Annotated in this window: 167 protein-coding genes, 1 tRNA gene and 1 pseudogene (2 of these 169 cut by a window edge); 118 read left to right on the top strand and 51 right to left on the bottom strand. The window is 66.0% G+C overall.

Annotated elements, in window-relative coordinates:
• The 3 genes in view from BWR19_07305 to BWR19_07315 are tightly spaced (each overlapping or abutting the next) and all read right to left on the bottom strand, a layout consistent with a single transcriptional unit that may run on beyond the window.
• A protein-coding gene (locus tag BWR19_07305; protein ID APX92750.1) for a hypothetical protein crosses the window boundary here: on the bottom strand, window positions 1-1,233 show its 5' portion. Its footprint begins 705 nt before the window's first position; 1,233 of the gene's 1,938 nt are visible here — the first part of the coding sequence; it begins with the start codon at window positions 1,231-1,233; its stop codon lies off the left edge, out of view.
• Window positions 1,230-2,912 (bottom strand): hypothetical protein, encoded by a 1,683-nt coding sequence (locus tag BWR19_07310; GenBank protein ID APX92751.1) that lies wholly within the window; start codon window positions 2,910-2,912, stop codon window positions 1,230-1,232. The genes BWR19_07305 and BWR19_07310 overlap by 4 nt, the downstream gene beginning before the upstream one ends.
• The gene (locus BWR19_07315; GenBank protein ID APX92752.1) at window positions 2,893-3,858 is read right to left on the bottom strand and encodes an aerobic cobaltochelatase subunit CobS; all 966 of its coding nucleotides are present in this window, start codon (window positions 3,856-3,858) and stop codon (window positions 2,893-2,895) included. The genes BWR19_07310 and BWR19_07315 overlap by 20 nt, the downstream gene beginning before the upstream one ends.
• A gap of 532 nt (window positions 3,859-4,390) precedes the next feature.
• Here BWR19_07315 and BWR19_07320 point away from each other — a divergent pair.
• From BWR19_07320 to BWR19_07335, 4 genes are read left to right on the top strand one after another with little or no spacing between them, the layout of a single operon-like run.
• Window positions 4,391-5,551 carry a hypothetical protein gene (locus BWR19_07320; GenBank protein ID APX92753.1) on the top strand — a complete coding sequence of 387 codons (1,161 nt, stop codon included), beginning with the start codon at window positions 4,391-4,393 and terminating at the stop codon, window positions 5,549-5,551.
• A 22-nt stretch (window positions 5,552-5,573) separates the two neighbouring features.
• Window positions 5,574-7,406, top strand: a complete 1,833-nt coding sequence (locus tag BWR19_07325) for a hypothetical protein (protein APX92754.1) — start codon at window positions 5,574-5,576, stop codon at window positions 7,404-7,406.
• 15 nt (window positions 7,407-7,421) lie between these two features.
• Window positions 7,422-8,786: a hypothetical protein gene (locus BWR19_07330; protein APX92755.1), complete on the top strand. Its 1,365-nt coding sequence runs from the start codon at window positions 7,422-7,424 to the stop codon at window positions 8,784-8,786.
• Window positions 8,783-9,298, top strand: a complete 516-nt coding sequence (locus BWR19_07335) for a hypothetical protein (protein APX92756.1) — start codon at window positions 8,783-8,785, stop codon at window positions 9,296-9,298. Before BWR19_07330 ends, BWR19_07335 begins: the two co-directional genes overlap by 4 nt.
• Here the strand turns inward: BWR19_07335 and BWR19_07340 are convergent, their stop codons facing one another.
• On the bottom strand, window positions 9,299-10,666 hold the full coding sequence (locus tag BWR19_07340; GenBank protein ID APX92757.1) for a hypothetical protein: 1,368 nt from the start codon (window positions 10,664-10,666) through the stop codon (window positions 9,299-9,301).
• Between the two features lie 48 nt (window positions 10,667-10,714).
• A complete protein-coding gene (locus BWR19_07345) occupies window positions 10,715-11,593 on the bottom strand; it encodes a LysR family transcriptional regulator (GenBank protein ID APX92758.1) in 879 nt (292 codons plus the stop codon).
• 283 nt (window positions 11,594-11,876) lie between these two features.
• Between BWR19_07345 and BWR19_07350 the strand changes: the two genes are divergently transcribed.
• The 31 genes from BWR19_07350 to BWR19_07500 all read left to right on the top strand — a co-directional run bounded on the left by BWR19_07350 (window position 11,877) and on the right by BWR19_07500 (window position 45,164).
• Window positions 11,877-13,322 carry a 3-isopropylmalate dehydratase large subunit gene (locus BWR19_07350; protein APX92759.1) on the top strand — a complete coding sequence of 482 codons (1,446 nt, stop codon included), beginning with the start codon at window positions 11,877-11,879 and terminating at the stop codon, window positions 13,320-13,322.
• Window positions 13,323-13,325: 3 nt separating this feature from the next.
• Entirely contained in the window at window positions 13,326-13,979 is a 654-nt protein-coding gene (locus tag BWR19_07355; protein ID APX92760.1) for a 3-isopropylmalate dehydratase small subunit, read from the top strand.
• Between the two features lie 220 nt (window positions 13,980-14,199).
• Window positions 14,200-15,279 carry a 3-isopropylmalate dehydrogenase gene (locus BWR19_07360; protein ID APX92761.1) on the top strand — a complete coding sequence of 360 codons (1,080 nt, stop codon included), beginning with the start codon at window positions 14,200-14,202 and terminating at the stop codon, window positions 15,277-15,279.
• A 129-nt stretch (window positions 15,280-15,408) separates the two neighbouring features.
• A complete protein-coding gene (locus BWR19_07365) occupies window positions 15,409-16,521 on the top strand; it encodes an aspartate-semialdehyde dehydrogenase (protein ID APX92762.1) in 1,113 nt (370 codons plus the stop codon).
• A gap of 182 nt (window positions 16,522-16,703) precedes the next feature.
• Window positions 16,704-19,106 (top strand): hypothetical protein, encoded by a 2,403-nt coding sequence (locus BWR19_07370; protein APX92763.1) that lies wholly within the window; start codon window positions 16,704-16,706, stop codon window positions 19,104-19,106.
• 50 nt (window positions 19,107-19,156) lie between these two features.
• A complete protein-coding gene (locus tag BWR19_07375; protein APX92764.1) occupies window positions 19,157-20,092 on the top strand; it encodes a tRNA pseudouridine(38-40) synthase TruA in 936 nt (311 codons plus the stop codon).
• 365 nt (window positions 20,093-20,457) lie between these two features.
• The gene (locus tag BWR19_07380) at window positions 20,458-22,203 is read left to right on the top strand and encodes a hypothetical protein (GenBank protein APX92765.1); all 1,746 of its coding nucleotides are present in this window, start codon (window positions 20,458-20,460) and stop codon (window positions 22,201-22,203) included.
• 207 nt (window positions 22,204-22,410) lie between these two features.
• The gene (locus BWR19_07385) at window positions 22,411-22,593 is read left to right on the top strand and encodes a hypothetical protein (protein APX92766.1); all 183 of its coding nucleotides are present in this window, start codon (window positions 22,411-22,413) and stop codon (window positions 22,591-22,593) included.
• Window positions 22,594-22,606: 13 nt separating this feature from the next.
• Window positions 22,607-23,833: a hypothetical protein gene (locus BWR19_07390; GenBank protein APX92767.1), complete on the top strand. Its 1,227-nt coding sequence runs from the start codon at window positions 22,607-22,609 to the stop codon at window positions 23,831-23,833.
• A gap of 132 nt (window positions 23,834-23,965) precedes the next feature.
• A complete protein-coding gene (locus BWR19_07395; GenBank protein ID APX92768.1) occupies window positions 23,966-24,643 on the top strand; it encodes an N-(5'-phosphoribosyl)anthranilate isomerase in 678 nt (225 codons plus the stop codon).
• Window positions 24,644-24,909: 266 nt separating this feature from the next.
• Window positions 24,910-25,791 carry a hypothetical protein gene (locus BWR19_07400; GenBank protein APX92769.1) on the top strand — a complete coding sequence of 294 codons (882 nt, stop codon included), beginning with the start codon at window positions 24,910-24,912 and terminating at the stop codon, window positions 25,789-25,791.
• A 54-nt stretch (window positions 25,792-25,845) separates the two neighbouring features.
• Window positions 25,846-27,111: a tryptophan synthase subunit beta gene (locus tag BWR19_07405; protein APX92770.1), complete on the top strand. Its 1,266-nt coding sequence runs from the start codon at window positions 25,846-25,848 to the stop codon at window positions 27,109-27,111.
• Window positions 27,112-27,120: 9 nt separating this feature from the next.
• Window positions 27,121-27,924, top strand: coding sequence for a tryptophan synthase subunit alpha (locus tag BWR19_07410; GenBank protein APX92771.1), 804 nt, complete (start codon window positions 27,121-27,123; stop codon window positions 27,922-27,924).
• A 54-nt stretch (window positions 27,925-27,978) separates the two neighbouring features.
• A complete protein-coding gene (locus BWR19_07415; GenBank protein APX92772.1) occupies window positions 27,979-28,959 on the top strand; it encodes an acetyl-CoA carboxylase subunit beta in 981 nt (326 codons plus the stop codon).
• A gap of 11 nt (window positions 28,960-28,970) precedes the next feature.
• Entirely contained in the window at window positions 28,971-30,341 is a 1,371-nt protein-coding gene (locus tag BWR19_07420) for a bifunctional tetrahydrofolate synthase/dihydrofolate synthase (GenBank protein ID APX92773.1), read from the top strand.
• Window positions 30,338-31,006, top strand: a complete 669-nt coding sequence (locus tag BWR19_07425; GenBank protein ID APX92774.1) for a hypothetical protein — start codon at window positions 30,338-30,340, stop codon at window positions 31,004-31,006. The genes BWR19_07420 and BWR19_07425 overlap by 4 nt, the downstream gene beginning before the upstream one ends.
• Window positions 31,006-31,605, top strand: coding sequence for a colicin V production protein (locus BWR19_07430; GenBank protein APX92775.1), 600 nt, complete (start codon window positions 31,006-31,008; stop codon window positions 31,603-31,605). Before BWR19_07425 ends, BWR19_07430 begins: the two co-directional genes overlap by 1 nt.
• 83 nt (window positions 31,606-31,688) lie before the next feature.
• Window positions 31,689-33,209 (top strand): amidophosphoribosyltransferase, encoded by a 1,521-nt coding sequence (locus BWR19_07435; protein APX92776.1) that lies wholly within the window; start codon window positions 31,689-31,691, stop codon window positions 33,207-33,209.
• Window positions 33,199-34,404, top strand: a complete 1,206-nt coding sequence (locus tag BWR19_07440) for an O-succinylhomoserine sulfhydrylase (GenBank protein APX92777.1) — start codon at window positions 33,199-33,201, stop codon at window positions 34,402-34,404. The genes BWR19_07435 and BWR19_07440 overlap by 11 nt, the downstream gene beginning before the upstream one ends.
• A gap of 143 nt (window positions 34,405-34,547) precedes the next feature.
• On the top strand, window positions 34,548-34,778 hold the full coding sequence (locus tag BWR19_07445; GenBank protein APX92778.1) for an antitoxin: 231 nt from the start codon (window positions 34,548-34,550) through the stop codon (window positions 34,776-34,778).
• Between the two features lie 49 nt (window positions 34,779-34,827).
• Window positions 34,828-35,235, top strand: coding sequence for a VapC toxin family PIN domain ribonuclease (locus BWR19_07450; protein ID APX92779.1), 408 nt, complete (start codon window positions 34,828-34,830; stop codon window positions 35,233-35,235).
• A gap of 135 nt (window positions 35,236-35,370) precedes the next feature.
• Window positions 35,371-36,339 carry a hypothetical protein gene (locus tag BWR19_07455; protein ID APX94938.1) on the top strand — a complete coding sequence of 323 codons (969 nt, stop codon included), beginning with the start codon at window positions 35,371-35,373 and terminating at the stop codon, window positions 36,337-36,339.
• Between the two features lie 118 nt (window positions 36,340-36,457).
• Window positions 36,458-37,831 carry a flagellar hook protein gene (locus BWR19_07460; protein APX92780.1) on the top strand — a complete coding sequence of 458 codons (1,374 nt, stop codon included), beginning with the start codon at window positions 36,458-36,460 and terminating at the stop codon, window positions 37,829-37,831.
• Window positions 37,832-37,970: 139 nt separating this feature from the next.
• The gene (locus tag BWR19_07465; protein ID APX92781.1) at window positions 37,971-39,335 is read left to right on the top strand and encodes a flagellar hook protein; all 1,365 of its coding nucleotides are present in this window, start codon (window positions 37,971-37,973) and stop codon (window positions 39,333-39,335) included.
• 284 nt (window positions 39,336-39,619) lie between these two features.
• Window positions 39,620-40,477: a flagellin gene (locus BWR19_07470; protein ID APX92782.1), complete on the top strand. Its 858-nt coding sequence runs from the start codon at window positions 39,620-39,622 to the stop codon at window positions 40,475-40,477.
• An 84-nt stretch (window positions 40,478-40,561) separates the two neighbouring features.
• Window positions 40,562-41,440: a flagellin gene (locus BWR19_07475; GenBank protein ID APX92783.1), complete on the top strand. Its 879-nt coding sequence runs from the start codon at window positions 40,562-40,564 to the stop codon at window positions 41,438-41,440.
• 1,671 nt (window positions 41,441-43,111) lie between these two features.
• The gene (locus BWR19_07480) at window positions 43,112-43,414 is read left to right on the top strand and encodes a hypothetical protein (GenBank protein APX94939.1); all 303 of its coding nucleotides are present in this window, start codon (window positions 43,112-43,114) and stop codon (window positions 43,412-43,414) included.
• Between the two features lie 188 nt (window positions 43,415-43,602).
• Window positions 43,603-44,082 carry a hypothetical protein gene (locus tag BWR19_07485; GenBank protein ID APX92784.1) on the top strand — a complete coding sequence of 160 codons (480 nt, stop codon included), beginning with the start codon at window positions 43,603-43,605 and terminating at the stop codon, window positions 44,080-44,082.
• A complete protein-coding gene (locus BWR19_07490; protein ID APX92785.1) occupies window positions 44,079-44,435 on the top strand; it encodes a hypothetical protein in 357 nt (118 codons plus the stop codon). The genes BWR19_07485 and BWR19_07490 overlap by 4 nt, the downstream gene beginning before the upstream one ends.
• A 124-nt stretch (window positions 44,436-44,559) precedes the next feature.
• Window positions 44,560-44,784 carry a hypothetical protein gene (locus BWR19_07495; protein ID APX92786.1) on the top strand — a complete coding sequence of 75 codons (225 nt, stop codon included), beginning with the start codon at window positions 44,560-44,562 and terminating at the stop codon, window positions 44,782-44,784.
• A gap of 140 nt (window positions 44,785-44,924) precedes the next feature.
• Window positions 44,925-45,164 carry a hypothetical protein gene (locus BWR19_07500; protein APX92787.1) on the top strand — a complete coding sequence of 80 codons (240 nt, stop codon included), beginning with the start codon at window positions 44,925-44,927 and terminating at the stop codon, window positions 45,162-45,164.
• 89 nt (window positions 45,165-45,253) lie between these two features.
• On the opposite strand, the gene BWR19_07505 is transcribed toward BWR19_07500, so the two are convergent.
• Complete coding sequence (locus BWR19_07505) at window positions 45,254-48,601, bottom strand: hypothetical protein (protein APX92788.1); 3,348 nt, start codon at window positions 48,599-48,601, stop codon at window positions 45,254-45,256.
• A 756-nt stretch (window positions 48,602-49,357) separates the two neighbouring features.
• On the opposite strand from BWR19_07505, the gene BWR19_07510 reads away from it, so the two are divergent.
• Entirely contained in the window at window positions 49,358-49,819 is a 462-nt protein-coding gene (locus BWR19_07510) for a hypothetical protein (protein ID APX92789.1), read from the top strand.
• A 17-nt stretch (window positions 49,820-49,836) separates the two neighbouring features.
• On the opposite strand, the gene BWR19_07515 is transcribed toward BWR19_07510, so the two are convergent.
• From BWR19_07515 to BWR19_07545, 7 genes are all read right to left on the bottom strand, one after another.
• Window positions 49,837-52,599, bottom strand: a complete 2,763-nt coding sequence (locus tag BWR19_07515; protein ID APX94940.1) for a hypothetical protein — start codon at window positions 52,597-52,599, stop codon at window positions 49,837-49,839.
• Window positions 52,600-52,967: 368 nt separating this feature from the next.
• Window positions 52,968-53,052, bottom strand: a tRNA-Leu gene (locus tag BWR19_07520).
• A gap of 65 nt (window positions 53,053-53,117) precedes the next feature.
• A complete protein-coding gene (locus BWR19_07525) occupies window positions 53,118-53,789 on the bottom strand; it encodes a dethiobiotin synthase (GenBank protein ID APX92790.1) in 672 nt (223 codons plus the stop codon).
• Complete coding sequence (locus BWR19_07530; protein APX92791.1) at window positions 53,786-54,592, bottom strand: SAM-dependent methyltransferase; 807 nt, start codon at window positions 54,590-54,592, stop codon at window positions 53,786-53,788. Before BWR19_07530 ends, BWR19_07525 begins: the two co-directional genes overlap by 4 nt.
• A gap of 2 nt (window positions 54,593-54,594) precedes the next feature.
• Window positions 54,595-55,323 carry an alpha/beta hydrolase gene (locus tag BWR19_07535; protein ID APX92792.1) on the bottom strand — a complete coding sequence of 243 codons (729 nt, stop codon included), beginning with the start codon at window positions 55,321-55,323 and terminating at the stop codon, window positions 54,595-54,597.
• On the bottom strand, window positions 55,311-56,465 hold the full coding sequence (locus BWR19_07540; GenBank protein APX92793.1) for an 8-amino-7-oxononanoate synthase: 1,155 nt from the start codon (window positions 56,463-56,465) through the stop codon (window positions 55,311-55,313). Before BWR19_07540 ends, BWR19_07535 begins: the two co-directional genes overlap by 13 nt.
• A 2-nt stretch (window positions 56,466-56,467) precedes the next feature.
• A complete protein-coding gene (locus BWR19_07545) occupies window positions 56,468-57,475 on the bottom strand; it encodes a biotin synthase BioB (GenBank protein APX92794.1) in 1,008 nt (335 codons plus the stop codon).
• Between the two features lie 61 nt (window positions 57,476-57,536).
• Here BWR19_07545 and BWR19_07550 point away from each other — a divergent pair, with 61 nt between their 5' ends.
• Together BWR19_07550 and BWR19_07555 are read left to right on the top strand one after the other, a co-directional pair.
• Window positions 57,537-58,268: an amidophosphoribosyltransferase gene (locus BWR19_07550; GenBank protein APX92795.1), complete on the top strand. Its 732-nt coding sequence runs from the start codon at window positions 57,537-57,539 to the stop codon at window positions 58,266-58,268.
• A 166-nt stretch (window positions 58,269-58,434) separates the two neighbouring features.
• A complete protein-coding gene (locus BWR19_07555) occupies window positions 58,435-59,427 on the top strand; it encodes a stress response serine/threonine protein kinase YihE (GenBank protein APX92796.1) in 993 nt (330 codons plus the stop codon).
• Here the strand turns inward: BWR19_07555 and BWR19_07560 are convergent.
• A complete protein-coding gene (locus BWR19_07560; GenBank protein APX92797.1) occupies window positions 59,421-59,996 on the bottom strand; it encodes a hypothetical protein in 576 nt (191 codons plus the stop codon). The two genes, BWR19_07555 and BWR19_07560, sit on opposite strands and share 7 nt — an antisense overlap.
• Before the next feature lie 267 nt (window positions 59,997-60,263).
• On the opposite strand from BWR19_07560, the gene BWR19_07565 reads away from it, so the two are divergent.
• The 4 genes from BWR19_07565 (at window position 60,264) to gabD (ending at window position 63,206) form a co-directional block, all read left to right on the top strand.
• Window positions 60,264-60,821, top strand: a complete 558-nt coding sequence (locus BWR19_07565; GenBank protein APX92798.1) for a GTP cyclohydrolase I FolE — start codon at window positions 60,264-60,266, stop codon at window positions 60,819-60,821.
• A gap of 66 nt (window positions 60,822-60,887) precedes the next feature.
• Window positions 60,888-61,298, top strand: a complete 411-nt coding sequence (locus BWR19_07570; protein APX92799.1) for a dihydroneopterin triphosphate 2'-epimerase — start codon at window positions 60,888-60,890, stop codon at window positions 61,296-61,298.
• Between the two features lie 84 nt (window positions 61,299-61,382).
• Window positions 61,383-61,661: a hypothetical protein gene (locus BWR19_07575; GenBank protein ID APX92800.1), complete on the top strand. Its 279-nt coding sequence runs from the start codon at window positions 61,383-61,385 to the stop codon at window positions 61,659-61,661.
• Window positions 61,662-61,748: 87 nt separating this feature from the next.
• Entirely contained in the window at window positions 61,749-63,206 is a 1,458-nt protein-coding gene (gene gabD / locus BWR19_07580) for a succinate-semialdehyde dehydrogenase (NADP(+)) (GenBank protein ID APX92801.1), read from the top strand.
• Between the two features lie 124 nt (window positions 63,207-63,330).
• On the opposite strand, the gene BWR19_07585 is transcribed toward gabD, so the two are convergent.
• The 7 genes from BWR19_07585 to BWR19_07615 all read right to left on the bottom strand — a co-directional run bounded on the left by BWR19_07585 (window position 63,331) and on the right by BWR19_07615 (window position 71,310).
• Window positions 63,331-64,914 carry a bifunctional phosphoribosylaminoimidazolecarboxamide formyltransferase/IMP cyclohydrolase gene (locus BWR19_07585; GenBank protein ID APX92802.1) on the bottom strand — a complete coding sequence of 528 codons (1,584 nt, stop codon included), beginning with the start codon at window positions 64,912-64,914 and terminating at the stop codon, window positions 63,331-63,333.
• Window positions 64,915-64,979: 65 nt separating this feature from the next.
• Entirely contained in the window at window positions 64,980-65,261 is a 282-nt protein-coding gene (locus BWR19_07590; GenBank protein APX94941.1) for a Fis family transcriptional regulator, read from the bottom strand.
• A 59-nt stretch (window positions 65,262-65,320) separates the two neighbouring features.
• Window positions 65,321-66,361, bottom strand: coding sequence for a tRNA dihydrouridine synthase DusB (locus BWR19_07595; GenBank protein APX92803.1), 1,041 nt, complete (start codon window positions 66,359-66,361; stop codon window positions 65,321-65,323).
• A gap of 87 nt (window positions 66,362-66,448) precedes the next feature.
• Complete coding sequence (locus BWR19_07600) at window positions 66,449-67,363, bottom strand: ribosomal protein L11 methyltransferase (protein APX92804.1); 915 nt, start codon at window positions 67,361-67,363, stop codon at window positions 66,449-66,451.
• An 86-nt stretch (window positions 67,364-67,449) separates the two neighbouring features.
• Window positions 67,450-68,790 (bottom strand): acetyl-CoA carboxylase biotin carboxylase subunit, encoded by a 1,341-nt coding sequence (locus tag BWR19_07605; GenBank protein APX92805.1) that lies wholly within the window; start codon window positions 68,788-68,790, stop codon window positions 67,450-67,452.
• A 21-nt stretch (window positions 68,791-68,811) separates the two neighbouring features.
• Window positions 68,812-69,282, bottom strand: a complete 471-nt coding sequence (locus BWR19_07610) for an acetyl-CoA carboxylase, biotin carboxyl carrier protein (GenBank protein APX92806.1) — start codon at window positions 69,280-69,282, stop codon at window positions 68,812-68,814.
• Between the two features lie 216 nt (window positions 69,283-69,498).
• Complete coding sequence (locus BWR19_07615; GenBank protein APX94942.1) at window positions 69,499-71,310, bottom strand: thiol:disulfide interchange protein; 1,812 nt, start codon at window positions 71,308-71,310, stop codon at window positions 69,499-69,501.
• A 197-nt stretch (window positions 71,311-71,507) separates the two neighbouring features.
• Here BWR19_07615 and BWR19_07620 point away from each other — a divergent pair, with 197 nt between their 5' ends.
• Entirely contained in the window at window positions 71,508-72,674 is a 1,167-nt protein-coding gene (locus BWR19_07620; GenBank protein ID APX92807.1) for a hypothetical protein, read from the top strand.
• Window positions 72,675-72,742: 68 nt separating this feature from the next.
• Here the strand turns inward: BWR19_07620 and BWR19_07625 are convergent, their stop codons facing one another.
• Window positions 72,743-73,273: an inorganic pyrophosphatase gene (locus tag BWR19_07625; GenBank protein APX92808.1), complete on the bottom strand. Its 531-nt coding sequence runs from the start codon at window positions 73,271-73,273 to the stop codon at window positions 72,743-72,745.
• A gap of 223 nt (window positions 73,274-73,496) precedes the next feature.
• Here BWR19_07625 and BWR19_07630 point away from each other — a divergent pair, with 223 nt between their 5' ends.
• Entirely contained in the window at window positions 73,497-75,218 is a 1,722-nt protein-coding gene (locus BWR19_07630) for a serine/threonine protein kinase (GenBank protein ID APX92809.1), read from the top strand.
• 116 nt (window positions 75,219-75,334) lie between these two features.
• Here the strand turns inward: BWR19_07630 and BWR19_07635 are convergent, their stop codons facing one another.
• Window positions 75,335-76,594 (bottom strand): 6-phosphofructokinase, encoded by a 1,260-nt coding sequence (locus BWR19_07635; protein APX92810.1) that lies wholly within the window; start codon window positions 76,592-76,594, stop codon window positions 75,335-75,337.
• A 193-nt stretch (window positions 76,595-76,787) separates the two neighbouring features.
• Between BWR19_07635 and BWR19_07640 the strand changes: the two genes are divergently transcribed.
• From BWR19_07640 to BWR19_07650, 3 genes are all read left to right on the top strand, one after another.
• Window positions 76,788-78,173, top strand: a complete 1,386-nt coding sequence (locus tag BWR19_07640) for a UDP-N-acetylmuramate:L-alanyl-gamma-D-glutamyl-meso-diaminopimelate ligase (protein ID APX92811.1) — start codon at window positions 76,788-76,790, stop codon at window positions 78,171-78,173.
• A complete protein-coding gene (locus BWR19_07645; protein APX92812.1) occupies window positions 78,163-78,792 on the top strand; it encodes an aromatic acid decarboxylase in 630 nt (209 codons plus the stop codon). Before BWR19_07640 ends, BWR19_07645 begins: the two co-directional genes overlap by 11 nt.
• An 89-nt stretch (window positions 78,793-78,881) precedes the next feature.
• The gene (locus tag BWR19_07650; protein APX94943.1) at window positions 78,882-79,460 is read left to right on the top strand and encodes a threonine transporter RhtB; all 579 of its coding nucleotides are present in this window, start codon (window positions 78,882-78,884) and stop codon (window positions 79,458-79,460) included.
• A 66-nt stretch (window positions 79,461-79,526) separates the two neighbouring features.
• Here BWR19_07650 and BWR19_07655 read toward each other — a convergent pair whose 3' ends face one another.
• From BWR19_07655 to BWR19_07665, 3 genes are read right to left on the bottom strand one after another with little or no spacing between them, the layout of a single operon-like run.
• The gene (locus BWR19_07655) at window positions 79,527-80,933 is read right to left on the bottom strand and encodes a PA-phosphatase (protein ID APX92813.1); all 1,407 of its coding nucleotides are present in this window, start codon (window positions 80,931-80,933) and stop codon (window positions 79,527-79,529) included.
• Window positions 80,930-81,871, bottom strand: coding sequence for a hypothetical protein (locus BWR19_07660; protein ID APX94944.1), 942 nt, complete (start codon window positions 81,869-81,871; stop codon window positions 80,930-80,932). Before BWR19_07660 ends, BWR19_07655 begins: the two co-directional genes overlap by 4 nt.
• Before the next feature lie 2 nt (window positions 81,872-81,873).
• Complete coding sequence (locus BWR19_07665; protein APX92814.1) at window positions 81,874-82,737, bottom strand: hypothetical protein; 864 nt, start codon at window positions 82,735-82,737, stop codon at window positions 81,874-81,876.
• A 64-nt stretch (window positions 82,738-82,801) separates the two neighbouring features.
• On the opposite strand from BWR19_07665, the gene BWR19_07670 reads away from it, so the two are divergent.
• The 11 genes from BWR19_07670 (at window position 82,802) to BWR19_07720 (ending at window position 93,248) form a co-directional block, all read left to right on the top strand.
• A complete protein-coding gene (locus BWR19_07670; GenBank protein ID APX94945.1) occupies window positions 82,802-84,121 on the top strand; it encodes a glutamate-5-semialdehyde dehydrogenase in 1,320 nt (439 codons plus the stop codon).
• Window positions 84,122-84,146: 25 nt separating this feature from the next.
• Window positions 84,147-84,779, top strand: a complete 633-nt coding sequence (locus BWR19_07675) for a nicotinate-nicotinamide nucleotide adenylyltransferase (protein ID APX92815.1) — start codon at window positions 84,147-84,149, stop codon at window positions 84,777-84,779.
• A 54-nt stretch (window positions 84,780-84,833) separates the two neighbouring features.
• Window positions 84,834-85,196 carry a ribosome silencing factor gene (locus BWR19_07680; GenBank protein APX92816.1) on the top strand — a complete coding sequence of 121 codons (363 nt, stop codon included), beginning with the start codon at window positions 84,834-84,836 and terminating at the stop codon, window positions 85,194-85,196.
• Entirely contained in the window at window positions 85,193-85,660 is a 468-nt protein-coding gene (locus BWR19_07685; GenBank protein APX92817.1) for a 23S rRNA (pseudouridine(1915)-N(3))-methyltransferase RlmH, read from the top strand. Before BWR19_07680 ends, BWR19_07685 begins: the two co-directional genes overlap by 4 nt.
• A 33-nt stretch (window positions 85,661-85,693) precedes the next feature.
• Window positions 85,694-87,601, top strand: coding sequence for a penicillin-binding protein 2 (locus BWR19_07690; protein ID APX92818.1), 1,908 nt, complete (start codon window positions 85,694-85,696; stop codon window positions 87,599-87,601).
• A 22-nt stretch (window positions 87,602-87,623) separates the two neighbouring features.
• Window positions 87,624-88,781: a rod shape-determining protein RodA gene (locus BWR19_07695; GenBank protein ID APX92819.1), complete on the top strand. Its 1,158-nt coding sequence runs from the start codon at window positions 87,624-87,626 to the stop codon at window positions 88,779-88,781.
• A gap of 43 nt (window positions 88,782-88,824) precedes the next feature.
• Window positions 88,825-89,883 (top strand): lytic murein transglycosylase B, encoded by a 1,059-nt coding sequence (locus BWR19_07700; protein ID APX92820.1) that lies wholly within the window; start codon window positions 88,825-88,827, stop codon window positions 89,881-89,883.
• Complete coding sequence (locus tag BWR19_07705; protein ID APX92821.1) at window positions 89,862-90,863, top strand: hypothetical protein; 1,002 nt, start codon at window positions 89,862-89,864, stop codon at window positions 90,861-90,863. Before BWR19_07700 ends, BWR19_07705 begins: the two co-directional genes overlap by 22 nt.
• A 132-nt stretch (window positions 90,864-90,995) precedes the next feature.
• Window positions 90,996-92,123 (top strand): serine-type D-Ala-D-Ala carboxypeptidase, encoded by a 1,128-nt coding sequence (locus tag BWR19_07710; protein APX94946.1) that lies wholly within the window; start codon window positions 90,996-90,998, stop codon window positions 92,121-92,123.
• A 112-nt stretch (window positions 92,124-92,235) separates the two neighbouring features.
• Window positions 92,236-92,547, top strand: a complete 312-nt coding sequence (locus tag BWR19_07715) for a hypothetical protein (protein APX92822.1) — start codon at window positions 92,236-92,238, stop codon at window positions 92,545-92,547.
• A complete protein-coding gene (locus tag BWR19_07720) occupies window positions 92,547-93,248 on the top strand; it encodes an octanoyltransferase (protein ID APX92823.1) in 702 nt (233 codons plus the stop codon). Before BWR19_07715 ends, BWR19_07720 begins: the two co-directional genes overlap by 1 nt.
• Here the strand turns inward: BWR19_07720 and BWR19_07725 are convergent.
• Window positions 93,232-94,305 (bottom strand): lipoyl synthase, encoded by a 1,074-nt coding sequence (locus tag BWR19_07725; protein ID APX92824.1) that lies wholly within the window; start codon window positions 94,303-94,305, stop codon window positions 93,232-93,234. The genes BWR19_07720 and BWR19_07725 overlap by 17 nt on opposite strands.
• Window positions 94,306-94,606: 301 nt before the next feature.
• Window positions 94,607-95,602 carry a LysR family transcriptional regulator gene (locus BWR19_07730; GenBank protein ID APX92825.1) on the bottom strand — a complete coding sequence of 332 codons (996 nt, stop codon included), beginning with the start codon at window positions 95,600-95,602 and terminating at the stop codon, window positions 94,607-94,609.
• A gap of 75 nt (window positions 95,603-95,677) precedes the next feature.
• Between BWR19_07730 and BWR19_07735 the strand changes: the two genes are divergently transcribed.
• The 3 genes from BWR19_07735 to BWR19_07745 all read left to right on the top strand — a co-directional run bounded on the left by BWR19_07735 (window position 95,678) and on the right by BWR19_07745 (window position 101,479).
• The gene (locus BWR19_07735; protein APX92826.1) at window positions 95,678-97,093 is read left to right on the top strand and encodes a pyruvate carboxylase subunit A; all 1,416 of its coding nucleotides are present in this window, start codon (window positions 95,678-95,680) and stop codon (window positions 97,091-97,093) included.
• Between the two features lie 26 nt (window positions 97,094-97,119).
• Window positions 97,120-98,928: an oxaloacetate decarboxylase subunit alpha gene (locus BWR19_07740; protein ID APX92827.1), complete on the top strand. Its 1,809-nt coding sequence runs from the start codon at window positions 97,120-97,122 to the stop codon at window positions 98,926-98,928.
• Between the two features lie 178 nt (window positions 98,929-99,106).
• Window positions 99,107-101,479 carry a 3-hydroxyalkanoate synthetase gene (locus BWR19_07745; GenBank protein APX92828.1) on the top strand — a complete coding sequence of 791 codons (2,373 nt, stop codon included), beginning with the start codon at window positions 99,107-99,109 and terminating at the stop codon, window positions 101,477-101,479.
• A 256-nt stretch (window positions 101,480-101,735) separates the two neighbouring features.
• On the opposite strand, the gene BWR19_07750 is transcribed toward BWR19_07745, so the two are convergent.
• Together BWR19_07750 and BWR19_07755 are read right to left on the bottom strand one after the other, a co-directional pair.
• Complete coding sequence (locus BWR19_07750) at window positions 101,736-102,227, bottom strand: methylglyoxal synthase (GenBank protein APX92829.1); 492 nt, start codon at window positions 102,225-102,227, stop codon at window positions 101,736-101,738.
• 3 nt (window positions 102,228-102,230) lie between these two features.
• Window positions 102,231-103,688, bottom strand: a complete 1,458-nt coding sequence (locus BWR19_07755) for a pyruvate kinase (protein APX92830.1) — start codon at window positions 103,686-103,688, stop codon at window positions 102,231-102,233.
• Between the two features lie 356 nt (window positions 103,689-104,044).
• On the opposite strand from BWR19_07755, the gene BWR19_07760 reads away from it, so the two are divergent.
• From BWR19_07760 to BWR19_07815, 12 genes are all read left to right on the top strand, one after another.
• Window positions 104,045-106,681 carry a DNA topoisomerase I subunit omega gene (locus tag BWR19_07760; protein ID APX92831.1) on the top strand — a complete coding sequence of 879 codons (2,637 nt, stop codon included), beginning with the start codon at window positions 104,045-104,047 and terminating at the stop codon, window positions 106,679-106,681.
• Entirely contained in the window at window positions 106,678-107,139 is a 462-nt protein-coding gene (locus BWR19_07765) for a hypothetical protein (protein APX92832.1), read from the top strand. The genes BWR19_07760 and BWR19_07765 overlap by 4 nt, the downstream gene beginning before the upstream one ends.
• Before the next feature lie 111 nt (window positions 107,140-107,250).
• A complete protein-coding gene (locus tag BWR19_07770; protein APX92833.1) occupies window positions 107,251-107,487 on the top strand; it encodes a hypothetical protein in 237 nt (78 codons plus the stop codon).
• Window positions 107,488-107,651: 164 nt separating this feature from the next.
• Complete coding sequence (locus BWR19_07775) at window positions 107,652-109,835, top strand: hypothetical protein (GenBank protein APX92834.1); 2,184 nt, start codon at window positions 107,652-107,654, stop codon at window positions 109,833-109,835.
• A 28-nt stretch (window positions 109,836-109,863) separates the two neighbouring features.
• Complete coding sequence (locus tag BWR19_07780) at window positions 109,864-110,985, top strand: hypothetical protein (protein APX92835.1); 1,122 nt, start codon at window positions 109,864-109,866, stop codon at window positions 110,983-110,985.
• Window positions 110,982-114,137 (top strand): hypothetical protein, encoded by a 3,156-nt coding sequence (locus BWR19_07785; GenBank protein APX92836.1) that lies wholly within the window; start codon window positions 110,982-110,984, stop codon window positions 114,135-114,137. The genes BWR19_07780 and BWR19_07785 overlap by 4 nt, the downstream gene beginning before the upstream one ends.
• A gap of 28 nt (window positions 114,138-114,165) precedes the next feature.
• The gene (locus BWR19_07790) at window positions 114,166-114,639 is read left to right on the top strand and encodes a nuclease (GenBank protein APX92837.1); all 474 of its coding nucleotides are present in this window, start codon (window positions 114,166-114,168) and stop codon (window positions 114,637-114,639) included.
• A gap of 278 nt (window positions 114,640-114,917) precedes the next feature.
• A complete protein-coding gene (locus BWR19_07795) occupies window positions 114,918-115,376 on the top strand; it encodes a hypothetical protein (GenBank protein APX92838.1) in 459 nt (152 codons plus the stop codon).
• Between the two features lie 295 nt (window positions 115,377-115,671).
• A complete protein-coding gene (locus BWR19_07800) occupies window positions 115,672-117,252 on the top strand; it encodes an ABC-F family ATPase (protein ID APX92839.1) in 1,581 nt (526 codons plus the stop codon).
• Window positions 117,253-117,341: 89 nt separating this feature from the next.
• Window positions 117,342-118,574 carry a secretion system protein E gene (locus BWR19_07805; GenBank protein ID APX92840.1) on the top strand — a complete coding sequence of 411 codons (1,233 nt, stop codon included), beginning with the start codon at window positions 117,342-117,344 and terminating at the stop codon, window positions 118,572-118,574.
• Between the two features lie 96 nt (window positions 118,575-118,670).
• Window positions 118,671-119,267, top strand: a complete 597-nt coding sequence (locus tag BWR19_07810) for a hypothetical protein (GenBank protein ID APX92841.1) — start codon at window positions 118,671-118,673, stop codon at window positions 119,265-119,267.
• A 187-nt stretch (window positions 119,268-119,454) separates the two neighbouring features.
• A complete protein-coding gene (locus BWR19_07815) occupies window positions 119,455-119,718 on the top strand; it encodes a hypothetical protein (GenBank protein APX92842.1) in 264 nt (87 codons plus the stop codon).
• A gap of 272 nt (window positions 119,719-119,990) precedes the next feature.
• On the opposite strand, the gene BWR19_07820 is transcribed toward BWR19_07815, so the two are convergent.
• Window positions 119,991-120,833 (bottom strand): hypothetical protein, encoded by an 843-nt coding sequence (locus BWR19_07820; protein ID APX92843.1) that lies wholly within the window; start codon window positions 120,831-120,833, stop codon window positions 119,991-119,993.
• 557 nt (window positions 120,834-121,390) lie between these two features.
• Here BWR19_07820 and BWR19_07825 point away from each other — a divergent pair.
• The 14 genes from BWR19_07825 to BWR19_07890 all read left to right on the top strand — a co-directional run bounded on the left by BWR19_07825 (window position 121,391) and on the right by BWR19_07890 (window position 136,985).
• A complete protein-coding gene (locus BWR19_07825) occupies window positions 121,391-122,644 on the top strand; it encodes a hypothetical protein (GenBank protein ID APX92844.1) in 1,254 nt (417 codons plus the stop codon).
• A 143-nt stretch (window positions 122,645-122,787) separates the two neighbouring features.
• Entirely contained in the window at window positions 122,788-124,524 is a 1,737-nt protein-coding gene (locus tag BWR19_07830; GenBank protein APX92845.1) for a hypothetical protein, read from the top strand.
• A gap of 94 nt (window positions 124,525-124,618) precedes the next feature.
• On the top strand, window positions 124,619-124,837 hold the full coding sequence (locus BWR19_07835) for a hypothetical protein (GenBank protein ID APX92846.1): 219 nt from the start codon (window positions 124,619-124,621) through the stop codon (window positions 124,835-124,837).
• A 57-nt stretch (window positions 124,838-124,894) separates the two neighbouring features.
• Window positions 124,895-125,863 (top strand): Flp pilus assembly protein CpaB, encoded by a 969-nt coding sequence (locus BWR19_07840; protein ID APX92847.1) that lies wholly within the window; start codon window positions 124,895-124,897, stop codon window positions 125,861-125,863.
• A gap of 50 nt (window positions 125,864-125,913) precedes the next feature.
• Complete coding sequence (locus BWR19_07845; GenBank protein ID APX92848.1) at window positions 125,914-127,257, top strand: hypothetical protein; 1,344 nt, start codon at window positions 125,914-125,916, stop codon at window positions 127,255-127,257.
• A gap of 21 nt (window positions 127,258-127,278) precedes the next feature.
• The gene (locus BWR19_07850) at window positions 127,279-128,517 is read left to right on the top strand and encodes an ATPase (GenBank protein APX92849.1); all 1,239 of its coding nucleotides are present in this window, start codon (window positions 127,279-127,281) and stop codon (window positions 128,515-128,517) included.
• On the top strand, window positions 128,514-129,395 hold the full coding sequence (locus BWR19_07855) for a hypothetical protein (GenBank protein ID APX92850.1): 882 nt from the start codon (window positions 128,514-128,516) through the stop codon (window positions 129,393-129,395). Before BWR19_07850 ends, BWR19_07855 begins: the two co-directional genes overlap by 4 nt.
• A gap of 26 nt (window positions 129,396-129,421) precedes the next feature.
• A complete protein-coding gene (locus BWR19_07860) occupies window positions 129,422-130,333 on the top strand; it encodes a hypothetical protein (GenBank protein APX92851.1) in 912 nt (303 codons plus the stop codon).
• A gap of 69 nt (window positions 130,334-130,402) precedes the next feature.
• Window positions 130,403-131,071 carry a hypothetical protein gene (locus tag BWR19_07865; protein ID APX92852.1) on the top strand — a complete coding sequence of 223 codons (669 nt, stop codon included), beginning with the start codon at window positions 130,403-130,405 and terminating at the stop codon, window positions 131,069-131,071.
• A 37-nt stretch (window positions 131,072-131,108) separates the two neighbouring features.
• A complete protein-coding gene (locus BWR19_07870) occupies window positions 131,109-131,477 on the top strand; it encodes a hypothetical protein (GenBank protein APX92853.1) in 369 nt (122 codons plus the stop codon).
• On the top strand, window positions 131,474-133,270 hold the full coding sequence (locus BWR19_07875; protein APX92854.1) for a hypothetical protein: 1,797 nt from the start codon (window positions 131,474-131,476) through the stop codon (window positions 133,268-133,270). Before BWR19_07870 ends, BWR19_07875 begins: the two co-directional genes overlap by 4 nt.
• Window positions 133,271-133,711 (top strand): hypothetical protein, encoded by a 441-nt coding sequence (locus BWR19_07880; GenBank protein APX92855.1) that lies wholly within the window; start codon window positions 133,271-133,273, stop codon window positions 133,709-133,711.
• Entirely contained in the window at window positions 133,708-136,032 is a 2,325-nt protein-coding gene (locus BWR19_07885; protein ID APX92856.1) for a hypothetical protein, read from the top strand. Before BWR19_07880 ends, BWR19_07885 begins: the two co-directional genes overlap by 4 nt.
• Window positions 136,029-136,985 (top strand): hypothetical protein, encoded by a 957-nt coding sequence (locus BWR19_07890; protein ID APX92857.1) that lies wholly within the window; start codon window positions 136,029-136,031, stop codon window positions 136,983-136,985. Before BWR19_07885 ends, BWR19_07890 begins: the two co-directional genes overlap by 4 nt.
• A 49-nt stretch (window positions 136,986-137,034) precedes the next feature.
• On the opposite strand, the gene BWR19_07895 is transcribed toward BWR19_07890, so the two are convergent.
• Both BWR19_07895 and BWR19_07900 read right to left on the bottom strand, forming a co-directional pair.
• Entirely contained in the window at window positions 137,035-138,120 is a 1,086-nt protein-coding gene (locus tag BWR19_07895; GenBank protein ID APX92858.1) for a hypothetical protein, read from the bottom strand.
• A gap of 62 nt (window positions 138,121-138,182) precedes the next feature.
• Window positions 138,183-141,644, bottom strand: a complete 3,462-nt coding sequence (locus BWR19_07900) for a transcription-repair coupling factor (GenBank protein ID APX92859.1) — start codon at window positions 141,642-141,644, stop codon at window positions 138,183-138,185.
• A 186-nt stretch (window positions 141,645-141,830) separates the two neighbouring features.
• Here BWR19_07900 and BWR19_07905 point away from each other — a divergent pair, with 186 nt between their 5' ends.
• The 10 genes from BWR19_07905 (at window position 141,831) to BWR19_07950 (ending at window position 152,260) form a co-directional block, all read left to right on the top strand.
• Window positions 141,831-143,294: a type I glyceraldehyde-3-phosphate dehydrogenase gene (locus tag BWR19_07905; GenBank protein ID APX92860.1), complete on the top strand. Its 1,464-nt coding sequence runs from the start codon at window positions 141,831-141,833 to the stop codon at window positions 143,292-143,294.
• Between the two features lie 284 nt (window positions 143,295-143,578).
• Entirely contained in the window at window positions 143,579-144,931 is a 1,353-nt protein-coding gene (locus BWR19_07910) for an NADH:ubiquinone reductase (Na(+)-transporting) subunit A (protein ID APX92861.1), read from the top strand.
• Window positions 144,931-146,157, top strand: a complete 1,227-nt coding sequence (locus BWR19_07915) for an NADH:ubiquinone reductase (Na(+)-transporting) subunit B (protein APX92862.1) — start codon at window positions 144,931-144,933, stop codon at window positions 146,155-146,157. Before BWR19_07910 ends, BWR19_07915 begins: the two co-directional genes overlap by 1 nt.
• A complete protein-coding gene (locus tag BWR19_07920; protein ID APX92863.1) occupies window positions 146,157-146,972 on the top strand; it encodes a Na(+)-translocating NADH-quinone reductase subunit C in 816 nt (271 codons plus the stop codon). The genes BWR19_07915 and BWR19_07920 overlap by 1 nt, the downstream gene beginning before the upstream one ends.
• A gap of 2 nt (window positions 146,973-146,974) precedes the next feature.
• The gene (locus BWR19_07925; protein ID APX92864.1) at window positions 146,975-147,643 is read left to right on the top strand and encodes an NADH:ubiquinone reductase (Na(+)-transporting) subunit D; all 669 of its coding nucleotides are present in this window, start codon (window positions 146,975-146,977) and stop codon (window positions 147,641-147,643) included.
• Window position 147,644: 1 nt separating this feature from the next.
• A complete protein-coding gene (locus BWR19_07930; GenBank protein ID APX92865.1) occupies window positions 147,645-148,262 on the top strand; it encodes an NADH:ubiquinone reductase (Na(+)-transporting) subunit E in 618 nt (205 codons plus the stop codon).
• A 72-nt stretch (window positions 148,263-148,334) separates the two neighbouring features.
• Complete coding sequence (locus BWR19_07935; protein APX92866.1) at window positions 148,335-149,567, top strand: NADH:ubiquinone reductase (Na(+)-transporting) subunit F; 1,233 nt, start codon at window positions 148,335-148,337, stop codon at window positions 149,565-149,567.
• Window positions 149,564-150,394, top strand: coding sequence for a hypothetical protein (locus BWR19_07940; protein ID APX92867.1), 831 nt, complete (start codon window positions 149,564-149,566; stop codon window positions 150,392-150,394). The genes BWR19_07935 and BWR19_07940 overlap by 4 nt, the downstream gene beginning before the upstream one ends.
• A gap of 54 nt (window positions 150,395-150,448) precedes the next feature.
• A complete protein-coding gene (locus BWR19_07945; GenBank protein APX92868.1) occupies window positions 150,449-150,703 on the top strand; it encodes a hypothetical protein in 255 nt (84 codons plus the stop codon).
• Between the two features lie 165 nt (window positions 150,704-150,868).
• The gene (locus BWR19_07950) at window positions 150,869-152,260 is read left to right on the top strand and encodes an NAD(P)(+) transhydrogenase (protein APX92869.1); all 1,392 of its coding nucleotides are present in this window, start codon (window positions 150,869-150,871) and stop codon (window positions 152,258-152,260) included.
• A gap of 101 nt (window positions 152,261-152,361) precedes the next feature.
• On the opposite strand, the gene BWR19_07955 is transcribed toward BWR19_07950, so the two are convergent.
• The 9 genes and pseudogenes from BWR19_07955 to BWR19_07995 form a co-directional block, all read right to left on the bottom strand.
• Window positions 152,362-153,237 carry a DNA replication terminus site-binding protein gene (locus BWR19_07955; GenBank protein ID APX92870.1) on the bottom strand — a complete coding sequence of 292 codons (876 nt, stop codon included), beginning with the start codon at window positions 153,235-153,237 and terminating at the stop codon, window positions 152,362-152,364.
• 2 nt (window positions 153,238-153,239) lie between these two features.
• Window positions 153,240-153,482 carry a DNA gyrase inhibitor YacG gene (locus BWR19_07960; protein ID APX92871.1) on the bottom strand — a complete coding sequence of 81 codons (243 nt, stop codon included), beginning with the start codon at window positions 153,480-153,482 and terminating at the stop codon, window positions 153,240-153,242.
• Window position 153,483: 1 nt separating this feature from the next.
• Window positions 153,484-154,116, bottom strand: a complete 633-nt coding sequence (locus BWR19_07965; protein ID APX92872.1) for a dephospho-CoA kinase — start codon at window positions 154,114-154,116, stop codon at window positions 153,484-153,486.
• Window positions 154,113-154,529: a VapC toxin family PIN domain ribonuclease gene (locus BWR19_07970; protein ID APX92873.1), complete on the bottom strand. Its 417-nt coding sequence runs from the start codon at window positions 154,527-154,529 to the stop codon at window positions 154,113-154,115. Before BWR19_07970 ends, BWR19_07965 begins: the two co-directional genes overlap by 4 nt.
• A complete protein-coding gene (locus tag BWR19_07975) occupies window positions 154,526-154,765 on the bottom strand; it encodes a twitching motility protein PilT (protein APX92874.1) in 240 nt (79 codons plus the stop codon). Before BWR19_07975 ends, BWR19_07970 begins: the two co-directional genes overlap by 4 nt.
• 70 nt (window positions 154,766-154,835) lie before the next feature.
• Entirely contained in the window at window positions 154,836-155,666 is an 831-nt protein-coding gene (locus BWR19_07980) for a prepilin peptidase (protein ID APX92875.1), read from the bottom strand.
• A gap of 20 nt (window positions 155,667-155,686) precedes the next feature.
• Window positions 155,687-156,497 (bottom strand): annotated as a pseudogene (locus BWR19_07985) (hypothetical protein).
• A 17-nt stretch (window positions 156,498-156,514) separates the two neighbouring features.
• A complete protein-coding gene (locus BWR19_07990; GenBank protein APX92876.1) occupies window positions 156,515-157,747 on the bottom strand; it encodes a type II secretion system protein F in 1,233 nt (410 codons plus the stop codon).
• 187 nt (window positions 157,748-157,934) lie between these two features.
• Window positions 157,935-159,683 carry a type IV-A pilus assembly ATPase PilB gene (locus BWR19_07995; GenBank protein ID APX92877.1) on the bottom strand — a complete coding sequence of 583 codons (1,749 nt, stop codon included), beginning with the start codon at window positions 159,681-159,683 and terminating at the stop codon, window positions 157,935-157,937.
• 1,061 nt (window positions 159,684-160,744) lie between these two features.
• Here BWR19_07995 and BWR19_08000 point away from each other — a divergent pair.
• Both BWR19_08000 and BWR19_08005 read left to right on the top strand, forming a co-directional pair.
• A complete protein-coding gene (locus BWR19_08000) occupies window positions 160,745-161,236 on the top strand; it encodes a hypothetical protein (protein ID APX92878.1) in 492 nt (163 codons plus the stop codon).
• 131 nt (window positions 161,237-161,367) lie between these two features.
• Entirely contained in the window at window positions 161,368-161,934 is a 567-nt protein-coding gene (locus BWR19_08005) for a hypothetical protein (protein ID APX94947.1), read from the top strand.
• Between the two features lie 277 nt (window positions 161,935-162,211).
• On the opposite strand, the gene BWR19_08010 is transcribed toward BWR19_08005, so the two are convergent.
• The 3 genes from BWR19_08010 to BWR19_08020 all read right to left on the bottom strand — a co-directional run bounded on the left by BWR19_08010 (window position 162,212) and on the right by BWR19_08020 (window position 164,278).
• Entirely contained in the window at window positions 162,212-163,327 is a 1,116-nt protein-coding gene (locus BWR19_08010) for a hypothetical protein (GenBank protein APX92879.1), read from the bottom strand.
• 40 nt (window positions 163,328-163,367) lie between these two features.
• Complete coding sequence (locus BWR19_08015; GenBank protein APX92880.1) at window positions 163,368-163,847, bottom strand: hypothetical protein; 480 nt, start codon at window positions 163,845-163,847, stop codon at window positions 163,368-163,370.
• Window positions 163,848-163,999: 152 nt separating this feature from the next.
• Window positions 164,000-164,278 carry a hypothetical protein gene (locus tag BWR19_08020; GenBank protein APX92881.1) on the bottom strand — a complete coding sequence of 93 codons (279 nt, stop codon included), beginning with the start codon at window positions 164,276-164,278 and terminating at the stop codon, window positions 164,000-164,002.
• A gap of 381 nt (window positions 164,279-164,659) precedes the next feature.
• On the opposite strand from BWR19_08020, the gene BWR19_08025 reads away from it, so the two are divergent.
• The 6 genes from BWR19_08025 to BWR19_08050 all read left to right on the top strand — a co-directional run bounded on the left by BWR19_08025 (window position 164,660) and on the right by BWR19_08050 (window position 179,452).
• Window positions 164,660-166,909 (top strand): agglutination protein, encoded by a 2,250-nt coding sequence (locus BWR19_08025; protein APX94948.1) that lies wholly within the window; start codon window positions 164,660-164,662, stop codon window positions 166,907-166,909.
• Between the two features lie 84 nt (window positions 166,910-166,993).
• Window positions 166,994-169,162: a type I secretion system permease/ATPase gene (locus BWR19_08030; protein APX92882.1), complete on the top strand. Its 2,169-nt coding sequence runs from the start codon at window positions 166,994-166,996 to the stop codon at window positions 169,160-169,162.
• On the top strand, window positions 169,162-170,595 hold the full coding sequence (locus tag BWR19_08035; GenBank protein ID APX92883.1) for a secretion protein HylD: 1,434 nt from the start codon (window positions 169,162-169,164) through the stop codon (window positions 170,593-170,595). Before BWR19_08030 ends, BWR19_08035 begins: the two co-directional genes overlap by 1 nt.
• 3 nt (window positions 170,596-170,598) lie before the next feature.
• A complete protein-coding gene (locus tag BWR19_08040; GenBank protein ID APX92884.1) occupies window positions 170,599-171,219 on the top strand; it encodes a helix-turn-helix transcriptional regulator in 621 nt (206 codons plus the stop codon).
• Between the two features lie 161 nt (window positions 171,220-171,380).
• Window positions 171,381-178,958, top strand: coding sequence for a hypothetical protein (locus BWR19_08045; protein APX92885.1), 7,578 nt, complete (start codon window positions 171,381-171,383; stop codon window positions 178,956-178,958).
• Window positions 178,959-179,119: 161 nt separating this feature from the next.
• The gene (locus BWR19_08050; GenBank protein APX92886.1) at window positions 179,120-179,452 is read left to right on the top strand and encodes a tryptophan synthase subunit beta like protein; all 333 of its coding nucleotides are present in this window, start codon (window positions 179,120-179,122) and stop codon (window positions 179,450-179,452) included.
• Between the two features lie 27 nt (window positions 179,453-179,479).
• On the opposite strand, the gene BWR19_08055 is transcribed toward BWR19_08050, so the two are convergent.
• From BWR19_08055 to BWR19_08075, 5 genes are all read right to left on the bottom strand, one after another.
• The gene (locus tag BWR19_08055; GenBank protein APX92887.1) at window positions 179,480-181,402 is read right to left on the bottom strand and encodes a Diguanylate phosphodiesterase, EAL domain protein; all 1,923 of its coding nucleotides are present in this window, start codon (window positions 181,400-181,402) and stop codon (window positions 179,480-179,482) included.
• 61 nt (window positions 181,403-181,463) lie between these two features.
• Window positions 181,464-182,120, bottom strand: a complete 657-nt coding sequence (locus BWR19_08060) for a transglutaminase (GenBank protein ID APX94949.1) — start codon at window positions 182,118-182,120, stop codon at window positions 181,464-181,466.
• Window positions 182,121-182,231: 111 nt separating this feature from the next.
• The gene (locus BWR19_08065) at window positions 182,232-183,404 is read right to left on the bottom strand and encodes a cation-efflux pump (protein ID APX92888.1); all 1,173 of its coding nucleotides are present in this window, start codon (window positions 183,402-183,404) and stop codon (window positions 182,232-182,234) included.
• 12 nt (window positions 183,405-183,416) lie between these two features.
• A complete protein-coding gene (locus BWR19_08070) occupies window positions 183,417-184,586 on the bottom strand; it encodes a glycerol acyltransferase (GenBank protein ID APX94950.1) in 1,170 nt (389 codons plus the stop codon).
• Window positions 184,587-184,594: 8 nt separating this feature from the next.
• Window positions 184,595-185,548: a recombination-associated protein RdgC gene (locus BWR19_08075; protein APX92889.1), complete on the bottom strand. Its 954-nt coding sequence runs from the start codon at window positions 185,546-185,548 to the stop codon at window positions 184,595-184,597.
• Window positions 185,549-185,896: 348 nt separating this feature from the next.
• Between BWR19_08075 and BWR19_08080 the strand changes: the two genes are divergently transcribed.
• From BWR19_08080 to BWR19_08105, 6 genes are all read left to right on the top strand, one after another.
• A complete protein-coding gene (locus BWR19_08080; GenBank protein ID APX92890.1) occupies window positions 185,897-188,623 on the top strand; it encodes a DNA gyrase subunit A in 2,727 nt (908 codons plus the stop codon).
• A gap of 215 nt (window positions 188,624-188,838) precedes the next feature.
• Entirely contained in the window at window positions 188,839-189,921 is a 1,083-nt protein-coding gene (locus tag BWR19_08085) for a phosphoserine transaminase (GenBank protein APX92891.1), read from the top strand.
• Between the two features lie 24 nt (window positions 189,922-189,945).
• Window positions 189,946-191,037 carry a chorismate mutase gene (locus tag BWR19_08090; protein APX94951.1) on the top strand — a complete coding sequence of 364 codons (1,092 nt, stop codon included), beginning with the start codon at window positions 189,946-189,948 and terminating at the stop codon, window positions 191,035-191,037.
• 2 nt (window positions 191,038-191,039) lie between these two features.
• On the top strand, window positions 191,040-193,328 hold the full coding sequence (locus BWR19_08095) for a bifunctional prephenate dehydrogenase/3-phosphoshikimate 1-carboxyvinyltransferase (protein APX92892.1): 2,289 nt from the start codon (window positions 191,040-191,042) through the stop codon (window positions 193,326-193,328).
• Window positions 193,325-194,032: a cytidylate kinase gene (locus BWR19_08100; GenBank protein APX92893.1), complete on the top strand. Its 708-nt coding sequence runs from the start codon at window positions 193,325-193,327 to the stop codon at window positions 194,030-194,032. Before BWR19_08095 ends, BWR19_08100 begins: the two co-directional genes overlap by 4 nt.
• Before the next feature lie 169 nt (window positions 194,033-194,201).
• The gene (locus BWR19_08105) at window positions 194,202-195,878 is read left to right on the top strand and encodes a 30S ribosomal protein S1 (GenBank protein ID APX92894.1); all 1,677 of its coding nucleotides are present in this window, start codon (window positions 194,202-194,204) and stop codon (window positions 195,876-195,878) included.
• A gap of 91 nt (window positions 195,879-195,969) precedes the next feature.
• On the opposite strand, the gene BWR19_08110 is transcribed toward BWR19_08105, so the two are convergent.
• On the bottom strand, window positions 195,970-196,959 hold the full coding sequence (locus tag BWR19_08110) for a hypothetical protein (protein ID APX92895.1): 990 nt from the start codon (window positions 196,957-196,959) through the stop codon (window positions 195,970-195,972).
• A 268-nt stretch (window positions 196,960-197,227) separates the two neighbouring features.
• On the opposite strand from BWR19_08110, the gene BWR19_08115 reads away from it, so the two are divergent.
• The 7 genes from BWR19_08115 to BWR19_08145 all read left to right on the top strand — a co-directional run.
• Window positions 197,228-198,607 carry a channel protein TolC gene (locus BWR19_08115; GenBank protein ID APX92896.1) on the top strand — a complete coding sequence of 460 codons (1,380 nt, stop codon included), beginning with the start codon at window positions 197,228-197,230 and terminating at the stop codon, window positions 198,605-198,607.
• Window positions 198,608-198,644: 37 nt separating this feature from the next.
• Window positions 198,645-199,433: a hypothetical protein gene (locus tag BWR19_08120; protein APX92897.1), complete on the top strand. Its 789-nt coding sequence runs from the start codon at window positions 198,645-198,647 to the stop codon at window positions 199,431-199,433.
• Between the two features lie 5 nt (window positions 199,434-199,438).
• Window positions 199,439-200,242 (top strand): multidrug transporter, encoded by an 804-nt coding sequence (locus BWR19_08125; GenBank protein APX92898.1) that lies wholly within the window; start codon window positions 199,439-199,441, stop codon window positions 200,240-200,242.
• 96 nt (window positions 200,243-200,338) lie between these two features.
• Complete coding sequence (locus BWR19_08130; protein APX92899.1) at window positions 200,339-226,057, top strand: hypothetical protein; 25,719 nt, start codon at window positions 200,339-200,341, stop codon at window positions 226,055-226,057.
• A 28-nt stretch (window positions 226,058-226,085) separates the two neighbouring features.
• Complete coding sequence (locus BWR19_08135) at window positions 226,086-227,957, top strand: hypothetical protein (GenBank protein APX92900.1); 1,872 nt, start codon at window positions 226,086-226,088, stop codon at window positions 227,955-227,957.
• A 3-nt stretch (window positions 227,958-227,960) separates the two neighbouring features.
• Window positions 227,961-230,111 carry a peptidase M50 gene (locus tag BWR19_08140; protein ID APX92901.1) on the top strand — a complete coding sequence of 717 codons (2,151 nt, stop codon included), beginning with the start codon at window positions 227,961-227,963 and terminating at the stop codon, window positions 230,109-230,111.
• A gap of 12 nt (window positions 230,112-230,123) precedes the next feature.
• Window positions 230,124-230,686 carry the beginning of a preprotein translocase subunit SecA gene (locus BWR19_08145; GenBank protein ID APX92902.1) on the top strand. Its footprint extends 1,396 nt past the window's final position, so the window shows 563 of its 1,959 coding nt (coding positions 1-563); it begins with the start codon at window positions 230,124-230,126; its stop codon lies beyond the right edge, outside the window.

The following is a 230,686-nucleotide window of genomic DNA, read 5'->3' on the forward strand; positions in this document are numbered from 1 at the left end:
CTCCTTGTAGACGGACCATAGCGTGGTCCAACGTCCAGAGCGCAGTAGTGATGCCAGGTAGGGGAGGCCGTCGTAGGAGATGCTGAAGTTGCCCATGTTGGCGCACAGCAGGGCTTTGGCGCCACGCCTTGCGGCATCTTCACGGATGGCTGATGCCCAGGCGACGTTACAGATATTGAGAGGGGCTCTATCGAGCTCTTCGGTCATCGTTTGCAGGTTGTCGAGCGGTGACGTGCCGTCGGTACGGATCAGCACATGCTCGATATTATCGAAGCGCTCGGCCACCGCACGTGCCTTAGGGCCCTCATCGGCATGCCGGCCAGTGGGCACGGGCCCATTGAAGCCTTCCCGAGGCACGGCCGTATAGGCGATCAAGGGTTGTTGCCTTTGGCTGAGTTGCTGTGCTGCGAAGGCGGTCACGGTGGTGCTATCCATGCCCGAACTCAGATGGGTGGCAATCGGGCCCACTGCACGCAGGCGGCTGGCCACGGCGCGGTCGAGGTGTTCGCGCAGGGCTTCGACGTAGGCCTCGTCGCTGTCGAGGTGTATCTCGTGATGCGGATCGAAGCGGTGATAGCGATGCGAGGTGACCGCGCCGCCCGACAGGGTCACCACATGACCCGGCTCCACACGGTAGATCTCTTTGAACAAGGAGGCGGGGCCGGTCATGGGCAGCATGCACAAGTAGTCATGCAGTTGCTCTTCGCAGATCGCTTTGGTGAGGCCGGGAATCGCGAACAGGGCCTTGGGCATGGTGGCGAATGCGAACAGCGTGTCACGCTTGTACCAGAATAGCGGGCGCATACCGAGCGGATCGCGTGCCAGCCAGAGTCGCTCTTGCTCAGGCTGCCAGCATGCCAGGGCGAAGTCGCCGAGCAGGTGCTTTGGCGCATCACTGTCCCAGTGCAGGCAGGCGGCAAGTGCCAGATCGCTATCGGCCATCAGCCGGGTGTCGGCAGGGCCAAGCCCCAGTGCCTCGGCCAGTTCATCGCGATTGTCGAGTCGGCCATCGAAGACCATTGCCATCTGATTGGCGGCGTCGACCAGCGGTTGGCGATCGAGGCTGTCTTCCGGGGTCGTGCGCAACAGCGTGCGTAGCAGGGCGCCGTTGCCTTGGTGCCAGTGGTGCTGTGCGTCCCTGCCATAGGGGGTCAACAGTGCTTGCATCCGATACAGGGTATCGCGATCGACTGACTGGCCGTCGAGCTGAACAAGGCCGGCGATGGCACTCATGGGCAAGACTCATCTGGTTTGGTTTGGGTGAGGAGGTCGCCCAAGCGTTCGAAGAGGGTTTCGGCAATGGCCTCGGGTCGGCGGACGGTCAGCGCGTGGCGATAGAAGCGTGCCACGTCCTGGCCGGTGCCGATGGCCGCCAACGATATCGGGCTACTGTCAATCTCATCGATGACACGACGCAGGTGCTGTTCGAGGAATGCCCGTCCGTTGGCCTGGGCCGTGGCCTTGTCAAAGGGAGTGCCGTCGGAGAGCACCATGAGTATCTTGCGCGGCTGGGGTTGCCGAATGAGGCGTTTGGCCGCCCAGTAAAGCGCTTCCCCATCAATATTTTCATGGCCCATCTCATCGCGAAGCAGCAGGCCCAGTTGCGGGCGTGCGCGTCGCCATGGCTGCTCGGGCGTCTTGTAAATGATATGTCGGATGGCATTCAGCCTACCCGGGGCGTCGGGTGAGCCGCTGCGCTTCCATTGCTGCACCATGGGATTGTTGGCGTTGAAGCGAGAGGTGAAGCCAAGCACTTCGCAGCGTATCTGGCAAAGCTCCAGGGTATGAACGGCAAGATCGATGACAATGGCGGCCATGCGTCGACGCTGGCCACGCATCGAGCCGGACTGATCGACGAGAAGTGTGACGCAGGCATCAGGGACGGGCGACTCATTCTCGGTGCGAAATATGCGTTGGTTGGGGGTGTCGCCTACTAGCCTTGCCAGGCGGCGACTATCCAGGCGACCTTCATCCTGATCGAACGACCAGTGGCGTAGGCGCGCGGCCATCAGGCGCCGCTGCAGACGGTGGGCTAGCTGACGGATCCGCCGGCGGTCTGGCAGATCCAGCTGCTTCAGCGCCTCGGCATCCTCGCTGTGAAACCAGAAACTCGCCGGCTGTTGCTCATCCCAGGCGCGTGAATACACCGCATAGCCATGTTGACGGTCATCGCGTTCGGCCTGCTCCTCCTCGAGGGTTGGCGCATCATGAGGCTTCCCCTCCGCGGCCAGCTCGGCATCGGGATTCTCCTCCTCCTGGCCATGACTGGCATTGCCGTGGAGGGTCAACTGGGCATGCTGGCTGTCGGCATAATAGCTCGCCAGCCGCTGCACGATCGCCAGGACCGATTCAGCAAAGGCGCTGCAATCGCCCAGGTGTTGAGACGCCGCTGTCAGCGCTTGCTCGATATCGCTGTCCTGCAGGGCGGCCTGGTGCGCGCGCTGGTGGGTCTCGGTACGGGCAGATGAGAACAGGCTTGTCAGCCATCCCTGGCGAGCTTTTGGCGCGTTCGGGGGCGTTTCGAGAATCGATAGCGGCGTGGCCGGCTGTGCAGCAAAAATCGTGCGCGAGGCATGATAGAGCGCCGCCATGGCACTGTCCTCGGGGGCAGTCGCCGGCGCATGCCTCAAGTTGCTGGCCATGCCGGGTAGCTGGCGTGCTGCCAGTGTCTCGACTCGCGCCCGCTCGAGGAGCGCATACCAGTCCCACTCTTGTGCGCTGAAGGCGCTGTCCTGGCGAGGGTCATGCCAGCGCCGCCACGCCGCCAGAGCGTCAGCTTCCGCGCGACTCGAGGTGCTGGGAGGGGCCGCTGCGCCTGGCAGGGAAAGGGGCGGACGCCCTGCAGCATAGGTGCGAGACCATGCCGCAATCAGCGCGGTGGCGCGGCTAGTGTCAGTAGATGCCTGAGACATTGGCTGTGCCCTGCAGCAATTCCGCATCGAAGCAGCGCTGATAGAGTTCGGCGACCAAGGGGCGCTCGGTTTCGTCGCAACGGTTCACGAAGGCCAGTCGCAGCGCTTCATCGGTGGCCTCGATGAGCGCGATGTTTTCGCCCCATGAGACCAGCGTACGAAGCGATAGCAGCGATGAAAGATCGCCCTGCTGGAAAGCTTGTCGCGTCAACCCGGCGAAGGTCACCATGCGCTCGATGGTGGTTGCATCGAGCGCTGGCAGGCGTGCCTTGAGTATCTGTTGCTCCTGCTCAGGTGGCATGTAGCCGAGTTCCGACACTACGTGCCAGCGATCCATCTGCGCCTGGTTGAGGGCCTGGGTGCCGGCGTAGAGGCCAGTGGCGTCGCCTTGCCCGGCGGTATTGGCCGTGGCGAACAGGCGAAAGGCTGGATGCGGCGTGATCACTCGGTTCTGGTCGAGCAGCGTCAGGTGGCCATGGCTTTCGAGCAGGCGCTGAATGACGAACATCACGTCTGGGCGTCCGGCGTCATACTCATCGAATACGATGGCAACCGGTCGTTCCAGGGCCCAGACCAGTATCCCCGGCACGAACTCGGTGACCTGCTTGCCGTCGCGGATGACCACCATGTCGCGGCCGATCAAATCGGCGCGGGTGATGTGCCCATCGAGGTTGATGCGTATGCACGGCCAGTTGAGTCTCGCGGCGACCTGCTCGATATGTGACGACTTGCCACTCCCGTGCGGGCCGTGCAGGTAAACGCGACGATCATGGGCAAAGCCCATGAGGATGGCCTTGGTGACGTCGGGCATGAAGCAGAACGCAGGATCGAACTCCGGTACGTGCTCGTTGGTGCCACTGAATGCGGGAACCGGCCACGGCAAGTGAAGCTTGAACGTGTGCTCGGGATCGCAGAATGCGTCTGGGTTCTTGAGGGCGTCGTTCATGTCCGCGCGCAGCGTTCCTTGTTGATAACGGGTGGGGCGTGCCATCCCAGGCACACGAGGCTTTCAGTTGATAATGATTCTAAGCTAGCAGAAGGCTTGACATGGGGGCAATGGATCGCGCAAAAAATGTGTTCTTTTGTTAATATTGGCGAACTGATGTCGGCTTGCTGGTGCCGGGCTGAGAGCACCTTTCTCGCTAAAGGCCCATGGTGGCGGGGTTCATGAGATTCTCTGTTGCTTTGCGCGGCGCGACTGACAGGCTGTTATTTTGTCACTAAACTGTTAATGTCGCTGTTGCAGGGAGCGCTGCACCGACCGTCCGAATCGTCCAGCGGTAGCGCTCGTGTCGCATCCGCGGCTAGCCGATCTGCGTCGCTGTGGAAGTGGGAGTGCGCTCGCATCAGGGCAGCACGAGAATGATGCAGGTCTTTGATAAGAGGGCGTAATAATGACTAGACATTGGCACCATGGTTAGTGAGGGATGCTCGTCATGACGATTACGCTCAAGGCATCGCCCCCGTTGGATCCTTGCTTGCGGCTCTTGATACTCCTCGCGCGGCTGCAGCTAACCGAGTCCCAAGCGCGTGCTGCGCTGGCGCTCTGCCAGAAGGTCGATGACTGGGCGCTGTTTACGCGCCGCGCCCAGGAGCGTTTCGTGCTGCCCCTGGCATATCGCCACCTGCGCAAGCTATCACCGCCATCACTGCCCGAAGAGCAGCTCGAGATCATGAAGCTGCACTCGCTTAGCGTGTTGCAACATAACCTGAACGTTTCGGCAGCACTGCGCGATCTGGTCAAGGAGTTGCTGCAACCACTCGAGCTACGGCATGTGTTCTTCAAGGGGCCGACCCTGGCCGCGCGTTACTACGACGAGCCTGCCATGCGCTTCTGTCAGGATATCGATGTACTGGTGCCCCGTGGGCGAATGGCCGAGCTACTCGAGCAGGCGCTGGGGCAGGGGTATACGCCGCTCGACCCCGAATCGCTCGATAGCGATGCGACCAGCCTGGCGTTCGTGTCCAGGGTGCAGAAAGTCATCACTCTCGTGGCACCACGGCGGGTGGCCATCGAATTTCACCAGCGTATCGATAACATCGGCTCGATCTACGATTCGCAGCAGGTGCTGGCCATGGCCGAGCCGATGCGCCTTGGCAGTCACTATCTCTCGGTGATGCCCACAGCAGAGCTGTTCGTGTATATCTGCTGGCATCACACCAAGCACTACTGGTCCCACTTGCACTGGCTGGTTGACATGGATGCCATCCAGCGCCACCCCAGTTTCGATCTCGAGGCTGTCATGGCCTGCGCTGATCGCCGCAACCTGCGCGCTACCGTGGAGGCGTCCCTCGAGCTCTTTACTACCCTGTCAGACCCCGACCTGTGGGAGGGTAAGGCGCTGTCCGAGAACGGCAAGGAGATGCTGGCCATGTCTTTGAAAGCCATGCAGGGCGACTATCAGGTCGAGCTGGCCCTGAGACGTCAGAAGGCCACGCCGGATTTCTCGTTCAGTTGGCAGACCGACTCCTCGCAGTGGCTGCGCTGGAAGCTGCTGGGGTGGACGCGGTTGTTTCGGCCTAGCTATGCCGACTACGAGTGTTGGCCGTTACCCCGAGGGTGGCAATGGCTCTATCGAGTGACCCGCCCGTTTCGCGAATCCTACGCTCGCCTGATCGCTGGTGGCCCGCGTAGATGAAGATACCCAATGGCGGCCATCCATGATCGAGACCCATAAGATCTTTGCGCCCGTGCTGACCCTGCGCCGTATCTTGCCCATGCTGTGGAAGAGCAGCCGCAAGTGGACGGTGCTCAGCACCCTGTTCATGGCACTCGAGGTGGTGTTCGGCCTGGCAGTGCTCTATATGCTCAAGCAACTGGTGGATGTCGTTACCCAGATGCTGGGCAGTGAAAGTGATCCTGGCGGGCTGTCGCATGTGTTGCTCTACGTCGCGCTGACGGGAGCGAGTACCGTCGCCTTCATCGCGGCGCGCAGCCTCTCGGGGCTGGCCCGAGAAGCCCAGGGCATGCTGGTGGCAGACTACGTCGACCGCGAGGTGCACTCGCGCGCGGTGCGGGCTGACCTAGCGTTCTACGAAAGCCCGCGCTACCACGACACGCTGGAGCGGGCGCGCCAATCGGGTAATCAGCGGCCCGCTCAGGTCGCCGGCAACCTGATGATGCTGGGCAAGAATAGTCTGATGCTGGCGGCGGTGGTGGTCTTGATCACGACCATCAACTGGCTGCTGTTGCCGGTACTGTTGATTGCCATCGTGCCGGCCCTGCTGGTGCGCATCTACTTTACCCGCTACTTGTACGAGTGGCAGCGGCGTCGTACTCAGATGGAGCGCCGAGCGGCCTATCTCGACTGGCTGATGACCTCCAACATCAATGCCAAGGAGCTGCGCCTCAACCAGCTTGGCGACTATCTGCGCAACCAGTATTCCACGCTGCGCAGCATCATTCGTGGTGAGAAGCTTGCCATCACCAAACGCCGTACCAGCATCGAAATGGTCGTCGCCAGCATTGCCTCGGTGGCCTTCTTCGGCTCGCTGGGGTTCCTTGCCTGGCAAACGGCCGAAGGCCGCAACAGCGTTGGCGACCTGGTGCTGTTCTTGCTGATTTTTCAGCGAGCCCAGACGATGGGGCAGGAGCTGGTTCAGCAGCTCTCCAAGCTCTACGAAGACCATCTCTACGTCGGCTTGCTGTTCGAGTTCCTGGATATTCAGCCTGACATCGCCGAGCCTGACGACCCGCGCGAGGTGCCAGCCGAGCCAAGCCAGGGGGTGTGTTTCGAGAACGTGGGATTCTGCTACCCCGGCACCGATATTCAAGTGCTGCATAATATCAACCTGACCATCCGTCCGGGTCAGATCGTGGCACTGGTCGGTGCCAACGGCTCCGGCAAGACCTCGTTGATCAAGCTGCTATGCCGGCTTTACGACCCGACCTCGGGTCGCATTACGCTGGATGGTATCGACGTGCGGGAGTTCGGTATCGAAGACTATCGCCGCGTATTCAGTGTGATTTTTCAAGACTACACACACTATGCGGCCAGCGTGCGTGACAATATCCGCTTTGGCGATATACGCGAGCCTGAAGATACCCCCGCGGTCAGAACGGCTGCGGTCAATGCCGGGGCGGCGCCGTTCATCGAGGCGCTGGAGCGGCAATACGATACGCCGCTGACGAGGATGTTCGATGACGGCAAGGAGTTGAGCATCGGCCAGTGGCAGAAAATTGCCCTGGCGCGTGCGTTCATGCACCGCTCCAATGTCATCATCCTCGATGAGCCCACCAGTGCGCTGGATCCCGGCGCCGAGTTCGAGCTGTTCGAGAACTTCCGCGAGCGAATCGATCATCGCGCCGCGCTGGTAATCAGCCACCGCCTGTCTACCGTCAGAATGGCGGATTACATCTACGTGATGGACAAGGGCGTCATCCGTGAGGCCGGTACCCACGATGAACTGATCAAGCGCGAGGGCATCTATTGTGATCTGTTCAAGCGTCAGGCCCACCATTATCGAGAGGTCGATGCCGAAGAGACCCCATGATCAATTTGCGCTGGCATGCCGATGACGTTTGGCCGGGTGGTGGGTCATGCCAACAGCGCACTGCTGCTGGCCTTCGTGGCCCTGCTGGTGCTGATGCCCGAGGCCTACAGGGGCGTTGCGCTCGCGGGGCTTTGTGTATCGACCGTGATTGCCGTCATCGCAAGAAGCGAGCAGTACGCAAGGCTTGACCGGGACGACGCCTGGTTCTGCGCTGCGCTGATGCTCTACGGCGCTTTGTGGCTGCTGGATGTATGGCGCTCGGCGCAATGGCCACTGATTGAAAGGGCCGGCCCGCGGGCCTTGCCGGTATGGCCGCTGCTGGCGGTGCCGCTACTGATTGGACTGCGCTGCTACCCACCCAACCCGCGCATGCTGTGGTGGGGCGCCTGCCTGGGCGCCTCGGGGGCGGGAGCGATCGCGCTCTATGAGCGGCTGGTGCTTGGCGCCGAGCGCGCCAGTAACGGCATCAATGCCATCCCCTTTGGTAACCTATCGCTGCTGCTAGGGGCGCTGGCACTGCTGGCGGTGCTGTGGTGCCTGCGCACTCATTCGCCGAGGCATGCGTCCTTGTTGGTGCCGGCGATACTGGCCGCGGCCTTGGGCCTGCTGGGGTCGGTGCTGTCGGGTACCCGCGGCGGCTGGGTGGCACTGCCTTTCTTGATGCTGCTGGCCTACCGCGCCGCGCGTGATGTCCTGCCTCGACGCTACCTGCGGCTCGGGGCCGGCGGCCTGGCGGGACTGCTGCTGATGGCGGTGTTACTGCCTCAAAGCGGGGTCGTCGAGCGCGTAGCACACATCACCGAGGATGCGCATCATTACTGGCAGCAGGGGCGCGCTGGCAACTCGCTCGGCATGCGGCTGGAACTGTGGCGAGCCGGCGCGATCATGGTCGCAGAAAAGCCACTGTTCGGCGTCGGCGAGGGCGGCACGGAGAGTGCCCTGGAAGCCTTGGCCGAGGCGGGCAGGGTCTACGATAGGGTCATCATCCACGTGCAGCTGCACAACGAGGTCCTCGATACGGCGGCCAGACGAGGCCTGTTGGGTGCGGCAAGCCTGCTATTGCTGTACGTCATTCCCTTCGGCCTTTTCTGGAAAAGGTTACGGCGTGCGGGGCGGCGGTCCGACCTGCAGTTGCTGGCCGTGGCCGGCATGATGGTGCCCCTGGCGTTCTTCTATTTCGGCCTGACCCAGTCGATGTTGCGCGACCTGCGAGGCTTGAGCGGTTATCTGGGGCTTTGTGTGGCGTGCTGGGTCGCACTGCGGGCGCACGAAGAGGTCCTTGGCAGCTCACGACCGGAGTCGTCGGGTTTGCATCCAAGCGCTAATATTGAAGATGATGAAGGCAGGTTTTTCGCCCAGCGTTCAAGGAGCAGATCATGAGCGATCGCAAAGAGTCAGCGCAGGAACATCGTCTGCGTGAAGGGTATGAACGCATGCTGGCGCGTCTCCAGGAAGGCGCCGACGAGCTGTCATGGGAGGCACTACAGAAGGATCTCGACGAGGCGGTGGAATTCGAGGCCGAGCTCGAGGAGTTCACCAAGGATGAGCTGGCGCTGCTGCGCGCCTGGGTCGAGCGCGACCTCAAGGACATGCGCCGCTACCTCGCCGCCGGTGGCAACAGTGTGGCCAACTGGCTGGGCATCGATCTGACGGTGCTGTCGCGCAAGGTCAGCGAGGCGCTGCTGTCGGTGGCCGACCGCAGCATCGTCGACCGCGAGCGGCTCGAGGACGACCTCGAGGCGGCCCAGGCCGACTACTGCGAAGGCGAGATAGCGGCCCCAGGGCGCATGGCCTGCGTGCACTGCGACGCCAGGGTCACCCTCGAAACGGTGACCCGCATCGAACCGTGCCACCAGTGCGGGCATCGCTATTTCGCCCGCGCCTCGGACTGATCACACCAGCAGCTGGTCGAGCAGGACGATGCCGGCCAGCACCGCCAGCGACATCACGGCTGCATAGGGGGCGTTGAGGCGCATGGTGCGGTAGCCGCTGACGCCGTAGCGCCCCTGCAGCGAGAGATTGATCCCCGACAGCGGCCCCACCGCCGTGCCGACTCCCCAGGAGGCCAGCGCCACGAAGGCCAGCAGGGTGTAGCGGCTACCCTCGAGGTCGAGCATCGAGGCCAGCGTCGAGACGCCGATGATCGGGTGCAGGCCGACAACTGCGCTGGCCACGATCACCACGTAGCTCGCCAGCGCCTGGGGCGCGCCGAAGTGCGCGAACAGCACCCAGTCGCCGCCGGTGACGGCGGCAATCAGCGTCGACAGCCCCTGGGTGAAGAGTCCCGCCGCCAGGAACAGCGAAATCTCGCCGCGCATGCTCGGCAGCCGCCGGCGGGTATGCTCGACGATGCGCCGTCGCGTCCAGCGCAGCCCCTGGGGCAGGTTGGTCGCCAGCGCCGCCGCCGGCAGCAGGAAGGTGATGATGCTGACGATCGACAGTCCCGGGGTCAGGCCGTAGTGGAACAGCATCACCAGGCTGGCCATGATCACCGGCATCAGCAGGTTGGCCGGCGACATGGCGAACCCGGGGGTGGTAGACAGATCGAACCGGCGGCTCAGCTCCACGCTGGTGAATAGCCCCGACAGCACCCCCAGCGGCAGTCCGAAGGCCAGGATCCATAGGAAGTTCATCTGCGGCGCCAGGCTCATCACCACCCCCATCGAGGCGAAGAACGGCGACCAGAACGCCGCGCTGGAGAGCCCGCGGTTGAGGGCGAGTATCTGGGGCGGGCTAAGCGGTGCGCTGGCCGGCTCAGGGGGCGGCGGATTAAGCCCGCGCAGCCGGTCGCCGACCATGAACACCGTGGACAGATTGAGGATCGCGCCCAACAGGTGAACGCTGAACCAGGTGCTCAACACGCCGCGCCAGCCGGTCAGCCGAGTGCCGCTGCGACTGGGGCTCTGGGTGCCGATCAGACTGATGAAACTCACCCCCACCAGCATCGCCACCACGTAGGTGTTACCGTCCAGCGCCCATGCCCAGCTCACCTCGGCGCCGTAGCCCAGCCGCGCCGCGACCAGCATTCCCGCGCCCAGTGCGATCAGCGCGCCGGCCTGGTGGCGCGAGCGCGTGGGGATGTCACGCCACAGCAGCAGCACCGAACACCACAGCAGGTAGCCCACCGGCAGTGCTGATAGGCCCGCGCCGGTGAACAGCAGGATCTGCCAGATCAGGCCAGCGAGGATCGCTACGCCGGCGATGACCTGACGCGGGGTAGGCGAAGCGGGGTAGGCGTTGCGGGCATCCTGAGCGGGCATTCAGTGTCCTGAGTGAGACGCAGCGTCGCGGCACATAAAGTTAGCATCCTAGGGAGTTTGTCGTGCCTCGTCGAGCAGGGCCAGCATCGAGCGGGCGGCATTCGAGAGAGTGCGGCTCTTGTGCACCAGATAGCCCAGCGGCCGCTCGATGGGGCGGTGCTCGATATCCAGCACATGCAGGCCGGCATCGATCAGCGACTCCGGCAGCACGCTCCAGCCCAGGCCGATGCTGACCATCATCTTCAGCGTCTCCAGGTAGTTGGTAGAGAGCGCCACTCTCACCTGCAGGCCGTCGCGGGCGAAGGTATCCACCACGATGCCGCGGGTGAAGGTCAGCGGGCCGGGCAGTACCGCGTCATGAGCCGAAAGCGCCGATAGTGGCGGCGTGGCGCCCTGAGCCAGGGGGTGGTCGTGGGCGCAGACGAAGCGCAGCCGGTCGACCCACACCGGGACCACCGTGAGCTGCGGGTCGGGTACCGGGGCCAGGGTCACCACGGCGATCTCCAGCTCACCGTCGAGCACCTCCTGGTAGGCCTGCTCGGAGTCGAGGAAGCGCATGTCCAGGCGTACCTCGGGATGCGCACGGGTATAGCGCTTGAGCAGTGGCGGCAGGCGGTGCAGGCCGATATGGTGGCTGGTGGCCATGGTCAGGCTGCCGGCCACGTCGCCACTCAGGTTGGAGAGCGCGCGGCGGCTGTCGTCGACCATCACCAGGATCTGTCGCGCCCGCGGCAGCAGCAGCCGGCCCGCCTCGGTCAGCGACACGCGGCGGTTGATACGGTCGAATAGGCGGGCACCGACCTGCTCCTCGAGGCTGGCGATGCGCTTGCTCACCGCCGGCTGAGTGAGATGCAGCTGCTCGCCGGCCAGCGAGAAGGAGCCGTGATCGGCCACGGCGAGGAAGGCTTGGAGGCTTTGCGTATCCACGCTATGTATTCCTTGGAGGAATTCAAAGCATAAATAACATGAATTGATTTTATGCGCGAGGGGCGGGAGACTGCGGGTATAGCGATAAGCGCCCAGCGCCCAGCGCCACGACACAGCGGCGCTGGGGACAGGCCGGAGAGGAGGTTCGATTCCAGGGATGGAATCGGTAGCGTACAGGGAGGTATTTACAGCGCCTCCTCCTAGGCCTGTCGCCGAGATAGCCGCGGCGCACCAGGCACAGACCGGATGATGAAAACAGGCCCATAGAGCCCGGGAGAACGATATGGCAGGCCAGACCCTTTACGACAAGCTGTGGTCGCAGCACCTGGTCAAGGAGCGCGACGACGGCACCGCCTTGATCTACATCGACCGCCAGCTGCTGCACGAAGTGACCTCGCCCCAGGCCTTCGAAGGCCTGCGCCTGGCGAATCGCAAGCCGTGGCGGCTCGACGCCAACCTGGCGACGCCGGACCACAACGTGCCGACCACGGTGATCGAGCGCGCCGAGGGCAATGCCGGGATCAAGGACCCGGTGTCGCTGATCCAGGTCCAGACCCTGGACGATAACTGCGCGGCCTTCGGCATCGAGGAGTTCAAGATCAACGACGCCCGCCAGGGCATCGTGCACGTGGTGGGCCCGGAGCAGGGCGCTACCCTGCCGGGCATGACCGTGGTCTGCGGCGACTCGCATACCGCCACCCACGGCGCCTTTGCGGCCCTCGCCCACGGCATCGGCACCTCCGAGGTCGAGCACGTGCTGGCCACCCAGTGCCTGCTGGCGCAGAAGATGAAGAACATGCAAGTGCGCGTCGAGGGTGAGCTCGGCGTGGGCGTCACCGCCAAGGACGTGGTGCTGGCCATTATCGGCCATATCGGCACCGCTGGGGGCACCGGCTACGCCATCGAGTTCGCCGGCAGCGCGATCCAGAGCCTCTCCATGGAAGGCCGCATGACGGTGTGCAACATGGCCATCGAGGCCGGCGCCCGGGTCGGCCTGATCGCCGTCGACGACACCACCATCGAGTATCTCGCCAAGCGCCCCTACGCGCCGACCGCCGAGCAGTGGGACGCCGCCGTGGCCGACTGGCGCGGCCTGGTCTCGGACGCCGACGCCGCCTTCGACAAGGTGGTCGAGATCGATGCCGCCAGCATCGAACCGCAGGTCAGCTGGGGCACCAGCCCCGAAATGGTCACCGGTATCTCCGGTGAAGTGCCGGATCCGGCCGACGCCGCCGACGACACCGTCAAGCGCAGCTATACCCGCGCACTGGAGTACATGGGCCTGGCGCCCAAGCAGAAGATCACCGATATCCGCCTCGACAAGGTATTCATCGGCTCCTGCACCAACTCGCGCATCGAAGACCTACGCGAAGCCGCCAAGGTTGCCAAGGGCAAGAAGGTGGCGAGCTCCATCCAACTGGCCATGGTGGTGCCCGGCTCCGGGCTGGTGAAGCGCCAGGCCGAGGCTGAGGGGCTCGACAAGATCTTCACCGAGGCCGGCTTCGAGTGGCGCGAGCCGGGCTGCTCGATGTGCCTGGCGATGAACGCCGACAAGCTGGGGGCCGGCGAGCACTGCGCCTCGACCTCGAACCGCAACTTCGAGGGTCGCCAGGGCTACGGCGGCCGCACCCACCTGGTCAGCCCGGCGATGGCCGCCGCCGCCGCCATCGCCGGCCACTTTGTCGACGTGCGTCAGCTCGACGCCCAACCTACCGCCCAGGAGGCCTGAGCCATGAGACAGTTCGAACGCGAGCAGGGCCTGGTGGCGCCGTTGGACCGCGCCAACGTCGACACCGACCTGATCATTCCCAAGCAGTTTCTCAAGTCGATCAAGCGCACTGGCTTCGGCGTCAACCTGTTCGACGAGCTGCGCTACCTCGACGAGGGTTACCCGGGCCAGGACGTGGCGAGCCGACCGCTGAATCCCGATTTCGTGCTCAACCAGCCGCGCTACCAGGGCGCCAGCGTGCTGCTGGCACGCCGCAACTTCGGCTGCGGCAGCTCCCGCGAACACGCGCCCTGGGCGCTGGAGGACTTCGGCTTTCGGGTGGTGATCGCGCCGAGCTTCGCCGACATCTTCTACAACAACGCCTTCAAGAACGGCATCCTGCTGGTGACCCTCGACGAGGACACCGTGGATCGGCTGTTCAAGGCGGTGGAAGCCAACGAGGGCTATCGCCTGGATGTTGATCTCGAGAACCAGCGCGTGATCACCCCGGAGGGCGAGATCCTCGAGTTCGAGGTCGATGCCTTCCGCAAGCACTGCCTGCTCAACGGCCTCGACGATATCGGCATCACCCTGCAGGACGAAGATGCCATTCGCGATTTCGAGGCCAAGCATCGCATCGCGCGGCCGTGGCTGTTCCGCGACAAAGTATCGGCCTGAGGCCTTAATTCCGCTGTTGGTGGCTGCGAGGTTGATCCGGGATCAGGTTGACCCATCTGGAATTGAAGGGCGGAGGGGACAGGCCGAAGAGGAGGTTTGCGCCATGGATGGCGCAAGGTAGCGCCCAGGGATGGGTTTACAGCGCCTCCTCGTAGGCCTGTCGCCGTACAGCCCGCCACCATTCGCTTGGAAACGGCGAACGACAAGGATTGAAAAACACATGACACGCAAGATTCTGGTACTCCCGGGCGACGGTATTGGCCCCGAGATCACCGCCCAGGCCAGCCGTGTGCTGGCCGCCTGCCAGGCCCGCGGCCTGGATGTCGACGTCGAGGAAGCGCTGGTCGGTGGCGCCGCCTACGACGCCCACGGCGAGCCGCTGCCCGCTGAGACCCTGGCCAAAGCCGAGGCTGCCAGCGCCATCCTGCTCGGCGCCGTGGGTGGCCCCAAGTGGGACAAGATCGAAGACCTCAGCAAGCGTCCCGAGAAGGGCCTGCTCGGCCTGCGCAAGAACCTCGGCCTGTTCGGCAACCTGCGCCCGGCGATTCTCTACCCGCAGCTCGCCGAAGCCTCCAGCCTCAAGCCTGAGGTGGTATCGGGGCTCGACATCATGATCGTGCGCGAGCTCACCGGCGGCATCTACTTCGGCCAACCGCGCGGCATCGAGGAGCGCGGCGGCGAGCGGGTCGGCTTCAACACCTACGTCTACTCCGAGTGCGAGATCGAGCGCATCGGTCGGGTCGCCTTCGAGATGGCGCAGAAGCGTGGCAAGAAGCTGTGCAGCGTCGACAAGGCCAACGTGCTCGAGGTCACCATCCTGTGGCGCGAGGTGATGGAGCGCTTGGCGCCGGAGTATCCCGACGTCGAGCTCTCGCACATGTACGTCGACAACGCCGCCATGCAGCTGGTGCGCGCGCCCAAGCAGTTCGACGTGATCGTCACCGGCAACATGTTCGGCGATATCCTCTCCGACGCCGCGGCGATGCTCACCGGCTCCATCGGCATGCTGCCCTCGGCCTCGCTCAACGAGTCCGGCCAGGGCATGTACGAGCCGTGCCACGGCAGCGCCCCGGACATCGCCGGTCAGAACGTCGCCAACCCGCTGGCGACGATTCTCTCGGTGGCCATGATGCTGCGCTACTCGCTCAATGAACCGGCCCTGGCCGAGCGCATCGAGGCCGCGGTGGGCAAGGTGCTCGACGACGGCCTGCGCACCGCCGATATCGCTTACCCCGGGACTCGCCAGGTCTCCACCAGCGAGATGGGTGACGCCGTGCTGGCGGCGTTTGAGACACTTTAACTACAGCGCCTCCCCGAAAGCCTGTCGACGGAGTAGCCCGGGATTAGCCTCAAAGGTACTTTGGGTTCCTGCGGCCCGGGCGCGCTTCATGTATAATATTGGCCTCATTTGAATTCTGGAGGACTTCACATGTTGAAAGTCGGTTTCGTCGGATGGCGCGGCATGGTGGGCTCGGTGCTCATGCAGCGTATGCAGGAGGATGGAGATTTCGACGGCATTGAGCCGATCTTCTTCACCACCTCCCAGGTCGGTAAGCCCGGCCCCGACATCGGCGTCGACGTGCCTCCGCTCAAGGATGCCACCGATATCGACGAGCTCAAGACGCTCGATGTCGTGATCACCTGCCAGGGCGGCGACTACACCAAGCAAGTCTACGGCGACCTGCGCGGCGGTGGCTGGAAAGGCTACTGGATCGATGCTGCCAGCACCCTGCGCATGGAAGACGAAGCGACCATCGTCCTCGACCCGGTCAACCGCGGCGTGATCGACGCGCAGCTGGCCAAGGGCGCCAAGACCTTCGTCGGCGGCAACTGCACCGTCAGCCTGATGCTGATGGGGCTGGGTGGCCTGTTCGAAGCTGACCTGATCGAATGGATGACCTCCATGACCTATCAGGCCGCCTCCGGCTCCGGCGCCAAGCACATGCGCGAGCTGCTCAATCAGATGGGCAGCCTGCGCGACAGCGTCGCCGGCGAGTTGAGTGACCCGTCCAGCGCGATCCTCGACATCGACCGCAAGGTCACCGCGGCGATGCGCTCGGGCGACTTCCCCACCGATAACTTTGGCGCGCCGCTGGCCGGCAGCCTGCTGCCGTGGATCGATACCAAGCTCGACAACGGCCAGAGCCGCGAGGAGTGGAAGGGCAGCGTCGAGACCAACAAGATTCTAGGCCTCGACAACAACCCGATCCCCATCGACGGCCTGTGCGTGCGTATCGGTGCGATGCGCTCTCACAGCCAGGCGTTCACCATCAAGTTGAAGAAAGATGTGCCGATAGATGAGATTGAGGATCGTCTGGCCAAGCACAACGAGTGGGTCAAGGTCATCGCCAACGACAAGGACGCTACCATCGACGGCCTGACGCCGGCCGCCGCCACCGGCACTCTCAGCGTGCCGGTGGGTCGCCTGCGCAAGCTGGCCATGGGGGGCGAGTACCTGTCCGCCTTCAGCGTTGGCGATCAGCTGCTGTGGGGGGCGGCCGAACCGCTCAAGCGCATGCTCAAGATTCTGCGCGAGCAGTGAGGCAATCGCCGCTTCGTTGAGCTGACGACGCCTCCCCTCGGGGAGGCGTCGTCTTGTCAGCGGGATGAAAACTGGCATACGTTGAATGAGCAGGCTTGTCAGGCGCGGCCCGATGATTTCTGCTGACATGAAACGATGCGTTAGCGCCAATGCTGTTCCAGATCGCAGGGTTAACCATAAAAATGAACCGCAAGCTCCCACTGGCCATCGCACTGTCGCTCACGGCAGCGACCAGCACGCCGCTCCTGGCACTTGGGGTGGGTGAGGTAGAGGTGCACTCGCGCCTCAGCGCCCCGCTGCGTGCGACCTTGCCGCTCACCGACGTCGAGGGCGTCGATCCGCGTCGCATGCGAGTCGCGCTGGCCGATGAAGCGGCCTTCGAACAGGCCGGTTTGAGCCGCGACCTGATGGCCCGCGGCATCGACTTCCGCATCGAGCGCCAGGACGGCGAGCTGGTGGTGGCGATGCGCTCGGAGCAGCCGGTCCGCGACCCTTTCCTGGATCTGCTTATCGACATCGACTGGCCCGAGGGCCGGGTGCTGCGTCAGGTCACGCTGCTGTTCGATCCCCCCGGCTATGAAGAGAGTCCGGTACTGGTGGCAGGGGCCGCCGCCACGGTCGCCGAGCCCAGCGCGCCGCCGCCTGCCGTGTCGCCGCCCCCGGCTGCGGCTCCCCAGCCATCCGCGGCCCCGGCCGCCAGCAGCAGCGCCGATCCCGCGGCAGTGCGCAGTGGCGACACCCTGTGGGCCGTCGCCTCGCGGCTGCGGCCGGGGAGTGATATCGACATCAACCAGATGATGCTGGCTCTGGTCGAGGCCAATCCCGACGCCTTTCCCTCCGGCAATATCAATTCCATGCGTGCCGGGTTGACCCTCAATGTTCCCACCCGTGAGGCGATCACCCGGCGCTCGCCTAGCGACGCCAGTGCCCTGGTACAGACCCAGAATCAGGCCTGGGCGGCGCGCCAGAGCGATGGCGGCGCGGCGGTGGCGGCGAGCGCGCTTTCGCCGGCTAGCGAGCCGAGCGCGGCGGTCGGCGAGGTGGCCGACGCCACCGAGCCTGACGATGGCATCGATAGCGCAGAAGCGACGGCCAGCGCAGAGGCCCCTGACGAGACTGCGGAGACACCGCGGCTGACCCTGCTCAGCGACGAGGAGCTGGCCGCCGAGCAGCAACTGGATGACAGCGATGAGGTGGCGCTGGACGAGGCGGCCCAGGTGGCCGGCTTGGCCGTGGCTGGCGATGGCGACGCCGAGCAAGGGCAGGGCGGTGACGATGGCTCGCCCAGCGGCGCCGGCGACGATCAGGATGAGCGCCTGATGCGTGTCGAAACCGAGCTGCTGGCAAGCCAGCAGGCGCTCAGCAACGTCGAGGCCGAGCGAGACCAGCTGCAGCAGGAGATGCGCGAGATGCGCGACGAGCTCGCCGCCATGCGCGAGCAGCTGGCGCAGCTCAGCGCTGGCGGAACCCCCAGCGAGGTGGCCGGTGCCGGCGGGGTTACGCCGCCCACGGCAAGCCCCGCGGCGCAGCCTGAACCCTGGTGGGGGGCGCTCTGGCAGCAGGCCCGCGACGGCAGCCTGACCGTGGCTGGCTTGGCCTTGGCGGCGCTGCTGGCGCTCTGGGCGCTGGTGCGTCGGCGGCGCGAGGGTGGAGCCACGCCACGGGCGGGGCAGCGCTATGTCGACGGTGCGGCGGTCATGCCGAGCGTCTATGCGCCGAGTCACGTGGCGGCGACGGCGCCGGCGGCGGACGCTGTGCCGGAGGAAGCGCCCGTGGCACGCCCGATGCCTCAGGCCGAGGCGATCAGCGAGGCCGATATCTTCATGGCCTACGGGCGTTACGATCAGGCCCGCGAGCTGCTGGAGACCAGCCTCGACGAGCAGCCCGGGCGCCACGACCTGCGTCTCAAGCTGCTGACGGTACACGCCGAGCAGGGTGATTGGGGGGCAGCCGAGCGCGAGGCCGAAACGCTGCGCGGCGTCGACGATCCGGCGCTGCAGGCCGACGTTGAGGGCCTGATGGCGCGCCGTCAGCGACGCGATGAGACTAATGTGGCCGATGATTCCCCGCGCCAGGATCCTATTGCCGAGCCCGAGCCCGAGCCCGAGCCCGAGCCCGAGCCCGAGCCCGAGCCCGAGCCCGAGCCCGAGCCCGAGCCCGAGCCCGAGCCCGAACCCGAACCGACGCCAAGGGTCTCTCCTGCCCCGGCGGGTGGCGGCGAGACGCCGCGGGTGATCGACTACCGCCCGCCCGCGCTGGAACCGTCGGCGCCCCGCGAGGAGACCCCGATGCAGCCCAGCGTCGAGTTCGAACCAAGCGAGCCAGTACAGGATGAAGCTCCGCCAGTGCGGTCCGCCGAGGAGGAGTGGGAGGTCGAGGAGGTGGCATTCGAGCCGCTGCATCTGGATAATGACCAGTCTGCCGCCGCTTCGCCACGGGCGCTAATCGACGCAGCCCGCCAGCGCCTCGACCAGGGCCAGCCGCAAGCGGCCCGGTCGCTGCTCGACCAGGTGCTGGCCGAGGCTCGGGGAGATGAGCAAGTGGAAACCGAAGCGCGGCGGCTGATTGCCCAATACGACCTGTGAGGCGCGCGGCTTGACGGCGCGCTGACCCCCGACGAGCCGCTGACGAGCCGATGCCCCTGTTCCAACGCCTGGATGAAAAGACCCGCCTGACCGGCCGCCTGGCCGCCGCCGTCGAGTATGACGGCAGTGCCTACTGCGGCTGGCAGCGCCTCAAGCACGCGCCCTCGGTGCAGTACGAAGTCGAACAGGCCCTGGCGCGGGTGGCGGGGCATCCGGTCACCGTGCACTGCAGCGGTCGCACCGACAGCGGCGTGCACGCCACCCGCCAGGTAATCCATTTCGACCCGCCCGTACCACGCTCTCAGAAGGCCTGGGTGTTCGGCGCCAATGCCAACCTGCCGCGGGATATCGCCATTCGCTGGCTGGTACCGGTAGCCGATGACTTCCATGCCCGCTTCCTGGCCCTGGCACGGCGCTACCGCTACGTGATCCTCAACCAGCCCAGCCGGCCGGTGCTGGAGCGCGCCAACGCCACCTGGTGCCGCGATCCGCTGGACGCCGACGCCATGCATCGCGCCGCCCAGGTGCTGGTCGGCGAGCGCGACTTTTCCAGCTTCCGCGCCGCCGGCTGCCAGTCGAAGACCGCCTGGCGCCACCTGCACTTCATCGAGGTGCACCGCCATGGCCCGCTGGTAGTGGTCGACGTTCAGGCCAACGCCTTCGTCCATCACATGATCCGCAATATCGTTGGCGCCCTGGTCGACGTCGGCCGCGGCGAACAAGACGAGACCTACATCGCCCATCTGCTCTCGGTGCGCGACCGTACCCAGGCCAGCGCGACGGCGCCGGGCTGCGGGCTGCACTTCGTTGATTCCGTCTATGACGAGGCCTGGGCGTTGCCCCGGGAACCGCTGGGGCCCAACCTCCTGGCCTTCCTCGGCGAGTGGACCGGCGAGCGTGAGCTGCCCGACTCGCCGCTGGTGCGCTACCGCCGCGGCCGCCCGGTGGCCGAGGCGACCCTTGACGAGGGGAGCGTCCAGCCGTAGCACCGATCCTCGCAGCAAGTCTGAGTAACCCTGTGTTTATTTATGCTACATTGTGTAAATGGCGCTGGGGCGCTGCGTGCCTCCCTGGAAAGCCTGACGTAGGCGATGCCTGTCGTCATTCGACGGCCAGGTGTCGTGAGGTGTGGTAGAGCAGGCTTGGCGTGAGGGTGCGGGTCATCATGAGTGGCATATGCGGAATCATCCATCTCGACGGCAGGCCGGTCGAGCATCATCAGCTCGAGCAGATGGCAAAACGAGCAGCATATCGAGGCCCCAGTGGCATCCAGTATCATCTCGATGGCCCGCTAGGGCTGGCCTGCCTCTCGCTCGATGTCACCCCGGATGGCACGGGAGCCTGTCATCTGGTGCGCGACGACCGTCACGGGCTGCTGTTCCTGGCGGATGCCCGGCTGGACAATCGTGACGAGTGCGCCGCTGGCGCGTCTCACGCCGCTGGCAAGCGTGCCACGGACGTCGAACTGATGCTCGACACCCTGTCCCGGGCAGGCGAGGCAGGGCCTGGTCGTCTCCTGGGGGACTTTGCCTACGCCCTCTGGGATGGCAAGCATCGGCGTCTCCACCTGGCCCGGGACGCCATGGGGCTGCGCCCCCTCTACTATCGACTCGAAGACAACCGCATCCTCTTTGCCAGCGAGGTCCAGCAGATCCTCGGCGTGCCCGGCGTGCCCCGCCGCCTCAACGAGCGGGCGGTTGCCTGGCACCTCTGCGGAATGCAGATTCCTCCGGGCGAGGTGTTCTATTCGGGTATCGATGAAGTCCGCCCCGCCGAGGTGGTGGTCATCAACGCCTCAGCGGCCAAGCGCAGTCGCATCTTCTGGCACCCGGACCCGGAAGCGCGCATCCGCTACCGAGACGAGCGCGACTATGCGCAACGGCTGCAAGAGCTGTTGACGACCTCAGTACGCGACCGCTTGCGGGCGCGCGATCCCGTCGGCATCAGCCTGAGCGGTGGCGTCGATTCCACCTGCGTAGCGGCGGTTGCCGCTTGGCGTCGCCAGCAAGGCGAGAACCTGCCATCGCTGCGCGCCTACAGTTGGGTGTTTCCGGAGTACCTGGCCGAGTGCGATGAAAGCGAGACCATCTACCGTATTGCCGACCACTTCCAGATACCTGTTACAGAAATTCCGGCCGAACACACTTCCCCGCTGGTGGACGAAGATCTCAATCGGCCTCACGAAGACGACCCCTTCTTTTCCATGTTTCAGCCGTTTCTGGAAGGCTCGCTCTCGGCGGCGGCCGCGCATGGCGTGAGCATCATGCTCTACGGGTTCCGCGGCGATGTGATCTGCGGCGGCAGCGTCGACGATGTGCCGGGCATCCTGCTAAGCGGTCGCGTTGGCGAGGCGCGGCGAAATCTTGCCCGCTTGGCCAAGCTCAACGCCCTAAACCGTCGCCAGGCGGTGACTCAGTTCCTGCTGCGTCCCATGCTCCTCGATCTGATGAAAGGCCGCCATCCCGCTACCTGGCTGGACGCCATGCGCGGTGAGAAAGGACGTGAGGCGGGTGTGAAGAGACTACAAGCGGCTCCGTCACGGCATGCCGAGGGGCACGTTTCGCAGGGTTTCCTCGACAGGATGGGGTTGCCGGTGGCCGAGCCGCATTACGTTGCCTCCCGAGCCTGGCCGCGCGAAGCGGTTCGTGATCGCTATATTCATATCGCCTCGCCGCTGGTGGTGCGGGGGGTGGGCTACGCAGAACGAATGACGGCGAGACACGGCGTGGGCATGGCGGACCCCTGGAGCGACCGGCGACTGGTCGACTTCATCCTGGCCTGCCCACAGCATCTTGTCTGCTCCGCGCGGGACCCTAAGCGAATCGCGCGCCGCGCCATGGTAAGCATCATGCCCGAGGAGGCTATTCGCTCAATCGGCAAGGTATCACCAGAAGGCCTATATATCGACGCGCTGCGCGACAGGGCGCATGACAAGGTGGTGGATCTGCTGACCAATAGCCGCTGTGCCGATCTCGGCTATATCGATGAGCCGGCGCTCAGGCGCCGCTTCGAGCGCTTCGCAAGCGGCGAGGCGCCGGTCTTCGACCTCTGGCCCACGCTGTCGCTGGAACTCTGGCTGCGGCGCTACTGGACATGAGTTTTCTGATGTGCGGAGAGGGTTTGAAGGGGGAGTTTTTCCATGCCTGGCAGGCCGCTAAATCAGGCGTTTCTCGTATTGAGGGGCCTGATTGGTACACATAACATTACACATGATGGCAGTGGCATCCAGCCGCTATTGGATTGGACATGAGCGCTGCCAGGCATGTGGCTACGAATAAGTGCTGCACAGGCAGAGGATAATAGTATGGCGAATATGCAAACCAAGTCGACCGAGCGTCGCGACTACAGTGCCCCCCAGCTTAGCCAGTGGGGTAAAGTGTCCGACATGACTCAGGTCGGTCAAACCAGACCCGGCGGCGACGTGCTTCCTGGTAATGCCCGAGGTAATGACGGCGGTAGCATCATGCCCTCGGGGCTTGACAGATAACTGAACCGCCACCATGACCATGCATCGTCATTTAGATGCATACCTGCTGCTCGACGTCCGTGAGGGCGTCGAGCAGTTGCTGTCATTTACCCAATGCGCTGATTCGCACTCGGCGCTCGCGGCGCTTGTCACGGGCCTGGAAGCCAACGAGCTGTGGCGCGAATTTGGCGACATGCGCCTGGTGGCGCGTGCCAGCCCGGCGCCACTGCTGGCCGCCTTCGGCCACTTCACCCCTCATCAAACGATGCTGCTGGAGAATCTCTCCGCCGAGCTCAACGATGTGATCCACTGCCATCGCCATGTCGGCTACGCCGAGGCCGAAGCCGCCGCCGGGGCGCTTGCCGCGCAGCTGATCTCGCGCTTCGGACGAGATGGGTTGAACGGCTTTCGCTTCACGGCCATTCCGCGCGGCGGCTGGATCGTGCTTGGCATGCTCTCCTACTGCCTGGGGCTGCGCCACGATCAGATCGGCGTCCCCGGCGATCCGCTCGACGAGGAGGCGCGGCAGACGTGGGTGATCGTCGATGACTGTGCGCTCTCCGGGCTGCGCTTTCGGCAGTTTCTGACCCGCCATGATCTACGTTCGGTCATTTTTTGTCCGCTGTTTGCGCCTGCCGGACTCTGTGCTGCCATACAGCGCGCCGAGCCCGGCGTAGAGGCGTGCCTCAATGCGGTGGATCTCCGCGACGTGGCGCCACAGCGCTTCGGCGACGCCTACCCCCAGTGGCTCGATCAGCGCAGGGAGCGAGTCGGTGGGGCGGGCTGCTGGCTGGGCATACCCGAGTTTGTCGCCTTTGCCTGGTGCGAACCCCAGTCCAAGTACTGGGACGCCGAGGCGGGCTGCTACCGGGCCAGCTGGAATCTATTGCCGCCGTCGCTCTCCCTGAACCGTAAACATGCCGCCCAGCCGCGAGGCGGGCAAGCCGAGGCAGGCGAGCTGGCGGTGCTGCTGGCCCCGGGTGACGGGGCCATCCAGGTGGGGCCGCGCGTTCTCTGGGCTGACGTCGACGGCGCCGTCGCGCTGGCGCGTTTCCCCGGCGAGCCCGACACCAGCGCACCCTGCTTCCGCTTGGAGGGCGCGTCAGCGGACATGTGGCGCTGTGTGCTCGAGTGCGGCACCCTGGCAGGCGCTGAGGCGAGGATGTTGCAGCGCTATGCTGTCGATCCGCCCACCCTGGGTGAAGATCTGGCCGTGTTCGTGGCGGAGCTCGAGAACAACGGGCTCTTGGTACAGCGCTAGCTGGATCCGGTATTATCAGGGTGGCCAAGCGGCTATGTTAGCCTAGCCTTTACCCGCACCTGCCAGCCGTGCATCGGGCCGTGGCGGCCAATCTCGCCACGCCAGCTGCCGGAAGAGCCCTCGAGGAAGTCGATGACCCTGCCTGACCCTAGCCTGAACGCCGACACGCCAACGCGCACCCGTATCAAATTCTGCGGCCTGACACGCGACGCGGATATCGACGCCGCCGTGGCGGCTGGCGCCGACGCCCTGGGCTTCGTGCTCTGGCCCGGCAGCGGGCGCGCCGTGGACGAGGCGCGCCTGGCCGAGCTGGCTGCCCGGGTGCCGGCCTTCGTCACCCGCGTCGGTCTCTTCGTCGACCAGTCCTCCGCGCTGGTCGAGCGCTGTGCCCGGCACCTGGACCTGCTGCAGTTTCACGGCGACGAATCGCCGGCCTTCTGCGAGGCCTTCGGCCGAGCGTGGATCAAGGCCCTGCGCATGCGCGACGACCTCGACCTGTACGCCGCGGCAGAGGCCTATTGCGGGGCCCAGGCGCTGTTGCTGGATGCCTACCGACCCGGGGTGCCGGGAGGCACCGGCGAGACTTTCGACTGGTCGCGAATTCCCCCGAGCCTGGCCAAGCCGGTGATTCTCGCGGGTGGGCTGACGCCGGCCAACGTCGCCCAGGCGATTGCCAGCGTGCGGCCCTTTGCGGTGGATGTCTCCGGCGGCGTGGAGGCGGCTCGCGGCCATAAGGATCACGCAAAGCTGCTGGCCTTTGCCGCGGCGGTGCAGGGCGCCGACGGCGAGCGCCGGGGTCTAATGAGCTGAGAAAAACCACCCTGGCGAGTGTTTCGCCATTTTGTTTCTTTGTGTAACCTCAGGGTGTGATGATCGCGCACGCGTCACCACAGAGCGGCTCATTCCGTGGGCTTGGCCATGCTTGAACCTGCTGCAGTATCCCGTCGATGAGCAACAAATATTGGGTCTTTGGTCAGTGCATGGCGACCGAGCGTCGGTTTCGTACGCCGATGACCCTTGCCGATGCGTCCATGCCGCCCGACCTGCACTTCCGGTGTTGCGTTCAGCAGACACCCGTGCAGCCGGCGGCAGAGAGCTGTCTGTATGCCAGCCCCGACACAAACCGCTTCGGCGAGCCAGTCGTCCAGCTCTACGCCTTCGCCGATGGCTATCTCATGCGCTTCCCCCGGGTGGCGGATTTCATCCTCACTCCCGGTTTGATCGATTGCCGGCTCATGGATCCCGACCTCGACTACCTGGTCGAGGTCTGCCTGCTCGGCCATGTCTTCAGCTGCTACCTCGAGTTCTCGGGCATCATTGCGCTGCACGCCGGCGCCGTCGAGGTGGAGGGCCGGGCGGTACTGTTTGCGGCGGACCGCACCGGCGGCAAGAGCACGCTGGTGACCTCGCTGGTCAAGGCAGGCTTTGCACTGCTGGCCGATGATATCTCGGCGCTGGCGGTTAGCGGCCAAGGGGTGCGCTGCCTGCACGGCTTTCCCCAGCTCAAGATGACCCCGGAACAGGTACGGCGGTTCGTGGCGAGCGACAAACAGTACCCGCTGGTGCACCCGGCGTTCGAGAAGCTTAGCGTACCGCTGCAGGCGCTGGGCCGGGCGCAGACCGAGCCGCTGCCGGTGGCGGCGATCTATCTCCTGGCCCGCGGCGCGGAGACGGGGGAAAAAGCCAGTACGCAGATGACATCGCTGCCAGCCTCGCAGGCGGTGATCCACCTGGCACGCCACTCTTTCCTGTGGCACCTGCTCGAGGCTCAGCGAGGCGGCAAGGCCTTTTCCGGCGGATCGGGCTCGCCCGAGCGCGCCGACCTGCGCGTTGGCCGCTTCATGCGCCTGTCGCGCATTGCCGCCCAGGTGCCTGTCCGCCATCTGCATTATCCGAGCGGCTATCAGTGGCTGCCGGAGGTCCATCGAGCCATCGTCGATGATGTGACGACGCTCTAAAAGCCGTTCAAAACCTGCTATGCTCCGGGGTCGGTTCGTATCGCACACCATGCGATGCGCGCCAGGCAAGCCAATCCGCTCAAGCGACCCTGTGAGGTGTCTTTCGTGACCAAGTTCAGCGACCTGACCCGACTGCCCGATGCGCGCGGCCATTTCGGCCCCTACGGCGGCCGGTTCGTTTCGGAAACGTTGAGCTTCGCCCTGGATGAACTCGAGAAGAACTACGCCGCCATGCGCGACGATCCCGATTTCCAGGCGGAATTCGACTATGATCTGGCCCATTTCGTGGGGCGGCCCTCGCCGCTGTATCATGCCAAACGCTGGTCGGATTCACTGGGCGGTGCGCAGATCTGGCTCAAGCGCGAGGACTTGAATCACACCGGCGCGCACAAGGTCAACAACACCGTGGGCCAGGCGCTGCTGGCCAAGAAGAGCGGCAAGCCGCGGGTGATCGCCGAAACCGGCGCCGGCCAGCACGGCGTGGCCACCGCCACCGTGGCGGCGCGCCTGGGCCTCAAGTGCGAGGTCTACATGGGCGCCGAAGACGTCCAGCGCCAGAAGCTCAACGTCTACCGCATGCACCTGCTGGGCGCCAAGGTGATCCCGGTGGAGTCCGGCACCCGCACCCTCAAGGACGCCATGAACGAAGCGCTGCGCGACTGGGTGACCAACGTCGACGACACCTTCTATATCATCGGTACCGTGGCCGGCCCGCACCCCTATCCGCTGCTGGTGCGTGACTTCAACGCCGTGGCCGGCCGCGAGGCGCGTCGCCAGTCGCTGGAGCAGATCGGCCGCCTGCCGGACGCGCTGATCGCCTGCGTCGGCGGCGGCTCCAACGCCATGGGCCTGTTCTATCCGTTCGTCGAGGACGACGAGGTAGCCATGTACGGCGTCGAGGCCGGCGGTGACGGCGTCGAGACCGGCCGCCACGCGGCGCCGCTGGCCTCCAACGCGCCGCGCGGCGTACTCCACGGCAACCGCACCTACCTGATGTCAGACGCCGCCGGCCAGGTCTCCGACACCCACTCGATCTCTGCCGGGCTCGACTATCCCGGTGTCGGTCCCGAGCACGCGCTGTGGAAGGACGTCGGACGCGTCAACTACGTGGCCGCCAACGACCAGCAGGTGCTCGAGGCGTTCCGCGAGCTGACCCACATGGAAGGCATCATGCCGGCGCTGGAGACCGCCCACGCCCTGGCCCACGCCAAGGTGCTGGCACCCACCATGCGTCCCGATCAGCACATCGTGATCAACCTCTCGGGTCGCGGTGACAAGGACATCATGACGGTGGCCCGACTCGACGGCATTGAATTCTAAGGACCCGCGATGAATCGTATCGATCAACGCTTCGCCGAGCTCAAGGCGCAGGGCCGCAAGGCCCTGATTCCCTATATCACCGCCGGTGACCCGGGCCCCGAGCACACTGTGGGCTTCATGCACGCCCTGGTCGAGGCCGGTGCCGACATCGTCGAACTCGGCGTGCCGTTCTCCGATCCCATGGCCGACGGCCCGGTGATCCAGAAGGCCTGCGAGCGGGCGCTCGCCAAGGGTACCCGGCTGGTCGACCTGTTCGACATGGTGCGCGAGTTTCGCCGCACCGACACCACCACCCCGGTGGTGCTGATGGGCTACCTCAATCCGGTCGAGCGGATCGGCTACGACACCTTCGCCGATGCCGCCGCCGAGGCGGGCGTCGATGGCGTGCTGACCGTCGACATGCCGCCGGAAGAGGCCGAGGAGTTCGGCCCGGTGCTCAAGGCCCGCGGCCTGGCATCGATCTTCTTGGTTGCCCCTACCACCTCCAACGCCCGGGCCGCTACAATATGCGCCCATGGCGAAGGCTATCTGTATTATGTGTCGCTCAAGGGCGTGACCGGCTCCGCCAGCCTCAACGCCGAGGACGTCGCCAGCCACCTGGCGCCGCTGCGCGAGATCACCGAGCTGCCGCTGTGCGTCGGCTTCGGCATCCGCGACGGCGCCTCGGCGGCGGCGGTGGCCCAGGTCGCCGACGGCGTGATCGTCGGCTCGGCGCTGGTCAACCGCATCGCCGACAACGCCGATGACCCGGCCGCCATCGCCCCGCAGCTAAAGGCGGTGCTGGGCGAGATGCGACAGGCCATGGACGCTTGAGCGACCGCCAACGATCGATGACTCCAAGATTCAGCATACGGGAAGCATTCTGACATGAGCTGGCTAGACAAGATCGTGCCCTCGATGGGCCGGATCCAGCGCAAGGACCGACGCGCCAGTGTCCCCGACGGGCTGTGGCGCAAGTGCCCCAAGTGCGAGGCGGTGCTCTACCTGCCCGAACTCGAGAAACACCACAACGTCTGCCCCAAGTGTGACCATCACCTGCGGCTGACCGCGCGCAAGCGCCTCGACTGGTTCCTCGACAAGGAGGGCCGCGAGGAGATCGCCGCCGACCTCGAGCCGGTGGATCGCCTCAAGTTCCGCGACTCCAAGAAGTACAAGGACCGCCTCGCCGCGGCCCAGAAGAGCACCGACGAGAACGATGCGCTGATCGCCATGCGCGGTACCCTCGACGGCATGCCGATCGTCGCGGTGTCCTTCGAGTTCACCTTCATGGGCGGCTCGATGGGCGCCATCGTCGGCGAGAAGTTCGCGCGTGCGGCGACCGCCGCGCTGGAAGAGGGCATTCCGCTGGTGTGCTTCTCCGCCTCCGGCGGGGCGCGCATGCAGGAGGCGCTGTTCTCGCTGATGCAGATGGCCAAGACCTCGGCGGCGCTGGAGAAGCTCAAGCAGGCCGGGATCCCCTACATCTCGGTGCTCACCGACCCGGTCTACGGCGGCGTGACGGCGTCGCTGGCGATGCTTGGCGATCTCAACGTCGCCGAGCCCAACGCGCTGATCGGCTTTGCCGGCCCGCGGGTCATCGAGCAGACCGTGCGCGAGAAGCTGCCGGAAGGCTTCCAGCGCAGCGAGTTCCTGCTCGAGCACGGCACCGTGGACATGATCGTCCACCGCAGCGAGATGCGCGACCGCCTGGGGGCGGTGCTGCGCAAGCTGACCCACCTGCCGGTCAGCGGCATGCCCGAGGAGCACGAGCCCGATCTGGTAGACGTTGCCGAGCAGCCCGCCGAGGTCAGCGAGGCCGAAGCGCCGCCGGAGCCGCCCGCCGAGGACGACGGCCTGGAGCCGCGTTGACGGAGCGCCCCATGAGTTCGCCCGACAGTGCCACGCATGACGCCACCCTGCCTGCGGACCTGGCGGGCTGGCTCGCGCGCCTCGAGCAGCAGCACCCGGTGAGCATCGATCTCGGCCTCGAGCGTGTGGCCGCGGTGGCCGAGCGCATGGGGCTGCTGGCGGGCCCTATTGCGGGACGCGTGATCACCGTCGCGGGCACCAACGGCAAGGGCTCCACGGTGGCGATGCTCGAGGCGCTGGCCCGCGCCCACGGCCTCACCACCGCGACCTACACCTCGCCGCACCTGCTGCGTTACAACGAACGCCTGCGGATCGATGGCGTCGAGGCCGACGATGACGCCCTGATCGCCGGCTTTGCCGCCGTCGAGGCGGCGCGTCTGGCCGGTGAACCGATCAGCCTGACCTACTTCGAGGCCGGCACCCTGGCCGCGCTGCACGGCATTGCCCAGTGCACCCCGCAGCTGGCGATCCTCGAGGTTGGCCTGGGCGGGCGCCTCGATGCGGTCAATATCCTCGATGCCGATGTCGCGATAGTCACCACCGTGGCCCAGGATCACGCCGCTTTCCTGGGCACCGATATCCAGCAGATCGGCCGCGAGAAGGCCGGCATCATGCGTGCCGGCCGCCCCGCGGTGCTGGGCAGCACGACGCTGCCGGCCAGCGTGCGTCAGCACGCCGAGGCCCTGGGCGCGCCGCTGTTCGCGCTGGGCGAGCAGCTCATCCGCAGCGAGCCGGATGCCGCCGGCCACTGGCAATGGCAGGGCCAGGCCCTGGATCAGCATGAAACCGAACCGCTGACACTTGACCACTTGCCCGACCCGGGCCTGCCGCTGGACAATGCCGCCAGTGCGCTCCAGGCGCTGGCGCTGGCCGGCGTGACGCTCGACGCCGAGCGCTGCCGCCAGGGCCTTGGCCAAGTTCAGCTGGCCGGGCGCATGCAGTGGCTCGGCCAGTGGTGCCTGGATGTGGCACATAACCCGCATGCGGCCCATTATGTGGCCAGGCGCCTCGCCGCTCGCGGCTGTGCCGGCCGGCGCTACGCGCTGCTCGGCATGCTCGCCGACAAGGACGCCGCCGGCGTGGTGGGCGAGCTGGCCGGTCAGGTCGATGCCTGGGTCACGGTGAGCCTCGAGGGTGAGCGGGCGCGCAGCGCCGACGCCCTGGCCGAGACCCTCGCCGACGCTGGGCTGCCGGCGGCCCAGCGTGCCGCCAGTGTCGCCGCCGGCATGGCCTGGCTGAATGAGCGCCTTGGCGCCGACGACCAGGTGCTGGTGTGCGGGTCGTTCTTTACCGTGGCCGAGGCGCTGACCGAGCTAGAGGTTGGGCAACCATCGCAGTTGGCAGAGGACGCCAGCCGCAGGCATAAGGAGGGAGCAGCATGAAATATGGCATGCGTGAACGCATCAGTGGGGCGGTGATCGTCATCGCCCTGGGGGTGATCTTCGTGCCGATGCTGTTCGACACGCCAACGCCCCGCGAGGAGCGCCCGGCGCCGGTGCTGACTATCGAGCAGCCCATCGACGTGCAGCGCACGCCGGTGGATGAGCCGACGCCCCCGGCCAGCCTCTCGACGCCGGGTGCCGGCGAGATCGACGAGGCCCCCGAGGTCGACGTCGAGCAGGCAGTCGAGGCCACCGATCCGGTGCAGCGCGACGAGCCGGGTGAGCTGGACGAGCCGACCCCGGCCGAGCCCGAGGTCAGCGACCCGATCGCCGAGCTGGCCGAGTCGGCCCAGGCCCCCAGCGAGCCGCAAGCGGAGCCCGAGCCCGAATCGGAGCCAGCGCCGTCGTCGCCGCCCACTGCGGCCAGCGAGGGCGGTGAATGGACGGTGCAGGTGGGCAGCTTCGGCGAGGCGGCCAACGCCGAGCGCCTCGAGGCGCAGCTCAACGAGCAGGGCTTCAGCGCCTACCGTCGCGCCCGCGACAACAATATGACCAGCGTCTACGTCGGCCCCTTCGCCAGTTCCAGCGACGGTGAGCAGGCACGCAGCGAGCTCCAGGAGCGCGCCAACATCCAGGGGCTACTGATCCGGGTGCGGGAGGATTGATGAGTCTCACCTGGCTGGACATGGCGTTCCTGGCGGTACTCGCCATTTCGATGCTGGCGGGGTTCATGCGCGGCCTGATTCGCGAAGGCCTGGGCCTGGCGGCCTGGATCATCGCGCTGATCGCCGCGCGCATGTTCGCCGAGCCGGTGGCCGACATGCTCAGCGGCCTGATCGACAACGCCGACGGTCGGCTGGTGCTGTCGTTCATCCTGGTCATCTTCGTGGTGATCATGATCTGCGGGCTGGTCATCCGCGCCGTGCACGCCGCGGTGGAGTGGGTCGGCATGGGCTTCTTCAACCGCGTGGCGGGGGCCGGCTTCGGCGTGCTGCGCGGCGCGGCGATCCTGGTGCTGGTCACGGTGCTGATCTCGCTGACCCCGCTGTCGCAGCTCGAGGCGTGGCGCGATGCCGAGCTGCGGCCCACCTTCGAGGAGCTGCGCAGCTGGGTGATTAGCCAGGTCGAGGCCTGGGAGCAGCGCGATCCGGAGCGTACCGAGGCGTGGCGCAATATCTCGCTACCCGGTTTCGGTGGCGGCGATGACGACGACGCGGCGCCCAACGACGGCTCGCCCGAGACAGCACCGCCGGCAACGCAGTAATCTGCAACCGGCGGCACCGATACAGACATCCTATGGCGCCGGCCTTGCCGGCGATAAGCAACACTGCAGCGAGGTAAGGCGGAATGTGCGGTATCGTGGGCCTGATGGCCAACCAGGCGGTCAACCAGGGCATCTATGATGCGCTGACAGTCCTTCAGCACCGTGGCCAGGATGCCGCCGGGATGATGACATGGCATGAAGACCGCTTCCTGCTGCGCAAGAGCAACGGACTGGTGCGCGACGTCTTCCATACCCGCCACATGGCGCGCCTCAAGGGCAACCTGGGCATCGGCCACGTGCGCTATCCCACCGCCGGCTCGTCCAGCGAGGCGGAGTCGCAGCCGTTCTACGTCAACTCGCCCTACGGCATCTCGCTGGCCCACAACGGCAACCTGACCAACTCGGATCAGCTCAAGCAGGAGCTGTTCTCCACCGACCTGCGCCACATCAACACCAGCTCCGACTCCGAGGTGCTGCTCAACGTCTTCGCCCACGAGCTGGGCAAGCAGGGCCACCACCTCGAGCCCGAGGACATCTTCGACGCCGTGCGCCGCGTGCACCGCCGCTGCAAGGGCGGCTACGCCGCGGTGGCGATCATCAACGGCTTCGGCATGGTCGCCTTCCGCGACCCCCAGGGCATCCGCCCGGTGGTGTTCGGCACCCGCGACGAGGGTGGCCACCAGGACGTGATGATCGCCTCCGAGTCGGTGGCGCTGGACGTCGGCGGCTTCGAGCTGCACCGCGACCTGGCCCCCGGCGAAGCGATCTTCGTCGATATGCGCGGCAACATCCACACCCAGCAGTGTGCCGACAAGCCGATCCTTGCGCCGTGCATCTTCGAGCACGTCTACCTGGCGCGGCCCGACTCGATCCTCGACGGCGCCTACGTCTACGGCACGCGCATGCAGATGGGCCGCAAGCTCGGCGACCGCATCCAGCACGAGTGGCCCGAACACGACATCGACGTGGTGATCCCGATCCCCGACACCTCGCGCACCTCGGCGCTGGAGCTCGCCCAGCATCTCGGCGTGACCTATCGCGAAGGCTTCATGAAGAACCGCTACATCGGCCGCACCTTCATCATGCCTGGGCAGACCCAGCGCAAGAAGTCGGTGCGCCAGAAGCTCAACGCCATCGACATCGAGTTCAAGGGCAAGAACGTGCTGCTGGTCGACGACTCCATCGTGCGCGGCACCACCTGCAAGCAGATCATCCAGATGGCCCGCGAGGCCGGTGCCAGCAAGGTCTATTTTGCCTCCGCCGCGCCGCCGGTGCGCTACCCCAACGTCTACGGCATCGACATGCCGGCGGCCAACGAGCTTATCGCCCACGGTCGCAGCGAGGCCGAGGTCGGCGAGCTGATCGGCGCCGACCGCATCTTCTACCAGGACCTCGACGACCTGCGCGACGCCTGCCGCGAGGTCAATCCGGCCCTCGAGCAGTTCGACTGCTCGGTATTCGACGGCCAGTACATCACCGGCGATATCGACGACGCCTATCTGAGCCGGCTCGAGGCCTCGCGCAACGACAGCGCCAAGGTCCAGAACGTCAGCGACCACGCCCTGGTCGGCATGCACAATCAGGATGACCTCGATGACGACTGACAACTCACACGACTGGGCGCTGGCTACCCAGGCGATCCGCGCTGGCCACGCCCGCACCCACGAGCAGGAGCACGGCGAGCCGATCTTCCCGACTTCCAGCTTCGTCTACGGCAGCGCCGCCGAGGCGGCGCGCAAGTTTGGCGGCGAGGAGCCGGGCAATATCTACTCGCGCTTCACCAACCCCACGGTGCGTAACTTCGAGAAGCGCCTGGCGGTGATGGAGGGCGGCGAGCGCTGCGTGGCCACCAGCTCCGGCATGTCGGCGATCCTCTCCACCGCCCTGGCGCTGCTCCAGGCCGGCGACGAGATCGTCGCCTCGCGCTCGCTGTTCGGCTCCACCGTCAGCCTGTTCGACAAGTACCTCGGCAAGTTCGGCATCGTCACCCGCTACGTCGAGCTCTCCGACCTCGAGGCCTGGGAGGCGGCGATCACCCCGGCCACCAGGCTGCTGTTCGCCGAGACCCCGTCGAACCCGCTCTCCGAGGTGGTCGATATCGCCGCGCTGGCCGAGATCGCCCATCGCCACGATGCGCTATTGGCCATCGACAACTGCTTCCTGACCCCGGCGCTGCAGAAGCCCATCGAGTTAGGGGCGGACCTGGTCATCCACTCCGCCACCAAGTATCTCGACGGCCAGGGCCGCGCCATCGGCGGGGCGGTCGTGGGTCGCGACAAGGAGCTCGAGGAGCTATTCGGCGTGGTGCGCACCTGCGGGCCCTGCATGAGCCCGTTCAACGCCTGGATCTTCCTCAAGGGCCTCGAGACCCTCAACCTGCGCATGCGCGCCCACTGCGAGAACGCCATGGCCCTGGCGCGCTGGCTCGAGGCGCACCCGGCGGTGAGCCGCGTCTACTACAGCGGCCTCGAGAGCCATCCCCAGCACGTGCTGGCCAGCCGCCAGCAGCAGGGCTACGGCGCCGTGCTCGGCCTCGAGGTGGTCAACGGTCGCGGGCAGAGCGCCCGCGAGGCCGCCTGGTCGGTGATCGATGCCACCCGGGTGATGTCGATCACCGGCAACCTGGGCGACGTCAAGACCACCATCACCCACCCCGGCACCACCACCCACGGCCGCCTCTCAGAAGAGCAGAAAGCCGCCGCCGGCATCAGCGATGGCCTGATCCGCGTCGCCGTCGGCCTCGAGGACATCGACGACCTCAAGGCCGACCTCGCCCGTGGCCTGGATGCCCTGGTGTAGTGGTTAGTGTGGGAGCGACTTCAGTCGCGATGGCAGCACGCAGCGCTGCCCGCTAAGCAGCGCAGTGCCTTAAAACCCGATTGGCGATCTCGGATGCTGATGCTATTCTTGTATATCCCCATGGCATATACCGGAGGTGTGTGATGGAACAGGCATCGGTATTCAAGAGCAATCGCAGCCAGGCAGTTCGGCTGCCCAAGGCCGCCGCTCTGCCCGACAGCGTCACTCGCGTCGACGTGGTAGTGGTGGGGCGGACGCGCATTATCGCCCCGGCAGGCGAAGCCTGGGACAGCTGGTTCGATGGCGAAACCGTTAGCGACGACTACATGCTCGAGCGCGGCCAGCCGGCCGACCAAGAGCGTGAGGGGTTTTAGGCATTGCCTGTAAAGGCAGCGAGCGCAGCTAATTTTCGGATAATGCCTAATGTTGAAGTACATGCTGGACACCAACATCTGCATCTTCACCATCAAGAACCGCCCGCCACAGGTCCGCGATACCTTCAAGCGTCATCATGCCCAGCTATGCATCAGTACCGTGACGCTGATGGAGTTGATCTACGGCGCCGAAAAATCGGCGAGCCCTGAGCGTAACCTGGCGGTGGTTGAAGGCTTTGCCGCGCGCCTCGAGGTACTCGACTACGATGCCCATGCTGCAGCGCATAGCGGGCAGATACGCGCTGAATTGGCCAAGAGTGGTACGCCCATTGGTCCATATGACCAGATGATCGCCGGCCATGCCCGATCCCGAGGGCTTGTGGTGGTTACCCACAATATTGGTGAATTCCAACGTGTGCCTGGTCTCAGAGTCGAAAACTGGACGCCTGACACCTAGGCGCAGCGCTGCCGGGGGGCCAATGTCACTTGCCAGGTGCCGCGGTTGCTGTAAAGGTAAAGAAAACCCTGCGGTACTCCCATGAGCGAATCCGACCCTGATCCCTGCTTACGCTTGACCTTTCACGAGGCGCTGATGGCGCATCCGCTGATCCGCGAGCTGTGGCATCACTTCCCCGAAAACATGTTCCTGGTACGCGCCGAGCCTGACGGCCACTTCGTGGTCGAGGCCGCCAACCCGGCGCAGCACGCCACGATCGGGCGGGAGTGCATTGGCAAACCGATCGCCTCCTTCATGCCGGCGGTGACCGCCGAGGCCATCTACGCCCGCTACCGCGAGTGCGTGGCCCGCGATGAACCCATGCGCTATGAGGAGCACGTCGCCTTTTTCGATGAGCAAGGCAACGAGCAGTTCGGCTATTGGTTGACCCTTATCGTGCCGCTGCACAACGACGCCGAGGATTCACAGCGCGTTACCCATCTGTTTGGGATTGCCCAGGATGTGACCGAGCTACGCAACGCCCGCGAGGCCCTGGAGCGCCAAAACCAGGTGCTTGAAGCGCGGGTGGAGGAGCGAACCGCGGCGCTGCAGCGTGCCAACCACGAACTCACCCAGCTCAATGGCCAGCTCGGGGAGATGGCCACCCGCGATTTCCTCACCGGCTGCTACAACCGCCGGCATATCGAAACCCTCGGCCAGCGAGAAGTGGAGCGGGCGCGGCGCTACGTCTCCCCGCTCAGCGCGCTGATGCTGGATCTCGATGCCTTCAAGCACGTCAACGACACGCTCGGCCATGCCGCCGGTGACGCCGCCCTCAAGCGCGTTGCCGCCTGCCTGCAGCAGGCGCTGCGCGAGAGCGACCTGTTAGGGCGCTTCGGCGGCGATGAGTTTCTGATTCTGCTGCCCGAAATTGGCCGCGAGGACGCCGCGGCCACCGCCGCTCGGCTGCGCCAACAGGTAGCCGAACTCGCCGGAGTTTCTATAAGCATCGGGGTCGCCACCCTGCGCCATCAGGACGACAGCCTGGATAGCCTCGCCGGCCGCGCCGACCAGCGGCTGCTAGACGCCAAGCGCCAGCGCTACGCGCAACCCCATCGAGACTGACGCCTCTCCGACGTTTGCCCCGGCGTCAAAAAAATCGCGGCCACACCCTAAAGTTCACTCTCCCCCCGCCGATGGCCTACGCATAGAGAGGAAAATACACGCGTTTTGGAGTGGGTTTATGTCGAGTATCACCTCACTAGGGATTGGCTCCGGCCTCGACCTCAACGGCCTGCTGGGGCAGCTGGAAGAGGCCGAGCGCGCCAAACTCGACCCGATTGCGCAGCAGGTCGAGACGCAGCAGGTAAAGATATCCGCTTATGGCGAACTGCAGAGCACGCTCTCGGCGTTCGATAATAGCGTCGCTACGCTCAATGATCCGGCGCTGTTCCAGAGCGTTACCTCGGAGGTAAGCGGTGGCGCCGTCCAGGCGGCCGCCAGCCCCGAGGCTAGCCCCGGCCGCTATGACGTGGAGGTCGGCGAGATCGCCACGGCAGGCAATCTGGCCACCGAGCGAGTCAGCGACCTGGATACGATCGTTTCCGAAGGGGGGGGCAAGCTCCAACTGAGCTTTGAAGACGGCTCATTGGATCACCCGGTCGATATTGCTGCGGGCAGCACCTTGGAAGATGTGCGCGATGCCATCAACGCCGACCCCAATGCGGCGGTAAATGCCTCTATCGTCAACGATGGCGAAGGCTACCGACTTGCCTTGATGTCGCAAGACACCGGCGCTGAGGCGGCAATCACGGGCACTGACTTTGCCCAGTTCTCGGATGCTGAGCTTTCCGGCGACAGCGTGTTTCAGGACGGCCAGAATGCCGTTCTCTCAGTCAACGGCATTGATATCTCTGGTCCCACCAACCAGATCGAGGATGCCATTCAGGGCGTAACCCTCGACCTGCAGGAGCCGGGCAGCAGCACCGTGGTGGTGGAGCGCGACAGCGAGACCATTCGCGACAGCATCGTCGGCTTCGTCGATGCCTACAACGAGATGAAGGGGACCGCCGGGCAGCTCACCGCGTTTAATGGGGAAGAGGGCGAGGCTGGCCCGCTGATCGGCGACAGCACCGTGCGTGCCATCGAGTCCAGCCTGCGCAACGATCTGGCCGCCGGTGTGACCCAGGATGATGAGCTATCGCTGCTGTCTGACATGGGCCTCTCGCTCACCGTCGACGGCACCCTCGAACTCGACGAGCAGCAGCTGGACAGCGTCTTGGCCAACGATCCGGGCGGCGTGGCCAGCTTCTTTGCCGGTGACGACGATACCGCCGGCCTTGCCGGCCGCCTGGCGGGCACCACCGAGCAGCTACTGAGAAGCAACGGGGCGCTTGAAGGCTCGATCAACAGCGCCGAGACGCGCATCGATAGCCTTGGCGACCGCTTCGAGCGCACCGAGCAGACGATAGATCAGACTATCGAGCGCTATCGTTCACAGTTCGTGCAACTGGACGGGATGCTGGCGCAGATGAATCAGACCAGCAGCTACCTCAGTGAGCAGCTCAGCAACATGGGAGGTGGTCAAGGAGGTGGTGGCATGGGTGGGCTCATGTGATCAGTTGGACGCTCGCTATACCAGCCGACCCCGGTTTATCCGGGGTTTTTGCAAAGTCGAAAAAAACTAAAGTCTTTGGCCGGGCCGCCGATATTCATGGTTAGACCCGTCGTGGATGCTTTCAGAGGAAATATCCCACATGGCTACCATTTCCGCCCTTGGTGTCGGCTCTGGCCTTGACCTTACCGGCCTGCTCGATCAACTCAATGCTGCCGAGCGCCAAAAGCTGCAGCCCGTCACCGCACAGCGGAGCCAGGAGCAGGCCAAGATCTCCGCATACGGACGCCTTCAATCCAGTTTGGATAGGGTGCAGACCGCGGTTGGCAAGCTGAATGACGCGTCACTTTATAGCAGTCTCTCGACCAGCGTACTGGGGGAAGGCATCACAGCCACTGCGGGTAGCAGTGCCAGCGCCGGGCGCTACGAGGTAGAGGTGGTTCACGCTGCACGCGGCGGTAGCTTGGCGAGCTACGGCGAGGCCAGTGCTACTGACCCAGTCGTCGGTGTTGGTGGTGACACGCTGACTCTCTCCTTTGGCGGCAAGGACGATGTTGAGGTCGTGCTTGAGGAGGGCTGGTCGCTTAGCCAGATTCGCGACGCGATCAATGCCCATCCAGAAGCTGGCGTCACTGCCTCGATCATCAACGACGGTAGCCAGGAGGGCTATCGGCTGGTGCTCAGCTCTGCCGACACTGGCGCCGCGGCGGGTATCGAGGGCATGAAGTTTGACAACAATAGCTTGAATCAGGACACCTCCAGCCTGGTGGCGGGGCGCGATGCTGAGCTGAAGATCAATAACATCCTGATCACCAGTGCGAGTAATCGCGTTGAGGGTGCTATACAGGGTATGACGCTGGAGTTGGATAGTTCAGCGACAGGTAAGGTGGTAACCGTCGTAGTCGAGCAGGATGCCGAGAAGCTCAAGGAGGCGGTCCAAGGTTTCGTCTCTGCCTTCAACGAGATGAAGTCCACCGTTGGCCGTATGACCAATGTGACCGGTGACGCTGAGACCGCCGGTGAACTGGTGGGCGACCGAACCATACGCACTATCGAAACGCGTTTGGGGCGTGACCTGGTCAATATGGTGGAAGGTGGAGCGGCAGGCCTGCTGTCCGATGTTGGTATTTCCCTGCGCCCCAATGGCCGCTTGGAGCTTGATGAGGCCAAGCTCGACGACGTCATCGCTAGCGAACCACAACGTTTGGCCGACTTTTTTGCCGGTGACGATAGCGATGCTGGCCTGGCCGGGCGGCTGGAGCAGACCCTGGCGCAGTTCCTTGGCAGCGATGGCTTGGTTCAGAGCTCGATTACGAGTGCCGAGACGCGGGTCACTAGCCTGGAGAATCGTTTCGAGCGTATGGAGCTCAGTATCGAACGGACGCTGGAGCGATACCGGCGCCAGTTTGGCCAGCTCGATAGCATGCTCTCCCAGATGAACGCGACTAGCGCCTACCTTAGCCAGCAGTTTGACATGCTCTCGCAGATGGGTGGGCAGCGCCGCTAAGCTGCTGCAACAGCAGCGTCTCATCGCCCTAGCCCTCAGCCCCTGGTTCTAATGCCCGGGGCTGTGCTTTTGATGGGCGATGGCCACCTTGCCACCCTCTAGAAGCGCTTTTGGTGCAAATAATCCGAGATTTTTTTCCGCCAGGCCTAAAGGCAGCCCTGAGCCAGCCGTTATATAGGTAACGGCCAACGGCGCCGTTGTGGCGGGCTCGGAGACTGCGAGCCGCAGACAGAGAACCGCGGGCCCGCCAATGGAGCCCTCAACTTACGGGAAGGAACATCACCATGTCTGTGATCAATACCAACATCACTGCCTTGATTGGCCAGAACAACCTCAACAAGTCGCAGTCTGCTCAGCAGCAGGCGATGGAGCGTCTCTCCTCGGGTCTGCGCATCAACAGCGCCAAGGACGATGCCGCCGGTCAGGCCATCGCCAACAAGATGACTGCCCAGATCAACGGCATGAACCAGGCCAGCCGTAATGCCAATGACGGTATCTCGCTGGTACAGACCATGGAAGGCGGTCTCGACCAGATCAACAATAACCTTCAGCGTATCCGCGAGCTGGCGGTACAGGGTGCCAACGACACCAACAGTGAAGAAGACCGCGTTGCTATTGCTACCGAGATCAGTGAACGCTTGGATGAAATCGACCGCATTGCGGCGGGCTCCAACTTCAATACCACCTCTCTTCTGGATAATGCTGAAGACCTGAGTATTCAGGTGGGGGCAGGCACCGACGCAGACGCGGATGTCATTACAATCGGTCTGGTCGACGCAACAGTCGATGGGTTGGAACTATCTGCAGATAGCTTCCGAGCTGATGGAGACGGTGAATTCGATGCCGACGCACTTGATCACGATGGTTTCCAAACATTGATCAATAATGTCGATGATGCAATGGAGACACTGGATACGGAGCGTGCAACGCTGGGTGCTACCCTCAATCGTTTCGATTCTGTGATCGAGAACCTGGCCACGACCTCCAACAACTTGTCAGAGGCGCGTTCGCGGATCGAAGACGCCGACTATGCGGTGGAGGTCTCCAACATGACGCGTGCCAATATCCTCCAGCAGGCGGGCACATCCGTGCTGGCTCAGGCTAACCAGACGCCGCAGTCTGTCCTCTCTTTGCTGGGCTAATACGCAGCTAAATACGTAGATTCGTGATGACGAGTGCCCGAGCGGCACTCGGTCACGGCATTAACGGTTAAAAGGAAGACGATAATGTCTGTAATCAATACCAATATTACCGCCTTGATTGGCCAGAACAACCTCAACAAGTCGCAGTCTGCTCAGCAGCAGGCGATGGAGCGCCTGTCATCCGGCCTGCGTATCAATAGCGCCAAGGACGATGCCGCTGGTCAGGCTATCGCCAACAAGATGACCGCTCAGATCAACGGCATGAACCAGGCCAGCCGTAATGCCAATGATGGCATCTCGCTGGTGCAGACCATGGAGGGCGGTCTTGACCAGATCAACAATAACCTCCAGCGTATTCGTGAGTTGGCGGTACAGGGTGCTAACGACACCAATAGCTTTGAGGATCGCCAGGCGATTGAGACCGAGATTAACGAGCGTCTCCAGGAAATCGACCGTATTGCGACTGGCACTAACTTCAATACGACTTCGTTGCTTAATGAAGATGATCAAGAGTTAAGCATTCAAGTGGGTGCTGGCACCGATGGCGATGCAGATGTTATCGACATCGCGCTATTTGATGCCACGGGAAGTGGGCTTAGCCTGGATGATGCGGACGCTATTGAATTGGTTGGTGGTGTTTCCGAATTCACCATGACAGGCACTGATGGTTCCGCTGCTTTCGCCGACTTCACCAACTTGATCGATGTGGTTGATGATGCGATGGGCGAGCTAGATACAGCTCGTGCAACGCTGGGCGCTACCCTCAATCGCTTCGATTCGGTGATTGAGAACCTTGCCACCACCTCCAACAACCTGTCAGAGGCGCGCTCACGCATCGAGGATGCCGACTACGCGGTGGAGGTCTCCAACATGACCCGTGCCAATATCCTCCAGCAGGCGGGCACGTCCGTGCTGGCGCAGGCCAACCAGACGCCGCAGTCTGTTCTTTCGCTGCTGGGCTAATCAGTGCAGTGAGCTGCCTGCAAGCCGACCCCACGAAGGTCGGCTTTTTATATAGTTGGGAACAGTCAAGGGAAGAGGGCCGATATGTCACGCAAGAAATCACGTAGCGCAAAGCCGATCATATCCAACGATTGGCGAGACTTTCGCCAGCAGCCCATGCATGAGCAGGTGGAAGAGATGCAAAAAAGCATCGACCAGCTGATGAGCCTCTCACTGAATGAGGCGGCGGCCAAGCTACGAGAGACATTACTGAGTATCGACCCTGCCAATGCCAAGGCGCTCTACGCTCAGGGTAAGTTTTACCTGAAGCAGGGCCAGCGCAAGAAAGCATTGGCAAACTTTATGGCCGCTGCCCCGCAAATGCCTGACAATCCTAAGCTGTTGACCTATTTGGCGAAGCTCCACTGGCAGACCCGCCAGCACCGGGCCTCTCTCAGCGCCCTGATGCGCCTGACGCAGCTGGAGCCTTCGGCAGCCAACATGACGATGCTAGGGGCGTTATATTATTCAATAAAGCTGCCAGAGCGTGGCCGATATTGGATTCATCGTGCCGTCACCAAGGAGCCACTCTCCCTGCCTGAAGGCAATACATCGACAGCATCACCTAAACTGACGGTGCTAGTGTTACGCAGTGCAGAGTCAACCGAGTGGGCGCTCAATCAGTCATTCCGTTCCGCAATGAAAGAAGGGCATAATAACCTTGCCAGTTTGCTGGACGCTGACAATATCGTGCAGGTTCGGCTCTTTGTGGATCACCTCGATAAAGCGCCAGAAATTATCCGCAAGTTGCCGAAAATCGATATTATTTATAATGGCATTACCGATGCCGAGCGTTGCCAAGATGCTCTTATGCAGGCTCAGACGCTGTGCGATAGACTATACTTGCCGGTAATAAACGAGCCCAAGGCAGTGCTGGCTGCCAGCCGTGAAGGTAACTACCTGCGTTTTAAAGATAATCCCAACATCACCCTTCCCAAGAGCGTCAAGGTGGAAAATACTCAGGAGAGTGCCAAGACGATAGTACAATGCGCACTGCTGGATAATGACTTCAAACTTCCCGTAATTATTCGCCTTGCAGGCTTTCAAGGCGGGAAATATATGCATAAAGTCGATAATCTTGATTTGCATGACTTCAGCGAGCTTGATAATGAGCTACGAAAGCTACCGCAAACGGCTTATATCATTCAATATCATGACGTAAGCTATACTGATCAGCGTAGTCCAGGAAAAATTCTTTATCCCAAATATCGTGCTATCTTGGTTAACGGTGTGTTGTATCCATGTCACCTCTTTGTTGCGGACGGATATAATGTGCACAAGGAAAATTCCGATCCTGTGATGAGAGAGCACACTTGGCTACAGGAAGATGTTGAGAGCTATTGCCGCAATCCTTCTCAACATGTTGGGGAGGAAAGATGGAAGTCGCTGGAATTGTTAATGAATGAAAGCGGTTTGGATTACTGTGGCGTTGATTTTGCTTTATCAACCGATCATTCAGAAGTTGAGCGATTGATTATATTCGAAATGAATCCAGCAATGCGTAACAGGGCTGGTCAATTGCCTGAAGATGATGTGGTGCACTCTTCTTGGCTAAGAGTCACAGAAGCCGCACATATGATGATGACAAAATTGGCGAATATTGAGACCTGGGAGTTCAAACTGCCTAAAGGACTGCCAGCCTGTTCGAAAACTGACGATCCTCTGACTCTTCGCCTGAAGATCCAGGGCCAGGTACAAGGCGTGGGCTATCGCCAGTGGTTTGCTGAGCAGCTGGAGCAGCGTCATATCGCTGGGTGGGTACGTAATCTTGCTGATGGTAATGTGGATGCTGTCATCCATGGCCCTCAGCCAGAACTACAGTTACTGCTCGATGAGGTGCCCAATGGCCCCGCCGATGCTGACGTAACAGGGTTGAGTGCTGATGTTTGGCAGGGCGAGGTGCCTCAGGGGGTGCAGATTCTGCAAACTGCCTGAAGCTCACTCGCTCTTTCAAGCTCGCTGCCTGAGACAGGCGGCCTCCTGGAGCTGTTTCTCTAGAAAACTCTGTCTAGTGAGCAGGTCCAGGAAGACCGCCAGCACCGCTCAAGTATTCCTCCTACTTGCCGATATGCCGATAAATACAACAAGACGCGTATAACAACAACGCAGGGGGATACCAGCCCATGACCCATATCGAGACCTTTCCCACCGCCCTGGAGGCGGATGTCATCGGTAGCCTGGAGCAGGCCTTGGAGCGCTTGCAGGAGCGCGATGCGGCACTGCTCGAGGCGCGGGCGACCGAGCGCAGTATCTCCGCGCGACTGGGCAGCCATCTTCAGGGATTGTTTGACGATTGGGACGTGGACTGCGAGTTCAACTGTTGGCGCGGGCCGCTGCAAAACAAAGGCCATATCGTCGTGACGACCACCAGTGCCAGCACCGAGGCGCCCACAATCTTTCCCGATCTGCTGATTCATCGCCGCGCCAGCGGTGAAACCCTGGCGGTGATCGAGGTGCTGAAGAGCGATGCCCAGGGCGCCCGGCACCGCGAAAGGCGCAAGCTCCAGCTCTGTCAGGCACGCCTGAGTTGCCCCCATGCGGCGATGATAGAGATTGGCGTAGGAGAAGGGCGTGGTCGACACCATCTGGAGATGCTTTTATGACCATGACCGAAGGCAGGATATCAGTGCAGGAGCTGCTGCACGACCTGATTCCCAAGTTGAAAGCCACGGAGCGCTTCGTCGACGAGACGCTGGTGATGATGATCGACCAGGCCTCGCCTGGAGACGAGCGTGCACGGCGGCAGCATCAACGCCAGGAGTTCCAACTGAACCTGACCATGATCCGCATGAATCTCGGCCATCTACTGAAGCGCCATGCGCACCTGCTTGACGGGGCGAGCGATCGCGGCGGGGTATCTTCTGGCACGATGCTGGAGCTCGATGAGCACGAGCGGGTGGCGCTGAGCAGCGCCAGGGAGCTATACACGCAGACCCAGGCGATCCAGGCGCGCTAGCACGAGTGCAGCGTTCGGCTCGATCATCGCCGCAGCCCCTGTTTCCATGCGCTTTTTGGCCAATCGACCATGCAGCGGGTGGTTTAAACTGCGCAGCATACCCCACGATGTTGAGACTGCCACCGTGACGCCAGACGAGTACCAGCAGGTCATCGAGGAGTTCGAGCGCCTGATCCGCGATGCCCGCGCACTGATGGTGCGCTTCGAAGCCTCCGGCATGGACCAGAGCCACGAAGCCGAATACCTCGAGGTGCATGCCATTTACGCCAAGGCGGTGGCAGACCAGCGTGCCTACACGCTGTCGATGCTCGATGAGGGGGGTGCGTTGGCCGAAGGGCGGGCGGCCTGACACAGCCAGCCTTGATCGACATCAAGAAAACCGCACATAACGTGTGCTTTTTCAGCCCGGCAGACGCCGCGGTAAGGCGTATCTTGATAGTGTCATCTGCATGACGCCCTGAAATATATCTTGATAGGCTGGCAACAATAATGAACCGAGCAGAACTCAAGCGCGCCATCGCCGAATGGGACCAGGTCATCGACGACGCCAGGGCCATGATGGCCCATTTCGACGCCATCGAGGCGAGCCCGCAGCACGACCCGAATTTTCGCCAGCTGCTCAAATTTCACGAGGATGCGGTGCTGGAGCGGCGCAAGTGCGTAGACGCGCTGGGTGAAATGCACACCGCCAGCAACGATCCGTCGAGTTCAAACGGCGAGCGGCACTGAGCGCCGCTGAGCGATCAGCATGATAGCCGCCCTGGCCTATGGCCCGGGCGTTAATGTCTTGGCGTCCCGCCCTGCCATCTAGCGCGATATCAAGGCGTGATCTCGGCGCCGAGCCAGGTCTGCTGCCAGGCGGGGATCTCGGCGGCAGGCATCGGCCTGGCGATGCCGTAGCCCTGCATCAGGTGGCAGCCCAGTGCCCCCAGCGCCCGGGCGTGGGCCATGCTCTCCACGCCTTCGGCGAGCACCGGGCGATTGAACTTACCGGCCAGGAAGACCACGCTCTCGACGATGGCGTGGTCGTCATCGCTGTCGAGCATCCGCGACACGAAGCTGCGGTCGATCTTGATCAGGTCGACCGGCAGGTTGCGCAGGTAGGAGAGCGACGAGTAACCGGTGCCGAAGTCGTCAAGCGCCAGCTCTATGCCAAGCGCATGGCAGCCTTCCATCACCTCCATGGCGGCGTTGACGTCATCCAGCGCGGCGGACTCCAGCACTTCGATCTTGAGGTCGCCGGGGCCGATCTGCGGATGGCGCTGCATGTGCTGGGCGAGCACGTCGAGAAACTCGCGCCGCACCAGCGACTGCGGGCTGAGGTTGACGCTGACCGGCAGTACCAGGCCATGGCAGCGCCAGGCGTCTGACTGCTGCAGGGCGGTTTCCACCACCCAGTCGTCGATGGCCTGCTCGAGCTCGGTGCCGGCCAGCTGCGGCAGGAACTCTCCGGGGGCCACCAGGCCGCGCTGCGGGTGGCGCCAGCGGATCAGCGCCTCGACGCCGACCAGGCGGTGTTCCGCCAGGTCGACCTGGGGCTGGTAGTGAAGTTCGAACTCACCGCGCTCCAGGGCTAGTGTCAGCCTCGCCAGCTCCTCGCGCTGGCGGCGGATGCGCAGATCCTGGCCGGGGTCGAAAAGCTGGTAGCAGTCCCCGCCGCGCTCCTTGGCCTGGTACATCGCCTGAGTCGCGTGGCGCAGCAGCATGTCGGCGTCGCTGTCGTCCTGGGGGTAGGAGGAGATACCGATGCTGGCGGTCACGCTGAGCGGCTCGCCGTCGAGGACCAGCGGCTTGGTCAGGGCGTCGCGCAAACGGTCGAGTGTCTCCAGGCCGTGGGTGGCCTCGGGCAGCACCAGCGCGAACTCGTCGCCGCCCACCCGGGCCAGCTTTCCGTGCTCCTTGAGCACGCCCTTGAAGCGCTCGGCGAGCATGACCAGCAGCCGGTCGGCGACCTGATGGCCATGGCTCTGGTTGATACTGCCGAAGCGGTCGAGGTCGAGAATGCAGACGGTCAGCGACTTGTCGGAGCCCTCGGCGTAGTCGAGCAGGTCCTGCAGCTGCTGGGCAAGATGTTCGCGGTTGGCCAGGCCGGTGAGCTTGTCGAAGTTGGCGGCGCGGTAGAGCTCCTCACTGTGCCGCTTGCTGCGGGTGAGGTCGGAGAATACCGCCACGTGATTGATGGTCTGGCCGTGGTCGTCGAAGACCGACGTGACCGAGAGCATCGCGGGGAAGGTCTCACCGTTCTTGCGCCGGCCGGCAAACTCGCCGTGCCAGTCCTGGCCGTCGCCCAGGTGGTTGATCACGGTGGGGGCGTCGGCGATCCCGGGCAGCGTCGAGCCCAACCGGGTGGCATGCATGCCGATCAGCTCGTCGCGACGATAGCCGGTAATCGCGCAGCAGGCCGGGTTGACGTCGACCACCCAGTGCTCGGGGTCGGTGATCAAGATGCCTTCCTGGGTGTTGTCGTAGACCCGCGCGGCGAGCTTGAGCCGCTCTTCGAAGGCTTTGCGCTCGCTGATGTCCGACTGGATGTCGATGAAGCCGGTCAGCTCGCCTTGCTCGTTGTAAAGCGCATCGCAGCGGATATGCACCCAGTAGGGGCTGCCGTCGCGGCGGTAGTGAACCAGTTCCTCCTCGAAGCCCTCGCCCCGCGAAAGTGCCGCCTCGATGCGTGCGTTGGCGCTTGGATCGGTGGCCGGCCCGCGCAGCAATTCGCTAGGGCGCTTGCCCAGCGCTTCATCGCTAGAGTAGCCGCTGAGCCGCTCGAAGCCCTCGTTGACCCACTCGATACGATCGTTGGCATCGCAGATGAACACGCTGTTGCTGGTGCGCTGAGCCACCTGCGACAGCCGCGCGATGCTCTGCTGGCTCGACTGGTGCTCGCGCCTGACTCGCAGGGTATCGACCAACTGAGCGGCGGTGCTGAGCAGCGGGGTAAGGAACTCTACCAGCGCCGTATCGAACCCCCCCGGGCGGTTGGCCAACCCCAGCATGGCGACCATGCGGCCATTGATGCTGATGGGTACCCCGAGGAAGCTGTGCAGCGGTGGATGCCCCGGCGGCAGTCCACCCTTGCGCGGGTCGTTGGCAGGGTCGTTGCTGATCACTGTCTGCTGGGTACGCAGGGCGTGGCCGAACAGGGTGTCGAGACTGTGAAACTCGAGGGTGCCAGGAGCGGCGTCAATCATTGCCCGGGAAGCCTGGTCCCAGGCGATATCGGTGACCGACTGCACCTTGAGGTAGGGCTGGTCGTCGGCGCCATAGAACACCTCGCCGATAAAACCGAACTCGCTGCCGGTCAGCGACCGGATGTCATCGAGCAGCAGCGCAAAGGCCTGGTGACTGTCGCCGCTGGTAATGAAGCGCGACTGCGCCTTGACGATGACGCTGTCTAACTGGTGCTGGTGCTGCAGGCGCTGCTCGATGCGCTTGAGCCGGTTGACGTTGCGCACCGTGCCCAGTACCTGCATGGTGACGTCGTTGACCACCAGCGGCTCGCCGGTGAGCTGCATCCAGTCATAGTGGCCCTGGCGGGAGCGCAGCCGTAGCACTACCTCGAAGCCCTGCTGCTGCTCGACGGCGTCGCTGAGGCACTGGCGCAGCGTCGCCTGGTCGTCGGGGTGGTAGCGCGAGATGGCATCTTCGGGCCGTACGGGCTCGTCGCCGTTGATGCCCAACTGACGAAACACTGGCTCGTTCCAGAACGCCTTGCCGGAGGTTACATCGAGCTCCCAGACGCCGATGCCGGCGTGATCCACGGCGTTGGTGAAGCGCTCATCCAGGCGCTGCTCGAAGTAGCGAATCACCTGCTGGGCCAGCAGCACCAGTAGCTGGCGCTGCAGGGCGGTCGCTCGGCGTGGCTGGGTATCCAGTACGCACAGCGAGCCAATCGCGTAGCCGTCGCGTGTCGTCAAGGGGGCGCCCAGGTAGTAACGCACGAAGGGCGGCTCGGTCACCAGTGGGTTGTCGGCAAAACGTGGGTCGAGGTGGGTATCTGTCACCTCCATCGGCTGATCATGGAGGATGGTATGGGCGCAGAACGAAATTTCCCGGGGCGTTTGATCGACGGGTACTCCTATCGAGCTCTTGAACCACTGGCAGCCCTCGTCGACCAGCGACAGGGTCGCCATGGGCGCCTCCAGCAGCTCCGCGGCCAGGCTCGTCATTTCGTTAAGCGCCGCCTCTTGCCGACGGTCGTGCAAAGTATAGCGCCACAGCCGCTGCAGACGTTGCAACTCATTCCCGGGTAAGGGCGGGGTCTGCATGTTTACTGCCTCCGCATTAAGTGAGGCGTTGCCCGAGAGCGCCGCCATTCACAGGTGTAACACATATCTGCCGTCAAAAGGACATCCAATCGTTGGCTGATGTAGACGCAGTAGTTGAGCGGTTTAGGGGGCGTCTTGCAAGCTGTGCCGGCAGCTCCTGGCCGCTACCGGCGTTTGCGACTTCGCCGACGTTGGACATCTCGAGTTTCCTGGCCTGCTGGGTGATTGGGGTATTCAAGCGCATTGCCTAATCTCCGTATCGAAAGGCATCGCCCTGATGGGCACAACGCGAGGGGGTTCGCTAATAAACTTGTCTGGTTACTGCCGCTATTGGAGAGCGCTCCTTGCCTCCGCTAGCTATCTCAGGGTGGGATGCCCCTGTACCCCCACTATCGGCGCAGTTGTCAGGGACTTTAATAAAAGACTATAAAACGGTCGTTTGTTGTATGTATCTGCTGAGCGCTGAGTCGACGCAATATGGCACTGTTTGGAAACGATAAAGTACATCTCGTGACACCGCTGGCGCGCAGGATGGGCTACAACTCAGGGTGATAAAAACTATACTTTGGGGTGTGCATGAATATTGACGGGGAACGGACGCTGCTAGGCGCCTTGCTATGGGCGGCGGCGGCGCTCTCGGCGCCTATTACGACGATGATGATACTGCGCGGCGGTGGAGTGCCGGCGCTGAGCGTTGGGGCACTGAGCGTGCTGCTTTTCGGTGCGGCGTTGCTGTGTACGCATATCAATCAGCGGATCGACGATCAGGCCGATGACGACACTGCAAGCGACGCGGATGAGCAGGCGCATTTCGACGATGATACGCCACTGGAGTGCAGTGGCCTGCGGGTTTTGCGGATTGGCAAGGGGAGCCCGCTTAAGGGGCATCTCAGCGAGAAATCGGTGATTCTCAAGATCAACGGAGTGTGCCCGGCCACCGCGGATGAGGCCAACCATGCACTGGTCGAGGGGCACAACGAGGTCGAGTGGATGGGCAGCAATCGCAAGCCGCTGGTGGCACATATCACCATTCATGAGCATGGGCATGACCTGCTGGCGCAGTTCGAGCAGTTGAACCCGCACCCCGCGCCGCCGGCATCGAGTGAAGCGCCGGCTTGATGTTGCCAGGTGCCGGTTTACTCGACCAGCACCGGCGTCAGCCACGCCTTGGCGAAGGCCTCGCCGGTCACCGGCTTGCCGAAATAGTAGCCCTGGGCCTGCCGGCAGCCCAGGGCGAGCAGCGCCTCGGCCTGCTCGACGCTCTCGACGCCCTCGGCCACGGTATCCATCTGCAGGCTGCGCGCCATGGCGATGATGGTGGTGACGATGGCGTGGTCGTTCTCGTTGTGCAGCATGTCGGCGACGAACGACATGTCGATCTTGATCTTGTCGGCGGCGAAGCGCTTGAGGTAGGCGAGCGACGAGTAGCCGGTGCCGAAGTCGTCGATGGAGAGCCCGAAGCCCAGTGTTTTGAGGGCCTCGGTCATGGCGATGGCCTGGTCGGGATCGCTCATGAAGCCGCTTTCGGTGAGTTCCAGACCGAGCTGGCCGGCGGCGATGCCGTGTTCGGCACAGCTGCGCTGCAGGGTGGTGATCAACTGGTCGTCATCGAACTGCCGCGAGGCGACGTTGATCGCCAACTGGCCGGGCACCACCAGGCCAGCGGCCTGCCAGGCGGCGAGCTGGCGACAGGTAGCGTCGATCACCCAGTTGCCGAGGGGCACGATCATGCCGCGCTCTTCGGCCAGCGGTATGAAGTCGGCCGGGCTCACGACACCCAGCTCGGGGTCGTGCCAGCGGCACAGCACCTCGGCGCCCACCAGGCGGAGCGATGCGAGATCGATCTGCGGCTGGAAGTGCAAACTCAGCGAGCCGTCGGCCAGCGCCGCACTGAGGCGCTTGGCCATATCCAGCCGCGAGGCGAGCGCTGCCCCCATGTGCGGCTCGAAGAAGCGGAAAGGGACGTCCTGCTGCTTGGCCTGATACATGGCGATGTCGGCGTGCTTGAGCAGCTCGCGGGCGCTGCCGGCATCGTCTGGGTAGAAGGCGATGCCGATGCTGACCTCGAGCTCGAAGGCCTGCTCGTCGAGCTGCAAGGGGGCTTCCAGCGAGCGCAGCAGGCGATCGGCGGTATGGGTGATGGTGTAGACATCGCTGGGGTCGACCAGTACCACGAACTCGTCACCACCCAGCCGTGCCAGGTATTCGTTGCCCGTCAGCGCAGCGGAGAAGCTGTTGGCGACGGCGGCCAGCACCTTGTCGCCGATATCGTGGCCGAGGGTGTCGTTGATGTCCTTAAAGCGATTGAGGTCGAGCAGCATCAGCCCCACCCGCGTGCCGTCGGCGCGTGCCAGGGCGCTATCGAGGCGTTGCATGAAGGCGGTGCGATTGGGCAGTCCGGTGCCCGGGTCGCGGTAGGCGAGGCGACGAATGCGCGCCTCGTCCTCCTGACGCTCCAACTCGGCAGCGACCCCGGCGGCAAAGATCTGCAGCACGCTGGTGACCAGCTCGGTGTCATGCAGCGGCTGGGCGAACATCACCCCGATCAGCCCGAACGGCTCGCCGTTGGCATCGTCGAGCCGGCGCCCGGCATAGGCGCGCACCCAACTAAGCACGTCACGGCCCTCCACCGGCAGGCGCTTACCTGCATCGTCGTGGACGATGCACTCGGTCTCGAGCAGTACGTCCTCGCAGGGTGCGCCGGGCAGCGTATAGCTGAAGTTGGGCTGGCGCTGGCCGTCGATGACGATGGTCAAGGTGTTGGCGAGAGTGGGATCGGCGTCGTCGATGCGCGCGATAAATGCCAGGTCGGCTTCCAGCGCCTCGGCCATGTGGTGAGTGAGCTGGTCGAGAAACTCTTCGCCGCTGCGCGCGCTGACCGCCGAGGCGATCTTGAGCACCGCTCGCTGGATGCGCTGCTGGGCGAGTCGCTGGCGCAGGGTGTCGATGCCGAAGGCCAGGTTGTCGGCCAGTTCGCAGAGCAGCTGGCGCTCCTCGTCGCGGATCGGGTCGGTGTTCGACTGATACAGCGCGAGGATGCCGAAGACCTGCCCCCCGCGTTTGAGCGGCAGGCAGATCATGCTCTGAAAGCCATGCGCAAGGGCCATCTCTCGCCAGCTGATGAAGCTCGGATCCTTGGCCAGGTCGGCAATGATCACCGGCTCGCCGCTGCGCACCGTTCTGCCCGCCGGGCCGCGGCCGTTGTGGCGCTGCGCCGACCAGCTCAACGAGATCTGATCGAGGTAGCCTTCGACGATCCCCGCCGACGCCTGGGGCTCGATGCACTTGTCATCGTCATGCCTGGCGAAGCCGACCCAGGCCATGCGGTAGCCGCCCACGTCGACCGCCAGCTGGCAGATCGCCTCCAGCAGCTGCTGCTCCTGCTCGGCCTGGATCAGCGCCTCGTTGCAGCGGCTGAGCAGCTTGAGGGCGCGATTGGTGCTCAGTAGTCGCTCGCGGTGGAACTGCTCGCTCTCGCGGCGGGCGAGCTCCGCACCGGCCCGCGCGGCGGTGATGCGCAGCACCTCCTCGGCATGGCGCGACATATCGATGGGCTGGGTATGCAGGGCGGCGACCAGGCCCAGCGGGCGTCCGTCAGGGGCATACATCGGCACGCCGAGATAGGCCTCGGCGTCGAGATCGGCGAGCATCGGATCGTCGGGAAACAGCGAGCAGACGTGGCGGGGATAGTGGCAGGGGGCATGCCCGTTGACCTGCTCGCAGGGCGTGCCGGCCAGCGGGTAGCTGATATTGTCGACTAATCGGCCGTGGGCCCATAGCGCCAGGCTGGTGGCTTGGCTGGCATCGGTGTCGACCCGGGCGACCATCACGTAATCGACGCCCAGGATACCTCCCAGCGCAGCCACCAGCTGCTCGAAGAAGGTCTCGTCGGTGGCCATCGACAGGCTGTCGGCCAGGCGCCGGAAGACGTCGTGAGAGGTCACCAGGTCATTCAATCGTGAGATCCTCCCGACGGTAGATGGGCGTGATGCCTTGCAGGAAATATCGGCAATTCAGGTATTTGCTTGAGCGACCTGGTATGTCCCGAGTCAGTATCAGTATAGCGATGTCATGCCATCGGCTGAATGTGCCACTGCCTACGTCGCATGGCGGCGTGATGCGGCGCGGTTGTTGCTGGTACGTATGCCAGTAGTTGCCGGACTGTGTCGAGCGCGACAATACTGAACGTCGTGATACTACCGGCTCGAGGTAGGAGGAGAAATGGGTCAGCCGGTTGAAAGTGTCACCAGGCGCGCTACTGTCGAATTGGTGCGGATGGGGAGACTTGAACTCCCACGCCCGAAGGCACCAGAACCTAAATCTGGCGTGTCTACCAATTCCACCACATCCGCATTTGCTGCAGTAGTGCTGTCCAAGCCGCCCATATTCTACGGATGCCCGAAACCAAGTCAACGCGTTATTCCGGCAGATGCAGGTAGTCGGCGACCCCCGCGGGCGTGGGCTGAATCAGGTAGGGCACCTGGCCCAGGCAGGGGGCGTCCAGGTACTGGGAGAGGCTGGACAGATTGTCCTCGGCGGCGTCCATGTGCGGATCGAGCCGGTTGGCGACCCAGCCGGCGACGCGAACGCCGTCGCGACGTATCGCCTCCAGGGTCAGGCGGGCGTGGTTGATCGCCCCCAGCCGTACACCGACCACCAGGATCACCGGCAGGGCGAGCAGGCGGGCCAGGCCGGCGAGATCCTCTTCGGCGTCGAGTGGGACCCGCCAGCCGCCGGCGCCCTCCACCAGCGTGACATCGCGCCCCTCGGCCAGCCGCGGTACCAGCCGCTCGGCCAGCGCGGAGAGGCTCAGCGTGACCTCGGCCTGACGAGCGGCGAGATGCGGGGCGATGGCCGGGGCGAAGGCAAAGGGGTTGACCTCGGCATAGCCGAGCGGCGGGTGACTGACCGCCTGCAGGGCGAGGGCATCGCGGTTGCGCAGGCCGTCGGGGGTTTCATCGCAGCCCGACGCGATGGGCTTGAGCCCCTGGGTGGTCAGGCCCTGGCGGCGGGCCAGGGCCAGCAGCCCGCAGGCCACCAGGGTCTTGCCGGCGTCGGTGTCGGTGCCGGTGACGAAGTAGGCTTTCATGGGCTCGTCTCGCTCGACGGGGTGGGATGGGGCCCGCGCTGCAGGATCAGGGTCAGGCGCTGGTAGGTGACCGGCAGGCCCGCGGTCTCGCGGAAACGTTCGTAGCGCTGGCGGGCGCACTGCAGGTCGCGACGGGTCAACGGCGCCTGCCCCGGTGGGGCTGGGCGCTGCGCACCGACACCCTTGATCGACGCCATGACCGCGCCGAAGTCCGGGTAGTGAAAGCGCTCGCTGACCTGCTCGACGACGACCCCGAGGCCGGCACTCCGGCAGGCAGCAACGACCCGCGCCGGCGCCGCAAAGTCGAGCAGCGCCCTCGGCCGTGGCCAGGCCTCGGCCACTTCGGCCAGGGTGCCGGGGGCCAGGGTGTTGATCAGCGCCGTGCCGCCGGGGGCCAGCACGCGATGAAGTTCGCCGAACGTCTGCTCCGGGTCCGGGCACCACTGCAGTGCCAGGTTGGAAAACACCAGGTCTAGGCTGGCGTCGGCCAGCGGCAGGCGCGCGGCGTCGGCGCATAGCCATTGGCCACGCCCGGCAGAGCGTCGCCGGGCCTCGGCCAGCATGCCCGGGGCCAGGTCGAGGCCCAGGACGCTGGTGCGATAGTGCGCGGCGAGGCGCGTGGTCCAGTGCCCCGGGCCGCAGCCCAGGTCGAGGATGGTGGTGGCGCGGCTCGGGAGATGCTGCCAGAGCGCCTCGCCCATGCGCTGCTGGGCGCCGGCCAGGGCCAGGTAGCGTGGCGCGGCGCGGCTGAAGCTTTGCGCCACGTTGCGCTGCCAGTCGGGGGCAGCAACCGAGGCGGGCATGTTCACTGGCGCTCCATGGTGCTGGTGTGACTCAAGCCGTCAGCCAGCCGCTGCAGCGCACAGGCCAGCGCGGCAGGCTGCGAGAGCATCGCGCAGTGGCCGCTGTCGGGCAGCGCCTCGGCGCCCGGTGGCAGGCCATCCGGCGCGAGCATCGGGTCGCGGGTGCCGTATAGCCAGGCCACCGGGCAGGGTGCGGCCGATACCAGGTGCTGGGCGTCGAGCTCGCCAAGCTGGGCCAGGCCGGCGCTCAGCGTCGGCAACGCCGCCGGCGGGGTGTCGCCGAGCAGGCCGGTGAGGCGGCGGTAGGTATCGCGCGGCGACGCTTCGCCGCCTGCCTGCCAGCGCAGGAAATGTCGCCAGCTGGCCGCGGGGGCGCGGGCGAAGGCGCGGCAAAAGTCGTTCAGCGCGGCCTCGCTCACCGCGGCCGGGTGGTGGAAGCGCGGCCCCATGCCGAGCATGATCAGGCCGCGCGGGGCGGGCAGCGTTTGGCTGAGCGCGGCGGCCAGCAGCCCGCCCAGCGACCAGCCGACCCACACGGCATCTGCGGGCAGCGCATCGGCCATCGCCGCGGCCAGCGCATCGAGGTCAGCGGGCCTATCCAGCGCGGGCTGCTCACCGTAGCCGGGCCAGTCGGGGGTGGCGACCTCCCAGCCGTTGGACCAGTGGGGCGCCAGGGTGTGCCAGATGCGCGCATCGACGCCCCAGCCGTGCAGCAGGGTCAGGCGTGGCATCGCGCGTCTCGCTCCTGCGCCTGGCAGGCGATCAGTGCCGCGACCAGGTGCTCGATCATCGCCGGCGAATGCGCGGCGGAGAGTGTGATGCGCAGGCGCGCCGTGCCGGCGGGAACCGTCGGCGGCCGAATCGCAGCGACCTGGCAGCCGTGAGCGGCGAGGCTGGCCTGCCAGGCGAGGGCGCGGGCCGCATCGCCCAGCAGCAGCGGCTGGATCGGGGTATGACTGTCGAGCAGCGGCAGCCCCGCGGCGCTGGCCAGGCGGTGGAACAGTGCGATATTGGCGTGGAGCCGCGCACGACGCTCGGGTTGGGTATCGATGATATCCAGCGCAGCCAGGCTCGCCGCGGCTACCCCGGGAGGCAGTGCCGTGGTGTAGCGATAGGGCCGCGCGAACTGGATCAGTGACTCGATCAGGGTCGCGTCGCCGGCGACGAAGGCGCCGAAGCTGCCCAGCGCCTTGCCCAGCGTGCCGACCAGGATTGGTACCTCGTCGCAGCCGATGGCGCGACCCACGCAGCCGTCGCCGTGATGCCCCAGTACGCCGATTCCGTGGGCGTCGTCGATCATCAGCACTGCCGCATGGCGCTGGGCCAGCGCCGCCAGGTCGCGGACATCGGCGACGTCGCCGTCCATGCTGAACACGCCGTCGCTGATGATCAGTGCCGCGCTGGCGGCGGGGCGCCGTGTCAGCAGCTTGGCCAGGTCGTCGAGGTCGCGATGGTGGTAGCGCCGCGAGCTAGCGCCCGCGAGTACCGCTCCGTCGAGCAGCGAGGCGTGGTTGAGGCGGTCGTGAAAGAGCCGTGTCTGGGCGTTGCAAAGCGTCTGGATGACAGCCAGGTTGGCCATGTAGCCGGTGGAGAACAGCAGCGCCCGGGGGCGGCCGACCAGCGCGGCGAGCCGCTGCTCGAGGGCCTCGTGGACCTCGCGGTGGCCGCTGACCAGATGCGAGGCGCCGCTGCCGGCACCCAGGCGGTGGGCCGCCTCGGCCTGGGCCTCGGCCAGCCGCGGGTCCCGGGCAAGGCCCAGGTAGTCGTTGCCGGCAAAGTCCAGCAGCCTGGCCGCGTGGCTGGCACGCTGGCGCCATAGGCCGCGCTGGCGCTGATCGGCCAGGCGGCGCTCGAGCTGCTGCCAGAGGCTCATCGTCAGGCGTGCTCGGCGATGCCCGTCGCGGTGGCATCGTAGTAGCGCGGCGCTTCCGGGTGCAGGCCGAGCTTGTCGAACATGGCGCGGTCGCGGACCACGCTGGGATTCTCGGTGGTCAGCAGGGTGTCACCGTGGAAGATCGAGTTGGCGCCGGCCAGAAACGCCAGCGCCTGGGTCGACTCATCCATCTGCTCGCGACCGGCAGAGAGTCGCACGTGGCTCCTGGGCATCAGGATACGCGCCACGGCGATGGCGCGGACGAATTCGATGGGGTCCAGGTCCTCAACGTTTTCGAGCGGCGTGCCCGGGACCTTGACCAGCATGTTGATCGGTACCGACTCGGGGTGCGGGGTCAGCCGTGCCAGCTGCTGCATCAGTCCGGCGCGGTCGGCGGGTGCCTCGCCCATGCCGAGAATGCCGCCGGAGCAGACCTTCATGCCGGCGTCGCGCACATGCCCGAGGGTATCGAGGCGATCGCCATAGCTGCGGGTGGTGATGATCTCGCCGTAGTACTCGGGGGAAGTGTCGAGATTGTGGTTGTAGTAGTCGAGGCCGGCATCGGCCAGGCGCGCCGCCTGGTCACCGTCTACCATCCCCAGCGTCATGCAGGTCTCGAGCCCCAGCGCCTTGACCCGTTTGACCATCTCCAGCACCACGTCGAGGTCGCGCTCCCGCGGGCTGCGCCAGGCGGCGCCCATGCAGAAGCGGCTGGCGCCGGCGGCCTTGGCGGCAGCGGCCTGTTCGACCACCTTGTCGATCTCGAGCAGCTTCTCCTTGTCGAGCCCGGTGTTGTAGTGGCCCGACTGGGGGCAGTACTTGCAGTCCTCGGGGCAGGCGCCGGTCTTGATCGAGAGCAGGGTGGCCACTTGCACGGCGTTGGCGTCGAAGTGGGCGCGGTGCACCTGCTGGGCGCGATACAGCAGGTCGTTGAAGGGCAGGGCAAACAGCGCCTGGATCTCGTCCAGGTGCCAGTCGTGGCGCACGGCGGTATCGGTGGCTAAGGTCATGGTAGTGTCCGCTGGGACTGAAATGCTCAGTCAACATGTCAGGCTTTTTGGGTTAACAAGGATGATAAGGCCTATGCCACTTCTGTCAACTGCGTGGGTAGGGAAGGTTGACAGGGCGCTGCGCCAAGCGCTTCCCGGTCGCTGCCACTTCTGCCTGGCTCCCTCGTTACCCGAGGCGCCGTGGTGTGAGGCGTGCCTGGTGACGCTGCCGTGGAACCTGCCGGCCTGCCCGCGCTGTGCCGAGCCGCTACCGCCCTTGACGCCGGCCGGCCTGGCCTGCGGCGCCTGCCTTAGCCAGCCGCCGAGTTTCGTCCGGGCGCGGGTCGCGCTGCGCTATGCTGATGAGGTGGCGCTGTTGATCCAGGGCTTCAAGTTCTCGGCCTCGCCGCGGGCGGGGGCGGTGCTGCTGGCGCTGCTCGAACACCAGCTGCGCGGGGTGGAGCAGCTGCCCGAGGCGCTGGTGGCGGTACCGCTGCATCCGCGGCGCGCGCGAGAGCGCGGCTTCGATCAGGTTGCCTGGCTGGCCGAGCGCCTGGCCCGGCGTCTGGGCGTGCCGCTGATCGAGGCGCGGCGGCTACGCCATACGCCGAGCCAGGTGGGCCTGAGCCGCAAGGCACGGCGCCACAACCTCAAGAAGGCCTTCAGCGTCGAGCGGGCGCTACCGGCGCATGTCGCCATCCTCGACGATATCGTCACCACCGGGGCGACCTGTGAGGCGCTGGCCCAGGCCTGCCAGGCCCGCGGTGCGACGCTGGTCGAGGTATGGGCGGTGGCGCGCACGCCGCGACAGTGAGGAGGGGAGGCCTGCCGACGGATCAGTCCCGAGCGGTGCCAGGCGCAGCGATGCCTTGGCGTCCCTCGCTGGCAGTGGCGATCGGCTCCAAGGTCAATGAACACCACCTCGGCAGGCACGGCCAGCGACTGCTAAGATGCCAGGCTTTCCCCCTCAGGAGCCGAGCATGGCGGACACCCCTCACCCCTTCGAACGGCTCAGCCCGGCGCGCATCGTGGCAGCGGTGGAGTCGCTGGGCCTGTGGCTGCCCGGCGAGCCCTTTGCCCTCAACAGCTATGAAAACCGGGTATTTCTGTTGAGCGACGACGAGCGGCGCCGCTGGGTGGCCAAGTTCTACCGCCCGGGGCGCTGGCGCGATGCCCAGATCCAGGAGGAGCACGACTTCCTGCTCGAACTGGCCGAGGCTGGCGTGCCGGTCGCCGCGCCTTGGCGCAACGCCGCCGGGGAGACGCTGCACCACTGGGAGGGCTTCCGCCTGACGCTGTTTCCCCAGGTCTCGGGTCAGGCCCCGGAACTCGAGAATCCCGAGCACCTGTTCGCGCTGGGGGAGTTGATCGGCAAGGTGCACGCCGTAGGCGCGCGGCGGGCGTTCACCACCCGCCTGAGCCTGAACCTGAACGAGATGGTCGAGGAGGGGCGCGCCACGGTGCTGGGCGGCCCCTGGCTGACGCGCCGCCAGCGCGACGCCTACGCGCGTATCAGCGGCGCGTTGGCTGAGCAGCTGCGCGACTATCGCTGGCCTGAGGAGGCAGCGATTCGCCTGCACGGCGACTGCCACCTCGGCAATATGCTGGGCCGCGACGTCGAGTTCAGCCTGGTCGACTTCGACGATGCGCTGATGGGGCCGCGGGTGCAGGATCTATGGATGCTGCTCACCGCCCAGACGCCGGAGGAGCTGCAGTGGCAGCTCTCGGAGATACTCGAGGGGTACGAGCAGGAGGCCGACTTCCCGCGCAGCGAGCTGGCGCTGATCGAGCCGCTGCGCACGCTGCGACTGCTGCGCCACAGCGCCTGGCTGACGGCGCGCTGGGAGGACCCGGCGTTTCCCCGCGCCTTCCCCTGGGCCGCCGAGGAGGGCTACTGGGACCAGCATATTCGCAGCCTGGAGCAGCAGCGCCAGGCGCTGGAGCAGCACCCGCGCTGGCTGGCCGCTTACTGAGCGTCGGGGTCGGGACGTTCGGCGGGGACCGGGTTGGCTACGCCCTCGCCGTTGGCCTGGCGGCGGCGCTCATTGATCTGCGCCGAGGGGTTTTCCTGAGCCTCGAGGGCGAGTTCATGGCGCAGCCGTAGCTGGAAGGTCTCGCCGGGAACCAGCTCGACGCGCTGACAGTCGCTGCCGCTGCCGTCGACGCAGGCCGCTACGCCGGTATTGCCGTCGAGGTCTTCGGCGCTGGCCGAGAGTTCGCCGCTGAAGATGGCGCTGTCGTCGGCGTCGGCCTCGATGCAGGTCAAGGTGCTGGCGCTGAAGCGGATCCGCTCGCCGGCGAGGCGCGCGTCGGCGGTGATCAGGCAGTGGTTGGGCAGGTCATACTCGCCGCTGGCAGCCGCAGTGGGCTTGAGCAAGACGTCCGCCTGGCTGTCACTGTCTGGCGTGAGGGTAAAGGTGTCGACCACTTCGACGGCGACACTGGCGCCGGCGGGCAGCGATAGGCTGCCGGCCTGGGCGGCCAGCGGCAGGCTCATGGCGACGGTGAACAGGGCCAGCGTGGCGCGCGTTGACTTGATCATTCCCGGTAAACTCGCTTGGACTCATGGCAGGGTGGCAGAAGTCTACCACAGCCTGATTCGGCTGCAGCCGGACGGGGCGTGGCATGATGTCACTGTATCTCGCCAAGCCCCGTGCCACGGCTCGACGGGTCTCGTCCCAGCGCTTAGAATTTGTTTCGCTAGCGTCATCCGTGTTGTACAAATCTCAATTGCTGTATATATTTTGTATATCTCAGAAGCGTACTACGCCCTAGATGACCAGGGTGATACCAGCATATAGGCCCCCTCATGACCCAAGAGCTCGCCAACCACTATCGCCAGATCATTGCCGGACTGGGTGAAGACCCCCAGCGCGAAGGGCTGCGCGATACCCCCAAGCGGGCCGCCAAGGCCATGCAGTTTCTGACCCGCGGCTACCATCAATCGCTCGAGGAACTGATCAACGGCGCGGTATTCGAGTCGGAAACCGACGAGATGGTACTGGTCAAGGATATCGAGCTCTACTCGATGTGCGAGCACCACCTGCTGCCGTTCATCGGCAAGTGCCATATCGCCTACCTGCCCAATGGTCGCGTACTCGGCCTGTCCAAATTTGCCCGCATCGTCGACATGTACGCACGGCGCATGCAGATCCAGGAAAACCTGACCCGCCAGATCGCCGAGGCGGTGCTTCAGGTGACCGACGCCCGCGGCGTGGGCGTGGTCATCGAGGCCAAGCACATGTGCATGATGATGCGCGGGGTCGAAAAGCAGAACTCGAGCATGACCAGCTCGGTGATGCTGGGTGCCTTCCGCGAGAACCAGCCGACGCGCCAGGAGTTCTTGACCCTGGTCAACGGACGCTGAATCGAGCGACCGGATATCCTGCGATTTTAGTCACCGAGACCAGCATCCGGCCCAAGGAGGCCTGCCATGCCACTGCACGCGCTTGACGATCAGCACCTCGACCACGACCTGGCGACCATTCGCATCAAGAACCTGCGCCTGCGCACCCATATCGGCATCAAGGAAGACGAGATCAAGAACCGTCAGGACGTGGTCATCAATGCCACCATCCGCTATCGCGCGGCGCGGGCGGTGCAGTTCAACCACATCGATCAGGCGCTCAACTACCGCACCATCACCAAACACGTCATCGCCCACGTCGAGGACAATCGTTTCCTGCTGCTGGAGCGCATGACCCGCGAAGTGCTGGACATCATCATGTCCTATGAGCAGGTGCTGACGGCCCAGGTCGAGATCGACAAGCCCCACGCGCTGCGCTTCGCCGACTCGGTGTCGATCACGCTGTCGGACTCACGCGAGATCCGCCGCGCCGAGTAGGCCGGACGGGCGACACGCTGGGGTTGGTTTCCGGGAGCGAGTCGGCTTAGCATGGTGCCTTCACCGATGCCTGGAGACGCTGGCTTGTCAGACGCCGACCCCACCGCCGAATCCCACCCACCTCGCAAGCGCTATGCCGGTTTCGCCGTTGCTGCGATCATTACCGCGCTGGTCGCGCTATTCTTCGAAGGCCGGATGCCGCCGTTGAACATCGCCGCTGCGGTGCTGGCGTTGATCGGGCTGCGCCAGATCCGGCGTGATCCACTACGCTATAAAGGACGTGCGTTCTGCTGGCTGGCGGTGGCGCTGGCGATTGTCGTCGCGACCCTGGCGGCGTTGGTCGAGCCGTCCCTGGCAACGTGATGCCCTGCATGCGCCAGCCACCCCTGCGTGCCCCATTTTGCCTCATCCTGTGCGCCGACGCGGCGCAATGATGGAAAGGAGAACATCATGTCATCCCTGCAAGACAGTCCGTTATTTCGTCCCTTTGCCTATATCGATGGCAGTTGGGTCGCCGCCGACAGCGGTGAACAGATCGATGTCATCAATCCGGCCAACGGCGAGGCCATCGGCCGCGTGCCGCGTCTGGGGCGTGCCGAAACCGAGCGGGCGATTACGGCCGCCGAGGCTGCGTTTCCGGCCTGGCGCGCGCTGACCGCCCTCGAGCGCGCCGACATCCTGATGAAGTGGCACGACCTGATGCACGAGCATCAGCAGGAGCTGGCCACCATCATGACCCTCGAGCAGGGCAAGCCGCTCAAGGAAGCCGCCGGCGAGATCGCCTATGCGGCCAGCTTCCTGCGCTGGTTCGCCGAAGAGGCGCGGCGCATCTATGGCGAGACGATCCCCGCCGCCAGTGCCAATCAGCGGGTGGTGGTCACCAAGCAGCCGGTGGGCGTGGTGGGTGCCATCACGCCGTGGAATTTCCCGGCGGCGATGATCACCCGCAAGGCTGGCGCGGCGCTGGCCGCCGGCTGTCCGATCGTGGTCAAGCCGGCCAGCCAGACGCCGTTCTCGGCCACCGCGCTGGCGCTGCTCGCCGAACGTGCCGGGGTGCCGCGCGGTGTCTTCAACGTGGTCCCCGGGCGCGCCTCGGAGATCGCCGCGGCGCTCACCGAGTCGCCGGTGGTGCGCAAGATCACCTTTACCGGCTCCACCGAGGTGGGCCGTACGCTGATGGCCCAGGCGGCGCAGCATATTCAGAAGATATCGCTGGAGCTGGGCGGCAACGCGCCGTTCATCGTGTTCGAGGATGCCGATCTCGACGCTGCCGTGGATGGCGCCATGGCCGCCAAGTTCCGCAATGCCGGCCAGACCTGCGTGTGCACCAACCGCTTCCTGGTGCAGTCGAGCGTGGTCAATGCCTTCTGTGAGAAGCTGGCGGTGGCCATGAACAGCGAGCTGCACGTCGGTGACGGTACCCAGGAAGGCATCAATATCGGCCCGCTGATCGATCATAACGCCGTCGACAAGGTCAGCGATCACGTGCACGACGCCGTCGATCACGGTGCCCAGCTGCTGCTCGGCGGCAACCCGCATCCGCTGGGCGGCAACTTCTTCACCCCGACCCTGATCAGCGCCGCCAACGACAGCATGAAAGTCGCCCACGAGGAGACGTTCGGGCCGCTGGCCGCGGTGTTCCCCTTCGATGACGAAGAGGACGCCATCACCATGGCCAACGACACCGAGTACGGCCTGGCGGCCTACTTCTACTCCCGCGACCTGGGCCGGGTATGGCGCGTCGCCGAGGCGCTGGAGTACGGCATGGTGGGCATCAACACCGGGCTGATCTCCAACCCGGCAACGCCGTTCGGCGGCGTCAAGGCCTCGGGCCTGGGCCGCGAGGGCGGCCGCCAGGGGCTCGAAGAGTTCGTCGAGACTAAGTACCTGTGTATCGATCTGGGCTGAGCGAACTCGCAGTAATAGTTGTTAAGCAGTAGAAACGGAACCCCCATCGGCCCAGGGCCGATGGGGGTTCTATTATGCATTGCCTGAGAAAACCGCTGGGCGATGGTCCAGCGTTTTCATCTCCTCAGTGCTTGAAGTGGCGCATACCGGTAAACACCATGGCAATGCCCGCCTCGTTGGCGGCGTCGATCACTTCCTGGTCGCGCATCGAGCCGCCGGGCTGGATCACCGCGGTGATGCCGGCCGCCGCGGCGGCGTCGATGCCGTCGCGGAACGGGAAGAAGGCGTCCGAGGCCATCACCGAGCCGGGCACCGAGAGGCCCTCGTCGGCGGCCTTGATGCCGGCGATGCGCGCCGAGTAGACGCGGCTCATCTGGCCGGCGCCGACGCCGATGGTCTGGCCATCCTTGGCGTAGACGATGGCGTTGGACTTGACGTACTTGGCGACCTTCCAGGCGAAGGCCAGGTCGCGCAGCTCCTGCTCGCTGGGCACTCGCTCGCTGACCACGGTCAGCTCGTCGCGGCCGACCATCCCCAGGTCGCGGTCCTGGACCAGCAGGCCGCCGGTGACGCGCTTGAGGTCGTGGGCATGCTCACGCTCGCCGGGCCAGTGGTCGGCCACGTCGAGCAGGCGCACGTTGGCCTTCTCGGCAACGATGGCGCGGGCCTCCTCGCTGACCCCCGGGGCGATGATCACCTCGACGAACTGGCGGTCGACGATGGCGCGGGCGGTGTCGGCGTCGAGCGCCACGTTGAAGGCGATGATGCCGCCGAAGGCGCTGGTGGGGTCGGTGGCGAAGGCCTTGTGGTAGGCGTCCAGCGCACTGGCACCCACCGCCACGCCACAGGGGTTGGCGTGCTTGACGATCACGCAGGCGGTGTCGTTGAAGGCCTTGACGCACTCGAAGGCGGCATCGGTGTCGGCGACGTTGTTGAACGACAGCGCCTTGCCCTGCAGCTGGGTGGCGGTGGCGACACTGGCTTCGCGGGCGTCGGCCTCGACATAGAAGGCCGCGTTCTGATGCGGGTTCTCGCCGTAGCGCATGCTCTGCTTCTTGTGGAACTGCAGGTTGTAGGTGCGCGGGAAGCCATCTTCCCCGCCCGGCACGCGGCTGCCCAGGTAGTCGGCGATGGCGGCGTCGTAGCCGGCGGTATGCTCGAAGGCGCGCACCGCCAGGTCGAAGCGGGTCTCCTCGCTTACCGCGCCTTGATGAGCGGCCAGCTCGCCGAGCACCCGCGGATAGTCATCGGCATTGACCACGATGGTGGTATAGGCGTGGTTCTTGGCGCAGGCGCGGACCATGGTCGGGCCGCCGATGTCGATATTCTCGATGGCATCTTCGAGGCGGCAGTCGGGCTTGGCGACGGTGCTGGCGAAGGGGTAGAGGTTGACCACCACCATGTCGATGGGCGCGATGTCGTGCTCGGCCATCACCGCATCGTCCTGGCCGCGGCGGCCCAGGATGCCGCCGTGAATCTTGGGATGCAGGGTCTTGACCCGGCCGTCCATGATCTCCGGGAAGCCGGTGTGCTCGGACACCTCGGTGACTGCGATGCCGTGCTCCTCGAGCAGGCGGAAGGTGCCGCCGGTGGAGAGCAGCTCGACGCCGTGTTCGCTGAGCCCGCGGGCAAAGTCGACAATGCCGGTCTTGTCGGAGACGCTGAGCAGAGCGCGGCGAACGGGAAGCGAGGAGGCGGAGTGGGCCATAGGAATACTCTCGAAGTGGTAAGTCATTAAACGCCAAGGGAGCCGCATGCGGCTCCCCGGTGGTATCAGATCAGGTCGTACTGCTTGAGTTTCTTGCGCAGCGTGCCGCGGTTGAGCCCCAGCATGTCGGCGGCGCGCGTCTGATTGCCGTCGACGTGGTCCATGACCGCAGTGAGCAGCGGCGCCTCGACTTCCGCCAGCACCATGGCGTAGAGGTCGGTGACCGTTTCGCCGTCGAGGTGGGCGAAGTAGCGTCGCATGGCGACATCCACCGCCTCGCGCAGCGGGCGGTCGGTCGGCGTATGGGCCAGCGAGACGTCGTCATCGCTGGGCAGCGCCGCGGCCAGGTCAAGCGATTCCTGAGTGGCGGTCATCAGGGAGCCTGGTGGTGTGGGTTGCCTGGTGGTCATGCTGCACTGATTCCATCCGACGCCATCTGCCGAATGTCGGCGGGATGGCGAAACAGTTGATCCACGAAGTGTTGCTGTGCCTGGGCACGCTCCAGAGCATTGAATCGTGCCCGCAGCGCCTTGACGGCATGGTCATCGGCGGCATGCCGGGCCAGGTACCAGCCAAGGTGCTTGCGGGCGATGCGCACGCCCATGTGCTCGCCGTAGAACGCATGCAGGGTCGCGAGGTGGTCCTGCATCACCTCGCGGCGCTGCGCCGCGCTGGGGGCCGCGAGCCGCTGGCCGTGGCGCAGGTAGTGGTCGATCTCGGCAAACAGCCAGGGATTGCCCTGGGCGCCACGGCCGACCATTACCGCATCCGCCCCAGTATAGTCGAGGACGCGGGCTGCTTTCTCGGGAGAATCGATATCGCCGTTGGCGAATACAGGAATGGATATCGCGGCCTTGATCGCGGCGATGGTGTCGTACTCGGCATGGCCGGTGTAGCGCTGCTCGCGGGTGCGGCCGTGCACCGCCAGCGCCTGGATGCCGGCGTCTTCGGCGAGGCGCGCGATACGTAGGCCGTTGTTGCTCTCGGCACACCAGCCGGTGCGAATCTTGAGCGTCACCGGCACGTCCACGGCGGCCACCACGGCATCGAGAATCTCGGCGACCAGGCGTTCGTCGCGCAGCAGCGCCGAGCCGGCGGCCTTGTTGCAGACCTTCTTGGCCGGGCAGCCCATGTTGATGTCGATGATCTCGGCGCCCTGCTCGGCATTGAGGCGTGCCGCCTCGGCCAGCATGGCGGCGTCGCCGCCGGCGATCTGCACCGCGCGAGGGCCTGGCTCGCCGCGGTGATCCATGCGCAGCCGCGACTTGCGGGTGTGCCACAGGCTGGGATCCGAGGTGACCATCTCGCCGACCACCAGCCCGGCGCCCAGCCGGCGGCAGAGCTGCCGGAAGGGGCGGTCGGTGACCCCGGCCATGGGGGCCAGGATCACGCGGTTGGGCAGGCGGTGGCGGCCGATGGACGGCAGCGCCGAGGCGTCAATGGGCATGGTCGATCGAGCGCATCGTCATCAAGGGGGGCATATCATACCCACCGGCTGGCCGCGGGTGAAGGTGGACATTCAGCCAGCCCGGCATTAACTCGGCCGGCGTCCGCTCAGTCTCACCCAGCCGTCGCGGCTGAGCGGTTCGTCCATGATCAGGCCGCGCTCGCGATAGGCGTCCAGCACCTCGTCGGCCTGGGCCTCGAGAATGCCGGACAGCGCCAGGCGACCGCCCGGGGCGACGTGGCCGGCGATCATCGCCGCCAGCTCGACCAGCGGTCCGGCGAGAATGTTGGCCACCACCACCTCGAAGGGGCGTGCGTCGTCGAGCTGCTCGGGGTAGTGCAGGCTCAGGGCATCGGCGTCCACCGCGTTGCGCTCGGCGTTGTCGCGGCTGGCGGTGAGCGCCTGAGGGTCGATGTCGGTGCCCACGGCACTCGCGGCCCCCAGCTTGAGTGCGGCGATGGCGAGGATCCCCGAGCCGCAGCCGACGTCGAGCACCTCGCGGCCGTCGAGCTCGCCGTCCACCGACAGCGCGTCGAGCCAGGCCAGGCACAGCGCGGTGGTGGGGTGGGTGCCGGTGCCGAAGGCCAGGCCCGGGTCGAGCAGCAGGTTGACGGCATCGGGGTCCGGCGCGGTGTGCCAGCTGGGCACGATCCACAGCCGCTGGCCCATCTGCAGCGGGGTGAAGCCATCCATCCACTCGCGCTCCCAGTCGCGATCGGCGAGTAGCTCGACCTCGATCTGCGGACACGGCTCGTCGGGCAGCTCTTCCGCCCACGCCCGGCGCACGCGCTCGAGCATGGCCTCGACCCCTTCCAGGTCATCATAGAGGCCGGTGAGCACCGTTTCGCGCCACAGCGGGGTGGTGCCGCGGTCGGGCTCGAACACCGGATCATCGTGGGCATCCTCCAGGGTGATGGCGCTGGCACCCTCATCGAGCAGCAGCTCCTCGAGCCGTTCGGCGTGCTCGGGGGCGGTATGGGCCTTGAGTTGCAGCCAGGGCATGGGCATGCCTCCTGAATGAGCGGTAAGCGGTGCCAGCTACACGCAAACGGGGCGGCCAGTGGCCGCCCCGTCCAGCACGCCAGCGGTTACTGGGCGAGCTTCTTCTCGAGATAGTGGATATTGACCCCGCCGTGCTGGAAGTGGCTGTCGCGCACCAGATCCTTCTGCAGGTCGATATTGGTCTTGATGCCTTCCACCAGCAGCTCGTCGAGGGCGATGCGCATGCGCGTCAGGGCGATCTCGCGGTCGGCCCCCCAGGTGATCAGCTTGCCGATCAGCGAGTCGTAGTAGGGCGGCACCGTATAGCCGGTATACAGGTGCGAGTCCATGCGTACCCCGAGCCCGCCGGGGGCGTGATAGAGCGTGACCTTGCCCGGTGAGGGCATGAAGGTGCGCGAGTCCTCGGCGTTGATGCGGCACTCGAAGGCGTGGCCGTTGAGCTGAACGTCATCCTGGGTGATCGACAGCGGCAGGCCGGACGCGATGCGCAGCTGCTCCTTGACGATATCCACGCCGGTGACCATCTCGGTGACCGGATGCTCGACCTGCACCCGCGTATTCATCTCGATGAAGAAGAACTGGCCGTTCTCGTAGAGGAACTCGAAGGTGCCGGCACCGCGGTAGTTGATGGTCAGGCAGGCATCGGTGCAGGCCTTGAGCACCCGCGCGCGAGCCTCCGGGTCGAGGTGCGGCGCCGGGGCTTCCTCGAGCACTTTCTGGTGGCGGCGCTGCAGCGAGCAGTCGCGATCATACAGATGAATGGCGTTGCCCTGGCCGTCGGCCAGCACCTGGACCTCGACGTGGCGCGGCTTCTCGAGGAACTTCTCCATGTACACGGTGCCGTCGCCGAACGCGGCATTGGCCTCGTTCTGGGTCACGCTGATCGACGACAGCAGGTGAGCCTCGTTGTGCACCACGCGCATGCCGCGGCCACCGCCGCCGGCGGCGGCCTTGATGATCACCGGATAGCCGATACGTCGGGCGATCGCCAGGGTCTGCTGGGGATCGTCGGGCACCGGGCCATCGGACCCCGGCACGGTGGGCACGCCGGCCTTCTTCATGGCCTCGATGGCGCTGACCTTGTCGCCCATCAGGCGAATGGTCTCGGCGCGCGGGCCGATGAAGGTGAAACCGGAGCGCTCGACCTGTTCGGCGAAGTTGGCGTTCTCGGAGAGGAAGCCGTAGCCAGGGTGAATGGCACTGGCATCGGTGACTTCGGCGGCGCTGATCAGCGCCGGGATGTTGAGGTAGGACTGGGCCGAGGAGGGCGGGCCAATGCACACCGCTTCGTCTGCCAGCCGTACGTGCATCAGCTCGCGATCGGCCTTGGAGTGGACGGCCACGGTCTTGATGCCCAGCTCCTTGCAGGCACGCAGGATGCGCAGGGCGATCTCGCCACGATTGGCGATGAGTACCTTGTCCAACATGATGGTTGCGCCCCTTGGAGGTTAGCTGATGATGAGCATCGGCTGGTCGAACTCGACCGGCTCACCGTCCTCGACCAGGATGGCTTCGATGACGCCGTCCTTGTCGGCTTCGATCTGGTTCATCATCTTCATGGCTTCGACGATGCATACGGCATCGCCTTTCTTGACGCTATGGCCGATTTCCACGAACGGCTTGGCGCCGGGGGCCGGGGAGCGGTAGAAGGTGCCGACCATCGGCGAGGCGACCGCATGGCCCTCGGGCTGTGCCGGTCCGCTGCTCTCTTCGGCGCTGGGCTGAGGGGCGGACGGCGCAGAGGGCTGCGGTGCATAGCCCGCCTGCGGCATGGCGTACTGCGGCATGCTCTGCTGATAGACAGCGCCATTGGGGTGGCGGCTGATACGGACCGACTCTTCGCCTTCCTGAATTTCAATCTCGCTGATGTTGGACTCTTCCAGCAGCTCGATCAGCTTCTTGACCTTGCGAATATCCATGAATCTGTCTCGATCAGGGGTGGAGAACATGTCGTCGCCGGCTGACGCTGTCAACCTGAGCCGACTTTGTGTAGATAACGGCACGTTGATGAAAAATATCGTGATATATGCCGTTAAGAACAGTGTTCGCGGAGTGTGCCGAAAAATCGGAGGCTTGTCCAGCGCGCCGCGGCGATGGTCGCTAAAGCCCGCAACTAAACGGACGTTTGACGACGATCACGTCGCGGCGTGCTGCTGGTCGAGCCAACTGATCAACTGATCGAGGTGCTGGGCGAAGTCGCGGCGGCCGACCTCGCCGAGGATGCGTGCGTCGCGAATCTCACGCTCGCCGTCGAAGAACATCAGGCTGGGAGGGCCGAACAGGCCGAAGTGGTCGAGCAGCTCACGGCTTTCTGCGGTGGTCTCGGTGACATCGATCTGGATGCGCTGGAAGCCGGCCAGCTGGTTCGCCGCACTGGGATAGACGCTGCGCTCCATCTGCTTGCAGGAGATGCACCAGTCCGCGGTGACGTCGACGAACACCGGTCGACCCTCGCGGCTGGCGTCGGCCAGCGCGGCCTGGAAGTCCTCGAGCCGTGTCACCTTTACCGGGGTGGCTATTTCAACGCCGCTGCGCTCCGCCAGCACGCCCGGCGGAGTGGCCAGCGGACGCAGCGGATCCTGGGCGCCGCGGGCGGCGCCGATCACCAGGGCAATGCCCCAGATCAGCAGCATCAGGCCGGCGCCCTGGCGCAGCTGCGGCCAGCCGCGCGGAGCATCGAGGCGCAGGGCGCCGAGGACCAGCGCGGTGCCAATGGCCAGTGCCGACCACAGCAGCAGGGCCACCGCGGGGGGCAGCAGGCGTTCGATCAGCCAGATCGCCACGCCCAGCAGCAGCACGCCGAAGGCGATCTTGACGCCGTTCATCCAGGCGCCGGTGCGCGGCATCATGGTGGTGCCGAAGGTGCCCACCAGCAGCAGCGGAACACCCATGCCCAAGCCCAGCGCCAGCAGTGCGGCGCCGCCCAGCACGGCGTCGCCGGTGGTCGAGATGAACACCAGCGCGCCGGCCAGCGGGGCCGAGACGCAGGGCGACACCACCAGCACCGAGAGCGACCCGGCCAGCGCCAGGCCCGGCGGGCCACTGCGCTGGGCGCGGGCCTGCCAGGCATCGATGTGCCCGGCCAGGGCGGGCGACAGGCGCAGGTTGAAGGCGCCCAGCATGGCCAGTGCGAACACCACGAACAGGGCGCTGAAGCCGATCAGCACCGGTGCCGACTGCAGCTGGGCCTGAAGATTGAGCCCGGCCCCGAAGAGTCCCATCAGCACGCCCACCGCGGCGTAGGTCGCCGCCATGCCGGCCACGTAGCTGGCCGAGAGCACGAAGGCGCGCCCGCGGCTGGGGTTCTGGCCGACGATGATCGATGACAGGATCGGCACCATCGGCAGTACGCAGGGGGTAAAGGTCAATGCCAGCCCGGCGAGGAAGAACAGCCCCACCATCAACAGCGGGCTGGCGTCGGCCAGCAGCGCATTGAAGCGGCCGTCGGCGCTCTGCAGGTTGGGCGCGGCGATGTCGGCACGGGCGTCGCCGGCGGTGCCGCCGCCTGCCTGGGCGTTGGCAAAGATCCCCGGCGGCGAGCCGGGCATTGCCTCCAGGGTGATGCGCTCGGGGGGATAGCAGAGCCCGGCGTCGGCGCAGCCCTGGAAGGTCAGCGCCAGGGACAGCGATTCGGGGGCGCCGTTGTCGAGGGGAATCTCCAGCACCACCGGCTCATAGAAGACATAGACGTCGCCGAAGAATTCGTCGCTGTGCGCCTCGCCGGGGGGGATCACCGGCTCGCCCAGGGTCACGTCATCGTCGAGGCTCTCGATCTCGAAGCGGTGACGGTACAGGTAGTAGTCGTCGGCGCTCTGCATGCCGACATACAGGGTGTCGTCGTCCAGCCAGGCGCTGGCCTCGAAGGCTTCGTGGACCGGCAGGAAGTCGCGACTCGAGCCGCCGCCGGATGAGAACCACTGGGCCTGGGCCAGCGCCGGGAGCAGCATCAGCAGCAGCCAGGCAATCACAGTGCGGTAGGCGAAGCGCGAGTTCACGAGTGGCGTATCCTTGGTCGCATGGTCGGACGGGCCCGGCGGTCGTTCCCGGTGGCGCTTGGCGCGCGAGCCACCTGCTAGGATAACCTAAGCGGGTGTGAGTTGAGTACGCTGCGGCCTTTTGTCCCTTACATCAAGGAAGCGATGCCATGTCACTGCTGGGAAGACGCAAGTCCACGCGCGATGCGCGGCGCCGAGAACTCGAGCGGCCCAATTATGGATGGATCTGGAAACCACTGCTGGCGCTGCTGCTGCTCTATCTGCTGGTGACGCTGGTGCTGGGCATCTGGTGGAGCCGCGAGCCGCCGCCGTTCGACGTCGAGCGTGCCACCGGTGAGCAGCGTCAGGCCCTCGAGGGCGATCAGTCGGGGCTGCCCGGCGCGCGCGGCACGGTGAGCACCGCCACCCTCAAGCAGGTGGTCGACACCCTGACCGACAAGCCTGGCGGCTACCTGCGCAACGATGTTGCGCCGCCCGGGGTGTGGCTCGACAACATGCCCAATTGGGAACTCGGCGTGCTGCAGCAATCGCGCGACCTGTCGGCCAGCCTGGTGGCGATGGCCGGCGGCGATGACCCGTATCTCGAGGAGGCCGAGGCGCGCCTCCAGGTGGGCAGCCGCGACTGGCTCTACCCGTCGGCGGAGCAGCGCTTCGGCCAGGCTTCCGAGGCGCTGGCGAGCTACTTGAGCGAGCTGGGCGGGGACGCTGCCGAGGGGTTCGCGCCCCGCGGCGAGCCGCTGGGCGACTGGCTGTTGCGCGTCGAAGCGCGTCTCGACGACCTCACCCGGCGGCTCTCGGCCAGCATCGGCGAGCGTGACGCCAGTCGACAGCTGGGTATCGACGCCGACGAGCAGCCGGAGGCCACCCCCTGGTATCGCGTCGACGACATCTTCTTCGAGGCGCGCGGCAGCGGCTGGGCGCTGCTGCATTTCCTGCGCGGCCTGGAGCGCGACTATGGCGACCTGCTCGAGGCCGCCGAGGCCCATCAAGACTGGCAGCAGCTGATCGCCGAACTGGAGATGACCCAGCGGCGAATCTGGAGCCCGGTAATTCTCAACGGCTCGGGGTTCGGCATCTTCGCCAACCATTCGCTGGTGATGGCCAACTACACGGTGCGCGCCCGCGACTTGGCCGGCGAGTTGGCGTCACGGGTCGCCGAGGTGGAGGTCAGCGAGGTGCACCAGGCACAGGAGGAGCAGGCCGTCGAGCCGCCGGTGGAGGACGTGGTGGAAGATGACGACGCGGATGACGCCGCCGATGAGCCGGAGGAGATCGACGAGACGCAGGCGCCGGCCGAGGGTGACGAGGCCTCGTGACACAGGGCGCGGATATGACAGCGGGCCGCCCTTAGGGCGGCCCGCTGGCGTTGCGGGATGCTGTCGGCTCAGGCCTTGGCGTAGGCCGCGGCGGCCTTCTCGATCGCTGCGCGGGCGGCCTCGGCGCCTTCCCAGGACTCGACCTTGACCCACTTGCCCTTCTCGAGATCCTTGTAGTTCTCGAAGAAGTGGGCGATCTGCTGGCGCAGCAGCTCGGGCAGGTCGGTGACTTCCTGGACATCGTCGTAGAGGGCGGTGAGCTTCTGGTGCGGCACGCACACCAGCTTGGCGTCCTCGCCGGCCTCGTCGGTCATGTTGAGCACACCCACCGGGCGCGCGCGGATCACGCTGCCGGGCTGGACCGGGTAGGGGGTCACCACCAGCGCATCGAGGGCGTCGCCGTCGTCGGCCAGGGTGTCGGGGATGAAGCCGTAGTTGGCCGGGTAGAACATCGGCGTGGCCATGAAGCGGTCGACCAGCAGCGCATCCATGTCCTTGTCGATCTCGTACTTGATCGGCGCGTGGTTGGCGGGGATCTCGATCGCGACGTAGACGTCGTTGGGGAGGTCCTTGCCGGCGGGAATCTTGTCGAAACTCATGCTGCAGTCCTTTATCAACGTAGGGGGAATGCGGAGTGCTGGCAAAGGCCAGGACGCTGGCATTTATTGCAATGCGGCGAATTATACGAAGAGCCCTCGCCGATTACCAATGCTGGGCTTTCTCCTTTGGTGGACAAGTGCTTGTCGCATAAGCGGTGTATGATGGAGAGCGCTGTCGCCAGTGCGGCGTGCAGCCGACCAGTGAGGTGTCACGGGAGGAGCAGTGGGTTCTGAATTGTCGCTGAGCATCGGCCAAGCGTTCGTCGCCCCCGATCGCCGCCATCATCGCAGTTCCATGTCGGTCCGCGTGCCCGCCGAGCACACCCTGCTCGAGGCCAAGGGCGCCAGCGCGCTGATCAGCGACTCCAGCTCGCGCAATGCCATCGCCAAGCAGGCCGGCGACCTCAGCGTGCGCGGCTTTCTCGCCGACTACTACTCGACCCCCGATCACTGGGACGTCAAGACTTCGGCGACCCGCGTGCTGCGGGCGCTCAATGGCTGGTGCTACAGCCAGAGCGGCCATGTCCAGAACGGCAGCTACATGGCCTCGCTGTCGGCGATGGTCTATCGCGGGCGCGACGGGCACCTGTTCCACATGGGCGATACCCTGGTGTTTCGCCTGCGCGGCGCCGAATTCGAGCAGCTCTCCCGCGACCACGTCACCGACCTCGGCGGCTATCGCTACCCCTCCCGGGCGCTGGGGCTGGACGGTAATATCGACATCGACTACGTCTCGGTGCCGCTCAAGCAGGGTGATATCTTCCTGTTTACCACCCAGGCGGTGCGCGGCACGCTGATGCCCTCCGACTACGTGCAGCTGATCCGCGCCGATGCCAGCGACCTCAACGCGGCCTGCGAGCGCCTGGCCGAGGCCGCCACCAGTCGCGCCCAGGCCCGCGGCTACGGCGGCGAACCCTTCTGCTTCCAGCTGGTGCGCATCGACCACCTGCCCGAGGCCGAACAGGACCACCCTGGGCGGCTGTACGGCGACCTGCCGGTGCCGCCGGAGCTTGGCCCCGGCGAGCGCCTCGACGGCCTGGAGGTGCAGGAGGTGCTGTCTCGCACCGCCCAGTCGCGGGTCTACCGGGTGCGCGATACCTACAGCGAACGCGAGATGGTAATGAAGGCGCCGAGTCCCGAGCTCTCCAGCCGCAACGCCTACCTCGAGCACTTCCTGCTCCAGCAGTGGGTGGTGGAGCGGGTCAATTCGCCGTTCGTGGCGCGGGTCATGGAGTCATCGCGGCCGCGCCGCTACCTCTATTACCTGATGGCCTACGTCGACGGCGAGCGGCTCTCGGACTGGTCGCGGCGCCACCCCCAGGCGAGTCTGGCCCAGCGGCTGGATATCGCCCGCCAGCTGGGCAAAGCGGTGCAGGCGCTGCACCGCCGCGACCTGCTGCACCAGCAGATTCACCCCGACAATATCCTCATCGATCGCCATGGCCAGGTGGTGCTGGCAGACTTCAGCGCCTGCCGGCTGCGCGAAGGCGATGGCCATAAGCACTCCCGCGAGCTGGCGCGGCAGCTGGGGCTGACCGAGCACAGCGCGCCGGAGTATGCCCTCGACACCGACGTGGGGCGGCGCAGTGACCAGTACGCGCTGGCCTCGACGGTCTACTGGCTGTTAAGCGGCGCGCTGCCCTATGAACTGCCGCCCCACGAGCTGCGCAGCCACACCGATCTCGAGCAGTTGACCTATCGCAGCGCGCGGATGCACAACCCCGAAATCAGTCCGGCGCTGGACGAGGCGCTGCGCCGCGCCCTCGACCCGCAGCGCGCGCTGCGCTTCCGGCGGCTGTCTGAGTTTCTCTATGCGCTGCGCGACCCCGCCGGCGAACGCCGCGAGCGCACCAGTCACCGGCTGCTCAAGGAGCCGGTCAACTTCTGGCAAGGGGTGGCCGGCATCCTGCTGCTGCTGCTGGTGCTGTCGTGGCTGCTGCGCTGAGGGTTGGATGCCAACCCCATCGCGACTGAAGTCGCTCCTACACTGGCTTTGACGCTATGCCTCTGTAGGAGCGAACTCATTCGCGATTGCAGCGCGCAGCGCTGCCGAGTTGGCGCTTATAGCGTAAACGTCGGCAGCTTGCGCTCGACCTTGGCCAGCTTGAGATGGGCGACCTTGGGCAGGCCGTTCTCGAACGGCGGGAAGTCTTCGCCCTGGATCAGCGGTGACAGGTACTGGCGGCACGCCTCGGTGATTCCGAAGCCATCCTCGCGGATGAAGTCGCGCGGCATGAACTTCTCGCGGTTGGCGACCTCGGCCAGCGGGGCGGCCTCGATGCGCCACTCGTAGGGGTTGTCGGAGACGCGCTTGATCGCCGGCATCATGGCGTTCTTGCCCTCCAACGCCAGCTCGACGGCCTTCTTGCCCACCGCATAGGCCTGGTCGACGTCGGTCTTCGAGGCCAGGTGACGCGCGGCGCGCTGCAGGTAGTCGGCGACCGCCCAGTGGTACTTGTAGCCCAGGTCCTGCTTGACCATGCCGGCCAGGGTCGGCGCCACGCCGCCCAGCTGGCGGTGGCCGAAGGCGTCGGTGTTGCCCGAGTCGGCGAGGAAGGTACCGTCCTCGTAGCGCGCGCCCTCGGAGACCACGATCACGCAGTAGCCGTATTTCTTGACCGCTTCGTCGACGCGCTTCATCACCGCGGCACGGTTGAAGTGAATCTCGGGGAAGATCACCAGGTGCGGCGGTTCGCCCTCGCCCTTGCCGGCGAGTGCCCCGGCGGCGGCGATCCAGCCGGCGTGGCGGCCCATCACCTCGAGCACGAAGACCTTGGTCGAGGTGGCGCACATCGAGGCGATGTCCAGCGAGGCTTCCTGGGTAGACGTGGCGATGTACTTGGCCACGCTGCCGAAGCCCGGCGAGTTGTCGGTGATCGGCAGGTCGTTGTCGACCGTCTTGGGCACGTGGATGGCGGTCAGCGGGTAGCCGAGCTTCTCGGAGAGCTGCGAGACCTTGAGGCAGGTGTCGGCGCTGTCGCCGCCGCCGTTGTAGAAGAAGTAGCGGATGTCGTGGGCCTTGAAGACCTCGATCAGCCGCTCGTACTGGGTGCGATGGGTCTCGATGTCCTTGAGCTTGTAGCGGCACGAGCCGAAGGCGCCCCCCGGGGTATGGCGCAGCGCGGCAATGGCCTCGTCGGACTCCTGGGAGACGTCGATCAGGTCCTCGGTGAGGGCGCCGATGATGCCGTTGTGGCCCGCATAAACCTTGCCGATCCGGTCGGACTCGCGGCGGCAGGTTTCGATCACCCCGCAGGCGCTGGCGTTGATGACGGCGGTGACGCCACCTGACTGGGCATAGAAGGCATTGTGCTGGGCCATGTGGGGTGCTTCGCTCCTGCGGTGTCGGGTCGTCGAAAGGGCGTAAAGAAGTGGTGGCATATCTTAGTCGAAAGTGGGGTGTGCTGCATCCTGTCGCTATCTGCCAACGGATTGTCGAGGGTCGCCGCGGCGGGCTGTGGTGGCGACTCGGGCGGCGTGCTAGTCTCCCAGCGACGCTGGCAGGAGGCATGCGATGCACGTTCATGTTGTTGGAATCTGTGGCACTTTCATGGGCAGCCTGGCGCTGCTGGCGCGCGAGCTGGGGCATCGCGTCAGCGGCTCGGATGCCAATGTCTACCCGCCGATGAGCACCCAGCTGGCCGAGGCCGGTATCGAACTCAGCGAGGGTTTCGCCGCGGCCAATCTGGTGCCGCGTCCGGATCTGGTGGTGATCGGCAATGCGCTGTCGCGGGGCAATCCCGAAGTCGAGGCGGTGCTCGATCAGGGCCTGCCCTATGTGTCGGGTCCCCAGTGGCTGGCCGAGCAGGTGCTGCCCGGGCGCCCGGTGATCGCCATCGCCGGCACCCACGGCAAGACCACCACCGCGAGCCTCACCGCCTGGCTGCTCGAGGCTGCCGGCCTTGAGCCGGGTTTCCTGATTGGCGGGGTGCCGCGCAACTTCGGCGTCTCGGCGCGGCTGGGCGGCGCGGGGGCGCCGTTCGTGGTCGAGGCCGACGAGTACGACACCGCCTTCTTCGACAAGCGCTCCAAGTTCGTCCACTACCGCCCGTTGATCGCCGTGCTGGGCAATCTGGAGTATGACCACGCCGATATCTTTCCCGACCTGGCCGCCATCGAGCGTCAGTTTCACCACCTGGTGCGCAGCGTACCGGGCCGCGGTCAGCTGCTGGTGGCCGACGATCAGCCGGCGCTGGAGCGGGTCCTGGCGCAGGGCTGCTGGACGCCGGTGGCGCGCCTGGGGCGTGAGCAGGGCAGTGACTGGCGGTTCGCGCTGGAGCGCGACGACGCCTCGCGCTTTCGGATCATCCGGCGCGGCGCCGACGGTGGCGAGGAAGACGCGGTGGTCGACTGGTCGCTCAACGGCGAGTACAACGCGCGCAACGCCCTGGCCGCGCTGGCGGCGGCCCACGCCTGCGGCGTCGATCTGGCGCGCGGCTGCGCGGCCCTGGCGCGTTTCGAGAACCCGCGCCGGCGCCAGGAGGTACGCGGCGAGATCGCGCATATCCAGGTCATCGACGATTTCGCCCACCACCCCACGGCGATAGCGGCCACCCTCGGCGGGCTGCGCGCCGCGACGCCCAGGGGGCGTCTGCTGGCGGTGATCGAGCCGCGCTCCAACACCATGCGCCTGGGCACGCTGCGCAGCCGGCTGGCGGCGAGCGTCGAGGCGGCCGATGCGGTGTGGTGGTACCAGCCGCCGGGGCTCGACTGGTCGCTCGACGAGGTGCTCGCCGAGTGCCGCCCCCCGGCCGACCTGATCGATGACCTCGACGCCCTGGTGGCGGCGGTGGTGGCCGAGGCACAGCCGCTGGATCGCATCGTGGTGATGTCCAACGGCGGCTTCGGTGGCATTCACGAGATGCTGCTGGCAGCCCTGGAGGTGGCGCATGGCGAATGACTTCAAGCCCCCGGTCACGGTGGCGCTGACCGGTGCCTCAGGCGCCCAGTACGGCCTGCGGCTGATCGAGTGCCTGGTCGCCGCCGAGCATGAAGTGTGGGTGATGATCTCCAAGGCGGCGCATCTGGTGATCGACACCGAGACCCAGGTGTCGCTGCCGGCCCGCCCCGAGCGGCTGGTGGCTGCGCTCAACGAGCTGAGCGGTGCCCGTGACGGGCAGATTCGCTGCTTCGCCCGCGAGGACTGGATGGCGCCGGTGGCCTCCGGCTCCGGTGCGCCGGCCTCGATGGTGATCTGCCCGTGCTCCACCGGCACTCTGTCTGCCGTGGCCACCGGGGCCAGCAACAACTTGATCGAGCGTGCCGCCGACGTGGCCCTCAAGGAGCGCCGCCAGCTTATCCTGGTGCCCCGCGAGACGCCGTTCTCGGCGATCCATCTCGAGCACATGCTGAGCCTGACGCGGATGGGGGCGGTGATCCTGCCCGCGGCGCCGGGCTTCTATCACCAGCCGTCGAGCGTCGACGACCTGATCGATTTCATTGTCGCGCGGATTCTCAATCAGCTCGGCATCGAGCACCGCCTGATGCCGCGCTGGGGGGAAGCAGCGCCAAGCGCCTAGCATCAAGCGCCCAGCGATGGGTATTTACCTACACGGAGGTTAGCGTGATCAAGCTGTCGCTGCTGTCGGTGTTCGTGCCGACCTTCTTCATGGTCTCGCTGACCCCGGGCATGTGCATGACCCTAGCGATGATCCTCGGCATGACCCAGGGCGTGAAGCGCACCCTGTGGATGATGCTCGGCGAGCTCGTCGGCGTGGCGCTGGTGGCGGTGGCCGCCGGCGCCGGGGTGGCGGCGCTGATGCTGCGCCAGCCGGAGCTGTTCGCGCTGTTCAAGTGGGTCGGTGGCGCCTACCTGGCCTATCTCGGGGTGATGATGTGGCGCTCCCGGGGGCGCATGGCGATTCCGCTGGAAAGCGTCGAACTGCCGCGCGCTACGCGCACCCAGCTGGCCATGCAGGGTTTCGTTACCGCGGTGGCCAACCCCAAGGGCTGGGCCTTCTTCGTCGCGCTGCTGCCGCCGTTTCTCGACGCCAGCCTGGCGCTGGGGCCGCAGCTGGCGGCGCTGGTGGCGGTGATCCTGATCATCGAGTTCATCTGCCTGCTGATATACGCCGGCGGCGGCCGCACCGCGCGCAAGCTGCTCGGCGAGAGCGGAAACGTGCGGCTGCTCAACCGCATCGCCGGGTCGATGATGGTGGGGGTGGGGATCTGGCTGGCGCTTGGGTAGGCTCTGCACGAAAACTGGCTGCGCTCGCCGACTTTTCGTGCAAAGTCTAGGCTCTGAGCGCCCAGCTCAGGTGGGAGGCAGCCAGGCCAGCCGCATCGCCAGCAGGATCAGCGAGGCGCTGGCGAGGCTCAGCCAGGGCGCCGGGGTCAGCGAGCGGTGGGCGAAGCGGTGGTAGCTGATGCGCACCAGGGCACAGACCACCAGCCCCAGCAGCGCGCCGCCGATCAGGTCGCTGGCCCAGTGCACGCCCAGCGTCAGGCGCGACAGCGCCATCGGCACCGCCAGCAGGATCGCCACCCAATACGCCCACACGCGGTAGCGCGAGGCTAGCTCCTGGGCGATAAAGGCGGCGGCCAGGCCGTAAAGCACCACGGCGGTGGAGGCGTGGGCGCTGGGATAGGCCAGCGACCCGGCCAGATACTCCGGAAAGTCCGGCCGCTCGCGCCCGGCCAACTGTTTGAACAGGGTGTTGGCCACGGCGATCCCGCCGAGCCCGGCGCTGAGGTGAAGAAAGGCCGAGATGTGGCGTGCCCACAGCAGCCACAGCGCCCAGGGCAGGAACAGTGCCAGCACCCCATAGGTATCCCCCGCTCGCGCCATCAGCTCGCTGGCGGTCGCTACCCAGGGCATGTCCAGTGCCGCCGCCATGCCCTGGATCTGCAGGTCCATCAGCATCGGGCCTTGATGCTCGAGCACGATCAGCGTCCAGATACACAGCGCGGAGAGCGAGAAGACCAGCAGGCACAGCGAGCCCAGCGGGAACTCGCCGCGCGGTCGGCGCGCGCGCAGGCGCATCCACAGCCGGCGTCGCCAGGCGCCGCCGCGGGCCAGCCGGGCAGTGGCGAAGTATACCCGCCCGCCTCGCGCCAGCTGGTGACGCAGCCACGAAAAGCATAGCGCCAGCACCACGATTACTGCGGCCAGGGCGAGTAGCCACTGCTGGGTGCCGGGCGGGATATCGAGCAGCTGCTGCCAGGTGCGTCCCAGCAGGTAGCCGGGTAGCACATAGGCCGGTGCCCATAGCAGCGCCGACAGCAGCGAGGCCCACACGAAGGCGAACGGCGACATGTGCAGCATGCCGGCGATCATCGGGATCACCGGGCGCACCGGCCCCACGAAGCGCGCAAAGATGACCGACAGGGTGCCGTAGCGCTGAAAGAAGCGCGCGCCGCGTGCCAGCCACTCCGGGTGACGATGGAACGGCCACAGTCGCGGAACCCGTTCGCGCTGGGTATAGCCCAGCGCGAAGCTCAGGCCGTCGCCGGCCAGTGCGCCAAGACCGGCGGCCAGCAGCACCAGCGGGATCGACAGGTCCTGATGCCCCGCCAGCGAGGCGGCGGCCGTCATCAGCACCACCCCGGGCATGATCAGGCCGACCACGGCCAGGCACTCGAGCAGGGCGATGATGGCGATGATCAGCAGCAGCAGCGCGGGAGATGGGGTCAACTGGTAGAGCCAGTCGGCAATGTTCAAGACGCGGACTCCGTCAGCGCGTGCCCCCTGCGCAGGAGGCGTTGTTCAAAGGCCAGCCAGCGTTCATCGGGCTGCGGCGTGCATACGGCGATGCGTGCGGTGAGCGGGCCGGTTTCGGCCAGCACACAGCGCTCCAGCGCCGCCAGCAGTCGATTGCGCACCATCAGCGCGCCGTTGTCGCCGGTGTCTGGCAGCACCAGCCAGAACAGGTTGCCCTCGGCACGGCCCAGGCTGTCATGACTGCGGCACGTATGGTGCGCTACCTGGCAGAAGCGTTGCAACATGTCGTGGTAGAGGCGTTGGCCGAACTGCTCGCGCGCCATGTCGAGCTGCGGCAGGTGAATCACCAGCACGCTGAGCCGCCGCTCGAAGGCCTGGGCGCGGGCCAGCTCACTCTGCAGCGTCTCTTCCACGGCGCTGGCGGTGAGCGCCTCGCAGTGCGGTTCGCCGGGATCGGTGGCGCGCAGCAGGGCGTGCTGGCGCAGCTGCTCCCAGGGCGCCAGGGTGCACAGCGCGACCAGGGCGACATAGCTGAGCGCAGCCAGCTCGGGGGACATGTCGAGGTCCATCAGCAGCAGCCACAGCGGCGCCAGCATCAGATTGAGCATCAGCGCCGGCCCCAGCGGCAGCAGCAACAGCGCCACCACCGGGGGCAGTCCCAGCCACAGGTCGGCGACCTGTTCGAGCCGGATCAGCTCCACGGCCAGCAGCAGATACCCGGTGCTGATCAGCATGTAGGAGGAGATGCGCTGGGCGCGGTGATCGGCCAGCCGTACCACCGCGGCGGCCAGCAGCAGCAGCGCGCCGATGCCGGGCAGCAGGATATAGTCGTAGTGGCCCATCAGGTAGTGCCAGCCGCCATGCGTGGCGGCGAGCAGCGCTGCCACCAGGTAGACCAGCGCGAACAGCCGTGACGGCGATGCGTCCAGACGGGTCATCATCAGCCGGCCTCCTGAGCGTCGTGGACCAGCGCCGAGCGCTGCTCGGCGAGGGCCGCGCGGGCCGTGTCCAGGCGTTCGCTGTCGGCCAGCGGCAGCGTGCGGGCGCGCAGGCCAGGGTGATGCAGCGCGTCGTGGACCAGCGCCTCGCAGCGTTGGCGCACCGCGGCAGGGCTGCGATCGACCAGCATGATGGCCAGGGTGCGCCGGTCGAGACGATAGCAGTGCTCGAACGCATGGCTGGCCATGGCCAGGCGTTGGGCGAGCCACCAGCAGCGGCGCCCCGAGGTCCTCAGCAGCAGCAATTCGCTGTGCAAGGGGTCACGCTGGCTGCGTGTACGCTCCCTGACGATGGCCTGATCGAGGCGCTCCGCCGACCACAGGCGCAGGCCGGGCGCCAGCCGCTGGCGCTGGCTGACTCGCTGCCACAGCGGGCGCAGCTGTAGGGCGTGGGCGGCGCCGGCCAGCAGCAGCAGGCCCAGCAGCAAGCCGCTGACGGCGGCTTCGGCGCGCGGCAGAGTGGCGGCCACCTGCCACCAGGCGAGGCTCGCCAGCGCCACATTGAGCGCCATCATCCAGCGCGGCTGGGGCAGCATCATCAGGATCGCGAAGGCCCATAGCCAGCTGCCGAGTACGCCTGGCTCGATGGCTAACAGGCTTGCCAGCAGCAGGCTGGGCACCAACTGCCAGGGCAGGCGCGCCGGCCAGCGAAAGCTGCGCTCGATCAGCAGGGCGGTGGCCAACAGCCACAGCGCCGAGGCCCACAGCAGCGGACGCACCGTGGCCGGCTCGAGTAGGACCGCCATTGCCGCGCAGAGCAGGGCGCCGGCCAGCAGGGTGAGGCGAAAGCCGTGGACTTTGTACATGCTCGTCATGGTGCCTTATATTGATCTGCTTCGCTGTATCATGAGCTTTTTCACGCCGGCGGTCATGGTCACCGCACGGCCACAACAGGAGTCACGCCAGGGCATGTCAGAACACACCGCTGCCATCACCGATGTCGTTGCCTACATGGACCGCCTGGGCCAGCAGGCCCGCGCCGCCAGCATGACCCTGCGCGGCCTCGATAGCGCGCGCAAGAACGCTGCGCTGCTGGCCACCGCCAAGCATCTGGAGCAGGCACGACCGCGGCTGCTGGAGGCCAATGCCGGTGACCTGGCACGCGGGCGCGACAACGGCCTGGATGCGGCGCTGCTCGATCGCCTGGCGCTGACCGATGCGCGAATCGATGCCATGCTCGAGGGCCTGCACCAGGTCGCCGCGCTGCCCGACCCGGTGGGCGAGGTGGACGGCCTGCGCTACCGCCCCAGCGGCATCCAGGTTGGCCAGATGCGCGTGCCGCTGGGAGTGATCGGCATCATCTACGAATCGCGCCCCAACGTCACCGTCGAGGCGGCCAGCCTGTGCCTCAAGGCGGGCAACGCCTGTATCCTGCGCGGCGGCTCCGAGGCGCGCGACAGCAACGCCGCCATCGCCGCTTGCCTGCAGGCGGGGCTGGCCGAGGCCGGCGTGCCCGAGGCCGCGGTGCAGGTGGTCGCCACTACCGACCGCGCCGCGGTCGGCCGGCTGATCGCCATGCCCGAGTACGTCGACGTGATCATTCCGCGCGGCGGCAAGTCGCTGATCGAGCGCATCTCACGCGAGGCGCGGGTGCCGGTGATCAAGCACCTCGACGGGGTCTGCCATGTCTATATCGATGCCACGGCCGACCACGACAAGGCCCTGGCCATCGCCGTCAACGCCAAGACCCATCGCTACGGCACCTGCAACACCATGGAGACGCTGCTGGTCGACGCGCCCCTGGCCGCCGAGCTGCTGCCGCGGCTGGCTGCCGCCTATGCCGAGCATGGCGTCGAGCTGCGCGGCTGCCCGCGCACCCGTGAGATCCTGCCCCAGGCCGCCGCGGCCAGCGAGGAGGACTGGCACGCCGAATACCTGGCGCCGGTACTGGCGATCCGCGTGGTCGATGGCATCGACGCGGCCATGGCGCATATCGAGCGCTACGGCTCGCAGCATACCGACGCCATCGTCACCGAGCAGTACGCCCTGGCACGCCGTTTCATGGCCGAGGTCGACTCCAGCTCGGTGATGGTCAACGCCTCGACGCGTTTTGCCGACGGCTTCGAGTATGGCCTCGGCGCGGAGATCGGCATCTCCACCGACAAGCTGCATGCGCGGGGCCCGGTGGGACTCGAGGGGCTGACCACGCGCAAGTACGTGGTGTTCGGGGACGGGCATACGCGTGGCTGAGGTCGCGACCCCGACGCGGGTCGCGATGCTCGGCGGCACCTTCGACCCAGTGCATCTGGGGCACCTGCGTAGCGCCGTGGAGCTGGCCGAGTCGCTGGGCCTCGATCGCGTGCATATGATTCCCGCCCAGCAGCCGCCGCTGCGCGGCGCGCCGGGGCTGTCCGGCCACCAGCGCCTGGCGCTGCTGCGGCTGGGCATCGGCGATACGCCGCGGCTGGTCGCCGACGACCGCGAAATTCGCCGCGACGGCCCTTCCTACTCCGCCGACACCCTGGCCAGCCTGCGCGCCGAGTACGGCGACGAAGCGCGGCTGGTGATGGCGCTGGGCCACGACGCCTTTCTCAAGCTCGCCGACTGGCACCAGCCCGAGCGGCTATTCGAGCTGGCCCACCTGGTGGTCATCGAGCGTCCCGATCATCGCCAGCCGCTGGCGGAGGCGCTGCGTGAACTGATCGCCGGGCGCGAGGTCGATGACCCGGCGACGCTGTTTGCGGCGCCGGCGGGACGGCTGCTGCGCCTGTCGCTGCCTTCGCGGATGGCGATCTCCGCCACCGAGGTGCGCCAGCGCCTGCGCCACGGCGCTTCGGTGCGCTATCTGCTGCCCGAGGCGGTGGAGCGGGAGATCATGGCACTGGGCCTCTACCGCCACGAGCGGTAGAATGTCCAGTCAATGCCGTGATCCCCGATACGCACCAGGAGCCCCTCAGACACTATGCAGATCGACGACCTCAAGACACTGGTGATCGATGCCCTCGAGTCCCTCAAGGGACAGGACATCGCGACCCTCGACGTGTCGCGCCTGACCAGCGTGACGGACCTGATGGTGGTCGCCAGTGGCACCTCCACGCGCCACGTCTCGGCACTCGCCAACCGCGTGGTGGAGATGACCAAGGAGCAGGGCCTGCAGCCGCTGGGCGTCGAAGGACAGGCCGGTTCCGACTGGGTGCTGGTGGATCTCGGTGAGCTGGTGGTGCACGTGATGCTGGTCGAGACCCGGCGCCTCTACGACCTCGAGCGGCTGTGGTCGGATCTGCCCAGCGACGGCGAGGCCGAGGTGCGCGGGGAGCGTGTGTGAAGTTCAAGCTGCTGGCGGTAGGCACCAAGATGCCGGGCTGGGTCGAGCAGGGCGTCGGCGAATATCGCAAGCGGCTGCCGCGTGACTTCAGCCTCGAGGTGATCGAGATCGCCCCCGGGGCGCGCGGCAAGAACGCCGATATCGCGCGTGCCGTGGCCAGCGAAGGCGAGCGCATGCGCGAGCGGCTCAAGGGCAATGAGCAGCTGGTGGCACTGGAGGTCGGCGGCAAGCCCTGGAGCACCGAGCAGCTCGCCGAGCAGGCCGCCGAGTGGCGGCTTGCCGGGCGCGATGTGGCGCTGCTGGTGGGCGGCCCCGACGGCATCGAGCCGGGACTCTCGGCGAGTGCTGACCAGCGCTGGTCGCTGTCGCCGCTGACTCTGCCGCATCCGCTGGTGCGCATCCTGCTCGCCGAGCAGCTGTACCGCGCCTGGACGCTGCTGGTAGGGCATCCCTACCACCGTTGAGGTGTTTCTTGTTTCAACTCTCGAGTTCGCTCCATGCGTGATCGTCGCCAGGTACTCAAGAACACGCATCAGGAAGTGCGTATCTTCCGTCTCCGCTCGCTGCTGGCGCTACTGCTGGTGGTGGCGCTGACCGCGACGCTGATGGGCCGCCTGGCCTACCTGCAGGTCTCCCAGCACGAGGTCTATATTACCCGCTCGGAGAAGAACCGCGTGCGGGTCGAGCCGCTGCCACCGACTCGTGGGCTGATCTATGACCGCAACGGCCAGCTGCTGGCCGAGAATCGCCCCACCTACAATCTGATGCTGGTGCGCGAGCGCGTTGAGGACCTCGACGCCACCCTCAACCTGCTGGTGGAGCTGCTGGCGCTGCCCGAGGAGGGCGTCGAGGCGTTTCGCGAGCGCTCGCGCCAGCGCACGCGCCCGTTCCAGCCGGCGCTGCTGATGAGTGATCTGGAGGAGGAGCAGATCGCCCACCTGGCACTCAATCGCCATCGCCTCCCCGGGGTCGAGGTCGAGGCGCAGCTGCTGCGCTACTACCCGGATGCCCAGATGCTGTCCCATGCGCTGGGCTACGTGGGGCGTATCAACGCCGAGGAGTTGGCGACCCTCGACCCGGGCAACTATGCCGGCACCCACTTCATCGGCAAGACCGGCGTCGAGCGCTTCTACGAGGACGTGCTGCACGGTCAGGCCGGCTTGCGCAAGGTCGAGACCAACGCCCGTGGCCGGGTGCTGCGCGAGCTGGGGCGCACCGACCCGGTGCCGGGCGAGAACCTGACCCTGACCATCGATCGCGACATGCAGAAACTGGCCTATGAGCTGCTCGACGGGCGGCGCGGCTCGATCGTCGCCATCGAGCCGGCCAGCGGCGAGATCCTGGCCATGGTCTCGGCGCCGGGGTTCGACAGCAACCGTTTCGTCACCGGCATCGACGTCGCCTCCTACCAGGCGCTGCAGGACGATCTCGACCTGCCGCTGTTCAACCGCGCGATCCGCGGCCAGTACCCGCCCGGCTCGACCGTCAAGCCGTTTCTGGCCATCGCCGGGCTTGCCGAAGGGGTGATTACGCCCAATCGGGTGATCAACGATCCCGGCTATTTCCAGCTTCCGGGCGATACGCGCCGCTATCGCAACTGGCTGCGCTGGGGGCACGGCCGGGTCGACATGGAGCGCTCCATCGAGGTCTCCAACAACACCTACTACTACACCCTGGCCCACGAGATGGGGATCGACCGCCTGCATGAGCACATGACCAACTTCGGCTTCGGCCAGCGGGTCGGTCACGACGTGTTCGGCGAAAGCGCCGCGCTGATGCCGTCACGGGAGTGGAAGCGCGGCCGCTTCAATCAGCCCTGGTACCCCGGCGAAACCATTTCGGTGGGTATCGGCCAGGGCTACTGGCAGGTCACCCCGCTGCAGCTGGCGGCGGCCACCGGGGTGCTGGCCAACCGCGGCAAGTGGGTCAAGCCGCGAATGGCCAAGCGCATCGGCGACCACGAGCAGGAGGCCGTGCTGCCCGAGACCCTGAGTGACATTGTGCTCGACAACGAGGAGTGGTGGGATCGCGTCTTCTCGGGTGCCGAGAAGGTGCTCAGCGGCAGCGAAGGCACCGCGCGGCGTACCGGGGTCGATCTCGACTATCGCATGGGCGGCAAGTCGGGTACCGCCCAGGTGTTCTCGCTGGGCCAGGATCAGCGCTACGACGCCGATGAACTCGCCGAGCGGCTGCGCGATCACGCGCTGTTCGTCGCCTATGCGCCGATCGAGGATCCGCAGATTGCGGTCTCGGTGATCGTCGAGAACGCCGGTGGCGGCAGCACCCACGCGGCGCATCTGGCGCGGGCGATGAGCGATGCCTGGCTGCTCGACGACGAAGCGCTGGACGTCGAGGAGCTGCGCGAAGAGATGGAAAACGACGACGCCAGCGTGGCGGGTAACTGATGCTCATGAAAGGACGCTGACGATGCTCGGTGATATTACCCGGGGCCTGCGAGGCCATCCGGTACGCCCCCCCGAAAGCGGCATGTCGCGCCGCAAGAGCGTGTGGACCAAGCTGCGCATCGACCCCTGGATCCTGCTGCTGCTGCTGGTGCTGATGAGTGCCGGCCTGATGGTGCTCTACAGTGCCAGCGGCCAGCGCCTCGACACGGTGATCGCCCAGGCGACCCGCTTCGGGCTGGGGCTGGTGGTGCTGATGGTGCTGGCGCGGCTGTCACCCACCACGCTGCTGCGCTGGGCGCCGCTGCTGTACGGCGCGGCGCTGGCGATGCTGATCGCGGTAGAGGTGATGGGCGACATGGGCATGGGCGCCCAGCGCTGGCTGGTGATTCCCGGGGTGGTGCGCTTCCAGCCTTCCGAGTTGATGAAGCTGGCGATGCCGATGATGCTGGCCGCCTATCTGTGCCGCCGCGAGCTGCCGCCGACATGGCTCGACCTGCTGGTGTGCGGCCTGATCATGGTGGTGCCGGTCATGCTGATCGCGCGCCAGCCGGACCTCGGCACCTCGCTGCTGGTGATCTGTGCCGCGGTCTTCGTTATCTTGCTGGCCGGGCTGTCGTGGCGCTTCATTGCCTTCTTGGTGGCGCTGGCCGGCGCCGCACTGCCGCTGCTGTGGATCAACATGCACAACTACCAGCGCCAGCGGGTGCTGACCTTTCTCAATCCCGAGAGCGACCCGCTGGGCGCCGGCTGGAACATCATCCAGTCGACCACCGCCATCGGCAGCGGCGGGCTAGTGGGCAAGGGCTGGCTGCAGGGGACCCAGTCGCAGCTCGAGTTTCTCCCCGAGCGGCATACCGACTTCATCGTCGCGGTGCTCGGCGAGGAGTTCGGCCTGATCGGCATGCTGGTGGTGCTGACGCTCTATCTGCTGATCATCATCCGCGGGCTATGGCTGGCCAACGCCGCCCAGGACTGTTTTGGCCGCCTGCTGGCGGGCAGTATCGTGCTGACATTCTTCATCTATGTGTTCGTCAACGTGGGCATGGTCAGTGGTATTCTGCCGGTGGTGGGCGTGCCGCTGCCGCTGGTCAGCTATGGGGGCACCTCCAGCGTGACCTTGCTGGCCGGTTTCGGTATTCTCATGTCGATTCATGCCCACCGCCGCCTGCTGCCTCGCTGAGGCGGTGTTCCAGCGAAAGATTCAGCAAGGAGCTGCCCGACCGATGACGGTGTCTGCAATTCAGGGAAGGGGCGCGCGCAGCGTGCTGGCCGCAGTGGCTCTATCACTGCTGGCGTCGGCGAGCCTGGCCGACGATTTCGACCCGACGTCGGATGACGCCGTAGCCGCGCTGGTCGAACAGCTCGGTGAGCAGGGCGTGCCGCGCGACTGGGCCGAGGCGGCGATGCGCCAGGCCGATTTCAGCCAGGAGGTGCTCGATGCCATGGAAGGTGCCGCCGAGCGGCGCCTGCGCTGGGACGAGTACCGCGAGATCTTCCTCCAGCGTGACCGCATCCTGGAGGGGGCGGCCTTCATCGATGCCCACCGCGACGCCTTCGACCGCGCCGAGGCCGAATATGGCGTGCCGCCGGAGGTGATCGCCGCGATCATCGGTGTCGAGACCAAGTACGGCCAGTTCACCGGTCGTCACCGTGTGCTCGACTCGCTGTCGACCCTGGCCTTCCATCATCCCAGTCGCCATCGCTTCTTCCACGGCGAGCTGGCGGCGTTTCTCGAGATCGCCTTCGAGGAGGGCGTGGAGCCCGGCTCGCTGTACGGTTCCTATGCCGGGGCCATGGGCTATCCGCAGTTCATCCCCACCAGCTACCGTGCCTATGCGGTGGACTTCGACGGTGACGACATCCGCGACCTGTGGACCAATCCGGTGGACGCCATCGGCAGCGTCGGCAACTACTTTGCCGAGCACCGCTGGCGCGCCGGCGAGGCCATCTTGAGCGAGGCAAGCGGCCCCGACAGCCTGCCCGACGGCATCGAGTTCAACGCCACCCGTCCTCCCTATGCGGGCCTCGACGAGCTCGCCGCGGCGGGCATCGAGCCGCAGCACGACGCCGACGCGCCGCAGCAGGTGATGCCGCTGGCGTTCGATTACCTGCGCGACGACGACAGTCAGGAAGTGAGCTATCACTATCGTCTCGGGCATCACAATTTTTACGTGATCACTCGCTACAATCACAGCCATCTATACGCCATGGCGGTCACCGAGCTGGCCGAACGCATTGCCGAGGCCTATGAGGAGGGTGCATGGGCTCAGGACGACAGCTGATCCGCACGCTCGGCGCACTGGCTGCGCTGCTGACGGTGGCGGGCTGTGCCAGCAGCGGTAGCGGCACCCAGCGGACTGGCGACAGCGGTGCTGCCAGCGCGACTCAGAATGAGGCCACCAGCACTGCCAGCGGGCGCTATGCGATGAGCCGCGATGCCTACCCCGACCTGCCGCCGGACGTCTCCGACGTCCCGGATGCCGAGCCGCGGGTCGAGCCGCGCTCGCGGGGTGGCAACCGGCCCACCTACGAGGTGTGGGGCGAGACCTACCACGTGCTGTCCGACGAGGTGGGCTACAGCAACGAGGGCATCGCCTCCTGGTACGGCGAGAAGTTCCACGGCTACGCCACCGCCAACGGCGAGATCTACGATATGTACATGATGACCGCTGCGCATCGCTCGCTGCCGCTGCCCAGCTTCGTCAAGGTGACCAGCGTCGACAACGGCCGCTCGGTGATCGTACGGGTCAACGATCGTGGGCCGTTCCACGACAACCGCGAGATCGATCTCTCCTATGCGGCGGCGGCCAGGCTGGATATCCTGGGCAGCGGTACCGGCCGGGTGCGTGTCGAGGCCATCGATCCGGTGGCCTGGCAGCAGAATCGCGGCAATGGGTCGCGCCAGGTGGCCGAGGTGCAGCGCCCGGCGCGTGACGGCGCCGAGCAGGTCGCCGCCCAAGCCCCGGCGTCGAGCGTTTCCCCCGCCCGGGAGGTCGCGGCGACGCCAGCCTCCTCCAATGGCGCGGCGACCAACGGCGACGCCGCAGTGTATCTGCAGGTGGCCGCGCTGGGCTCGGCGAGCAACGCCGAAGCCCTCAAGTCGCGGCTGCAGAGTGAACTCAACCAGCCGGTGCGCGTGGCCAGCGATGCCAGCGTGCATCGCGTCCAGGTCGGGCCGGTGAGCGATGCCAGCCGGGTCGAGCCGCTGCGCGACGAACTGCGCCGCGCGGGGTTCGAGCAGACCCTGGTGATCAATGACTGACCCGAGCCGGGTCGTGAATCTAGTGACGTTTCTTCTTTGAGAGTGGATGTAATGAAAGTGTTTGCCTTGTTGTCCGGTTTGCGTCGCTCGATGCTTCCGCTGGCTGCCGCCGGCTTGACCAGCCTGGGGGTGATGACCCTGGGTGTCTCGGCCCAGGCGCAGCAGCCCAGCCCGCAGACCATGATCCCCTCGCCGCCACAGCTGGCGGCCAAGTCGTGGTTCCTGATGGATGCCGACAGCGGCGAGGTGCTGGTCGAGCACAACGCCGACGAGCGGCTGCCGCCGGCCAGCCTGACCAAGCTGATGACCGCCTACCTGGTGGAGCGTGAGCTCGACCGCGGCAATATCGGCATGGACGACATGGTGCGGGTCAGCGAGAACGCCTGGCGCACCGGCGGCTCGAAAATGTTCATCGAGGTCGATACCGAGGTATCGATCCGCGATCTGCTCTACGGGATCATCATCTCCTCGGGCAACGACGCCAGCGTTGCCGTGGCCGAGCACCTGGCCGGCGGCGAGCAGCCGTTCGCCGACCTGATGAACCAGCACGCCCAGCGGTTGGGGCTGCACAACACCAGCTTTGCCAACTCCACCGGCCTGCCGGACCCGGAGCAGTACTCCTCGGCGCGCGACATGGCGCTGCTGTCGCAGTACATCATCAACGACTATCCCGAGCACTACGCGATCTACGCCGAGCGCTACTTCGACTTCAACGATATCCGCCAGCCCAATCGCAACCGCCTGCTGTGGCGCGACGCCACCGTCGATGGCCTCAAGACCGGCTGGACCACCGAGGCCGGCTACGGGCTGGTGGCCTCGGCCAAGCGCGACGACATGCGCCTGATCTCGGTGGTGATGGGCACCAACTCCGAAGAAGCCCGCGCCCAGGAGACCCAGAAGCTGTTCAGCTACGGCTTCCGCTACTTCGAGACCCTCAACCTCTATGAGGCGGGCTCGGTGCTCGAAACGCCGCGTATCTGGGGCGGTGCAGAGAACCAGGTGCGCGTCGGTGTCGATAGCGACGTCAAGATGACCGTGCCGCGCGGGCGCAGCGATGAGCTCACCGCGCGCCTCAACCTGCGCGGTGATATCACCGCGCCGGTGGCGGCGGGCGACCAGCTCGGCACCCTGGAGGTCAAACTCGGCGACGAGGTGCTCGGCGAGCGCCCGCTGGTGGCCCTGGAGAACGTCGAGCAGGGCGGGATCTTCAAGCGTGTCTTCGACATGGTGCGCCAGTTCATCAGCGGACTGTTTGGCTGATCGATGGCGTAGCGCTGCAGGCTTGCACGGGGCCGTCGCTTGCGGCGGCCTTGGTCGCAGCGGCCGGGTTGCGTAAAATGGCGCCACACTCCCGTTTCGAGTACCCCGCATCATGGCCGACAAGCCCCTGCGAGACCTGCGTCTCGACACCCCGGCGACCTCCACGCCGGCCCCGCGCGTCGAATTCCCCTGCGACTATTCGCTGAAGATCGTCGGCGATGCCGCCGACGATTTTCACGATGCCGTGGTCGCGGTGGTCGAGGCCCATGCGCCCGGCTTCGACCGTGAGTCGATCCGCGTCGTCGACAGCCGCAACGGCAAGTTCCAGTCGGTGCGGCTGACCATCATCGCCACCGGCAAGCCCCAGCTCGAGGCGCTGTTTGCCGCGCTCAAGGCCACCGGCCGCGTCCACATGGTGCTGTGATGAGCGAGCATCTCGCCGCGCCTGTTCGGGTCTACCGCCTGGGCCGCCAGCCCTACCTGCCGGTGTGGCAGGCGATGCGCGAACTGACCGATACGCGTGACGCCGAGACCCCGGACCAGTGCTGGGTGGTCGAGCACGACCCGGTCTTCACCCAGGGCCAGGCCGGCAAGCCCGAGCACCTGCTGATGCCCGGCGATATCCCGGTGGTACAGACCGACCGCGGTGGCCAGGTGACCTATCACGGCCCCGGCCAGCTGGTGGTCTATCCGCTGCTCGATGTACGCCGCACGCGGCTCGGCGTGCGCGAGCTGGTGACCGCGCTGGAACAGGCGGTGGTCGGGGTGCTGGGGGAGCTGGGGATCTCTGCCGCGGCGCGGGCCGACGCCCCGGGGGTCTACGTGGGCGAGGCCAAGATCGCCTCGCTGGGGCTGCGCATCCGCCGCGGCGCCAGCTTCCACGGCGTGGCGCTCAACGTCGATGTCGATCTCACGCCGTTCTCGCGGATCAATCCCTGCGGCTATGCCGGCATGGCGATGACGCGCATCAGCGATCTGCTCTCTGCGGCGCCGGATGCGGACAGCGTGGCGCATGGCCTGGTACGCCATCTGGGTGCACAGCTGGGGCGTGACCTCGACTGGGCAGCGCCCGGCGAGCTGCCGGAGCACTGCCGCCTGCAGCAGGGTCTCAGCCTACCGGCGTGACCGGAATCAGGCCGTCATCCGCGGCTGCCTGCTGGCCGGGTACCTTGGCCGGGGCGGCCAGCCCCAGGTTGTTCTTCTCGAACACCTGGTCGGCGCGGTAGCTGGAGCGCACCAGCGGCCCCGAGGCGACTTCCAGGAAGCCCCGCTCCAGGCCCAGCTGGCGATAGCGCTCGAACTCCTCGGGGGTCACCCAGCGCTCCACCGGCAGGTGGTTCTTGGTCGGGCGCAGGTACTGGCCGAGGGTGACGATGTCGACGCCGATCTCGCGCAGGTCGTCGAAGGTGGCGAGGATCTCCTCTTCGGTTTCACCGAGGCCCAGCATCAGGCTGGTCTTGGTCAGCACCTCGGGCTTGTGGCGCTTGGCAAAGGCCAGCACGTCGAGGGTCTTGCGGTAGCCGGCGCGGGGGTCGCGAACGCGCTGAGTGAGGCGCTCGACGGTCTCGACGTTCTGGGCAAACACCTCGAGGCCGGAATCCACCACGTCGGCGATGGCGTCGTGTACGCCGTCGAAATCCGGGGTCAGGGCCTCGACCACCACCTCCGGGGTGCGCGCTTTGATGGCGCGGACGCAGGCGGCGTAGTGGCTGGCGCCGCCGTCGTCGAGGTCGTCGCGGTCCACCGAGGTCAGCACGATGTAGCGCAGCCCCATCAGCTCCACCGACTTGGCGGTATTCTGCGGCTCTTCATGATCGAGCCAGCCGCGCGGGTTGCCGGTGTCCACCGCACAGAAGCGGCAGGCGCGGGTGCAGACCGAGCCCATCAGCATGATGGTGGCGGTGCCGTTGCTCCAGCACTCGCCCATGTTGGGGCAGTGCGATTCGGCGCACACCGTGCTCAGGCGGTGCTCGCTGACGTTGCGCTTGACCGCCTCGAAGCGTTCGCCGCCGGCGATCTGAATGCGCAGCCAGGGCGGCTTGCGGCCATTGCTGACGCCCTCGTGGGGCTCTGCTGTTTCGCTCTGCCTGCGCTGCTTGATGCCATCCTTGATCACGGACATGCCGTGCTCGTTGCGGAATTTGGCCCCGCTGGAAACGGCTTGCGACGGCTTGTTGCTCATAGCGATTCGCGCCTCTCTGTTCGCTGCCCGGGCGGCGTCACCCGAACCAAGATGCACGCCACTTTAGCATAAGGTCGGGGGTGGGTTCAGCCTGCCCCGGCTGTTCGTACCCTTGGCATGCCCCAGCGTGCCTCGAGCTCGGAACTAACCCGTCGGCAGGCCTACGAGGAGGCGCTGTAAACCCATCCCTGGGCGCTACCTTGCGCCATCCATGGCGCAAACCTCCTCTCCGACCTGCCCCCGGCGTCCTCGCAATCGGCACTGATGGCGGCGGATCAGTCCCGAGCGGCGCTAGCCCAAATTAACTGCCTTGTGCCTTAGGTACCGGCAGACAGACCACCGAGTGGCCGCGGTGGGGCGTAAGCGGGGCGCTGAAGTGGGCGTTGAGTTCCGGCAGCAGCTCCTGGACGAAGCGCAGGAACAGCTCGGTGATCGGCGAGGGATGGCGGTCCTTGGGATACACCGTGCACCACGAGCGGCGCAGCGGAAAGCCGTGCAGCGGTGGCGAGGCGAGCAGCCCGCCGGCAAGCTCCAGCTGGACGGCCAGGCGCGGCAGCACGGCTACGCCGAGATGCGCCATCACGCCCTGCTTGATCGCCTCGTTGGTGCCCATCTCGATGGTGTGGGCCAGCGTCACCCGCTCGCGGGAGGCGAAGTCCTCGAAGGCGGTGCGGGTGCCGGAGCCGGGCTCGCGCATCAGCACGTAGTGGTGGGCGAAGTCGTCGAGGGTCGGGCTGGCGCTATGCATCAGCGGGTGTTCCGGCCACACCACCGGGATCATCTCGTTGTCGAGGATCGGCATGAAGGTGAGGTTGGGGTCGTCGGGCACCATGCCCATGATCACCAGGTCGTCGCGGCGCTCGGCGAGGCGCTCCAGCGCCTGGCCGCGGTTGCATACCCGCAGGCGAATCTGCACCTCGGGATAGAGGGCGCGAAAGCGCGCCAGGATATACGGCACCACGTACTGGGCGGTGGAGACCGCCGCCAGGTTGAGTTCGCCGCGGATGCTGCCGGCCATCTCCGAGAGCGCCATCTGCAGGCTCGAGACCTGACCGAAGATCGACTGCACCGAACTCGCCAGGGCATCGGCGGCGGGCAGCACGTGCAGGGTCTTGCCGGCATACTTGAACAGCGGCTGCTCGAGGGCCTGCTCGAGCTGGCGGATCTGCGCGCTGACCGCCGGCTGCGTCAGGCCGAGCTGCTCCGCCGCCCGCGAGTAGGACTGCTGGCGGTGCACGGCCTGAAACACCTGCAACTGGCGGAAGGTCAGGCGGTTGAGCAGACTGGGTCGCGTCATTAAGGCGTCCAAGCGGTGTCGGTTATGACAGAATAGGCTGCCAGAATGTTACCAACTTTGTCGGGGTGGGTCGCCATGTTCCACAAGCTGCTGATCGCCAACCGCGGCGAGATCGCGGTGCGCATCGAGCGCGCCTGTGCCGAGATGGGCATTCGCTCGGTGGCGGTGTACACCGAGCCGGACCGCTTCGCGCTGCACGTTAAGCGCGCCGACGAGGCCTACTTCATCGGCGATGACCCGCTGGACGGCTACCTCGACGCCCAGCGCCTGGTCGACCTGGCCCGCGAGACCGGCTGCGATGCGCTGCATCCCGGCTACGGCTTTCTCGCCGAGCAGGCCGATTTCGCCAGGCTCTGCGCCCAGGCGGGCATCGCCTTCATCGGCCCGGATGCCGAGGTGATCGCGCGCATGGCCGACAAGAGCGGCGCGCGGGAGACCCTGCGCGAGGCGGGTATCCCCGTCACGCCCGGCTCGCGGGCGCCGCTGGCAAGCGTAGAGGAGGCCCTGGCGCTGGCCGAGGCGCTGGGCTATCCGGTGATGCTCAAGGCCAACCTGGGCGGCGGCGGGCGTGGCCTGCGCCGCTGCGACACTGCCGCCCAGCTCGAACAGGCCTGGTCGCAGGTCGGCGAGGAGGCCGATGCGCGCTTCGCCAGCGGCGAGCTGTTCCTCGAGAAGTGCCTGGTCGGCAGCCAGCATATCGAGGTCCAGGTGCTGGCCGACCGCCACGCCAGCGTGATTCACCTGTTCGAACGCGACTGTTCGATCCAGCGCCGCAACCAGAAGCTGATGGAGATCGCCCCTAGCCCGCGGCTGACGCCCGAGCAGCGCGCCTACGTCGGCCAGCTGGCGGTGCGCGCGGCGCGGCTGGTGGGCTACGAGAATGTCGGCACCGTGGAGTTCCTGGTCAAGGGCAACGAGATCTACTTCATGGAGATGAATACCCGCATCCAGGTCGAGCACACCGTCAGCGAGGCAGTCACCGGGGTCGATATCGTGCGCGAGCAGATCCGCATCGCCTACGGCCTCAAGCTGGCGTTTCGCCAGGAGGACATTCGCCACCACGGCTACGCCATCGAGTTTCGCATCAATGCCGAAGACCCCAAGAACGACTTCCTGCCGTCGTTCGGGCGTATCACCCGCTACTATGCGCCAGGCGGCCCCGGGGTACGCACCGACACCGCCATCTATACCGGCTACCGCCTGCCACCGCATTTCGACACCCTGTGCCTCAAGCTGATCGTGTGGGGCATGACCTGGGAGGAGACCCTCGACCGCGGCGTGCGGGCGCTCAACGACATGCGCCTGCAGGGCATCAAGACCACCGCGCCGCTCTACGAGGAGATCCTCAAGCACCCCGACTTTCGCCGCGGCACCTTCGATACCGGGTTCGTGCTGCGCCACCCAGAGCTGCTCGACTACTCGGTGAAGCGCAATCCCGACGAGGTGGCGCTGGTGGTGGCTGCCGCCATCGCCGCGCATGCCGGCCTATGAACCACCGCCCCGACAGGGAGAGAGACATGCCCGCCAACCCCGACGCCCGCGTGCGCCTCAGCGATATGGTGCTGCGCGACGGCCACCAGTCGCTGATCGCCACGCGGCTACGCACCGACGACATGCTGCCGGTGTGCCCGGCGCTCGACGCCATCGGCTTCGAGTCGCTGGAGGTGTGGGGCGGGGCGACCTTCGACGCCTGCGTGCGCTTCCTCAAGGAGGACCCCTGGGAGCGCCTGCAGCGACTCAAGGCGGCGCTGCCCAACACGCCGCTGCAGATGCTGCTGCGCGGTCAGAACCTGGTCGGCTACCGTCACTACGCCGATGACGTGGTGGAGGCCTTCGTCGAACGCGCCGCGGCGGGCGGCATCGATGTCTTCAGGATGTTCGACCCGCTCAACGACCTGCGCAACCTGGAGACCGCCATGGCCGCGGTCAAGGCCGCCGGCAAGCACGCCCAGGGCGCGATCTGCTACACCCTGAGTCCGGTGCATGACCTGGAGATGTACGTCAACGATGCCCGCCGGCTGGTGGCGATGGGCGCCGACTCCATCGCCATCAAAGACATGGCCGGGCTGCTCACGCCCTATGCCACCGCCGAGCTGGTCGCCGCACTGCTGGATGCCGTGGATGTGCCTGTTCACCTGCACGCCCACGCCACCTCGGGGCTGGCTGGCCAGTGTCATCTGAAGGCGGTGGAGGCGGGCTGCCGTCACCTGGATACCTGCTGTGCAGCCTTCGCCGGCGGCGCCAGCCATCCGGCCAGCGAGGTCATGGTGGCGACCTTCCAGGACACCGACTACGACACCGGCCTCGATCTCGAGGCGATCAAGGCGGTCAGCGACCGGTTGCGCGAGGTGCGTCGCCAGTACGCTGGCTTCGAGAGCGAGGTGACCCGCGAGGATATCGGCGTGCTGGTCAGCCAGGTGCCCGGGGGGATGATGTCGAATCTCGCCCACCAACTGCGCGAGCAGAACGCGCTGTCGCGGATCCGCGAGGTGTTCGACGAGATCCCGCGGGTGCGTGCCGATCTCGGCTACCCGCCGCTGGTCACGCCGACCTCGCAGTTCATCGGCTCCCAGGCGGTAATCAACGTGCTCACCGGCGAGCGCTACAAGACCATCAGTAACGAGATCAAGCGCTACCTGCTGGGCGGCTACGGGCGCCCGCCGGCACCTGCCGACCCCGAGCTGCGGCGCCGGGCGGTGGGCCAGGAGCCGGCCGAGCAGGGCCGGCCGGCGGACCTGCTGCCGCCGGAGATGACGCGCTTTCGCGAAGCGATCGGTGGCCTCGCCGAGAGCGAGGAGGACGTACTGACCTACGCCCTGTTCCCCGACATCGGTCGCGACTTCCTGCAGGGGCGTCGCGACGGCAGCCTGATCCCCGAGCCGCTGCCAGCGGCGGAGGACGGCCAGCGGCCGGCCAGCGAGGGCACCCCTACCGAGTTCGTGATCGACGTTCACGGCGAGTCCTACGACGTGCAGATCACCGGCGTGGGCCGCGACCGCGGCGGACGCCGCCAGGTCTACCTGACCCTGGACGGCATGCCCGAGGCGGTGGTGTTCGAGCCTCGCGATCGCTATCAGCCGCCGCCCGAGAGCGGCCGCGCCCGGGCCAGCAGTGCCGGTCACGTGACCACCGCCATGCCGGGCAACATCGTCGAGGTGCTGGTGGCGGTGGGGGATCGCGTCGAGGAGGGTCAGCCGGTGTTGATCACCGAGGCGATGAAGATGGAAACCGAGCTGCACGCGCGGCGTGCCGGTACGGTGATCGCGCTGCACGTGGCACGCGGGGAGCGGGTGATGCCCGGCGAGGTGCTGGTGGAAATCGAGTAGCGCGACGACTGGCACACATCAGTCGAAACGACTAGTCTATATTGCAATGCAGCATGATGGCATAATGACCTCACTCGAGTCACCGCAGCTGATCTTTGCAAGAAACGCCAGATCATTTTCGAGCGGGTTCTGCTCTCTGTGATGACGCTACCCCTTTCCGCCGCTATGGAGTGATCCCATGCTACCGGCCGCTAGTTCCATGATGAATGCGTCGCTTGCGCTGTTCGATCCCCTCGGCATCGGCCGCGCCAGCGTCGACTACTGGCGCGACAGTCTCGAGCGCAGCGTGCTCTACCTCGACGTGATGCGCCAGCGCGGCAACCAGTACCTCGAACATATGGAGCAGACCAAGCCCAACGTGCTGGGCTTCGAGTCTGAAGTGCTGCTCGACGGCCGTGACCTGCCGCGACCGGTCAACTACGAGCTGATGCGCATCGAGCCGCCGGCCGGGGTCGAGACCGACCCGCTGGCGCGGCCGTTCGTGGTGGTCGACCCCCGCGCCGGCCACGGCCCGGGCATCGGCGGTTTCAAGCCCGACAGCGAGATCGGTGTGGCGCTGCGCGCCGGGCACCCGTGCTACTTCATCGGTTTCCTGCCGTTCCCCGAGCCGGGCCAGACCGTCGAAGACGTGGTCGACGCCGAGATCGCCTTCCTGCGCGAGGTGATTGCCCGCCACCCGGACGTCAGCGAGAAGCCGATGGTGGTCGGCAACTGCCAGGCCGGCTGGCAGATCATGATGGCCGCGGCGCTGGAGCCCGAGGTGTTCGGTCCGATCCTGATCGCCGGGGCACCGCTCTCCTACTGGGCGGGTGAGCGCGGCGGTGCACCGATGCGCTACACCGGCGGCATGACCGGTGGCAGCTGGATGACGGCGCTGGCCGGCGACCTCGGCGCCGGGCTGTTCGACGGTGCGCTGCTTGTGCAGAACTTCGAGAAGCTCAATCCGGCCAACACCCTGTGGGACAAGCAGTACCGGCTCTATGCCAACGTCGACAGCGAGGCCGAACGCTACCTGCAGTTCGAGCGCTGGTGGGGCGGCCACGTGGTGCTGGGTGCGGAAGAGATCCAGTACATCGTCGACAACCTGTTCATCGGCAATCGCTTGAGCACCGCCGGGCTCTCGACCCGCGATGGGCGGCGCATCGACCTGCGCAACATCCGTTCGCCGATCGTGGTGTTCTGCTCCAAGGGCGACGACATCACGCCGCCGCCCCAGGCGCTGGGCTGGGTGCGCGATCTCTACGCCGACGTCGAGGATATCTACGCCCACGAGCAGACCATCGTCTACTGCGTACACGACACCACCGGCCACTTGGGCATCTTCGTTTCGGGCAGTGTATCGCGCAAGGAGCACACCGAGTTCACCGCCAACATGGACTACATCGACGTGCTGCCGCCGGGCCTCTACGAGACCCAGGTCACCGAGCGTGCGCCGTCGGGCAAGGATGCCGCGCATATCGACGGCGACTACCTGCTCGAGTTCACACCGCGCGACGTCAAGGAGCTCGATGAGATCGTCCAGCCCAGCGAAGAGGATGATCGCCGCTTCGCCACCGTGGAGCGGGTTTCGCAGATCAACCTGGGGCTCTACCAGATGCTGCTGCAGCCGTGGCTCAAGGCGGTGATGACGCCGGAAGCGGCGCGCTGGATCCGCCGCATGCATCCGATCCGCCTGGCCTACAAGCTCTATTCGGACCGCAACCCGCTGATGGTGCCGATTCCCGTACTGGCTGATCGTGTGCGCTCCGAGCGCCAGGTGGCGGGGCCCGACAACCCCTGGCGCATGGCCGAGAACGTTGCCAGCGACCATCTCAGCGGCAGCCTCGACGCCTATCGTGAGCTACGCGATAGCCTCACCGAGAAGCTGTTCCTGGGCTGGTACGGCCAGCCGTGGCTGCAGACCGTGGCCGGTCTCGGCGTCGAAGGCCAGCCGCTGCGCCGGCGTCCCGGCATCGAGCCGGAACATCGCCGCTTCGTCGATAACCGCCAGGCCGAACTGTGCCAGCGCATCGACCAGGGCGGCGGCCACGAGGCGGTGATGCGCGCGCTGATCTACGTGCTGGGCGGAGCCCCGTCCACCGATGAGCGCAACTTCCAGCGCCTCAAGGCGTCGCGGGATGAGCTCGAGCCGGGCCTCAAGCTGGCCGATTTCAAGGCGCTGGTGCGCGATCAGTTCTTCATCCTCAAGCTCGATCGGCCGCGGGCCCTGGCGGCGATCCCGACGCTGCTGGCCAGCTGCAGCAACGCCGAGATCGACGAGCACCTCGAGCACCTGGAGCACGTGCTGGCGGCCAGCGGCCCGCAGTCCGATGACGTGGCCGAGCGGCTCGACCAGGTGCGCGGCTACTTCGACGCGGCGCGTCCGGCGCCGCCGGCACCTGCGCCCGCTGCGCCCGCTACGCCGGCCGAGAAGCCCGCCGCTAAGCTGAAGGCTGTCTCCAGCGAACAAACAGCGGCGAGTCCGAAGGCTTCCGCAAGCGAGAAGGCGGCACCCGCCAAACCGCGTCGTCGCAAGGCCCCAGCCACGCCCAAGCCTTCCGATAAAGAGTAAGACCGACACGCGAATCAACGCCGCCCCCAAGAGGGCGGCGTTGTCGTTTGCGCGATAGAGGAATCAGTCGGTGCGGGTGCTGACCCAGGCTTGGCACCACTCGGAGCTACTCCGTCGGCAGGCCTATGAGGAGGCGCTGTAAACCCTTCCCTGGGCGCTACCTTGCGCCATCCATGGCGCAAACCTCCTCGTCGGCCTGCCCCCGGCGCTCCTTACCTAGGGTCAATGGCGGCGTTGGCACGTGAGGAAATGCCGGTCAGTCGGTGCGGGTGCTGACCCAGGCCCCGGCGTCGGGTATGGCGATGTCCACTTCCTCGCCGACATAGGGCGAGGAGATCAGGAAGTCGGCGCTGGCGGCATTGCAGGCCACCGGGATGTTCCACAGCGCGGCCAGGCGCAGCAGCGCCTTGACGTCGGGGTCGTGGGGCTGGGGGGCGAACGGGTCCCAGAAGAAGATCAGCAGGTCGAGGCGCTGCTCGGTGATGCGCGCGCCAATCTGCTGGTCGCCGCCCAGCGGCCCGCTCATCAGGCCCTCGACCTCGAGTCCGCGCTCCTTGGCGATCCGCCGCGCGGTGGTGCCGGTGCCTACCAGCTGGTGCTGGGCCAGGGTGGTTTGCCAGCGGCCCACCCAGGCCAGCATCTCGTCCTTCTTGCCGTCGTGGGCGATCAGCGCGATGCGCTTGCGCACGGGCAGGGTGCGACTGGCCTGCTGGACCGGCCGCGGATCATTGCCGGGGAGGGGACTCATGGCTCACTGGACCTCGAGAATCTTCAGGGTGTTGGTGCCGCCGTGGGCGTTCATGTGGTCACCGCGGGTCAGGATCATCAGCTGGCCGGCTTCGGCGATGCCGTGGTCCTTGAGGATCGCCATGGCCTGACGATTGAGCTCGGTGGGGTCCATGTCGGCGGTGTCGAAGGGCAGCGAGACCACGCCGCGATACAGCGCCATGCGCCGCTGGGCGGTGGCGCTGTGAGCCAGGCCGACGATCGGCAGTCCCGAGCGAATCCGCGAGGCGATCAGCGGCGTATAGCCGGTGGCGGTCATGCAGGCGATGGCGGCGACGCCCTCGAGGTGATTGGCGGCGTACATCGCCGACAGCGCGATGGTCTCGTCGACCTGGGTGAAGCCTTCGTGGATGCGGTGGCCCGACTCCTGGGCGGTGCGCTCGCGCTCGGCGCCCAGGCACAGCCGGTGCATCGCCTCGACGGTCTCCACCGGGTAGTCGCCGGCGGCGGTCTCGGCGGAGAGCATCACCGCGTCGGTGCCGTCGAGCACCGCGTTGGCGACGTCGAACACCTCGGCGCGGGTCGGCAGCGGCGAGTCGATCATCGACTCCATCATCTGGGTGGCGGTGATCACCGCGCGGTTGAGGCTGCGGGCGCGCTTGATCATGCGCTTCTGCACGCCGATCAGCTGGGCGTCGCCGATCTCCACGCCGAGGTCGCCGCGGGCCACCATCACCGCCTCGGAGGCGAGGATGATGCCGTCGAGGGTGGCCTCGTCGGCCACTGCTTCGGCGCGCTCGACCTTGGCCACCAGGCCGATCTCCTTGCCGGCCTCGCCGAGCAGGCGGCGCGCTTCCTGCATATCGGCGGCGGAGCGCGGGAAGGAGACCGCCAGGTAGTCGACGCCGATGTCGATGGCGGTCTCGAGGTCGGCCTTGTCCTTGTCGGTGAGGGCGGCGGCGGAGAGGCCGCCGCCCTGCTTGTTGATGCCCTTGTTGTTGGACAGCTTGCCGCCGACCACCACCGTGGTGTGGACCTCGTCGCCCTGGATGGCGCTGACCTCGAGCACCAGGCGACCGTCATCGAGCAGCAGGCGGTCGCCGACGGTAACGTCGGCGGCCAGGGTCTTGTAGTCGCAGCCGACCCGGGAGGCGTCGCCGGCGTCGCTGTCCAGCGCCATGTCGAGGATGAAGGAGGCGCCCTCGTCGAGGGTCACGGCGCCGTCGGCAAAGCGTGCGATGCGGATCTTGGGGCCCTGCAGGTCGCCGAGGGCGGCGACGCTCTTGCCGAGGCGCGCGGCGATCTCGCGGACCCGGGCCAGGCGGCGGCGGTGGTCGTCGGCACTGCCGTGGGAGAAGTTGAGGCGCACCACGTCGACGCCGGCCTCGAGCATGGCTTCGAGGACGCCGTCGCGGTCGCTGGCCGGGCCCAGGGTGGCGACGATCTTGGTGCGGCGGATGGCGTTGAGCGGGGCTGTCGACATCTGAATCTCCTGAGTGGTAGTGCCGGTAAAACAAAGGCTTGCATGTGATGTGCGCAAGCCGGTCCGACGTGTTCGCTATTATGTAGTGATTTTACTACATGATACTACACCAAGGGCTCGACGCGAGGAAACGTCTTGCCGAGTCTTGCGTCGGCGGTCTAGGGTCAAGAGGCCACGCCGGGTGTTGCGCGGTGCTGCCACCGCGGCGGTGCCCCGGCGCTGGGACTGGCGCGGCCCCGGGCGCTGCGTTAGGGTAGGCGCATTTTTCCAACGCCGCGTCGTCAGTGTGATAGTACGTGTGGCGAACGACTCGCAGGTTCAGGGCACTGGCCCGGACAACAGGAATGTGGAGCACTATGGGCAAGTCACTGGTCATCGTCGAGTCGCCGGCCAAGGCCAAGACGATCAATAAATACCTCGGCAACGATTTCATCGTGAAGTCGAGTGTAGGTCATATTCGTGACCTGCCGACCAGCGGCTCGGGCAAGACGGCCTCTGATCCCAAGGAGCGCGCTCGCCAGGCCGCGGCGACGCGCAAGATGTCGCCGGACGAGAAGGCGGTGTACAAGAAGCAGAAGTCGTGGGACCAACTGATTCGGCGCATGGGCATCGACCCCGAGCACGGCTGGGAAGCCCACTACGAGGTGCTGCCGGGCAAGGAGAAGGTGGTTGCCGACCTGCAGAAGCACGCCGAGAAGGCCGACGCCGTCTACCTGGCGACGGATTTGGACCGCGAGGGGGAGGCGATCGCCTGGCACCTTCAGGAGACCATCGGCGGCGAACCGTCGCGCTACAAGCGGGTGGTGTTCAACGAGATCACCAAGAACGCCATCCAGGAGGCCTTCAAGGAGCCTGGCAGCCTCAATATCGAGCGCGTCGAGGCTCAGCAGGCGCGGCGCTTCCTCGACCGCGTGGTGGGCTTCATGCTCTCGCCGCTGCTGTGGGCCAAGGTCGCCCGCGGGCTCTCCGCCGGCCGCGTGCAGTCGGTGGCGGTGCGCCTGATCGTCGAGCGCGAGCGTGAGATCCGCGCCTTCGTGCCCGAAGAGTTCTGGGACGTGCATGCCGACCTGGCGGTGGCCGACGACGCCAAGGCCGAGCCGATCCGCTTCGAGCTGGTGCGCCAGGACGGCAAGGCCTTCCGGCCCACCTCCGAGGCCGAGACCCTCGAGCGCATCGCCGCACTGCGCAAGGCGAGCCTCGAGATCACCGCGCGTGAGGACAAGCCGACCCGCTCCAAGCCCAATGCCCCCTTCATCACCTCGACCCTGCAGCAGGCCGCCAGTGGCCGGCTGGGGTACTCGGTGAAGAAGACCATGACCATGGCCCAGCGGCTCTACGAGGCGGGCTACATCACCTACATGCGTACCGACTCCACCAATCTCTCCAAGGATGCGGTGGATAGCGTGCGCGAGCATATCGAGCAGGCCTACGGCAAGCGCTACCTGCCCGAGGCGCCCAATCGCTACTCCAGCAAGGAGGGCGCCCAGGAGGCCCACGAGGCGATCCGCCCCTCCGACGTCAGCCTCAAGGCCACCGACCTGTCGGGCATGGAGCGTGACGCCGAGCGGCTCTATGAGTTGATCTGGCGCCAGTTCGTGGCCTGTCAGATGACCCCGGCGGAGTATCTCTCCAGCACCCTGACGGTGGAAGTCGACGGCTATGAGCTGCGCGCCAAGGGCCGGGTGCTCAAGTTCGACGGCTATACCCGGGTAATGAAGCCGTCGGGCAAGAACGAGGACCAGTCGCTGCCCGACCTCGCCGAGGGCACCGCCATGACCCTCGAGCAGCTCGACCCGCAGCAGCACTTCACCAAGCCGCCGGCGCGCTTTACCGAGGCGAGCCTGGTCAAGGAGCTGGAGAAGCGCGGCATCGGCCGGCCCTCGACCTACGCCTCGATCATCTCGACCATCCAGGACCGCGGCTACGTCAAGCTCGAGAGCCGGCGCTTCTACGCCGAGAAGCTCGGCGATATCGTCACCGAGCGGCTCAAGGAGTCGTTCCCCGACCTGATGGACTTCTCGTTCACGGCGCGCATGGAGGACGGCCTCGATGAGGTCGCCGAGGGCGAGCGCAACTGGCAGGCGCTGCTCGACGCTTTCTACGCCGAGTTCAAGAAGGAGCTGGAGGCCGCCGAGAGCGAAGACGGCATGCGCCCCAACCAGCCGGTGCCGACCGGCATCGACTGCCCGAGCTGCGGGCGCAAGATGCAGATCCGTACCGCCTCCACCGGCGTGTTCCTGGGCTGCTCGGGCTACAACCTGCCGCCCAAGGAGCGCTGCAAGACCACCATCGACCTGATCCCCGGCGAGGAGGCGGTGGCCGCCGACGCCGGCGAAGAGGCCGAGACCGAGGCGCTGCGCGCCAAGCACCGCTGCCCCAAGTGCGGCACGGCGATGGACAGCTACCTGATCGACGAGACCCGCAAGCTGCATATCTGCGGCAACAGTCCCGACTGCGACGGCCACGAGGTGGAGCAGGGGCGCTTCAAGCTCAAGGGCTACGAAGGCCCGGTCATCGAGTGCGACAAGTGCGGCAGCGAGATGCAGCTCAAGAGTGGGCGTTTCGGCAAGTACTTCGGCTGCACCAACAGCGAGTGCAAGAACACCCGCAAGCTGCTCAAGAGCGGCGAAGTGGCACCGCCCAAGATCGACCCGATCCCGATGCCCGAGCTGGCCTGTCAGAAGGTCGACGACCACTACGTGCTGCGCGACGGCGCCAGCGGCCTGTTCCTGGCCGCCAGCCAGTTCCCCAAGAACCGCGAGACCCGCCCGCCGCTGGTCAAAGAGCTCAAGGCCCACGCCGAGGAGCTGCCCGAGAAGTATCACTTCCTGCTCGAGGCGCCCAGCGAGGACCCGGACGGCCGCCCGGCGCAGATCCGCTTCTCGCGCAAGACCAAGAGTCAGTTCGTGATGACCGACGAGGACGGCAAGGCCACCGGCTGGAAGGCGCTCTACGAGAACGGCAAGTGGCAGGTGGAGGACAAGCGCAAATGACTCCCCGCGGGCGCACCAATCAGCTGCTCTATCAGGCCGAGCTGCTGCTCGCTCAGGCGCCGGGTGACGACGAACACGCCGTGGCCCGGCGCATGGCGCTGGAGGAGGGCGCTCTGGCGCTGCTCGAGCTGGGGCTGAACGCCGCGCTGCGCGAACTCACCGAGCATGCCATGCTGCCCCGCCACGACTGGCGTGAGCTGCTCGCCGAAGAGCGCCCGCCGCTGGCCGCCCTCGAGCACCTCGGCGAGCTGGCGCGCCGTGAGGGCAGCTGGCTGGACGTGTTGCTGGCGCGCCTCGAGGCGCTGCACGCCGTGGAGGGCGCGGCGCGCCGCCAGCCACCGCGCAGCGGCCTGATCGTCAGCGCCGCTCAGCAGTCCCTCGGCGATGAGCTGGGCGAGGCCCTCGCCGGGCTCAAGGCGACCCTTGCCACCCTGCGCGAAACCAGCGAGGAGTGGTGACGCCGCGCCGCCCTAAGTGGTAGTCTGGCCATCAAGACGACGACCATGGTCCTTGCCCTGGTCGTTTTTTGTTGTCACCGCTAGTTTCCCCACGCTGGGAGAGAGGTCGCCGTGTCTGATACCGCTATCCTGGAAATCGTCGAACTCAGTGACGGCGAGATCGTACTGCGACCCGCCGAAGGCGAGGGCGAGCCGCTGATGCGCATTCGCTTCTCCGAGGAAGCCGCCGAGCTGCTGCGCCAGAGTCGCTTCGAGGTCGCGCAAGAGATGATCGACCACGCCATTACCCGCAGCAAGCTGTGGCAGGAAGAGAGTGATGACCAGGCCTTCCCCGCCACCCTGCACTGAGTGAACGCAGCGCTATTTCAGTTCGAGCCCGCCGTTCACCGGCGGGCTTTTTGTTGGTCGGCTGGTAAAATTCAATCACTCGTTTAAAATCGGCCCACCACACGCCGAGCCGCTCGCGGCTCACCCATCTTCGTTGTTCGGCGAGACCCATCATGATCGCAGGGATGCTCAAGGGCTTGACGCTATTGATCGCCTGGTTGCCGGCACTGGCCTGGGCGGCCAGCGTCAGCGTGGCGCCGGCGGATCTACCGCGGGGCAGCGCGTCACTGGCACAGCTCGAAGCCGAGCTCGAGCGACTCAGCGCCGGCCGTGAGCCGCCGCAGCTGGTCGTTGACGGTGCCGCGTCCTCCTACGGCGATGCCGACAATCTCGACCAGGGGCTGCGCGGCGAGCGCGACCCCTTCACGCATCTGCCCGACGACCTGGGCGGCCGTGCCCCGCTGCGGCAGATCGCCATCGTCGGCCCCGCCGGGCCGGCTGAGCGTGCCGCTGAGCTGCTTGCCGAGCGCGCCGCGGCCCGCGATATCACGCTCACCCTGCATCCCCCACGGCGCGAGGCCATCGAGGCGATCGCCGCCGCCGATGTGGCGCTGATCCTGGCGCTGCCGGCGCTCGACGCCGCCGCCCAGCGCGACTGGTTCGAGGCGCTCACGGACGCCGGCGTGCCCGGCGTGGCGCTCTCCGACCCCGCCCAGGTCGAGCACGGCGCGCTGCTGTCGTTGCCCGGGGCGGTGGATGAAGCCGCCTGGCTGCGGCGGCTGGCGCTGCGCCTCGACGACCGCGCGACGGGGCGTCCGGTCGAGCCGCTGGACGCCTGGCCGAGGCAGGGGCGCGAGTGGCTCAACCTGGCCACGGCAAGGGCGCTCGGCTGGTCGCCGGACTTCGATCTGCTGACCCGCGCCCGGCTGTTCGAGGCCTCCGGCGACGCCGCTGGCGCCGAGGGGGCACGGGACGGGGCGCTGAGTCTCGAGCAGGTGGTGGCGGTGGCGCTTTCCGACAACCTGAGCCTCGAGATCGCCCGTCACGGGGTCGAGACCCAGGCCCTGGACGAGGACGAGGCGCGCTCGCGCTGGCGGCCCAGCCTCTACCTGGAAGCCACCGGCCGTCAGATCGATGAGCAGCGTGCCGGCCTGGGGCTGGGCCAGCAGCCCGAGCGCCGCGCCACTGCCGGGGTGACCCTGGAGCAGCTGCTGTTCTCCGAACCGGCGCTGGCCGCCATGGCGGTGACGGCGAGTCTCGACCGCGCCCGCCGCGCCGAGCTCGAGGTCGAGAGCCTCGACCTGGTGCTGGAGACCGCCCGCGAGTTTCTCGATGCGCTGCGTCTCGAGGCCCAGCTCGAGGTGCTGCGCGAGGACCTGGCACTGATCGAGGCCAGTCTGCGCCAGGCCGAGCGGCGCGACGCGGCCGGCGCCGCCGGCCGCGAGGAGCGGCTGCGCTTCGAAAGCGAGCGCGCCCAGGCCCGTGAGCGACTCGACCAGGCCGAGGCGCAGCGCGAACAGCTGCGCCTGGCCCTCAATCGGCGCCTGGGCCGGGCGGCCACGGCTCCGCTGCGCCCGCTGGCGCCGGATACCGGCCGCCCCGAGTGGCTGGCCGGTGATGAGCGTTTCGCCGCGGCGGTGCGCAGCCCGGCGCGTCTCGAGGCGTGGCAGACGCGGCTGTTGGATGACGCCCTGCGTGACTCCCGGGAGCTGCGGGCGCTTGCCGCGGGGCGCGAGGCGGCCCAGCGCGAGCTGGTGTCGCGACGGCGCGCCTTCTGGGCGCCGCAGGTCGGGCTGCAGGTCAGCTATGAGCGCGAGCTCTACCGCGACGGCACCGGCGACAGCGCCCCCTGGGAGTCCACTGCGCCGGCGGTACAGGACGGCGTGGCGGCCCTCGACGGCGCCGGGGTGACCCTCCCCGAGAGCGGCTCGGACGAGTGGAGCGTGGGCATTTCCGCACGTCTGCCGCTGTATGCCGGCGGTCGCCGCAGCCTCGAGCGCGAGCGCAGTGCGCGCCGGCTGGAGAGCGTCACCCTGCGCGAGGAGGATGCCCGCCAGGGCCTCGAGACCCAGCTGCGCGCGGCGAGCGTCGAACTGGCCGCCGCCTGGCGGCGCATCGGCCTGCGCGAGACCTCCCGCGATAGCGCCGTGGCAGCCCGCGACCTCGTCGAGTCGGCCTGGCGCGAGGGCGCTGCCGAGCAGGTCGCGCTGCTCGATGCCCAGGCCAGCGCGCGCCAGGCGCAGCTGGCCGAGGTCGAGGCGCGCTGGCAGTACCTGCAATCGCTGGTGCATCTGCAGCGTGCGCTGGGGATCCTGCCGGGGCCGCTGGCGCCGGCCGACCGCGATCGCCTACTGGCGACTTCACCGTGAATGGCGATATGACTCGGATGGCGTGCCCATGACCTCCAGACTCCTGCTCCCCGCACTTCTCCCGCTGGTCTTGCTGCTGGTGGCCTGCGGTAGCGAACCCCCGGCCGAGGAAGCGCTGCGCCCGGTGCGTACGCAGCTGGTCGAGTCGGGTGCCCCGGACGCCGAGCGGCGCCTTCCGGGGCGGCTCGAGGCGGGGGCCAATCGACGCCTGAGCTTTCGTGTCGACGGCCAGCTCGAGGCCTTCGAGGTCGGCGTCGGTGAGCGGGTCGCGGCGGGCCAGACCCTGGCGCGACTCGACGCCACCGACATCGACCTGCAGCGCGACCAGGCCGAGGCCAGCCTGGCCGGGGCCAGGGCCGCGGCGGTCAACGCCGAAGCCGAATGGCAGCGTGCCCGGCGCCTGTATGAGGCCGGCAGCGCACCGGCGCGCCAGCTCGACGCCGCCCGCGCCCAGGTCGAGTCGGCGCGTGCTCAGCAGCGCAGCGCCGAGCGCCAGCTGGCGCTGGCCGAGCGTCAGCGGGGGTTCGCCGAACTCAGTGCACCCGGTGACTGCCGGGTGGCCCAGCGGCTGGTCGAGAGCGGCGAGAACGTCGGCGCCGGCCAGCCGGTGCTGGTGCTGGCCTGCGGCGAGGGCATGGAGGTGCGCGCGGCGCTCTCCGAGGATCTGCTCGAGCGGGTCGAGGAGGGCGATCGCGTCGACGTCGAGCTGCCGCTGCTCGGCCTCAGCCTGACGGGGCGGGTGACCGAGATCGGCCTGCCGCTGCAGCCGCCCCAGGCGACCTGGCCGCTGCGGGTCAGCCTGGATATCGACGACGATAGCGCCGCGGCGCCGCTGACACCGGGCATGGCCGCCGAGATCCGCCTGCCGCAGGCCGCCAACGGCGCCGATGCGCTGTGGGTGCCGATGGCCGCAGTGGGCGAGGATGCTGCCGGCCACTACGTCTACCTGGCCGTCGAGGAGGACGCGGCCGAGCACGACGCCAACGGCCGGCCGCTGGCGCAGATCGAGCGCCGCGCAGTGGCACTGGGGCGGCGCCAGGGGGAGTCGCTGGAAGTGGTCGAAGGGCTCGAGGGCGGCGAGCGGCTGGTGGTCGCCGGCATGAGCCGCATCCGCGACGGCCAGCGGGTGCGCCTGGAGGCGAACCGATGAGCCTTACCGGTGCCGCGCTGCGTTACAACCGCGTCACCCTGGTGGCGCTGCTGGTGGTCTTCCTCGGCGCGGTGATCAGCTACCTGGGTATCTCGCGGGCCGAGGACCCCGAGGTCACGGTACGCGTGGCGCAGATCGTCACGCCGATGCCCGGCGCCACCCCCGAGCGCATCGAGCAGCTGGTCACCGACCCGCTGGAAACCGCGATCATGGAGATGCCGGAACTCGACTATGTCGAGAGCACCTCGCGGGCGGGGGTGTCGATCATCCGCGTCGAACTGCGTCCCGACACCCGCGACGTCCAGGCCGGCTGGGACAAGCTGCGGCGCAAGATCGGCGATATCCAGGGCCAGCTGCCCGACGAGGCCCACCCGCCGCAGATCAACGACGAGTTCGGCGATGTGTTCGGCATCATGCTGTCGCTGACCGGCGAGGGCTTCGCCCCCGCGGAGCTCAAGGAGGTCGCCGACAACGCCCGCGACCGGCTGCTGCAGCTGCCCGACGTGGCCAAGGTCAGCATCCACGGTCACGCCGAGGAACAGATCTTTCTCGACTACAACGAGGCGCGGCTGGCCGAGCTGGGGGTGTCGCCCCAGGGCCTCGGCCAGCTGCTGGCGGCGCGCAATATCGTGCTGCCCGGCGGAGCGATCCGCTCCGGCAGCGAGCGGCTGGTGCTCGAGCCCACCGGCAACTTCGAGACCATCGACGACATTCGCCGCGCGCTGGTGCCGCTGCCCGAGGGCGAGCTGGTACCGCTCGGTTCGCTGGTCGAGGTCACCCACGGCTACGCCGACCCGCCCTCCACCCGCTATCACGCCAGCGGCGTGCAGGGCCTGGCGCTGGGCGTGGCGATGCGCCAGGGCGGCAACATCACCGATCTTGGCGAGCAGGTGCGCCAGCGGCTCGCCGAGATCGAGGCCGAGCTGCCCTTCGGCCTGGCGTTCGAGGAGCTGGCCTTCCAGCCGGACCGCGTCGACGCGCGTATCAACGAGTTCCTGATCAACCTGCTGCAGGCGGTGGCCCTGGTCTGCGTGGTGATGCTGCTGTTCCTGGGCCTGCGCACCGGGCTGATCGTCGCCAGTCTGGTGCCGGCGGCGATCCTCTCCTGCCTGGCCTTCATGGGGCTGTTCGACATCGGCCTCGACCAGGTGTCGCTGGGGGCGCTGATCATCGCCCTCGGCATGCTGGTCGACAACGCCATCGTCATGGTCGAGTCGATTCAGGTCTCGACCCGTGAGGGCAAGAGCGTGCGCGAAGCGGCGCTGGAGTCGGCCGCGCAGCTGCGCTTTCCGCTGCTGACCGCCTCGCTGACCACCTCGGCGGCCTTCCTGCCGCAGTTCCTGGCGGTCTCCGACGTTGGTGAATACACCCGCTCGCTGTTCCAGGTGGTGAGCATCACGCTGCTGTCGTCGTGGCTGCTGTCGCTGACCATGATCCCGCTGCTGTGCGTGGCGCTGCTCAAGCCCAAGGGCGAAAGCGCCGACACCCCGCCAGCCGATGCCGGCGAGGCGCCCCCGGGCCGGGTGGCCCGGGTCGTCTATCCGCGCTACCGCCGCGGCCTGCTGGCGCTGCTGCGCCATCCCGTGCTGACCCTGGGGGTGGTGCTGGGGCTGTTTGGCCTGACCCTGGTGGGCTTTAGCTACCTGCCCAAGATCTTCTTCCCCCAGGCCGAGCGTAATCTGGTCACCGTGGAGCTGCGGCTGCCCTATTCGGCGCCCATCGAGCGCACCCGCGAGGTGGTCGAGGCGATCGAGGCGCATCTCGCCGAGGCACTGCCGGCCGAGCAGGGTGAGGACGGCCAGTGGCGGCGCGACGGCATCACCCACTGGGGCAGCTTCATCGGCTTCGGCGGCGAACGCTACCTCATCAATCATGCCCCGGAGCCGCCCAGCCCGGAGTACGCCTTCATGCTGCTGCAGGCCAACCGCTGGGAGGCCGTCGATCCGCTGATCGGCGAGCTCGGCGAGTGGCTCAACGACGAATTCCCCGACCTGCGCGCCAGCGTCAAGGCCACCAGCTTCGGTCCGCCGGTCAACGTACCGCTGGCGATTCGGCTGTCGGGCAACGACCGCGAACGGCTGGCCGAGATCGCCGAGCAGGTACGCCGTTACACCAGCGAGCAGCCGGGCACCCGCAACGTGCGCGACGACTGGGGTGACTGGGTCAAGCGGCTACGCGTCGACGTCGACCCGGCGCGGGCGCTGCGCGCCGGGGTCACCGAGCGCGACGTGGCGCTGAGCCTGCAGTCGGCGCTGTCGGGTATCGAGGTCTCGACCTTCCGCGACGGCGATACCCTGGTGCCGATCATGCTGCGCCACGAGCGCGGCGAACTACGCAATGCCGATGAGCTCGACGACGTGATCGTGATGCCCCAGGAGGGCGGCCAGGGCGTGCCGCTGGCCCAGGTCGCCGATGTCGAGATGGTCTGGGGGCCCGCGCGCATCCTGCGCCGCGACCGCTACCAGACCATCTCGGTGGAGTCGGAGCTGGCGCCGGGGATCACCGCCGAGGCGATGGCCGCCGAGCTGCGCCCCTGGCTCGACGCTCAGCAGGCCAATTGGCCAAGCGATGTGTTCTACGAATTCGGCGGCGAGATGGAGGCCTCGCAGATCGCCACCGCCTCGATCGTCGAGAAGCTGCCGATCGGCGCCATGGTGATCCTGGTGCTGCTGGTGATGCAGTTCAACTCGCTGCGGCGACCGCTGATCATCCTGGCGACCATCCCGCTGTCGCTGATCGGCGTGGTCTTCGGCCTGCTGGTCACCGGCTCGCACTTCGGCATCATGACCTTTCTCGGCGTGGTGTCGCTGGCCGGCATCGTGATCAACAATGCCATCGTGCTGATCGACCGCATCGACCTCGAGCGTCGCCATGGCCTGGCGCCGCTGGAGGCGATCCTCGAGGCCGGCAGCCGGCGCCTGCGGCCGGTGGTGATGTCGACCCTGACCACCAGCGGCGGCCTGCTGCCGCTGTGGCTGGGCGGCGGCCTGCTGTGGGCGCCGATGGCCATCGCCATCATCTTCGGCCTGCTGGCGGCCTCGATCATTACCCTGTGCGTGGTGCCGGTGCTCTACGCGCTGTTGATGCGCGTGCCGGTCGACAAGCACGCAGCGCCAGCAGGCGACGCCGAGGGCGCCACTGTGTCACGCTAAGGCCTTTCCCTGAACGAGGCGCCTGCGCGTGGAACGAGTTGCGATCCTGGTCGACGTGCAGAACGTCTACTACACCACCCGTGAGGCGTTCGGCCGCCACTTCGACTACCACGCCTGCTGGGCGCGCTTCGCTGCCGGCCGCGAGGTGGTAGTCGCCAACGCCTATGCGGTGGAGCGCGGCGACCCGCGCCAGCAGCAGTTCCAGGCGATCCTGCGCCGCATCGGCTTTACCGTGAAGCTCAAACCCTTCATCCAGCGCAGCGACGGCTCGGCCAAGGGCGACTGGGACGTCGGCATCACCCTCGATGCCATGGAGGCCGCCGCCGAGGTCGACCGCCTGGTACTGCTCTCCGGCGACGGCGACTTCGACCTGCTGGTGAGCCGCATTCGCGAGCGCTATGGGATTCCCGTCGAGGTGGTCGGGGTCGAGCGCCTCACCGCCGCCTCGCTGATGCGCGCCGCAACCCACTTCGTGCCCATTGAAGGCGACTTGTTGCGCTAGCAGAGTAGACGAAGAGGACACGAAGTTGCCTCATGGCGAGGGGCGCCGTGGACAGGCATAAGAGGGGGTTCTGCGCCATGGATGGCGCAGGTAGCGCCCAGGGATGGGTTTACAGCGCCCCCTCGAAGGCCTGCCCACGGGTCAGCCCCGAGCATCGTTTACTCCTATCGTCGCTGGGCAGCAAAAACCCCCAATTTGACTAGGCTATAGGTGAGTCGCCACGTTGGGTGTCGGGTTCGGCGCCCACATCGTCAGGCGAGCAATAGGAGGTGATAGCGATGTCCGATCAACTGCTTTCCCCCAAGATGCTTGGCTACTGGACGCTGGATGAGCTCAGCGAGGTGCCCGATGAGTCAGGGATCTACTGCGTTTACCGCGCCGCCTACGACCCCGAAAGCGGCGAGATGGAGGTGCAGGAGCTGATCTACGTAGGCGAGCACCGCAATGCCCGCCACGGCCTGACTTTCCATGAGGACCACGCCACCTGGCGAGACTTCCTGCAGCCGGAGGAGGCGCTGTGGGTCAGCGTTGGCCTGTCGGGGCATATCAACCGCGAGCGACTGGCGGCGGCGATGATCAACGCCCACAAGCCGCGCTTCAACCTGCACAGCGAATACATCGAGTACTTCCCCTTCGATCAGACCACGGTGCATCTCTACGGCAAGAAGGACAAGCTGCAGTCGATCTTTACCGTCGAGCGCCACGACCCGCCGAACCATCAGCAGGCGGCGGTTTAAGCCTTCGTTGGCCCCGTCACCAAAGGTGGCGGGGCCTTGCTAGTAGCCAGGGCTATTGCAGATAAGCGGTACCGCTCGGAACTTATCCGGCGGCAGGCCTGCGAGGAGGCGCTGTAAACCCATCCCTGGGCGCTACTTACGCCATCCATGGCGTAAACCTCCTCTTCGGCCTGCCCCCGGCGTCCCTCACTCAGGGGCGCTGCAATTAGTCTGTGGTCGTATCAATGCAGGGTGAACCGCGGCCCGATAGCGCGTACAATCGCGCCCCTTTGCACCATCGCACCGGGACGCCGCTTTGATCTCCACCGCCAATATCACCATGCAGTTCGGGGCCAAGCCCCTTTTCGAGAACGTCTCCGTCAAGTTCGGCAAGGGCCATCGCTACGGTCTGATTGGCGCCAACGGCTGCGGCAAGTCGACCTTCATGAAGATCCTCGGCGGCGATCTAGAGCCCAGCGCCGGTCAGGTGATGGTCGAGCCCGACGCGCGGCTCGGCAAGCTGCGCCAGGACCAGTTCGCCTTCGAGGACCAGCGGGTCATCGACACCGTGATCATGGGCAACACCGAACTCTGGTCGGTGGCCGCCGAGCGCGAGCGCATCTACGCGCTGCCCGAGATGAGCGAGGCCGACGGCATGGCGGTGGCCGACCTGGAAGTGCGCTTCGCCGAGCTCGACGGCTACACCGCCGATGCCCGCGCCGGCGAGCTGCTGCTGGGGCTGGGCATCCCCCTCGACCAGCACCACGGCCCGATGAGCGCCGTGGCACCCGGCTGGAAGCTGCGCGTGCTGCTCGCCCAGGCGCTGTTCGCCGACCCCGACGTGCTGCTGCTCGACGAGCCCACCAACCACCTGGACATTGCCACCATCGGCTGGCTCGAAGGGGTGTTGAACGCCCGCGACAGCACCATGATCATCATTTCCCACGACCGCCACTTCCTCAACAGCGTGTGCACGCACATGGCCGACCTGGACTATGGCGAGATCACCCTGTTCCCCGGCAACTACGACGACTACATGACCGCCGCCACCGCGGTGCGCGAGCGCATGCATGCCGACAATGCCAAGAAGAAGGCGCAGATCGCCGATCTGCAGGCCTTCGTCAGCCGCTTCTCGGCCAACGCCTCCAAGGCCAAGCAGGCCACCTCGCGGGCGCGGCAGATCGACAAGATCAAACTCACCGACATCAAGCCGTCGAGCCGGGTCAGCCCGTTCATCCGCTTCGAGCAGAACAAGAAGATTCACCGTAACGCCCTCAACGTCGAGGCGCTGCGCAAGGGCTATGATGACCAGCGGTTGATCGACGGCATCTCGATGACGGTGGAGGCCGGCGAGCGAATCGCCATCATCGGCCCCAACGGCATCGGCAAGACCACGCTGCTCAAGACCCTGAGCGGCGAGCTGGCGCCGGACAGCGGCAGCGTCAAGTGGACCGACAGCGCCGAGCTGGGCGTATTCGCCCAGGACCACGGCGACGATTTCGCCAACCCGGCCACGCTGTTCGAATGGATGCAGCAGTGGACCGATGCCGGCGAGCAGGTGGTGCGCGGGGCTCTGGGGCGGATGCTGTTCGGCAGCGACGATATCGGCAAGTCGGTCAAGGTGCTGTCGGGGGGCGAGCAGGGGCGCATGCTGTTCGGCAAGCTGTCGCTGATCAATCCCAACGTGCTGCTGCTCGACGAGCCCACCAACCACCTCGACATGGAGTCCATCGAGGCCCTCAACCTGGCGCTGGAGCACTATCCCGGCACGCTGATCTTCGTCAGCCACGACCGCGAGTTCGTGTCTTCCCTGGCCACCCGGGTTCTCGACATGACGGCGCAGGGCATCATCGACTTCAGCGGCAGCTATGAGGACTATCTGCGCAGCCAGCACTAGGCGCAGTAGGCACTATCAATGGCGCGATCGGCGGCGCTGTGCTGAGCTAGGAGCAGTCCCGCTCCATCCATCCGCATGAGGCGCCGCCCATGGCCCGACGTTTTCGCCAGCAGCTGCTGGCTACCTTCCTGCCTGCCCTGGAGGCCGGCCCCGATGACGCGCCCGATCAGCTCGAGATCGCCGCCTTGCTGGACGATGCCAGGCGTGCGCGGGCCAGCGACATTCATCTCGACCCCCAGGCCGACGGCTACCGGGTTCGGCTGCGCATCGACGGTCAGGTCGTCGATGCCGCCATGCTGGCCTATGAAACCGGCCAGCGCCTGGTCAACCAGCTCAAGGTCCAGGCGGGACTCAACCCGCTGCCGTCGCTGGCCGCCGCCGAGGGCAGTTTTGCCACCGCGCTGGCCCAGCGCGAGCTGACCCTGCGCGTTTCGGCGGTCACCACGGTCACCGGCGAGAAGCTGGCCGTGCGCTTTCTCGATCCCCCCGTGGTATTCGACGACATCGAGCAGCTGGGGATCAGTGAGCTCGGCGTGCAGTGGATTCGCCAGTGGATGGATGCCACCAGCGGCATGCTGCTGGTGACCGGACCGACCGGGGCGGGCAAGACCACCACGCTGTATACCCTGCTGCATCGCCTGGCGCTCAGCGATAGCCAGGTGGTCACGGTCGAGGATCCGGTGGAGTACATCGTGCCCGGGATCAATCAGCTGCAGGTCGACAGCGCCAGCGGCATGGACTTTGCCAGCGTGACCTCTGCGCTGCTGCGCATCGACCCGGACTACGTGCTGATCGGCGAACTGCGCGACGAGCCTTCGACGCGGGCGGCAATCAACGTGGCGGTCAGCGGACGCTCGCTGATGGCGACCCTGCACAGCCGCGATGCGGTGGGGGCGGTGACCACGCTGCGTCAGCGCGGCCTCGACGATGCCGAGATCGCCTCCAGTCTCGGGGTGGTGGTGGCGCAGCGCCTGGTCAGGCAGCTGTGTCAGCAGTGCCGGCAGCCAACCTCACTGGCGGACGGTGATCGTGCCTGGCTCGAGGCCAGCGGCGCGCGGCTGCCCTCGCATGTGTGGCAGGCCGTCGGCTGCGAGGCGTGCCAGGGGCTCGGGTTCTCCGGCCGCACCGGGGTCTTCGAGGTGTGGCAGCCGACCAGCGAGGACCATGCGCTGATTCTGCAGCACGGCGATGAACACCGCCTGCGACGCCAGGTGGTGGCGCGCGGCGAGCCGATGCTGTTTGGCGAGGGGTTGAGCAAGGTCGAGCAGGGTGTCACCACCCTCGGCGAGCTGTTCCGGGTCGGGGCTCTGCTGCCCCGCTAGGGCGTTGAACACGGGGCGATAAATAGGGTTTGTCAACGCGCGACCAATAGCGTAGAAAGCACTCATTGCACGTGCTAGCCGAGAGACAACGCCCCCATGAGCCGACTCATCAGACTGTTTGCCATCGTCGCGATGGTGCTGACGCCAACCCTGGGCCTCAAGGCCAGCCTGATCGACAATATCGCCACCGACTTTGGCCCCCGCGATCCGTTCGAAGTGTGGGTCAAGGTCGACAACAGTGACGCCACGCTCACGGTGTATCGCGGTGACTATCCCCTCGAGCGCATTAATGGCATCTCGATCGGCCAGCGCGGCGCCGCCCGCATGCGGGTGAGGGGCGACAAACAGACCCCGCAGGGGGAGTTTCGTATCAACGGCATCAACCCCGAGAGCCGCTTTCACCTGTTCTTCGCCGTCGACTATCCGACCCCGTGGAACGCGCTGGAAGCGCTCAACGCCGGCGTGATGAGCCGCGCCGAGTACGAGGACTACCACTATTTCCTGCGTCGCCACGGTCGTCCGCCCCAGGACACCGTGCTGGGGGGAAACATCGGCCTGCACGGGATCGGCAAGGGCGACCCGGAGATTCACGGTCGCTTCGACTGGACCCTGGGCTGCGTGGCGGTGACCAATGCCGAGATCGAGCGGCTCGCCGAGCTGATCGGCATTGGCACGCGGGTCGTGATCCGCTAGGCTCAAGTGGCGCGATAGGTTTTTTCGTGTAGACAGACGGAGCCTGTCTATAATAAAACAGTGTTTGACATCGCGTTTTGGCCGTCTATGATTGCCAACGTGACGTGCAGAAGAACCTGCGATAGCAGGACGCCTGTTACCAGGCACAACCCAAGCTGAACCAAGGAAGTCTCTCAAGGAGAACACCATGACCATTAAGAACACTCTGAAGATTACCGCTGCCGCTGCCTCACTGGCGATCCTGGCGGGCTGTGCCTCTACCGGCGCCCTGGACGAAGTGCGCATGACCGCTGAGTCCGCTCAGGCTGACGCTTCTGAAGCGCTGAACGTTGCCAACCAGGCGCAGAACACCGCCAACCAAGCGCAGCGCGACGCTCAGGCTGCTCTGCAGATGTCTCGCGAAAACCGCGAAGAAATGAACCGCATGTTCGAGCGCTCCATGCAGAAGTAATTCTGACATGGGCGTGCCGAGCTAATGACTCGGGCATGACGTTCGAACCCCTCGCTGTGTGAGCAGCGAGGGGTTTTTCGTGTGTGGGCCTGGCAACGGCAAGCGGGGGATGAGGATAACCTTGGTATAGGCCAGGAAAGGATGCGTATTTAAGCAAACTGATCCCTGGCCAGGGGCGATATAATGGCCGAGGCAAACGCTGCCGTCATAGGCTGGCGTTTCCCTGCGACTTATAGCCCGACACCCGTCGGGCTTTTTTTGCTGGAGCCAGGTTAGCTCAGCAGCGGAATGGTAAGGCTGCCGGGACCATCGCAGCGATCCGCGGCGTCGAACAGTACGCTGCTGGCATTGCCGTCGATGCTCTCGCCGTGCTGGGGTAACCATCGCAGGGTCAGGAAGGTGCGTAGCGGCGCAATCTCGGCAGCGGTTGCGAAGCGCACCGTAACGGCCCGTTCGATCTCTACCCGGGTGTGACGAAAGAAGCGCCCCGCTGGTAGATGACGTTGATGAGAAACGCTCATCCCTAAGTCGGTGCGGATGCGCTCCCCGGGCGTGATCACCGGATCATCATGATAAAGCCATGCAGCCTGGGCCTTGAGGCAGGTCTGACGGCTGAAATGTGCATGTCGCATATAGTAGTGCCAAGCGTGCTGCTGCCCCTCGAGATCGAGTTCGCCATAGTGGCGTGCCAGATAGAGATCGTGGTGCACGTCGTAGATGATGCGTGGCTGGCAGTCGACCAAGCTGGCCGAGTGAGGCAGCTGCGCCAGCGCCAGCTGGTTGCGGTGCTCGAACTGCAGGCGGAAGGTTCTCGGGCTTACGCCATGCTTGTGGTGAAAGGCGCGGGTGAAGATCGGGTGGCTGGAGTAGCCGCACTGAATGGCGATTTCAATGATCGGCAAGCGCGTGCGGGCCAGCAGCACGGCGGCACGCTCTAGGCGAAGCAGATCACGGTAGCGCCCCGGGCTCTGGCCGAACTGGCGGGTGAAGAGGCGCCTCAAGTGGGACTCAGAATACCCCAGGTAGTCAGCGAGACGGCGCATCGAGGCACCATGAGGGGCATTGTCATTCAGCCAGACCTCGGCGGACTCTAAATCCGGCGATATATCTTTCATTGTTCTCTCCCTATGCCCTTGCACTGTGTAATGTTCAAACACTTATTTTTTCCATCTGCGCAATCGATATTGCAAAGTTGCGGAGATAGTGCGGCGCTCATATGAACGAAAATGCAAAGATATTAGACGTTAATTAACTATAATTTCGTCTAGAAGCTTAGAACACTAAGCTTTTTTGCAGCGTAAGTATTAGCGCTATCTCGTGTAAGAGATTGACTACACGGCATGTAAGATAACTAATGTAATTCTAATAAGTTCATGATTTGTAAAGGAAGGGCTCGTTGGTGAGGCTCGATGCAAACGTTGCGACGCTGGCAGCCGAGGTTACAGGGATGATGAACCAAGCCAACGATATATGTCCGGTACAGGCGGCGATCCAAGGGGGATGCATGACAATCTTAAAGAATCGATTCTTACCACTGGCAACCTTGACCGTTGCAATTGCGCTGGCTGGCTGCAGTGGTAGTTCATCCAGCTCTCAGCCGCTGAACGGCGGCTCGGGGGTTGGCAGCAATGGAAACGGCAACGGTAACGGCAGCGGCGAGAACGGTAACGGTGTGGCCGATGAAGGCACCAGCCTCGAGCGGATCGTACAGGACACGTCTGATGCCTCGGGCGGTCTGGGCGATACCGTTATCGCCGTAGGCGACGCCGTGACGCAACTTGATGCGCCGCTGGTCGGGACCATTACCGATGGTACTGGCAACGTGGTCACTCATCTCGGCGACGGCGTCAATACGCTGTCAGGCGGCCTCGGTGACGGCCTCGGCGACCTGTCCGAGAACGACAATGCCTTGGGTACCACCCTGGCGGGCGCCACCGGTGCCGTAGGCGATACCGGGCAGGCGGTAACCGCTATGGGTACCACGGTCGAAGCGCTGAACACCCTGCCGGTCTTCATGCAGGTCGACGACACTACCGGCCTGTTGACTGGCCTCGGCGGCACCGTCGAGCAACTTGGCGGCACTGTCACCGCGACGGCGGATGCGCTGACTTTCTCGCTGACCGACGAGGACGGCCACATCGCGGGCCTGACCACCGAGCTAACCGCGGTCGTGCGGCCGCTGGTGGTTAATCTCGAAGGCACCACTCAAACCCTGGGTGACGCACTGGTGGTCGGTCCGACGGCCAGCAGCCTGCTGGGCGACGTCGGCGGTGCGGTGGTGCTGCTGGGTGATGACCTGGGCGGCGGCGATGCGCTGCTGGCAGGTGTCGGCGCGACTGTCTCCGGGGTTGGTCAACTCGTCGTCGACAGCGGCGGCCTGCTGACGGCCGACAGCAATATGGAAGATGGTCTGCTAGGCGCTGGTCTGCTCGACAACCTCGCTGGAGAGGGCGATCTGCTGGGTGGTCTGGTCGGTAGTGAAGATGGCCTGCTTGGCGGCGATGGTGATCTGCTCGGCGGCGAGGCGGGTCTACTTGGCGGCGTCACCGGTTCGGTCGATGGACTGACCGGCAGTTTGCTGGGCGGTGAGAGCAGCGGCCTGCTGGGCGGTGGTCTGCTGGGTGGCGATGCCGGTCTGCTGGGTGGCGTCACCGGTAGCGTGGATGGCCTGACCGCGAGCCTTCTGAGTGGCGGCGGCAGCGGAGACAGCGGTGGCCTGCTGGGTGGCGATAGTGGCCTGCTCGGCGGTGTCACCGGCACCGTGGATGGCCTGACCGGCAGCCTCCTGGGAGGCGGCGATGAGAGTGGTGGCCTCTTGGGTGGTGGCTTGCTCGGCGGTGGCGACGAAGGTCAGAGCGGCGGCCTGCTGGGTGGGGGTGGATTGCTTGGCGGTCTGCTCGGCGGTTCCTCGCGTACCTCGCAGTAAGTGATTGGGCACGCAGTGCTTATGCGCTGCGTGCTCACTTTGTTAGCGCGGAGTGCGTACCTGGTCGCACCGCGCTGCGCGCAGTAACACGATAATAATCGCCAGGCCACGCATCGTTCTTATTCCGCAGGGAACCGTTATTTATGCCCATATCGACGCGCTCTAGTAGCGTGATGACGCTTTGTGCCGGTCTGATTGTGCTGACGGGGATGCCTGTCAGTCACTCCCATGCCAGCGACCTACCTTCACTGATCGACGATCGACAGCCCACGCTTTCGCCTCCATTGCAGACGGTCAGGGAGCAACAGCAGCGCAGTTCGACCCGCGTGCAATTGCCGGGTAGCGATGGCGAGATCAGCCGTGATACACGCATCCCGGTGGAGCACATCAATATCGTCGGTGGCTCGGTATTCGAGCTTGAGACGCTGGCCGTGGACCTTCAGCCGATGGTCGGCCAGGAGGTTCGGCTGGGTGATTTGATCGATGCCGTGGAAGCCATCACCCAGCGCTATCAAAGCGCCGACTATCCGCTCTCCTACGCCTATTTGCCGACCAATAACTTCGACGATGGCACCGTTACGGTCGTCGTGGTCGAGGGGCATATCGTGCGTAGCGAGATTGCCATCGACAACGCCGCAGTGGCGGCGCGGGTCGAGCTGCTGGCGAATCGCATGCGCGGCGAACAGCCGCTGACGCGTGCCACCTTCGAGCGCTACACGGCGCTCATCGAACGTATCCCCGGTGCACAGCTAGCGGTCAACGCACCGGTGCCGAGAACTCCTTCCGGTGGCACCACGCTACGCGTCGAAGAGCGCGATACCCGCCGCGTCCAGGCCGGCCTCTCGGTCGACGGTGGCGACCGGGACGACTTCCTGCTGCTGGGTAACCTGAGCTTCCAGGCCAATACCCGTCATGGCGAGGAGCTCTCCTTTGCGGCTCTGCTGCCGGTTGATAGCGACGATGAGTTCTATGCCATGGAGTACCAGCAGGAACTCGGCAGCGATGGCCTGCGCATGACGCTTGGCGCCAACCGCTTCGATGGCAGCGACAGCGATACGCTGATGCTGCTGGGCGAGGAGCTGGACGTGCGCGAGAGCAAGGTCCGCGACCGTTATCGCGCCGCACTTGACTACCCGCTGATGCTGGGTCGTACGCAGCTGTGGGAGGTCGGTGCGGCGTTCGACCACCATGACGAGCAGGTTGGCTACGATTTTCGCCTCAACGACCAACTGCTGCAGCGCGCGGAGCAGGATACTCGCTTCTCGGCCCTCGAGCTCAATACCACCTACCGCACGGGTGGTCAGCAGCGCCTGCTGGAGGTCCGCGGTGATGCGCGCCAGGGCGTCGACCTGGGCGCCAATCGCAACGATATCCGCGTCGCCGACAACGCCCTACAGAGCAACGAGAGCCTGCATTTCACGCGCCTAGGCTTACAGGGGCGCTGGGTGGAACAGCTGACAACGCGTTGGCGGCTGAGCACTCGTCTGGCGGGGTTCTGGTCGGACGACACCCTGCCGGTGGCGGAGCGCGGCAACTACGGCGGCAGCCGCTTCGGCCGCGCCTATCCGGATGGCCAGGCCGAGGGCGACAAGGGCTATGCCGGAGAAGTAGAGCTGCGCTACCTGCACGCGCTTGAGGGCGCAGGCAACTGGCTGACCAGCATTGAGCCCTATGTGCTGGTCGATGCCGCGCATACCGAATTCAATCAGAACGATAACGACAGCGAGCTGATCTCCGCGGTTGGCGGTGTCGAGCTGAGCAACGGTGCCAACTATCGGCTCGGCGTGGAATACGCCCACCCGATGGGGGATCGCGACCAGGACAGCGATCGTCGTAGCGGACGCATCAATGCCCGTATTACCTGGCAGTTCGGTGGTTAAAGTTGGTCGCCGGCGCATCCAAGTGCTTCGGCGTTTATAACGGTGCCTTGAGCACCGATAAATAGCGCAATAACGCAGACGTGGGGAAATCATCATGATCACCAAGACTATTCGCAAGGCCGCAGCAGCGCTGCAAACTACTGCTATTCTGGCCAAGATCAACCGGCCCGGCATGCGAGGTCAGCAGGGGGCGAGTGCGATTGAGTATGTCGTTATTGCAGCGGTGGTTGCTCTTGCACTATTTGCCGCATCAAACGTACTGGACTTCGAGGGGTTTTTCGAAAATGTCCAGGAGGCTATCAGTGGTGATTAAGATTAATGGCTAGTTGTTTTTGGCATTGATCATCCATCACTCACAGCAGGCATTACTATGTCTCCTAGCCTTCTTAAAGGCCTGGCCGCCTTACTGGTCATACTGGCCATCGGCCTGGCGTTCGCCGGCTGGCAGCTGACGCGCGACGTGCCCCGCTCGGCGGTGGCACCGACGCCGGAAGTGGTCGAGCGGCCAGCGCCTGCCGAGCACCCGGTGCTGGCCGCCGGCCGTGCACTGCCGGCGGGCACGCGCCTCAGCGACGCCGGCGAGGGTGCCACACCGGCGCTGCAGGTGGTCGACTACCCCAGCCGCATCGACGATAGCTTCGCCGATCTCGCCGAAGTCGAGGGGCGAGTGCTGACGCGGCCGCTGGCCGCTGGCGATATCCTGCGTCCTCATCACTTCGCGCTGGGTGGCGTCCTTGCCGAACAGGTACCGCCGGGCAAGCGTGCCATCGCCGTGGGTGTCGACGAGGTCATCGGCAGCGGCGGCTATGTCGCGCCGGGAGATCGCGTCGATGTCTTCTACTACGCCCAGGCCAGCGACGGCGACCGTACCCAACTGGCCCGACGCCTCCTTCAGGACGTCGAGGTGCTCAGCTTTGGCGCCGAGCTTCAAGGAGCGAGCGTCGCCGCCAACGGCGGTAACGACAGCGACGAAGGCCCACAGCGCAGCGGACGCACGGCAGTTCTGGCGCTGGACGGTGACCAGGCGCCTCGACTGTTGCTGGCCGAAACCACCGGCCGCCTGCGCCTGGCGGTGATCGGCGCCACCGAGCGTCGCCGCCTGCTCGACGGCAATGAGGGACTACCGTCGATGAAGTTGCTGTCGGCTTCGCTCCATCACGCCGACGAGGACGATGACGTCCGGGGTCCCGAACTGGGGCCGGCGGTGCTGTTTCACGAGCTGACCCAGCGGGAGGCGCGCCCCGCGGCGCCGGTGCAAGCACCAACGCGGCCGGCGGCGGGGCGCCAGGTGATTCAGCACGTGGGTGGCAATACGCAGACGGTGACGCTCGGCAACTGACGGCGCAACGCCGATAACAACCAAGCAGTACGCAGGGAAGGGAAGGCAGCATGAAACACTATCGTGCATGGGCGGCGTCCCGCGGTCGGGCGTGGCTGTGGGGTGCGCTGATCCTGATGATGACCAGCGGCAGCATTCAGGCGAGTGATGGTCGCCTGCCATCCGAGCGTAGCGTGGCGCTATATGCCGGTGAGCAGGAGCGCTTGACCTATGCCCGCGACGTCGCGCGCACCGCGGTGGGCAACGGCGACGTCGCCGATGTTCAGGTCATCGATGACCGTCAGTTGCTGCTGAGCGGCGTGGGTCCGGGGGTGACGTCGCTGCAAGTATGGTTGGCCGGGCAGCGTGAGCCGGATCGCCTGCGGGTCGAGGTGTCGCCTGCCGAGGGGCAGGGCCTGGAGGAGGAGTATCGGCTCAGCCAGGCCAGCGGCGTGCCGCGTCTGGCCGGCGACAGCGAGTCTCTCGATCGCCACGACCTGGCGCGCCAGCGTTTCGGCGATCAGCCGCTGGTGGATGCCACTCGCCAGGCCGGTGCGGTTCAGGTGCAGGCCGATATTCGCGTCGTCGAGGTCAACCGCCGGCGCCTCGAGTCGGCGGGCTTCTTCCTCGGCCGCGACAACGGCGGCAATACCCAGTTTGCGGTGGGCGGCACCGACAGCGCGCTCTCCTTCATCAACGACGGCAATCTGGTGTCACCCACCTCGGTGTCGGGAGGCTTCTCGATCATCGGCGGCAATGCCAATCGCGGCTTGCTCGGCGCGATCAGCGCCCTGAGCAACAACGGCTTCGCCTATACCCTGGCCGAGCCCAGTCTGGTGACGCTGTCGGGGCAGAGCGCCACCTTCCTGGCCGGGGGCGAATTTCCTTTCCCGCGCAGCAATCGCGACGGCGACATCTCGGTCGAGTTCAAGGAGTTCGGGGTGCGCCTGCAGCTCACGCCCACCGTGCTCGACGACCGTCGCATCCTGCTCAAGGTGGCACCCGAGGTAAGCGAACTCGACTTTACGCGTGCGATCGAGTCCGGCGGTACGGCCATTCCTTCACTGAGCGTGCGGCGCACGGATACCACCATTCAACTCGGCGACGGTGAGAGTTTCATCATCAGTGGTCTGGTCAGCAACTCGACGCTGCAGAACGTCAACCGCGTTCCCGGCCTCGGCGATATCCCGGTCCTGGGTGCCTTCTTCCGCTCGACGCGCTTCGAGCGCGATGAGCGCGAGCTGATCATGATCGTGACCCCGCATCTGGTATCGCCGATGGCGGCCGGCACTCGCCTCGAGGATCTGCCCGGCGAGGCACTGCGCCGCTACGACCCGTCTTTTCTGGAGCTGCTGTTCGACCCCCAGGACGTGGACGATATCGAACGCCTGGGCAACGTCGGCTTTTCACGCTGAGGAGGTCGCATGGGAGGTTGGATGCCACTTAACCGCCAGCGGCAGCGCAGCGTGAGCATGCCCATCGATCTCGATGACGCCGGCCTCAAGAGCGCGCTGCATCGTGAAGTGATCGAGCGTCTCGAAGACGACGACTCGCTGTTCAACGACGATCCCTCGGCGATGCTGATGCGCATCGAGACCCTGATCCGCGACTACTTCGAGCAGCGCCAGCAGGTCGTGCCGCTGGACGCCCTGGAGTGCCTGGCGCGAGAGGTGCTCAACGAGGTCACCGGCTTTGGGCCGCTGCAACCGCTGCTCAAGGACGATGAGATTTCCGACATCCTGATCAACGGACCGCAGCGCATCTTCGTCGAACGCCACGGCCGGCTGTGCCAGGTCGAGCAGCGCTTCATCAACGATGCCCATGTGCTGCGCGTGGTGCGTCGCATGCTGGCACCGCTGGGGCGGCGGCTCGACGAGTCGAGTCCGATGGTCGACGCGCGTTTGCCGGACGGCTCGCGGGTCAACGTGATCATCCCCCCGCTGGCGCTGGAAGGGCCCTGCGTCTCGATTCGCAAATTTCGCCGTGAGGCGCTGGACGTCGCGGCACTGATTGCCGGCGACGCGGTTAGCGCGCCGCTGATGGCGCTGCTGGAGCAGGCGGTTGAGGCGCGGCGCAATATCCTGATCAGCGGTGCGACCGGTTCGGGCAAGACCACGCTGCTCAACGTGCTGAGTCGTAACATTCCTCACCACGAAAGGGTGGTCACCATCGAAGACGCCGCCGAACTGCAGCTCGGCAACAGCCATGTGGTACGTCTCGAGACGCGTGCGCCCAACAGTGAAGGCGAGGGCGAGGTTGGCGCCCGACAGCTGGTCAAGAACGCCCTGCGCATGCGCCCCGACCGCGTCATCCTCGGCGAGAGCCGCGGCGATGAGGCGCTGGATGTGCTGCAGGCGATGAATACCGGCCACCTGGGGTCGATGAGCACCGTGCACGCCAACTCCGCCCGCGACGCCCTGGTGCGCCTGCAGATGATGGTGCGCCTGGCCGGCTTTCAGGGCAGCGATGGGCTGGTCAACCAGATCATTGCCACCGCCCTCGACCTGGTGGTGCATATCACCCGCGACGGCGAGGGGCATCGCCATGTGGTCGAGGTGCAGCAGGTGCGCGGGCTGGTCGACGGGCGCATCAGCCTCAGGCCGCTCTACCGCCGGGTCTCGCCCGAGCTGCCCGGCGATATCGACTGGACCAAGACCATCGAGGAGCCGGCATGAGCTCCTGGCAGCTGTGGTCGACCACCATGCTGCTGCTGCTGGCGGCAGCCTGGTTGCTATGGCGCAGCGCCCGCCACGCGAGCGACAGGGCGCTGCGCGTGGCGCGGCCGCGCGGGCTGCGCCGGCGCTTGCCGCATGACTCACTGATGGGATGGCTGCTCGACTACCTGCTGGTGGCGGGCATCCAGGCCACGCCGCGGGCGGTGTGGGTGGCGGGTGGCACCCTGCTGCTGGCGCTCAGCGGCGTGCTGGTGATGCTCGAATTGCGCCTCGGCGGGTTGCTGATGCTGGGCGGACTGGTGGTAATCAACCTGCTGCTGCGGCTGCGTGCCCAGCGGCTGCGCCGCCGCGTGCGCGATGCGCTACCTGAGCTGATGGAACACATCATGCGCGATATCGGCATCGGCACCACCATCGAACTGGCCTTCCGACGCAATGCCGAGCGGGTCTCCGGGCCGCTGTTCGATGCCACGGCGAGGGTCAACGCGCGCCGCGACCTGGGCATGGAGCTCCACGAGGGGCTGCGACGTGAAGCCCAACTGCTGCGAGTGCAGGAGCTCGACCTGCTGGCCACTGCCATCGAGATCAACCAGATCCACGGCGGCAGCCTCAAGGCCATTCTGGCCAGCTTCGTCGACCTGCTGCGCCAGCAGGACAAGGGCCGCCGAGAACTGCGCGCACTGACCGGGGAAACCCGCGTCACGGCGTTCGTGCTGGCCAGCGTGCCGGTGGCGCTGGCGGGCTTCATGTGGCTGACCAATCCGGAATTTCTGGCACCCATGCTCGAAAGCCCGGCCGGTCAGATGGCGCTGTGGCTGGCGGTAGCGCTCGAGGTGGGCGGCTGTTTGGCACTGTGGCGCATGCTGCGTTCGGTATAGCGGTCGCAACGAGGGAGAACAGCGAGATGATGCTAGTGATGATGAGCTCGGGCCTGCTGCTGCTGTCGGCCGGCATGTGTTGGTGGCTGGCGAGCGCAACGGCCGGCGGCCAGGCAAGCGAAGCGGCGCTGGCGCAGCCCCACGAAGACCCGCAGCGCCATGTGCGGGAGCTCGAGTCGCGGTTGGTTGGCGGCGGGCGGCTGCTGTGGCGTCGTCAGCGTCACAATCGCGCCTGGCTTGCCCAGCTGGCGCTGATCTTGCGCCAAGCCGGCTTTATCGGCACCCGCGCGCAGTGGCATGTGCTGCTGGCCATGGCGCTGCTGGTATTCGGCGTATTCGCTGGCGGGCTGCTGCAGGCCACCCAGCAGGGGCTCGGCTGGCCGCAGGTGATACTCAACGGGCTCGGCTGGGCGGCGCTCGCCGCGGTCGCCGCCTGGCTATGGCTCAAGCAGGCGCGACGACGGCGCACGGCGAAAATGGACGAAGAGGCGGAAATGCTGATCCAGGTCACGCGCATGCTGTGGGACTCGGGGATGACCCTGGAGGGCGTACTCCGCGGCCTGATCCACAACCTCGATAGCAGCTGCCGGGAGAGCGTGCGCGAGCTGCGCCTGGTGCTGCTGCGCATCGAGGCGGGCCAGGCCCGCGAGGAGGTGCTCGAGGAGATCGCCGAGATACAGCTCAGCGCAGGCCTGCAGGATATGTGCAAGCTGCTGGCGCAGATCTCGGCATCGGGGGGCGGGGCGCGGCAGTCGCTGAGCGCCTTGAGTGAGCTGATCCGTGACCGGCGGCGCACACGGATCCAGGAAACCGTGACCAAGCTCTCCGGCAAGATGTCGCTGGTGATGATGGTCTTTCTGTTCCCGGCCCTGCTGATCGTGCTGGCAGGCCCGGCAGTCATCAATCTGGCTGGGCTATTCGACGCCCTGGGGAGTTGAGCCGTGCGCGATTCACGCTATGCCAATGGGGGCTCGATGCGGCCCGCGTTATGCAGGCTTGCTGCACTGGTGGTGGTTGCTGGCCTGGCCGGCTGTACCACCGTTACCACCAGCATGCCGGGCAATGTCTTTGCGCTGGAGGGCAACGGCGACAACGAATGGGTCACCGGGCGCTGCGGCGAGCGCTATGCGGCGGACATCGGCGTGCAGTTGGACATGATCCGGCAACTGCTCGAAAGCGACCGACCGCGTTCGGCGCTGGCCCACCTCGATAGCCACGACTTCGGCATCGGCGAGGCCGACCTGTTGCGCGGCGATGCGCTGCGGGCAATCGAACGTCACGGCGAGGCCGACGCTGTCTACGACTCGCTCACCAGCAGCTGTCTGGCCGCCGACGCCTACCGTGGCATGGCGCGCAACGCCGCATCGCGGGGCGACCGCCGCGAGGCGCTGGTGTTGATGCAGCAGGCGCGCCAGGAGCGTCCGGCCGACCCGCGCATACGCAACGACCTCGGCTATCTGCTGATGCTCGAAGGGCAGCGCGGCGCGGCCCGCGAAGAGTTTCTCACCGCCATCGAGCTCGACAGCGGCCAGCGCAACGCCGCCAGCAATCTGGTGCTGCTGCTGATGCAGGAAGGCCAGACCGCCCAGGCCGAAAACATGGCCGCCCGACTGGGCGTCGACGCTGCGTTGGTCGAACGCCTGCGCCGTGCGTCCCCGACTGGCGCCGACAGCTGACCCATCCGAACAGCAGCCACCAAAGGAGATTAGGCAGATGAGCGACGTGAAGAACAGGCGATGGTGGCGGTGTGCTGGCCAGGGCATGCTGGCGGGGCTGGCTGGCGTGCTGTTGGTGCTGCCCCAGGCCTCGGCCCAGCAGCCTGCAAGCGGTGACGCGCCAGCCGCCAAGCCCGGGCCGCGGGTGGCCGATCACCGTGCGCCAGCGGCGCGCGGCGATGCTCGCCAACCTGGCGACGCCCAGGCCGCGCGGCTGCTCGACGCTCAGCGCAGCGGTCGGCACGCCTCGGCCAATCCACAGAATCTGTCGGGGGCGGCGCAGCAGCGTATCTATCGGCGCTACCTGGAGAGCTTCAGCCACCCGATCCCCGACACCTATATCGACACGCGTTTCGGTGACCGATGAAGCGTCTCGCGGCTGACCGTCCTGGGCCCGGCGGCAGGCATCGCCAGCGCGGCGCCATCGGCCTGCTCGGCGTGATGGTGCTGCTGCTGGTGGTGCTATGCATCGTCGTTGCCCTCGACACCGGCCGGCTGTATCTGGAGCAGCAGCGCCTGCAGCGAGCGGCAGACCTGGCCGCCATGCAGGCGGTGGCCACTGCCGGCCAGTGCCGTGCGGCGGCGGACGCCGACCAGGTGGTGCGACAAGCCGCTGCACGCCATGGCTACGCCGAGGAAGGCCTGGTTCTGGTCGCGGTTGAGCGCGGCTGGCTGGCGGTGGAGGAGGGCGTGCGCGTCTTTCAGACCAGCAGCGACCAGATCCATGATGCCCTGCGCGTCAGGCTGGAGCATCGCGTGCCAACCAGCCTGATAGGCAACCTTGATGCGCTGTTCCCCGGCAGCGATATCGCCCGCCACGTCGACCTGCAGGCCGAGGCCGTTGCCCGGCGCACCGCCAATACCACACTCTCGGCGGGCACGCGGCTGCTGCACATCGACCCCGAGGACTCACCGCTTCTCGGGCCGCTGCTGACAGAGCTGCTGGGCAGCGAGGTTGGCCTCTCGCTGGTCGGGCACCAGGGATTGCTAGATAGCCGCATCAGCCTGCTCGCCCTGGCCGAACAGGCCAGTCTGCTGGGCATCGATGCGACGCTGGCCAGCGCCGAACAGCTGCTCGACGCTTCGGTTACCTTGTCCGAGCTGGCCAGCGCCTCGGCGCAGGCCTTGGCGGCAGAAGCGGGCAGCGATGACGTTCAACTGCTGTTGCAGGAGCTGGCGGCCGGGACGAACCTGCCAGCGGTGCGGCTAGGCGATCTCCTCGATATCGCCGGCGGCGATGAGGGGCTCGAAGCCAACGTGGGGGTGGCAAGCCTACTCGAAGCGATGATCCTGGCGGCCAATCAGTCGCAGGGCATTCACCTCGATGGGCTGTCCCTGGATATCCCCAGCTTGACCAGCGTGACGCTGGACTTAGCCATCATCCAACCGCCGCAGATCGCCGTCGGCCCAGCCGGCTGCGCCGATGGTGACGCCGCGCCCTGCAACGCATGGCGCTCCGAGGTAAGAACCGCGCAGCTGGATTTGTCTGTGGAGACTGAGCTGGCGCTGCTGGGGCTGGTGAATGTCGATCTGGACCTGAACGTCGAAGCCGCCTCTGGGCGTGCCGGGGTGGAGGAGATTCGTTGTCTGGGAAATGAGCGGGTACGCGTTGAAGTGGGCGGGTCGACATCGCCGGTGCAGATGTCGACTCGAGTGGGCCTGGCGCTGCTGCCCGTTGCCGAGGGCCTGCTGCGGCTCGAGGTGAACAGCGACACGCAGCAGTCGAGCACCTTCGGCGAGACCAGCAATACGCATATCGACTGGCCCGGGGAAAGCTCGGCGCTACTCGGGCAGGCGCCCGCCGTCAATCCGCTGGTCAACCAGGTCGGCGGGTTGCTCAGCGGCCTGTCCATCAGCCTAGCGCTCGGGCCGGATGCCGAGCGTGAGTCCCAGTGCCCGTGGTGGCGGCTGGACTGCCTGATTGGAAGCGTCGTCGATTTACTGAGCCCGGTACTGGATATCGTCAACGGACTGCTGGGCATCACGGTGGGCAGCCTAACTGAGTTGGCCGATGCGCTCTCCGATGCCCTGGCTGCGGTAGCCGAAGGGGTGCTCGACCCCCTGCTGACGCCGCTGCTGGAGGCCCTGGGCATCGGGCTCGACGAGATGGAAATCGAGCTACTCGATGTCAACGTCAGCGGCGTGGAACTGGTGAGATAAATGCACAAGTTGCGATTCACATCCCGGGTGGGGGCAGGGCGCAGCGAGCGCGGCGCCGTGGCCATCGAGTTTGCGGTGCTGTTCCCGCTGTTCTTCGTCATCCTCTACGCCATCATCAGCTACAGCCTGCTGTTTGCCATGAGCCTGACGCTCAATGCCCTGAGCAGCGAGGCCGCCCGCGCCGCCATCGCGGTCAATACCCGGGTGGGGGAACCTCCCGATGCCCAGCGGGTCGAGGCGCGTATCCAGGGGCTCGTAGGTGACAGTTGGCTGAGTCGCGTCGAGGCCTGCGACGACGGCGATTTCCACCGCATCGATGCTGCCAGTGACGAGCTCAGGGTCTGCCTGGAGGCGCCGTTGCCGCTGCCGCAGCTCAACCTGGGCGTGCTGCGGATTCCCGATATCGAGTGGGTGCGCGCCCGAGCGAGCCTGCTGCTATGAGACCTCCTCGCCGCCAGTGTCTGACGGGCCTGCTGCTATGGGGGTGGCTGTGCAGCAGTACCACCTACGCCGCTGCCACGACCTTGATCATCGCCCCCGGTGAGCCCGGGCAGCGTCAGGATCGCGCGCTGGTCAGTGCACTGGTCGACCGGCTCGATGCAGGCGGGGGAAGTGTCAGCGTCAGCTACCTGCACGGCCGGGGCGCAGCTGACGATGGCCTGCTGATCGACCCTGGCCTGGAAGCGAGCGACGTGGCGCAGGTCATCCTGCTGCACGACGCCGCGCTGGCCGCCTATATCGAGGGCGCCGAGCCGTTCGCCGCGGCGCGCGTCGCTGCTTACGGGATTCTCGAACCGTCCCACCGTCAGTGGCTGCGCCGCCAGCAGGTAGTGCATCTCGACCTGCTACCGGTGCTGATGCGCGGCATTGCCTGGGTGCGCCATCTGGACGGCGACCAGGGGCTGGTCGGCTGGGTGGATGGCGCCGAGACGCGACAGGCGCTGGCACCGCTAGGCGCTTCGCTGGGGCGCGACGATCGGTCCGCTGAAGCGCTGCGCGTGCTGGGAGCTCCGCTGGCATTGCCGCTGGCCGAGCCGGCTGCCCAGCACTTCGTGCTGGGGCTGCCCACGCGGGAGAATCGTCGCGGCTTGGAAGCATCGGGGCTGGCCGCTGACGGCTTCTGGTGCCTGCACCCTGAGTGGCTGGCAGACGGCTGCCTGGGCGGCGTACTGCCCGACCCCGAGCGTCTTGCCGAGCAACTGATCGAACTGCTGGCGTCGGGTGAGCAGGCCACGGCCGATGCCGTGGCGCAGATCCGCTATGCCGAGCGCCACCGCCTGAGCGACGGCGCCCGGCAGGCGGTTCGCTACGTCGACGTGCCGGATGACCCGCGCCAGCGCATCGGCATGGCCAGCAGGCTGAGATGGGCTGCCGCTGTGGCAGGTGGGCTGGCGGTGCTGCTGCTGGGGCTGGCACTCGGCCTCGAGTGGCGCCGCCGTCAGCGTCGCCACGACGACTACCGGCATGGACTGGCCAGTTGGCCGCTGCTGGCGCGCCGTATGCAGCGCTATCTCGACAGCCAGCACCCTTTTCAGCTGTGCTGGATCGACTTCGAGCGTCTTGATGCGCTGCGCGACTCGTTGTCACCTGCTGAATTGGACGCGCTACTCCGGCAGATCGCCAAGCGCTTGCGCGATGCCGGCCAGGGCCAGGGATTCGCGGCAAGCTTGGAGGGTGATGCCTTCGCGATGATGTGCTTCCTGCCGGCCCCGCCGCAAGATGCCGAGTCGACCGGCATGGCCTTCGCCGACCATCTCCAGCAGCGCCTGAGCGAGCCACTGCGGGCCAACGACCAGGAGTGGCTGCTGCTGCCGCGGATCGGGATGGCTCGCTCCGACGCCAGTGCCACGCCGCTCGCCATGCTCGAAGCATCACGTTTGGCTGCGCGCCGCGTAGCAGTGGCGCGGCAGCGTCGCCCGCAATGCCATGTGGCGCAGATGACCGCGGCCCAGGATCGCCAGCTGGCGCTGATCGAGTCGCTGAATGCGGTCCTGGCGGTCAGCGAGGCCGAGCGCGAGCGACACTTCAGCCTGGAGGTGACACCCACCTGGCTGCTCAGCGGCGGCCTGGCGGGGGGCGAGTGTCGCTTGCGCTGGCAGCATCCGCGCTGGGGCGAGGTCGATGCCGAGACCCTCGCCCAGTTGGCCGAGCGCTGCCGTCGTCAGGCGAGCCTGGATCGCATCCTGGTGGGCAAGGTGCTGACCGCGCTCGCGGCCAGCGGGCTAGGCGCCCAGCCGGCGCTGCGCTGGGCGCTGCCGGTAGCCGTTCATCACCTGGTAGCGCAGGGGCTACTCGAGTGGCTGGTGGCGAGCTGTCGCGCACGCGACCTGGCCGTCGAGCGCTTGGAGCTGCAGCCCTACGGTCTGGGGGAACACATCGAGCCACTGAGGCTACAGCGCGCCATGCGGCGCTGTCGGGATCATGAGATCGGCCTGGTGATGGATGGCCTCGAGCACCCCGGGCACGGCCTGGCGGCACTCTATCGCCTGCCCTACACCCGGCTGGTAGTCGAACCTGCGCTGCTCTGCGACGTACCCAGCGACCAGCGCGCAGTACTGCTGCTCAAAGGACTGCGCGATATGGCCCATATGGCCGGGCGGCAGTGCACGGTGCGCGGCATCGATAACGCCGAGCAGCTCAGCGTGCTCAAGGGGCTGGGGGTCGTGGCCGGCCAGGGGCGTCTATACGGCGAAGCGACGACCTTCGAGACGCTGGCCGAGCAGTGGAGAGGCACGCAGCCGGCCAGGGGAGTGTCAACGTGAGCGCTATCGGCGTGGAGCTGGCATCGCTACTGCTGGTCGCCAGCGCCTGCGTGCTGCTGCTGGTATCCACGTTGGTATGGCGCTCAGGGAGTCGTATCGCCCAGCTACCGGGACCGCACGCGTCGAGTGACGCGCCGCGCAAGGGGACGCCGCGCGAGCAGCAGGTGGCTGAGGCGCTGGAAAGCGCCCTGGCACAGGATCAGCCCTTCTTCGAGTTGTTTCTTCAGCCACAGCTGGGCCTTGCCCAGCGGGACGTGCTGGGTGCCGAGGTGCTGATCCGCTGGCAGCATGCACGGCTAGGATTTATCTCCCCGGCGGAATTCATCCCCATCGCTGAACACAGCGGCCTGATCGAGACACTCGACGAGCAGGTCTTCGAGGCCAGCCTGCGGGTGCTGGCCGCAGCGCCCACGGCACCCGGCTTCGCCCTGGCCATCAATTTTTCGATTCAGCACTTCACCGACCTGACGTTTCCCGGGCGGCTGCTCGACAGGTGTCGTCAGCACGGCGTATCGCCCAGCAGCATCGATATCGAAATTACCGAGCACGTTAGCTTCTTCGACCTCGAGACCATCAAGCGTGTCATGTCGCTATTGCGGCATCACGGTTTCGGCATCGCCCTGGACGATTTCGGCAGCGGCTACACGTCGCTGCGTTTTCTGCAGAACCTGCCGTTTACCAAGGTCAAGCTCGACAAGCTGTTCATCGACCCGATCGATAGCGAGCAGCGCAGCCGAGCCTTGGTCAAGAGCCTGATCGGCATGGCGGACAGCCTGGGCCTCAAGGCCGTTGCCGAGGGCATCGAAACCCATGGACAGCTCGAGCAGCTGCGCAAGATGGGCTGTCCGATCGGCCAGGGCTACCTGCTGGGGCGGCCCCAGCCGCTGGATGAGTTCTTCGTGGTGCACTTTGGTCAGGACCTGTCGCTGGCGTGGGGCTTGGCCAAAGAGTGAGCCCGGCTGGTTGGCCGGGCTCGAAAGGGGCAGCTTGGCAGCGGGGCGGTCAGCCCATGGCCAGTTCGAGCTGCTGGTAGAGGCCGTTATCCGGCTCGCCGAGGTGGCGGTAGAGGCCTTCCGGTGCCGGCTGGGGCTCCTCGGCGCTCTCGATGGGCTCCTCGCGGGCTTCGCGCAGTACCGCCACGGGCTGGCCCTTGGGCGCTTCGACCTCGGCGCGCACGCGGGCGTAGTCCACCGGCGGCTGCTCGTCGCCGAAGGCGCTGGCGAGCATCTCCAGGGCGTTGAGCACCGGCTGGAAGGAGCCCTCCTGCTCATCCAGCAGCGGGAACGACTGCACCAGCAGCGCGCCCTCGGCGTCCCAGCCGGCCTTGAACGGCTCATTGATCAAGTGCACCGCCGTGCCCACCGGCACCCGCGAGTAGAGCGACTCGATATCCCGCGGCAGCATGCGGATGCAGCCGCGGCTGGCGCGCATGCCGACGCCGTCGGGCTGGTTGGTGCCGTGGATCAGGTAGCTCGGCAGGCCGAGCAGGATCGCATGCCGGCCCAGCGGGTTGTCGGGGCCCGGCGGCACCACCGCGGGCGGCGGCTCGCCGCGGGCGGCGGCCTCTTCGCGCATCGAGCGCGGCGGCGCCCAGTGCGGATCCTTGATGTTCATGGTGGTGCGGGTCGAGGCCACCGGCGTGGCAAAGCCTTCGCGGCCGACGCTGATCGGGTAGGTCTCGACGATCGGCGTCTCGCCGCTGGCCGTGGGCGGGTAGTAGTAGAGGCGCATCTCCGGCAGGTTGACGACGATCCCGTCGCGCGGGCCGGGGGGCAGGATGTGCTGGGTGGGCAGCACCACCTCGGCGCCTTCGCCCGGGTACCACATGCTCAGCTCGGGGTTGGCGCGGCGCATCTCCTCGATGCCGAGGCCGAAGCGGTGGCCGATGTCGATCAGGGTGTCTTCCTTTGCCGCGATCACGGTCTGGATGCTGCCGATCACGTCGCCCCGCTCGGGGATAGGATAGTGCCCCACCGGGCGCTCGCCGTTGCTGGCGTCTGCCAGTGCCAGCGGCGAGATCGCCAGCAGGGCCGTGGCCAGGGCGGCACGCAGGCGTCCGCTCAGGCCGTGGGTCAGGTGCATGTTCATGGGCTTGGTCTCGTTCACCGAGTCATACCTTTATCATCAGGCGCTTGCTCGGTGTCAGCCGTTCAAGCCGCCTCGGTCTTGCGGTTCAATCGCTCCAGCAGGCCTTCGACCACGCTGAAGCGCGTTTCTTCGGTTTCCATCTCGAGCTCGAAGCGCAGGGTATCGGCGCCATCGAGCCGGTAGTGAACCGGATCCTTCTGTATCAGGGTGACCAGCGTCATCGGGTCGACGGCGGTGCCGGTGGCAAATATCGCCCGGCCGCGCTGAGGCCCCGCCTCGAGCCGCGAAATGCCCAGCCGCTCGGCGCGCTGACGCAGCCGGGTCTGGCGCATCAGTGTCTTGAGCGGTGCCGGCAGCAGGCCGAAACGGTCTACCAGTTCGACCTGCAGTTCCTTGAGTGCTGCCTCGTCCTCGGCGCTGGCAATGCGTTTATACATGATCAGGCGCTGCTGCACATCAGGCATGTAGTCGTCGGGGATCAGCGCCGGCAGATTCAGGCTGATTTCCACCCCCTGGTCCAGCGGCGCCTCGATGTTCGGCGTCTTGCCGGCCTTGATCGCCTTCACCGCACGATCGAGCATCTGCATATACAAACTATAGCCGATGGTTTCCATCTGGCCGCTCTGTTCGTCGCCGAGCAGCTCGCCGGCGCCGCGAATCTCCATGTCATGGCTGGCCAGGGTGAAGCCGGCGCCGAGATCCTCGGCCTGGCTGATCGCCTCTAGGCGCTTGGCGGCATCCTTGGTGATCGCCTTGGGGTGCGGGGTCAGCAGGTAGGCGTAGGCCTGGTGGTGGCTGCGCCCCACGCGGCCGCGAAGCTGGTGCAGCTGGGCCAGGCCGAACTTGTCGGCGCGCTCGATGATGATGGTGTTGGCGCTGGGCACGTCGATACCGGTCTCGATGATCGTCGAGCACACCAGCACGTTGAAGCGCTTGTGGTAGAAGTCGGACATGATGCGCTCCAGCGAGCGCTCCGGCAGCTGGCCGTGGGCCACCCCGACCCGCGCTTCGGGCACCAGCTCACGCAGCTTCTCGGCGCTGGTCTCGATGCTCTTGACCTCGTTGTGCAGCACGTAGACCTGACCGCCGCGCAGGATCTCGCGCAGGATCGCCTCCTTGACCACCGCCTCGTTGCGCTGCTGGACGAAGGTCTTGACCGACAGCCGCCGCGCCGGCGGGGTGGCGATGATCGACAGGTCGCGGATGCCGCTCATCGCCATGTTGAGGGTGCGCGGGATCGGCGTGGCGGTCAGGGTCAGGATATCGACCTCGGCGCGCAGGCTCTTGAGGCGCTCCTTCTGGGCCACCCCGAAGCGGTGCTCCTCGTCGATGATCAGCAGGCCCATGTTGGGGAAGTTCATGCGCTTGGAGAGCAGCTTGTGGGTGCCGATGACGATGTCGGCGCGGCCCTCCTCGATGCGCTTCAGCGACTCGGCCTGGCCCTTGCCGCCGGTAAAGCGCGAGATCAGCTCGACCTGCACCGCGGTATCGGCGAAGCGGTCGCGGAAGTTGTCGTAGTGCTGCTGGGCGAGCAGGGTGGTAGGCACCAGCACCACCACTTGGCGGCCGGAGTGCACGGCGAGGAAGGCGGCGCGCATCGCCACCTCGGTCTTGCCGAAGCCGACGTCGCCGCACACCACCCGGTCCATCGGCTGCGGGCGGGTCATGTCGCCGATCACCGCGCCGATCGCCGCCTGCTGGTCGGGGGTCTCCTCGAACGGGAAGTTGCCGGCGAAGCGGGCGTACTCCTCCACCGGGAAGTCGCAGGCAAAGCCGACCCGCGCCTCGCGCCGGGCGTAGACGTCGAGCAGCTCGGCGGCGGTGTCGCGGATCTTCTCGGCGGCCTTGCGCTTGGCCTTGTCCCAGGTCTCCGAGCCGAGCTTGTGCAGCGGCGCCAGCTCGTCGCTGGCGCCGGCGTAGCGCGAGATCAGGTGCAGGCTGTCCACCGGCACGTAGAGCTTGGCGCCGTCGGCGTACTCGAGGGCCAGAAACTCGGCGGCCTGGCCGCCGGCCTCGAGGCGCTCCAGGCCCAGGTAGCGGCCCACGCCGTGGGCCTGGTGGACCACCGGCGAGCCCTCGTGCAGTTCGGCCAGGTGGCGTACCGCCAGCTCGTTGTCGTCGGTGGCCTTGGCGCGTCGCCGGCTCTGGCGCACCACCTCGCCGAACAGCTCCGACTCGGTGATCACCGCCAGGCGAATCGCGGCGTCGCTGTCGCCCAGCGCCAGGCCCGAGTCGAGGCCGCCTTCGGTGATCGCCAGGCGCTGCTCGCCGTCGGCGAAGGCGTGCCAGTCGTCGACGTGGGGCAGGGCGAGCTGCAGCGGAGCGAGCTGCTCCTCGATGGCCTCGCGGCGACCGCGGGACTCGGCGACGAACAGCACCCGCGCCGCGGCATGCTCGGCGAGGAAGCGCTGCAGCGCCGCCAGCGGCTGCTGGGCGCGGGCGTTGATGGCCACCGTGGGCGGCGGCTGGGTAGCCGAGAGGTGGGCGTGGGGGTGGTCCGGGTCTTCGGACATCGCCACCCGCGGGTGGCGCTTGATGGCGCCGAACACCTCGGCGGCGGGCACGAAGGCGCGATGCGGCGGCAGCAACGGGCGCGTCGGGTCGACGCCGAGGTTCTCATAGCGGCTCTCGATGGCCGCCCAGTGGTGCTCGGCGGCCTCGAACACGCCGGGCAGGGTGGCCACCCGGGTGCCCTCGGCGAGGTGCTCGAACAGCGTCGCGGTCTCCTCGAAAAACAGCGGCAGGTACTGCTCGAGCCCCGGCGAGGGGATGCCCTTGAGGGCATCGACGTAGAGCGGGCACTGGCGCGGATCGACGTCGAACAGCGTCTCGAAGCCGTCGCGGAAGCAGGCGATGGCGCTGCGCGACAGCGAATACTCATGCGCCGGCAGCAGCTCGACACGCTCGACCTTGTCCTGGCTGCGCTGGGTGTCGGGATCGAAGTGGCGCAGGGTGTCGATCTCGTCGTCGAACAGGTCGATGCGCAGCGGCGACTCGCTGCCCATCGGGAAGAGATCGATCAGCGCACCGCGCAGCGCATACTCGCCCGGCTCGTAGACCGTCTCCACCGCGCGGTAGCCGGCCCGCGACAGGCTCTCGCGGAAGCCCTCGCGGTCGAGCTGCTGGCCGACGGCCAGGGTCATCACCCGCCCGGCGATATAGTCCACCGGTGGCAAGCGCTGCATCAGGGTGTTGATCGGCACCAGCACGATGCCGTGGCGGGCCTGCTGCAGGTCGCGCAGGGTGCGCAGCCGCGCCGAGACGATGTCCTGGTGCGGCGAGAAGCTGTCGTAGGGCAGCGTCTCCCAGTCGGGGAACGGCATCACCGGGGCGTCGGCAAAGAACGCCAGGTCGTTTTCCAGGCGCTGGGCCTCGGCGGTGTCGGCGGTGATCACCAGCAGCGGCGCATCGCCGGCCAGGCGCGCCAGGGCCAGCGCCAGGGCGCTGCCGTGGGGGCGCTGCCAGTAGCGCGTCTCGCGGGTGCCGGAGGGGCGGGGTGGGTCGAGCGGTGAAAAGTGCGGCATGGTATCGAAATCGCGAACCTTGGGAGCGAATCCGCGATGATAGCAGCCTTATATGCATCTTGTAGTCAAGCCGGCGATTCTGTAATTGCCCTACAGCGGGTGCGACTATCCAGCAATTGCCGTCGTGCTGCACTGCCGCGATAATGAACGTCACACTTGATACCCATGACGTAGAAGAGGCCCCACGTGACTCAGCAAACGCTCGAGACCGTCTTTGAGGAGTGGCAGGGTAGTGAAGCCATTGCCGAAGAAATGATTCCGCTGCTGGGCAAGCTCTACCGCCAGTACAATATCGTCACCTCGCTGTTCGGCCGCTCGCTGATCAACCAGTCGGTGATCCGCATCCTCAAGGACCATCGCTTCGTCAAGAAGGTCGAGGGCACCGAGCTCGACGTGCGCGACACCTTCCCGCTGGTCAAGGCCATGACCGAGCTCGACCTGGGGCCGGCCCACATCGACGTCGGCAAGCTGGCGGTGGCCTACAAGACCCGCGGCAACGGCGACGTCCACGCCTTCCTCGAGCGCGAGCTGGCCGAGATCGTCGGCGGCCATCAGACCAACGGCAACCACAACGAGCCCAAGGACGTGGTGCTCTACGGCTTCGGCCGTATCGGTCGCATCCTGGCGCGGATCCTGATCGAGAAGGCCGGCGGCGGCAACCTGCTGCGCCTGCGCGCGATCGTGGTGCGCGGCCGCGGCGATATCGCCAAGGACCTCGAGAAGCGCGCCAGCCTGCTGCGCCGCGACTCGGTGCACGGCCCCTTCTCGGGCAGCATTGCCGTGGATGCCGAGAATAGCGCGCTGATCGCCAACGGCAACTATATCAAGGTGATCTACGCCGACTCGCCTTCCGAGATCGACTACACCGCCTACGGCATCGACAACGCGCTGATCGTCGACAACACCGGCATGTGGCGCGACGAGGAGGGCCTCTCCCAGCACCTCGCGTGCAAGGGGGCCGCCAAGGCGCTGCTCACCGCGCCGGGCAAGGGCGACATCAAGAACGTGGTCTATGGCATCAACCACCCCGACATCACCAGCGACGACCGCATCGTCTCTGCCGCCTCGTGCACCACCAACGCCATCGTGCCGGTGCTCAAGGCGATCAATGATCAATACGGCATCGAGCACGGCCACGTCGAGACGGTACACGCCTACACCAACGACCAGAACCTGATCGACAACTATCACAAGGGCGATCGCCGCGGCCGCAGCGCTCCGCTCAACATGGTGCTGACCGAGACCGGTGCCGCCAAGGCGGTGGCCAAGGCGCTGCCTGAATTGACCGGCAAGCTGACCGGCAACGCCATCCGCGTGCCGATCCCCAACGTGTCGATGGCGATCCTCAATCTCAACCTGCACACCGAGACCGACGCCGAGGCGCTCAACGACTACCTGCGGCGCATGGCGGTGCACTCGCCGATGCAGAAGCAGATCGACTACGTCGACTCGCCGGAGGTGGTCTCCTCGGACTTCGTCGGCAACCGCCACGCCGGCATCGTCGACGCCAAGGCGACCATTGCCGACGGCAAGAACGCCGTGCTCTACGTGTGGTACGACAACGAGTTCGGCTACAGCTGCCAGGTGGTGCGTATCCTGCAGCACATGTCCAACGTCAGCTTTCTGGTCTTCCCCAAGGATCGCGACTGATCCCAGCACCGGGCGAGGCCCCGCCCAGTGCCGCTTAGACGCTTCGATACGGCCCGCCGAGACACTCGGCGGGCCGTTTTGCGCTGTCTCGCCGTTGGCCTTTCGCTGCGTATCTCTTTATAATACTCAGGATTTTTGGCATGGCTCGGCTGAGCCCGAGTCGAACTGGCAACCTTCTGATAAGAAAAGAATTCGAAGTCCGTGACGAGCGGCCCGGCGCAAGCCGCGCTGCCGCGTGCGTCGAACCCCTTTCCTTCCACATCAGATCCTAACTGGGCGAGACTATGATCGAAGTCAAAAAAGGCCTGGATCTCCCCATCACGGGGGTGCCCGAGCAGCGCATCGAGGATGCGCGCGCGGTGCGCCACGTGGCAGTCCTGGGTACCGACTACGTTGGCATGAAGCCGACCATGGAGGTCCGGGAGGGGGACAGCGTCAAGCTGGGCCAGCTACTCTTCACCGACAAGAAGATCGACGGCGTGCGCTTCACCGCGCCGGCGGCGGGTGAAGTGATAGCCATCAACCGCGGCGAGAAGCGCCGCCTGCTGTCGGTGGTGATCAAGGTCGCCGAGGGCGAGGAGGAGCGCGTCGCGTTCACCGCCCACGGTGCCGACAAGCTCGAAAGCCTGGAGCGCCAGGTGGTGGTCGACCAGCTGGTCGATTCCGGCCTGTGGACGGCGCTGCGCACGCGCCCCTACTCGCGCACCCCGGCCCTCGACGCCACCCCCGAGAACATCTTCGTCACCGCCGTGGATACCCATCCGCTGGCGCCCGACCCGGCGCTGATCATCAACGAGCAGCCCGAGGCGTTCGCCAACGGCCTCAAGGTGCTGGCGCGCCTCACCGAAGGCAAGGTGTTCCTGTGCACCGGCGCCAACGCCCAGCTGCCCGGCAGCGACGTCGACGGCGTGCAGGTCGAGCAGTTCGCCGGCCCGCATCCCGCCGGCCTGGTCGGTACCCACATCCACTACCTGTCGCCGGTAGCCCTGCATAAGCAGGTTTGGCACCTCGGCTACCAGGACGTGATCGCCTTCGGCAAGCTGTTCGCCGAGGGGGTTCTCGATGTGAATCGGGTGGTTGCCGTGGGCGGCCCGCGTGCCGAAAAGCCGCGCCTGCTGCGCACCCGCATGGGCGCCAGCACCGAGGAACTGCTGAGTGGTGAAGTGGTCAGTCCTGATGACACTCGCGTAATCTCCGGTTCGGTATTTGCCGGCGCTACCTGCGAAGGCTCTCTACGCTATGTGGGGCGTTTCCACAATCAGCTCACTCTGCTCGAAGAGGGCAACAAGCGCGCCTTCATGGGCTGGCTGTCGCCGGGTACCAACCGTCACTCGGTGCTGGGTATCTATGTCTCCAAGTTCCTTGGCCTGTCGAATTACGCGCCCGACACCTCGACCAACGGCTCCGAGCGCGCCATGGTCCCGGTGGGCGCCTACGAGACGGTGATGCCGCTGGATATCCTGCCTACGCAGCTGCTGCGTTCATTGATCGTCGGTGACATCGAGTCCGCCATGCAGCTCGGTTGTCTGGAACTGGATGAGGAAGACCTCGCGCTGTGCACCTACGTGTGCCCCGGCAAGTACGAGTACGGTCCCATCCTGCGCGACAATCTCACCACGATCGAGAAAGAGGCTTGATGATGGGTATCCGACAGACACTCGACAATCTCGAGCCGCACTTCCACAAGGGCGGCAAGTACGAGAAGTTCTACCCGCTGTACGAAGCCGTCGACACCATCTTCTACGCACCGCCGAGCGTGACCAAAACCACCGCTCACGTGCGCGATGGCGTCGACCTCAAGCGCATCATGATCACCGTCTGGATGTGCACCTTCCCGGCCATGTTCTTCGGCATGTGGAACGCCGGTTGGCAGGCCAACACCGCCATTGCCGGCGGCTACGAATCGATGGCCGGCTGGCGCGAAGCGATCATGATGCTGTTCGCCAGCGGCCACGATCCGGGCAGCCTGTGGGCCAACTTCGTGCTCGGCGCGACCTACTTCCTGCCGATCTACCTGGTGACCTTCGCCGTGGGCGGCTTCTGGGAAGTGCTGTTCGCGGTCAAGCGCGGCCACGAGGTCAACGAAGGCTTCTTCGTCTCCTCGGTGCTGTATGCGCTGATCCTGCCGGCCACCATCCCGCTGTGGCAGGTGGCGCTGGGCATCACCTTCGGCATCGTGATCGGCAAGGAGATCTTCGGCGGTACCGGCAAGAACTTCCTCAACCCGGCGCTGACCGGTCGTGCCTTCCTCTACTTCGCCTATCCGGCGCAGATCTCCGGGGACGCGGTATGGGTCGCCGCCGACGGCTACACCGGTGCCACGGCACTCTCCATCGCCTTCCAGGAAGGCATGACCAGCCTGACCACCCAGTACAGCTGGTGGGACGCCTTCTTCGGCTTCATTCCCGGCTCGGTGGGTGAGGTCTCGACGCTGGCGATCTTCATCGGTGCCGCGATACTGCTATGGACGCGAATAGCCTCGTGGCGAATCATGCTCGGGGTGTTCCTCGGCATGGTCGCGACCAGTGCACTCTTCAACCTGATCGGTTCCGATACCAACCCGATGTTCGCCATGCCGTGGTACTGGCACCTGGTGATCGGCGGCTTCGCCTTCGGCATGGTGTTCATGGCCACTGACCCGGTGTCGGCCTCCATGACCAATCAGGGACGCCTGATCTTCGGTGCGCTGATCGGCGTGATGACCGTGCTGATCCGCGTGGTCAACCCGGCGTTCCCCGAGGGCATCATGCTGGCGATCCTGTTCGCCAACCTGTTTGCTCCGCTGATCGACCACATCTTTGTTCAGGCCAACATCAAGCGCCGTCAGCAGCGCGTTGGTGCGCCGGCCGAGGAGACTGCCTGATGGCACAGAGCAACAACTCCATCAAGAAGATCCTGATCGTGGCGTTCGCGCTGTGCATCGTCTGCTCGGTGGTGGTCTCCACCGCCGCGGTGGCGCTGCGTCCGATGCAGGCGCTCAATGAAGAGCTCGACCGCAAGACCAATATCCTGCGCGTCGCCAACCTCTATGAGCGCGGCATCGATGTCGAAGCGGCCTTCGCCGAGATCGTGCCCCGCGTGGTGGATCTGCGCACCGGTGAGTACACCGACGAGTTCGATCCCGACACCTTCGACCACTTCCAGGCCGCCCGCGACCCGGCATCCTCGCGCACCCTCTCGGGTGACCGCGACATTGCCGGCCTCAGCCGCCAGGAGAACTACGCCACGGTCTATCTGGTGGGCGACCCCGACAATCCCGACCAGATCATCGTGCCGATCCGTGGCCAGGGGCTGTGGGGCCTGATGCGCGGCTATATGTCCATCGAGGGCGACGGCAACACCATCGTCGGCATCACCTACTACGAGCACAGCGAGACCCCGGGGCTTGGCGCCGAGGTCAACAACCCGCGCTGGCAGTCGCAGTGGGAAGGCAAGCGGATCTACGACGAAGAGGGTAGCCTCAACCCGGCGATTCGCGTGGCCCGCGGCAGCGGCAGCGGCGACTATGAAGTCGACGGTCTGTCCGGTGCTACCCTGACCGCCAACGGGGTGACCAACATGCTGCAGTTCTGGCTCAGCCCGGAAGGCTTCGGTGAATACCTGGCACGCTTCCGCGATGGCATCAGCCTCGAAGAGGCCCAGGACGCCGACGTCGACATCGAAGAAGAGGGAGCTTGATCATGGCTGCTGATTCCACCAAAGGCGTTCTGATAACGCCGCTGTTCAAGAACAACCCCATCGCCCTGCAGATCCTCGGGGTCTGCTCGGCGCTGGCGGTCACCACCAGTATGAGCGTCTCGCTGGTCATGACCCTGGCGGTGGTGTTCGTGTGTGCGTTCTCGAACCTGTTCGTGTCGCTGATTCGCGCCCACATTCCGTCGTCGATCCGCATCATCGTGCAGGTCACCATCATTGCCTCGCTGGTAATCGTGGTCGACCAGGTGCTGCGCGCCTTCGCCTATCAGATGTCCCAGCAGCTGTCGGTATTCGTCGGGCTGATCATCACCAACTGCATCATCCTCGGCCGCGCAGAAGGCTTCGCCATGCAGAACGGCCCCAAGATGTCGTTCATCGACGGCATCGGCAACGGCCTGGGCTACGGCGTGGTGCTGATGGTGGTGGGCTTCTTCCGCGAACTGTTCGGCTCCGGCAGCGTGTTCGGCTTCACCGTGCTGCACCCGGTGCAGGACGGCGGCTGGTACGTGCCCAACGGCCTGATGCTGCTGCCGCCGTCTGCGTTCTTCATCATCGGCCTGATGATCTGGGTGATCCGCGAGGCCTACCCGGAGCAGGTCGAGGAGAACGAGTTCAAGATGAAGCACAACACCGAACCCAAGGAGGCCGTGTAACATGGAACACTATCTGAGCCTGTTCATCGCCTCGGTGTTCGTCGAGAACATGGCGCTGGCGTTCTTCCTCGGCATGTGTACCTTCCTCGCGGTATCCAAGAAGGTCTCCTCGTCGTTCGGTCTCGGCGTGGCGGTGGTGGTGGTACTGACCATCACCGTGCCGGTCAACAATTTGGTGCTCAACTATCTGCTCGCCGAAGGGGCCCTGACCTGGACCGGTATCGCCGGCACCGAGAACATCGACCTGTCGTTCCTGGGGCTGCTCAGCTATATCGGCGTGATCGCCGCCCTGGTGCAGATCATCGAGATGTTCCTCGACAAGTACGTGCCCGCGCTCTACAACGCGCTGGGTGTGTTCCTGCCGCTGATCACCGTCAACTGCGCGATCCTGGGTGGCGTACTGTTCATGGTTGAGCGTAACTACACCTTCGGCGAGTCGGTGGTTTACGGCGCCGGTGCCGGGTTCGGCTGGGCGCTGGCCATCACCGCCCTGGCCGGTATCCGCGAGAAGCTCAAGTACAGCGATGTGCCCGGCGGCCTGCAGGGCCTGGGCATCACCTTCATCACCGTGGGCCTGATGTCGCTCGGCTTCATGTCGTTCTCCGGCATTCAGCTGTAAGTCGCGTGCCGGGCGGCAGCGCCGCCCGGCACGCCCCACGTGACAAGGCAACGATTGAAATAGGAACCCGACATGGTTGATATAACTGTCATCTTGCTCGGCGTGGTCATGTTCACCATTATCGTCATCGCATTGACGCTGGTGATCCTGGCGGCGCGCAGCAAGCTCGTCAGCAGCGGGGACGTGACCATCGAGGTCAATGGCGACCCCGAGCACACCTTGACCACCCAGGCCGGCGGCAAGCTGCTCAACACCCTGGCCGCCAACGGCATTTTCCTGTCGTCGGCGTGCGGCGGCGGCGGCTCTTGCGCCCAGTGCAAGTGCCGCGTGGAAGAGGGCGGCGGCTCGATCCTGCCCACCGAAGAGTCCGCTTTCACCATGCGTGAAAAGAAGGAGGGCTGGCGGCTCTCCTGCCAGGTGCCGGTCAAGCAGGACATGAAGGTCGAGGTGCCCGAGGAGGTCTTCGGCGTCAAGCAGTGGGAGTGCGAGGTCATCTCCAACCCCAACGTCGCCACCTTCATCAAGGAGCTCAACCTCAAGCTGCCGGAAGGCGAGAACGTCGATTTCCGCGCCGGCGGCTATGTGCAGCTGGTGGCGCCGCCCTACGACATCAAGTTCTCCGACTTCGATATCGAGGATGAGTATCGCGAGGACTGGGACAAGTTCGACCTGTTCAAGATCTCGCACAAGAACCCCGAGGAGACCATTCGCGCCTACTCGATGGCCAACTACCCCGAAGAAGTGGGTATCCTCAAGTTCAACATCCGTATCGCCACGCCGCCTCCCGGCACCAACCACCCGCCGGGCATCATGTCGACCTACGTCTTCAACCTCAAGCCGGGCGACAAGGTGCAGGTAATGGGGCCGTTCGGCGAGTTCTTCGCCAAGGATTCCGACGCCGAGATGGTCTTCGTCGGCGGCGGTGCCGGCATGGCACCGATGCGCAGCCACATCTTCGACCAGCTCAAGCGCCTCAAGTCGAAGCGCAAGATCTCGTTCTGGTACGGCGCGCGCTCCTGGCGCGAGACCTTCTACAACGAGGAGTACGACCAGCTGGCCGAAGAGTTCGACAACTTCGAGTGGCACCTGGCGCTCTCCGACCCGCTGCCGGACGACAACTGGGAGGGGCCTACCGGCTTCATCCACAACGTCCTCTACGAGAACTATCTCAAGGACCACCCGGCGCCCGAGGACTGCGAGTACTACATGTGCGGGCCGCCGATGATGAACGCCTCGGTGATCAAGCTGCTGCTCGACATGGGCGTGGAACCCGAGAACATCATGCTGGACGACTTCGGCGGATGATCGGCGTCGCCTCACGGCGACTCACAGGGCTGGCCCACGGGCCGGCCCTGTTTCTGTCGGCCCTGCTGGGCCTGGCCATGGCCAGCGCGCTGGCCGGGTGCCGCGACGGCGGCAGCCACCGGCTCGACGTACAGGGCGCCGCCCTGGACCACGGTTTCCACCTCACTCTGTATGGCGATGCCCGCGACGACGACATGTCGGCACTCGACGTCGCCATACACAGTGAACTGGTACAATACGAACAGCAGCATAGCGATGCGCTCGAGCGCTTCGCCGCGCTCGATGCGGCGCTGCCGAGGCCTTTCGGCGGCTCTGTCGAGCCCCTCGAGCGCGCCTATCGGAGCCTGGCCCACGCCTGGCTGATCGACTCGCTGGCGGCGTGGCTGGACGCCCGCGACGCGCGGCGCTACTTCCTCGAGGTGGGCGGAGACGTGCGCGCCCGCGGCACCCAGGCCGGGCGGCAGCCGTGGCGGGTGGCCCTCGAGGAGCCCGCCGAGCGCGGCACCTCCGAGGCCCGCCAACTGAGCCTCGACGCCCAGGCGCTGGCCACCGCCGGCGACTTCCGCGACCGCTGGCGGGGCCTGGCCGGCAGCGCCGAGACGCCCGCCGGCTGGTGGCTGGCCAACGGCCGCGAGCGGGTGGTCGAAGTCAGCGTGCTGGCGGGCACCGCGCTGGAGGCTGCCGCCTGGGCCGGCTGGCTGCTGCGCCAGACGCCCGAAGCGGCGCTGGCGGAGGTCGAGGGGCGGAGTATCGCCGCCTATTTCGTTGTCACAGCGGGTACGGGATACGATGTGCGCATCAGCCCGGCCATGTCCCCTTTTTTATAGTCATTGACCATGCGTCGATGATTGAGCTGCCCGCCACGGGCCTTGGGAGGAACGATGACCATCTGGTTACTGGTATTCGGTTTCATGCTGCTGCTGATGGCGGCCATGGCCATCGGCGTGATCCTCGGACGCAAGCCGATCGCCGGCTCCTGCGGCGGGCTCAACAATATCGGCATGAAGGACGGCTGCGAAGTCTGCGGCGGCAAGGACGAGGTCTGCGAGGAAGAGAACCGCAAGCGCGGCAGCGCCCGCCGTCGCGGCGACGAGAGCCGCGGCGCCGACCTCGGCTACAACGCCGTGCGCCGCTAGTCCTGCCGGCAGCGCTGCGCGCTGCGATCGCGAATGAATTCGCTCCCACACGGGAGTGGCGCCATTGGCTAATGTAGGAGCGACTTCAGTCGCGAACGAATTCGTTCCCACAGGCAGTGGCGCCGAGGCAATAACACATTCAGGGGAAAGGAGACGCGACAGCACATGGCAGTCCACAACTATGACGTAGTGGTGATCGGCACCGGCCCCTCCGGCGAGAGTGCCGCCATCAACGCCGCCAAGCACGGCAAGCGCGTGGCCGTGATCGAGAAGCAGCAGGCGGTGGGCGGCAACTGCACCCACTGGGGCACCATTCCTTCCAAGGCGCTGCGTCATCAGGTCAAGCAGATCATGCAGTTCAACACCAACCGCATGTTCCGCGATATCGGCGAGCCGCGCTGGTTCTCCTTTCCCAAGGTCCTCGAACGCTCCCGGGTCACCATCGACCAGCAGGTCGAGATGCGCACCCGCTTCTACGCCCGCAACCGCATCGACCTGTTCTTCGGCGTGGCGCGCTTCAAGGACGAGCACACCCTGGTGATACGCGACGACCACGAAGGCGTCGAGGAGATCTGCGCCCAGAAGATCGTCATCGCCACCGGCTCGCGCCCCTACCGGCCGGCCGACGTCAACTTCCGCCACCCGCGCATCTACTGCTCCGACACCCTGCTCGGCCTGTCGCACACCCCGCGCACCCTGATCATCTTCGGCGCCGGCGTCATCGGCAGCGAGTATGCCTCGATCTTCTCCGGGCTCGGAGTCAAGGTCGACCTGATCGACTCCCGCGACCGCCTGCTGTCGTTCCTCGACGACGAGATCTCCGACGCGCTCTCCTATCACCTGCGCCAGAACGGCGTGCTGGTGCGCCACAACGAGGATTACGAGCGTATTGAAGGCGACGAGTCCGGCGTGGTAGTGCACCTCAAGTCGGGCAAGCGGCTGCGCGCCGACGCCTTCCTGTGGGCCAACGGCCGCACCGGCAACACCGACCAGCTGGGCCTCGAGAACATCGGCCTGGAAGCCAACGGCCGCGGCCAGCTTCAGGTCGACGACCACTACCGCACCGCCATCCCGCACATCTACGCGGTGGGCGACGTGATCGGCTGGCCGAGCCTGGCCAGCGCCGCCTACGACCAGGGCCGCAACGCCAGCGACGACCTGCTCGACGCCGAGTTCCGCTTCGTCGACGACGTGCCCACCGGCATCTACACCATTCCCGAGATCAGTTCGGTGGGCAAGAACGAGCGCGAGCTGACCGACGCCAAGGTGCCCTACGAAGTCGCCCAGGCGTTCTTCAAGGACACCGCCCGCGCTCAGATCACCGGCGACACCGTGGGCATGCTCAAGATCCTCTTCCACCGCGACACCCTCGAGATCCTCGGCATCCACTGCTTCGGCGACCAGGCCTCGGAGATCGTGCACATCGGCCAGGCGATCATGCAGCAGCCCGGCGAGGCCAATACCCTCAAGTACTTCATCAACACCACCTTCAACTACCCGACCATGGCCGAAGCCTACCGCGTCGCCGCCCAGAACGGCCTCAACCGGCTGTTCTAGGCAGCGCTACGCGCCCCATCGCAATAAATTCGCTCCCACACTAGGAGTGGCGCCAAGACCAGTGTGGGAGCGACTTCAGTCGCGATGTGGTTGGGGGAGAGTCAGCCGCGGTAGCGATACACCCGCAGGCTGGGTAGGAATACCTCGTCCTCGAGCTTCTCGTCGCTGCGCTTGGCGCGGGTGCGCTTTTCAAGCGGCGCCAAGGGTGGCAGGTTGTAGTCGGGCAGGCGGCCGTCGTGGCTGGGCAGGAACAGCGGCAGGGCGACGTTCATGGCGCGGCGGCTGCGGCCGTCGGCCAGCGGCTCGGCGAAGAACAGGTTGGCGCGCATCAGCGGCGCCTGCTTCTGCACCTGGGCCAGCGGCTCGGCGCTGGGAATGCCCGCCAGGCGCCGCAGTTGAATGCGCACGTGGGGCGCCTCGCTGTCCAGCCCCAGCAGCTTCTGCTCGGCCTCGGAGACGCTGAGCTTCTTGATCGAGCGCCCGCTCGAATACCACGCCAGGCGCACCCGGGCCAGCGGCGCATCGGCGACCGGAATCGCCCGCCAGCACTGCTTGAGCTGCAGCCGCGCCAGGCCCTGGCCGCGCAGATGGCTATGCAGCGCCGGGTGGCGAAACGGCAGCACCGCCTTGAGCTCGGGGATCAGGCTCGCCGCCTTGGCGCGGATTTCCGCCAGCAGCGCGGCAAACTCGGCCTTGGCCGCATTGACCCTGGCCACCTCGTCGAGCAGCGCCTGATCGGCGGCCACCAGCCCCACGTGGCTGCGTGTGGCGCGCCCGTCCTGGCCGTCCTGATACCAGAAGTCGAGCAGCACCTGGCGCAGCCACTCGGCGTCCGGGGTCGGGGTGTGCAGCGCCCAGGCCGCCCCCGGCGCGCGGCGATACACCTCGCACAGCCCCTCGACCCGCTCGATCAGTCGGTCGAAGGCCGCCTCCAGCTCGGCCAGCAGGCGGTACTCGGTGGGCGGGCGAGCGGCCACGCTCAGTCGTCTCGGCCGTTGTCGCCGCGCTCGGCACGCAGGATCATTTCGTCGATCTCGGTCTCGTCCATCGCCGGCTCGCCGGCGATGCGGTGGCTGCCGTCGGCCCAGGCGCCGAGGTCGATCAGCTTGCAGCGCTCCGAGCAGAACGGGCGGAACAGGTTATCCTCCACCCAGGCCACCGGCGTCTGGCAGCGAGGGCAGGGGACTTCGAGAGGGCGTGATGGGGTCTGACGCTGGCTCATATCACTTCCGTGGTAAGTCGTTGGCGAGTTGTCGATTCAGCTGCCGATAGTAGCGGTCGAGCTCGGCGACGCGCTGGGTCATCGCTGCGAGATCCCCACCATTGTCGAGGATATCGTCGCCGCGGGCCAGGCGTTCGCTGCGCGGCATCTGCGCGGCGACGATGGCCCGGGCCTGGGCCTCGTCGACGCCGTCCCGTGCCGCGGTGCGGGCGATCTGCAGCGCCTGCGGCACGTCGATCACCAGCGTGCGGTCGGTAAGCGCCGCCTGGCCCGATTCGAACAGCAGCGGCGAGACCAGCAGATGATAGGGCGCCGGGCCCGCCGCCATCTCTGCCAGCCGCGCCACCAGGCGCTCGCGGATGCGCGGATGGGTCACCGACTCCAGCCAGCGCCGCTCGTCGGCATCCTCGAACACGATCTCACGCAGCGCGCGGCGGTTCAGGCGGCCGGCAGCGTCCAGCACCCGCGGGCCGAAGCGTGCGGCGATCTCGGCGAGCGCCGGCTCACCGGGCTCGACCACCTCGCGGGCCACGTCGTCGGCGTCCACCCAGGGGATGCCGTGCTCGGCAAAGGCTCGCGCCACGCTCGACTTGCCCGAGGCAATGCCGCCGGTCACGCCTACGCAAAGGCTCATGTATCCTCCAACCAGTTGTCCACCTCGAGGCCCGCCACGCGCCGGAACTCGCCAAGGTTGGCGGTCACCAGCCGGCACGGCAGGGCGAGTGCCTGGGCGGCGATCAGCATGTCGTTGGGGCCGATCGGTGTGCCGGCGCTGAACAGCTGCTGCCGCAGCTGAGCATAGTGTCGGTCCATGGGCGGCTCGAAGGGCACCACCGGCAGCGCCGCAAGGATCTGCTCGACCTGCCGGGTCAGCCGTGGGCTGGCGCGTTTCAGGGCGCCAAAGCGCAGCTCGGCGGCGACCACCACGCTGGTGCAGACCGTCTCCTCGCCGACGGCGGCGATGCGCTCGGCGACGCGACCCTGGGGCTCGCGGACCAGCCTCGAAAGGATATTGGTATCCAGCAGATAGTGATAAGGCGCACTCACCAGGCGTCATCCAGCGGCAGCAGGTCGTCGTCGAGCCCTTCATCCAGCGACTCGTCCAGCGGCGATAGCGTGGACAGGGTGGCGAGCAGGCCGCGTGGCGCAATGGGGCGGATGATCAGCCGGTCGCCGTCGCGGCTGATGATGGCCTCATCGCCCTCCAGCTCGAACTCGCGGGGAATGCGCAGCGCCTGGTTGCGGCCGTTGCGAAACAGGCGGATATGGCGTTCTTCGGACATCTGAGCTCCTGATCGTGCCGGCCTATGCCTTAGCATAGGCCGGCGGCGAGGAGCAATCAAGCGCTCGGCGCTACACCCCCACCAGCCCTTGATAGAACGCCATCAGCGGCTCGCCCATCAGCAGCGCGATCCAGCCTGCCATGGCCAGGAAGGGGCCGAACGGCATCGGCGCGCCGCGCATCTTGGGCATCGCCAGCTGCAGCGCGATACCCACCAGCGCGCCGACCCCGGCGGAGAGGATCAGCACCAGCGGCAGGTACTGCCAGCCCAGCCAGGCGCCCAGCGCGGCGAGCAGCTTGAAGTCGCCGTAGCCCATGCCCTCCTTGCCGGTGACCAGTTTGAACAGCCAGTAGAAGCTCCACAGCGCCAGGTAGCCGAGCATGGCGCCGATCACCGCGCTGGGCAGCAGCAGCGGCTGGAACAGCAGCTGATAGAGCAGCCCGGCCCACAGCAGCGGCAGGGTCATGATGTCGGGCAGCAGCTGGGTGCGCAGGTCGATCACCGCCAGCGCCAGCAGCGTCAGGCAGGCGCCGACGATGAATAAGCCGGCCAGGCTGGCGCCGTACAGCGCCACCGCGGCCAGGGTCAGTACCGCCCCGGCCAGCTCGATCAGCGGATACTGCGGGCTGATCCGCCCGTTGCAGCCGGCGCAGCGCCCGCGGCGCTTGAGGTAGCCGAGCAGCGGGATATTGTCGTGCCAGGCGATCGGCTGGCCGCAGCCGGGGCACTGCGAGCGTGGCGTCAGCAGGTTGAAGCGCGCCACCGCCTCCGGCTGCTGCTCCAGGGCATCCAGCGCCTCGGCGCGCCAGCCCTGCATCAGCATCACCGGCAGACGGGTGATCACCACGTTGAGAAAACTGCCCAGGCACAGCCCGAGCACGGCGGCCAGCGGCCAGAGCATCGCGGGGGGAAGGTCTAGCGTCAAAACGAACTCCTGGATAACGCCTCATGTGCTTGCCGGGCGAAGCTGATCAAGCGGAGGTAGTGATCCGCCATGATCACATCTCGGATGATCTCTTCATCGACATTGAGGTAGTCGTGCACTAGCGCATTGCGCAGACCAATGACCTTGCGCCAGGGAATCTCATGGCCAATGAGTCCAGCATCGATCAGGCGCTCGAATGCGTTCAGTGCGTCCTGACTAGGGATGCCGGACGTATGCCGAGCCCAATGCTTGGCAACGCCGATACAGCCTTCGATGAGCACCTGCAGGGTGCGTTCTGCGGCGTGTCGTTCGAGGCGCGACCAGGCGCGCTGTTCACCGATTGTTCTGAGCGTGGCGATATCGGCTTCGCACTCATCGAGATGCTGCTCGAGGGCAACAAGATAGGCAATAATTGAACGGGGATCAGCCATTGCGCGTTGCTCGTGGTGCGTAGTCGATTTCCCATAGTGACATGATTCGCGACTCATGGGTCATGCGCTGCTGAGGCGAGCGGTCGAGCAGCAGCTGGCCGTCGCAGAGAATGCTCCAGCCCAGCGGGATCGGTGCAATAGCCAGGTCCACTACGCTCAGGGCTTGCTCTGGTAACCCCAGTGCCGCTTGCCAGTCCATCGCCAGCAGCTCGGGACGCAGGCGGCGCTCCAGCGCCTCGTGGGGCCAGTCGCTGAACGCCACCGCCAGGTCGTAGTCGCTGGCGGCATGGTGATCGCCGCGCGCCCGCGAGCCATACAGCCACAGCGCGATCAGCGACGCCTCGCCCTCGGCCAGCGCGACGATACGTGCCAGCAGCGGATCCGTTACGGTGCTCAAATCACACTCCCCAGTTCGAAGATCGGCAGGTACATCGAGATCACCAGGCCGCCGACCAGCACGCCGAGCACCACGATGATGAACGGCTCGAGCAGCGAGGTGAGGGCGTCGACCTTGTTGTCGACCTCCTCCTCGTAGTAGTCGGCCACGCGGTTGAGCATGGCGTCCAGCGAGCCGGCTTCCTCGCCGATGCTGACCATCTGCACGGCGAGCGCGGGGAAGCGTTCGGTGAGGCGCATGGCGAAGTAGAGCTGCTGGCCGGTGGCGACGTCGTCGCGCACCTGCAGCACCGAGCGCTCGTAGACCTTGTTGCCGGCGGCGCCGGCGGCGGTCTCCAGCGACTCGACCAGCGGCACCCCGGCGCCGAAGGTGGTGGCCAGGGTGCGCGAGTAGCGCGCCACGCAGGACTTGTCGAGGATATCGCCGATCACCGGAATCCGCAGCGACAGCGCGTGCATGCGGTAGGCGAAGGACTCCGAGCGCTTCATGCCCTGGCGGATCACCACCACCGTGCCGACCACGATGGCGATGCCCCACAGCCAGTAGGCCTGGGCGAACTCGGAGAGCGCGATGGTCATGCGCGTCATCGCCGGCAGCTCGGCGCCGAAGCCGCGGAACAGGCTCTCGAACTGCGGCACCACCTTGATCAGCAGCAGCGCGGTGACGCCGATGGCCACGGCGATGACCGCGATCGGGTAGTAGAGCGCCTTCTTGACCCGGCCCTTGAGCGACTCGACCTTCTCCTTGTAGGTCGCCACCCGCTCCAGCATGCGGTCCAGCGAGCCCGACTGCTCGCCGGCCTCGACCATGTTGGCGAACAGCCGGTCGAAGTGCTCGGGGTGGCGCTTGAGCGCCTCGGAGAAGCTCGCCCCGGCCGCCACCTCGTTCATCAGCTCCTGGACCAGGGCGCTCATGGCGGGTTTCTTGAGGCTCTCGGCCACCACCTGGAAGGCCTGCAGCACCGGCACCCCGGCGCGGATCATGGTCGCCATCTGGCGGGCGAACAGCATCACGTCGCGGGGCTTGATCTTGCCCGCGCCGCCGAACAGCGAGCTCTTGCGGCGCACGCTCTTGATGATGATATTCTGCCCGGCCAGCTCGCGCTCAACCTCGGCCTTCTGGCTGGCGACGATCTCGCCCTGCACCTTGCGCCCGTTGGGGCCCTTGCCGGCCCACTTCCAGCGGTGCAGCTTGACCTTGTTCGGCGCCTTGAGTTGTCGTGTCGCCATGTTCGCTCCCCTGCGTTATCTAACTGTGCGTCTCGGGCAATCTTAGCCTGCCGTGCCGCTCGGGACTTCCCCGGCGGCAGGCCTGCGAGGGGGCGCTGTAAACCATCCCTGGGCGCTCCCTATGCCATCCCTGGCATAGAACCCCCTCTCCGGCCTGCCCCCGGCGTCCCTCGCTTGCTGCTCGGCGCTATTCCTTAATCACCCGGTTGACTTCTTCCAGGCTGGTAATCCCCTGCATCACCTTGAGCAGGCCGCTGCGGCGCAGGTCCGGGTGGCCCTCGCGGCGCGCCTGCTCATCCAGCTCCATGGCGTTGCCGTTGCGCATGATCAGCTGGCTGATCGACTCGGAGACCGGCACCACCTCGTAGATCCCCACCCGGCCCTTGTAGCCCAGGGTGCACTTGCGACAGCCCACCGGGTGGTAGATCGTCGCCCGGGCGATCTCCTCGTCGCTGAAGCCCTCCTCGCGCAGCGCCGCGGCGGGGATCTCCGCCGGCTCCTTGCACAGCGCGCAGAGCTTGCGCGCCAGCCGCTGGGCGATGATCAGGCTCACCGAGCTTGCGATATTGAACGCCGCCACGCCCATGTTGGAGAGTCGCGTGAGGGTCTCGGCGGCGGAGTTGGTGTGCACCGTGGAGAGCACCAGGTGGCCGGTCTGCGAGGCCTTGACGGCGATCTCGGCGGTCTCCAGGTCGCGGATCTCGCCGACCATGACGATATCCGGGTCCTGGCGCAGGAAGGCGCGCAGGGCGCTGGCGAAGTCGAGGCCGATCTTGGTGTGCACGTTGACCTGGTTGACCCCCGGCACCTTGAGCTCCACCGGGTCTTCGGCGGTGGAGATATTGCGCTCGGTGGTATTGAGGATATTGATGCCGGTGTAGAGCGTCACCGTCTTGCCGCTGCCGGTGGGGCCGGTGACCAGAATCATGCCCTGGGGCTCGGCCAGCACCTCCTCGTAGAGCTCGCGCTGCTCGGGGGTGAAGCCCAGCGCGTCGATGCCGAGCTGCGCCGAGGCCGGGTCGAGGATCCGCAGCACGATCTTCTCGCCGTACACCGTGGGCAGCGAGTTGACGCGAAAGTCGATGGAGCGCTGCTTGGAGAGACGCAGCTTGATGGCGCCGTCCTGGGGCAGGCGCCGCTCGGAGATGTCCAGCCGCGCCATGACCTTGAGGCGCGCGGCGATCCGCGTGCGCATGCCGAACGGCGGCCGCGCGGCCTCGAGCAGAATGCCGTCGATGCGCAGGCGGATGCGGTAGCTCGACTCGTAGGGCTCGAAGTGGATATCCGAGGCGCCGCGCTTTATGGCGTCGAGCAGCACCTTGTTGACGAAGCGCACCACCGGGGCGTCGTCGCTGCTGGCGGTGACGGCGCTGTCGTCGGCGGGGTCGTACTCGTCGTAGGCGAGGCCCTCGAGCGCTTCGTCGGCGTCGTCGAGGCCCTCCATCATGTCGCCCTGGCCGACCTGGCTGAGGTAGTTCTCCAGCGCCGGGGCCAGCTGGTCCAGCGGCGCCAGCACGCCCTCCACCGAGATACCCAGGGCAAACTGCAGTTCGTCGAGCTTGGCCAGGGTGGAGGGGTAGGGCACCGCCACCGTGACGCTGCGTTCGTTGCGCGTCAGCGGCATCACGCCGAGCTTGCGCAGCAGCGCTTCGGGCATTTCGTCGGCCGGCGGCAGGCTGTCGATGCGCAGGGCGTCGAGGTCGAGCAGCGGCAGGCCGTACTCCCAGGCCGCGGCCATCGCCGCCTGGCGCGGGGTGACCAAGCCGCTCTCGACCAGGTGCTGCATCATCGAGACCTCTTCCTCGCGGGCTTCCTGCTCGGCGCGGCTGGCCGCGGGCGCGGAGAGCAGGCCCTCCTCGACCAGCCGCCCGGCGATGCCGCGAAGGCGGGTGGGCGGGGCGTCGGGCAGGGTGCCGGGGGGCAGGGCATCGGTCATGGGATGTCTCGATATCGCAAGCGTTATTACCAGTCTACTCTTGATTGGGGTTGAAGAAAGCCATGAAAAGCCATCAAAAGTGCTCAGCTCAGCGCCGTCTTCAGTGTGGGAGCGACTTCAGTCGCGATTGCAGCGCGCAGCGCTGCCGGCCCTTACACCAGCGCCTACCCCGGCTCCACTCGGGACTTCCCGGCGGCAGGCCTACGAGAAGGCGCTGTAAACCCATCCCTGGGCGCTAACTTGCGCCCTGCTGCGCTCTCGCATCCTGCTCCGCTTGCAGGACCGGTGCTGGCCATCCATGGCCAGCCCGTTCGGAGCAGTGCTCCTCACCCATGGCGCAAACCTTCTCTCCGGCCTGCCGCCGGCGTCCCTCGCTTGGTGCCGTCTCCCGTGTGGGAGCGACTTCAGTCGCGATTGCAGCAAGCAGCGCTGCCGGCCCCTTACACCAGCGTCTACCCCGGCCCCGCTCGGGACTGATCCGGCGGCAGGTCTACGAGAAGGCGCTGTAAACCCATCCCTGGGCGCTACCTTGCGCCATCCATGGCGCAAACCTTCTCTCCGGCCTGCCCCCGGCATCCCTCGCTTGGCGCTTGGCGCTTACAGCTCGGCGCCGGTACCAAACCCCCTAACAAAATGGTGTCAGGGGGTTGTCCCGCGGCCAAAGGTAAACTAGTGTAACAAAGTGTCAGCGTTAAACGCCCAACGCCCAGCCGCCGGCGCCAGGCAGGCGGCATGAGCGGAATGGCAAATAACGTTGAAAAATTGCCCTACTCAATGGATGGTCCGGGGTGGTAAGTGGGCTAGGATGTAAGATGAAGATGGTAGTGCGCGGGTGTGAGGCGGGTAGCGGCGAGCTTAAAGCGCCCAGCCGCAAGCGCCAGGCAAGTAGGCCGTCAGCTTGTGGCCTAGGCTATGTCTGAAATGTCGGCGAGCGCAGCCAGTTTTCGGGCACAGCCTAGGAAAGTGGTGGGCTTTTCAGAGCATGTGACGGTAGATCAAACGGCCAAGGCGCCAACCAATACGCAAGGGCAACCGGAAGGGGTAGAAAAATGAAGAATCAAATGACCAAACAGCCTGTCAAGGGCAAGGCCGGCCAGGGCGGTTTTACCCTGATCGAACTGCTGATCGTGGTGGCGATTATCGGGATTTTGGCGGCCATTGCGATTCCAAGATATCAGGATTATGTTCTTAGAAGCGAAGTAAATTCAATTATTGCTAGTATTCGAGGAACTTTGACACAAGCTGAAGATCACGTTCTTAACGGCAGAGAGCTTGTGACTAACCCCACTCCGGGTGCCGATGAAGGTTATATTGGAGTTCCTGAGGATTTTAATGAAAAAGGTGTTGTAAGCTTTTTAAATGAAGAAGATGATAATCCTTCTATTATATTCACATTCAGTGGTGTTGGTGTGCCGGCCGCATTAGATGCTACGGATTTCATAGCCTATACCCGTGGTGATGCAGGATGGTCATGTAGCACATCAATTGAAGAGGCAACGGTGAATATTAGTAATTGCACACAAGGTGCTAATGCTCCAGAGGCTAACCCATAACATATTGACTAAATATTCGGCCGGCGCTCGCCGGCCTTTTCTTTTCCCATCCTGCATCCATCTCCACACCCCTTGCACCATTCCCCGCTACGCTATTCCCAAACCCGCAATCCAAGGAGCTTGCCATGTCGATGCTTGCCAACCGTTCGTACCGCTGGCCGTGGCTGGCGGCGGGGGCGCTGACCCTGGCGCTGGGGGCGTCGCCGCTGGCGGCGCAGCCGGGCGCGGCGCCTGATATTTATCTGGCCCAGGGCCAGGGGCAGGGCGCTTCACAAGGGCAGGGCCAGGGCCAGCGTCGCCAGCAGCAGGAGGCGCGGGGTGGTGACGAGCGCCGCGGTGAGTGGGGCGACCGCGAGCGGCGCTACCATAGCGAGCGAGGCGAGCGCCGCGACAGCGACCGGCGCAGCCGCGACAACTGGCGCGACGGCCCGAGCCTCGAGGAGCGGGTGATCCGCCGTATCTTCGAGGACAACCGCGAGTACGTCAGCCGCGACGCCGACCTGCCGCCGGGCATCCGCAAGAACCTCGAGCGCGGCAAGCCGCTGCCCCCGGGCATCGCCAAGCGCTTCGACGACCGCCTGCACGGCCAGCTCCCCCGCTACGACGGCTACGAATGGCGCCAGGCCGGCGAAGACGCCATCCTCGTCGATATCGCCAACGAGGTGGTCTACGAGATCCTGCGCGGGGTGGTGTACTAAGCCAGCGCCCAGCGCCCAGCGCCCAGCGCCCAGCAAGGGACGCCGGGGATAGGTCGAAGAGAAGGTTTGCGCCATGGGTGAGGAGCACTGCTCCGAACGGGCTGGCCATGGATGGCCAGCACCGGTCCTGCAAGCGGAGCAGGATGCGAGAGCGCAGCAGGGCGCAAGGTAGCGCCCAGGGATGGGTTTACAGCGCCTTCTCGCAGGCCTATCCCCGGATCAGTCCCGGGCCACGCCAAGCGAGAGAAGGCCCCTGCCTTGGCGCCACTCCCTGTGCCTACCCGGCCTCGACGCGATTTCGCCCATTCTGCTTGGCCAGGTAGAGGGCCTGGTCGGCGCGGGGGTAGAGGGCGGCGAAGCTGTTGTCGGGCGGGGCGATGTCGGTGCGGCTGGTGGTGACGCCGGCGCTGATGGTGATAGTCAGTGCCTCGGCCTTGCCGGGGGCGCCGCGGAAGGCGTGCTCGGCCACCGCGCGGCGCAGCCGCTCGCACAGCTCGGCGGCGCCGGCGGCGTCGGTGGCGGGCATCAGCACGCAGAACTCCTCGCCGCCGATGCGCGCCACCACGTCGGCGCGGCGCACCACGTCCCTGAGCAGGCTGCCCAGGGCGACCAGAATGCGGTCGCCGGTGGGGTGGCCGTGCTCATCGTTGACCTGCTTGAAGTGGTCGATGTCGATCAGCGCCAGGCTGATCGGCGCGCCGCTGCGGGTGCTCTGGGCGAACAGCCGGCTGGCCTGGTCGAGCAGCGCGCGGCGGTTGTTGAGGCCGGTGAGTTCGTCGGTGACGCTGAGCGCCTCGACCTGCTGCTTCTGGCGCATGATCTTGAACAGCGCCGCCATCAGCGCGGCGATCACCACCATGACCAGCAGCGCCAGGGCGACGATCCAGCGCGTCAGGCGCTGCATCAGCCGCTGCTGGTCGGCGGCGGCGTTGAACACCAGATGGTGCAGCTCGCTGTAGATGAAGGCCAGGCTGTCATCGAGCTGCTCGCTGAGCGTCTCGAGCCGCTCCAGGCGCTGCGGGTTGTGCAGGCTGTTGGCCAGCAGCGGCTCGGCTTCCCTGAGCAGGCGGTCGAGCACGCGATACTCGTCGAGGATGTGCTGGTAGTCGTGCGCCGGCAGGGCGCTGCGCGACAGGTACTGGTTGATGCTGCTCTGGCGGGTGGCGATGATCCACAGCCGATCCAGCGCCTGCTGCTGGTGGAGGGGCTCGGGGTTCTCCACCAGGCCCTCGATGGCCTGCTGGATGTAGAGGTTGTCCTGCTGGCCGCGCACCACTTCGCTGGCAAAGCCCAGGTAGTCGGCGCCGAGATGGCGGCCGGCGTTGTTGGCGAAGCTCCAGGCGGTGCCGATCAGCAGCGCGCCGAGCAGCGCGAACAGCAGGCACAGCGGCAATAACCGTTGCTGCGTCAGACGGGGTAGGCGCATAGGTGACTCAGCGGGCGCGCAGGGTGGTGATCGACCAGATCCACTTGCTCAACGGCTCGCTGCCGTCGTGCACCGCCTCGATGTCGGCGGGTACCGTGAGCATCAGCGGGCCATGCTGGTGGTCGGGTATCGGCTCGCCGTCGAGGCGGGTCACCAGCAGGTAGGTCTTCTCGTCGCGCTCGTCGGGGCTCAGGAACACGGTGTAGTCGTCGCGGGCGATAAAGCGCAGCCGCTGGTGCTGGTCGAGGTCGTGGGCGGCCAGGAAGTCATTCAGCAGTACGCCGAGGAACTCGCCCTCCAGCCCTTCGGGGTGCGCCATCTCGACGGCGTAGAGCGGCAGCGTCTCGATCTCGGCCAGCGACAGCCGCTGCTCCCGGTCGCCGTTCTCGAGGGTGAGGACCGGGGAGCTGTCCCGGGAGGGCGCGCGCTCGCTGGGGGCGAGCTCGGCGGCCAGCAGTGGGGGGCTGGCGAGCAGCACCCACGCCATTGCAAGGGGGACTGCCCCCCGGGTCATCTTGGTCATGGTCGTTTCCCTGCTTGGCCGCCAGTTCCCTGTGACATCGAGTCACTGCTTGTGACTGGCGGCGCTGCGTCAATCGTCGGCGTACGTCTTCGCGTGCTGCCTCGTTGCGGGCGGCCTCAATAGAGCGCCTGCTCTTCGCTGATCACCTCCTTCAACAGTTCCAGAAACAGCCGGTCGGCGTCGGAGTGCTCGGCCGGGTCGTCGGGGATGTGCACGCTGGTGGTGTCGCTGATCTCGCGGGCGATGCCGGCGAGCATGTCGCGCTCGTTGAGGTCGGCGTGGCGGCGCGCGATGGCCAGCGACTGTTCGAGGATCGCCGGCTCCTGCAGCATTTTCTTGATGAAGCCGCGCAGCTCATTGATCACGCGGGTCTTGTGGATCTCGGATGCGGACATGTGCAAGCCCTGTCATGCGGTTGGCGAGGTCGGCGCAGCCGGGCTGCGCGCTTAGCCAGACGATAGCACAGCAGGTGGCCGCATGACGCGGGTGAGGGTGGCTTTTTCGTGTAAGAGATCTCCTACAAAAACTGTCCTATATCTCTTAGCTCTCAGGGGCAGTAAAAGCATTGGACAATCCACTAATCTCGGTTACGCTTGATTACAAATAAATGCTTAGTGTCGCCCGCAAGGCGCGCGCATAGTGGCTCGTGGATCACGCGCCGCTAACCATAACAAGCAAACAGTGGCGCTGGCTGAAGCCGGCGCCGCGTCATACGCAAGGGAGTAGGATCCATGACATCATTCAGCGCCCCGGGCTTTCGCCGTCGGTTTCCTTCCATGATCCGCCACACCGCCACCCAGGTGACCACCCTGGCGCTGCTCGCCGGGTTCGCGCTGCCGGCCGCCGCCCAGGCGCCGAGTGGCCTGGCCGGGATGTCGTCGCCGGGCAGCAGCGATCTGCGCGAAGTGGTGCAGCGTGCGGTGTCGACCAACCCCGAGGTGCGCGCGGCCTACAACGGCTTTCGTGCCTCGACCAATGAAGTCGATATCGCCCGCGGCGGTTACCTGCCGAGCGTCGATGTCACTGCCGGCATTGGCCGAGAGCGACGCGAAGGCGACGGCCGCGGCACCTTCGACACCGACTTCGCCGAGCTGTCGCTGACCCAGATGATCTACGACGGTTTCGCCACCCGCAGCGAGGTCGAGCGCCTCGACCGCGCCAAGCTGGTGCGCTACTACGAGCTGTTGGGGGCCAGCGAAGAGGTGGCGCTGGAAGCCGCGCGAGCCTACCAGGACGTGCGCCGCTATCGCGAGCTGGTGGAGCTGGCGCGGGACAACTACCGCGAGCACATGCGCGTCTTCAATCAGATCGAGGAGCGCGTCGGTTCCGGCGCTGGGCGACGGGTCGACCTGGAGCAGATCAGCGGGCGCCTGGCGCTGGCCGAGTCCAACCTGATGACCGAAGCCTCCAACCTTCACGACGTCAGCTCGCGCTACCAGCGCCTGGTCGGCGACCTGCCGGCCGAGAGCCTGGCGCCGGCGCCGTCGTTGGACGCTGAGCTGCCGCCGTCGGTCAACGACGCGGTACGCATGGCCTACGAGGGCAACCCCAACTTCCACGCCGCCATCGAGAACATCGAATCGGCCCGCGCCGAGCAGGCCGGCACCCGCTCGGCGTTCCAGCCGCGCCTGGAGTTCCGCGCCCGCACCGGGACCAACAACCAGAGCGACTTCACCGGCCGTCGTGACCAGCACGTCGCCGAGCTGGTGGCGACCATGAACCTCTACCGCGGTGGCAGCGACCGCGCCTCGTTCCGCCGCGCCAGCGACCTGGTCGAGCAGTCCATCGACCTGCGCGACGTCGAGTGCGTCAATCTGCGTCAGACTACCCAGATCGCCTACAACGACACCCAGCGGCTGCGCGAGCAGATGCAGTACCTCAATGAGCACCGCCAGTCCATCGACCGGGTGCGCGGCGCCTACCAGCAGCAGTTCGATATCGGCCAGCGTACGCTGCTCGACGTGCTCGACAGTGAGAACGAGTACTTCGAGGCCAGCCGTGCCTACATCAACGCCGAGTATGACGTGGCGATTGCCGATGCCCGCACCCTGGCGGCGATGGGCAAGCTGATGCCGGCATTGGGCGTGATGCGTGACGACACCCCTAGCCTGGCCGAGCTCTCCAGCGACGGCGTCACCATCAACGCCGACGATATCTGCCCGGCCCAGGGCCCGGCGGGCTTCACCCTCGAAGACCTGACCGGCGACCTGAGCGTGTCGGCGCCAACCCGTGCGCCAGACGTGACCATCAGCGCCGATGCCCTGTTCGCGGTCAATAGCGCCGAGCTGAGCGCTGCGGCACGCGGCGAGCTCAACGAGCTGGCGGTGCAGATCCGCCAGCGTGACGACCTGGCGCGGGTATTCATCGCCGGTCACGCCGACAGCACCGGCAGCGATGCCATCAACGACCCGCTGTCCGAGGCGCGGGCGCGCAGCGTGGCCGACTACCTGGCTTCCCAGGGCGTGTCGCCGGGGCTGCTGGAGAGCCGCGGCTACGGCTCCAACAACCCGGTGGCCAGCAACGACACCGCCGACGGGCGCCGCCAGAACCGCCGCGTCGAGGTCACCCTGGAAACCAACGGTGAGAACCTCGACATGACCGGCACCCCGCTGCGCAGCCGCGACCTCAGCGAGCGCTGGAGCCTCGAGCGCCCGGCCCCCGAGGCCCCGGCGGCCGTGGCCGAGGCGCCTGCCGTTGAGGCGCCGGCGCTGCGCTGGGAGCAGGAAGTGGCGTCGATCAGCGTCGCCGCGGCGCCGGCCGATAGCCTGGCCGACACGGCGCTGCCCGAGGCGCCGGCGGACTCGCTGGTGCAGGTGGTGGCGGTGAGCTCCGCCGAGCGTGCCGCCGAGCTCGAGGCGCAGCTCAGTGCCGAGCTGGGTAGCCCGGTGCGGGTGCGCAACGGCGGCCGGCTGTATAGTCTCCAGTTGGGTCCGGTGGCCCAGTCCGAGGCCGAGACCCTGCGTAGCCGGGTCGCCGGGCTGGGCTTTGCTGAAGCGTATCTGATCTCGGCCGATAACCCCTCTTGAGGGCGCGTTGTCCATAGAGCGACATGAACGTCACAGTGCCCGAGCCGCAGGTGGGAATGAATCAACAGGGGTGAAGGGGCAACCGTGACCAGCGATGCCAAATATGCCGTAGAGGCGGAGCGCCAGCCGCCGCCGCAGGATGACCTGCTTGAGTGCCTGCGCGTGGTGGCACGCGCGCACGACCAGGAGATGGGCCGCGATGCGCTGGTGGCCGGCCTGCCGCTGGAAGAGGGTAGGCTGACCCCGGGGGTGTTCCCTCGCGCGGCGTCGCGTGCCGGGCTCGCCGCCCGCCATGCCCGCTCGCGGCTGGTGCAGCTCAACCCGGCGCTGATGCCGGTGGTGGTGCTGCTCGAGCCGGGCCGCGCCTGTGTGCTGGTGTCGCTCGACGTCAAGTCGCGCACGGCGCGGGTGATCTTTCCCGAGCTTGGCGAGGCGGCCACCGAGGTCGGCCTCGACGAGCTGCAGGCGCGCTACAGCGGGCGGGTGATCTACGCGCGGCCCAAGTTCCGCTTCGATGCCCGCGGCCCCGAGGTCAACAAGCAGAAGTCCCGCCACTGGTTCTGGGGCGTGATCCGCGAGAACCGCCGGCTGTATCGCGACGTGATCATCGGCTCGGTGATGATCAACCTGTTCGCGGTGGCCATGCCGCTGTTCGTGATGAACGTCTACGACCGGGTGGTCCCCAACCAGGCCACCGAGACGCTGTGGGTGCTGGCCGCGGGGATCTTCGTGGTGCTGTGCTTCGACCTGGCGCTGCGGCTGATGCGCAACGCCTTCGTCGACCTGGCGGCGAGCCGTGCCGACGTCAAGCTGTCGGCGTCGATCATGCAGCGGGTGCTGGGCATGCGCCTCGAGGCGCGGCCGGCCTCCACCGGCTCGTTCGCCGCCACCCTGCAGTCGTTCGAGTCGGTGCGCGCCTTCATCGGCTCGGCCACGGTGGTGGGGCTGGTCGATCTGCCGTTCGTGCTGATGTTCGTGGCGATCATCGCCATCATCGGCGTGCCGCTGGCGATCCCCATCGCGGTGGGAATCTTGTTCGTGCTGCTCTACGCGCTGGCCGCCCAGAGCAAGCTGCACGAGCTCTCCGAGACCACCTGGCGGGTCGGCGCGCAGCGCAACGCCACCCTGGTGGAGTCGCTGGGCAACCTCGAGACGGTCAAGACGCTGCGCGCCGAGAGCCGCCTGCAGGCGCTGTGGGAGAAGACCACGGCGTTCCTGTCGCGCACCTCGGCGCAGCTGCGGCTGATCAGTTCGTCGGTGTCGAGCGTGGCGCTGTGGGCTCAGCACACCGTGGCGGTGGCGGTGATCATCGTCGGCGTCTACCTGATCATCGAGGGCGACCTCAGCCAGGGTGGGCTGATCGCCGCCTACCTGCTGTCGTCGCGGGCCATGGCGCCGGTCAGCCAGGCCGCGGCGCTGCTCGCCCAGTATCACCAGTCGTCGACCGCGCTGGAGTCGCTCAACGGGGTGATGGACAAGCCGGTGGAGCGCCCCGAGGGCAAGTCCTTCGTTGCCCGGCCTGTGGTGAGCGGCGAGGTGGAGCTCAACCGCATCACGCTGCGCTACCCCGACGAGGAGCGCGATGCGATTCGCGACATCTCGCTCAAGATCAAGCCCGGCGAGAAGGTCGCGCTGCTCGGCCGGGTCGGCTCGGGCAAGTCGACCCTCAACAAGCTGATGTTGGGCCTCTACCAGCCGACCAGCGGCGCGGTGCTGCTCGACGGCGTGGATATCCGTCAGTTCGACCCCATCGAGCTGCGCCGGCACATTGGCTACGTGCCCCAGGACGTCAGCCTGTTCTACGGCTCGCTGCGCGAAAACGTGGTGGCCGGCGGCGGCAGCGAAGGGGTCGAGGACGAGGCGCTGCTGCAGGCGCTGGAGATCAGCGGCATCGGCGAGATGGTCAACGCCCATCCCCACGGCGTCGACCTGCCGGTGGGCGAGCGCGGCCAGATGCTCTCTGGCGGCCAGCGTCAGGGCGTGGCGATTGCCCGGGCGGTGGTCCACGACCCGCAAATCCTGCTGCTCGACGAGCCGACCAGCGCCATGGACCACGCAAGCGAAGAGGCCTTCAAGAATCGCCTCGCCGAGTACGCCGCGGCCAAGACCATGATCGTGGTCACCCATCGCACGTCGCTGCTGTCGCTGGTCGATCGCATCGTGGTGGTCGACAGCGGCAAGATCGTCGCCGACGGACCCAAGGACAAGGTGGTCGACGCCCTGCGTAGCGGGCAGATCGGGAGAGCCAACTGATGAGCAAGGCGAGTACCAAAACCGCCGAACAGCAGGGCTTCGAGGCCATCGGGCGGCTCTCCGAGGGCGGCGGCCGGCCGTTTCGGCCGCTCATCGACCGCCTGTTCGCCCGCCGCGTGTCGTCGGCGCACCTCAACCGCGACTGGGCCAGCGACGCCGACTGGGCGCGCATGCAGCAGGACCCGATACGCGCCCGCGGCTTCCTGTACACGGTGCTGCTGGCCCTGGCGGCGCTGATCACCTGGTCGTACTTCGCCCAGATCGACGAGGTCACCCGCGGCACCGGGCGGGTGATTCCCGCCCAGCAGCTGCAGAAGGTGCAGTCGTTCGACGGCGGCGTGGTGCAGGAGATTCTGGTCCGCGAGGGGCAGATGGTCGAGGCCGGCGAGCTGCTGATGCGCATCGACCCGACCCGCTTCGTGTCGAGCTTCCGCGAGAACCGCGCCCGGGCGCTGTCGCTGCAGGCGCGCATCGCCCGGCTGCAGGCGCTGATCACCGGGTCGCCGTTCTCGCCCTCCGACGAGCTGGCCGCCGAGGCCCCGGATATCGTCGCCCAGGAGCGCGAGCTGTACGAGAGCCGCCGCGACGAGCTGCGCGAGGTCGAGAGCATCGCCCGCGACCGCCTGCGTCAGCGCCAGGAGGAGCTCAACGAAGCCGAATCGCGGCTGAGCACCGCCAGCCGCGAGCTGAGCATGGCCAGCCAGGAGCTCAACCTGACCCGGCCGCTGCTCGGCTCGGGGGCCGTCTCCGAGGTCGAGGTGCTGCGCCTCGAGCGCGAGGTGTCGCGGGCCCAAGGCGACCGCAGCCAGGCCGGCTCCCAGGTCGCCAGGCTCGAGGCTGCAGTAGAGGAGGCCGAGGCCCAGCTGCGCGAGGTGACCCTCGAGCGGCGCGGCGAGTGGCGCGACTCGCTGGCCGATGCGCTGGGCGAGCTCTCGGCACTGGACGAGTCGAGCACCGGCCTCGAGGACCGGGTGCGGCTAGCCGAGGTGCGCGCGCCGGTGGCCGGGGTGGTGCAGCGCATGCACATCACCACCCTGGGCGGCGTGGCCCAGCCCGGTCAGGACGTGGTCGAGATCGTACCCACCGACGACCAGCTGCTGGTGGAGGCGCGAATCGCCCCGCAGGATATCGCCTTCCTGCGCCCCGGCCAGCCGGCCACCATCAAGCTGACCGCCTACGACTTCTCGATCTTCGGTGGCCTCGAGGCGGAGCTGGATCATATCAGCGCCGATACCATTACCGACGACAACGACAACACCTTCTATCTGGTGCGGGTGAGAACCCTGGAGGGCGGCTTCGCCGACCAGGACGATCTGGCGATCATCCCCGGGATGACGGCGCAGGTGGACATCATGACCGGCAAACGCACCGTCATGGAGTACCTGCTCAAGCCGATCCTGCGCGGCACCAGTAACGCCTTGACCGAGCGCTAACGCATGAAACAACACCTTTTCGTCTGCCAGGGACTCGATGATATTCCGCGCTGGAAGGAGGCCTTCCCGCACCTGCGCCTCTGCACACCGCAGCAGGCCCGCGCCCAGGCCAGCGCCGGCGACCACGTGTGGGTGGTAAGCCAGCTGGAGGGTTGGGGCGGCCTGGTGCAGACCCTCTCCCAGCGCGGTGCGGTGTTGGTGGTGCTCTCCTATGCGCCCAGCTCGGTGGAGGCCTTCCAGGCCCTCAACGCCGGCGCCCGGGGCTACGCCCACGCCATCTCTCCGGCGCCGCTGCTGAAGCAGATCGAGGTGGTGACCGCCAACCAGGGCATCTGGGTATGGCCCGAGCTGATGGCCCAGGTGGTCGGCTCGACCTTCCGTGCCCTGGGCGGCGAGGCGCGCATTCGTGAAGAGGCGCTGGGCGTCCTCACCGAGCGCGAGCGCGCGGTGGCGCTGGCGGTGGCCTCGGGCAAGAGCAACAAGGAAGTCGCCCGCGACATGGAGATCACCGACCGCACCGTCAAGGCACACCTCGGCGCGGTATTTCGCAAGCTCAAGGTGCGCGACCGCATGCAGCTGATCCTGCTGCTGACGCAGCGTAGCGAGACCACCACCGACGCCTGACGACAGGCGTCGGACATTTACATCAGGTTACCTGTCCATCGGTACTATGTTTTTCCTGCTTTGCCTCTCCTAGCCTGATGTCATAGCCCGACAAAATAGCCCGATAAAAACGCTGCCGCCGTTCCAGGCCGGTGGCATGACTACGCAGAAAGGAACAGATCATGGCAATTGCAACCGTCCTCTCTATCACCGGTCAGGCCTGGGCGCGTGACCCAGACGGCAACCTGCGCGAACTCAGCGTCGGCGACACCCTCGTCGAAGGCGAGATGCTGGTCACCTCCGATAATGGCAGCGTGCAGCTCGACTTCCACGATGGTCTCGACCCGACCACCATCAGCGGCGGTCAGGAAATTGCCATGACCCCGGATGTCGACGTCAACGCCCCGGTCGACGTCGCCGATAGCGAAGCCACGGATGCCGACCTGGAGGCGCTGCTCGCCGCCATCGACGATGACGACATCGACCTGCTCGACGTACTCGACGCTACCGCGGCCGGTGCCGGCGGCGGCGGTGCCGCCGACGGCGGCCACGGCTTCGTGCGCCTAGCGCGGATCACCGAAGGCGTTGACCCGCTGGCCTTCGAATTCGGCTCAGTGCAGGGCGCCGAGTTCATTACCGCCCAGGGCGAGCCAGCGCCGGTGGATGCCGAGCCGGTGGCGGATGAGCCGGAGGCGCCTGTAGAGGGCAACCCGATTGCTGGGGCGGCCAGCATTTCGCTCGCGGAGTCTGCACTGCTGTCAGGCGATCGGCCTCCGATCGAGGGGCCCACTCCGATGGCGCTCTCCCTCGATACGAACAGCACAAGCCCAACCGGTTTCACCAGCGTGACGGCGAACGGCACCATCGACTTCAGCTTTGGCCCGCTTGGTGCTGGCAATATTGGTTTTGCCGGCATGGACGGCCAGACGATCAGCATCGGTCAAGAGAGCTTCAACCTCGACTGGGATGCTGGCAGCAACACCCTGACCGCCTCCAACGAGCGCGTACAAGGTAGCAACCCCGACGAGCCGTTCCTGTTCCAGATCCAGATCGACCCGCAGACAGGCGAGTTCACCATTACCCTGGCCAACAACCTGCTGCATGAAGAGGGCACCGATGAAGCTCTGGCCAGCCTCGTCTATACGGTCACCGACGGCGGTGGCAATACGGCGTCGAACAGCCTTGAGATCACTATTCTCGATGACGCGCCCAGCGTTGAGGTGTTCGCCAACGAGGGTATCGAGAGCTTCACCCTGACCACGTCAGACGCTGACTTGACGCCGCTATTCGGCGGCGGTGAAGAAGGAGTGCGTCCTGAGGTTCAGGAGCCACGCGGCGATTTCAGTCCCCAGCTCGCCGCACTGGCCGATAATCCAGAGCAGGTGCTGGTCAATACTCGCGATCTCTCCAAGTTCTTTGGGGCCAATGTTCAGGCCGGTGCCGATGGCCTCGGCTCCGAGACTTGGTCCTACTCGCTGAGCCTCAACAACGCTAGCGAATCCTCAGGCCCGCTAGATTCAGGGCTCGAGTCAGGTGGTAACACCGTTTATCTGCATGAGGTCGAAGGGCCAAACGGCAGCGTAGCGATCATCGGCTCAACTAACCCCGAGTTCTCGTCCTCTGATCAAGGCGAAGGGGAAGCCAATGGGGGCGGCGTTGTCTTTGCTCTCTACATCACGTCCGGTGAAAGCGAGTCGGATGGTGAATACCGCATCACCCTGGAGCAATTTCAGTCTATTGATCATCCTGATAATGACGATCCCAGCCAGATCATTTCCCTCAATCCTGGGCTGATCACCCTGGGCGCTGAGCTGATCGTCATAGACAACGACGGCGACGTGGCTAGCGATAGCATCAGCTATGACCTCTCGGGTCAGGTGCTGTTCGAGGACGACGGCCCGAGCTTCGTGGTGGAAGACGGTGCAGAGCCGATCGTCATTGACTTTAGTGAGGTTGCCGCCCTGCGTGTCCAGGATGCGGAGACCCTGAATGGCGGGACCAGCACGTCGTCGGTGGCCCTGTCCAGCGTGGTGAGTTTTGCCGACATCAACTTCGGCGGTGACGGCGAAGGCCCGGTGACCAAGAGCTACAGGCTTGCGGCGAATGAGGGTGACGATAACTCGCCGACGCTTGCGAGCGGTGGCCAACCGATCACCCTGAGCGTGAGCGAGGACGGCCAGACCCTGACCGCCACGATTGGCGCAGGTGATGACCAGCAGACGGTCTTCACACTTGAAATCACCGAGGTCGAAGGTGAGCTGAGTCTGCTGCTGAGCCAGGAACTGCCGATCGATCACAGTGACACGGACAATGCCGATGCGGTGAAGGCACTGGACGGCCTGGTCACCCTGACGGCGAGCATCGTGGCTGAGGATGGCGACGGTGATGATATCGACTACACCACCGACGCCTTCAACCTCGGCGCACTGATGGAGTTCGAGGACGACGGCCCGAGCTTCGTGGTGGACGACGGTGCAGAGCCGATCGTCATTGACTTTAGTGAGGTTGCCGCCCTGCGTGTCCAGGATGCGGAGACCCTGAATGGCGGGACCAGCACGTCGTCGGTGGCCCTGTCCAGCGTGGTGAGTTTTGCCGACATCAACTTCGGCGGTGACGGCGAAGGCCCGGTGACCAAGAGCTACAGGCTTGCGGCGAATGAGGGTGACGATAACTCGCCGACGCTTGCGAGCGGTGGCCAACCGATCACCCTGAGCGTGAGCGAGGACGGCCAGACCCTGACCGCCACGATTGGCGCAGGTGATGACCAGCAGACGGTCTTCACACTTGAAATCACCGAGGTCGAAGGTGAGCTGAGTCTGCTGCTGAGCCAGGAACTGCCGATCGATCACAGTGACACGGACAATGCCGATGCGGTGAAGGCACTGGACGGCCTGGTCACCCTGACGGCGAGCATCGTGGCTGAGGATGGCGACGGTGATGATATCGACTACACCACCGACGCCTTCAACCTCGGCGCACTGATGGAGTTCGAGGACGACGGCCCGAGCTTCGTGGTGGACGACGGTGCAGAGCCGATCGTCATTGACTTTAGTGAGGTTGCCGCCCTGCGTGTCCAGGATGCGGAGACCCTGAATGGCGGGACCAGCACGTCGTCGGTGGCCCTGTCCAGCGTGGTGAGTTTTGCCGACATCAACTTCGGCGGTGACGGCGAAGGCCCGGTGACCAAGAGCTACAGGCTTGCGGCGAATGAGGGTGACGATAACTCGCCGACGCTTGCGAGCGGTGGCCAACCGATCACCCTGAGCGTGAGCGAGGACGGCCAGACCCTGACCGCCACGATTGGCGCAGGTGATGACCAGCAGACGGTCTTCACACTTGAAATCACCGAGGTCGAAGGTGAGCTGAGTCTGCTGCTGAGCCAGGAACTGCCGATCGATCACAGTGACACGGACAATGCCGATGCGGTGAAGGCACTGGACGGCCTGGTCACCCTGACGGCGAGCATCGTGGCTGAGGATGGCGACGGTGATGATATCGACTACACCACCGACGCCTTCAACCTCGGCGCACTGATGGAGTTCGAGGACGACGGCCCGAGCTTCGTGGTGGACGACGGTGCAGAGCCGATCGTCATTGACTTTAGTGAGGTTGCCGCCCTGCGTGTCCAGGATGCGGAGACCCTGAATGGCGGGACCAGCACGTCGTCGGTGGCCCTGTCCAGCGTGGTGAGTTTTGCCGACATCAACTTCGGCGGTGACGGCGAAGGCCCGGTGACCAAGAGCTACAGGCTTGCGGCGAATGAGGGTGACGATAACTCGCCGACGCTTGCGAGCGGTGGCCAACCGATCACCCTGAGCGTGAGCGAGGACGGCCAGACCCTGACCGCCACGATTGGCGCAGGTGATGACCAGCAGACGGTCTTCACACTTGAAATCACCGAGGTCGAAGGTGAGCTGAGTCTGCTGCTGAGCCAGGAACTGCCGATCGATCACAGTGACACGGACAATGCCGATGCGGTGAAGGCACTGGACGGCCTGGTCACCCTGACGGCGAGCATCGTGGCTGAGGATGGCGACGGTGATGATATCGACTACACCACCGACGCCTTCAACCTCGGCGCACTGATGGAGTTCGAGGACGACGGCCCGAGCTTCGTGGTGGACGACGGTGCAGAGCCGATCGTCATTGACTTTAGTGAGGTTGCCGCCCTGCGTGTCCAGGATGCGGAGACCCTGAATGGCGGGACCAGCACGTCGTCGGTGGCCCTGTCCAGCGTGGTGAGTTTTGCCGACATCAACTTCGGCGGTGACGGCGAAGGCCCGGTGACCAAGAGCTACAGGCTTGCGGCGAATGAGGGTGACGATAACTCGCCGACGCTTGCGAGCGGTGGCCAACCGATCACCCTGAGCGTGAGCGAGGACGGCCAGACCCTGACCGCCACGATTGGCGCAGGTGATGACCAGCAGACGGTCTTCACACTTGAAATCACCGAGGTCGAAGGTGAGCTGAGTCTGCTGCTGAGCCAGGAACTGCCGATCGATCACAGTGACACGGACAATGCCGATGCGGTGAAGGCACTGGACGGCCTGGTCACCCTGACGGCGAGCATCGTGGCTGAGGATGGCGACGGTGATGATATCGACTACACCACCGACGCCTTCAACCTCGGCGCACTGATGGAGTTCGAGGACGACGGCCCGAGCTTCGTGGTGGACGACGGTGCAGAGCCGATCGTCATTGACTTTAGTGAGGTTGCCGCCCTGCGTGTCCAGGATGCGGAGACCCTGAATGGCGGGACCAGCACGTCGTCGGTGGCCCTGTCCAGCGTGGTGAGTTTTGCCGACATCAACTTCGGCGGTGACGGCGAAGGCCCGGTGACCAAGAGCTACAGGCTTGCGGCGAATGAGGGTGACGATAACTCGCCGACGCTTGCGAGCGGTGGCCAACCGATCACCCTGAGCGTGAGCGAGGACGGCCAGACCCTGACCGCCACGATTGGCGCAGGTGATGACCAGCAGACGGTCTTCACACTTGAAATCACCGAGGTCGAAGGTGAGCTGAGTCTGCTGCTGAGCCAGGAACTGCCGATCGATCACAGTGACACGGACAATGCCGATGCGGTGAAGGCACTGGACGGCCTGATCACCCTGACAGCGAGCATCGTGGCTGAGGATGGCGACGGTGATGATATCGACTACACCACCGACGCCTTCAACCTCGGCGCACTGATGGAGTTCGAGGACGACGGCCCGAGCTTCGTGGTGGACGACGGTGCAGAGCCGATCGTCATTGACTTTAGTGAGGTTGCCGCCCTGCGTGTCCAGGATGCGGAGACCCTGAATGGCGGGACCAGCACGTCGTCGGTGGCCCTGTCCAGCGTGGTGAGTTTTGCCGACATCAACTTCGGCGGTGACGGCGAAGGCCCGGTGACCAAGAGCTACAGGCTTGCGGCGAATGAGGGTGACGATAACTCGCCGACGCTTGCGAGCGGTGGCCAACCGATCACCCTGAGCGTGAGCGAGGACGGCCAGACCCTGACCGCCACGATTGGCGCAGGTGATGACCAGCAGACGGTCTTCACACTTGAAATCACCGAGGTCGAAGGTGAGCTGAGTCTGCTGCTGAGCCAGGAACTGCCGATCGATCACAGTGACACGGACAATGCCGATGCGGTGAAGGCACTGGACGGCCTGGTCACCCTGACGGCGAGCATCGTGGCTGAGGATGGCGACGGTGATGATATCGACTACACCACCGACGCCTTCAACCTCGGCGCACTGATGGAGTTCGAGGACGACGGCCCGAGCTTCGTGGTGGACGACGGTGCAGAGCCGATCGTCATTGACTTTAGTGAGGTTGCCGCCCTGCGTGTCCAGGATGCGGAGACCCTGAATGGCGGGACCAGCACGTCGTCGGTGGCCCTGTCCAGCGTGGTGAGTTTTGCCGACATCAACTTCGGCGGTGACGGCGAAGGCCCGGTGACCAAGAGCTACAGGCTTGCGGCGAATGAGGGTGACGATAACTCGCCGACGCTTGCGAGCGGTGGCCAACCGATCACCCTGAGCGTGAGCGAGGACGGCCAGACCCTGACCGCCACGATTGGCGCAGGTGATGACCAGCAGACGGTCTTCACACTTGAAATCACCGAGGTCGAAGGTGAGCTGAGTCTGCTGCTGAGCCAGGAACTGCCGATCGATCACAGTGACACGGACAATGCCGATGCGGTGAAGGCACTGGACGGCCTGGTCACCCTGACGGCGAGCATCGTGGCTGAGGATGGCGACGGTGATGATATCGACTACACCACCGACGCCTTCAACCTCGGCGCACTGATGGAGTTCGAGGACGACGGCCCTGAAATTGATTCTCTTCAGAATATCATTCTCGCCGCTGGTGAAACGGGAGTTGCAGAAGGAAAATTTGATCTCAATCCAGGTGGTGATGGACTAGGACAAATTAATATTGATGGCATAGCCCCAGATGGCTTTAGCTACTTCATTTTTAATGCCGGTGACTCTTTGCCAGATGATCTGGAAAATGATTTCAGCCTTTTAGATGGCGAAGTGCTGCTCGTCGCCAGAGAGAATGCTGGAGCTGAAGCGAACGTTGAAGGGGAGATATATTTCACTTTCTACATCAGGCAGGATGGAAGCTACACGTTTGAGCTGGTTAATCCCCAAACTGACACCATTACAGCGAATCTGGGAAGTGTTCGCTCAGGTAATCATGACGTAGTGGGCTATAATAACGAAACGGGCTTGTGGAGCTTCAATAGGGGGCAAGATTCTCTTGATGAAAATGCAGATGTATTTGTGTCCGGCAGTGAATCTATTAATCCTTCAGGGCAAGGGATTGGTATCGGTTCAAATCAATTTGGTGAGGGTGATGAGGTCTATTTTGATTTCAAGGAAGCTGTCAATGCCTTTGGGCTTGATACTGTTCGCGACTCCGGTGGTCAGCTGGTACTCGAATGGACTGCAGTAAACTCAGAGACAGGTGATACGTATACATCACATGTTCTATTAAGCGAGGGTGGTGAAAGTTTACTATTTGAACTGCCTGACAGTGGCGGTTTTGACAAACTTACTCTCCGTGCAACTAAAAGTGACGAAGGGTCGTTTGATGTAGACAATGCATCCGGAACTTTCTCTTCTACTGGCGGTCAGTTTACTTTGTCTAACTTAACTTTCGGCTCGACCACTGTAATTGAAGGGGATGACTTAGATTTCAATATTTCGGTAACTGATGGTGATGGAGATACCACGGATGTTGAAGTGATTGGAGTCTCGTTAGTAGGTAATGATGGGGGGCCGGGATATTTCCTTGAAGGGGATGATGGAGATGACGTGATCGTCGGATCGAGTAATGACGATACCCTCATCGGCGGTGACGGTGACGACATGCTCATCGGCGGCCCAGGCGACGATATACTCACCGGCGGCGCAGGAGCCGACACCTTCGTCTGGAACCTGAACGATGGCGGAACTTCTGATTCACCCGCTACCGACACGGTGACAGATTTCTCCTTGGATGAGTTCGATGAGGATGGCGAGGGCGACCGGTTAGATCTCACTGACCTGCTGAGTGATGATTATGGTGAAGAATCCGAGTGGTCAGATTTTATACATGCCACGGAGGATGGCGAAGGTACCGTCTTGTATATCAGCTCGACTGGCCAGATCGACAAAGATGTCGATGGTTTCAACGCCGATCAGATCATCAAGCTCCAAGGCGTCGAGTACAGCGAGGGTCTAATCCAGTCCATGATCGACAACGGCCAGATCCATATCGACCAGTAATAGCCGCTTGAATGGCCCCACTCGGTGTTGAGCCGGGTGGGGCCTTTTTGTCTGCATTGATAGGTCGTTGATGACGAATTTATCAATATGGAAATAATGCTTTTGCCTCGTTAGAGGGCATGAATTATGCTTAAGGTGTACGCATGGGGAGGGGCAGAGGCATGTATGTAGAACGCGATAAAGACGGCAATATCGTCACGATCAGCCGCGAGGCCACGGCGGATTGCAAGGAGTACGTTGCCTCGGATTCGCTTGAAATCTCGCTTTTTCTAGGCAACAAGGTCGTGATCGAAGAGACCGATCAACTACGCGAATCCGACCTCGAGTTCGTGCGGGTGCTCGAGGACGTGATCGAGGTGCTGATGAACAAGGGGCTGATCAGTTTCACCGACCTGCCCGATGCGGCCCGCGACAAGCTCTTGACGCGCCAGAATCTGCGCCGCCGGGTCAACGACGTGGGTCTGATGGACGATAGCGACAGCGGCGTCATTTGACGCCGCTGTGGTGCACGGCGAGCGTGGCTACTCGCCGTCGCTGCCCTGCGACTCGCTGCGCACGCCGGGGCCCGTAACGCCGTCGAGGCCGAGATCGAACAGGGTCTCGGCCTCGCGCTTTTGCGTGACGCCTTCCGCGATCACCAGCACCCCCAGCGAGTGGGCCAGCGTCGCCATGCCGCGCAGAATCGCCTGCTGGTCGGGCTGCTCGTCGATGCCGGCGATCAAGGTGGCGTCGATCTTGAGGTAGGCCAGGCCGACGTCATGCAGGTCGGCGAGCTTGGAGAACTCGTGGCCGACGTGCTCCAGCCCCAGCCGGCAACCAAACGGCTGCAGTTCGCGGCACAGCCCGCGGAACCCTTCCAGATGATGTACCGCCACCGACTCGGGCAGCTCCAGCCATAGCTTGGTGGCCGCCTGCGGGTACTGCTTGAGCAGCGGCTTGATATCGCTGAGGAAGCGGCTGTCGCGGGCGGCCTGGTGGGAGAGGTTGATGCCCAGCGGCTTGCCGTCCTTGTCGATCTGCTTGAGCGCGGCCCGGGCCACCGCCAGGTCGAAGTCGACGTTCATGCCCAGCCGCGAGATCCACGGCATGAAGACCCCGGCGGGCTGCCAGTGGCCCTGGATCTTGAGTCGCGAGGGGCTCTCGAAGTGGAGCGGCTTGGCGTCGGCGTCGAGCACCGGGTAGTGGGCGAGATACAGGCCCTCGCCGAGCGCCGTATCCAGGGCGCGGCGCCAGTCATCGCGGTTGTTGAACAGCGACTGGTGGGCCGCACCGCTGGCGATGGTCACGGCGTGGTCGCCGTCGTCCTCGGCGCGGGCCAGGGCGCCGTCGAGGCTGCTGAGCAGTTCGCCGCGGGCGTCGCTGTGGGTAAAGGCGATCAGCGCCATGGGCAGGCCGATGGGGGTGGTGGCGCCGTCGGCGAGCGGGTGCAGCTTGGCCTTGAGTGCCTTGGCCAGGGCCTGGAGATCGTCGTCGCCCGGCAGCAGCAGGGCGAAGTCGCTGCCGTTGAGGCGCCCCACCTGGCCGCCGCCGTAAACGTTGGCCAGCTGCCGGAGGGCGCTGGCCACCTCGGCCAGCAGGCGGTTGGTGGCCTGATGCCCGAGGCGGTGGTTGAGCTCGCTGAGCCGTGCCACGCGCACCATCACCAGGCTGCCCATCCCCTGACCGCTCTCGGGGTCGAGGGCGCGCTCCAGCTGCTGCAGAAAGTGCCCGCGGTTGTCGGCGCCGCTGACGTCGTCCTGCTGCAGCTTGCGGCGCAGCCGCTCGAGTTTCTCGCCCTCCTGGCCGAGCATATCGCGCACGCTGGCCGAGAGCAGGTTCATGGCGGTGACCACCTGGCGGAGTTCCAGGGTGCGCGGCGCCTCGGAAGTGGTGAAGCGGCGGTTGCCGATATCCCGCGCCTGGTCGATCACCGCGCGCAGCGGGCGGCGGATGCTGCCGACGATCCACCAGGCCAGTACCGCGCTGATCAGCGCCGCCAGCGCGAACCAGCCCACCAGCCGCTGGGCGTTCTGCCACAGCGCGTAGTAGGCGTAGCTGTGGTGGCTCTCGAGGATCACCGTGCCGTACTGCTGCCAGCCGTCCTGAACCACCGCCTCGCCGGCGGGAATGTCGAAGCGCACCCAGTTTACGAACCAGCCGGGCACCTCGGTGAGGCGTTCATCGGCCTGGCGCTGCATCTCCACCTCGCCCTCCGGCGAGCGCAGCTCCACCAGCCGGTAGTGGCCGGTATCGAACTGGGCGGCCAGCAGCAGCTCGATGGTCACCGGGTCCTTGTCGAGCTGGCTCATCGAGAGTGCCAGGGCGTTGGCGTTGTCGGCATTCTTGATCCGCATCTCCTGCTCGGTGTACTGCTTGAGCGAGCTCAGCCCGATCATCAGGCTGCCGCCGAAGGCGAGCAGTAGCAGTAGCAGAATGGTCAGCCACAGTTGTTTGATCAGTGACATGGCGGTGATCTCCGTTGCCTGCGTGGCCCGCTGCCGGCGGTTATTGTGTGGGTGGAAACGCTCATAGGAAGCCCTGGTCCTGCATGCGGCCGAGCACGCTGCTCCAGCGCGACAGCCGCTGGGTAGGGTCGGCACGCGACTGGGTCGAGCCACCGGCCCACAGGCCCTCGCTGTTGAAGCTGAACACCGGGTCGAGGTCGTTGCGCTGGGTGGCGGGGGTGATCGACGGCACCAGGTTGTCGAGGATGCGCGGCACGGCGCTGGGGGTCTCGTAGTAGCCGAGCACCATGTGCGCCTGGGTGATCTGGCTGCGGCCGATGCGCGCGCGCACGTAGATCATGCGCAGCTGGGCGTTGGGTACGCCGAGTTGGCGCAGGGTGATGTACTTGGCGATGGAGTAGTCCTCGCAGTCGCCCTGGCCCTGGCCCATGGTCTCCAGCGGCGTGGCCCAGAAGTCCTCGTGGCCCCAGTTGTCGATATCGTCGACCCAGCGCACGCGACGATTGAAGAAGTCATTGACCTCGCGCAGCTGGGTGTCGATATCGGCACCCGCAAGACGCTCGAGCAGCGCGAACCACTCCTCGAGCACCGCCACGCCGCGCCCGCCGTAGCGCGACTGCATCACGCTGCGCAGCCGCGCCGGGTCGAGATTGCCGCTGGCCGGCGTGGTGACCAGCCCCAGGCCGGCGGCCAGGCACAGCGAAGCTGCGCCGGCCAGGAAGCGGCGGCGCGAGCAGTGAAACCCGCTGGTAGGTGGCTTGGCCATGGAGCGCCCTGCGTGAGGCGGAATCGTCGTAATGAGGAGGCATCACTCGTTTTTGTCAGAGTATCAGGCCTTGCCGGGCCCTTGCCAGACGCGCAGGCGGCCCACCCAGGGTAATTCGCGGGCATGCTCGCGCAGCAGGTCGGCGGCCTGGTCGAGAGTCTGCCCGGCGGGCAGCTCGCGCACGTAAATCGAGATATCGATGCCGTCGCCGAGATAGTGCAGGTCGAGGGCGACGCGGGCCTGCCACACCGGCAGCGTCGACCACACCTCGTCGAGCTTGCCCTCGACGTCCTCGCGCAGCGGCATGCCGGGCAGCAGGCTAGGGTCCACCTTGCCCTGGTCGTCTTCGGGGTCGATATGGAAGGTGACGTCGGCGAGGGAGGGGAAGGCGTCGCGCAGCCGGCGGCTGACCTCGTTGCCGATCTCATGGGCCTCGGAGACGGTGACCCGCGGCGGCACCACGATATGCACGTCGAGCAGCACGTGGCCGCCCACGGTGCGGGTGCGCAGGTCGTGGACGTTGTAGACGTCCGGTACCTGCTCGGCGACCTCGCGCATCTGGCGCTGCTGCGCCTCGGGCAGGGCGGTATCGACCAGCTCCTGGCTCGACTCCCACAGCAGGTTGGCGCCGATCTTGCCGACCATCAGCGCCACCACCACTGCGGCCACCGCGTCGAGCCAGCCGGCGCCGAACTGGGCGCCGATCAGCCCCACCAGCACCACCACGGTGGACAGCGCGTCGCTGCGCGAATGCCAGGCATTGGCCTCGAGCAGGCGTGAGTTGATGCGCTTGGCGACGCGCAGGGTGGCGCGGAAGATCCACTCCTTGGCGAGCAGTGCCACCACCGCCAGGGCGATGGCCCAGGCCCCGGGCGCGGGAATCGAGGTGCCGCCGAACAGCCGCGCCAGGCTGGCCCAGGCGATGCCGCCGGCAACGAAGATCAGGATGCTGCCCAGCCACAGCGTGGCCAGGGTCTCGATGCGGCCGTGGCCGTAGGGGTGGTTGGCGTCGGGCGCCTGGCGGCCGTAGTGGGTGGCGGCCAGCACGAAGCCGTCGGTGACCAGGTCGGAGAAGGAGTGCACGCCGTCGGCGACCAGCGCGGCCGAGCCGACGATCAGGCCCGCCACCACCTTGGCCACGCCCAGCACGGCATCGATCACGGCGCCGATCAGGGTGATGCGGTGCGCCTCGCGGGCCTGGGTGCCGCGCGCCAAGGGCGGGTGGGCATGGCCCATGGCGTCAGTGCCTCATAGCCGGCCGGCGCGGTTGAGCACGGGGTTGGCGTACTGCGCCAGCCACCAGTCACGCAGATGGGTGGGGACCTGCTCGAGGCGCTGGCGGAACTGCTCGCGATCGGCGTCAGTCACCTCGTCGAGGCACAGCAGGTCGGGGGCCTTGCCGCTGGCCTCCAGCGCCAGCTGGTGGCTGGGGAACAGCCGGTAGCCCGCCAGCACCTGGCGGTCGATCTCGTCGGCCACGGCCTCGGGGCTGTCGTGGTCGGCGTCGAGTGGCGTGCCGAAGGTCAGCTTGATGCGGCCCTTGGCGCCGATGATGCCGGCGACGATGGAGCGGATATCCTCGTACTGCACCTTCTGGTAGCGCCCCTCGGTGTGCATGGCGTAGAGCTCGTGGGCCTTCTGCACGTCGCAGGGGTCGTACTCGTAGCTGATCGACACCGGCACCACGCGCAGCTCGGCGATGGCGTCACCGGTGGAGGCGCTCTTGTCGAGGTGGCGGCGGGCCATGGTCAGCATCTTGATGATCGCCGGGTCGGTGCGGTCGATGCCGTCCTTGGCGCGGCCCTCGCGCTGGGCCAGCCACACCGAGTGCTGGTCGGAGGTCAGCGAGTGGCGGATGTAGGCGGAGAGCGCCTGGTAGGCGGCCAGCATGGCGCGCTTGCCCTTGGCCGACCGCGGCACGATGAAGCTCTTGTTGAGCCGCATCAGGTCGTTGACGTAGGGCTTCTGCAGCAGGTTGTCGCCGATCGCGATGCGCACGGTGTCGCGCCCGGCGAGGTACAGCGCATAGTTGACGAAGGCCGGGTCCAGCGAGATATCGCGATGGTTGCTGATGAACAGGTAGGCGGTGTCGTCGTCCAGCGCGTCGAGCCCCTCGACCTCGAAGGCGTCGGTGGTGGTGCGGATCATGCGCTGCATGTAGCCGGCGATGCGCATCTGGAAGTCGTAGACACTGGCCACGCCGCGCACCTCGCGGCGCACCGCGACGCCGGCGATGGCCCGCGCCAGCCGCGGCGAGAAACGCGCCAGGCGCGGCAGCTTGAACTGGGTCAGGGCGTCGAGCAGCTCGGCGTCGTTGGCGAGTCGCGCCAGCACCTCGGCGACTTCGTCGTCGTGGTAGGGGCGAATCTTGGCGAACGGGTCCGCTTGGCGAACGGCGTCGTCGGAGGTAGCAAGCAGATCAGCAGTCACGATATCGGTGCCAGGGTAGCGGAAACGGATGTCGTTGAATCATGGGTGGCTTCTCCGCCCAGCCAGCCGAGCAGTTGCTCGCTGGCGGCGGCGAGCGCCTGGGCCATCAGCACGAAATCCGTTTCCATGCGCAGGATGGCGTCGTCGCCATCGTCGCTGCCGTTGGCCTCGTCGAGCAGGGCGTCGCTGAAGCGTAGCGACTTCAGCGCCAGGTCGTCGTGGAGCACCAGCGACAGCCGCCCCTCGATCTCCAGCGCCAGGCGGGTGGCCTGGCGGCCGCCGGCCAGCAGGGTGTGGATCTCGTCGCTGTCGAGGTCGACCTGGCGGGCGCGCAGCACGCCGTCGTCGCCCTGGGCCTTGAGCTCCACCTGGTCGCCGAGCAGCAGCCCCTCGGGGCGCGATTCGGCGTCGTTGAGCCACTCAGTCATGGCACGCACCGGCAGCGTCTGGCTGGCCAGCGGCGTGACCTTGAGGCTGCCCAGGGTCTGGCGCAGCAGGTCGAGGATCTCTTCGGCGCGCTTGCGGCTCGAGGCGTTGATGCCGATCAGGCCGCCGCGGGTATCCCACCACAGGTCGACCTTCTGGCTGCGCACGAAGGCGCGCGGCAGCAGCTCTTCATAGACCTGCTCCTTGATCGCCTGCTTGTCCTTGCGGCTGACCGGCTGGCCCTCGGCGGCCTCGCGGTCGGCGACACGCTCCTCTACTTCCTCGCGCACCACGCTGGCCGGCAGCAGCCGCTCCTGGCGCAGTGCGCTGAGCAGCCGGTGGCCCTGTAGTTCGTGCACGTACTGGGTGCTGCGCCGCCCGCCCGGCGGGCGCCAGCCGAGCCGTGTGGCTTCGCTGCCGCCCAGCGGACGAAAGGCCTGCTCGGCCAGTGCATCCTCCAGCGCGTCGCCGGGAATGCTGGGCGCCTCATGCAGGCGATAGAGATGCAAGTGCTTGAACCACATGGCCAGTCCTGAACGTAAAAGGAGGCACATTATGGCGAATGCAGGGCAGGGGTGCCAGTCGGACAGCGTGGCAGGTGGCAGCATCGCTCGGAACTGATCCGTCGGCAGGTCTACGAGGGGGCGCTGTAAACCATCCCTGGGCGCTACCTGCGCCATCCATGGCGCAGAACCCCCTCTTCGACCTGCCCCCGGCGTTCCTCGCTGAGCACTCCGGTCGTCACCCGGCGTCAGTGGCCGGCGGCTGCCTTTGCCAGCGCTCGGTGATATACTCCGGCTCTGCTGTTACGCGGCTATTCCAAAAGCATCCCGTAGCGCCAACCTGTCGCAGTGCAAAGGATTTGACGACCCATGGGTGACATTGCCAGAGAGATTCTGCCAGTCAACATCGAGGACGAACTGAAGCAGTCGTACCTCGATTACGCGATGAGCGTAATCATCGGCCGAGCACTGCCCGACGTGCGCGACGGCCTCAAGCCGGTCCACCGTCGCGTGCTGTTCGCCATGAACGAGCTCAGCAACGACTGGAACAAACCCTATAAGAAATCGGCGCGTGTCGTTGGCGACGTGATCGGTAAGTATCACCCCCATGGTGACAGTGCCGTCTACGACACCATCGTACGCATGGCGCAGCATTTCTCGATGCGCCACGTGCTGGTCGACGGCCAGGGCAACTTCGGCTCCATCGACGGCGACAACGCCGCGGCCATGCGTTACACCGAGGTGCGCATGGCGCGTCTGGCCCACGAGCTGCTGGCCGACCTCGACAAGGAGACCGTCGACTGGGTCGACAACTACGACGGCACCGAGCGCATTCCCGACGTGCTGCCGACCAAGGTGCCCAACCTGCTGATCAACGGCTCCTCGGGCATCGCGGTGGGCATGGCGACCAATATCCCGCCACACAACATGAACGAGGTCATCAACGCCTGCCTGGCGCTGATCGACGACTACACCCTGACGGTCGACGACCTGATGGAGCATATTCCCGGGCCGGATTTCCCCACCGGGGCGATCATCAACGGCCGTGCCGGCATCCTCGAGGCCTATCGCACCGGCCGCGGTCGCATCTATGTGCGCGCCTGTCACACCATCGAGCATGACGACAAGAGCGGCCGCGACCATATCATCGTCACCGAACTGCCCTACCAGGTGAACAAGGCGCGGCTGATCGAGAAGATCGCCGAGCTGGTCAAGGACAAGAAGATCGACGGCATCGCCGAGCTGCGCGACGAGTCCGACAAGGACGGCCTGCGGGTGGTGATCGAGGTCAAGCGCGGTGAGTCCGGCGAGGTGGTGGTCAACAACCTGTTCGCCCAGACCCAGCTGCAGAACGTCTTCGGCATCAACATGGTCGCCATCGAGGATGGCCAGCCGAAGATCCTCAACCTCAAGGAAGTGCTCGAGGCGTTCATCCGTCACCGCCGCGAAGTGGTGACCCGGCGCACCATCTATGAGCTGCGCAAGGCCCGCGAGCGCGGCCATATCCTCGAAGGCCTGGCCGTCGCCATCTCCAACATCGACGAGGTGATCGAGCTGATCAAGGCCTCGCCGAGCGCCGCCGAGGCCAAGGAGAAGCTGCTGGCCGCAGTCTGGCAGCCGGGTCAGGTCACCGGCATGCTCGAGCGCGCTGGCGCCACCTCGAGCAAGCCGGAAGACCTCGAGGAGGGCTTCGGCCTCAATCAGGTCGGCAGCGAGTACCGCCTGTCGCCGGCCCAGGCCCAGGCGATTCTCGAACTGCGCCTGCACCGCCTGACCGGCCTCGAGACCGAGAAGCTGCTCGACGAGTACCTGAAGATCCTGGAGCAGATCGCCGAGCTCAGCGAGATCCTGGCTTCCGCCGACCGCCTGCTCGAGGTGATCCGCGAGGAGCTGATCGCGGTCCGCGACCAGTTCGGCGACCCGCGCCGCACCGAGATCCAGGCCAGCCACCTCGACCTGCGCATCGAGGACCTGATCGCCGAGGAGGACATGGTGGTCACCCTGTCGCGCTCGGGCTATGCCAAGACCCAGCCGCTGTCGGACTACCAGGCCCAGCGCCGCGGCGGGCGCGGCAAGTCGGCCACCGCCATGAAGGACGAGGACGTCATCGAGCACCTGCTGGTGGCCTCGACCCACGACACCGTGCTGCTGTTCTCCAACAAGGGCAAGGTCTACTGGCTCAAGGTCTACGAGATGCCCAACGCCAGCCGCGGCTCGCGGGGCAAGCCGCTGGTCAACCTGCTGCCGCTCGACGAAGACGAGGCGATCAACGCCATCCTGCCGGTGCGCGACTACCGCGCCGACAGCTACATCTTCTTCGCCACCGCCAAGGGCACCGTCAAGCGCACCAGCCTCGATCAATTCTCGCGGCCGCGCAGTGTGGGCCTGATCGCCATCGACCTCGAGGAGGATGACCGCCTGGTGGGTGCCGCCATCACCTCGGGCAGCGACCACGCCATGCTGCTGTCGTCCAACGGCAAGGCGATCCGCTTCGAGGAGGGCAACGTGCGCTCGATGGGCCGTACCGCCCGCGGCGTGCGCGGCATGCGCCTGCTGCAAGGCGCCGAGGTGATCAGCCTGATCATCCCGCAGAGCCAGCAGATCGACGCCGAAGCCGACGTCGAGAGCGAGGACGAGAACGGCGTCGTCATCGAGAACGGCAACGGCGGCCAGATCTACATCCTTACCGCCTCCGAGAACGGCTACGGCAAGCGCACCCGCCTCGAGGAGTTCCCGCTGCGCGGACGCGGCGGCCAGGGCGTGATCGCCATGCAGACCAGCGAGCGCAACGGCTCCCTGGTGGCGGCGATGCAGGTCTACTCCGCCGACGAGATGATGCTGATCACTGACCGCGGCACCCTGGTGCGCACCCGGGTCGATGAGGTCTCGATCACCTCGCGTAACACCCAGGGCGTGATGCTGATCCGCCTCGGCAACGACGAGAAGCTGGTCAAGACCGTGCGCATCGACGAGCCGACTGAAGAGCCGGTAGATGACGAGGCGCTCGACGCCGAGGAAGGTGACGCGGAGCAGGCGGCGGGGGACGCTGAGGCGTCAGGCGACCAAACGGATGAACCAGGCCAGCCTGACGAATAAGGCCTCACTGCCATGCTGCGATGAGCGCCGGGCCTGCAGCAATGGATGTGCGATGAGCTGTTCCGGCGACAAGCCTTGCGAGGGCGCTGTGAACCCGTCCCTGGGCGCTACTTTTGCCATCCATGGCAAAAGACCCTCGCACCGGCTTGTCCCCGGCGCTCATCTCGCCGAGCGTATGCGAATAAGCACTTAAGCGATAACGGAACACCACGCTGATGACACGTCACTATAACTTCTGCGCCGGACCCGCGGCGCTGCCCCAGGCGGTGCTCGAGCGCGCCCGCGATGAGCTGCTCGACTACCAGGGCCGCGGCCTGTCGGTGATGGAGATGAGTCACCGCAGCCCCGAGTTCACGGCCATCGCCGAGCAGGCCGAGGCCGATATTCGCGAGCTGCTGGCGATCCCCGACAACTACCGGGTGCTGTTCCTGCAGGGCGGCGCCTCGATGCAGTTCGCGATGCTGCCCTACAACCTGCTGGGCCGGGGCGGCACGCCCAACTATCTATACACCGGCATCTGGGGCAAGAAGGCGATCAGCGAGGCCCAGCACCTGGCCGGCGCCCACGTCGCGGCCTCCAGCGAAGGCAACGGCCTCACCGCCGTGCCGCGGCCCGAGGAGATCCAGCTCTCCTCCGACGCCGCCTACCTGCACTACACCGCCAACGAGACCATCGGCGGTCTCGAATTCGACTATATTCCCGACGTTGTGGCGCCGCTGGTCTGCGACATGTCGTCGTCGATTCTTTCCGGTCCGCTCGACGTGTCGAAGTTCGGCGTGCTCTACGCCGGGGCGCAGAAGAACATCGGCCCGGCCGGGCTGACGCTGGTCATCGTGCGCGACGACCTGCTCGAGCGCGCGCGGCCCGAGACGCCGACCATGTTCAACTACAAGGTCATGGCCGACAACGGCTCGATGTTCAACACCCCGGCGACCTACGCCTGGTACCTGGCCGGCCTGGTGTTCGAGTGGCTCAAGCACGATGTCGGCGGACTGGCGGCGATGAGTGCCATCAACGACCGCAAAGCGGCCAAGCTGTATGCGGCCATCGACGCCAGCGACTTCTACTCCAATCCGATTGCGCCGCGCAATCGTTCGCGCATGAACGTGCCTTTCGTGCTCGCCGACGAGGCGCTCAACGCGCCGTTCCTGGCCGAGGCCGAGGCGGCGGGGCTGCTCAATCTCAAGGGCCATCGCAGCGTGGGCGGCATGCGCGCCAGCCTCTACAACGCGGTGCCGGAAGCGGGCGTCGACGCGCTGATCGACTTCATGGCCGATTTCGTGCGTCGCAAGGGATAACACCATCATCTTCAGGGGATGACCATGAGCGATACCCCGATCGACCTAGAGGCGCTGCGTGAGCGTATCGACGCGCTGGACAGCGATATTCTGCACCTGATCAGCGAGCGTGCCGCCTGCGCCAAGCGGGTGGCTGAGATCAAGACCCAGGAGGACCCGGCGGCGGTCTTCTACCGCCCCGAGCGCGAGGCCCAGGTGCTGCGCCGCATCATGGCGCTCAACGCCGGCCCGCTGGACAGCGAGGAGATGGCGCGGCTGTTCCGCGAGATCATGTCGGCCTGCCTGGCGTTGGAGCAGCCGGTCAAGGTCGCCTATCTCGGCCCCGAGGGCACCTTTACCCAGCAGGCCGCGCTCAAGCACTTCGGCCACAGCGCGGTGAGCCTGCCGATGGCGGCCATCGACGAGGTGTTTCGCGAGGTCGAGGCCGGCGCCGTGCACTATGGCGTGGTGCCGGTAGAGAACTCCACCGAGGGCGTGGTCAACCACACCCTCGACTCCTTCATGGACTCGGCGATGCGGATCTGCGGTGAAGCGGTGCTACGCATTCACCACCACCTGCTGGTATCGAGCAATACCCGCAAGGACAAGGTGTCGCGGATCTATTCGCACCCGCAGTCCTTCGCCCAGTGCCGCAAGTGGCTGGATGCCCACTATCCCCACGCCGAGCGGGTGGCGGTGGCCTCCAACGCCGAGGCCGCCAAGCTGGTCAAGACCGAGTGGCACAGTGCGGCGATCGCCGGCGACATGGCGGCCAAGCTATACGACCTGGAACGCATCGCCGAGAAGATCGAAGACAGCCCCGACAACTCCACGCGCTTCCTGATCATCGGCAACCACGACGTGCCGATGTCCGGCGAGGACAAGACCTCGGTGGTGGTCGCCATGCGCAACCAGCCGGGGGCACTGCACGAGCTGCTCGAGCCGTTCCACCGCCACGCCATCGACCTGACGCGCCTCGAGACGCGCCCCTCGCGCAGCGGGGTGTGGAACTACGTGTTCTTCATCGACTTCAAGGGCCATCGCGATGAGCCGCGGGTCGCCGCGGTGCTCGAAGAGGTGCGGCTGCGCGCCGCCGACCTCAAGGTGCTCGGCTCCTACCCGATGGGCGTGCTCTAAGCATGCAGGAGAGAGGCATGCAGGCATCGCGCATGCTGATCGTAGGCCTCGGCCTGATCGGCGGCTCGCTGGCGGCGGCGCTCAAGGCCCAGGGCGTTGGCGGCGAGATCGCCGCCTGCGACCGCGATCCCGACGAGATCGCCCGCGGCATCGAGATGGGGCTGATCGACAGCGGCGGCACGCGGCTCGCTGAGCAGCTCGAAGGCGCCAGCCTGGTGGTGCTGGCGGTGCCGGTGCTGGCCATGGACGGCGTAATGGCGACCCTGGCCGAGGCCCTGGCCGAGCGTCCCGAGCACGCCTGGCCGGTGATCACCGATGTCGGCAGCACCAAGGCGGCGATCCGCGACAGTGCGATCCGCGCCTTCGGCCGGCTGCCGGCACAGCTGGTGCTGGGCCATCCCATCGCCGGCTCCGAGAAGAGCGGCGTGGCGGCCTCTAACCCGACGCTCTATCGTCATCACAAGGTCATCCTCACCCCGCAGCATGATACCGCGCCGCAGGCCCTGGCGCGGGTGCGCGCGATGTGGCAGGCGTGCGGCGCCGAGGTGCTGGAGATGGAGGTCGAGCGCCACGACGAGGTGCTGGCGCGCACCAGCCACCTGCCGCATCTGCTGGCCTTCTCGCTGGTCGATACCCTGGCCCGCCAGGACGACCGGCTGGAGATATTCCGCTACGCCGCCGGCGGCTTTCGCGACTTCACGCGCATCGCCGGCAGCGACCCGGTGATGTGGCGCGACATCTTCACCGCCAACCGGCGCGCGGTGCTCGACGCCCTCGACGACTTCGAGGCCGGCCTGGCCAGGCTGCGCCGCGAGGTGGAGGCCGGAGATGGCGACGCCATGCTGGCCACCATCGACCGCGCCAGCCACGCCCGGCACTATTTCGATACGCTACTCAACAAGACCCGTTACCAGGTGAGTGATCACACCATGCAACAGCAAGCGCTTCGCTATCGGGTGGCCCCCGGTGGCACCGTGACCGGCCGCATTCGCGTGCCCGGCGACAAGTCCGTCTCGCACCGCTCGATCATGCTCGGCGCCCTGGCCGAGGGCGTCACCGAGATCAAGGGTTTCCTCGAGGGCGAGGATAGCCTGGCCACGCTGCAGGCCTTCCGCGAGATGGGCGTGGCCATCGAGGGCCCGCACCAGGGGCGGGTGACCATTCACGGCGTCGGCATGCACGGCCTCGAGGCGCCCGCCGGGCCGCTCTACGTCGGCAACGCCGGTACCGCCATGCGGCTGTTTGCCGGGCTGCTGGCCGGCCAGGCCTTCGACAGCGAGCTGATCGGCGACGCCTCGCTGACCAAGCGCCCGATGGGCCGCGTGGCCGATCCGCTGCGCCTGATGGGCGCCGAGATCGAGACTCGCGAAGGCGGGCGGCCGCCGCTCAAGATCAAGGGCGGCCGTCGGCTTACTGGCATCGACTACGACATGCCGATGGCCAGCGCCCAGGTGAAATCCTGCCTGCTGCTGGCGGGCATGTACGCCGAGGGCGTCACCCAGGTGCGCGAGCCGGCGCCGACCCGCGACCACACCGAACGCATGCTCAACGGCTTCGGCTACCCGGTGCACCGCGACGGCGACACCTGCTGGCTGGAGGGCGGCGGCAGGCTCACCGCAGGGCCCATCGACGTGCCCTCGGATATCTCCTCGGCGACCTTCTTCCTGGTCGCCGCGGCGATCACTCCGGGCGCCGACCTGCTGCTCGAGCACGTCGGCATCAACCCCACCCGCATCGGCGTGATCAATATCCTCAAGGCGATGGGCGCCGACCTCGAGCTATCCAACCAGGCCGACGTCGGCGGCGAGCCGGTGGCCGATATCCGCGTGCGCTATACCCCGCTCAAGGGCATCGAGGTTCCCCAGGAGCAGGTGCCGCTGGCCATCGACGAGTTCCCGGCGCTGTTCATCGCCGCGGCCAACGCCGAGGGCACCACGCGGCTGCGCGGCGCCGAGGAGCTGCGGGTCAAGGAGTCGGACCGCCTGCAGGCGATGGCCGACGGCCTCACCGCGCTGGGCGTCGACAACACCCTGCACCCCGACGGCATCGACATCGTCGGCCGCGCGGCGGGCGAGGGCAGCAACGGGCCTAGCTACGGCGGCGGGCGCATCGACAGCCTCGGCGACCACCGCATCGCCATGGCCTTCAGCATCGCCGCGCTGCGCGCCGGCGCCGAGATCGTCATCGACGACTGCGCCAATGTGGCGACCTCGTTCCCCGGCTTCATCGACCTGGCGCGCAAGGTCGGCCTGAGCCTGGCCGAGGAGCCAGCCGAGCAGGAGGGCGCATGAGCGATACCGCCAGCCAGGCGCCGGTACTGACCATCGACGGGCCGGGCGGCGCCGGCAAGGGCACCATCAGTCGGCTGGTCGCCGAGCGCCTCGGCTGGCACCTGCTCGACTCCGGGGCGCTGTATCGGCTCACCGCCCAGGCCGCCGCCAAGCACGCGGTGGCGCTGGACGACGCCGAGGGCCTGGCGGCGCTGGCGGCGAGTCTCGACGTTGCGTTTCTGGTCGAGGACGGCGAGCCGCGGGTGCTGCTCGAAGGCGAGGACGTGACCCGTACGATTCGCACCGAGCAGGCCGGCGACCGCGCCTCCCAGGTGGCGGCGCTCAACCCGGTGCGCGAGGCGCTGCTGCAGCGTCAGCGCGACTTCGCCACGCCGCCCGGCCTGGTCGCCGACGGTCGCGACATGGGCACCGTGGTATTCCCCGCGGCAGCGCTGAAGATTTTCCTCACCGCATCCGCCGAGGAGCGGGCGCAGCGGCGCCACCTGCAGTTGCAGGAAAGCGGCGTGACTGCTAGTCTATCGAGTCTTTTAAAAGAGATTCAGGCACGCGATGCGCGCGACATGCAGCGCAGCGTGGCCCCGCTCAAGCCGGCAGACGATGCCATCACGCTTGACACCACGCGCCTGACCATACCGGAAGTGGTGGATCGGTTGACGCAGCTGCTGGCCCAGCGAGGCCTGGCCGCGACACCTGACGATCCATGACGGAGCCCCCGGCAAGACGTCATGACGTGGCACGGCAGTCTCATTTCAGAAAGCCAGGCCAGGTCGAACCAGCGCCAACGTCCCCGGGGATCATTGCAGTAGGCCCGTACTCGCTGGTGGTACGGAGAAGGCGGTTCGCCGCTATTAAAACGTTGATCACAGGAACATCATGAGCGAAAGCTTTGCTGAGTTATTTGAACAGTCTCTCCAGGATATCAACATGGAGGCGGGTGCCATCGTCATGGCCACCGTCGTCGACATCGAAGGTGACTGGGTCACCGTCAATGCCGGCCTGAAGTCCGAAGGTCAGATCCCTGTTTCCCAATTCCGCGATGACAATGGCGAACTGACCATTGCCATTGGTGATGAAGTCAAGGTGGCCCTGGAAGCCGTCGAAGATGGCTTCGGCGAGACCCGCCTGTCCCGCGAGAAGGCCAAGCGTGCCGAGGCGTGGAAAGAGCTGGAAGCCGCCTTCGAGAAAGAAGAGATTGTCAAAGGCGTGATCAACGGCAAGGTCAAGGGTGGCTTCACCGTCGACGTCGCCTCCATCCGCGCCTTCCTGCCGGGTTCGCTGGTCGACGTGCGCCCGGTGCGCGACACCACGCACCTCGAGCACAAAGAGCTGGACTTCAAGGTCATCAAGCTCGACGCCAAGCGCAACAACGTGGTGGTATCGCGCCGCGCCGTGCTCGAAGCCGAGAACAGCGCCGAGCGTGAAGCGCTGCTGGCCACCCTGCAGGAAGGCCAGCAGATCAAGGGTATCGTCAAGAACCTCACCGATTACGGCGCCTTCGTCGATCTGGGTGGCGTCGACGGCCTGCTGCACATCACCGACATGGCCTGGAAGCGCATCAAGCATCCGTCCGAGATCGTTGCCGTTGGCGACGAGATCAACGTCAAGGTGCTGAAGTTCGACCGTGAGCGCAACCGCGTCTCGCTGGGCCTCAAGCAGCTCGGCGAAGATCCCTGGGTCAACATCACCGCGCGTTACCCGGAAGGCACCAAGGTCAACGCCCGTGTCACCAACCTCACCGACTACGGCTGCTTCGCCGAGCTGGAAGAGGGCGTCGAGGGTCTGGTTCACGTCTCCGAAATGGACTGGACCAACAAGAACATCCACCCCTCCAAGGTCGTGCAAGTGGGTGACGATGTCGACGTCATGGTGCTGGATATCGACGAGGAGCGTCGTCGTATCTCCCTGGGTATCAAGCAGTGCACCACCAACCCGTGGGAAGACTTCAGCGCGCGCTACAACAAGGGCGACCGCGTTGCCGGCAGCATCAAGTCGATCACCGACTTCGGCATCTTCATCGGCCTGGAAGGCGGCATCGACGGCCTGGTGCACCTGTCCGACATCTCCTGGACCGAGACCGGCGAAGAAGCCGTGCGTCAGTTCAAGAAGGGCGACGAAGCCGAAGCGGTCATCCTCTCCATCGATCCGGAGCGTGAGCGCATCTCGCTGGGCATCAAGCAGCTCGAGACCGATCCTGTCTCCGAGTTCCTGGCTGTCAACGACAAGGGTGCCATCGTCACCGGCCGCGTGGTCGAAGTCGATGCCAAGGAAGCCCACGTCGAGCTGGCGACCGACGTCGTTGCCATCCTCAAGGCCTCCGAGATCAGCGCCGACCGCGTCGAAGACGCGCGCAACGTGCTGAGCGAAGGCGACAGTGTCGAAGCCCGCATCGTCGGGGTGGATCGCAAGAACCGTGCGATCAACCTGTCGATCAAGGCCAAGGATCAGGACGACACCCGTCAGAACCTCAAGAAGCTGCGCGAAGAGAGTCCCGAGAGCGGTGGCCCGACCACCATCGGCGACCTGATCAAGCAGCAGATGGGCCAGGACTGATCGCCTAGCGCGCCAGTCCGACGATCGTCAGATCGCAAACGCCGCCTCCTTCGGGAGGCGGCGTTTTTTATGGGCGGCGGTTACTCAGCCATCACGGCTGGCGGTAGCGGGCCCAGTAGAGCAGGGTTTCCTGAATCGCAATGGCCGGTGAGGTGCGCTGCAGCAGCAGGTCGCCCTGCTCACGCGCCTCGATGGGCGACATACCGAAGTGGGCCTGGAAGGCGCGCTGGAACTGCCGCTCATTGGCGAAGCCCCAGCGAAACGCCACCTGGCTGACCGGCTCCTGGGGCTGGTTGCGCATGTCGCGCAGCGCCGATTCGAGTCGGCGGTAGCGAATGTAGTCGCTTACCCCGGGCTTGCCGAAGGCGCGATACAGCGTGGTGCGCGAGATGCTGAAGGCGTCGAGCAGCATCGCCGGGCCCAGTCCCGGGTCGGTCAGGTGGCGGTCGATGAAGGCGTGCAGGCGCTGCTTGAGGCTCTGGGCCGAGGGCGAGAAGAAGCCCGAATTGCACTCGGCCGGGTCGATCCCCGAGGCGAGCAGGTTGCGGGTGCAGGGTTGCAGCCGCCTGACGTCGCGCTGGGTGAGCTGGGGCAGCTGTTCGCAAAGGGCTTCGAGGTGGGCGGTGATCAGCTTGGTCAACGGCTGCTCCCTGGGTAGCAGGGTGCCGTGCAGGTTGGTCTCGTTGACGTCGAGCCCCAGATCGTAGCGCGGCAGGATCAGGGTCAGGCTCTCCATCGGCGTTGCCTCGAGGTCGATCAGCTGCCGGGTATCGAGGAAGCTGATGTCGCCAGGGCGGGCGCATAGCGGGGTGTCGCCGCACTGCCCTGTCAGCTGGCCGTGGCGGTAGACCTGGATGAAGTAGTAGTTGAGCCCCTCGCTGGGGGCCAGCGATGCTTGGCGAAAGAAGCGGTGGCTGTTGCAGCGAATCGTGCCCAGCATCCAGTCGCCGAACAGATAGGAGTCGATCTCACCCTCCAGGGCGTCGCCGCGATCGGGGTCGACGTGAAAGAAGGGGGCGGCGATATCGCGCCAGGCTCGCGACCTGTGCTCCGGTGCCAGGTCGCCGGTGCGGAAGTGCACATGCGGTAACCCTTGGTCGAGATAGTGGGTCGAATCGGATCGTGGCACAGCGTTTCTCCTGCCGTATCGGTCATTCGGCCTCAGTCATTGGCCCTGCGCTAAGAAAAAATCGTCGGAGAGCGCGGACAATCTGGCGTGATGTATGGCACAGAGTGTCGCGCTGTAGGCTGGCTCAGTCGTTAGAATGACGGAAATCACTAATTTGTAAAACCGTGTTACTAACACGTGCTCCAACGCAGGGAGCCTCGTTTCGAGGAGTGGTACAACAATGAGCAGGGCATTACCCCGCCGTTATCTGCTGCCGCTGGCGGCGGCGTCGCTGCTGGTGGCGCCGTTGGCGTCGGCCACCAGCCTGATGCAGGCCTATGAGCTGGCCAGGCAGAACGACCCCCAGTTCCAGGCAGATTTCTACGGCAAGCAGGCTACCGATGAGCGTTACGACCAGGCCCGAGCGGCGCTGCTGCCCCAGGTCTCGGCCAACGCCAGCTACACCGAGACCTCGCAGAACATCGTCAGCACCGACAATGAGGTGTTCGACAGCGGCAGTACCAGTTTTCCTACCACCGTCTATGGTATCTCCCTCGAGCAGTCAGTCTACGACTATTCGCGCTGGGCCGCATTTCGCCAGGCCGACACCGAGACCCAGCAGGCGGCATCTGAGCTAGAAGTGGCGCGCCAGGACCTGGTGCTGCGCGTCGCCGAGCGCTATTTCGATGCGCTGGCACTCTACGAGAACCTGACCTTCCTGCAGGCCGAGAAGGAGGAGGTCGAGACCAATCTCAACGAGGCCCGGGCGCGCTACGAAGATGGCCTGTCCCGCGAGGTAGATCTGCTCGATGCCGAGTCGCGCCTGCTGCAGGTGGAGTCGCGGGAGCTCGAGGTCGAGAACTCGCTGCGCGATGCATTGAACGGCCTGGAGGAGATCACTGGCACCCTGCCGGATCGCCTCAAGCCGGTGAGCGACGAGCTCGCGCTGGAGCGCCCCGACCCTGACGATCAAGAGGAGTGGACGCGCCTCGGGCTTGAGCGCAACCCGCGCCTGCAGGCCGCCGAGCTGGCCATGGAGGTCGCCAATCAGGAGGTGAGGGTGCGCCGTGGGGGGCATCTGCCGACCCTGGGGTTGAGCGTCAGCTACGAGAACGACGACACCGAGGGCTCGCTGTTCGGCGGCGGTAGCCAGGTGGAAACCCAGATCGCACGACTCGACCTGAATATTCCCATCTACAGCGGCGGCATGGTCTCGTCCCAGGTGCGCGAGGGCGAGCAGCTGATCGAGGTGAGCCGCTCGCGTCACGATCAGGTGCGTCGCGAGCTCGACCGCGAGGTGCGCGCCGGCTATCAGGGCATCCTCACCGCCATGTCCCGCGAGCGCGCCCTGAGCGAATCGCTGCGCACCAACCAGCGCATCGTCGAGTCGCGCCAGGTTGGCTATGAATCCGGGGTGACGCCGCTGCTCGACCTGCTCGACGCCGAGCGCGAGCTGTTCTTCGCCCGCAGTGAGCTGGCCGGCGCCCGCTACGACTACCTGCTCGGCGTACTGCGCTTGCGGCATGCCGCGGGAGTGATCAACGCAGAAGATCTCCAGCAGATCGATGCCCTACTCGATGAGCCCGTCGATGTCTTCGCTAGCCAGCAGCCAAGCTTCTGAGTCGGCTCGGCAGCAGGCCGACCGCCAGGTGGCGCGCATGCGCGCCTTCAGCGAGCGCCTTGGTCGGGGCCACTTTGAGGAGCACTCGGCCAAATGGCGGCCGGGGCAGTGGTCCGCGGTGCGTCACCTGATGGGGGTGCCCTTGAACGGCCTGAGCGCCCGTGAGCTGCAGCCGGCGCTGCCCGAACTGCTCAGCGAACTGGGCATGCGCGATGACGATCAGGCCGGCTTCCTCGCGCCGCTGCAGCAGGCGCCGCTGCCGCACTTCCTGCATCTTGGCGTCGAGGAGCAGCGCTGCAAGGTGTACTGGGAGGCGCCGCTGCCGACGTCGCCGCCGGCCGGGCGGTTCGCCCTCTACCGCGCCTGGAAGTGGCAGCCGGGCGAGGAGGCAAGCGTCTCGGAGTACCTGCTGGCCAGCTCGGCCAAGCAGGTGCGGGGCTGGATCGACGCCCAGTGCCAGGCCCTGCCGGACGACGTCGAGGATCTGCTCGAACACCTCGAGATCCAGTTTGCCTTGAGGCAGCTGCCCTGGCCGCCGGTCTGCGTGCGCATCGAAGAGCGCCAGCACGGCAGCGCCACGCCGCGGCACTCGATCAACCTGCACCTGCACGGCGCGCGCCTGGCGCTAGGGCGGATCGCCGGGCCGCTGTTCGCTCTGGCCCGCTCCTGGCAGGTGGCGCCGCGCGCTGAGGTCCAGCGCTGGCTGGCGCAGCACGGCAACCAGATGCTCAGCAACCTTTCATTGGGGGTGGATCATCTCGATCGGCCCTTCTTCACCTGCTACTACGGCGGCCGCGCCGCCCAACATGCTAACCAGGAGCACTAGTCACGATGGCAACGCAACTCCTCATCTACCGCAACGTACAGCCCATCACCCGCGACAAGCACAGCGAGCTGTCGCTTAAGGTCAGTCAGGACTTCGGCTTCGCCGCCGAGGTCAATTCGGTGCCGCTGATGGCGGCGGAGTTTCCGGCCGCCGCCAGCGACCTGCCGATCGTTTTCACCGACGCCGACGACGGCGTGCTGCCGGTGGCCGTGCTCGGCCTGGCCCAGGACAGCAACCTGATGGTCGACAGCGACGGCCAGTGGCGCGGCGAATACGTCCCCGCCTTCCTGCGTCGCTATCCCTTCGTGTTTGCCTCCAGCGAGGAGGGCAAGACCTTCACCCTGTGTATCGATGACAGCTATCCGGGCATCAACGCCGAGGGCAAGGGCGAGCGCTTCTTCGACAGCGAAGGCCAGCGCACCCAGTACCTGGAGCGAGTGCTGAGCTTCCTGCAGGACTACCAGGCCCACTTCCAGCGCACCCGCGCCTTCGGCAAGCGGCTGATGGAGCTCGACCTGCTCGAGGACGTGCAGGCCCAGGTGCGCCAGGGCGAGGGCGGCTCGCGCACCTTGACCGGCTTCAAGGCGGTCAATCGCAGCAAGCTCAAGGGCATCGATGACAACGCCCTGAAGGCGATGCTGGCCAGCGATGAGCTGGAGCTGCTGTATATCCACCTGCAGTCGATGCGCAACTTCAACCGCTTGAGCCGGCTGGCGCGCGGCGGCGAGCGGGTCGAGGCCCAGGCCAAGGGCGACCCGGCCGAGCAGCGCGTCGAGAGCACCAGCGAGGACGATGCGCCGGTGCACTGACGCACCCACCATACCCCGCGCCACCGAGTCACGCTTCCGTCGGCCGATGTGCTCTCCCCCGGAGCCATCGGGCCGCGGTCAGCCAGGAGAACCGCCATGAACCGCCCCTTCCAGCCCACCCGTAAGCCGTTGGCCACCCTGGTCGCCAAGCTGACGCGCAAGCGCAGCCGCGCCCAGGCGCAGAAGTCGCGCTTCGTCTTCGAAGGGCTCGAGCCGCGCATGCTGCTCTCTGCCGACCCTCTGTCGGTAGCGCTGGAGGCGGCCACCGATCTGGAAGTGCGGGTGGTGGAGGAGGGTAATCAGAAGCAGCTGCAGTTCCTCGACCTCAACGGTGAGGACGGTCCGGAGCTGATCGAGGGCATGGCGCTGGGTGATGTAATCAGCGTCGAGGTCGAGGCCAGCAACGAGGACGATCGGTTCAGCTTCAACGATGATAACGGGCTGCTTGGCGATGCCGACCACCTGACGTTCACCTTCCTGGGGGAGGAAGGCGGCAACAATATTCTCGATCTGACCGGGGCGGAAGATCTCGACATCGTGTTCGACGGCGGCGACGACGATGATCGAATCGTTTATGGCGGCGACCAGGGTGGCGAGTGGCTGCTCGACGGCGACGAAAGCGGCAAGGGCAACTTTCACAACCTGTCGTTCAGCGGCGTGGTCGAGGTCGAGCTCGACGACAGCGACGCCGAGCATCGCGTGGCCTCGGTCAACGCGGGCAGTTTCTTCGCGGTATTGAATGAAGGCAGCGTGCTGGTGGGCGAGGAGCCCGAGGACGACGAGTACCAGGGCATCACCCTAAGCGGCGTTCACGGCCTCGACGGTCGTTCGGACGACACCCTGAGCTATATCGAGTACGACGAAGGCGTCGAGGTAGACCTCGGCAGCGGCACGGCTACCGGGTTTTCCGGCGACGTCAGCGGCTTCGGCATCCTCGAGGGGTCGAACGCCGATGACGTCCTGATCGCCGGCGACGGCGGGGTGACCCTACGCGGCCTGGCCGGTAACGACATCCTCGAGAGCGGCAGCGGCGACGACACCCTCGAAGGGGGGGCCGACGAGAACCTGCTGATCTCGCGCGGCGGCCAGGACACCTTCGTCAGTGACGACGACGCCCTGGACAGCTATCTGGTGGAGCGCGACAGCGGCAACATCACGCTTTCCAGCGACGGCGAGGCCACAGTCAGCGTTGGTGATACCACGGTACTGAGCTTCTCGCACCACCCCGAGGAGATCATCCTCGGCGCCTCCGCCGAAAGCAACGGGATGACCCTGGACGCCAGCGAGTATGGACTCGGGGGGGTGACCTTCCAGCTACAGGGCGAAGAGGTCACCGCCATCGGCAGCGACCAGGACGACTTCTTCCTGCTCTCCGCCGACGGTAGCGGCAGTATCGACGGTGGCGAGAACAGCGACGAGGACCAGCTGCGCCTCGAGGCCGACGCCGATATGACGCTGACCGACACCTCGCTCAGCGTCGATGGCAATGCGCTATATGTGCTCGAGAACGTCGAGTTGGCGATCCTGATCGGCGGCGAGGGTGATAACGAGCTCAATGCCAGTGAGTTCTCCGGCGACGTGCGCCTGGAGGGTGTGGCCGGTGCCAATGTGCTGCGCGGCGGCGACGGCGACGACCTGCTGATCGGCGGTGCCGGCGACGATCATCTCTACGGGGGCGGCGGCGACGACGTGCTGTTCGGCAACACCGGCAGCAATACCCTCAACGGCGGCGACGGCGAGAACCGCGTGATGGGCGCCTCGAGCAGCTTCCTCGAACTCGACGACGACCAACTGCTGCACGGCGACGCGGTGGCCGAGTACGAACTGGTGTGGGACGGCGACCCCGATGAGGCGGTGCAGTTCTTCTATGACGGCGACGAGATCGGCGAGGCCATCGCCGCCGACGCCGAGGCGCTGCAGATCCAGCGCTTGCTCGAGGCGACTCCCGAGATCGGCGAGGGAAACGTCCAGGTCGCCAGCGGGTTGAATGAAGACGGCGAGCGCTTCTGGACGGTGCGCTTCCTCAACGACTTTATGGCCGTCGACGAGCAGGGCGAATTCGCCCTGGCGTTGGCCACTCTGGGTGTGGCCCAGGCCAGCGCCGGCAGCGCCAGCCACGACGCGGTCAAGAAGCAGTCGCGCCAGGTCGGGCGTGACTCGCTGGAGAATATCCACGGCGGCATCCTGCAGGCCATCGAGGGCGGCTACACCCGCCTCGACGCCAGTGCCTTCACGGGCGAGGTGTATCTGGAGGGCGGCAGCGGCAACGACACCCTGATCGGCGGTCAGGGCGTGAGCGAGTTCAACGCCCAGGCCGGCGACAACCACCTGATCGCCGGTGCCGGCGAGAACATCGTGGTCGGCGGCAGCGGCGAGGACCACCTCGAGCTGCGCCTCGACGATGCCATCGAGTCGGTCACCCTCGACGGCGACACCTTCACCCTCGAAGACGACGCTGCGTCCACTGAATCTACCTATGAAGCGGTGGAGCGGGTCTCGATCATTCGCCAGGGCGATGCCGATCTGGATGTCGACGCCAGCGGCTACCACGGCATCTCCGCGGCTACTGCGCTTGCCGACCTGCTCGGCGAGGAGGACTTCGCGGCGATCTTCTCCGCCGAGGACGAACCCGGCGAGATCGAAGAGGAGAGCGGCGATATTCAAGGCGCGCTGCGGCTCGGGGTCAGCGTTGGTGACGCCGACCCGCAGGTGGTCTCGCTGGATGGCGTGCGTACCCTGGGTAATCTGGTCGAGGCGCTGGGCAGCGTCGACGGCCTCGAGGCACGGCTCGAACTGGCCGACGGCACCCTGATGCTCGAGGCCGAAAGCGACATGACCCTCGAGGCCCTCGGCGAGGGCGACCAGCAGGACGCCGTCGAAACGCTGTTCGACGCGCTCGGCCTTGCGCTGGGTGACCTGGGCAGCGAGACGGCGAGCGCCCAGCTGCAGGCCGGCGGGGTGCGGATCGCCATGCAGGGGGCGGGCAACCTGACCGCCACCGGCAGCGGCGGCAACGACCGTTTTGAGCTGGACGAGGCCGGCGAGCACGACCTCGACGGCGGCGGTGGCGACAACACCCTGGTGGCGCTTCATGCCGGCGATATGACCCTGGATGCCGATAGCCTGACGTACGCCATCGACGGCGATGACGACGACCTGGAGACCTCCTTCAGCGATATTGGCAGCGTGGTGCTGGAGGTGGCCGAGGGCGTGGACGCAGCCGATATCGACGCCAGCGACTTCGACGGCGATGCCCTGACCCTGCGCAGCGGCGTGGCCGGCGAGCTGATCGGCTCGAACCAGGTGGCGACCGACTTCATGATCGATATCGGTGATGCCGATCTCGAGGAAGACGCCATCGAGATCACCAGCGGCCATCAGTCTAGCCGCATCGAGGTGATGGCCGATGCCGGCGATAGCGTCGACGATCTGTCGGCGTTCGATCCGATCAGGTTTGTCGACGGCGATGCTGAGATCAACTATGTGTGGTTCGGCGACGTGACCCTAGGCGACGATGTCGATATCAGCCTCGATGAAGAGGTCACGCTGGCCGCCAGCGGCATCCTGACCCTCGACGGTGCCTCGATCAGCACCGGCGGCAGCCACGACCTCACTCTGGTGGCCGACGGCGTGGTGCTCGACGGTGCGATACTCGATATCGCCGGTGACCTGAGCATCGAGGCCGCCGGGATCGAGGTCCACGGCGGCAGTGTGCTGGAAGCCGGCGGCGCTCTGGGCCTCTACGCCCAGCCGATGGGCTTTTTCAACGGCTCGCCGGCCAATGGCTTTGTCGACGTGGGCCTGTTCGACCTGTCGGTGGTCATCGGCGATGCGCGCCTCGAGGCGGCGAAGATCGATATCGAGTCGCGCATCGACAATCCGGACCGCTCGCTGGTCTTGTTCGACAGCGGCAACAGCTGGGTCGACATGGGCCTGGACGCCGCCACCGACTTCGTCGAAGGACTGTCGCTGTTCGGCAGCATCTCGACGCTGATCGCCGAGAGCCTGATCGATATCGGCGCCGACGCCGAACTGATCGCCGAGGGCGATATCAACATCGACAGCATCGTGGTGCTCGAGGCCTCGGTGGAGCCCACCAAGTCCTGGGGCGTGGGGGTCTCGGTCAGCACCCTGATCGCCCACTCCAATATCCATGTTCACGGTGAACTGCACGCCCAAGAGGGCGATATCAATATCAACAGCCGCGTTGATACCACCCAGTCGGTGACCTCGTCACCCTCGGCGGTCAAGGGCTTTGCCGGCTCGGCGGCGGTGGCGGTGCTCGATACTCAGTCCCGCGCCATGGTGTGGGATGATGCCGAGCTCACCGCCGAAGCGGATGAGGACGGCAACGGCGGCAATATCCGCGTCGATGCGCGGACACTCGAGCGCAGCGCGGTGTCGTCCACCTCGGCGGCCAAGAAGGGCAAGGTCGGCGTGGCCATCGCCTTGGGTGTCGAGAACGGCATCACCGAGGCGCAGCTGGCCGGCGACGTACGCGCTGACAATGCGGTAAACGTCAATGCCGATACCCGCCGCGAGGCGATCTCTGGCACCTTCTTTGTCTATATCCCCAAGAGCGCCAACGGCGTCAGCGCCTCGGCGGGCACTGCCGCAGCTAGCCCCTCCGGGGTGGTGGACGGCTTGGAGAAGAGCGCCAAGGATCTCGGCAAGTCGCCGCTGGTGCTGCTCGAGCCGATCTCCTCCAAGCTCAAGAGCGTGGTTTCCGGTCTCTTTAGTGACGACAGCGACAAGGACAGCACCGCCAAGACCGCCGACAGCGGCGAGAAGCTCGACCTGGCCGCGGCGGTCGCGGTAATGATCGACAACAACGTCGCCGAGGCGCGCCTGGGCCTGGACGAAGGCCGCAATCGCGATGGCGAGGTGGTCGACACCCGTACCGTCATCGATGCCGACGGCGACGTCGAAGTAGAGGCGGTCAGCGCCCATCGTCCCAGCGTCAACGCCAGCGGTTCGGCGGCCAAGGACAGCAGCGCCGGCACCGACAGCGACAATCCGCTCAAGCGCTGGCTCAAGTCCAAGGTCACCGACTCCAAGGAGTCCAGCGGCAGCAGCGAGGGCAGTGCCAAGGACAAGAAGAGCGACAAGACCAGCAAGGACAAAGAGGACAAGACCGCCGCGGTGGCGATCTCCGGCGCCGTCAGCGTGGGCATCCAGGACAATGTCGCCAACGCCAGCATCGAGGGCAATGTCGACCTGGACGCCGGCGGGCGCATCGACGTCTCCGCCGACAGCCTCAACGAGATCGATCCCAACGGGCTCTTCCACGCCCAGGTGTACAACGAGATTCGCTCGCTGGCCGAAGGCGATACTGGTGCCAAATACGCCAGCAGCGATAGCGTCGAGTCACTCGGCAACGGCGATACCGTCATCGTCGAGGACGGCCATAGCGCTGGCGGTGAAGCGGGTAACCTCTATGCCTACACGGGCGAGAGTCGCAGCAATATCGACCTCAGCGAAGAGGATTTCGGCGATGCGGAGCGCTGGGAGCGGGTCGGCACGCCGCTGGAGCAGCAGATTCCCGAGCTGATCAGCACCCTGGCCGGCTACATGACCAGCAACTTTGGCCTCAAGGGCAGCTTCGACAGCTGGACCCAGGCTACCGCAGAAGGCGAAAAGCTGGCGATCGCCGGTGCCGGCAATGTCTTCCTGCTCGGCCAGGACAGCGACGCGCGGATCCGCGACGGCGCGCGGCTCAACGTCGAGGGCCAGGACGACCTGGCCGAGCTCGATGATCTCAACGGTGACCAGCACATCGCGGTCAATGCGCGCAGCGCCAACGACCTGTTCAATGTGGTCGGCAACTTGAAGCTTGGCGGCATCGGCGGAGCGGGCTCGTTCAATGCCGAGAAGTGGCAGAAGGCGATCTTCAGCTCGCCAAGCTTCGGCAGCAAGTCCGACGGCGTGGCGATCGGCGCCGCCGCGACCACTAACCTGCTCGCCAGCCAGTCGACGGCGGAGATCGAATCCAACGTGGTACTGCTGGCTGATAGTCTCGATGTCAGTGCCGACACCTCGAGCCTGGTGCTCGGCATCGGCGCCTCGGGCGGCAAGGCGGAAAAGCTCGCCTTCAACGCCTCGGCGGTGGCCAACGTCATCGACAACCGGACCCATGCCAGCATCGCCGAGGACGCCCTGATCAAGGTGGGCAACGGCGAGGTCGATGAGGACGGCCCGGCGCTGCGCGTCAGCGCCAACGACGAGACCTATGCCATCAACCTCACCGGCAGCTTCTCGACCTCCGGCCAGGCCGCGGTAGGCGCCTCGGCGGCGGTCAGCGTGGTGGATCGCGATACCCAGGCCTGGATCGGTACCGCGAGCAGCGACGCGATCGTCTCGAACCCCGCGGGTACGCTGCTGGTCGGCGGCGACCTGGAGGTCAGCGCCGCCAACAGCGGCGTGGTGGTGAATCTCGCCGTGGCGGGTACCAAGGCCGGCGGCAAGGACAGCAACTCGGGGGGCGGCAGCAGCGGCAGCAGCAGCGATGACCCTGGCAAGCTGCCCAACAACCAGGCCAACTACGACAACGTCATCGCCGAGTTCAGCGGCAAGGCCGGCCAAGGCGGCGGCGGTGGCGGCGGTGGCGGCGAGAAAGGCCTCGCCATCTCCGGCGCGGCCATCGTGCACGTAGGAGAAGACAACGCCGTGGCGGCGATCCGCGGGTTGGAAAAAGTCGCCGTTGACGGCGACGTGGCGGTGACCGCCTACGATTCGACGCATATCGGCATGCTCGCCGGCGGGGCCGCGCTCTCGACCTCCAGCAAGTCGGTGGCGGTGGCCGGTGCCGCCGCGGTGGCCATCCAGGGCGGCGAGACCGTCGCCGAGGTGGCCGATATCGGCGACTGGAGCAGCGGCAACCTGGCCATCGAGGCCGAACTCGAGGGTTGGAGCGTGGTGGCCGCCGCCGGCATGGCGGTGGCGACTGGCAAGAAGGGCGCCGGTGTGGCCGGCTCGGCTGCGGCGCTGGTCTCCCAGCGCAGCGTCGATGCGCGCCTGCTGCGCCTCGAGGCGGGGCAGATGGGCGAGCTGGGCATCACCGCCCGCGACGCCTCCAACACCATCCTGATCGCCGGTGCCGTCGCCGCTGGCGGCAACGCCGGGATCGGCGCCGGCGCGGCGGTCAGCTTCATCAACCACCGGGTCGAAGCGCTAAGCGACGGCGTGGGCGACGCCAGCGATGACGGGCGCGTCGAGGTCGATGCGCTGTCGGTGGTCGCCGAGAGCGAGGCGCTGGTGATCTCCATGGCCGCGTCGGTAGGCGTGGCCACCGGCGGCAAGGGCTTCGGCCTGTCGGGCTCTGTGGGCATCAACTTGATCAGCAGTCTGACCCAGGCTGCGGTAGAAGACAGCCACTATCGGCTGGATGGCGATGCGCCCGATGTCGAGGTGCTGGCCACCGACCGCGCCAGCCTGTTTACCCTCTCTGGCGCTGTCGGGGTCGGTACCACCGCCGGGGTCGGTGCCGGTATCAGCATCAACTACGTGGGCGGCAATAGCGCCGTGCTCGGCGGCGACGAGGACGTCGAGGCAGGGGTGATCGCACGGATGGAGGACAGCTCGCTGCGCGGCGCCCAAGAGGTCAGCGTGGCCGGGCGCAGCGTCGGGCTCAATCGCAGCCTGTCGATCGGCGCCGGGGCCAGCAAACAGGTGGCCGGGGCCGGTAGCCTGGCGGTCAACTGGCTGGAGAACAGCGTCGCCGCTTACGTGGCCGACAGCGACATCGTCGCCGACGGCGACGTCAGCGTAGCCTCGCGTCAGCAGGGCCAACTGATCTCGATCACCGGGGCGGCGTCCGGCGCCGGCAAGGTGGCGATTGCCGGTAGCGTCAGCGTCAACCTGATCGACACCCGTGGCCAGTCGCTGATCAGCGGCGGCAAGATCGTCAGCGGCGGCGATATCGATGTGGTGGCCGTCTCCGATACCCTGGTGGTCTCGGTGGCCTTCGGCGGCGCCGGGGCCGGCAAGGTAGGCCTGGCAGGTGCCATCACCGTCAACCTGATTTCCGGTCAGGCGGCGGCCATGGTCAACGACGGCGCCAAGCTCGAGGCCGACGGCGATATTCGCGTCGCCGCCGAGGATCGCGCCCGGGTGGTGGTAGTTTCCATCGGTGCCGCCGGTGCCGGTACGGTGGCCGGCGGCATCAGCAGCAGCACGGTGCAGACCGACAGCCTGATCCTGGCCAGCGTCAACGGCGCGACCCTCGAAGCGGGCGGCGATGTCGCGGTCGAAGCGGGGCTGATCGACAGCGATGACAGCCTCGACCTGGCGGCGCTGGGCCTCAGCCAGGATGAGTTGGCCAATGCCAACACCCAGGATGACGACGAGAACGAGGGTGAGGAGTCACGCGCGATGGAAGCGCGCGACTTCTCCAACATGGATTTCTCCTCCGGGGTGATCAATATCAGCATCGCCGGGGCGGCGGCCGGCAAGGCCTCCGGTTCGGCGGCGGTGGGGCTCAACTGGATGCGCTCCACGGTGCGCGCCGAAATCACCAACGAGGCGGTGGTCACGGCGCAGGGCGATGTGGACGTGATCGCCCGCGACAACAAGGGCCTGGCCAACTTCGCCTTCGGCCTGGCCGCTGCCGGTTCGCTGGCCGGCGGTGCGGCGCTGTCGTTCAACTACATCGGCGGCGATCCCACCGACCCCTCGCGGACTATCGATGAAACCAGCGACGAGTCGGCCGACTACGACGACGAATTCTTGACGCTCGATGGCGGCAACGGCAACAGCGACTACGTCGAGGGCCAGGTCGCCGCGGTGATCAGCGGCTCGACGGTGACCGGCGATAGCGTCACGGTGGATGCCCACACCCAGACCCAGCTGCTCAACCTCTCCGCCGGTGGCGCCGCCGCCGGCAAGGTGGCGCTGGCGGGGTCGATCGGCATCAACTTCACCGAGCACGATGTGCTCGCCAGCATCGATGATTGCGCCGAGGTGACCGCCCGTGAGGGTGATATCACTGTCACGGCCACGGTAACGCCGATCATGATCAACGTTGCCGGGGCCGCGGCAGTCGGCGGCGCCGCAGGGCTGGCCGGCGCCTCGGCCACCAACGACATGGCCTCGCGGATCGTGGCCAGCATCGAAGGGGCCGACACTGAACTGGATGCCGCTGGCGACATCGGCGTGGACGCGCATCTGCTGCGGGCGGGCAGCGACGACCTGCCGGATATCGAGATCGACGATGACATGCTGCCCGAGGACGAGGTGGAGGGCGACGACGATGCCGACGAGGAGCGCATCGACGCCCCTCCCGAGTTCGATGATCCCAACGGGCCCATGGCCGGCGATCAGATATGGAGCTTCGCCCTCAGCGGCGCCGGTGGCGGCAAGGGGGCTGTGGCCGGTGCGCTGTCCCTCAACTGGATGCGCACCAACGTCGAGGCGTTGATCGTCGACGCCACGGTCGATGCCGGCGGCGACATTACCCTCGCCGCCAGCGACGATCTGGGGCTCAACGCCTTTACCGTGGCCGGTGGCGTCGCGGGGGCCTTCGCCGTGGCGGGTTACTTCGCCTACAACTACATCGGCGGCAACCCCGATGATCCCACCGACGACGCGGCCAATGTGCTGCGTGCCGCCATCGAGGGCGACGCCGAGGTCACCGCGGGGGGCAGCGTGCTGCTCGATGCCCGCTCCAACTCGGCGATCAACGCCTATGCCGTGGGCGGCTCGGTGGCCGGGATCGCGGCACTCAGCGGTACCACCTCGCTCAACTTCACGCGCAAGGATATCGCCGCAGAGTTCAAGGATGCCACGGTCGAGGCCGGGGGCAACATCCATGCCGAGGCGCTGGATACCAGTGTGATCCACTCGGTAAGCACTCAGCTCAGCGTCGCCATCAAGGGCGGCGCCGCAGGCATCTCGGTGGCCTACCACGATATCCAGAACGACATTCGCGCGATCAGCGATGGCGCCAGCCTGACCACCCTCGACGAGGGCAATATCCTGCTCTCGGCGGAGTCGCGCAGCGAGAACGAGATCATCATCGCCGGGGTGACCTACGGCACCTTCGGTGCCGGGGCCGGCAACGCCGGCGCCTCGACCATCGCCAACACCACCCAGGCCTCCGTCAGCGGCGGGGCGCTGCAGGCCGACGGCAGCATCGGCGTCCACGCCGACAGCCACGATCGCAGCACCATCGGCCTCGGTGCCATCGCCATCGGCATCGCGGCGGTCGGCGGCGGGGTCGCCGTGGATCAGCTGGGCAGCGATACCCTGGCCTTTATCGATGATGGCGCCACCGTCAACGCCAAGGGCAACGGCGACGGCCTGACGCTGCGCCAGTGGAACGACGGCTGGCAAGAGGAGACCCGCCACGGGGTCAGCGTCGTGGCCACCAGCCGAATGGCCTTCGATACCATTTCGATCACCGCGGCCGGCGGGGTGTTTGGCGCCCTGGCCGCCAACGTCACCGTCGACGGCATCACCGGCAGCACCCATGCCTATATCGGCAATGCCCAGGTCAACAGCCAGCGCGATGTGGTGGTCAGGGCGTACCACCAGGCTGACGCCGCCAGCGGCAGCGGCGCCCTGGCCATCGATATCTCGGCGGTAGGGGCTACCGCTGGGGTGGATGTATCGCTGTTCTCCCACGACACCCAGGCGTGGATCGACGGCAGCGGCTACGACGCCGCCGACCACGGCGACGGCAGCCAGGCGCCGATGATCGATGCCGGTCACGTCGCCGTCGAAGCCCACGCCAATATCGAGTTCGATACGGTGGTGGCCGGCGTTGCGGTAAGCGCCATGGGCGGTGGCCTGGCGGGCAGCGCCAGTGCCGTCAATATCGCTACCAACACCGAAGCCACCATCCGCCATGCCGAGGTGCATGCGGAGAGCATCGACGTTACCGCCGAGAACACCATCGACGGCCTGTTCGTGGTGGGCTCGGTGGGGGCCGGCGGCGCCGTTGGCCTGGGCGCCTCGCTCGCGGTGGGTATCATGGACCCGCGAGTACGCGCCGGGGTCATCGACGCTGAGCTGGTCGCCGAGGATGATATCAACGTCGAAGCCCATCAGACCATGGAGCTGTCGCTATCGGTGATGAGCGCAGGTGTCGGCGCGGTGGGTGCCGCCATCTCGGCCTCGGTATTGACCGCCAACTCTGACACCGAGGCGCTGGTACAGGGTGCGTCGTTGACCTCGCGCGACGGCGATATCGGCGTGCGTGCCACCACCACCACCCTGCTCAACGAGAACGAGGAGCTGGGCGACAACTTCCTGGCCGTAGGGGCCGGGGGCATCGGTGGCGCTGGCGCCGGCGCCGCGGTAGACGTGGCGGTACTGCAGGAGCAGACCCGCGCCACCGTTTCCAGCGGCAGCGAGATCCTCGCCGAGCGCGGCGATATCGAGGTCGAGGCCGAACTCGAACGCTCGCTGCGCTCCACCGTGGTCGCAGCCAGCGCTGGCCTGCTGGGCGGGATTTCCGGCGCCGTGTCGGTGCTGAGCCTGGGCGAAGGGGTCAGCGACGAGAACTTCGATGAGATCACCGGTCTTAACGCCGGCGAGGGCGAAGGCAATGAGAGCCTGTTCGATATCTTCGACGGCGTGCAGGACGGCGAGTACGGCCTGCAGGAGGGCGCCGATGCCGACGACTCGGGGATGGAGGACGACGAGGACGATCCCTTCGATCAGGACGAGTTCGACGACAACTTCGATGTGCCCGACAACGCCGGTGAGCAGGATCGAAAGCAGCGTGAGAATACCAACCGGGCCATGGCCGACATGGGCTTCGACGTCGAGCTGGACGTGCAGAGTGGCGTTGGCGATACCGCGGCCACCGTCGGCGAGGACGTGCGTCTGGAGGCCGAGCAGGGCGATATCACCATTCGCGCCGAAGAGGCGCTGGCGATCGACCAGACCGTCGGCTCCGGCGCCATCGGCGGGATCGCCGGCGTCGGTGCCGCGGTGGGCGTGACCGAGCTGCAGGGCGCGGTCACGGCTGCGGTGCTGGACGGCGCCGAGCTATACGCCGCCGGCCAGATCGTGGTCGACAGCCACTTCGACGCCGAAGTGATCAGCCGTGCCTACGGTGGCGCGGCGTCTGCCGGCATCGCCGCCACCGGCCAGTCGACGGTGCTGCTCGACTCGACGGAGCAGCTTGCGCATCTCGGCGGGGGTAGCGCCATGGGGGGAGTCAACGTCGAGCGTGCCGAGAGCCTCTCAGTGCTGGCGAGTGCCGAGCGTGAGTACGAGTTGGATGCGCGTGGTGCCAGTATTGGCCAGGTGGCAGCCGGTGCCTCGGTCAGCATCGCTGAGGTCGAGGGGCGAACCGCCGCTTGGATCGGCGATCAGGCGACGTTGGGTAGCCAGGACGTCGCGCTGGGCAGCATCACGGTAGATGCCTGGGCCGACGATAGCGTCGAGGTGATCGGTGAGACCGTGTCAGCCGGCGTTGCCGCAGTGACGGTCAATGCTGCCAGTATCGAGATGGCGAACATCGTGCAGGCGTATCTGGGGCAGTCGGTGCAAGCCCATGTCGAAGGTGAGCTGGGCATCCACGCCCAGGCCACTCGACGGCTGACTACCGAAATGCTGGGCGTGTCGGCGGGTGGTGCCAGCGTCGGGGTCTCTGTGGCTGAGGTCACGCTCGCATCACGAGTGCTTGCCTATATCGGTGATCAGCAAGGCGATGCCAGCGACACGCTCTTGAACGTGGGCTCGCTGGATATCATCGCCGAAATGGCGGTGCCCGCTAGCGGCAACAACGTGGATGCTCACGCACGCGGTGCGGCCGGCGCCCTGATCGGCGTCGACTCGACCAATGTGCTGATCCGTGACACCAGCGAGGCGATGGCGCGAGTCGGTGATGGCGCCGTTGTGACTGCGTTGGGAGCGGTATCTGTATTGGCCAGGCAGCAGACCCGCCTCGAGGGTCAAGCGACCAGTAACGCCGGAGGCGTGGTTGCGGCCGGCGCATCGATCGGTGAGCTGGAACAGGACACACTAACCCGCTCGCTAGTGGGTGATGGCGCCAGGATCGAAGCCAACACGGGCAGCATCGAAATTGTTGCCGATACCGAGCAGTTCAGCTTCGTGGACGTGGTTGCCGGCAGTGGTGGTGCCGTGGCCGGGGCGGGCGTAGGCCTGGACATGGCCTTGTCCTCCGAGGTCGGGGCGTTGGTCGGTGATAACGCGACACTGATCGCCAGCAGCGAGGGCGATGCAGTACGCGTGAATGCGCGGCAGGAAGTCGAAGGCGATGGCCGTGGTCGTACCTTGAGCGGTGGCATCATCGCCGGTAGCGGGGCCAGCATGGCCTATGATTTCGATCTGACCACCCAAGCAGGCGTCGGGGAATACAGCGAGCTGCTGGGCGATGCCATCAGCGTGACGGCGACCACCCATGCCTTCAAGCGCGATGTCACGGCAGCCGGTGATTCCAATAACGAGGGAGAGGTGTATGGCGTAGTAGCCGGCGGCGGGGCCGCTGTGGCCATCGACGTCCGGCTGGATACCCAAGTAGCGGTCGCCGATGATGCCGCACTGACCACCCTTTCCAGTGGCAGCAATGGCAATATCACCCTGCGTGCCTTCAACGAGCTGGATATCCGCGATCAATCCAGCTACACCTCGGGCGGGCTTGGCGCCGGTGCCGGCATCACGACCGATATCATTGCCAATGATCTGCTGGCCAACGTCAACGTCGGCAATGCCAAGCTGATGGCATACGGCGACCTCTTCGCCACGGCGAATACCGAGGCGAATGTCAACGCCGTGATCTACATGGATGTCTACGGCGGGGCGAGTGTCAGCGTGGGCTATGCCACCCTGGAGCTGGCACCGAGCAATACGGTGGATATCGATGCCAGCGATGCCACTGTCATGGGGGATATCTGGGCGCTGGCCGGGCGTAATTCACAGCTTGACGGCGATCGCTACCGTCTTTCGGCATCGGTGGATACCTTCGCCGGAAGCGCGCTGCCCTTCGATGACGTGGATGCCACCGTAAATATCTTCCGCAACAACCATGTGGGTATCGGCGATAATGCCCATCTGCGCTCGGGTGGTGATATCAACCTGCATGCCGATGATTTCGATCAGACCCCGATGGTGGCCCGCGCCAAGGCGGTCAACTGGGTGAGCTCGGCACTCGGTGCGTTGGATAGTGCGCTAGGCGGCGGTGGTCTGGAAGACACCGGTGGCAACGCCAGCTCGGATGCGCTGGGCGTAGTGCAGATTCAGGGTAAGCTGGAAACCGGTATCAACCGTAACCAGTCACTGGCCATCGGCCTCGAAGAGGGGCAGGATCTCGCTTCCTTGCTCGATGCGATCGACAATGATGACGATGTGGTCGATTTCGATACGCTGTTCGCTGCCCTGTCTGGCTTTGACGACATTGGCTACGAGCTCGGTATGGGCGCGGTCGACAGCCGCCTGTTCGAAGAGCTTCGCGATGCCAATCGGCGCCTCGATGACTTCCGAGGCATTGGCTCCGATGCCCTGATTCAGGAACTCGAGGCGGAAGTCGAGCGCATCGAGAATCAGTTGATCGAGCGTAACCTGGCCACTGAGCTAGAAGCCGACGGTGTCGTCGAAGTCGTGCCTATCCGCCTGGATCAAATACAGATCGAGCTGGATGATATCGACGCCACTGCCGGGCGTATCGATATCCGCGGCAACGCTGCCGTGGGTGATGGCACGCTGGATGCTCCCAAGGACGTCAATGTCACGATACTCAATCAGGTGCCGGCTAACGTGGTAATCGGTGACATCCTGATTCCTGAGCGCATCGGTGGCGTTTACTTCAATGGGGTGGAAGTCGCATCCGACGAGGTGCTCAATGAGCGCGCCTCACAGACCAGCCTGATCAACGCCACGCCGCGCTATGCGACGACCCCGATCGCCGATTTCGGCTACCAGGCCGATGACGAGAAGACGCCAATCATCACGGTCGTCAACTCCTTCCTCAATGCGGGCAACATCACCGCCGAGGATGAAGCGCGCATCCGAGACGGACTGGGCGGCGAGTTCGTGGGCGACAACGCGCGCAGCTTGTTCCTGGATGGCTTCGACCGCGATGTGCCGGACTCATCCGTGCAGGTGCTGGGCAGCGTCTTTGCCCCGCTGGCCGATATGCTGGTGATTGCCGGGCAGGACTTCGAGGTTGGGTCCAGCGGCGGTGACAGCATTCAACTCGGTGATGACGGCGGTGTATCACAGGCATCCATTGTTACGGGCAGCTTCTCTGCACGCGCCGACGATAACATCAGCGTGACCGGTGTCAGCCGCTTCACGCTAGGCGACCTGCCTGAAGAGTTGGTGCGTCAGTTCAGCGATGAGTGGCTGTCGCCGGTGGACGACCGGGAATTCACTATTCCTGATCTGGGCGATTCAAACTGGTGGGAGAATCTGTTAGGCGGTTCAGAGTTGGATGTCTTGGAAGGCGATGACAACGCTGAGAATCTTTTCGATGCACTGGATGACGCCAAGGATACGCCCAATCTGCAGGCGGGCAATATCGTGCTGGATGCCGATATCATCAATCTCAATGGCTATATCAAGAGTGGCATAGATACCTACGATATCGACATCTCTGAAGAGGATGAGGCCTATATCCAACGCCAGCTTCAGCGAGGCGCGAGCGGTTCCTTCCTCCTGGAGGATGCCTCTCAGCGAAGCGGTGTCAACATCGGCTTCAATCCCGAGACGCGGATGATCGAGGTCGATGAGGTGGTCATAAGCGGCGGCAATGTACGCATCGAAGGTACCCTGATCAATACCGGCAAAGGGTTGATCGACGTCATGGCAGGTTACGGCCAGATCGATGTCAACAACGAAACCCGTTTCGGGCTCGACCTGGCAGCACTGGATGTCAGTAATCCTGGCTCTGGCAGTCTGACCATCGTGGATCGGGATTTGTCGACCCGAAACGAGACGGCGTCGTTGACGGTGTCGCGTAACGCCGAGGGTAAATTTGATATAAGCGGCACCGGCCGCATGTCCGATGTCGGCGAAACGCTGAGCATGGCGGAGCTGCTCGGCGAGGAGGATCTCAGTTTTTCCCTCGAGGATGGCATGCGTTACGCCTTCGAGGTGATGGAGATCAACCTCAACCGCGTTGACTATGCAGCGTCGACCTCCAGTTGGGCAGGTCTCTCGGCGCTGGCATCCGACCCCCCCGATGAGTTCGAAAGGGAGGTCACTAACGAAGACAGTTTCCTGCTGCCCCAGGATTCACCGGAAAAGGGCTATGTCTATAACGATAGCGGCAATGATACCCGCTACGACTATGGTAATGACTCGTCTATTTCGGAGCGTGATCCAGATGGCGGCGGAGACGGCATCGAGTATATCGAGATAGAGGGGGAAGACGTAGAAGGCTACTTCTACCTCGGCGAGAGGGAGACCTCGAGTAGCTGGTATGGCAAGCGTACTATTACTCAGAACTTTTTCTTCACCGAGCGGGAAAGCATTCGCCATACCCATGAGTTACAGGCTGACTTCGATGTCGATATCAATTTCTTCGGCCATGAAGAAGGTAGTATCAGCGTCGATTCGGTTGGCGATGTGGTGCTCAGCGACAGCTTGCAGAACGATACAGGCGACACGCGAATTGCATCAGATGGCGAGATCCGTTTCAGTAATCGAAGCTATGAGGAGGGAGATGCCGCTGGTGACGATGATGACGCCATGCCGTCTGGCGTCGTTTCCGGTCGCGATGTCACGCTGAGCGCCGGAGAGGGCATTGGCAGCGTCGTTGATCTCGACGATGATGGCGAGCTGCGCCGTGCATTCAACGTGCAGCTTCACGGTGGCCAGCTGAGCGCTGAATCCAATACTGATGACATTGTCATCGGTAGCCGTGACGACTTGCGGCTCGATGACGTCATTGCATCTCAGGGCGATGTGTATCTTCAGTCATCCGATGGCATTACACAGGCGAGTGACGGGGTTATCGAAGCGCGATCCGTGGTGCTTGCGGCAGGTCTCAACCTGGGCAGCGAGGATCAGGCGCTACAGTTGGATACCAGTAACCGGTCACAAGAGATCGGTCTCAACCAGCGCGGTGGCGATACACTCAACGCCCAGGCGGCGGGAGACATCCATCTTGCCGAGATAAATGGCGACCTGCGCGTCGAGCGAGTGGTCAGCACCAGTGGTACGGTAAATATCGAGATTGACGGCAGTCTGCTTGATGCCAACGAGAATGCCGAGATCGATGAGCGAACCTACGAGGAGCTTAGCAGCGGTGTTTGGGCCGCATTGAGTCTGACTGAAGACGGTCGTGTCGATCAGGCCAAGGATGACCTGAAAGCCCGTAAGACCGGCGAGTATGAGTTCTATTGGAATACCCGCAATGCACTCTCGGATAGCGGCGACTATGATCCTGATGCCGTGGTGTCACTCAGCGAGGAGGAGCGTGAACGCTATCGGCCGTCGCTGGAGGTGTACTTCGCAGATGTATTGGCGAGTGATAACGACGGCGAGCCTGTTTCGCAGGATGAGATCGACGCCGCCATCGAGCAAGAGTTTGCCACGCTTGAAACCACGCGGACCAATCAGTATCACGACCTGCATGAAACCTATGGTCATGATGCCTTCGATCCTGATTTCGAGGTTGAACTGACTCAGGAAGAGATCGACCACATTGAAGCCAACGTCAAGGTGTGGACCGAAGACCAGTTGCTCAACATGGTCGGTCAGGGGCTGTTGCAGGAAACTACGGGCACCCAGGTCGAGATTCAGGAGCCCAATATCGAAGCCGCGGGTGACATCACGATTGTTGCCGGTGGTGATGTGGGGTCGGTGGATGGCTCCAATGTCATCGATATCAGTGGTGGGTTCGATAGTCTTTCAAAAGATGACCTGGTGGCACTCTCGGCGGCAGAGCGAGGTGATCTGACCTACATCGAAGGCGATCTGACGTTTGCCGATGTCAATTTCAAGGTTGGCGATACGGTCGATGAGCGTACCCAGGTAACGCTTGAACGCCTGGATGGTGACTGGCAGTCGCTGTTGAACGTGAGCGAATCGCCGGATGTCGACCTCGAGGTGGGCGACTCGCTCTACTTCAATGGCCAAGAGGCCAGCGAAACCGTCAATTACACGGCAAATGGTAACTACTACACCTTCGAGGGTGTGGATGATGATGGCAATTTGCTGTTGAGTATCGTCGCCGATGACGAGCTCTTCGAAGAGCTTGAGCGCTCTATCACCATCGGTAAGGTCATGCACGACCCCACTGCCGAGAGCAGTGAAGGACGTGAGCTGACCACTGTGGTGATAGATGGGCGAGATGACGTTGTCGTGGCGATGTCCGAGCCGGACGCAAGGCTCAACATCGTCAGCGGCGGTTCGCTGTATCTGGGGGCTAACGACGATCTCAGTATCGGTCGGCTGGAAGCCGAGGCGGACATTCGCGTCAAGGTGCGCGGCAGCATCGAAGCCCGTGACTCGGCCCTTACCGGTGCCAGCATCATTCTGGAGGCGTCTGAAGGCCAGATTGGCAGTGAGGAGGACCGGATAGGACTCAAATTGAGTGATGATGCCGTGGTAACGGCACGTGCTCAGGAATCGATCTGGCTCTCATCCTTCAATGAGGGTGATGACGCCTTTACCCAGGATTTCAATATCGGTTCGCTCTATTCAGAGCGAGGCAGCATCAACGTGCTAGCCGAGGGCGACATCCTGGATGGCGTTGGGCATGGCCTGCTCAAGGTATTGGGCCAGGAGATCAACTTTGAAGCCGGCGGTAGCGTGGGGCACGTCGACAGCGACTTCTCCAGCGCCGAGGGCGATCGCATCGAGGTGGCGACTCACGGCACGGGTGCGGTCAACGTCACGGCGGGCGGCGACATCAACCTGTTTGGCTTCGATACCGATCTCTATTTGGGCCGAATCGAAGGCAGCAGGGTCGTACTGGGCGCCGACCGCTGGATCGTCGACCACCGCGAGCAGATCGACCTGTCGCCGATTGTCGAGGCGGAACGCTTGATGCTGCGCTCGATGCTCGGCGGGGTCGGGGTCGCGACGGCTGAGGGTATTCAGGATGTGGTCACCCAGGTCAGCGGCCGGGTGGATATCGAGACCTTCGAGTCCGTTTACCACACCAATCTGGGCGAACTGACGCTAGGCCAGGTCGAGGTGTCCAATAGTGGGGCACAGGCCTATATCACGGCGCTTGACGGCGGCATCCAGAGTGCCGACCTGGAGAGCGGCCAAGTCAATCTCGTGTCTGACAACGTTCGCTTGACGGCCACGGGGGATATCGGCAACGCCAATCGCGTCATGACGTCCGCCACCGGGGCACTGGATGGCGAGTCGACGGCGGGCAGCGTCTACCTCGACAACAGCGGCGAGCTGACCATCCACGACAGCGGCATGCACGCCGCTGGCGATATCGAGATCACTACCAACAGCCCGATGACGGTGAGCGAGAACGTGGTCAGCTCCTCGGGGGATATCACCTTCTCATCCAACGAAAGCGACACCGACGATGTGATCACCTTCACCGACGGCGTCGAGGTCGTGGCCGACGAGGGCAGCATCCTCGTCTATGCCGCCGAGGGCATCGTCATCGACGACGATGGCGTGCGACTCGATGCCCGCGACGCGATCGAGCTGCATCTGCAGATGCCCAAGACCGGCATCGCTTCCGGTCAGGCGGGCTTCGCAGAGCTCGAGGCCGGCACCCTGAGCGCCGGCGAGCGCATCCTGCTGCAGGGCGGTGATACCCAGGGCCAGGCGTGGACCCTTGGCAATGACGTGCTGCTGCAGGCGCCGAGCGTTGACGTAAACACCGGCGACGGTGACAACATCCTGACGCTGGGTGGCCGCATCGAGGCTGATAAGCTGACGCTGAGCGGCGGCCAGGACGACGACCATGTCACCTTCGACGGCGACCATCGCATCACCGAGCGCCTCGAGGTCCAGCTCGGCGAGGGCGATGACGTGCTGCGCGTGCACGGCAGCATCGATGCCACCGGCGGCAAGATGATCTTCGACGGCAACGCCGGCGACGACGACCTGATGCTGCATGCCGACGAACTGCTCGGTGAGATCGCGCTGCTCGGCGGTGGCGGCGACAACCTGCTCACGGTGGTCGAGCTCAACGACCGCGATGAGCTGTTGACCCTGGACGGCGGCGACGGCAGCGACGTCTACCGTATCGTCACCCGCCAGGATGCCAACGCCAACTACGAAATCACCGTCGAAGACAGCGGTGCGATCAATGACGGCGTCGACTACCTCTATATCGAGGGCCGTGGCTATGACGGCTACGACGGCAACCTCGATAGGGATCTGAACGACGTCGGCAACGATGCCGAGGATCTGTTCCTGATTCGGCGCAACTTCATTGCGCGCATGGAGGGCGACGGCGATACCGGCGTCGAGGAAGATGCCGCGGTGGAGCGCATCAACTACGACGACACCATGAACGGCCGGGTCACCGTCAACGGCCATGAGGGCAACGACGTGTTCGTGGTCGATGACACCTCGGCGCTGATGACCCTCGACGGCGGCGACGGCAACGATCGCTTCCAGATCGGCCAGATCTTCACCGACGACCCCAATGCCACCGACGAAGAGGGCAACTACCTCTCCGGCATCCGCGGGCCCGAAGATGAGATCAACGTCACGCCCACCACCCAGGGCTACCTCAGCTACGGCAACAGCGAGTCGCTGGTGATCTACGGCGGCGACGGCGACGACGAGTTCATCGTCTACAGCAACAAGGCGCTGCTGCGCATGGAGGGCGAAGACGGCAACGACGACTTCATCATCCGTGCCTTCGTCGCCGAGGATGATATCGAGGTCTACGGCGGCGGCGGCGATGACAACATCGAGTACAACATCAATGCCCCGGTGAGCATCGACGGCGGTGCCGGCTACAACACCATCACCGTGCTGGGTACCGAGCTCGACGACAACTTCGTGATCACCGAAGACGGGGTGTTCGGCGCTGGTCTCAATATCGGTTTCGACAACATCCAGCGGGTGCGCGTCGACTCCCTGGAGGGCGACGACACTTTCTTCGTGCTCAGCACCAGCCCCGATGTGGTCACCGAGCTGATCGGCGGGGTCGGCAGCAGCAGCTTCGTGGTGGGTGGCGATGTCACCGGACGCGTGGTTTCTGCCGATCCGGAAGGCCGCAGCAGCCTGGTCACCCACACCATCGGCTCTGATGACGACGAGTACAATAGCCTGCTCGCCGACGGCCTGCCGGTGACGGTGGCCGACCCCTCGCGCGGCGCGGTGGTGGTCGACGAGCCCGACGGCGGCACCCGCGTGGTACAGGGCGGTCCGGCGGACTTCTTCGACCTGTCGCTGGCGCTGCCCAAGGGTGACGAGTTCAACGGCGCCATGGTCACGCTGACCGTGTCGGCGGCGATGGCCTCGACCAACTTGCGCAACAAGAGCGCCGATGCCGAGACCGTCAAGCTGGCCCTGGAAGAGGACGGTGACTATCAGCATGCGCTCACCGTCGACTTCGTCCATGACGCCGACGATGGATGGGTCGCGGTGGACGATGATGGCAATCAGCAAAGACTCTACGTCAAGGCCCCCGAAGACAGCCTGGTGAGCGGCACCCGCGAAGTGACGGTGAGCTACCTGGCGCGGGCGCAGATGGAGAATGGCGGCGACCTGCCCGAAGAACTCCAGGCGCTGGAGCAGCAGGCCATCAACAACACCATGGTGACCGTCTACGACAGCAGCCAGGGCGATCTGGTGTTCGGCGTGCCCGGTGACGATCGCCTGCAGGTGATCGAGGGTGACGACTTCGGTGCGCCGGGCAGCAGCTTCGAACTGCGCCTCTCGTCGGCACCCAAGGAAGGCGAGACCGTGACCGTCTACCTGGAGATGGACGAGCGGCTTGAAGCACAACTTCTGAATGGCACGTCGGTCTCTGACGGCATCGAATTTACCGCCGACGACTGGGACGAGACGCGCACCATCGAGCTCAAGGCGGTTGACGACGATGAGCGGCAGAACCGCCTGGATACCCGGGTTGGCTTCTCCATCGAGTCGAACGAGGGAAAGGACTCCGCCTTCCACGACGTCGAGTTCGGCAGCGTGCGGGTCAGCGTCTACGACAACGACAGCCCCTCGCTGGTGGTGCAGCAGACCGACGGCGGCACCCGTGTGACCACTGAAGGCGGCAGCGACAGCTACTTCCTGCGGCTCTCCAAGCAGCCCGACGACGAGGTCACGGTGCGCCTCAACAGCGACGGCCTTACCCGCTTCGACTGGCAGGACAATGCGCGCATCATCATGGACCGCGTGCTCGACGAGGACGTCGAGGTGACCGCGCTGCCCGGTGCCCACGCCGGGCCGCGGCTGGTGCTCGAGGAGGGCAAGTGGCAGGACCTGGGACTCAACGTCGGCATGTACCTGTCGCTCAACGACGCCGAGGGCGACGCCCTGGACGGCACCTTCAAGGTCAACAACGTCGAGGACGGCACCCTGCACCTCACCAACGAGGCGCAGCTCGACTTTGATGGGCAGGACGACAAGGCGCTGACCCTGACACGGGTCGATGCCCCGGCGGTGGTATTCGATGCCGACAACTGGAATAAGCGCGTCGAGATCGGCGTCAGCGCCGATACCTACTACGTGCCGGCGGAAAACACCCTCAACGACATGGACTTCCCTGCTCAGCCCAATGTGCTCGACCGCATCCAGGGGCCGTTGATTCTCGAGGGCGGCACCAGCGATACCGACCGCTCGCTCAATGAGGCGATCATGCTGCCCTACGAGCGCGCCGAGTACGAAGAGCGCGACGAGGGTGACGCCGGCGTCGAGGAGGTGGATCCGGAGAACGAGGACACCAATACCCTGATGCTGCACGCCGACGCCAGCGTGGCCGACCTCGACGGCGTGCTGACCAGCACCTTCCTCAGCGGTCTCGGCATGGGCGACGGCGATCCCCTGGAGCAGCGCTACCAAAACGCTGCAGGTGAGGAAGTCACCATCACCACCGAGCGTGGCATCGAGTACCACGGCTTCTCGGTGGTGGAGCTGCTGCTGGGCACGGGCGACAACACCCTGGAGATCGATCTCGACGTCGATGCGGTGATCTACGACGGCGCCTATGCGCTCGGCGAGAACAGCGCCGGTGAGGCGCTGCTGGTACGTGACGACGACGGCAGCTGGTTCGACGACGGCTTCCGCCGCGGCGATACCCTGCTACTGGAGGATCAGCGGGTCGACATCCTGGATATCGACATCGACGGCAATCTGGTACTCGACCGGCCCATGGCCGACGTGCCCCAGGCCTCGCGGGTGATCCGCGAGATGCCGATCACCGCGGTACACGGCGGCGGCAACTCCTCGGGCAGCATGGGCGGCGACCATATCACCGTCAGCGGCGGCTATGATGCCCAGCTGCCGCTGCTGGTGTTCGGCAATACCGAGCGCAGCGGCGAGCGCTACAGCGCCGGTGGCGAAGGGCCCAGCGAGCTGGCCCAGCCCTTTACCCAGGTCGGCAACAACGTGCTGGATGCCAGTGCCGCCACCGGCGGTGTGGTGCTGGTAGGCGGCAGCGGCGACGATACGCTGATCGGCGGCAGCGGCAACGACCAGCTGTTTGGCGGCGGGGGTAACAACCTGCTGGACGCCAGTACCGGCGGCAACAACCACCTCTACGGCAACGGCAGCATCGACGTCGACCTCTCGTCGCGCCTCAGCATGGCCGAGCGCGTCATGACGCTCTACAGCGCCGAAGCCGATGTCGATCATGGCACCGGCGACCGCCTGACGGCCGGCGACAATACCCTGACCGGCGGCCACGGCGACGACATCCTGATCGGCGACCATGGCGAGATAGTGCTCGCGCCCGGCGACGGGCCTAACGACCTGCGTCTGCTGGATAGCCAGCGGGTGACTGCGGTACATACCACCGACCCCGGCAATTATGCCGATAATCGACTCAAGGTGATGGGCGGTAACAACCTGCTGTTTGGCGGGGGGGGCCACGATCTCCTGGTGGGTGGCATCGGCAATGACCTGCTGGTGGGGGATCATGCCGACGTAGTGCTGGCGAAGGTCAATGAACTTGGCGACCTGGCGCATGTCACCACCCGCTTCGAGGCAGGCGGCCGCGGCGATGTGCTGATCGGCCGGGCAGGCGATAACCTGCTGCTGGGCGGCGCCGGCGACAACTGGATCAAGGCCGGCGATGGCGATAATCGCGTGATGGGCAACTACGGTGAGCTGGTCTGGAACGCGGCAGGCTATCTGGATGAGGCCGTCAGCAGCGGAGTGGGCCACGGCGGTGACAATCACATCTGGCTGGGTGACGGCGACAACCTGTTGATCGGTGGCGATGGCGACAACCGCATCAAAGTGGGCGATGGCCATAATCTGGTGGCCGGCGACCATGCCCGGGCCGAGTTCCGGCAAGGTGGCGTGATTCAGCGCTTCGAGTCGCGGCATAACGGTGAAGGCGGTGACGATACCATCACCGCCGGCGCCGGCAACGACTGGATCCTCGGCGGTTATGGCAGCGACACGATCACTGCCGAGGCGGGCGACAACGTCATCGTCGGTGACAACGGCCGCATCACGGCCCACGCCGACGGCACCCGCGCCAGGGTCGAGAGCCTCGACACGCTCAGTGCTACCGGCGGCAGCGACACCATCGTGACCGGCCACGGCGACGACCAGATCATCGCCGGGGTCGGCAACGATCACGTCGACAACGCCGGCGGCGAAACCGTGGTGATCGGCGATCTCGGCGAAATCCGCAGCAATACCAGCGGCCGCTATGTGCTCGCCGAGACCGAGGCGACCAACCTGGGCGGCAGCAATGAGCTGATTGGCGGGGTGGATCGCGACATCCTGCTCGGCGGTCCTGGGGACGACACGCTCGACGGTGAGCGGGGTGGTAACAACATCCTGCTCGGCGACTTCGGGCTGGTCACGCGTTCCGCCGACGAGATTGTGGTCGAGACCGACAACCACTTCGAGGGCGGTAACGACACCCTGATCCTGGGTCCGGGGCGCAGCGTGGCGATCGGCGGCGGCGGCAACGACGGCTTCGATGGCAACCTCGACCGCGACGTCATGATCGGCGATTTTGGCCGGGTGCGCATCGAGGTCAGCGGTGCCGGCGAGGAAGAGCAGGTCATGGCCGTGGTCACCCTGGCCCAGGGCCGCCTCGACCTGATCCGCCAGGTGCAGCAGGAGGTCTACACCGAGGACCAGTTCGAGGCCGACAGCGAGGAAGAGACCTCATCCTGGCAGGACCTGACGCCGGACGGCCTGTTCGGTGGCCGCTCGGTGGATAGCGTCACCACGGCGCGTCCCGGCCAGCCGATCCAGGGCATGCAAGGGCTGCGCGAGCTGATCGACGACTGGGTCGAGCGTCAGCAGGGCGTTGGCCAGAGCAGCATGCGCGCCGCCATCGCTTCGGACGTCGCCGCCGATATGGCCGAGCCCGCCGCTCAGGACGCGTCGCCGGCCGAGGCCGATGCGCCAGTGGCAGCCGAAGTCGAGGCGCAAGAGGCGCCGCTGGAGGAGACGGATCCCGAGGCGCCTGAGCAAGCGCCGGCGGATGAGCCAGTGCCGGATGAGCCCGATGCAGAAGAAGACGCGGTCGCCGAGTCGGACGACGCCACGGCCGAGGGTCAGGACGAGGAGGCCCTCGAGGCGTCGTCCGCTGCGGCGCTGGGCGCCGGCCTGGCGGCGCTGGCGTCTGCCAGCGGCTGGGGCGTGGCGCGTCGCTCGGTGGCCAACGCCGAGCACGACAAGCCCCTCGCCGAGCTGCGCCGACAGTGCTCGGCCAGCGACTGGCAGCGCCTGAACCGCTTGGACACCCCTAGCGACGATGAGGAGCAGCAATGACGCCGCGAATCGAGTGCCTGGAGCGCCGATGCAGCTAGACGATCAGGCAACACGTGCCATTCAGGCCTGGCACGCCCAGGCAGAGAGCGCCCAGGCGTGGCTTGCCCGCCACTGCGCCTCGGCGCCGCAGCCGGAAGGCGCGCGACTCACGGAGGGCGTGGTGCTGTGGCGCCAGGCGGACGACTGGCTACCGGTGGCGCTATGGCCGAGCGGTGGGCAGGGGCAGGCCCTGCTGGGATTGGCTGATGACGTGCGCCAGGCGGGCCGCGGGTTGATTAGCCAGCTCGATGACACGCACCTGGGCATCGGCTACCCGGTGCGTGATCCGGCGCATGACGTGGACGACGAACAGGGCGCAGGGGCGCTGGTCGGTGCCGTGGCGCTTCGCGTTGCACTACCCGTCTCGCTGCTGCATGACGACCAGCGCGCCCAGGCCGCGCTGATGCCGCTGATGCAGCGCCTCGAGGAGGGCGTGGCGGTGCTCGAGCGCGACCTGGTCCAGCGCAGCCATCGCGATACCCAACGTCGCCAGCAGGCGCTGTCCCGGCAGCTCGAACTGTTGGCTGCGGTGCTCGCCGAGAACCGCTTCAAGGCGGCCGGCATGCAGCTGGTGACGCGCCTCGCAACCCAGTTCGGCGCCGAGCGGGTGACCCTGGGCTGGCGCCGTGGTACGCGCTGTCGGGTGGTGCAGATATCCCATAGCGCCCAGTTCAATCGCAAGATGAACCGCATTCGTGCCACTGAGCTGGCCATGAATGAGTGCCTCGATCAGCGCGCCAGCGTCGCCGTGCCGCCCCCTGAGGAGGCCGCCGACCACGCCCAGCGGGTCAGCCGTGCGCACCGCCAACTGCTGGAAATGACTGGCCTGGCCAGCGTGTTGACGCTGCCCTGTCTCAACGACGGCAAGCCGCTTGGTGCGGTCACGCTGGAGCGTGAAGAGGCGTTTCGCGCCGAGGAGATCGTCGCCCTGGAGAGCCTGATGGCGCTGTGCACCCGGGCACTGGAGGAGAAGCGCTTGAACGACCGGCCGCTGCCGGTCAAGGCCGCCGTGGCGGTCGGCCAGCAGTGCGCGCGGCTAGTCGGCCCCGGCTATCTCGGTTACAAGCTCACGGCGATCGTGCTGGGCTCGGCGGCGGCCTTCGCCAGCCTGGCCACCGGGCCGGAGCGGGTCGCCGCCGACGCGACGCTGGAGAGTCTCGAGCAGCAGGTACTGGCGGCGCCGTTCCGCGGCTATATCGATGCCGCGCTGGTGCGTCCCGGGGATACCGTCGAGATGGGCGGCGTGCTGGCCGAGATGGACACCCGTGAGCTGGTGCTCGAGCAGCTGCAGTGGCAGAGCGAGCTGGCCAAGCTGGCACGTCAGGAGCAGCAGCAGCGTGCCGCCGGCGAGCGCGCCGCCGTCAATGTGATCGGTGCCCAGCAGGACCAAGCTCAGGCGCGCCTGGAACTGGTCGAATCACGGCTCGAGCGCGCTTCGCTGCAGGCGCCATTTGCCGGGCGGGTGATCAGTGGCGACCTCACCCAGCGGCTCGGCGGCGTGGTCGAGCAGGGCGAGGAGCTGTTCCGGCTCTCACCGCTGGACGCCTACCGCATCGAGCTCGAGGTTCCCGAGGGGCGCATCGATGCGCTGCGCGAAGGGCAGCAGGGCGAGCTGGTGCTGGCGGCGATGACCGGTGAACGCTTTGCCTTCGAGGTGGAACGCCTGACGCCGCAGACCCGCAGCGTCGACGGCAGCAGCCGTTTCGTGGTCGAAGCCAGCCTGGAGAGCGACGACCGCGAACTGCGGCCCGGCATGCAGGGGGTGGGCAGGATCGAGGTCGGGGAGGCCCGGCTGATCAGCATCTGGACGCGGGAGCTGGTCGACTGGCTGCGGCTGACGCTATGGCGCTGGTGGGGATAGGGCATGGCCGGACCGCTCTTCAGCCAGCAGTGGCATCGGGTCGCCGACCTGCGCCTGCGGCTGCGTCAGCACACCAGCCTGCACCGCCACGAATACCGCGGCGAACCCTGGTATGTGCTCTACGACAACATCACCGGCCAGGTGCACCGCTTCACCCCGGAAGCCTACCAGATCATTGGGCGCCTGGACGGGCATCGCACCCTGCGCGACATCTGGGAGCAGGTCAGTCACTCGCTGGGCGATGCCATGCCCACCCAGCACGAGCTGGTGCAACTGATCGGCCGCCTGCACGGTGCCAACGTGCTGGCCGGCGACGGCGAGGTGGATATCGACGAGCTGGCACGCCGGCAGACCCGGCAGCGTCGCAACAAGTGGCTGCAGATGGTGCGCTCGCCGCTGGGTATTCGCATTCCGCTGTTCGACCCGGAGCGCTTGGTGGCGGCCACCTACCCGCTGGTCAGACCCTTGATCAGCCCGCTCGGCGGGGTGCTGTGGCTGATCACGGTCGCCGCTGCCCTGTTGCTTGCCGCGATGCACTGGTCGGCGCTGACCGACAACCTGGCCGACCGTGTGCTGAGTGCCGGCAACCTGCTGCTGCTGGCGCTGATCTATCCGCTGATCAAGGCGATCCACGAGTTGGGCCACGCCTGGACCACCAAGGATGCCGGCGGCGAAGTGCACGAGATCGGCATCATGCTGCTGGTGTTCTTCCCGGTGCCCTATGTCGATGCCAGCGCGGCGGCGGCCTGCCCCGACAAGTCGCGGCGTATGCTGGTGGGGGCCGCGGGCATCCTGGTGGAGGTGTTCCTGGCGGCGCTGGCGATGTTCGTATGGGCCATGGCCGAGCCCGGCATGCTGCGCGCCCTGGCCTTCAACGTGATGCTGATCGCCGGGGTCTCGACGCTGCTGTTCAACGGCAATCCGCTGCTGCGTTTCGATGCCTACTACGTGCTGGCCGACTACCTCGAGATTCCCAACCTGTTCAACCGCGCCAACCAGCAGGTCACCTACCTGGTCAAGCGCTACCTGCTTGGTCGCCGCGAGGTCACCAGCCAGGCCGAGTCGCGGCGCGAGAGCGCCTGGCTGGTGAGCTATGCGCTGGCCTCGTTCGCCTATCGTCTGGTGATCATGGTGTTCATCGCGGTGTTCGTCGCCACGCGCTATCTGTTCGTGGGGATCCTGCTGGCCATCTGGTCGATCTCCATGACCCTGCTGCTGCCTCTACTCAAGATGTTCAAGACCATGATTGCCGATGACGCCCTGGAAGGATCGCGTGGCAAGGCCTGGGGATGGCTGCTGACCGCGCTGACGACGCTGGCGGTGCTGCTGTTTGCGGTGCCGGTGCCCTACGCCACCAACGTTCACGGGGTGGTGGATACTGCCACCCCCAATCAGCTCCGCCTGGGTGCCAGCGGTGAACTCAGCGTGCGACACGTCGACAACGGCGACGAAGTTCAGCGCGGCGAGCGGCTGATGGAGCTGGCTGCGCCTGAATTACGCACCGAGGTGGCCCTGCTCGAGGCACAGCGACGCGAGACCCTCGAGCAGCTCACCGCCAGCGTCGGCGATGCTGGCGAGCTGGCGATCCTGCGCGAGACCCTGGCGCTGGTCGAGCGGCAGCTGGATGATGCCGAGCAGCGGGTCGATGCCACCCGGGTGGTCAGTCCTCGGGATGGCCTGCTGCTGATGCCCGAGGGTGAACCGCCGCTGGGCACCTACCTCGAGCGCGGTGCCGAGGTCGGCGCAGTGGTGCGCCCCGAGGACCTGCGCATCCGGGCACTGCTGCCGACGCACCGCGCCGAGACCGTGCGTCGCGATGCCGAGTCGGTGGCGCTGCGGCTACCGGGCAGCGACGAGGTGCTGGCCTCGCGGCTGCAGTGGGTATCCCCGAGCTCCTCCTATGACGTGCCCAGCGAGGTACTCACCCATGACGGCGGCGGCCAGGTCGCCCTCGACCCCCAGGCCGAACAGCCGCTCACCGCCTTTCGGCGTCACTACCTGGCCGACTTCAGCGCCGCGACTCTGGTCGAGCATGTGGCGATGCCGTCGCTGGGCAGCCGCGTCCACGTACGCATCGAACATCCCGCCGAGCCGCTGGGGTACCGCCTGTGGCGAGGCCTGCGGCGTGCCTTCCTGAGGCTGTTCGATGTCTGAGGAGCTGGTCCCATGGCGCTGGTGAAGCTGCCCGGTGACGTCATCGCGCGCCCCGAACGGCATATTCAGCCGCCGGGCGCGCTGGAGCCGGCCTGGCAGCGGGTCAGCGCGCGACTGGCGCTGCCCGGCTGGCTGAGGCTGCTGGCGCGCCGCGCCGTGCTGCCGCTGATTCACCGCTATGCTCGGCGCCTGCGCGACCTCGACGAGACGGCGCTCGACGCCTATCGCGATGACCTGCGTCGCCGCCTGCTGGCCGCCGGGCTCTCGCCGCGGCGCACCCTCGAGGCCTTTGCCGTGGTGCGCGAAGTGGCCTGGCGCGAGCTAGGCATGGCGCATCATGATGTCCAGCTGCTTGGCGGACTGACTCTGCTGGCTGGCCAGGTGGCAGAGATGCACACCGGCGAGGGCAAGACCCTTACCGCGACCCTGCCGGCGGCGACCGCGGCGCTGGCCGGCATCCCGGTGCACGTGGTCACCGTCAACGACTACCTGGCCGCCCGTGACGCCGAGTCGATGCGCCCGGTGTATGCCGCGCTGGGCTTGAGCGTCGGCGTGATCGTCCATGACATGCGCCC

The organism is Halomonas sp. 1513 (genome assembly GCA_001971685.1).
Taxonomy (GTDB): Bacteria; Pseudomonadota; Gammaproteobacteria; order Pseudomonadales; family Halomonadaceae; genus Franzmannia.

Bases quoted from the DNA above. Each gene is read 5' to 3' on its own strand.
- BWR19_07310 (APX92751.1), bottom strand. From the start codon at position 2,912: ATGTCTCAGGCATCTACTGACACTAGCCGCGCCACCGCGCTGATTGCG.
- BWR19_07315 (APX92752.1), bottom strand. From the start codon at position 3,858: ATGAACGACGCCCTCAAGAACCCAGACGCATTCTGCGATCCCGAGCAC.
- BWR19_07325 (APX92754.1), top strand. From the start codon at position 5,574: ATGATCGAGACCCATAAGATCTTTGCGCCCGTGCTGACCCTGCGCCGT.
- BWR19_07330 (APX92755.1), top strand. From the start codon at position 7,422: ATGCCGATGACGTTTGGCCGGGTGGTGGGTCATGCCAACAGCGCACTG.
- BWR19_07335 (APX92756.1), top strand. From the start codon at position 8,783: ATGAGCGATCGCAAAGAGTCAGCGCAGGAACATCGTCTGCGTGAAGGG.
- BWR19_07340 (APX92757.1), bottom strand. From the start codon at position 10,666: ATGCCCGCTCAGGATGCCCGCAACGCCTACCCCGCTTCGCCTACCCCG.
- BWR19_07350 (APX92759.1), top strand. From the start codon at position 11,877: ATGGCAGGCCAGACCCTTTACGACAAGCTGTGGTCGCAGCACCTGGTC.
- BWR19_07355 (APX92760.1), top strand. From the start codon at position 13,326: ATGAGACAGTTCGAACGCGAGCAGGGCCTGGTGGCGCCGTTGGACCGC.
- BWR19_07360 (APX92761.1), top strand. From the start codon at position 14,200: ATGACACGCAAGATTCTGGTACTCCCGGGCGACGGTATTGGCCCCGAG.
- BWR19_07365 (APX92762.1), top strand. From the start codon at position 15,409: ATGTTGAAAGTCGGTTTCGTCGGATGGCGCGGCATGGTGGGCTCGGTG.
- BWR19_07370 (APX92763.1), top strand. From the start codon at position 16,704: ATGAACCGCAAGCTCCCACTGGCCATCGCACTGTCGCTCACGGCAGCG.
- BWR19_07375 (APX92764.1), top strand. From the start codon at position 19,157: ATGCCCCTGTTCCAACGCCTGGATGAAAAGACCCGCCTGACCGGCCGC.
- BWR19_07385 (APX92766.1), top strand. From the start codon at position 22,411: ATGGCGAATATGCAAACCAAGTCGACCGAGCGTCGCGACTACAGTGCC.
- BWR19_07390 (APX92767.1), top strand. From the start codon at position 22,607: ATGACCATGCATCGTCATTTAGATGCATACCTGCTGCTCGACGTCCGT.
- BWR19_07395 (APX92768.1), top strand. From the start codon at position 23,966: ATGACCCTGCCTGACCCTAGCCTGAACGCCGACACGCCAACGCGCACC.
- BWR19_07405 (APX92770.1), top strand. From the start codon at position 25,846: ATGCGCGCCAGGCAAGCCAATCCGCTCAAGCGACCCTGTGAGGTGTCT.
- BWR19_07410 (APX92771.1), top strand. From the start codon at position 27,121: ATGAATCGTATCGATCAACGCTTCGCCGAGCTCAAGGCGCAGGGCCGC.
- BWR19_07415 (APX92772.1), top strand. From the start codon at position 27,979: ATGAGCTGGCTAGACAAGATCGTGCCCTCGATGGGCCGGATCCAGCGC.
- BWR19_07420 (APX92773.1), top strand. From the start codon at position 28,971: ATGAGTTCGCCCGACAGTGCCACGCATGACGCCACCCTGCCTGCGGAC.
- BWR19_07425 (APX92774.1), top strand. From the start codon at position 30,338: ATGAAATATGGCATGCGTGAACGCATCAGTGGGGCGGTGATCGTCATC.
- BWR19_07430 (APX92775.1), top strand. From the start codon at position 31,006: ATGAGTCTCACCTGGCTGGACATGGCGTTCCTGGCGGTACTCGCCATT.
- BWR19_07435 (APX92776.1), top strand. From the start codon at position 31,689: ATGTGCGGTATCGTGGGCCTGATGGCCAACCAGGCGGTCAACCAGGGC.
- BWR19_07440 (APX92777.1), top strand. From the start codon at position 33,199: ATGACGACTGACAACTCACACGACTGGGCGCTGGCTACCCAGGCGATC.
- BWR19_07445 (APX92778.1), top strand. From the start codon at position 34,548: ATGGAACAGGCATCGGTATTCAAGAGCAATCGCAGCCAGGCAGTTCGG.
- BWR19_07450 (APX92779.1), top strand. From the start codon at position 34,828: ATGTTGAAGTACATGCTGGACACCAACATCTGCATCTTCACCATCAAG.
- BWR19_07455 (APX94938.1), top strand. From the start codon at position 35,371: ATGGCGCATCCGCTGATCCGCGAGCTGTGGCATCACTTCCCCGAAAAC.
- BWR19_07460 (APX92780.1), top strand. From the start codon at position 36,458: ATGTCGAGTATCACCTCACTAGGGATTGGCTCCGGCCTCGACCTCAAC.
- BWR19_07465 (APX92781.1), top strand. From the start codon at position 37,971: ATGGCTACCATTTCCGCCCTTGGTGTCGGCTCTGGCCTTGACCTTACC.
- BWR19_07470 (APX92782.1), top strand. From the start codon at position 39,620: ATGTCTGTGATCAATACCAACATCACTGCCTTGATTGGCCAGAACAAC.
- BWR19_07475 (APX92783.1), top strand. From the start codon at position 40,562: ATGTCTGTAATCAATACCAATATTACCGCCTTGATTGGCCAGAACAAC.
- BWR19_07485 (APX92784.1), top strand. From the start codon at position 43,603: ATGACCCATATCGAGACCTTTCCCACCGCCCTGGAGGCGGATGTCATC.
- BWR19_07490 (APX92785.1), top strand. From the start codon at position 44,079: ATGACCATGACCGAAGGCAGGATATCAGTGCAGGAGCTGCTGCACGAC.
- BWR19_07500 (APX92787.1), top strand. From the start codon at position 44,925: ATGAACCGAGCAGAACTCAAGCGCGCCATCGCCGAATGGGACCAGGTC.
- BWR19_07505 (APX92788.1), bottom strand. From the start codon at position 48,601: ATGACGAGCCTGGCCGCGGAGCTGCTGGAGGCGCCCATGGCGACCCTG.
- BWR19_07510 (APX92789.1), top strand. From the start codon at position 49,358: ATGATACTGCGCGGCGGTGGAGTGCCGGCGCTGAGCGTTGGGGCACTG.
- BWR19_07515 (APX94940.1), bottom strand. From the start codon at position 52,599: ATGGCCACCGACGAGACCTTCTTCGAGCAGCTGGTGGCTGCGCTGGGA.
- BWR19_07525 (APX92790.1), bottom strand. From the start codon at position 53,789: ATGAAAGCCTACTTCGTCACCGGCACCGACACCGACGCCGGCAAGACC.
- BWR19_07530 (APX92791.1), bottom strand. From the start codon at position 54,592: ATGCCCGCCTCGGTTGCTGCCCCCGACTGGCAGCGCAACGTGGCGCAA.
- BWR19_07535 (APX92792.1), bottom strand. From the start codon at position 55,323: ATGCCACGCCTGACCCTGCTGCACGGCTGGGGCGTCGATGCGCGCATC.
- BWR19_07540 (APX92793.1), bottom strand. From the start codon at position 56,465: ATGAGCCTCTGGCAGCAGCTCGAGCGCCGCCTGGCCGATCAGCGCCAG.
- BWR19_07545 (APX92794.1), bottom strand. From the start codon at position 57,475: ATGACCTTAGCCACCGATACCGCCGTGCGCCACGACTGGCACCTGGAC.
- BWR19_07550 (APX92795.1), top strand. From the start codon at position 57,537: ATGATAAGGCCTATGCCACTTCTGTCAACTGCGTGGGTAGGGAAGGTT.
- BWR19_07555 (APX92796.1), top strand. From the start codon at position 58,435: ATGGCGGACACCCCTCACCCCTTCGAACGGCTCAGCCCGGCGCGCATC.
- BWR19_07560 (APX92797.1), bottom strand. From the start codon at position 59,996: ATGATCAAGTCAACGCGCGCCACGCTGGCCCTGTTCACCGTCGCCATG.
- BWR19_07565 (APX92798.1), top strand. From the start codon at position 60,264: ATGACCCAAGAGCTCGCCAACCACTATCGCCAGATCATTGCCGGACTG.
- BWR19_07570 (APX92799.1), top strand. From the start codon at position 60,888: ATGCCACTGCACGCGCTTGACGATCAGCACCTCGACCACGACCTGGCG.
- gabD (APX92801.1), top strand. From the start codon at position 61,749: ATGTCATCCCTGCAAGACAGTCCGTTATTTCGTCCCTTTGCCTATATC.
- BWR19_07585 (APX92802.1), bottom strand. From the start codon at position 64,914: ATGGCCCACTCCGCCTCCTCGCTTCCCGTTCGCCGCGCTCTGCTCAGC.
- BWR19_07595 (APX92803.1), bottom strand. From the start codon at position 66,361: ATGCCCATTGACGCCTCGGCGCTGCCGTCCATCGGCCGCCACCGCCTG.
- BWR19_07600 (APX92804.1), bottom strand. From the start codon at position 67,363: ATGCCCTGGCTGCAACTCAAGGCCCATACCGCCCCCGAGCACGCCGAA.
- BWR19_07605 (APX92805.1), bottom strand. From the start codon at position 68,790: ATGTTGGACAAGGTACTCATCGCCAATCGTGGCGAGATCGCCCTGCGC.
- BWR19_07610 (APX92806.1), bottom strand. From the start codon at position 69,282: ATGGATATTCGCAAGGTCAAGAAGCTGATCGAGCTGCTGGAAGAGTCC.
- BWR19_07615 (APX94942.1), bottom strand. From the start codon at position 71,310: ATGCTGCTCCCGGCGCTGGCCCAGGCCCAGTGGTTCTCATCCGGCGGC.
- BWR19_07620 (APX92807.1), top strand. From the start codon at position 71,508: ATGTCACTGCTGGGAAGACGCAAGTCCACGCGCGATGCGCGGCGCCGA.
- BWR19_07625 (APX92808.1), bottom strand. From the start codon at position 73,273: ATGAGTTTCGACAAGATTCCCGCCGGCAAGGACCTCCCCAACGACGTC.
- BWR19_07635 (APX92810.1), bottom strand. From the start codon at position 76,594: ATGGCCCAGCACAATGCCTTCTATGCCCAGTCAGGTGGCGTCACCGCC.
- BWR19_07640 (APX92811.1), top strand. From the start codon at position 76,788: ATGCACGTTCATGTTGTTGGAATCTGTGGCACTTTCATGGGCAGCCTG.
- BWR19_07645 (APX92812.1), top strand. From the start codon at position 78,163: ATGGCGAATGACTTCAAGCCCCCGGTCACGGTGGCGCTGACCGGTGCC.
- BWR19_07650 (APX94943.1), top strand. From the start codon at position 78,882: ATGGTCTCGCTGACCCCGGGCATGTGCATGACCCTAGCGATGATCCTC.
- BWR19_07660 (APX94944.1), bottom strand. From the start codon at position 81,871: ATGACCCGTCTGGACGCATCGCCGTCACGGCTGTTCGCGCTGGTCTAC.
- BWR19_07665 (APX92814.1), bottom strand. From the start codon at position 82,737: ATGTACAAAGTCCACGGCTTTCGCCTCACCCTGCTGGCCGGCGCCCTG.
- BWR19_07670 (APX94945.1), top strand. From the start codon at position 82,802: ATGGTCACCGCACGGCCACAACAGGAGTCACGCCAGGGCATGTCAGAA.
- BWR19_07675 (APX92815.1), top strand. From the start codon at position 84,147: ATGCTCGGCGGCACCTTCGACCCAGTGCATCTGGGGCACCTGCGTAGC.
- BWR19_07680 (APX92816.1), top strand. From the start codon at position 84,834: ATGCAGATCGACGACCTCAAGACACTGGTGATCGATGCCCTCGAGTCC.
- BWR19_07690 (APX92818.1), top strand. From the start codon at position 85,694: ATGCGTGATCGTCGCCAGGTACTCAAGAACACGCATCAGGAAGTGCGT.
- BWR19_07695 (APX92819.1), top strand. From the start codon at position 87,624: ATGCTCGGTGATATTACCCGGGGCCTGCGAGGCCATCCGGTACGCCCC.
- BWR19_07700 (APX92820.1), top strand. From the start codon at position 88,825: ATGACGGTGTCTGCAATTCAGGGAAGGGGCGCGCGCAGCGTGCTGGCC.
- BWR19_07705 (APX92821.1), top strand. From the start codon at position 89,862: ATGGGCTCAGGACGACAGCTGATCCGCACGCTCGGCGCACTGGCTGCG.
- BWR19_07710 (APX94946.1), top strand. From the start codon at position 90,996: ATGACCCTGGGTGTCTCGGCCCAGGCGCAGCAGCCCAGCCCGCAGACC.
- BWR19_07715 (APX92822.1), top strand. From the start codon at position 92,236: ATGGCCGACAAGCCCCTGCGAGACCTGCGTCTCGACACCCCGGCGACC.
- BWR19_07720 (APX92823.1), top strand. From the start codon at position 92,547: ATGAGCGAGCATCTCGCCGCGCCTGTTCGGGTCTACCGCCTGGGCCGC.
- BWR19_07725 (APX92824.1), bottom strand. From the start codon at position 94,305: ATGAGCAACAAGCCGTCGCAAGCCGTTTCCAGCGGGGCCAAATTCCGC.
- BWR19_07730 (APX92825.1), bottom strand. From the start codon at position 95,602: ATGACGCGACCCAGTCTGCTCAACCGCCTGACCTTCCGCCAGTTGCAG.
- BWR19_07735 (APX92826.1), top strand. From the start codon at position 95,678: ATGTTCCACAAGCTGCTGATCGCCAACCGCGGCGAGATCGCGGTGCGC.
- BWR19_07740 (APX92827.1), top strand. From the start codon at position 97,120: ATGCCCGCCAACCCCGACGCCCGCGTGCGCCTCAGCGATATGGTGCTG.
- BWR19_07745 (APX92828.1), top strand. From the start codon at position 99,107: ATGCTACCGGCCGCTAGTTCCATGATGAATGCGTCGCTTGCGCTGTTC.
- BWR19_07750 (APX92829.1), bottom strand. From the start codon at position 102,227: ATGAGTCCCCTCCCCGGCAATGATCCGCGGCCGGTCCAGCAGGCCAGT.
- BWR19_07755 (APX92830.1), bottom strand. From the start codon at position 103,688: ATGTCGACAGCCCCGCTCAACGCCATCCGCCGCACCAAGATCGTCGCC.
- BWR19_07760 (APX92831.1), top strand. From the start codon at position 104,045: ATGGGCAAGTCACTGGTCATCGTCGAGTCGCCGGCCAAGGCCAAGACG.
- BWR19_07765 (APX92832.1), top strand. From the start codon at position 106,678: ATGACTCCCCGCGGGCGCACCAATCAGCTGCTCTATCAGGCCGAGCTG.
- BWR19_07775 (APX92834.1), top strand. From the start codon at position 107,652: ATGCTCAAGGGCTTGACGCTATTGATCGCCTGGTTGCCGGCACTGGCC.
- BWR19_07780 (APX92835.1), top strand. From the start codon at position 109,864: ATGACCTCCAGACTCCTGCTCCCCGCACTTCTCCCGCTGGTCTTGCTG.
- BWR19_07785 (APX92836.1), top strand. From the start codon at position 110,982: ATGAGCCTTACCGGTGCCGCGCTGCGTTACAACCGCGTCACCCTGGTG.
- BWR19_07795 (APX92838.1), top strand. From the start codon at position 114,918: ATGTCCGATCAACTGCTTTCCCCCAAGATGCTTGGCTACTGGACGCTG.
- BWR19_07805 (APX92840.1), top strand. From the start codon at position 117,342: ATGGCCCGACGTTTTCGCCAGCAGCTGCTGGCTACCTTCCTGCCTGCC.
- BWR19_07810 (APX92841.1), top strand. From the start codon at position 118,671: ATGAGCCGACTCATCAGACTGTTTGCCATCGTCGCGATGGTGCTGACG.
- BWR19_07815 (APX92842.1), top strand. From the start codon at position 119,455: ATGACCATTAAGAACACTCTGAAGATTACCGCTGCCGCTGCCTCACTG.
- BWR19_07820 (APX92843.1), bottom strand. From the start codon at position 120,833: ATGAAAGATATATCGCCGGATTTAGAGTCCGCCGAGGTCTGGCTGAAT.
- BWR19_07830 (APX92845.1), top strand. From the start codon at position 122,788: ATGCCCATATCGACGCGCTCTAGTAGCGTGATGACGCTTTGTGCCGGT.
- BWR19_07835 (APX92846.1), top strand. From the start codon at position 124,619: ATGATCACCAAGACTATTCGCAAGGCCGCAGCAGCGCTGCAAACTACT.
- BWR19_07840 (APX92847.1), top strand. From the start codon at position 124,895: ATGTCTCCTAGCCTTCTTAAAGGCCTGGCCGCCTTACTGGTCATACTG.
- BWR19_07845 (APX92848.1), top strand. From the start codon at position 125,914: ATGAAACACTATCGTGCATGGGCGGCGTCCCGCGGTCGGGCGTGGCTG.
- BWR19_07850 (APX92849.1), top strand. From the start codon at position 127,279: ATGCCACTTAACCGCCAGCGGCAGCGCAGCGTGAGCATGCCCATCGAT.
- BWR19_07855 (APX92850.1), top strand. From the start codon at position 128,514: ATGAGCTCCTGGCAGCTGTGGTCGACCACCATGCTGCTGCTGCTGGCG.
- BWR19_07860 (APX92851.1), top strand. From the start codon at position 129,422: ATGATGCTAGTGATGATGAGCTCGGGCCTGCTGCTGCTGTCGGCCGGC.
- BWR19_07870 (APX92853.1), top strand. From the start codon at position 131,109: ATGAGCGACGTGAAGAACAGGCGATGGTGGCGGTGTGCTGGCCAGGGC.
- BWR19_07875 (APX92854.1), top strand. From the start codon at position 131,474: ATGAAGCGTCTCGCGGCTGACCGTCCTGGGCCCGGCGGCAGGCATCGC.
- BWR19_07880 (APX92855.1), top strand. From the start codon at position 133,271: ATGCACAAGTTGCGATTCACATCCCGGGTGGGGGCAGGGCGCAGCGAG.
- BWR19_07885 (APX92856.1), top strand. From the start codon at position 133,708: ATGAGACCTCCTCGCCGCCAGTGTCTGACGGGCCTGCTGCTATGGGGG.
- BWR19_07895 (APX92858.1), bottom strand. From the start codon at position 138,120: ATGAACATGCACCTGACCCACGGCCTGAGCGGACGCCTGCGTGCCGCC.
- BWR19_07900 (APX92859.1), bottom strand. From the start codon at position 141,644: ATGCCGCACTTTTCACCGCTCGACCCACCCCGCCCCTCCGGCACCCGC.
- BWR19_07910 (APX92861.1), top strand. From the start codon at position 143,579: ATGATCGAAGTCAAAAAAGGCCTGGATCTCCCCATCACGGGGGTGCCC.
- BWR19_07915 (APX92862.1), top strand. From the start codon at position 144,931: ATGATGGGTATCCGACAGACACTCGACAATCTCGAGCCGCACTTCCAC.
- BWR19_07920 (APX92863.1), top strand. From the start codon at position 146,157: ATGGCACAGAGCAACAACTCCATCAAGAAGATCCTGATCGTGGCGTTC.
- BWR19_07925 (APX92864.1), top strand. From the start codon at position 146,975: ATGGCTGCTGATTCCACCAAAGGCGTTCTGATAACGCCGCTGTTCAAG.
- BWR19_07930 (APX92865.1), top strand. From the start codon at position 147,645: ATGGAACACTATCTGAGCCTGTTCATCGCCTCGGTGTTCGTCGAGAAC.
- BWR19_07935 (APX92866.1), top strand. From the start codon at position 148,335: ATGGTTGATATAACTGTCATCTTGCTCGGCGTGGTCATGTTCACCATT.
- BWR19_07940 (APX92867.1), top strand. From the start codon at position 149,564: ATGATCGGCGTCGCCTCACGGCGACTCACAGGGCTGGCCCACGGGCCG.
- BWR19_07945 (APX92868.1), top strand. From the start codon at position 150,449: ATGACCATCTGGTTACTGGTATTCGGTTTCATGCTGCTGCTGATGGCG.
- BWR19_07950 (APX92869.1), top strand. From the start codon at position 150,869: ATGGCAGTCCACAACTATGACGTAGTGGTGATCGGCACCGGCCCCTCC.
- BWR19_07960 (APX92871.1), bottom strand. From the start codon at position 153,482: ATGAGCCAGCGTCAGACCCCATCACGCCCTCTCGAAGTCCCCTGCCCT.
- BWR19_07965 (APX92872.1), bottom strand. From the start codon at position 154,116: ATGAGCCTTTGCGTAGGCGTGACCGGCGGCATTGCCTCGGGCAAGTCG.
- BWR19_07975 (APX92874.1), bottom strand. From the start codon at position 154,765: ATGTCCGAAGAACGCCATATCCGCCTGTTTCGCAACGGCCGCAACCAG.
- BWR19_07980 (APX92875.1), bottom strand. From the start codon at position 155,666: ATGCTCTGGCCGCTGGCCGCCGTGCTCGGGCTGTGCCTGGGCAGTTTT.
- BWR19_07990 (APX92876.1), bottom strand. From the start codon at position 157,747: ATGGCGACACGACAACTCAAGGCGCCGAACAAGGTCAAGCTGCACCGC.
- BWR19_07995 (APX92877.1), bottom strand. From the start codon at position 159,683: ATGACCGATGCCCTGCCCCCCGGCACCCTGCCCGACGCCCCGCCCACC.
- BWR19_08000 (APX92878.1), top strand. From the start codon at position 160,745: ATGACCAAACAGCCTGTCAAGGGCAAGGCCGGCCAGGGCGGTTTTACC.
- BWR19_08005 (APX94947.1), top strand. From the start codon at position 161,368: ATGCTTGCCAACCGTTCGTACCGCTGGCCGTGGCTGGCGGCGGGGGCG.
- BWR19_08015 (APX92880.1), bottom strand. From the start codon at position 163,847: ATGGCGTGGGTGCTGCTCGCCAGCCCCCCACTGCTGGCCGCCGAGCTC.
- BWR19_08020 (APX92881.1), bottom strand. From the start codon at position 164,278: ATGTCCGCATCCGAGATCCACAAGACCCGCGTGATCAATGAGCTGCGC.
- BWR19_08025 (APX94948.1), top strand. From the start codon at position 164,660: ATGATCCGCCACACCGCCACCCAGGTGACCACCCTGGCGCTGCTCGCC.
- BWR19_08035 (APX92883.1), top strand. From the start codon at position 169,162: ATGAGCAAGGCGAGTACCAAAACCGCCGAACAGCAGGGCTTCGAGGCC.
- BWR19_08040 (APX92884.1), top strand. From the start codon at position 170,599: ATGAAACAACACCTTTTCGTCTGCCAGGGACTCGATGATATTCCGCGC.
- BWR19_08045 (APX92885.1), top strand. From the start codon at position 171,381: ATGGCAATTGCAACCGTCCTCTCTATCACCGGTCAGGCCTGGGCGCGT.
- BWR19_08050 (APX92886.1), top strand. From the start codon at position 179,120: ATGTATGTAGAACGCGATAAAGACGGCAATATCGTCACGATCAGCCGC.
- BWR19_08055 (APX92887.1), bottom strand. From the start codon at position 181,402: ATGTCACTGATCAAACAACTGTGGCTGACCATTCTGCTACTGCTACTG.
- BWR19_08065 (APX92888.1), bottom strand. From the start codon at position 183,404: ATGGGCCATGCCCACCCGCCCTTGGCGCGCGGCACCCAGGCCCGCGAG.
- BWR19_08075 (APX92889.1), bottom strand. From the start codon at position 185,548: ATGTGGTTCAAGCACTTGCATCTCTATCGCCTGCATGAGGCGCCCAGC.
- BWR19_08080 (APX92890.1), top strand. From the start codon at position 185,897: ATGGGTGACATTGCCAGAGAGATTCTGCCAGTCAACATCGAGGACGAA.
- BWR19_08085 (APX92891.1), top strand. From the start codon at position 188,839: ATGACACGTCACTATAACTTCTGCGCCGGACCCGCGGCGCTGCCCCAG.
- BWR19_08090 (APX94951.1), top strand. From the start codon at position 189,946: ATGAGCGATACCCCGATCGACCTAGAGGCGCTGCGTGAGCGTATCGAC.
- BWR19_08095 (APX92892.1), top strand. From the start codon at position 191,040: ATGCAGGAGAGAGGCATGCAGGCATCGCGCATGCTGATCGTAGGCCTC.
- BWR19_08100 (APX92893.1), top strand. From the start codon at position 193,325: ATGAGCGATACCGCCAGCCAGGCGCCGGTACTGACCATCGACGGGCCG.
- BWR19_08105 (APX92894.1), top strand. From the start codon at position 194,202: ATGAGCGAAAGCTTTGCTGAGTTATTTGAACAGTCTCTCCAGGATATC.
- BWR19_08115 (APX92896.1), top strand. From the start codon at position 197,228: ATGAGCAGGGCATTACCCCGCCGTTATCTGCTGCCGCTGGCGGCGGCG.
- BWR19_08120 (APX92897.1), top strand. From the start codon at position 198,645: ATGCGCGCCTTCAGCGAGCGCCTTGGTCGGGGCCACTTTGAGGAGCAC.
- BWR19_08125 (APX92898.1), top strand. From the start codon at position 199,439: ATGGCAACGCAACTCCTCATCTACCGCAACGTACAGCCCATCACCCGC.
- BWR19_08130 (APX92899.1), top strand. From the start codon at position 200,339: ATGAACCGCCCCTTCCAGCCCACCCGTAAGCCGTTGGCCACCCTGGTC.
- BWR19_08135 (APX92900.1), top strand. From the start codon at position 226,086: ATGCAGCTAGACGATCAGGCAACACGTGCCATTCAGGCCTGGCACGCC.
- BWR19_08140 (APX92901.1), top strand. From the start codon at position 227,961: ATGGCCGGACCGCTCTTCAGCCAGCAGTGGCATCGGGTCGCCGACCTG.